This is a genomic window from Frigoribacterium sp. PvP032, assembly GCF_017833035.1.
Taxonomy (GTDB): domain Bacteria; phylum Actinomycetota; class Actinomycetes; order Actinomycetales; family Microbacteriaceae; genus Frigoribacterium.
Window position 1 is genome coordinate 910,498 of the sequence record NZ_JAFIBM010000001.1, and the last position, 221,563, is coordinate 1,132,060.

A 221,563-nucleotide genomic window follows, 5' to 3' on the forward strand; every position below is an offset into this window, starting at 1 on the left:
GGTTCGAGACCGCAGGAGTCGAGAAGCCGAGGGTCGCAGCGAGCGTGCTCGGCGTCATCGGCTCGTCGGTCTGCTCGGCGGCCAGCACGAGTGCGAGCGCGTCACGCTCGGTCCTCGGCAGCGTTCCCGCCGAGCTGCGTCGATCGAGTCGCTGCTCGGTGATGCGCCACGCCTCGAGCGCGGCGTGCAGCTTGGCTGCCTGGATCTTCTGGGGCATGCGGTCGGGTGTCCTCTGAGTGGTCAGGTCGTCGGGTGAGGCGAGTGCTGGTGCGGTGGTGTCGGGGCGTGTCGGGCAGGGCGGCGGATCAGGAGGAGCAGCGACGCTCAGTCGAGGTCGTCGTCGTCGATCGAGGTGTCGAAGTAGGCGACGTGGTCGACCGGCGCAGCGTCGAGGAGGCGGTCGGCGAAGCTCACGACGCCACCGCCATCTCGCGGTCGCCGCGGGCCGACACGGACTCGGGCTCGACGAAGAAGCTGCCGTAGGTGACCTCGACCGGCCGGGCCGCGTCGACGGACCTCGTGGTGCTCTCGATCGACTCGGCCATCGACGACACGACGTCGCGCACGCGGCGGCGACGCGGGTACGTCTCGATGCGGGCCGCGGGCACGGAGCGCTCGCGGACGTAGAAGCTGTCGAGCTCGGCAGCCGTGGGCCGCACGGCACCGCCGACGCGGCCGCTGATCGCGGCGACGAGGCCCTCGTGCGTGAGGCGACGCAGATCGGTGCTCATCGGAGCGACTCCGACTCGAAGAGCTCGGCCAGGTCGAGCGGCTGGGTCTCGGCGAGGAGGTGGTGGCCGGCGTCCGACAGCGGTGCCGTCGCGGAGGTCGAGGCGCTCATGCGCCGGCGCCCATCGCGAACAGCATGCCGGCGATGAGGGTGCCGCAGGCGGCGAGTGCCGAGGTGGCGACGACGAACAGCGTCAGCTGGCGGTCGGCGTCGCGGATCTCGGAGAAGGTGGTGTGCTGCGTGGTGGTCATGTCCTGCCCGTTCCTGTCAGCCCTGCGCTGACCTCGAGGTGCATGTGTTCGTGAGGCCTGTTGCTCTGCCTCGTACCGCCGTGAATCGGTACACACGAATGGTTACACAGACTCGCTAGTCGCTCTAACTAGATGGCAGAGAGAGTTCGCAGAACGGACATGGCTCGACGACGAGAGACCGTGACGAGCAGGTGCCGGGGGTCTACAGGGCTGTCGGAGCGGCGGGCCCCGCCGTCGCGGACGCCTCCGCTGGCGGCTCGGCGTGGTGCTCCAGGGGCGTGACGCGCACCGTCGCGATCCGGTAGCCCTCCATGCGGACCACCTCCAGCGTGGCGCCGTCGACGGCGAGGGTGTCGCCGACGACCGCGAGCCTGCCGAGCGCGTCGAAGACATAGCCGCCGACCGTCTCGTACGGGCCGTCGGGCAGCGAGACGCCGGTCTCCTCCTCGAGCTCCTCGACGATCAGGCCGCCCTCGACCTCGCGGGTCTCTCCCGCCTCCAGCGTGCCCTCGCCGCGGTCGCCGGTGTCGTACTCGTCGTAGATCTCGCCGACGAGCTCCTCGAGCAGGTCCTCCAGGGTGACGATGCCGTCGGTCCCGCCGTACTCGTCGATGACGACGGCGATCTGGTGGCCGTCGTCGCGCATGGTGCTGAGCGCCGCCAGCACCTTGGTGGTGCCCGGCAGGGCCAGGATCGGCCGCGTGATGTCGGCGACGGTCGAGGCCTGGTCGCCGCCCGCCGCGGGCACCGAGGCCATGAGGTCGCGCACGTGCACGAAGCCGAGCACGTCGTCCCGGCTGACGCCGACCACGGGGTAGCGCGAGTGCGGCAGGGCCAGCACTGTGCGGTAGCCGTCGCTGACGGACGAGTCGCCGCTGAGGAACGACACGTCCGGTCGCGGCTGCATCACCTCGGCGACCCGGCGGTCGTCGGCGTCGAGCACGTCGGCGAGGATGCTGCGGCTGTCCCGGTCGATCTCGCTCGTGTTCGAGATGATGTCGCGCACCTCGTCGGCCGAGACCTCGTCCTCCTTCTGGTCGGGATCGAGGCCGAGGAGGCGCCCCACGGCGTTCGTCGACACCGACAGCAGCCAGATGACCGGCCGCATCAGCCGGGCGAGGGCGTTCAGCGGCGGCGCGAGCGTCTTCGTGAACGCGACCGACTTCTGCATCGCGAGCCGCTTGGGCACGAGCTCGCCGAACACGAGCGAGAGGTAGGCCACCACGAGCGTCATGCCGATCAGGGCGACGGTCGACGCCGTGCTCTCGGCGAGGCCGAGCGCCATCAGCCCGGGCACGAGGTCGGGCGCGATCGTCGAGGCGCCGTAGGCCGACGAGAAGAAGCCCGCCAGGGTGACGCCGATCTGCACGGCTGAGAGGAACGTGTTCGGGTTGCGGACGAGCTGCCCGATCTTGCGCCCGCGCTCGCCGCTGGCCTCGATCGCGCGCACCTGGCTGTCGCGCAGGGTCACGATCGCCATCTCGGTGCCTGCGAACACCCCGCCGATCAGCACGAAGAGCACGACGAGGCCGATGTTGAGCAGGGTGTCCGTGTCCATGCGCCAGAGTCTGTCGGCGCAGGCCGGGAGATCACCTCGAACGTGCGCGAGGTGCACGGTCTGCACATCGCAGGAGGCGCGATCGAGGAGGTGCGTCAGGCCCGGTCGTGCAGGGTCACGTGGTACCCGTCGGGGTCGGCGAAGGTGAAGGTGCGGCCGAACGGGCCGTCGATCGGCTCGGCGACGACGGTGACGCCGGCCTCGACGAGGCCGGCGTGGATCGCCTGCACGTCGGTGGCGTGCAGCCAGAGCGCGACGCCGACGCCGGGCTGGGCGACGGCGTCGAGGTCGGTGCCGGGCAGGAGGCCGCGGAGCGCGAACGCGATCGGGGTGGTCGTGAAGACGACGGCGTGCGGCGGGCCCGCGGGGGAGCGGACGAGGCCGAGGTGCGTCTCGTAGAACGCCTGGGAGGCGTCGAGGTCGCGGACCTGGAGTGAGATGAAGTCGGGGCCGGTGACGGGCATGGGTGCTCCTGGTGGATGTGGATCGCGGGGTCGAATGCGTGTCAGTCTGCTGACACAGATCAACCTATGTCAGAATGCTGACATGAGTCAAGGCATCGACCTCGAGACGTCGCTCGGCTACCTGCTCAAGGAGGCGGCGAGTGCGCTGCGGACGGCGATGGAGGAGGTGCTCCGGCCGCTCGGCATGACCATCACGCACTACTCGTGCCTCGAGCTGCTGGCGCAGCGACCGGGCCTGTCGAACTCCGAGCTGGCGCGTGGGGCCTTCGTCACCCGGCAGTCGATGAACGTGCTGCTGCAGGCGCTCGAGCGCGACGGATCGGTGACCCGGCCGGCCGAGGCGCCCGTCGGCAAGGCGCTGCCGACCCGCCTGACCCCGGCCGGACGGCGTCGACTGGCGGCGGCGACCACGGCGGTGCGCGGCGTCGAGCTGCGCATGCTCTCGGGGATGAGCGAGGCCGACCGGCCGGAGGCCCGCCGCCTGCTGCGCAGCATGGTGGAGTCGCTGCGCGCTGTCTCGGCCGAGGGCTGACCAGGGCCCGTCCGCGCTCGCGGCGCCGACCTGCCGCAGAAGCGACGCGAGAGCGACGAACCTCCGTGATGTCCCGGGGAGGTTCGTCGCTCTCGCGTCGGTGAGGCTCGTGCCGAGGGTCAGACCCGGCGTCGGAGGCGCGCGGTCGTCGCGAGCACCCCGCCGAGCAGCAGCGCGAGGGCGGCGATCCCGGCGGGCAGCGCGGAGTCCGTGCCCGTGTAGGCGAGGGAACCGCCCCGGGTCGCGACCACGGTGTTGACCGGGACCCCGGTCGGCCCGGCGGGCGTCACGACCGGCGCTGCGGCCGCGGCGGCCGAGACGGTGAAGGGCGCGACGTCGGCGGGCACGGAGGTGTCGGACGTCTCGGTGTCGATCACGACGGCCGTGGTGCCGAAGTCGCCGGCGGGCAGCACGAACCGGGCCGAGAAGGTGCCGTCGGCGGCGATCGGCACGAGCGCCGAGGCAGGCCCCTCCGCGGCCGTGTACTCGACCGGCTCCCGGTCGAAGAAGTCCTCGTCGGGGGCGGCCTCGGCCTGCTCGGCCGTCGTGACGAGCGAGGTCAGGTCGGCTGCCGCCTCCTCGGCAGGTGCGTCGGCAGGCGCGTCGGACGACGACTGGCCGGTGCCGAACGCGAAGCCGAAGCCGACCTCGACGTCGTCCGGTGCGCCGACGACCACGACGGCTGCCTGCCCGGGCACCCCGCCGGAGCCCGTGACGGTCACGATGCCGGCGGTGGCGCCGACGGGAGCGACGACGACCGGGGCCGGGATCGGGTCCGTGACGGCCACCTCCGTGCTGCTGGCGTTGCCGTGCGCGTCGGTCACCGTCACCGTCAGGGTGCCGAGGGGGAGGTCGGCCGGGACCTCGACGTCGAAGTACGCCGTGCCGCTGGTGTCGAAGACGAACGGCAGCTGGCTCGGGTAGACGGTGAAGACGTCGTCGGTCGAGACCGCGTCGCCGTCGACGCGCGCCGAGACGGCGTCTCCGGCCGTGAAGCCCTGCGTGAAGACGGAGAACGCCGAGCCGGGGTGGGCGGCGCCGGGGTAGACCTCGACGCTCGGCTCGACCTCGGGGGCGACGACCACGACGGTGCCGGCTCCCTGGGTCGTCGGGGCGGAGGCGTCGGGGGCGGCGGCGGCGGAGCCGGGCTGGGCGGCGGCGATCGGGGCGGCGGCGGCCGTCGGGGCGGGACGCTGGCCGACCGCCGTGTTGCCCGTCGCGGTGCCGGAGGTCGGGCTCAGGGGCGATGCAGGAGCCGGGGTGGCGGGATCGGCCGGCGTCGCAGCCGCGTCCGTGCCGGACGGGTCGGCGGCGGGCGTCGGGTCGGCGCCGACGACCGGGGCCGTGGTGTCGGCTGCCACGGTCGGCGCGGAGGCGGCGGGGGCGGCGGGGGCGTCGTCGGCGAAGGCGGCTGCGGGCACGAGGACGAGCGCGGCGGTGAGGGCTGCGGCGCCCGCGGACGTGCGGAGGCGGTGGGACGTGGTCATGTGGTCTTCCCCAGGGAGCAGGACGCCTCGGGCGGGCGCCGTCTCGCTGACCGTAGGGTGCACCGACCCGTCGGCACGGGCCCCCGAACGAGCCGGAGCGGTCGCCGTGACCAGATCGTTGCAGGAACGTCCCCCGTCCCTGCGGCTGCGGGGGACGTGTCTCGGTGTCGAGCCATCGGGTTGCGGTCTGCTGCTAAGGGTAGGCTAACCTCAATTCTCGTGACCTCGACCGATGTGGCCCTCGTGCCGCCCGCCTCCTCGGCCCTGCCTGCCGACGCACGGGCCGCCTCGGCGCTGCCGGGTGCACAGGCTGAGCCGACCGCGCTCGTGGCCGACGGGGTCTCGGTCTCGTACGGCGCCTCCGACGTGGTGCACGACGCGCGGCTCGAGCTGCGGCCCGGCCGGGTCACGGCCCTCGTCGGCCCCAACGGCAGCGGCAAGTCGACCCTGCTGCGGACCGCCGCCCGGCTGCAGCGGGGTCGCACGGGGACGCTGTCGCTCGAGCAGCAGCAACGGGGCCAGCAGCCCGACGCGGACGTGTCGACCGACGGCCTCGCCCTCTCGGTGCGCGACTTCGCCCGCCACGTCGCCCTCCTCACGCAGGGCCGCCCGGTGCCGAGCGGCCTCAGCGTGCGCGACGTCGTCCAGTTCGGTCGCTACCCGCACCGGGGCCGCTGGGGCAGGGCCGACCCAGGAGGAGCGGAGGCGGTCGACCGGGCCCTGCAGCTCACCGGCGTGGACGGCCTCGCCGAGCGTGGCGTCGACCAGCTCTCGGGCGGGCAGCTGCAGCGCGTCTGGCTCGCCAGCTGCCTCGCGCAGCAGACGGGGGTGCTGCTGCTCGACGAGCCCACCACCTACCTCGACCTCCGCTACCAGGTCGAGCTGCTCGACCTCGTGCGCGATCTCGCCGACGAGTCGCAGATCGCCGTCGGAGTCGTGCTGCACGACCTCGACCAGGCCGCGGCGCTCGCCGACACGGTCGTGCTGCTGCACGAGGGCCGGGTCCGCGCGACGGGCACGCCCGCCGAGGTGCTGACCCCCGACCTCCTCTCCGAGGTCTGGGGCATCGACATCGAGGTCGACACCGATCCCTCCACCGGCCGGCTCCGCACCCGTGCGGTCGCCCGTCACCACACCAGAACCGAGAGGCTCCACCCATGACCAGCAGACGACGCGTCCTCGCCGTCACCGCCCTCGCCGCCTCGGCCGCACTCGCGCTCGCGGGCTGCGGCACCACCGAGGAGGCGGCCGGCGGCTCGACCGCCGGCTCGGGCTCGGGCTCTGGCGGGCAGATCACGCTCACCGACGGCACCGGCACCGAGATCACCCTCGACGGCCCGGCGACGAAGGTCGTCGGCACCGAGTGGAACGTCGTCGGCGACCTCGTCTCGCTCGGCGTGGAGCCGGTGGGCGTCGCCGACGTCGAGGGCTACGACGCGTGGTCGTCGGCCGTGCCGCTGACGGGTGACCCGACCGACATCGGGACCCGTGGCGAGCCCAGCGTGGAGACCGTCGCCTCCTTGGCTCCCGACCTGATCGTCGCGACCACCGACCTGCCGGCGGACGCAGTCGAGCAGCTGCGCGACATCGCGCCGGTGCTGCAGGTCGTCTCGGCCGACGCGTCCGACCAGCTCGGGCAGATGCAGGCGAACTTCGAGCTGATCGCCCAGGCCACCGGCACCGAGGACGCCGCCGACCAGGTGCTCGCCGACTACGAGCAGGCCCTCGCGGACGGCAAGCAGGCGCTCGCCGACGCGGGTCTCGCGGGCACGCAGTTCGCGTTCGCCGACGGCTACGTCGACGCCGGCCAGGTGAGCATCCGCCCCTACGTGACGGGCTCGCTGATCAGCGAGGTCACGACGTCGCTCGGCATGGTGAACGCCTGGACGCTCGAGGGCGACCCGGCCTACGGCCTCGCCTCGACCGACGTCGAGGGCCTGACGCAGCTGCCCGCCGACACGCAGTTCCTGTACTTCTCGAACGCCGTCGACGGCGACCCGTTCGCCGACACGCTGTCGTCGAACGCCGTGTGGCAGTCGCTGCCGTTCGTGCAGTCGGGCGACGTCCACCGCCTGCCCGACGGGGTCTGGGTCTTCGGCGGGCCTGCCTCGATGACGGCCTACGTGGACGCGCTCGTCGAGACGCTCACGGCCTGACCCGGTGACCGTCACGGAGCCGGTGACCGTCACCGACGCGTCACCCGTCACCGCAGACCGGCAGGAGGCGCGGGTCGCGGCCCCGCCCCGTGCCGGTCTCGGAGCCGTGGCGGTCGTCGTCGCGCTGGCGGCGGTCGTCGTGCTCCTCGCCCTCGTCGACGTCACGCAGGGCACCGCGGCCGTCGGGCCGCGCGAGGTGTGGCGGGCCCTGACCGGCTCCGCCACGGCGGGCGACGCGTCCGTCGTCGTGGCGTCGCGCCTGCCCCGGATGGCGGCGGCGATCCTCGTCGGCGTGGCCCTCGGCGCCGCCGGGGCGGCGTTGCAGACGGTGAGCCGCAACGTCCTTGCGTCGCCCGACACCCTCGCGGTGAACGCCGGCGCGTACGCGGCCCTCGCGCTCGCGTCGGTGACCGGTCTCTCGCTGCCGCTGGTCGCCTCCTCGGGGGTCGCCTTCGTCGGAGGGCTGCTCGCCGCCGGCGTCGTGCTCGCCCTGTCGGGCCTCGGCTCGGGATCGGTGCGGCTCGTGCTGGCGGGCAGCGCCCTGGCGCTCGGGCTGGCCAGCGTGACCAGCGCCCTGCTGCTGCTGTTCCCCCGCGAGACCGCGGGGCTCTACCAGTGGGGGCAGGGCAGCGTCGGGCAGAACGGCTTCTCGTCGGTCGCCCAGATGGCCCCCGTCGTGCTCGTCGGCCTCACCGTCGTGCTGCTCATGACGCGACGGCTCGACGCGCTGGGCCTCGGCGACGACGCGGCCCGCAGCGTCGGGGTCGACGTGCGGACCACCCGCGTGGTCGCCGTCGTCGCGTCGGTGCTGCTCTCGGCAGGCGCGGTGACCGTGGCCGGGCCGATCGGCTTCGTCGGGCTCTGCGCGCCCGCGTTCGTGCGGCCGCTCCGACGGCTGGTGCCGAGCGTCCGCCGCACCTGGGTCTTCGTGTCGCTCGCCGGGCTGGCTGGCGCCGCCGTGGTGCTCGCGTCGGACGTGCTGCTGCGGGCCGTGGTGGGGGCGGAGGCGTCGGTCCAGGTGCCGACCGGCATCGTCACGTCGATCGTCGGAGCGCTCGTGCTGGTCGTGCTGGCCTTCCGGGCCGCGGACCACGGCGGGTCGACGCCGACCGAGCGGCACCGGGTCGTGTCGCGCCGCCGCTTCGGGCTCGTGCTCGTGCTGCTCGGCGTCGTGCTCGTCGGCGTGGCCGTCGCCGGCGTGCTGCTCGGCGACGCCGTGCTGCTGCTCGGCGACGTCGCGAACTGGGCGACCAGGCGCGCAGGGCCCGTCGTCAGCTACGTGCTCGACACCCGGATGCCGCGGGTCGTCGCCGCGCTGCTGGCCGGGGCGGCGCTCGCCCTCGCCGGGGCGCTGGTGCAGTCGGTGACGCGCAACCCGCTGGCGGAGCCGAGCATCCTCGGCGTCTCCGGGGGAGCCGGGCTCGGCGCCGTCGTCGCGGTGACGAGCGTGCCCGCGATCTCGGGCTGGGGCGTCGCCGGAGCCGCGTTCGCCGGGGCCGTCGTCGCGGCGGTGGTCGTCTTCGGCCTGGCCGCACGCGGGGGGTTCCCGCAGAACAGGCTCGTGCTGATCGGCGTCGGCGTGGCCGCCGCGACCGCCGCGGCCATCAGCCTGCTGATCGTCCTCACCGACCCGTTCAACGGCGCGAAGGCCCTGACCTGGCTGTCGGGGTCGACCTACGGCCGGTCGTTCGCCGACTCGGTCCCGGTCGCTCTCGTGCTCGTCGCCGGGCTCGTCGTCGCGGGGCCGAGCCACCGGCGCCTCGACCTCGTCGCCCTGGACGACGACACCCCTCGGCTGCTCGGCGTCTCGCTGTCGCGCTCGCGCCTCCTCTTCCTGTCGCTCGCCGTGCTGCTCACCGCCGCCGCGGTCGCCGCCGTCGGCGTGGTCGGGTTCGTCGGGCTCGTCGCACCGCACGCCGCCCGTTCGCTGGTCGGAGCACGGCACGCCCGCGTGCTGCCCGTCGCCGTCGTGCTCGGCGCGGCGCTCGTCGGCCTCGCGGACGTGCTCGGCCGCACTGTCATCGCCCCGGCACAGCTCGGCGCGGGGCTGCTCACCGCGCTGATCGGGACGCCGTACTTCGTCTGGCTGCTCTGGCGCGGCCGCGCCGCCCGCTAGCGCTGGCCCGCTTTCCCTCCCTCCGCCTCCTGCGTGGGTGGGTGAACCGGCACGACGTGCTCTCCTGGCGTGCCCGGACGACACTTCGTGCCGTCTCACCCGACGAGAGGCCTCGAATCGACCAGGGAGGCGTCGGCCGGGTCGATCTGCGGCCTCTCGTGCCGCTCGGCAGCGTCCGTGCCGCCGGCGTTGTCGGCGGCGGGGCGTAGGTTCCGAGCATGTCCGAGACGCCGACCGCCTCCGCCTCCGCCGACGCCCCTGCCGACGCTGCGCGCGGCGGCGTCGGCCCCGCAGACGGCCCCGCAGACGGCCCCGACGCCGGCCCCGCCCGTGCGCGGCTGATCCTGCCGGGGCAGTACGGCGACGAGTTCGACGACGGCGGCCCCGTCGTCATCGTCGAGGCGCGCGACGCCTTCACCCGTCGGCCGATGCACCGCGCCAAGGCGCACCTCTGGCTCTCGGCGCTGCGGCACCGGGTCGCCGCGCTCGGCGACCGGGCCACCCACGTGCAGGTCGAGACCCTGGACGAGGTGCTCGACGACGAGGCAGGCCTCGGCCCGTTCGAGGTCGTCGACCCGCCCGACCGCCAGCTCCGGGCGGCCGTCCGCCGCGAGGGCCGCGACGTGCGCATCCTGCCGAGCCGAGGGTTCGTGACGAGCGAGGAGGAGTTCGCGACGTGGGCGGCCTCGCGCAAGGGGCGCCTCCTGATGGAGAACCACTACGAGACCGTGCGTCGTCGAGAAGACTGGCTGATCGAGGGCGACGGGCCCGCAGGCGGCAAGTTCAGCCTCGACGAGCAGAACCGCAACCCGCCGCCGAAGGGCGCGACGACGCTCGGCCTGCCCGACCCGGTCTGGCCCGACGAGGACGCGATCGACGACGCGGTCCGTGCAGACCTCGACGCGTGGGCCGCCGACGGGAGCGTCGTCTTCGTCGGCGCCGACGACCGGCGACGGTTCGCGGTCACCCCGGTCGAGGCCGAGGCCGCCCTCGACGACTTCGTCGAGACCCGCCTCGACGACTTCGGCCCCTTCGAGGACGCGATGCTCTCGAACGACTGGACGATGTCGCACTCGCTGCTCAGCGTCCCGATGAACCTCGGCGTGCTCGACCCTCGCCGGGTGGTCGAGCGCGTGCTCGAGGCCCACGCCTCAGGAGGCGCGCCCCTGGCGAGCGTCGAGGGCTTCGTCCGCCAGATCGCCGGCTGGCGCGACTACGTGTGGCACCTGTACTGGCACCTGGGCGAGTCGTACACGACCGACAACAACGCCCTCGACGCGACCGAGCCGCTGCCGCGCTGGTGGTCCGAGGTCGACGCGACCGAGGTGCAGGCCGAGTGCCTCCGCAGCACGCTCGAGACGGTGCACCAGCACGGCTGGACGCACCACATCCAGCGGCTGATGATCCTCGGCAACTGGGCGCTGCAGCGCGGCTACCGGCCTGCCGAGCTCACGGACTGGTTCACCGACGTCTTCGTCGACGGCACCGAGTGGGTGATGCCGGCGAACATCGTCGGGATGTCGCAGCACGCCGACGGGGGAGTCGTGGCTACCAAGCCCTACGCCGCCGGGGGCCGCTACATCCACTCGATGAGCGACCACTGCGGGTCGTGCCCGTTCTCGCCGACCGTCCGGGTCGGGCCGAAGGCCTGCCCGTTCACGGCGGGCTACTGGGCTTTCCTCGACCGGGTCGAGCCTGCCCTGCAGGGCAACCCGCGCATGATGCGTCCCCTCCAGGGGCTGCGTCGCCTCGCCGATCTCGACGAGGTCATCGCGCAGGAGGCGGCGCGCACGGCCCCCTGACCGACCACTTCTGCCCGCCCGTCTGGCGCCGCGCCTCCTCGGGCTGCCTGGCCGTCGAACGAATGACCAGAACTGGGGGCGTCCTCGATTCCCTCTCCGGGGCCTCGGGCTGCGAACATCGTGCAGACCCGACGCGACCCCGAGGAGGCCACGATGACTGAGCACGAACGACGCCGACCGCTGTTCGTCGACGACGTGACCGACCCCAGCGTGTGGGAGGCGGCTATCGAGCGACGTGCCCTCGCCGCCTCGGCCCGACGCTCGTTCGCCCGTCGCACGGCTGACCACCTCGGCGAGGCGCTCGGCGTCGCCGCCGCTCCGCGGATGCTGCTCGACTCGGCGGACGACGAAGCGCAGCTGCCCGTCCTCTGACCGGGAGTCAGCGGTCGCCGTGAGTCAGCTCGCGGGCGTGCCCGCCGCCTCCTCGTCGTCCGTGACGATCTCGCTCTCGTCCCGGTCGTCGAGCTCGTCGTTGCCCGCGGCCTCGATCCAGTCGGTCGCGTCGTCCGAGAGGTAGAACTCGTCGGCGTCCACGTCGGCGGCCCAGTCGTCGTCGGCCGTCGGCTCGCCCGTGACCGCGGTGATCTGCTCGAGCACCCAGGCGGGGACGACGTCGCCCGCGTTGTCGATCAGCCACTGTCGGGTCGAGGGGACGAGCTCGGACCACCATTCGTCGATGCGCATGCTCCGAGCCTGACACGTCCTGGGCTGTCGGCGCTCGTCCGTGCCGGAATTCAGGAGGCGGCGGTCGCGGACTCCTGATCCGTGCACGACTCAGGACCCAGGCTCCTGCGCCCGCACGACTCAGGACTCATGTTCCTGAATGAGGAGAGAACGGCGGCGACGGGGCGGGCGGCGGTCACCAGCCGCGGGTGAGGCCCTCGAGTCCGAGGTCGAACGCGACGACGACGTCGACCTCCGGCTGGAGCAGCATCTGCAGCTGCAGCCCCATGTACAGCGCGACGACGCTCGTGGAGAGCGCGGCGACGTCCGTGCCCGCGGGCACCTCGCCCTGGCTGAGGTCGAAGGCCAGCCCCTGGAACACCATCGCGTGGAAGTCGCGGTAGCTGTCGCGGACGAACCGCCCGGAGAGGTCGCCCGCGTCGGCCGAGCCGATCGAGAGCGTCATGAGGGTGCGCGACAGCCCGCGGTGCACGTTGCTGTGCGCGACGAGTCCGCGGACGAAGCCGAGCGTCGCCCCCCCGGCCGTCTCGCGGGCGACCTGCTCGAACCGGTCGAGGTTCCAGCGGTCGACGGCGGCGAGCACGAGCCCCTCCCACGCCGGGAAGTGCCGCTCGACGCAGGCGGGCGACATGCCGGCGCGGCGGGCGACGGCGGAGACGTCGGTCGCGTCCCAGCCGAGCAGGTCGAGCGTCTCGACGGTGGCGGCGACGATGCGCTTCCGGTCCGCGACGCTGGTCTCGAAGGCGCTGGGTTCGTGGTGCGCGGTGATCGTGCTCACGCGGTCTCCTCGGTGGCTGGCGTCCGCAGCGGGTGGGTGAGTCCCCGTCTGTCGTCCGTGTCCCCCAGCTTGGAGCAGCGAGCGCGCCCCGACCACCCCCTCCGCGCCCCCAACACGGGTGCCACGCCGCCGCTGCGGACCACCCGCGGGAGGCGCGGCGCGAGCCCCCGAGGAGGCGCGGCGCGAGCCCCCGAGGAGGCGCGGCGCGAGCCCCGAGGAGGCGCGCGTCAGCCCTGCCTCGCCGCCCACTCCTGCGAGTGCTCGGCCTGCTCCCGGGTGAGGTCCGTGACCCCGCCGCAGTTGGTGCACTGCACGTGGTACCGCTTCGACACGGTGAAGAGCGGCACGAAGAACAGGGTGAAGCGCGTCGAGCGCCGCGCGACCTGCTGCTGGACCGTCTGTCCGCAGAACCGGCAGGCGAAGACGACGACGGTCAGCAGGGCCTGGCGGACGGAGGTGCCGAAGAGCAGGAACATCCCCCGACGCTACCGAGGCGGCCGAGCCGGACGCTCAGCCAGCGACGGGCCCGAGCTCCGACCCCAGCTGCGAGTCGAGCGCCGCGAGCTCGGCGACGAACCGCTCGCGCAGCGCCGCCTTCTCGGCGGCCGGCAGCCACGACGCGTCGACCCCGGCGAGGGCCATGCCGCGCACCTGGTCGGCGGTCGCGCCGATCTGCTCGGACACGATGCGGTACTCCTGGGCGAGCGACGTGGGGAACATGCCAGGGTCGTCCGACGCCGGGACGACGTTCAGCCCCGCGTCGAGCATCGCGGCGATCGACGCCCGGCGCCACGGCCGCCACGAGCGGCGCGACGTGGTCGACACGACGGTGAAGGCGACCTGCTCGTCGCGCATCCGCGCCACGACGTCGTCGTCCTCGAGCACGTAGTACCCGTGGTCGATGCGGTCGCAGCCGAGCTGGTCGAGGCAGGTGATCGTGTTGACGGCGGTCGGCGCGTGCTCTGACGAGTGGGCGGTGCGGCCGAGGCCGGCCTCGCCGGCGAGCCGGTAGGCGTCCACGAAGCGCTCGGGGGGCCCGGACGTCTCGAGGTTGTCGAGCCCGATGCCGGCGACGTACTCGTGCGGGTGGTCGACGACCTGCTGCACGAGGGCGAGCGCGTGCTCGCCCGACTTGCTGCGGTCGATGCCCTGGATCATCCGACCGGTCATGCCGAAGTCGCGCTCCGCCATGCGGATGCCCTCGGCGTACGCCTCGACGGACCCGGCGTAGCCGAGCGACTCGAGGTGCGGCGGCACCGCGTCGAAGAACAGCTCGAGGTGACGGGTCCCGCTGCTGCGGTGCGCCTCCTCGAAGGCCTCGTAGGTGATGCGGGTGAGGTCGTCCGCGTCGCGGAGCACCTCGACGACCCAGTTCGAGGCCTGGAACAACGAGTACGACACCTCGGGCTCGCCCTCGCTGCGCCCCTGCGGCACGGGGATCCGCGTGTCGCGGTAGAGCGCGGGGTCGGGCGGCAGCGAGTTGATGTCGGCGAAGATCCGCTCGGGCTCGGCGGGCAGGGCGAGGCCCTCGCGCCGGGCCAGCTCGGCGAAGGTCGACGCCCGCACGGTGCCGATCAGGTGGCAGTGCAGGTCGGTCTTGGGCATCCGGTCGAGGTACCAGCCGGGCAGCGGCTCGGCTGTCAGGGGCAGCGCGTCGGAGCCCATCAGCGCGACGTCACCTCACGGGCGAAGCGGTCGACCCACTCGGCGCGCGTCGGGACGAGCTCGGTCGGGTCGAGCGTGGCGTAGCCGGCCGCGATCGGGTCGGCGGCGATGTCGCCGACGACGTCCAGGATGGTCGAGGGGATCGTCGCGTCGGGGTTCACGGGCAGGTCGCCGACGATCTCGGCAGACGACGACTGGGCCTCGGCCGACAGCAGGTAGTCGATGAACTGCGAGGCGCCGTCGACGTTCTCGGCTCCCGTCGGGATCATCGCGCGGTTGGTCGCCATGTACTTGCCGGTCGCGGGCGGGGTCCAGGCCACGGGCTCGCCCGAGGCGACGAGGTCGGTGGCGAAGCCGCTCAGAGCGTCGGCGGCGACGATCTCGCCCTGCGTGAGCAGGTTGGTGACCTCGGTCGACGAGCTGTAGAACTGCAGCACGTTCGGCGACCACTCGCCGAGCTGCTCGAGCGCGGCGTCGATGTCGTAGGGGCCGTCGCCGAACTCGGCGGCGACGCCCGAGACCATCAGCTGGCCGGCGGTCACCGAGATGTCGGGCAGTGCCACGCGGCCCTCGAGGTCGGAGTCGCCGTAGAGCGACCAGTCGGCGGCCTCGTCGGCGTCGAGCTCGTCGGTCGAGTAGAGCGTGCCGTTGAGCTGGTAGCTGTAGGCGGGGCCGACGTAGGCGTCCTCGGTCGCGAAGTCGGCGATGGTCTCCAGGTTCGGCACGTCGGCCGCGTCGACCTGCTGGAACAGGTCGTCCTCCTGGCCGAGGGCCGCGTAGTAGTCGCTGATCAGCATGACGTCGATGCCGGGGTCGCCGTCGGCGAGCTGCAGCTTCGACAGCCGGTCGGCGTTCGAGCCGGTCTCGATCTCGACCTCGATGCCGGTGGCCTCGGTGAACGGGTCGACCACCGCCTCCTGGAACTCCTCGACGCCGAACGGGAACGTGCTGACGACGATGCTCTCGGCGTCGGACGACGACGCGTCGCCGGACGAGCAGCCGGCGAGCACGACGGCGGAGACGGCGAAGCCGGCGGCGAGGGCCAGCGGTCGCGTACGGGAGGTGCGGGCGGAGCGGGTCATGGGTGGGTCCTTTCGGCGAAGGGCAGAGGGGTCAAGGAGGTGCGGGCAGGCAGACGGGAAGGAGGCGCGGGCCGGCTCAGCCGGCCAGCGCGACGAGCCGCGACTGCGGCGCGGTCACGACGACGTCGTCGCCGGGCGCGAGCGACGACGTGCCCGTGGCGCGCACGTCGGAGACGATCCGCACGCGGGCGCCCGAGGCGTCGACGGCGGCGACCGTGACGAGCAGGTCGACGCCGCGGTACGCGACGTCGGTGACGGTGCCGGGGAGGTGCAGGCCGGCCGCGGCCGGTCCTGCTGCCCGGCCCGCGCCTCCTGCGGTCGGCTCGACCACCAGGTGCTCGGGCCGCACCGTCAGCGAGGTGCCGTCGGCGGCGGAGATGAAGTTCTCGTAGCCGAGGAAGTCGGCGACGAAGCGGTTCGCGGGGGCGGGGAACACTCTCTGCGGGGCGCCCTGCTGCATGATGCGTCCGGCGCGCATGAGGACCATGTCGTCGCTCATCTCGAGCGCTTCGTCCTGGTCGTGGGTGACGAGCACGACGGTGAGCCCGGTCTCGCCCTGGATGCGGCGGATCTCGGCGCGCATCTGGACCCGGAGGCGGGCGTCGAGGTTCGAGAGCGGCTCGTCGAGCAGCAGCAGCTTGGGTCGGATCGCGATCGCCCTGGCGAGGGCGACGCGCTGCTGCTGACCGCCGGAGAGCTTCTTCGGCTTGCTCGCCGCGAGGTGCCCGAGCCCGACGAGGTCGAGGGTCTCGGCGACGCGACGGGCGCGCTCGTCGGCCGGCACCCGGCGCAGCTTCAGGCCGTAGCCCACGTTCTCGGCGACCGAGAGGTGCGGGAACAGCGCGTACGACTGGAACACCATGCCGAGCCCGCGCTTCTCGGGCGGCGTGCGCGTCATGTCGTCGCCGTCGATGAGGATCGTGCCGCTCGTCGGTGCCGAGTAGCCGGCGAGCATGCGCAGCGTCGTCGTCTTGCCGCAGCCAGAGGGGCCGAGCAGGGTCGTCAGGGCTCCGCGGCGGATCGACAGGTCGATGCCGTCGACGGCCGTGAAGTCGCCGAAGACCTGGCTCACGCCACGCAGTTCGGCGGCGGGGCGTTCGGCAGCGCTGGCGTGCTCGGTGCCGGTGGGGTCTGGGGTGCTCACTTGTTGATGCCTCCGAAGATCTTGGCGAAGCCGACGGTGCGCTCGGCGACCACGGCGACGACGACGGTGGCCGCGAGGATCAGCGTGGCCATCGCGGCGACCATGGGGTCGTAGCTCTGCTGCACGTAGTCGAGCATCGTGACCGGCAGGGTGCGGAAGTCGCGGCTCTGCAGCAGCAGCGACAGGGGGACGTTGTTGAACGAGGTGACGAAGCTGAGCAGCGCGGCCGAGAAGATCCCGGGCCGCAGCAGCGGCAGCGTCACGGTGAAGAAGGCGCGGACGGGGCCGGCGCCGAGCCCGCGGGCCGCCTCCTCGAGCGACGGGTCGGCGAGGGCGAGGGAGGCGCCCGTCACCCTGACCGCGTACGGCATCATCAGCGCGGTGTGGCCGATCAGCAGCGTCGGGAAGTTCGCGAGCCCGAAGCCGATCATCAGCTGCTGGTAGAGCGCGAGGCCGACGACGAGCTCGGGCACGATGAGGGGCGACAGGAACATGCCCTCGATCAGGCCCTTGCCGGGCAGGCGCCCGCGGTGGATCGCGAGGGTCACCGGCACGCCGACCGCCAGCGCTATGACGGTGGCGAGCACGGCGAGCTGCAGGCTCGAGACGAGGGCGCCGGTGAAGGGCGCGTAGGTGACGGCCTTCTCGAACCACTGCAGCGAGAAGCCCTGCGGCGGGAAGGTCAGGGTGCGGCCGCCCGTGAACGCCGTCGCGACGACGAACAGGATCGGCACGATCATCACGACGTAGCCCGCGACGGCGAGAGTGCCGGCGACGGGGCGCCCGGTGCCGGGGGTCTTGCTGCTGCGGGCCGGCTTGCTGCTGCCGGCGGTCGTGCTGCTGCCGGCGGTCGTGCTGCTGCGGGGCGTGCTGGTGCGGGTCACTGGGTGGCTCCCTTGCGGGCGACGAGCGACGAGAGGCCCGAGACGACGAAGACGAGCACGGTCATGATCAGGGCCGTGGCGGAGGCGCCGGCCCAGTCGATCGTGACGCTCGAGTAGGAGAAGAGCTGGGTGCTGAGCATGCGCTGGCTCGACCCGCCGAGCAGGTAGGGGGTCGTGTACGCCGTGACCGAGCCGGCGAAGACCAGAGTCGCGGCGACCACGATGCCGGGGCTCGAGAGCGGGACGACGATGCCCCAGAAGGTGCGCGACCGGCTGGCGCCGAGGCCGCGGGCGGCGTCGTCGAGGCCGGCGTCGACCTGGGCGACGGCCGAGTAGCACGAGATGATCGCGAGCGGCAGGAACAGCTGCGTGAGGCCGAGGACGATCGCGAGCTCGGTGTAGAGCAGCTGAGGGGCGCGGTCGACGAGCCCGAGCCCGACGAGCAGCTGTCCGATGGCGCCCTGGGAGCCGAGCACGACGAGCCAGCCGAAGGTGCGGACGACGTTGCTGAGCAGCAGCGGGAAGATCGCGAGGGCGAGCAGCACGCTCGACCAGCGCGACGTCGAGCGGGCCAGCAGGTACGCGATCGGGAACCCGAGCACGACGCAGACGACGGTGACGATCAGCCCGAGGCCGACGGTGCGGCCGATGATCCTCAGGTCGTACGGGTCGGTGAGCATCTGGCCGACACGGCCCAGCACCTCGCCCGTGCCCACGCCGGGAGGGGCGACGAGCATCGCCAGCGACGGGACGAGGAACCCGACGAGCAGGAAGGCGAGCCCGGGCAGCAACAGCAGCAGGGCGGTCTTGCGAGTGGTCACGACGAGCCTTTCGTGGCGGTCGGGGTACGACGTTCGTACGGGGCCGCCTCGTCGACGCCCTCGTCGCCGAGGGGGCGGCGCCAGGGGAGTCGAGGAGGCGGTGCAACCGGTTGTGCAACCGGTCTCATCAACCATAGGGTCCCCCTGGGGGCAGCACGACCACCGCGTGTAACGATCATGTGAAACGTGGCCGGACCGTGCCCCTAGGCTCGTTGCAGGCACGACGACGGAGGGGACGCGCATGTCGACACCGCGCATGTCGACTCTGGCCGACGTCGCCGCGCTCGCGGGGGTCTCCAAGGCGACCGCCTCCCGCGCCCTCAGCCGCCCGGAGCTGGTGCTGCCCGAGACCTCGGCCCGCGTGCTCGCCGCCGCCGAGCAGCTCGGCTTCGTCGCGAACCGCGCCGCGCGGCAGCTCGCCCGGGGCCGGAGCGGGCTCGTCGCCCTGGTCGTCCCGACGCTCGAGAACTCGTACTTCACGCCCGTGATCGCGGGCGCGCAGGCGCTGGCCGGCGAGCACGACGTGCAGCTGACCGTCGCCGTGCACCCGCTGGCGCACCCCGACGAGCTCGTCGCGTTCGAGCGGCTCTCGGCCCAGGTCGACGGGTTCATCGTGGTGGCGCCCCGCGGGCCCGACGAGGTCGTCACGGCCGCCGCCTCCTCGAAGCCGACCGTGCTCGTCGACCGTGAGGTCGCCGGGCTGTCGTCGGTCGTGGCCGACACCGCCGCGGCGTTCGGCTCCCTGGTCTCGCGCCTGGTCGACGACGGCCACGAGCGCGTCGTCTACGTCGGCGGACCGGAGGGCTCGTGGCAGGACGCCCAGCGCACCGAGGCCGTCACCCGTGCCGCCCACGGGCGAGCGTCGCTCGTGCGGCTCGGGCCGTTCCCCTCCACCTTCGCAGCGGGGGTCTCGGTGCTGCCCGCGGTGCTCGAGGCGCGGGCCACGGCCGTCGTGCCGTACGCGACCGCGATCGGGCTGGGGCTGATGTTCGCGCTGGGCGACCGGCCCGCCTCCTCCCGGGTCGTCGTGAGCTCGGAGCGGATGGTCGTCGACTCGCTCGGCCTCGTCGGGGTCCCGGCGATCGACGTCGACGGCGACGAGCTGGGCCGCGTCGCGACGGGCCTGCTGCTCGACCTGGTCGACGGCCGAGGAGGCGCGGGTGCGGAACATGCGCAGCGCCGCCTCCCCGTCCCGGTGCGCTGGCCCGCCGGGGCCTGAGCCTCTGCGGAGCGCCCGGGTGTCGGTCGTTCATCGGGACACCTTCTCGCGCTGTCCTGGGCCGGCTGAGGCCAAGTGGCGCCTGGCCTGCGGATTCGCGTATGCCTGTCCCGCAAAAATGCCCGGTGATGGGGGTCTAAACGCTACAGTCGTCGGATGCTCATCGGATACGCGCGCGTCTCGACCTCGGGACAAGATCTAGCAGCACAGCGTGATGGTCTTGCAGCGCTCGGTGTTGACGATCAACACGTGCATGTCGACCACGGCTTGTCGGGGACGACTCGAGCACGGCCCGGTCTCCGCGAAGCTCTGGCAGCGTGCCGCGCCGGCGATGTCCTGGTTGTCACGAAGCTCGACCGCCTCGCGCGGTCGCTGCGCGACGCTACCGACATCGCGGACGAGCTGACGAGGAAGGGCGTCGCCCTGAATCTCGGGGGAGCGGTCTACGACCCCACCGACCCCGTCGGCCGGCTCCTGTTCAACGTCCTCGGCATGGTCGCCGAATTCGAAGCCGACCTCATCCGAGCGCGCACCCGGGAGGGCATGGCGATCGCCAAAGCTGCAGGCAAGCTCCGCGGCCGCAAACCGAAGCTCACCCCGTCGCAGGAGAAGCACCTGGTGCAGCTGCACCGCACCGGCGCCCACACCACCAGCGAGATCGCAGAGCTCTTCGGCGTCGCCCGCTCGACGGTCTACCGAGCGATTCAGCGAGGGGAACAAGCGTGACCGGCGATCGGTCGACCTCGGGCCGTTCGCGGGGCGCGGGGCGGATGCTCGGCGGCAGTGCTCGGACGACGAAAAACACGTGATGCTGCGTTTCTCGGTCTCGACTCTCCTCGCAGGCGGATTCGTCGTCGCAGGGTGGCACTCCATCGGTCCTGATCAGCCCGTGTTCGCGATCGTGGTCCAGTTCCTTCTCATGGCTTGGGCGGCGTTCGTGGTCACTGATCGCTTCCCGGTGCTCGACGCTGACTGGTTCCGGGTCTCAGAGCGGGAAACGAGCCTCTACCGCAGGGCGGGCGTCGGTTTTTTCGGACGGTTGCTCGGCGTCGTCGGCTGGAACCGGGTCATCGCCCAGGAGCGTGACTATCAGGTCACTCGAGAGGGCATGCGGCACCTCGAGCAGCACACCCGACGTTCCGAGGTCGCGCATCTGCTGTGTGCGGCAGTCGGGTTCGCCCTCGCGGGGGCCGCGCTCGTAGCCGGTACCCCGACCGGAGCCGGCTGGTTGTTACTGTCGACGACCATCTTCCAGCTGTATCCGGCGTTGCTGCAGCGCCTCGTTCGGGCCCGCTTGCAGCGTGTGGTCTAGCCCGGCCTGCCGGCGTCATGTGTTTGTCGTCCCCAAGGTTGGCGTCTCAAGAGCTCACTTGTCAGCGAGCGTCGTTGTTCCCGGTGCTTCTCGTCGGGTTTGGTGTGTCCGTGTCGGGGGCGCGGCGGGGCTTGCGGCGGGGAGGAGTCGCGCTGCCGTGCACGCGTGCCGGTCCCCAGAGGTTACAGACAATGTCGATGATGGTGCCGACGGCAGCTGCAACTTTGAAGAACAGGACGGCATACCAGTTCTTTTGTGACGGTCGTGGTGCAGACATGGTGTTCCTCTCGATGCTGAGTGATGCAGGATATGCGGCGTGGCCGTGCATGCAACGTGGTCGACCGGCCGTGCCCGTGGTCGATCGGCGGCCGAAAGGGCGCCTCCTCCCGTCAAGAAAATCTTGACAAGGTGCCGTGTCAAGCATAACTTGACATCATGACTGAGAATCAAGCAACGATCCGAGATGGAATCGCCACGATCATCTCTGAGATCGAGCCAGGCATTCGGCAAGCGTTGGACAATGACCGCGATGCGTACCTGCGATTGATCGCAGTGGCCGCCGAGATCGACGCGGAAGCGGGGGGGACCCTGCGGGATTCGGTGCTTTCCGCCAGGGCGGCCGGGCTGAGCTGGGAGAACGTCGGCGACGTTCTCGACATCTCTCGCCAGGCTGCGCAGCAGCGATTCGGCACACCCGCCTTGCCGGCGGACGGCCGGGTGTTGCGCATGCACCCTGTCACGGCGTTCGACGAGATGGAACGACTCGACGAAGTGGGCAAGCACGGCTGGCACTCGGTCGGGTTCGGGACGCTGTACCACGACCTCGTGCACACGGACCGGCAGTGGGAGCACCGGCGGGTGAGCGTGTTCGGCTCCCGCAGTGCCCTCGAAGCGGAAGGGTGGCAGAGGATCGGGACCATGTGGATCCCGTGGGCTTACTACGCGCGGCCGACCGACAAACCGGCCCTGCCCGATCCTGCAAAAGCTTCCTAGATCGTCGCTGTCCACGCTCGGACCGCATCTCAGATGTCGGAGAACGCGCCTGATAGCCGATGGCTTAACGACCACACCCTGAGATGCTTGTTCCATGACGACGCATTGGGTGGTGTTTTGGTTCATGATGCTGCCGGCACTTTTCCTCGGGGGTGCCTTCGTCCTGGTCGGAGCATTCAAGGGTGTCCGAGATGGCCGAGCGGGCGACCCCTTTCTCTTCACGCCTCCCTATAGAAAGTGGGGCCTGGCCGGCATGTCACTCATGGTTCTTGCTGGCGCAGCACTCGCTGTTTGGCTGCTGACGCTGCCGGGCTGATTTGTCGGCAGTTCGCGGGTGTCCGATAGGGGATCCCCCACCGGGCGGCGGTTACGACCTACAGCTCGTTCGGACCGTCCGACAGTATTCGCTCCGCTATCTGGTCGGCGGACTCGTCCCCGCCAATTGGACGCTCTCGCAGGAAGGACAGTGGCTGCCACCCGTGGTACCAGCCACGCATCTCTTCGACACCGAACTCGAGCGCCTTGGGCCGAGACGCATGCCGCTGAACCGTCTCTTCAAAGGTGAGATCGAAGGCATAGAAGCGAGCGTCATCGGCTCGACCTGCGATCCGAGCGAGGACGTCCTCGTACTGACGTGCGTTGAAGATGCCATCCATCACCACGTGCTGGCCCGCGCCGAGACAATGGGCGGCAGCGGCTTCGAGCAGATCGGCGTGTGCCATGCCCGACGTCCCCTGCTCGCGGAAGATGACCCGGTGAAAGTAGTCCTGGTGCAAGACTGCGGTGGGGCCAGCGAGCTTCGCCTGAAGCAGCTGTGCCACGGTCGATTTCCCAGAACCCGAGTTCCCGCGAAGAACTATCAGCACCCAAACACCCTAGCCACGCCGCAGACTCCACGCGTCTCGATAACCGATCGCCCCTCGGGCAGTCAAAAACGATCGTTTCCGAGCGACAGCACCCAGCCTGCCGGTTGGGTGCTGGCGTAGAACTCGAGCCCAGGGGTCTATGCGGACGGTTCGGCGCTGCCCGCCACTACTTGCCAACGACCCTCGATGATCGACCAAAAGCGGCGGTACATCATGCGAGCCTCCATGCGGTGGCCTTTATCGAATACGACGATGTCCACGAGCGACGATGTCCGGCCATGACCATCTTGTTCCAGAGTTGACCGATGAAGCTCGGACAGCTTGTCGAATCGTGTTGCTCCCGAGGCATGAGCATCGAGATCAGCTGCACGGCCGATCACTGACCCGCCCGGCAACTCGAAGGTCAGGCGCTCGTAAAACAACTCACGAAGATGGCTTACGTCGCCACCGCGCATGGCTTGGTGAAGAGCATCTTGGGCTTGGTCGATGGAGCGTCCGTGATCGTCCCGCGTCGTCATGTGACGAGGCTAGTGTGCGGTTTCCGCAGACTGCGATTGACCACAAAACGATCGTTTCTGCATGCCCGGTAGACGACCGTCTAACGGGCGTCTCGTTCGGAGGTGCTCAGGTGTCTAGCCGAGCCAACGCGACCGTGGATCCCTGCAAGCGGATTTCTACACTCGTGATCTTCAGGCTGGGAATAGCCGTCGACGCAGACAGATCTGCGGCACGCGAGCCAGCTGCGTCCCACGTCGCGACGGTAAGCGTGGTGTTGTCCGTTTGTGTGACCACGAGCTCGTATCGGGAGTTGTCTGGCGCATCCGCGCCGTAGTCGCAGTTCCAATCGAGCCTCGTGCCCCAAGATTTCTCCTCGATCTGCAGACCGGCAGTAAGGGTGGTGGAGTCAGTTCCGGGGTCCATGGGCTGGAACGTCATTTGGGCCGTCGCTGGGGCGACGTCGTTTCTTGCGCCCACGGCGAGCCCCCCGAAGACGGCGGCAGCAACAGCAGCGGCAACTGCGAGAGCCATGACTCCTCGGCGGCGGCGTTGACTCTTGCGGAAGCGGTGGGCCATCAGCGACAACGTTTCTGATGGCGCCTGAGTTTCATCCATACCCAGAGGTGAATGGATGGCAAGGGCCTCTTCCGGCGAGATTCGGCTCAGGATGCCTGGGAGACCCGCAAGTTCCGTCACCGCTTCACGGCAGTTGGCGCAGGTACTGAGGTGCTGCTCGTATTCGCGACGTTCATCGGTGGGGAGCGCTCCGAGGACGTAGGACGCGTCCCAGTCTTGGTAACGGTCCTCGTTAGCTTGAAGATCGGGATGCTCAGTCATCGTGTGACGCCCCTTTCTTGGAGGGCTAGCCTCAGCCCGCGTAACCCATAGTGGAGCCGCGATTTCGCGGTTCCTTCTGGGATGCCAAGCCGTCTCGAAATTTCAGGAATGCTCTGACCAGCGAAGTACGCATCGATGACGATCTGACGGTGGTGGTCTGAGAGCGACGCCAGCGCGTCCGCAACGATGATGCTGTCCAGGACGGCATCAGTGCGATCGAGAGCAGTGCCTTCTACCTCGCCAAGGGCTGCCACTTCTCGTCGACTCCGGGCAGATCGTGCGTCGTCGATGACGAGGCGCCGAGCGACCGTGAACAGCCACGCTTGAGCCGCATCCTTGTCGAGCTCCAGCACCTTAGGACGCTGCCATGCTCTCAGCATCGTCTCTTGAACGATGTCCTCGGTCAGCGCCGCGTTCCGAGTGAGGCTGTGTGTGTAACGGCGAAGCGCCCCGCCGTGGCACTCGAACAATGTCGACAAAAGCTCGTCACTGGCTCGGGCCATGACCTTCACCGCCTCGCGCCAGTGAAGTCCGGCTAGTGCCTGATCCAGGACCGCCTCTTGTCGTGCCTGTATCGAGCGCACCGAGGAACGCCGATGCGCACCAGTGATCGAACCTCATGCCATCGACCAGGCCAGGACATGGGTTCACCGTCTGAGCGGAAGCAGTCGACGTATTCGCACCCACTGTCTCTGCCTTGATGTCGATGAGCACTGCCTTGTGGCTCCTTTGCTCGGGTGGGGTTGTGGAGCTGCGAGGGCCTGCAACCCGGAGAGTTCTGTCCGGCAGGCACGCGCGCGATCAGGAGGCTGGGGTCGCTGCGCCCTCAGTGGCTGCTTCCATGTTGATCGTGCCGTCCGGCTGGAGGACGTACCAGGCATCCTTCACGCCCTGTCCATTGACCTGTCCAGGTTCGGTGTCCTTCGCGAACCGGTACACCGGCCAGCCGTCGACGGTCAGCTGGGTTGTCCCGTCCGTGCGGGTGAGGGAACCGATCTCGCCCGTGATGCCTTCTGGGGAGGACGTGTCGGAGGCTTCAACTGCCGGCCAGGTCGTGGCGCATTCGTCGTAGCAGTTGCTGGTGCCCGAGTCCTGCTCGTCCATCTTGAACGTGTAGATCGTGTACCCGGCGTCGTCGGTGATGATCTCGCCCAGGGGAGACGTTGCGGTGCCGAGGACTGCCGCTGCCGCGGTGGTCTCGGCGGGGGCCGGCTCGGTGGAGTCGGTCGTCGTGGATGATTCGGCAGATGTGGTGCACCCGGAGAGAGCGGCCGCCGCCAAAACGGCCGTCGTGAGGGTGATGGTCATTCGCTTGTGCATGATTCCTCCTGCTGGTACGCCGGCCCAGGTAGCCCGCTTACTACGAACACGATGCAGCTCATCCAGAAGTTCATCCGTGGCCGAAAAAGATTGGCGGTCGCAGGCAGCCGTCCTCACTCCCGGCGAAACGGGTGGCAGACGCGAGTGGCAACCCTGCACCGAGGGCACCGCTGTCACACATCATCACTCTGGGCCACTGTTCGCAGCTGCGGCGTCACGCCCTGCTGGACGACGTGACTATCCATGTTCACGACGTGATCTGGTCTCGAAACATCCCCCGGGACCGGATTACGGCGATCTCAGACGTCGGCCAGGTCGAGTACAAGGACGCCCGCGGCTACAGCAGCATGGGCGCCTTGGTCAACTTCCACGGCTCATTGGGCTTGACGGTCGCCAGTGTCGCCGGGCTGGTCCTGTCAGCCGAGCGTGATGGCGACGAGGCCACCGATGCCGACCGCGTAGAGCACGAGCACGACGAACGAGTCCACGCCCATGCCCGCGATGCGTCGTCGCGGCCGAAAGAGCAGGCCGACGGCGTAGACGAGCGTGAGGAGCGCGGCGAGGGCGGTCAGGTAGACGTCGCTGGTGTTCGACTGGGGCAGGATCGCCTGCCCGGAGATGACCGTGGCGACGAGGAAGAGCACGGGCAGGAAGGCGTTGCCGCCGAAGATATCGCTCATGGCCAGGTTGTCGTCGCCCTGCTTGACGGCCTGCAACCCGGTCGAGATCTCGGGCAGGCTCGTCGCCAGGGCCAGGACTGTCGCGCCGAACAGCACACCCGACAAGCCGATCTGCGACGCGGCCGCGTCGCCCGCGCGTTCGAGCACGACGCCGGCGACGAGCGTGGCGAGGGCCGACAGGCCGAAGACGACCGCGGCCTTCTTCGTGCTCATGGTCGTCGGCGACGGGTTCGAGCGCGTCCGGTGTCCGCGCGGTCGCGGCGTCGACGTGTCAGGTGCCGCTCCGGCCTCGTGCCACGGCAGGCCCTTGCCGGCACGCCGGACGAGGAACAGGCCCACGAGCCAGATGACGGCGATGAGGACGACGTCCGGCGTCAGGCGCGCCACTGTGAGCGAGGACGGCAGCTGGGTTCCGGCGATGACGACGGCGAGGACCGCCACCACGACCAGTGCCTCGAGCAGCAGCCCTAGGGAGGCCGCGCGATAGGTGAGGGGGTGGACACCCTTGCCGCGTTTCCCGAGGGCGTCCAGGACGACGAGGACGACCGTCTGAAGGGCGATGCCGCCGAGGATGTTGCCCGCGGCCACCTCGAGCGAGCCCGAGAGGGCGGCGCTGACCGTGATGGCGATCTCGGGCAGGTTGGTCGCCACCGCGAGGACGATGAGTCCGCCGAGCGCGCTACCGAGGTGGAGTCGGGAGTCGAGGACGTCGGTCGTTTTCGACAGCTGGATGCCGGCGACCCAGATGACGGCGGCGCCGGCGACGAAGATGGCGGCTAACAGCCAGAGGGGAAGGGTGTCCATGCGTGCTATGCAACTCCTCGGGGTGCGCCTCTCGACGCGGGGCGATCGTCGAGACGGATGCCGGCGGCCCCCGGCCGGTCCAGGCGCCTTGCACTCGTCGGCAGCCGTCGCGGGCTGGGAATCGATCAACCGCCTCATCGACCCCAGGCCGATCGCGAATCCCTGGCTGCTGGTCGTCGCTGGGCTCATCGGCTTTGCAGACAACGAACTCGTCGCGATCTACCGCATCCGCGTCGGGCGACGGATCGGATCGGCAGCCCTTGTCGCTGACGGGGTCCACGCCCGCCTGGACGGCTTCACGTCCCTGTCTGTGGTGCTGGGCGCCATCGGGGTCCTCGCCGGGTTCCCGCTCGCGGACCCCATCATCGGCCTGCTCATCGCAGCCTCGATCATGGTCCTGCCCTGGGGGACGGTGAAATCCATCGGCCGACGGCTGATGGACGGCATCGACCCCGACCTCCACAAGCGAGCCGAACACGCCCTGGAACACGCCCTGGGCGTGCGGGGCGTCCACGATCTTTATCTCCGGTGGATCGGGCACCGTCTCACCGGCTCCGCAACCATCGAGGTCGACGCCGAAGACCTCCTGACGGCGTCCCAGACCGCCGACCAGGCCGAGGCGCATCTGCGCGCTGCGCTCGGCAACCTCGACGCGTTCACCGTTACACCGATACCACCGGTGCCGGCTCAGAGGCTCTCATCAGCCGTACGCGGCACGATACCTCCGGGGGGTATCTTTTTTTCGATTCTGATCCTGGAAGAACGACCATGAACCGCACCGCCACCATCTTCATCAGCGCAACTGCGACCATTGCTGCCCTCGCCCTCGCGGGGTGCGCCGAGGCGTCGTCGTCCGCAGGCGACACGTCGTCCGCGTCGTCGTCCCAGGCTGCTGCCTTCAACGATCAAGACGTCATGTTCGCCCAGATGATGCTCCCGCACCACACCCAGGCCGTCGAGATGAGCGACATGCTCCTCGCGAAAGACGGTATCGACGGGGACGTGATCACCCTTGCCGAGACGATCAAGGCCGAGCAGGCCCCGGAGATTGATCAGCTCACGACATGGCTCAAGGCTTGGGGGCAGGACACTGAGGCGTCCATGGATCACTCCATGGACGGCATGATGAGCGACTCCGACATGGACGCCCTCGAGAATGCTGACGGAACCGACGCGGCGCGGCTGTTCCTGGAACAGATGACGACACACCACGAGGGGGCTGTCGAGATGGCGCAGACCGAGATCGAGGGTGGGCAGAACCCTGACGCGGTCCAGCTGGCGACAGCGATCGTCTCCTCTCAGACTGACCAGATCGACACGATGGAAGACCTCCTCGCGGTAATCAAGTAGCCGTCCTCGTCGCAGGCCAGCGTGCCCCAAGACGGTCACCAGAATCTCGGTCTTGGTAATGCAGTCCCGGGATGGCTCGGGGAGCCACAAGCAGCGGAATTTTGGTCGCCACCTGGGGTGGCAGCGATACCGGTCGCCGGCCTCGTGGTCGACGTCGCTCCCGCAGTCCTGCTGGTGAGGATGTGACCCGTGCTGAAAACGTCCGCCTAGCAATCGGTCACCGGTTGAGGCAGCCCCAGGCATCATGAGGGGCATGAGAGCGGGGACAGTGACTTACGGGAAGACCCTCGCTGGTGTCTTGGCTGTTCTCAGCGATGTCGATCCGTATGGTCTCGAGCCTGGTCAGCCGGACGGTGCTCCGTCAGATGAGTGCGAGATGGAGGCGGTCGACCTGGTTCGCATTCTCCTCAGGGCCGATGCCGTCACGATCCTTGATGTCGAGGCGGTGTGGATGCGCTGGTTCTCGGAGTCGCTCGTCCTTCGACTCGGACCGCCCCGAATGGCGCAACTGGTTGATCGCTTGAACGCACGCGTGGACGGTGCCCGATAGAGGATCGCCCACTGGATCACTTGCTGTGGGGCGAGTGCACTCGGAGCGGACGCCGTCTTGGTCGTTCCGCGTCGTCGGTGAGCGTGGGCGGAAATGGTCCTCGACGTCGTAGCGTCTAGGGATGCAGCAGCCGAGGGGCCTCGATCAGCTCGTGTCGGAATGGCGGAGCTCCGGACCAGGACGTGCGCGCTTCGTGCCGGGCTTCGACCCATCAGGTGGAGGAGCAGCGGCGAAAGTCCTCGTGCTGATGGAATCACCCGGTCCTGCCACGATCAGGCAGGGCGAGGACGCGATCAGCAGTGAGGACAACCCGGGGCCGACGGCGTCTGCGTTCAAGCGAGCACGAATCGAGTCGGGGCTGGGCAGGCACGTCTACCTGCGATGGAACATCGTCCCGTGGGCCCTGGGCCGGGCGCCGACCGTCACCGATCTCGACGACGCCCGCCCCGCCCTCGCTCAGCTGCTCGATTCTCTGCCGCAGCTGCGGGCGATCGTGACCTTCGGAACTCCGGCCCTGACGGGCGTGATGAGGTACTTCACCCTGGAACCGCGTGCGAGGGTCGTGCCCGTGCTCGCAGCACCCCATCTGTCGCCGGCGAACGCCACCCGCGCCGGCGAGAAGCACCTGCGGGCCGTCACGGCCCTACGGCACGCTTCGCTCCTCTGATCATCTCCGCGAGGAGTGGGGGCTGTGCTGCAACGCGGCGATCACGGCCAGGAGCTCCTGCGCCCCGGCGCTCAGACCGGCCGACCACACAGCGCGAAACGGTCGTCTCAGGTCGACGGCTGCCGGGACGGTGACGAGGCGCCCGGCGCGGAGGTCGTCCTCGACCAGCAACGAGCTGATGACTCCCGGACCCACACCGCCGGCGATGGCCGCCCGGATGGCGCCCGTCGACGACAACTGCGCAGCGGGTTCTGCCATCAGGGCAGGGGCGATCCCCAGGGCGAGCTCGAGGGTCCGGCGGGTGCCCGAGCCCGACTCCCGAGACACGAGCGGTGTGGATGCGAGATCCGCTGCCGTCACGGGTTCGGACTTCGATGCCCATGCGTGCCTGGGCGAGACGACGATGAGCAGTTCGTCGACACCCAGGACGGTGGTGGCGAGCCCGTCGGTCTCATCAGGGGTCTCCGTGAACCCGAGGTGCGCGCGCCCCGAACGGACCTCGTCGACGACCCAGTCGCTGTTGCCCGATTCCAGGCGCACCCGGACACGATCCGCTGCCGCTGTCATCCAGCGTGGCATCAGCGCCTCTGACACCGTCTGACTCGCCGCGACGAGGAGAGCGTCGGAGGCGCCGGTCATCAGGGTGTGCAGCGATCGTTCGAAGGTGGTCGCCGCCTCGAGCAGGGGTCGGCCCCACTCGCACACCAGGAGTCCGTGCTCGGTGAGCGCCGAGCCGGCCCGAGAGCGGACGAGCAACGTCCGACCCAACCGCCGCTCGGCGCCCGAGATGCGAGACGACGCCGCCTGCTGGCTGATGCCCTCCGATGTCGCGGCACGGCCCAGACTGCCCGACCTCGAGATCGCCTCCAGCAGTCGGAGCGTCTCGAGGTCAACAGGGAGTCCGGTCACAAAGATCGATTGTGACACCACAAGCATCCGCCCGTATCGGCAGCCGGTCGCACGCACGAAGATTGAGGCATGCCTGCCACGATCACACCGCATGTCGCCCCACCCCGCACACGCGGTCTGTTCCGCCAGCTCGAGCACCGCGGGCAGATCGTGTCGAACCTGACCCCGAACTGGTTCGCGTCGATCATGGGGACCGGCATCGTCGCCAACGCCGCGGCGACCCTGCCGTTGCAGTTCCCGGGGCTGCGCCCCGCCGCGACCATCGTCTGGGCGCTGGCCAGCGTGTTGTTGGTCGCTCTCAGCGCGGCGACCGTCCTGCACTGGGTGCGTTACCGGGCCACCGCGCGGGGGCATCGACTCAATCCGGTGATGGCGCACTTCTACGGGGCACCGCCCATGGCGCTGCTGACCGTCGGCGCGGGAACCCTGCTCTTGGGCAAAGACGTCCTCGGTACGCCCCTGGCGGTCGGCATCGACTGGGTGTTGTGGACCATCGGCACGGTGCTCGGCCTCGTCAGCGCGATCGCGGTCCCGTACCTGACGTTCACCCGGCACGACACGGCCCCCGACAGTGCGTTCGGCGGCTGGCTCATGCCCGTGGTCCCCCCGATGGTGTCTGCCTCTACCGGTGCGCTGCTGCTGCCCTTCCTGCCCGCGGGGCAGGCAAGGCAGAACATGCTCTGGGGGTGCTACGCGATGTTCGGCTTGTCGTTGCTGGCGTCGATCGTGATCATCACGCTGATCTGGTCACGCCTGGCCCAGCACAAGATCGGCCCGGTCGGCATGGTCCCGACCCTCTGGATCGTCCTCGGCCCCCTGGGGCAGTCGATCACCGCAGTCAACCTGCTCGGTGGCAACGCCCACCTCGCCGTCGACCAGGGAACCTCGCACGCCCTGTTCGTCTTCGGGCTCGTCTACGGTGTGCCCACTCTGGGCTTCGCCCTGATGTGGGCGGCACTGGCATCGGCCATCACCCTCCGCACCATGCGCCAGGGGCTCCCGTTCTCACTCACCTGGTGGTCGTTCACCTTCCCCGTCGGCACCTGCGTGACAGGCCTGAACGGTCTGGCCCTGCACACGGGACTCGTCGCGCTGCAGGTACTGGCGGTCGTGTTCTACATCGGGCTCGTCGGGGCCTGGATCACGGTCGCCGTGCGCACCTTCCACGGCAGCGTCATACGCGGAACGCTCCTCGCGCCTCCCCGTCCCCTGCCCTGACCGCGGACGATGAGGGTGCGTGGGGGAGTGGCTCAGATCGAACAGGCGTCGTTCCAGTCACGGCGATAGGCCTCGGGGTCACTGACGTCGACGATGGCCGAGGCGGCGCCCTTGGGCTCGTCACGCGACCGGTAGCTCTCGAACGCCACCGCACTGCGGTCGTTGCTCGCCGGATCACGCACCCCGGAGGCTTCGACCCACAGAGTCCAGTTCCACCGCGTCCGGACGCCAGGCTGCAACGCGCCTTCGCCGACGACCAACAGCACGTCCGTGCCGGCGGGTGAAGACTCGAAGTCTGCGCCCGTGAATGATCGGACCGACGACGTGAGGCCTCTCGCGCTGATCTCCCGAGCTAACTGACTGCCCATGTCCGAGAGATGCTCGCCAGCATCGCCATCCACAGCCACGATGCCTCCACCGGACGGAAGCTGACTCAGCATCTCGGAAACCAAGTCATGGATGACGGTGTTGCTCATGATGCTTTCTCCTGCTCACTCGTTCGTCGAAACGGAAAAGGGAGTCGGCGGCCGCCGACTGATGCGGCTGCACGAAGCGGTCGCGAACCTGATGCAACCACGAGCATGCGCCGACGTTCAGCCCTGTAGAAGCGCGTGCTTGGAGCGCCCGATAGGGGATCGCCTGCCGGGCTATGCGCCGATGAGGTGAGCTAAAAGCAGGTGGAACGAGGCCGGGCACGCGAGGCCAGGCGAGGTGGTAGAGCAAGATGAGTGCCATGGCACCCGCAGATCTTCTCCTAGTGATCGGGCTTGTGTGCGTCGTCGTCGCCGTTGGGATGAACGTAGTCACGGCCGCTCGCTTCAGTGGTGGCAAGGCGGTGTCGAAAGAGCGTCGCCTCCGCCTCGCTGTGCTTACGGTCTCTATTGCTGTTGTGGGGCTGGTTTGCATGGTCGCTTGGTTCGCGCAGTCTTGATTGCCTTGACAAGCGGGCACGGGCCGTCGCATGCCCGATAGACGATCGACATCTAGGACGAACCGTGGGGTCCTCAACCGCCGTGACGCAGGCTAAGTCCGTCGAAGCCCTCGGAGCCAAGACACCACGGCAGCGAGGTCGCCCCAGGCCCAGAGCAAAAGGACAAGGAATGCGATCGACAGCACTGCGAACACCGGTGGAAGGACGTAACCCACCCATTCGGACTGGCCATCGTTGACTGTTTCGTTGGGGCCGAGGTAGGCGGTGGGCTGGGCGTAGGCATAGGCGTGTCCGTCCGGCCCGGTGGAACCTGTCAAGACGACGTCGTCAAGCGTTACGTGCGCGTCAGCGGAAATCCACCGGCCGATGATGACGTCACCGCCACGGCGGCCGGCCAATTCCCGTCTCTCCTCCGTGAACGTGCCCCAGATCTTGGGCTCACCTCGATCATGCGCGGCGAATGCGGAGATGACGATGAAGAACGCCGCCAAGGCAATGCAAGAGACATACGCGGCCAGTTGACCCCAGCGCTGTAGTCGGAAGAAGAAGGGTCCACGTGGTCGGGCGGGGCGCAGTGGAGGCACCAGGTCAGCGTGCCATACCGCGATGCACGTACCGGCTTCGAGCATCGGTCAACCCCAGGAGGGACCGTCTGCTTCACGTTGCGTTGCTCCACGGAGCCAGCCCACGAAGCAGTGCCCGATAGGGGATCCGGCTACGGACGATCCTCTGCGTCTTTGATGCCGGCTGCAACGGCACGTCGAATCACCCAGTAGAGCGCGTAAAGAATCGCGCTTGTGATTACAACGAAAAGGGCGGCGCTAGACAACGCGTCCATGCCCCAACCGTACGAGGTGTCGTGGGCCGTAGTTCGGGAGTCGATCTCACGAGCTGTGCCGATAGAGGATCGTTGTGCGCACGGCGCTGATGCTCGATAGAGCGGTGCCCGTAGGCTCACGTCATGGTTTCAGCGATGAAGCAGACGACAGTCGACGACGGGGTGACGATCGCCTACACGGTCTTCGACGGCGTCGAGCCAGCAGTCGTCCTCCTTCACGGGCTCGCAGGGAGCAGCCGCGAGTTCGTCCGCACCGCAGAGGGTCTGGCCGGGCGGCGGGTCATCCTCATCGATCAGCGAGGCCATGGACACAGCACGACCAAGCCGGCAGACACCTCTCGCGAGGCGTACGTGTTCGATGTCGTGACTGTCATCAGCAAGGAAACGTCGGGGCCGGTGACTCTCGCCGGCCAGTCGATGGGAGCTCACACGGCGATGCTCGTCGCCGCGGCGCGCCCGGACCTCATCCGGCGGCTCGTCCTGCTCGAAGGGAACCAGGGTGGTGGAACGACTGATGAGCACCGAGCCCTTGGCGACTTCTTCCGTTCATGGGCAGTCCCCTTCACTGATCGCGCAGAAGCCGCGGCGGCTCTCGGTGATGGGCCCCTCGAGCGTGCATGGGTCGAGGACCTCGAAGAACGGGCGGATGGCTTGTATCCCCGCTTCGACGCCGACGTCATGCAGGCCACGATCGAAGCCGTCGGTGAGTCGCGCTGGGCCGAGTGGGAGAGTGTCACCGTGCCAGCCCTCGTGCTATACGCGGACGGCGGCATGTTCTCGGAGGAGCAAAAAACGGAGTTCGTGCGTCGGGGCCACGCGGTTCGACGCGTCGATCTCACGGCCGCATCTCACGACGCGCACCTCGACGCCTTCGATCAATGGCTCGATGCGCTCCGCAGCGTCGTCACTGGCTGAGCACAGTCGCCCCAAGCGCCACGGCGTCCCGATAGGGGATCGTCTATCGGGCACCGTTTGTAACCTCGCTCTAGCGATCTCCGTTACCGATCTGCCGCATCGCCATGCGTTAGCCAGTGACTGATGTCGATGGGCTGAGTTGGTGGCAGGTCAATGTCGTTAGGCCGGATCTGGTGCTCCGTGAGCCTGCCCTTCTGCAAGCTGTTCCGTCATCCAAGGAGAGCGATTGGCTGCCAGCTCTACGGTTAAGCCATGAGGACGCGACGAACTTTCATGGCGCTGGGTGCGGTCACCGGTGTTACGGGCGCTCTCGTCTTGACTCTTTTCTTGTTGCAGCCCTGGCGGTCCTGCTCCTACGACGACCGTCCGTCGGCCTGCGCCATGCTCCCTGCCGACGCATCCGTTCTCATGGTTTCGGCGATTACCACCCTTGCGGGCGTGACAGTTCTGGTGATGGCATGGCTGAGCGCTCAAGAACCGCGGTCGATGCCCGCCAGTCGGCGAGTCACAGTGTTTGGAGCCGTTCCGCTGTGCTTTGTGGTGGCCGTGGCCGGAGTCCTCTACTTCGTCTGATGCGGCGACCCTCCCAAGCTGCTCGTCACACTTTCACTCCTGCCGACATGACCTCCAATAGACGATCTATCTTCGGTGACCGAGTGTTGCTGGGCCACGGCCTGCACTTCGAGGAATTACGAAAGAGGAAAAGTCGATTCACGACGTCACACTTTGGTGCTCACTGGACATTACTTCTGTGACAGCGGAGAGCCCGCGGTCATCGGTTGGATCGGATCACCTTGCCCAAGCACAATGTTGACGAACTCCTCGCTGGGAGCCGCCCGGCGTTTACCACCTCAGTCGCTACGGAGGCGGCACTCGATGCTCTTGTGGCAGAGACTCGCGTTGCCACTGGGAGCCGGCGGCTTCCCCGGCGCCGAAAAGCACTCTGGCTCGTGCCCGGCAGCATTCTTGCCGTCGGAGCACTCACGGCCGGCGCAGTCGCCGTCGACGGGCTGACACGAATCGAGACCCCGATCCCCGTCGAGTACGTCACCGACACTGGGGTCACAGTCTCGTGCACTGCCACCATCGAAAGCTCGTACTTCTCGCCCAGGTTCACCGAGGTCTCCACTTACTACCGAAATGCCGACTTCACCACGAGCGGTCTCGGTCAGCGCATTTACGAATACGCCCTTGTTCTGGCTGGCGACAAGGCAGGCACCCCCGGCGATCTCCCCCAGTCAGTGCAGTCAACAGCGCAAATCCCGGGAATCGGAGATCAGCAGCCCCTCGAAGACGAATCGGCACTGTCCGTGTCCATGCTCGAGTTCATCGTCATGGATGTATCCGACGAACTCGGCCTGCCCGCCGGCACCGTGAGTGGCTGGGCAGAGATCGATTCGGACTGCGACGGACAACTCCATTGACGGGAACGACGAAGCCTCACCCTCACAGAGAAGTAGGCGCAGATCTCGCTGACTTGTTCCGCAACGAGGCTAGAGGGCTGCTCGGGTTCTTCATACGACGTGACGTACCAGCCGAGGACGCAGCGGATCTCGTCAGTGAAACGTTCCTCGCAGCCTGGCAATCGAGCACGACCCGCACAATCGAACCGGACATGCTTCGTGCCTGGCTGTTTGGCATCGCTCGCAAAAAACTCTCGCAACACCTACGAGGTCGAACCCGGCGGACCGCCTTGAGCGCACGCCTTCGGCTCACTGTGTCTGCCGATGCCCTCGAGCAACATGCCTCAACCGAGAACATGGAAAGAGTCGCCTACGTACGAGCGGCAATTGAGCAGCTTCCGGTGGTAGTTCGGGAGATCGTGCGCCTCGTCTACTGGGACGGTTTCACCCAGGAAGAAGTGGCTTTAATCCTTGGAAAGCGGGCCACGTCAGTTCGTGCCCGCCTTTCCCGAGCCCGGAAGGTCCTCCACGATCAACTTGCCGACAAGGGCCCGCGTGACGTGCCCGGCGCATTCCGCGGGCGTGTCATTGGCACCACCGATGCCTGATAGGCGATCGGCCATTAGCTAGGGGTTCGCGAGTCAGCTCAGGGCGGCGATGACGCCTGCTACGAGGATTCCGGTTCCGAGTCCGATCGTGATGGTCATGGCTAAGAAGGGGCGACTTCCCGATCGCACCCCGCCTCGCTTCCTGAGGTTGAACGTGTAGGCGAAGCCTGCCGCGACGATGAGAGCGCCGATTACGGTCATGACGAGCGGAACGGTCTCCATGCTCGAACCGTAGTGCAGCTCTGCGAGCGGTTTGGCTAGTCGTCATAGCGGCCGCCCGCTAGGGGGCCAAGGAACGCGACCTCTAGCTTCAGAGTGTCTCGATAGACGATCCTCGACCGGCACCCTAGGTCGGGATGGCTAGCCTTGATTGATGATGTCGCAGCTCAGTCAGCTCGCCGGTCTAGCCGCTGGTCTCTCAATCCTGACCTCGTTTCTCGTGGTCATCGTCTTGGCGTTGGGCGCGTACGCCCTCGTCCTCACGATCAGGTTTCTTCGATCGCGACTCGAGCAGGACGGCTCAGAGCAGAGCGGTGACGATTCCCGATAGACGATCGGGCACCGGGCCGCTCCTACACTGGCGAGGTGACGGCGGTGCGTGCAGTGAGCTTCGACCTCGATGGGACGCTGTTCGATCACCACGGTTCGGCCCGATCCGCCGCCGTCGAGTTCCTCGGCTCGCTAGGGGTGGTCGCATCGGAGTCGACCCTTGCTAGATGGTTCGACGCCGAGGAGGAGCACTTCGAGCGCTGGCGGTCGGGAGAGATCAGCTTCTCGCAGCAGCGCCGTGAGCGACTGCGCTCGGTCCTCCCACCGCTCGGGATCGATGTGCCGGCCGGTGACGCCGATGTCGATAAGTTGTTCGGCCGTTACCTCCAGGCGTACGAGTCGTCATGGCAGGCATTCCCTGATGCGCTGCCGCTTCTTCAGAGCCTTCGTACGGCCAGTCACCGCGTCGGGCTGCTGACGAACGGGACGGAGACTCAGCAGCTGGCGAAGCTCCGGCACACCGGTCTCCTCGACGAATTCGACGTCGTCTGCACGTCCGAGCGGATCGGCTTCTCAAAACCCGACGCACGGGCCTTTGTCGCTCTCGCCTCTGAACTCGGAGTCGAGCCGGCGGCGTGCCTGTTCGTCGGTGACGACCCGGCAAAGGACGCTGACGGAGCCAGAGCAGCAGGAATGCAGGCGCTACTGGTCGACGACCACCGGCAGCGAGGGCTCCCGATCGGTGAGCTGGTCGCATCCGTGATCGCCGCATCGGTGGGCGCCCGATAGACGATCGGTCACCGGTCGAGGCGGCCCAGGCATCATTGGGGCATGAGAGCGGGGACAGTCACCTACAGGCAGACCCTCGCTGGTGTCTTGGCTGTTCTCAGCGATGTCGACCCGTATGGTCTCGAGCCTGGTTCGCCGGAGGGTGCTCCGTCGAATGAGTACGAGATGGAGGCGGTCGACCTGGTTCGCATTCTTCTCAAGGCTGGCGCCGTCACGACCCACGATGTGGAGGCTGTCTGGATGCGCTGGTTCTCGGAGTCCCTTGTTCTTCGACTTGGACCGCTTCGAATGGCGCAGCTGATCGATCGGTTGAACGGACTCGTGAACGACGCCCGCTAGGGGATCGCTGATCGGACCCGCTCTGGGGCCACCGACTGCGGCCGTGGTGGAGGTCATGATCGGGACGGGGTACATCGAGGTGCTGTGTCGTGAAGGTGTCGGGTGCGTGTCGGGTCGGTGTCGTGGACCTTGGGGCTGGTCGTTCTTAGTGTGAGGTTCATGAACGAGACACGGATCGTCGATCTCCGGACCCAGATGGGTTGGACCCAGGAACGCCTCGCAGACGAGAGCGGCGTGACCGTCCGCACCGTCCAGAGGCTCGAGGCGGGCAACGAGGGGAGCCTCGACACGCTGTCGCGGGTGGCGAAGGCGTTCGGTGTACCGGTCCGCGAGCTCTTCGTCACCGTGGCCGAGGACGACTACGGCCGCTCGGTCACTGCCCTGGACGAGCGGGCGAGTCGCCAGCGGGAACGGCGGGGCCGGGTCGAGGAGGGCTTCCGAGCCCTGTACTACGGTGTGGGCGTGCTGTTCACGATCGCCGTCGTCGTCGCAGTCGCCACCGACGTCGTGCCGAACGCCGCCATCTTCTCGATCCCCGCGTACTGGGTCGCCGGGTGGCTGCTGTCGATGTTCCTGTTCCTCGTCGTCCTCAGCCCGCGCCTGGACCGCGCCTATCCACTCTCCCGTGCCGCGACGGACGAGGTGGCGAGCAGGTAGACACAGCGTCCAGATGCCGATCATCGGACGGGTAGGAAGCGATGCGTCGGAGGCGAGAATGGGTCTATGCCTGTGCGCCTGAGTGATTCCCAAGTGGTGGCTCTTCGGCAGAGATACAGGAACGGGACGACTCAAGTGGAGTTGGCTGCGCAGTTTGGCGTTAGCCAGAGCACGGTCTCGAGCCTTGTCGTGGGGCGCGCTCGTGTCGATGCGGGAGGTCCGATCACCCATCGTTCTCCGCAGAAGCTGACCGACGATGACATCACCGATCTGCGGCGCCGGGCGGCTGAGGGAACTTCCGTTGGCGCGTTGGCGACACGGTTCGGTGTGACGCCCCCAACCGTGACGCGTTTGATCCGGGTGTCCGGATCACACCTCGACAGCGGTCAGGCCGTCTAACCATCGGCGGAAGATCGCTCCGACTGCGGCGGGGGCGACGACTGTTATCGGTGATCCGCTGCGGGCGGCGAAGGTGAATACTTCGCTGCCGTCTCTCGCGACGGTCGTCCACTGGTCGGACGGGTGGACGTCCTGGACGACGGCCGTTGAGGTGGCTGTCCCGTGTCGGTGGACCCGGAAGAACGCCGTGAAGTCGCACACCTCGAACGACTCTCCGAGGTAGGACCACTTCATACAGTTCCGCATCTTCACGGGAAGAATCTAGAGGCCGTTGCCGGAGGGCTCAACTGGATGGGCCTCCACGGGGTGTGGGTCTCCGGTGGGGGAGGGCCTGACGGGGAACCTGAGTAGGGTCAGGAACCCCGCCATCGGCAGCGAGGTCTTGGCTGCCCCCGCAATGTAGCCGCGTGCTGGCGTTGCTCCTAGGGCCCGACAGACAATCAGACACCGCAACGTCCTGCGCATCTGGCAAGTTCTTCTGGATCACCTCTAGTCCGGGAGGTCGTCCTGATCCAAACTGACGTCGACGGCGGCAACAACGGCCACATGAGGTCAGCGGACCTCGACCACTTACTGAGTCAGCGATCGCCCGAGGGTGCTGATGAGGCGACTGGTCGAGGCTGGCTGCAGAACAGTGCGGAGGGCGGACCAGAATGATCCTTGCCAAGGCGTCTCCGGCGGGGCCGGGGGTTGTTCCGGTGGTCAAGCGCGCCGCCATCGGGCTCGGTGTCGTTGCCCTCCTGGTCTTTTGGGGTCTCTGCTTCCTATTCGAGTTCAGCAAGACCAGCGGTGACGTTCCCGCGGCCGCGGCCATGCGTTTCCCAGCCGGCTCCGTCGTAGTCGACACGGAGAAGCACTGCCGCGCCGACCGCTGCTGGTCGACGTTCTACGTAGCTCCGCCCCCAGGGATGACCGCGACGGAGCTTACGGCTGAGATCGAGGGCGCGGGCGTGGGCCCCATCCTGGGTTTCTTCTCCGACCCACGTTTCGTTTACTCCAGAGCCACGCTCAATGGGCTGACCGTTCACGTGGTCGGCCGCTACTGGTGAGGCGCCGCCTCGGCGTATGACTTGGCCATGGTTTCAGTGCCCGCAGGACGCACGACGACCCAGCCCCGGACTCTCGAGGGCCAGTAGGTGCGGGGTGCGCGGGAGCCTGCCGCGACAGCCTGCGAGCTCGTGACTAGCGTGGGATGTCGGAGGTAGATTCCATGACCGTTTGGACTGTCATCGCATTCGCCGCTGTCGCTGCCGCGGCGCTGGCGCTGCTGGCGCCGCACGCTCGAACGAGCTCCCTCGAGGCGCTGCGCCTGTTCAGGTTGGAGGCCGTCGACAGCGAGGCGTCACGTCGCGCCGCCACCTGGGCCCTGACTCCCCTCGCGGCACTCTCGATCGGGGTGAGCCTCATCGGTCTTACCGTGAACAGTGGAGGGCCAGGCTCCGGAGTGACGTCCTTGATCGCGCTGCTCCTCGTCGGCGCTGGCCTGGCTGCCGGCCACATCGCTGCGCTTCGCACGAAGAAGGTTGAGACGTTCCGTTCTATCCGGCGCCGTGACAGCGCCGGATAGGGATCCTGAGCCGGTGCGCTCGATTCAGTGGGCTGCTAGCTTCCGGGCATGACCTGGCCTGTCGTCCACATCTCACGCTCGCTCGACCACGACGTCGCCGCAGTCTCCCGTGTCGCCGGGAATCCAGAGAACCTACCCGCGTGGGCGGCTGGTCTGAGCGCCGGGATCCGCCAGGAGGACGGGCGGTGGATCACCGACTCGCCCATGGGCGTCGTCGAGGTGGCCTTCACGGGGCCGGTGGAGCTGGGGATCCTCGACCACGACGTGACCCTTCCCAACGGATCTGTAGTGCGGAACGCCTTCCGCGTCGTGGCCAACGACCAAGGCAGTGAGGCCGTCTTCACCCTCTTCCGCCGTGACGGGATGTCCGAGGCGGACTTCCACTCCGACGCTGACGCTGTCCGCAAAGATCTCGATCGACTCGCGGCGCTGCTCGAAGAGCGCCTGCCTCGCGCCCGATAGGAGATCGTTCACCGGCGCAATCCTGAATGCTCGTCTGGCACGAGTCGGACATTCCCGCCTTTGATTTGCTGGCCCCGTTGATTGTCTCGCTCGCGCCGTTCGGTTCTTCTTGCCGTTCGAGTTGGGGTATCGCTGGGGCGTCGTGGTTCGGGCCACAACACCCCAGCGGGGCGAAGCAGCGTTGCTTCGCGGGGTCTTCACCTCGGCCGCAGCTAGGGACTGCGGGTGCGTCGTGCACGGGTGAAGACAACTAGAGGCGCCAATCCTCGATTCAAAGAAGGTTTAGGCAGCAGGCGCGGCGGCAGCGCCCGGTATGTCGAGCTGCGCAGCCACCCATCCGCGGTAGCTCACGAGCTTGCGACGGTGCCCTCTCCATTGCCCATGACCCCTGGAATCATGATCGGCGAATCGCAGGTCTCGCCGAGGAGCGGGACGGCGAGGTACCGCTTGAGGTAGGAAACGAGTTCGTGGTGGGGGAGGCGTTGCAGCGAGGTCGGGGCCGGGCGTGTTCCGGGCGGGTGGGGGTCAGGGGTGGTCACGGTCGGCGAGCAGGGGCTCCATGTCCACTTGCTCCGTTGCGGGCAGGGGCGGCCGGGTGGAGGGGGTGATGGGTGCGGTGAGAGCGATGTTCGGGTCAGGCAGTTGCATGGTGGGTGGTGTCCTCGAGGAAGAAGTCGGCGTAGGTGGGCCCCATCGGGACGGGGTAGAGGCGGCGGCGTTGTTCTCGGCGGGCGTAGGTGACGATCAGTGCCGGCGGAACGTCGGGCATCGAGTCGTACGTGCGGGCCTGGCGACCAGGTGAGCGCCGCGGCTCGCGTGCGGTGTCCGTCACGAGGTGCGTTGTGGTCACCGGCGGTGAGACCACGGCGGGAGCCGGTGTCGACTGTGAGGGCGAGGCCGACCTGAGGGGGCGGGCGGTGCGACGAGGGCGGCTTGTGCCGGGGGGAGGGTGTCGAACGTTCCGACGACGTCGCCGCGGGCATTGGTGGTGATGAAGGTCCCGACGAGCTGCACGGCGCCGGCGATGTCCTTGCCGGTGCGGCTCGTCCACATGCCGGGGGCCGTCTCGTGCCACGTCACCGGGGAGGTGCTGGCGTCCGCCGTCCTCGGGGGGAGTGTGGTCGTCACGCGGCGTTTCGCACGCTGGCGTCCGTGCGGAGGCGGGCGGCTGCTGTGGCGAGGTCGTTGTAGTCGCCGAGGTACTGGCTGAAGCAGTCGCGGACGTAGAAGTGGTCGCCGTGGTGGTCTACGGTTCCCGCGAAGGCGCCGCTGGTGCTGGCGACCCAGAAGCCGGGCTCGGCCTCGGTGAGGGTCATGGCGGCGGGGCGGGTGATGGGTGCGGGCGCGAGCAGGGTCACGGGTGTTGTTCCTCATCAAGTCGGGTGGGGAGCACGCGTGCTTCTCGTCGGGTCGAGGGGCAGCAGGAGCGCGTCACTACTAGGTCGCAACGAGTGTGCGATTCGTCACACCGGTTGTCGACGAATTTCGGCCGAGTCGTGATGGGGAGCGATTCGCTCCGCTCAGGGACGCTTGTCTGCCGGCACGGGGAGCCGTGGACCGGGTAGAACTGACGGGTGTCCGATCAGCCGCGCCGTGTCGACCTCGCGGACGCTGACGACCACACCCTCGTCGAACGTGCCGGGCACGGTGACGTCCGGGCGTTCGAGGTCCTGGTTCGCCGGTACGGGCCGTTGATGCGCTCCTACGCGCGGCGGGTCCTCGGTCGTTCCGACGACGTCGACGACGTCGTCCAGGAGGCCTTCGTCGCGGCGTGGAAGCAGCTGCCGTCGATCGAGGACCCGGCGAAGGTGAAGAGCTGGTTGATGCGCATCGTCAGCAGGCGGTGCGTGGACAGGATCAGGGCCAGACGTGACCATGACGACATCGCCGACCACGACTCCGAAGGTCCCGAGCACGAGACGCCGCACCGTGTCGTCGAGGCCCGGTCGCGGGAGCACGCCCTGACGCTGGCGTTGGAGGCGATGCCGGACCCCCAACGGCGAGCGTGGATCTTGAAGGAGATGGTCGGGCATTCGTACGACGAGATCGCGGACGACCTGCGACTGCCGTTGTCGACCGTCCGGGGGCTCCTCTCCCGGGCGCGGAAGAACATGATCACCGAGATGGAGGCATGGCGATGAGCGCGGACCTTCCCGATGACCTCGAAGCCGCCGGCGTCAGCGGCGACGACGTGGAGACACTGTCGCTCGAACCCGACCGGCTCGACGGGCACACCATCGACGAACTCGCCGACTACCTCGACGCCGGGATGACCCCGGCAGACCCGACGATCGACGACTCACCCGCCTGCAAGAACGCCCTCGACGCCCTCACGAGAGTCCGCATGCTCTCCCACGGAGCACTCGAGGCCGACGCGCTCGACGAGGACGTCCGCGAGGACGACTGGATCACCGAGATCATCACCAACATCAGCCTCGAGGCCCACGCCGGCCGGGACATCCCCCTCCCGCCGCTGAAGAAGACCGAGAACTCCGTCATCACCGAGGGAGCCGTCCGCAGCATCGTCCGCCGCGCCGGCGACACCGTCGCCGGCGTCCTCATCGGCAGGTGCACCCTCGAGGGCGACGTCACCACACCCGGCGCCCCGGTCGTCGTCCGCGTGTGGGCACGCATCGTCCGTGACCACGGTGCGACGACGGACGCCGTGACCGATGCGGTGTGCTCAGCCGTCGAGGAGGCTCTCCAGGCGCACACGGAGATGAACGTCGAGAGCATCGACGTCACGATCCGGTCAGACGGAGCCGCCCCCGTCCGGGAAGAAGAACGATGACCAGCCATAACCTCGACGACACCGACCGTGACGCACTCGCCCTCGAACTCGAGGAGCTCGTCGACGGCATCCCAGGCGTGGCCCACATCTATCAGCCGCGGGCGACCCTGCCCGCCCTTCTCGCTGCCCGGCAGACGCCCGACCCGAGCACCCCGCCACCGCCTCCTCGGATCGAGATCGGTGACGACGGCGTAGTCGCCCTCACCATCGCGACCGACGCAGACAGCATCTCGCCCGACGTTGCCCACCGAGTCCACGACGCCCTGCTGGCACGCCTGAACCAGGCAGCCATCACGGTCGAGAGGATCGACGTCCGCATCGCGCGCGTCGACTGAGCTTCGTGGGCGATGACTCGACCCGTTGCGCGACCTGACTCCGTTGCGGTGTCCCGATAGACGATCGGCCATCGGTGCAGACGGGGCTGCTTCTCCCATGGATATGTCAGAGCACGGCCGAGTGCTTGCATCCGAGGGGCCTGAGAAGGGGCCGGCGACGCCGTGGCTAGAGGCAGGGAAGAGCAGACCGACAGCTTAAACAGCCCCTCTTTGGGTAGATATTTGCACAGGGGTGGACCACGGCTCAGTGGAGCCGAGCCGGATGGTGTTGAGGTGCGCCGAGGTGAAAGTCAAGCTCACGCGGAATGGCTTTGTTGCGTCAGCCCGTGCTCCGTCTTCTCCCAGTAGTGCGGGCGGGTGAGCAGCTGCCAGAGGCCCTTGTAGGCGGCGAGGGAATGCAGGATCCAGTAGACAGGGTTCAGCAGCGTCCAGGCCATCAGGTGGAACGTTCCCCGCTTGAACGGGCCCATCATCGTCAGGTAGACCATGATGCTGTTCCCCATGAGGAAGTTCAGCAGGCAGATCACCAGCAGCCAGGGCGGAAACACCGCCGAGAGCACGCTGGCCGGCACGAACAGGGTGACGGCCGAGAGCAGGTAGAAGGGCAGCACGCCGAGGAAGATCGCGGGCGTCCCGCCGATCAGCAGGGTGAAAGCGGCAAAGCGGACGATCCCGATCTCGCGGATCAGCGCCAAGGGACGACGCGCATGCACGAGCGTCGTCTGCATGTAGCCCTTGATCCAGCGGCTGCGCTGCCGGACGAAGTTGGGCATCGAGGTGTTGGCCTCCTCCATCGTGGTCGAGTTGATCACCCCGACCCGGTAGCCGATGGCGCTGGCACGGATGCCGAGGTCGGCGTCCTCGGTGACGTTGTACGGGTCCCAGCCGCCCAGCTCGCGGAGCGCCTCGACCCGGAAGTGGTTCGAGGTGCCGCCGAGCGGGATGGGCAGGTCGGCGTGGTCGAGGCCGGCGAGCATGTAGTCGAACCAGTAGCTGTACTCGAGCGTGAACATGCGGGTGAGCGCGTTCTCGTCGGCGTTGAAGTAGTTCAGGGCGGCCTGCACGCAGACCGTCTCGGCGCCTCCTCGCTCGAACGCGATCAGGGCCTTCTTCAGCTGGTCGGGGTCGGGGGTGTCCTCGGCGTCGTAGATCACGAGGAAGTCGCCCGAGGCGAGGGCGAGCCCCACGTTGCAGGCCCGGGGCTTCGTCTGCGGGTGGCCCCGCGGCACCGTCACGACGTGGAAGTGGGCCGGCGGCGAGGCCGACTCGATCGCGTGCCGGGTCTCGAGGTCCTCCTCCTCGATCAGGATCAGCACCTCGAGCTTCTCGACCGGGTAGTCGATGTCGCCGAGGTTGTCGATCAGCTGCGCGACGATGTTGGCCTCGCGGAACACGGGCACCAGCACCGTGTAGACGGGTAGGTCGTCGTCGTCCAGGCGGGCGACCTCGCTGTCCGTCACGCGCTCGACGACGTCGTACCGGGCGCCCTGCATCGCGACCACGAACTTGAACGCGGTGCCCGCGAGGAACACGACGCTGATCGCCGCGACCAGGCCCGTCACGACCTGCCAGGGCCACACGACGGCCAGCCCGGCGAGCACGAGGAGCGTCGCGATGCCGCCGACCGCCTGCCCGCGCGAGAACACGACCTTCGCCGAGAGCTCAGGGCTGCGGTCGAAGAGCGCGTTCGCGGCCCGGTCGGCCACGTGGGCGCTGAAGAGCTCGACGAGAACGCCCTTGAGCTCCCACTCGGGGACGGCCAGCAGCTCGACCGGGCTGTCCAGCTCCTCCTCGAGCCCGTCGCGGAGCGAGGCGTCGGAGGCGCGGTGGGCGGTGGCGACGAGCAGGGCGCCGTCGGGGAGGCGGCGGACCGGCATCCAGTCCTCGGCGACGTACCGGGCAGGGCCGTGCACGGTGAGGGCGACGTCGACGTCGTCAGCGCGGAGGACGTCGCGGCCGGTGCTGCGGTGACGCGACTCGGGCAGCGCGGGCGTGGTGCGTGCGGTGACGGTCATCGGAGTCCTCCCCAGAGGGTGCCGAGCGCGTGCATCCAGTCGAGGACGACGGGCCGGTTGAACGCCGCCGCCCAGGCGATGATCACCTGGACGAGCGCGATGGTGGTGATGAGGACGCTAGCCCTCGTGGTGGAGGCGGCGGGCAAGATGGCGACACCCATCACGATCATCGTCAGGTAGATGTTGCCGCCGGCGTTGGCGGGGATGAGCCCGAGGACGAAACCGACGATGAGTGCCGCGAACAAGGTGGTCGAGATCAAGATCGCGCCGGGGCGCCGGACGAGGAGGGCCAGCAGCCAGCCGCTGACCATCGAGGCGAGCAGCAGGAAGCCGTCGAGCGTTGTGACCAGGTGGGGCACAATCGCCCACTTCTCCGGGTCGTAGGAGATACGGCTGACAAGCAGCGGCGACGCGCTGTGCAGGAATACCAGCTCCAGGAAGGCCAGGGAGGCAAGGACCGAGAACGTGGGGAACAGAACGACGAGGATCGTTGAAGCGCGGGCGCCGCGCTCACCGCGACGGGCAAGACTGATTAGAGGCGCGGCGAGGGCGGCGACGGTGACATAAAGCAGCCCGCTGGCCTGGACCAGGGATGTGGCCATGAAGAGCAGACCGGCACGGAAACCGGCTTGTGTGTCTCGTCCGGCGAGGAACCGCAGCATGTCGGCGGCGCCGAGCCCGAAGAGTGCGATACCAAGGAAGCCCTGGAGGTTTTGGGTCACTGTGTAGACGAATAGCGGGTTTGCGCCGAGGGCGAGGCCGAATGCCAGGGTCTTGACCGGGTGGAACCGGCGCTGGTGCATGACTTCGATCATCTTTTGCAGGAACACGCCCGCGGCCAGGGCCCCGACGACGGCAAGGCCCATCTCACCGCCCGGCACGACGGCGACGATCAGGGCGCCGAGGGGCGGCCACACCTCGCCGAGGCGGGTCAGGTCGAGGTTCGACCAGCTCAGACCCGCGACGCCGGCGAGGTGGTCGAGGTTCGGGGTGGTGGTCGACATCAGCGTGGCCGCGGGGGCCCCGACGACGCCGATCACCAGGTACGGGAACGCGAGGACGAGCCGCAGCAGCCAGCGGCGCCAGGCCAACAGCGGGAAGGGGTCGATCCGCGCACGGGCGCGGGCTGCGCGTCCGGGCACGGCGGCCGCCGCCTCCTCGGCCCTGCGGCGCCGCAGCGAGGCCACCCGCTCGTCGGTGAGGGTCACCACGACGCCACCTCGGCCTCGAGGGCGCCGTCGAGGGCGGTCAGCGTGTCCACGACCCGGCCGAGGTCGTCGCCGAAGGCGCGGGCGAAGACAGCGGCGAAGGACGCGCGGAGGTGCGCGGCGACGGCCAGACCGGCTGGCAGCGCGCTCACGACGACGCTGCGCCGGTCCGCTAGCACGGGCCGTCGCTCGGCGTGTCCGTGACGCTCAAGCCGGTCGACGAGCGGTGTGACGGCTCCACTCGACAAGCCCACGGCACCGCCGAGACGACTCGCCGGAAGCGGTCCGCGAGAGGCGAGCACGAGCAGAGCGCGGAGATGGATGGGCGTCACGGAATGATGGGCTGCAAGGACTGCGGTTGCGTCGGCATTGCGCCCGAGGAGGCGTTGGTACGCGTCTAGAGCGTCTTCTCCCGTCCAGGCGTCCTGGTCAAACGATGCCGCTGATGCCGTAGACACATATCCCTTTTCGCTCAAGCTTCTCGAAGTATGTTCATCTCAGTATCAATTAATCTTGACTGTCGAGATAGTCCCGACTTTGGGGGACAATCACGGCTGACCAGCTGATCTCCGAAGCCGCGTTGAAGTGTCTCTGGCTCCCGTCAAGCAGTCGGTTCCTGCTGACCCAGGGCGGCGGTGCCTTCCCCGAACTGGGGGACGCGGTCACGATGCAGGTGCATACAGTGACAGCAGCGCTCGGGGGAGTGTCTCTCATCCCCGTGGCCTCTCTGATCGGACCTTCTCGTGTCGCTTGCTTCTGTGCTGTCTGTCACCGCTGAACGAACGAACGAGGACCTCCTCGCTCTCGTCGCAGAGGGCAACGATCGCGCTTTCACGGTGTTCTATGACCGGACGTCTTCTCGGGTCTTGGGCTTGATTCGGAGGATCTTGGTGGACCCGGCGCAGTCCGAGGAGGTCGCTCAAGAGGTGTTCCTCGCCACATGGCAAGAAGCGACGTCTTTCGACCCGGCCCGGGGCACAGCTCTGGCGTGGTTGCTCGTCCGGGCCAGGCGCCGCGCGATCGACCGTGTCCGGTCCTCGCAGGCCGCCCGTGACCGCGACACCCTCGCCGGGCTGCGCGATCTCGAAGTCAGCCGGGACGACGTCGCGGAAAGAGCAGAAACTCTGATCGAGCACCACCGTGTCACGACCAGCATGAAAGCCCTCGCGGCCCCTCAACGGGAAGCGCTCGAGCTGACGTACTTCGGCGGGTACACCCAATCCGAAGCGGCAGCGAAAGCGGGTGTCCCGATCGGGACGATGAAGACCCGCATTCGGGACGCCCTGATCGCGCTGAGGAAGCTCACCGCCGAACCCCGCGCCGCGTGAAGCTGACGCACTTTCGCGAACGACTTTCGCGGGCGCCTAGCGGATCAGGGGCAGCGGTCCTACTCTGAGCGTGCCCGGCGGTGGTACCCCGGGGACGGCACCGCTTGTCTGCTCCTGATCCGCAGGCGACCGGCAGCCCACACACGCCCCCGCCCGAGCGGGGGCGTGTGGAGGTCCACGGACATCCCAGTCGAGGAGCACTGTCCTTTCGTGAGGAATGCTCCTACGATCGACATGCCCCGAGACGGTTCAGGGCTCGGGAAGGCCCAGCCCCCGCCGTCGCGTCGACTTCGGGTGTCCGCGGCGGCGGGGAACTGTGCGCCCCGTCCTCTTTGATCTCACCCTCGGTGTTGTCTGATTGGTGCCGGACGTTGCGGGCGCACGGAAAACCCCATCCCGCTCGCGTAGCGGGATGGGGTTCCACCGGGATGCCGGCCCTACGAGGTACGGCGCAGCACCGGCGCGGTCGACACCGTGCGGGAGAGAGTTACTCGGTGGCGACGGTGATCTTCGCGACGCCGACGAGCATCTCGTCCTGGACGGCGTCGGTGTTGAAGGTCTGGTTCAGCAGGGCTGCGGCGTCGGGGCTGATGTGGACGGTGGTGCCCTCGAGGACGGCGTTGGTGCCTTCCATCTGGAGGGGCTTCAGGGTGCCGCCGTAGAGGTTGAAGAGGTAGGCGTCTTCTGCTGCGACGGTGCCGTTGGCGGTGACGGTGCCGTAGAGCTTGCTCTCGCCCGGGTCGATGCGGAAGTCGGTGAGCTCGACGACGGTGCCGTCGGCAGCGGTCAGCGACAGGCCGGAGCCGTCGTGGTCGATCTCGCCCTGGACGTAGGGGCGGACGTCGCTGGCGGGGTCGTAGTAGTCGACGTTGCCGCCGGTGATGGGGAAGGAGAAGGTGCCGTCGGTGAAGCCGGCGGTGCCGACGACTCCGGGGGTGAGGCCGAGGGTGCCGAGGGCGTCGACGAAGGACGCGTCGACGGCGACCTGGGTGTCGACTCCCTTGCTGAGGTCGGGGAGCGAGGCCAGGGGCTCGGTGCTGGCGGCCGACGAGGACGACGAGGGGGCGGCGGACGACGACGAGGTCGAGCCGGCGTCGCTGGAGGAGCAGGCGGCGAGGCTGAAGATGAGGGCGCCGGAGGCGACGATGCCGAAGGCGGACTTGGTGATGGTCTTGCGTGAGATGTTCACGATGGTTCTCCTTGTCTGTGGTTCCCGGTGGGGAGTTGACAGGGGTTCGCCACGGTCGCTGGATGGGTTTGGTGCGTTACCTGACTGAGATATTCGACCCATTTGGGCCACGTTCTCCTCAGAGCTGTCCTCACCCGCGCCGGATGCCGAAGACCGACAACAGGGTGCGTAAGGGCCCTCGCAGTCCTACTTCTTAGGCCCCCAAAGCGTCGTCGTTCTGCGTGCGCTGAGGCAACGACGCAACCCGGATCCCGGGCCTGTCGCTCGCAGTAGAACGGGTGTCGGCGACGCTTGAGCTGCCCCTGAGGAGCACGCTGCTACTCGTTGAGGCGTCCGCCTGACCTCCCCTCACCGAGATCAAAATCGGACCGACCTTGCGAGACACCCAAAACGCCTTAGGTATAGGGGAGGGCGACTGGCCTTATGTGTCCGGGGAACGATCGTCGTCCGTACGCGCCCCGCCAGCTCTTGGGCTACAGGTAGTTCTCGTAGTGCAGCCAACGATCGGCGCGGTGCGTCAACCCGGCAGCTCGAAGGTCAGGTTCTCGATCTCGTAGCGTCTCGAAACCGACGGAGGCGATGTCATTGATGAGCTGGTCCTGTTTGCGGTCGATCCCTGGCGTGTGGTCGCCCCGAATGGACCGCACCCACTCAAGAGCCTCAAGTAGCTCGATCACAGGCATTTCCCTGAAGCGTGTTTCTGCGTCTGGAGATTCTGGGGGCGCCTCATTGCCTCTCTTCGGCACACGACCGGGTCGAATCCTTCTGCTCACACGCGTGAGCATATTCGTCAGCTACATGGGGGGAAGTAGCTAGCGCAACGCGCTTGTCAGAATCCGAAGGTGAAGGACCAATCGGGTGACGCGGGTGGGTCGTGTGCGTCGATGGTTCGCTCCAATGCCAGAAATTGCGAGACGACTTCCAACCCCGAGTGTGTCAGGCGCGTATCCCGAGAGGGGATCCCTCCCCGAGCTGGGTTTCAGATTGATCAGTCAAAGCCGATGAGCTCACACGGCTCAGGGGAGCGGTCAGTGCTCGCGGGAAGCGAGCGTGCATCTACCCGCGAAGCGGCACCAATTGCTGCTCTTGGGCGCTTTAGCCGAATCGACCAAAGCACCCAAAAGCTCCGAAGGTCGATCACTGCAGAGCCCTCCCTGCTGCGTCCCGCTAGCCGATGCTCGTCCGGTTCGTCTTCAGAGTTCAGTACTGCTCGAAAGTTCACGTCGGCGCACGTACCGTCGAGGGATGACCTTTCATGCCCGTCTCCAGCAGGCAGAACTCGACCTTCTCGAGGGGCCGGCTCGACGTGACGACAGGCATCTTGCGGCGGTTCTTCATGACGATTTTGTCGAGATCGGAAGATCGGGCCGGAAGTGGTCGAAAGCTGAGATCATCGATGCGCTGCTCCAGGAGGTTGGTTCTGCCGATCTCGTTGTCGATGAGTGGGAGAGCACGCGTCTTTCGTCGACTCTCACGCTGTTGACCTACCGGCTTGGCGGTGCTGGGGAGCCACAAAGCAGGCACACTTCACTCTGGGACACGAGTGCGCCTCAGCCAGTCCTGCGGTTTCATCAAGGCACCCGAATCACCTGATGTGATCCATGGCAATTCCCATCCTCGTGGCTGTCAAGGGAGCACGATCACCTTGCCGGCGATGCGGCCTGCTGCCGCCTCGGCGTGCAGCGCCGGCAGCTCGGCCAGGGAGATGCGCCTGGTCACCTCGACCGTCAGATCGCCGGCGTCGACGAGGGCGCCGAGCTGCTCGAGGCGGTCGTGGTTCGGCCGCACGAACACCGTCGCGGCGCGGACGCCGCGCGATTCGTCGCCGGGGGTGGCGATGAAGGCGGTCGTGCTGACGACGACGCCGCCGTCGCGCACGGCGGCGACGTCGGCCTCGAACTGCGCCGGGTCGAGCGGTGCCAGGTTGAGCAGCACGTCGACCTGGCCGTCGAGGGCGCCGATGACGTCGGTCTCCGTGTGGTCGACGACCTGGTCGGCACCGGCGGCCCGGACTGCGTCGGCGCTGCGGGGGCTCGCCGTCGCGATGACGTGGGCGCCGAGACGCTTGGCGAGCTGGATCGCGTACTTGCCGACGACACCGCCGGCCCCGACGACGAGGAGGCGCTGGCCGGCCTGGAGACCGCCGTCGTCGACGAGGGCCTGCCACGCCGTAAGGGCCACGGACGGCAGGGCCGCCGCGTCGGCCAGGGGGATGCTCGTCGGGGCGGTGACGAGGGCGTCGGCCGGTGCGACGACGAACTCGGCGGCGCCTCCGTCGCGTTCCATCGGCAGGAAGCCGACGACCTCGTCGCCGACGCTCAGGCTCTCTACGCCGTCGCCGAGCGCCTCGATCGTCCCCGACACGTCGTAGCCGGGCACATGGGGGAGCGCCACCGGGATGGGCAGGAAGCCGCCCCGCATGCCCGCATCGGCCGCGTTGTAGGCGGATGCTGCCACCCGGACGAGCACCTCACCCGCCCCGGGAGCGGGCTGCTCGACCTCGACGTGCTGGAGGACCTCGGGTCCACCGATCTGCTCGAAACGCACTGCCTTCATGATGATCTACTTCGTCATGTGCTTCGAGTTCGAAGCAATACCGTGAACGTAGCACTACTTCGAACTGGAAGCAACAGGTAAGCTCGGGACATGTCCGAACCCTCGCCCGCCCTCACGCCGGCCCAGCTCGCCGCCTACCTCGCCTTCACCGAGGTCAGCGCGCTCCTCCGGCCCTCGGTCGAGAAGCAGCTGCGGGAAGCAGGCGGGCTGAGCTACGTGCAGTTCCAGCTCCTCGCGCGCCTGGGCGATGACCCGGAGGGGCGTCAGCGAATGACGGATCTTGCGGACGGGGTGGTCCACAGCCGGAGCGGACTGACCTACCAGGCGCAGCTGCTCGAGCAGCGCGGCCTCGTCGTCCGTTCTCCCTCGCCCGACGACGAGCGCAGCACCGTGGTCGCCCTCACGAGGGCAGGCCGTGACGTCCTCGCCGAGGTCTTCCCTGGACACATCGAGACCGTCCGCGGTCTCCTCTTCGCTCCGGTGACGAACGACGACGCCGAACACCTCGCCCGGATCCTCGGCCTCGTGAGCACGCACCTCCGCGCCGCCCCGCCGCGCTCGGCGCGCAGGCGCACGTCGACCTGAGCTGTCAGCGCGAGGTCACCGGAGGCACGCTGCCCTGGGTCACCAGGTCCGGTAGGGGCTGGCACAGGAGAATTCATCTGATCGTCACGGTCTGAGGCTGGCCGAAGGCGCAGCATGGCCTGATGGTCCTGCTGGCGTGCGTCGACGACGAGTGCGGGGGAGTCGGACTCAGCGCGGGGCGACCCGCTGTCCGTGACGCGCACGACCCCGACGCGCCTCACGAGGCCCTCTGCTCACTCTGTGGCCGATCCTGGGACGTGACCCCGTGGTCCGCGCTGGACGAGGTCGACGCGTGAGCTCGACCGGCGTCGCCCCCGGCCGCCGTGGGCCAGCCGGAGAGGTGGCCCGGGTCTTCGGCGTCCTCGGGCTCACGTCGTTCGGCGGACCCGTGGCGCACCTCGGGTTCTTCCGCTCCGCAGTCGTCGAGCGCCGCGGGTGGCTGACCGACCGTGCCTACGGCGACCTCGTCGCCCTCGCACAGTTCCTGCCGGGGCCGGCGTCGAGCCAGGTCGGCTTCGCGCTCGGCCTCGTTCGCGCCGGGCCGCTCGGGGCCCTGGCCGCGTTCGTCGCCTTCACGCTGCCGTCTGCCCTGCTGTTGTTCTTCCTCGCCGTCGAGGTGGGCAGGGTCGACGGGCCGATCGGCCGCGCCCTCGTCGCCGGCCTCGGCATCGGAGCCGTGGCGGTCGTCGCGCACGCCGTGACCGGGCTGGCACGGTCGCTGGCGCCCGACGCGGTCCGCGCCTCCGTCGCGGTCATCGCCGTCGCCCTGACGCTCGGGCTGCCGGGCGCGGTCGGGCAGCTCTCGGCCATCGCCGTCGGCGTGCTCACGGGGCTGGCGTTCTCCCGCCCCGCGCCAGGCTCGGATCACGAGCCCCTGCGCTTCCCTGTCCGGCGTCGCACGGGGGTGACGTGCCTCGCGGTCTTCGCCGCGCTGCTCGTCGGGCTCCCGGCGCTGGCCAGGATCACGGGTTCGGAGGCGGTGGCGCTCGTCGACGTCTTCTACCGCGCCGGCGCCCTCGTGCTCGGCGGCGGCCACGTCGTGCTGCCGCTGCTGCACACAGGCCTCGTCGAGCCCGGCTGGGTCAGCGACGAGGTCTTCCTCACCGGGTACAGCCTCGCGCAGGCCGTGCCCGGCCCGCTCTTCACGGTCGCGAGCTACCTCGGTGCCGTCGCCGACCTCGGCCCCGGAGGCGCACCAGGGTCGCTTCTGGCCACGCTCGCGATCTTCACGCCGGGGTTCCTGCTGGTGATAGGCGTCGCGCCGTTCTGGAACAGCATCGGGTCGCACGTGGGCGTGCGGGCCGGGATGCGCGGGGCGAACGCCGCCGTGGTCGGGCTGCTCGTGGCCGCGCTCCTCGACCTCGTCGGCACGACGGGCGTCCTCGATCCCGGGCCGTTCTGCCTGGCGCTGGTGTGCTTCGGGCTCCTGCAGGCGTGGCGGGCACCTGCGTGGGCGGTCGTCGCCGTCGCGGCCCTCGGCGGCATCGTGCTCGGCCTCGCCTGACGGCCACGACCTGCCTCGCCGGGTGGGCGAACCGGACGAGATCCGACAGCCGACGCGGACTACGGGAGCTGTGGGGGCGCGATCAGCTCGAGGAATCCACCACGGGCGCCTTCGAGGTAGATGATGCGTGTGCCGGCTCGGGCGCCACCAGTCATCAGGTGAGGTGTCCCGACTGGTCTCCAGCCGTGTCCAGCGCAGAGCTCGAGCACACGATCGAGGTCGGAGACCGTGAGCGCGATGTGCACGGTGCCGACGTGTGCGGGCGAGCCGGCAGACTCGAGCAGTCGGGGCGGGTCGTACTGCAGCAGCTCTACCCGGTGGGGGCCGAGTGTCACCGTCGCTGCGCGGATGACGGAACCGCGGACGCCGGTCGTCGCCGCCGTGACTTCCCCGTCGAGCGTGAAGGTGCGCTCGAGCACGAACCCGAGACCGGAGCACCACATCACCAACGCGTCGTCGAGGTCGGCCACGGTGAGACCGGAGTGAGCGATGTCGGAGACGAGTGGTGATGCCATGACATCAGTATCGAGCTCCCACACGTCTGCCTGACGGAAGAGGATCCCGACACCCGATCGGCGGCCGGGCGCACCGGGGATGTGTCAGGCTGCCGTCGATGACGATCACGAGCTCCCCGTGGGGTCACCCCCAGCCTGAGCGGTCGCAGATCCACTTGGACGTCGTGCCCGAAGGTGTCCTGCACGGGCTGGCTACGGGCGAGTCGGCGTCGCTCCCCGTGCAGCACGTCTCGCCCTATCTCGCAGGGCCAGACTGCGTCGGGTTGTGGCGCATGAGGAGCCAGCAGATCAGAGAACGCCCCGGCGACGCAGCCTGGATCACTCGTCTGATCGTCGATCCCCGCGTCACGGTTCCCGTCGGACTGGCCGGATTCCACGGGGCCCCGGACGCGGCCGGCATGGTGGAGGTCGGCTACCGTGTGGACCCGGGGTTCCGGCGTCGAGGCTATGCACGAGAGTCGCTCGAGACCCTTCTCGCAGTCGCGCGGCGGCACCCGGACGTGCGGACTGTCCGTGCCACCATCAGCCCGGACAACGCGGCGTCACTCGAGCTCGTCGACAGCTACGGGTTCGTCGAGAACGGCGAGCAGTGGGACGAGGAAGACGGCTTGGAGATCATCTTCGAGACGCCAGCGTAGGCAGCCGTCGTCGTCCAGGCGGCGTCCGCGGAACGATCGCCATCCGATGCGCGCCAGGATCTTCCCGGAGGTGCCGACCCGATCACGGACGCGGGATCGTCAAGGTCCCGGAGCGTGGCACGATCGGGACACGGCAGCGGTCGCCCCCGTCCAGATCGGGCAGGGACACCGCCTCTTCGGGGAGCTGCCCAGCGACGTCGTACTCACGCGCAGGTCTCGGTGTCCACCGCGGGGATCGGCCTACGAGCGCTCCTCGGCATCCTTGATGCCGGCTGCGACGGCACGCCGGATGACCCAGTAGAGCGCGTAGAGAAGGGCGCTCGTGATGACGGCGAAGAGGGCGGCGCTGGTCAACGGGTCCATGGATCAACCGTACGAGGTGTCGTCGGCCGCAGTTCACCTGGCTTCGCCGCAGCGCCGTCGCGGCGCTGCGGGCTCAGGAGCCGGGCAGCGTGACGGCGTACTTGAAGCCGACGTGGGAGTCGACGAAGCCGAGCCTGAGGTAGAACCGGTGGGCGTCTGTGCGAGCGGCGTCCGACGTGAGCTGCACGAGCGGCGCGCGGAGCTCGGGAGCCGCCTCCTCCACGACCCATCTCATGAGCGCGCCGCCGATGCCGGAGGAGCGCCGCGTGCTGTCGACCCTGACCGCCTCGACCAGCAGCCGGGTGCTCCCTCGCCTCGCCATGCCGGGGATGACCGTGAGCTGCAGCGTGCCCACCACCTCCCGGTCCGCGTCCACCGCGACGACGAGGTCGTTGCCCGCGTCGTCGAGGATGCGGCTCAGCGCCGACGAGTACGCGCCCTCGTCCTCCCCGCTGGCGACGTCGCCCCGGCCGGCGCTGACAGGGTCGTCGGCGAGCAGTCGCATGACGGCATGGAGGTCGCCGGGCTCAGCACGCCGGACGAGCACGTCTGCTCCGCGGGCGGACAGGACGACGGGCAGGCTCAGATCGCTGATCATGGTCCATTCTCCGTCGGGCACGTGACGTGCGGGCAGTCTCGGCGGGTCAGCGCTGGTCAGCGCTGGTCAGCGAGCCAGGCCCTGATCGTGTCGACCACCTCGTCGAGGTGCGACTCGAGCAGGAAGTGCCCGCCGTCGACCAGCTCGACACGGGCGCCCGGGGCGTCGCGCTCGAACGCGCGCGCACCGGCGGCGGCGAAGATCTCGTCGTTGCGTCCCCAGACGGCCAGGACGGGGACGCCGGAGGTGCGGAGCCAGTCGTGCACAGCCGGGTACAGCTCGCGGTTGGTCGCGTAGTCGCGGAACAGGTCGAGCTGCACGTCGCCCTGCCCGGGGCGGGCGAGGAGTGCGAGGTCGTGCTCCCACGCGTCGGGGTCGACCGTCGACGGGGCGGGCACCCCGTGGGTGTACTGCCACTCGACGGCCTCTCGACCGAGGGCTGGGCGGAGCGCGTCGCGGGTCTCGTCCGTCCGCTCGGCGGCGTCGGCCCAGATGCCGTCCCAGAAGCTCGGCACGAAGCCCTCCTCGTAGGCGTTGCCGTTCTGCGAGATGACGCCCGTGACGGCGGACGGGTCGGCGAGGGCGAGGCGCCAGCCGATCGGGGCGCCGTAGTCCTGCACGTAGACCGTGTACCGCTCGATGCCGAGCGTGGCGAGGAACCGCGCGGTCACCTCGGCGAGCGCGGCGAACGTGTACTCGAACTCGTCGGCCGACGGCGCGGACGAGCGGCCGAAGCCGATGTGGTCGGGCGCCACGACGCGGTAGCGGTCGGCCAGAGCCGGGATGAGGTGACGGAACATGTGGGAGCTCGACGGGTACCCGTGCAGGAGGAGCAGCACGGGTGCGTCGACGGGCCCTGCCTCCCGGTAGAACACGTCGAGCCCGTCGACGGAGACGGTGCGGTGGTGGACGGCGACCATGTCTAACCCCTTTGGTTTGTTTTACTGGTTAGGCGACGGTAGCATGAGTCCACGTGCCGAACGGTGCGGAGAGGACGGGGACGATGCTCACGGACGAGGAGCTGCTGCTGGCCGTGCTCAACAGCGCCCCGGTGGTGGACGGCCGCCCGACGGACGACCTCGCGGGCGCCTCCGGTCGGGAGCTCGCCGTGAGCTGGGGCGGCGTCGGCACGGCCGACGAGGTCGCCCAGCTCCGCCGCGCCCGTGGGGCTCTGCAGGCCGTGATCCGCGGGACAAGGGCTGGGGCTGGGGCCGAGGCCGAGACCGGGTCCCCGGCCGTCGACGAGCTCGCGGCCGTCGTCGAGGGCGCCGTGCGCACCCCCCAGGTGACGCACGACGGCGTGCGCTGGGAGCTGCAGGCGGCGGACGACGATCGTCTCGCGACGGCCGCCGTGCTCGCGTGGTCGTCCGTGCTCGCCGACTTCCCGGGGCGGCTCCGAGCCTGCGCGAACGACGAGTGCAACCTGTTCCTCGTCGACCACAGCCGCCCCGGCACCGCCAAGTGGTGCTCCATGGCGACCTGCGGCAACAGGATGAAGGCACGGTCGCACGCCAGCCGCGCCCGCAACTGACCGGTCGTCCCGGCCCGCGGCGGAACGAGCAGACTGGGGCAGTCCTCCACGAAGAAAGAAGACTCCCTCATGTCAGCGTTGACAGTCCTGTTCATCGGCGGCACCGGCATCATCAGCTCGGCAGCCGCGGCCCGAGCCGTCGAGCTCGGCCACGACCTCACCGTCCTCAACCGCGGGTCGTCGTCGACCCGGCCCACGCCTCCTGGGGTCGAGGTGCTGACGGGGGACGTGTCCGATCCCGCGTCGATCCGCCGGGCCCTCGGCGACCGGTCGTTCGACGTCGTCGTCGACTTCGTCGCGTTCACCCCCGACCAGGTCCAGGCCGACATCGACCTCTTCACCGGTCGGGCCGGTCAGTACGTCTTCATCAGCTCGGCGTCGGCGTACCAGAAGCCCGTCGCGGCGTTGCCGATCCGTGAGTCGTCTCCGCTCCGCAACCCGTTCTGGCAGTACTCCCGGGACAAGATCGCCTGCGAGGACCTGCTCGTCGGCGCCTACCGGGAGACCGGCTTCCCCGTCACGATCGTCCGGCCGTCGCACACCTACGACCGCACCTCGATCCCCGTGACCGGCGGCTGGACCGTCGTCGACCGGATGCGACGCGGCCGCGAGGTGGTCGTCCCCGGCGACGGGACGTCGCTCTGGACGCTGACCCACCACACCGACTTCGCCCGCGCGTTCGTCGGGCTGCTCGGCCTGCCGGCCGCCGTCGGCGACGTCTTCCACATCACCTCCGACGAGGCCCTGCCCTGGAACCAGATCTACACGACCCTCGCCGCCGCGGCGGGCGTCGACGACCCGGCGCTCGTCCACGTGGCGAGCGAGAGCGTCGCCGCCGTCGAGCCGGAGTGGGGCCCAGGGCTCCTGGGCGACAAGGCGCACTCGGTCGTGTTCGACAACGCGAAGGTCAAGGCGTTCGTCCCCGGCTGGCAGGCGACGACGTCGTGGGCCACGGGCGCGCGCGAGCTCGTCGAGTGGTACGACGGCGACGCCTCGCGTCGCGAGGTCGACCCGGCGACGGAGGCGGCCTTCGAGCGGCTCCTCGCCGGAGCTCGCGCCTTCGGCTCCTGAGCGGGACGGCGGTGCCGCATCACGTTCCGGGCATCACGTCGCGTCACGGCGGGACGCGACGCTCGGAACGTGATGTGACACGGGAGGCGCGGCCCGGGAGACGCGGCACGGGAGACGCGACCCGGGAGGCGCCACACGGGACCATGGGCCCCGCGGCTCAGCAGCAGTCGCAGGCCTCGACCTGGCGCTCGCCCGTCAGGGCCGAGACGGGGGTCGTGCAGGAGTCGCCACGCCAGGCCTCGAGGCCCTCGCGCACGGCGAAGACGACGATGACGAGCCCGGCCACGGGGTCGGCCCAGGTCCAGCCGAACGCGAGGTTGAGGACGAGGCCGACGAGGACGGCCGCCGACAGGTACGAGCAGATCAGGGTCTGCTTGGAGTCGGCCACCGCCGAGGCCGAGCCCAGCTCGGTGCCGGTGCGGCGCTCGGCCAGGCTGAGGAACGGCATGATCGCCAGGCTCGCCGCGGCCAGCACGATCCCGACGGGGGAGTGGTCGGGCTCGCGGACGCCGGTCAGGGCCAGGACCGCGTCGACCGACACGTACGCGGCCAGGCCGAAGAATGACACGGCTATGACGCGCAGCGCGACCCGTTCGCGCTTCTCCGGGTCGGGGGCGGCGAACTGCCACGCGATCGCGGCGGCCGACAGCACCTCCACGATCGAGTCCAGGCCGAAGCCGACCAGGGCGGTCGAGGAGGCGACGGTGCCGGCGGCGATCGCGACGATCGCCTCGATCACGTTGTAGGTGATCGTGACGGCGACGATGATCCTGATGCGTCGCTGCAGCACCGGCCGACGGGCCGACCCGAGGAGGCGCGGCGCGGCTGGCGCGGACGTGCCCGCCGTGGCGGTCACGCGCCGGTCCCGCAGCAGAACGGGACGTCGCAGGCGTCGTCGGCGCACGGCTCTCCGTCGTCGACGGCGAGCACGACGTCGACCAGGGCCGTCAGCGCCTTCGTGAGGTGCGCGTCGGCGATCTCGTACCGCGTCGACCGGCCCTCCGGCACGGCCACGACGATGCCGCAGCCCCGCAGGCAGGCGAGGTGGTTCGAGACGTTCGAGCGCGTGAGCCCGAGCTGGTCGGCCAGGGCGCCGGGGTAGCCGGGCTCGTCGAGGAGCTGCAGCAGGATGCGCGACCTGGTCGGGTCGGCCATGGCGCGTCCCAGGCGGTTCATGACGTCGACACGCGACGGAAGGGTCAGCATGCGCTGACTATACAGCGAGCGCTGACCAGTTTCTCCCAGGGCACGGGCTCACCCCGCGCGCGCGCGACCTGGGGTCACCCGCCCGAGGAGTTGGACCAGACGGCCTTCGCGCCCGAGTCACCGATCCGGACGGTCGTGACGATCCCGCCGATGCTGGTGCCCACGACCAGCACCGTCAGCACGGCACCGACGATCAGGCGCATGTCGTGCCGCAGGGCCGGCCGCGGGCGCTGCGCCTCCGGCGTCAGCACCCAGCGCTGCCACGCCCACTGCCCGCCGGCGACGACGAACACCGCGATGGCCCAGGGCAGCAGGGTGTCGCCCAGCTGCGTGTGGGTCTCGAGCAGGGCGCTGTGGCCGACCCGCTCCTCCAGCGACTCGCCCGACGACGTCGCGAGCGGCACGGCGATCAGCGAGACGAGCGCGACGAGCGGGGTGATGAGGCCCAGCCGTCGACGGAGCGCTGGCCAGAACGCGCCGACGAGCAGCAGCAGCGCCGCCGTGGGGAACGCGACGACCACGACGTGGACGATGAGGGGGTGCACGGGGAGGCCGTTGATCTGCCAGTCCACGGGGTCTTCTTTCTCGAGGGGGCGGGAGTTCGGGGGGAAGAGGGGAGAGGGGGCGGTCAGACGCGCAGCGCGGGTCGCGCCGGTCGTCGCGCCGTGAGCACGACGACGAGGGCCGCGATCGCGGCCAGGAACACCACGCTCGTGACCGTCGACCCGAGGCCGAGCCCGCCGTCGGCGACCGGCTGCGACAGGAAGTCCCCGACGGAGGCGCCGAGCGGCCGGGTGAGGACGTACGCCGCCCAGAAGGCGAGCACCGACCCGACGCCGGCGAACCTGTGGGCCAGGGCGACGACGGCGATGGCCGCCGCGAACAGCAGGGCCGACTGCAGGTAGCCGAGCGCGAGCTGCTCGCCGAGCAGGTCGCCGACCGCGGTGCCGAGCGCGAACGTCATCAGCACGGCGGCCCAGTAGAACGACTCGCGACGCGGGGTCGTCACCTCGTGGATCGACAGGGTGCCGTCGACGCGGTGCCAGACGACGAACACGACGGCCAGCGCGACCGCGAAGACGGCTGTCGAGACCCACAGGCTGACCCCGAGCGAGTCGGTCAGCGTGTCGGTGAGGAGGGTGCCGACGACGCTGATCAGCACGACGGCGAGCCAGTAGATGATGGGCACGTAGGCCCGCGACCGGAACTGCACGACGAGCGCCCCCACGAGCAGGGCCGCCATCACGACGCTCGTCACGGTCAGCCCGAGTCCGAGGCCGTCGGCGAGGAAGTCGGCGAACGTCTCGCCGACGGTGGTGCAGAGCACCTTGATCACCCAGAACGCGAGGGTGATCTCGGGGACCTTGCTGAGCAGGGCCCGGCGTCCGGAGGCCGTGGCCTCGGCGGGGACAGCGCGTGTCGTCATGCCACGACCGTCACGGGTCGCCTCCCAGAAACCGCCCAGACGCCCAGCCGAGGAGGCGCGGGTCGGCCGGCCAGCTCGTCTGGGCGGTTTCTGGGACGGCCGGGCGGAGCCTCGGCGCATGACCGTCCTGCGCCGTCCGCCCTCGTCGGCGCTCCCTCGTGGCCGCACCGCGCCTCCTCTGTTCCCCGCCGTCCGAGCGGTCGTCCACGACCGGGCGTGGGCGGCGTGGGGCGCGACCGGCATCGTCGGCGTCGTCGTCGCGGGGCTGCTGATCACCTCGGGCGCCGGCGGCGTGAGCGAGGTCGACCTCGACCTCGTGCAGCACGCGAGCCGCGCGCACGCACCGGTGCTCGACGGGGCGGCGCTGCTCGTCGACCGGCTGCTCGGCCCCCAGCTCGGCGCGGCCCTCGTGCTGCTGCTGGTCGTGGCGGTGTGGGTCGTGAGCCGTCGCGCGGCGGCGGCCCTGACGGTCCTCGGCGTCGCGGTCGGGCCGTGGGCCGCAGCCGAGCTGGTCAAGCTCGTCGTGCAGCGCGACCGGCCCGACCCCGGGCTGCTCGTCGACCCCCTCATCATCGAGCCGCACTCGTTCTCGTTCCCGAGCGGGCACACTGCCCTCGCGACCGGCCTCGCGCTGGCGGTCGTCCTGCTCGCCCGGGGGCGGCGCGGGGCACCCGTCGTGATCGTGGCGGCGGCGCTCGCCGTGGCCGGCGTCGGGCTGTCGCGCGTGTGGGTCGGCGTGCACTGGCCGAGCGACACGGTCGCCTCGGTCGTGCTCGGCTGCTCGGTGGTGGCGATGCTGCTGCCGCCGTGGCTGCGTCTGGTCGACCAGGTCGAGAAGCGGTCCCGGCCGGCCCACCCCGTCGAGCCCTCGGCGCCGAACTCCTCCCCGACCACCGACCCAGGACGGACCCGCTCATGAGCATCCTCGACCCCCAGACGCTCCTCGCCGGCATGGGCCCGTGGGCCCTCGGCGGCCTCTCGCTGATGATCTTCGTCGAGTCGGGCCTGCTGTTCCCCTTCCTTCCCGGCGACTCGTTGCTCGTCACCGCGGGCCTCCTGCACCAGAGCCTCGGGCTCAGCGTCGCCGTGATCGCCCTCTGTGCTTTCCTCGCGGCGGCGGCCGGCGACCAGGTCGGGTTCTTCCTCGGCCACCGGTTCGGGCGTCGCTGGTTCCGCCCCGACGCCCGCGTGCTCAAGACGGCGCACCTCGAGCAGGCCGAGGCGTTCTTCGAGCGGCACGGCGGCAAGGCGCTCGTGCTCGGCCGGTTCGTGCCCGTCGTCCGCACCTTCGTGCCCCTCGCCGCCGGCACCAGCGGCTACCCGTACCGCAGGTTCGTCGTCTGGAACCTCACCGGCGCGTTCTTCTGGGCCGTCGGCATGACGGTGCTCGGATCGCTGCTCGGTGGCCTACCGTTCGTGGCAGACCACATCGACCTGCTCGCCGTCGGGCTCGTCGTCGTGTCGGTGCTGCCGATCGTGGTCGCGGCCCTGCGGCGTGCGCACGCCGCCCGGGCCTCGAACGACGCCGAGGCGACGACGACCAGAGACGAGGAGGCGGTGGGTGACCGGTCCTGACACGCGCCCGCGCCTCCTGCTGGTCGAGGACGACCCTGGACTCGGGCCCATCGTGGCCGACGTGCTCGGCGAGGCCTGGCAGGTCGACCTCGTGGTGGACGGCCGACGCGGGCTCGACGCCGCCCGAGCTGGTGGGCACGCCGTGCTCGTCGTCGACCGGCGCCTCCCGGGGCTCGAGGGCACCGAGCTCGTCGCGACTCTCCGTCGTGAGCACGTGACGACCCCGGTGCTGATGCTGACCGCGCTCGGCACGACCGCCGACCGCGTCGCGGGGCTGGACGGCGGGGCCGACGACTATCTCGTCAAGCCGTTCGAGTTCGACGAGCTGTTCGCCCGGCTGCGGGCCCTGACGCGGTCGTTCGCCGCCGAGGAGCGCTGGCTCGACGTGGGCGAGGCACGCCTCTACCCCGAGAGCCGCATCGTCGTCACGCCCTGGTCGAGTCGCGTCGTGCTGAGCGAACGCGAGAGCGCACTGCTCGCCGAGCTCGCGCGGCGCCCCGACCACACCTTCGACCGGGCGGACCTGCTCTCCCGCGTGTTCCCGCACGGCGAGCAGCTCGGCACCGTCGACACCTACGTCAGCTACCTGCGCCGCAAGATCGACCGCGACGTCGTGCTGACCGTGCGCGGGCGCGGGTACCGGGTGGGGGCGCTGTGAGCGGGCTGCGAGGTCGCGGGCGAGGTCACGGGCGAGGTCGCGCTGCGGCCCAGGCCCTTCCCGATCCCGTTCGTGCGGCCGACCCCGAGGCTGCGGCGCTGCAGGCCGCCGCCCGGTCGATCGGCCGGCAGATCGTGCTCGTCTCCGGCCTCGTCGTCGTCGGCGCCCTCGCGCTGACGATCGCGTGGGTGCTGCACCAGACCGTCCCGCAGGAGCGTCTCGAGCAGGTCGCCGCCGCCGGCCAGGGCGAGGTCTTCGTCTCGGCCACGGACGTCGTCGCCGGCCTTGTCGTGCTCGGCGTGGCGGGCGTCGTCTTCGCCGGGCTCGTGACGGTCGTCATCGCCCGGCGTGCCGTCCGGCCGCTCGGCGAGGCCCTGCGGCTGCAGCGCCAGTTCGTCGCGGACGCGAGCCACGAGCTGCGGACGCCCCTGGCCGTGCTGGACGCCCGCCTCCAGGCGCTGCAGCGCAAGATCGCCGGAGGCGCGGCGACCGCCGACGAGAACGTCACCGCCGATCTCGCGAGGCTCCGCGACGACTCCAGGGCCCTGGTCGACATCGTCGGCGACCTGCTCGAGGCGGCGGGGAGCGACCCTGCCGGGGGAGCGACCGAGCAGGGGTCCGCACCGCTCGACGACACGGTCGCTGACGTCCTGCGGTCGATGTCGGTGCTCGCGGAGGAGGGCGGGGTCGCGCTCGTGCAGGACGCGGTCGCCGGGGTCGCTGCTCGGGTGCGCGTGCCGCCCGCGAGCCTCCGCCGGGTCGTGCTGGCCCTCGTCGACAACGCCCTCGGCCACGCGCCGCGGGGATCCACGATCACCGTGTCGACCCAGGTGCGGGCCGGCTCGGTCGTGCTGACGGTCACCGATCAGGGACCGGGGATCACCGGCATCGACCCGACGCGCGTCTTCGACAGGTTCGCGCGGTCGGAGTCGGCGCCGACTGGTCCGACTTCGTCGTCTGTCCCGACTGCTCCGGCTGGCGGAGGGCAGACCAGCCGCCCCAGCTTCGGCATCGGCCTCGCGCTCGTCCGCGAGATCGCCCTGCGGCACGGCGGCAGCGTCCGCGTGGCCTCGTCCTCGGCAGCAGGGACGACGCTCGAGCTGACGCTGCCCCTCGCGGACGTCGTCGGCTGACGAACGCGGGCCCCGCGGACGGGTACGCGCACCGCGCCTCCTTCGCGGCGGTGTCGCGTCGTGTTCCAAGCGTCCCGTCTTGCCGTCGCGCGACGGGACGCTCGGAACGTGATGCGGCACGCGCCCGGCACGCAACCCCTGGCGCCGGGGATCGCCGTCACTTGCTGTCGACGCGGCCGATCGGCTCGGCACCGGCCCCGAAGGCGTCGCGGGCTGCCGCCCAGCTGCCGTCGTCGACGTGCAGCGCGGTGCGGAGCCACGCGGTGGTGAGGCGCTGGACGACGGCGACCCGCTCGGGGCTCTCGTCGGTGGTCTCGGCGACCTCGTGGCCGACGATCCCGCCCAGGGAGTGCTCCGCGCCGTGCAGCGTCAGCAGGTCGCTCGTGCCGGGGCTCTGCACGTAGGCGTCCGTGAACCAGTCGGGCCCGCGACGGGACATCCTCGACTGGTCGTGGTCGCCGGCCACGACCAACGTCGGTGTCGTCAGCTCGGCGAAGGAGGGGCGCATGAAGGGGAAGTTCGCCTGGGCGAACGGGGCCAGGTCGTCGCCGGCGAGACCGGTGGCGGCCAGCAGGACGCCCGCGGTGACGCGAGCGTCGGACCTGTCCGGGCCGACGCCTCCTTCGTCGTCCAGGATGCGCGCGCCGAGCAGCGACTGTGCCGTCTGCCCGCCCCAGGAGTGACCGGCCACAGCGACGCGGCTGCGGTCGACGCGGCCGGCGAGGCCCGGGACGGCAGCCTCGACGGTGTCGAGCTGGTCGAGGACGCGCGTCAGGTCCGAGATCCGCTCGGTCCAGATCGTGGGGAAGACGGGGTGGTCGGGGCCGAACCCGTTCCGGCGGGAGTCCAGGTGCGTGGGCTGGACGACGACGAAGCCGTGCGACGCCCAGAACGCCGTCAGGGGTGCGTAGCCGTCGAGGTCCCACCCGTTGCCGTGCGAGAACACGATCACGGGCAGGTCCGTCCCGGTCGCGGGCGCGGACACGCGCACCTCCAGCGGGACGGGGCGGCCGGGGGCCGACAGCGCGACGGGGGCGACGGACACGACGGGGCTCGCCGCCCCGACGACGCTGTCGAGAGCAGTGGTGGTGGATGAGGGCATGGTGCTTCCTTCCTGGGAGCGTGCTCTGCGACACTGGGTATCGGAGCGATGCTCCGCAACGTTACGGAACATTGTTCCGTTAAGCAAGGGCGCGACCCGTGATGCGAAGGAGGCGGCATGACCGACCCGCAGGACGACGATGGATCCGCCGTGCGCACGAGGCCGCCAGGCCGCCCGCGGCAGGACTCTCAGGCCCTGCTGGACGCCGCGGCCGCGGTGTTCGTCGAGTCCGGCGTCGACGCGCCCGTGCGGGAGATCGCCGCCCGGGCCGGTGTCGGGGTGGGCACGGTCTACCGCCACTTCCCGACCCGTCCGGCGCTGGTCGTCGCCGTCTACCGGCACCAGGTCGAGGCGTGTGCCGAGGCCGGCCCGCGCCTCCTCGCCGAGCGCGCGTCCCCGGAGGCGGCGCTGCGGGAGTGGGTGGCGCTGTTCGTGGACTTCCTCGTGACGAAGCACGGCCTGCCCGGCGCGCTCCACGGCGACGACGCGGGGTCGGACGCGCTTCACACCTACTTCGTCGGCCGCCTCGTCCCGGTCTGCGCCTCCTTGCTGGAGGCGGCCCGCCTGCATCACGGGCTCGACGGCGACGCGCCCCTGGACGGGTACAGCCTCCTCAGGGGTGTCGGCAACCTCTGCATCGGGGCTGCGACCGACCCGGGGTACGACGCCGACCGCCTCGTGCAGGCCCTCGTGACCGGCGCGCTCGGCTCGGGTGCGTCGTCGGTGTCGGACGTCGCCCCCTGACCTGCCCGTCGTCGTCGTCGTGCCGGCAGCGAGCCGGGCGCAGCTCAGCTGTGGGTCGTGTTCGCACGCATCTCGTCGACGGTCATCTCCGGGGCGCCGCCGGCTGCCGCCTCCTGGTCCATCCAGACGAAGTCCCAGTGGTGGCCGTCGAGGTCGTCGAAGCTCTTCGAGTACATGAAGCCGTGGTCCTGCTCGCCCGCGGGCGTCGCGCCCGCGGCGAGGGCCTTCTCGTGGATCGCGTCGACCTCCTCCTTGCTCTCGGCGCTGAGGGCGAGCTGCACCTCGGTCGAGGTGGTGGCGTCGATGATCGACTTGCTCGTGAACTCGGCGAAGAACTCGCGGGTGAGCAACATGGCGGTGATCGTGTCGCTGATGACGATGCTCACGGCGTTCTCGTCGCTGAAGCCCTCGTTGACGGACCAGCCGAGCGACTCGAAGAACGCGCGTGAGCGGGACGGGTCGCTGACGGCCAGGTTGACGAAGATCGTGGTGGGCATCGGGGCCGACTCTCTCGAGGCTGCCGGCGGCCGGTCGCCGTCGATCCTCCCTGCATGATGACGAGGGCTGGTCGACGACGTCAAGTGCAGGCTGCCTCCACTTGCATCTCGAGATCGGACTGGCGTAGATCCGATAGGATATGCGATAGTTGCCGAAGCGGGTGGTCTGCACCCGGGTGGAACCGATCACTGGAGATCAAGACGATGAAGTCACGTACCCCCCTCGTCGCCGGCCTGGCCGCGGCGTCCCTGCTCTGCCTTACGGCCTGCGGCTCCGCCGCGGGCGCAGGATCCTCCGACGGCGTGCCCGAGGGCAACGTCACCATGCTCGTGCCCATGGGCGCGGGCGGCGGCAGCGACCTCTCCGGGCGGGCCATCGCCTCCGGCCTCGAGGGCGGCACCGGCCTGAACGTCAGCGTCGAGAACCGCGAGGGCGGCTCCGGTGCCATCGGCTACTCGTACTTCCTGGGGCAGGAGGGCCGGAACGACCTGCTCCTCGCCGCGGAGACCGCGATGCTCGCGCTGCCCGTGACCCAGGACGTGCAGTTCACCTACGAGGACTTCACGCCGATCATGAAGGTCGGCGACGACTTCACGCTCATCGTCGTGCCCGCCGACAGCGACTACGACACCTGCACCGACGTCGTCGACGCCGCCGCCGACGAGCGCGTCGTCGCCGCAGTCTCGGGCTCGACGTCTCTCGACGAGATCGTCTTCACGCTCATCGAGCAGGAGGAGGGCGTCGAGTTCGACCGCGTGCCCTTCGAGTCGGGCAGCGAGGTGCTCACGGGCCTGCTCGGCGGGCAGGTCGACGTCGCGTCGCTCAACCCGGCCGAGGTCATCGCCCAGCTCGAGGCCGGTGACCTCAAGGCGCTCTGCGCCGTGGCGGAGGACCGCTACGAGTACGACGAGCTGGCCGACATCCCCACGGCCGCCGAGCAGGGCATCGACGTCGCCTTCGCCCAGTTCCGGGGCTTCATCGCGCCGGGCGGCATCAGCGAGGAGGCCGAGCAGTTCTGGATCGACGCCGGCCAGGCCTACGCCGACAGCGACGCCTACACCGAGTACGTCGAGAGCAACTACCTGCAGCCCAACGCACAGTACGGCGACGAGTTCACCACGTACCTCGGCGAGAACACCGCCGACCTCGAGAAGGTGTTCGGCGAGTGACCGCGGCGCAGCGCGGCGGCCTCGCCGCCAGCGCCGTCCTCGCGGCCGTGGGCGTCGCGGCCCTCCTCGGGGGCCTCGGCTACGGCGTGACCGTCGAGGGCGGCGAGATCGGCCCGGGCTTCCTGCCCGCGATGGCCGGCGGCCTGGTCGCGGTCTTCGCGGTCCTCGACCTGGTGGGGCGCCTCCGTCGCCGGTCCGACCGGCCCACGCAGGCCGAGCTCATCCTCGACACCGCGTCGCGCCCCGCGGACGGCGTCGTTCTCGGCGACCCCCTCGACCCGGGCGCCCCCACCACGAGCACGCAGTCGATCCACTCGCCCCTCGCCGGCGCCGACGACGCCGCCGGCGTCGACATCCTCGGCCGCACGCAGCGCCAGCGCAACCGCATGCTCGCCGTCGTGCTCGGCCTCGTGGTCGTGACGCTGGTCATGGTGCAGGTCGTCGGGTTCCTGCTCGCCTTCGTGCTGCTGCTCTTCGTGGTCGCCGTCTTCGTGGAGCGCCGCCGCGTGCTCCCCTCCGCCCTCGTGGCGCTCGCCGCCGGCGCGGTCACCTACGCCGTCTTCGTCGCCCTCCTCAGCGTGCCCCTGCCCCAGGGCCTGCTGGGCCTCATCTAGGGACTGGCCCTCATGATCGACAACCTCGTCCTCGGCTTCTCGACGGCGTTCACGCCCGAGAACCTGCTGTGGTGCTTCATCGGCGTCCTGCTCGGCACCGTGATCGGGCTCATGCCCGGCCTCGGCTCGACCACCGGCGTCGCCATCCTCATCCCCCTGACCCTCACCCTCGAACCGGTCACCGCGCTGATCATGCTCGCAGGGATCTACTACGGCGCGCAGTACGGCGGCACGATCACCAGCGTCCTCATCTCGACGCCGGGGGAAGCCGCCAGCGTGGTCACCACGCTCGACGGCTACCAGATGGCCAAGAACGGCAAGGCCGGCTCGGCCCTCGCCATCAGCGCCATCGGCTCGTTCGTCGCCGCGATCATCTCGCTGGCCCTGCTGATGTGGCTCGCACCGCCGCTGGCGGACCTGGCCCTGAACTTCGGCCCGGTCCAGAACCTGGCGATCATGATCCTGGGCCTCGTCATCGTCGTGAGCTTCGCGGGCGGCTCGCTGTCCCGCGGCCTCATGATGGCGGCCGCCGGCCTGCTCATCTCGACGGTCGGCGTCGCGACCGGGTTCAGCGACGCCCGCTTCACGTTCGGCAGCATCAACCTGCTGAGCGGCATCCCCTTCATCGAGGTGATGATCGGCCTGTTCGCAGTGGGCGAGGTGCTGCACCAGATCCGTCGCGGAGCCGACGCCCCGATCCGCACCCGCTTCCGCGACATGGTCATCAGCCGCAGCGAACTGAAGCGCAGCGCCGGTCCGATCCTCCGCGGCAGCGGCATCGGGTTCGTGCTCGGCATCCTGCCCGGCGCGGGCTCGACCCTCGCCTCGTTCATGGCCTACGGCATCGAGAAGCGGGTGTCGCCCCGCAAGGCGATGTTCGGCAAGGGCGCCATCGAGGGTGTCGCGGCCCCCGAGAGCGCCAACAACGCCGCCGCGAACGCCAACTTCGTGCCGACCCTCGCCCTGGGCATCCCGGGCGGCGGCACCACCGCAGTCCTGCTCGGCGCCTTCACGGTCTACGGGCTGCAGCCCGGCCCGCGCCTGTTCGAGACTCAGTCCACGCTGATCTGGGGCCTGCTCGTCTCGTTCTTCATCGGCAACGTCATGCTGCTCGTGCTGAACCTGCCGCTCGCGCCGGTCTTCGCGCAGATGCTCCGCATCCCCTACGGCTACCTGTACCCGATCATCCTGCTGACGAGCTTCGTCGGCGCGTACTCGGTCAGCAACAACATGTTCAGCGTGGTGCTCGTGCTGATCTTCGGAGTCGTCGGCTGGGTCATGAAGGAGCTGGACCTGCCGATGGCGCCGCTCGTGCTGGGCCTCGTGCTCGGCCCGCTGTTCGAGAAGGCCCTCGTGCAGACGTCGGCGATCGGCCAGGGCAGCTTCCTGGTGCTGCTGCAGAGCCCCATCAGCGTCGGCATCCTGCTCTTCGCCTTGCTGCTCATGGTCGGCCCCAAGCTGGCCGCCCGGTTCGCGGTCCGTCGAGGCCCTCGCGGAGCTGCCGCCGTCGACCCCGACGCGGCCGAGGCTCGCGAGCACGCGCGGGACGAGGCGGGACGATGAGCCCCTCCCGTGCGGACTGGCCCATCGCCGCGGCGATGCTCCAGTTCCCCGCCGTCGGCCGCGACGGCACGAGCACCCTCGACGCCGAGCCCGAGGTGTGGCAGGCCTCGTTCGAGGAGATCGCGGAGGCCGGGTTCGACCTCGTCGAGATCAACGACAACTGGCTGCGCGTCGGCGACCTTCCGGGCCGTCGGCTCGACGAGCTCGCCGCCGCCGGCCGGGCCGCGGGGGTCGACCTCACCAGCGTGTGCGTCGTCCGGTCGAGCGTCATCGACCCGGCGACCGGCTCCGAGAACCTCGCGTACAGCCACCGCACCCTCGAGGCCGCGGCCCGGCTGGGAGCAGGCGTCGTGTCGATCGGCTTCCACCGGCCCCTCACGCCCGAGCAACGCGAACGGCTCTGGTTCTGGACGGCCCAGGGCGAGGTCGACGCGCCCGACGACCCCGAGAACTGGCGGCTCGCCGTGCAGCGAGTCTCGGAGCTCGGACGGCACGCGGCCCAGCTCGGACTCGACCTGACCCTCGAGATGTACGAGGACACCTACCTCGGGACCGCTGCGAGCTCGGTGCGCCTCGTGGCCGAGGTGGGACTCGACAACGTCGGGCTCAACCCCGACGTCGGCAACCTCGTGCGCCTGCACCGCCCGATCGACGACTGGCGCGAGACGCTCGCGGCGACCCTGCCCCACGCCAACTACTGGCACGTGAAGAACTACCACCGTGACGAGGACCCGGCCACCGGCACCTACACGGCCCTGCCGGCTCCGCTCGAGCTCGGCCTCATCAACTACCGGCACGCCGTGCGCGACGCCGTCGAGGCGGGCTTCCGCGGCACCTTCGTCTGTGAGCACTACGGCGGGGACGGGCTCTCCGTCGCCGCCCTGAACAGGGACTACCTCCGCCGGGTGCTGCCCAGTGCCGCGCGGATGGCCGTCCTCGACGAGCAGGAGGCGCTGGTCGCCTCCTCCGTCACCGACCAGAGAGAGGAGATGGTGTCATGACCATCCTCGAGTACGACGCGACGACGTTCGCCGACGAGGCCCTCGACGGCTTCGCGGCCGCCCACGGGTCGCTCCGCCGCGTGGACGGCGGCGTCGTGCGACGCGACCGCCTGGCCGACGGCCAGGTCGCGGTCGTCGTCGGCGGCGGCTCCGGCCACTACCCGGCCTTCGCCGGGCTCGTCGGTCCCGGCCTGGCCGCCGGCGTGGCCTACGGCAACATCTTCGCCTCCCCGTCGGCCGGCCAGGTCTGCCGCGTCTCGCGGGCCGTCCAGCGCGGCGGAGGGGTGGTGCTGTCGTTCGGCAACTACGCCGGGGACGTGCTGAACTTCGGCCAGGCCGCCGAGCGCCTCCGGGCGGAGGGCGTCGACGTGCGCGTCGTCGCCGTGACCGACGACATCGCCAGCGGCGGTCGTGACGAGATCGCGAAGCGCCGGGGCATCGCCGGAGACCTCACGGTGTTCAAGGTGCTCGGCGCCGCGGCCGAGGCGGGCCACGACCTCGACCGCGTCGAGCAGCTCGGGCGCCGCGCGAACGACCGCACCCGTTCCTTCGGGGTCGCGTTCTCGGGCTGCACCCTGCCGGGAGCGACCGAGCCGCTCTTCACCGTGCCGGAGGGGCGCATGTCCATCGGCCTCGGCATCCACGGCGAGCCCGGCGTCGGCGAGGCGGACCTGCCGTCGGCTCGCGAGCTGGCCGAGCTGCTGGTGGGCTCGTTGCTCGCGGAGGCGCCCGAGGACGCTGGAGACCGGGTCGTCGTCCTGCTGAACGGCCTCGGCACCTACAAGTACGAGGAGCTCTTCGTGCTCTACGGCCACGTCGCGCGCCTGCTCGACGAGGCGGGCGTGACCATCGTGCAGCCCGAGGTCGGCGAGCTCGTCACGAGCCTCGACATGTCGGGCGTGTCAGCGACCTTCTTCTGGGTCGACGCCGAGCTCGAGCAGCTCTGGGGGAGCCCCGCCTCGAGCCCCGCCTTCCGCAAGGGTGCCGTCGAGACGCACGACGACCGCACCGGGGACGACCGCGCGCCCGACGAGGTGCCTGCCGTGCTCCCGGTCGACGACCTGCGTCACGCCCGCGTCGGCGGCCCCCTGCTGGCGGGGCTCGAACGCGTCGCGGAGATGGTGGTGGCGTCCGAGGACGAGTTCGGGCGCCTCGACGCGGTGGCCGGCGACGGCGACCACGGGATCGGCATGGCGCGCGGCATCACCGCGGCTCTGGCCTCGGCTCGTGCGGCCGTCGAGCGCGGGGCCGGTGTCTCCACGGTGCTGGCCGAGGCCGGCGAGGGCTGGGCGGAGCACGCCGGGGGCACCTCGGGCGCGCTCTGGGGCGTCTGCCTCACCAGCGCCGGGGCCGCCCTGGCCGCCGAGGCCGATCTCCGTGATCCGCGGGCCTCGGCACGCGCCGCCGCGGCGGGACTCGCGGCGATACAGCGTCTCGGCGGCGCCGAGGTCGGCGACAAGACCCTGGTCGACGCGTTCGTCCCCCTGGTCGATGCCCTGCACCGGGCGGCGGCGGACGGCCTGGACCTGCCGGACGCGTGGGCGCGTGCCGCAGAGGCAGCCGACGAGGCGGCCGACGCGACCGCGCACCTCCGCCCCCGCCTCGGCCGTGCCCGGCCCCTCGCCGAGAAGAGCGTCGGCCACCCGGACGCGGGCGCCGTCTCGTTCTCGCGCATCGCCGGCGTCGTCGCTCGTGAGACGGCGATCCCGATCGCGGCACCCGACGCCCCGACACCGACACCGACACCGACCCCGACCCTGATCCAGACCAGCCAGGAGGCCTGACCCGTGAGAGAACCACTGCGCATCGTCGTCGGCTGCGACGACGCCGGCTTCGAGTACAAGGAGAGGCTGCGCGCCGACCTCGAGGGCGACGACCGCGTCGCGAGCGTGGTCGACGTCGGCGTCGGCCCCGACGGGCACACCGCGTACCCGCACGTCGCGGTCGAGGCCGCCCGGATGGTCGCCGACGGCCGTGCCGACCGTGCCCTGCTGGTCTGCGGCACCGGGCTCGGGGTGGCGATCGCCGCGAACAAGGTGCCAGGGGTCCGTGCCGTGACAGCGCACGACGGCTTCTCGGTAGAACGAGCCGTGCTCTCGAACGACGCCCAGGTGCTCTGCTTCGGGCAGCGCGTCGTCGGCATCGAGCTCGCGCGCCGTCTCGCCTCGGAGTGGCTCGACCACCGCTTCGACCCCACCAGCGCGTCGGCCGCCAAGGTCGACGCCATCAGCTCGTACGAGGAATCCCCGGAAGGATCCGCAGCATGACCGTCAGCACACCTGCCTCCGCCAGCCACCACCGCGACGAGGCCGCAGACGGCGTCGCGCCACGTCCCCGCATCGCCCTGACCCTCGGGGACCCCGCCGGCGTCGGGCCCGAGCTCGCCGCCCGCCTCCTCGCCGATCCCGCCAACCTCGAGGCCGCCGACATCCTGGTGCTCGCCGACCGCGCCGAGCTCGACGCCGCGGCCGCCGTGATCGGCGTGACGATCCCGCTCAGCGACGTGCCCCGGCCCGGCTTCGCCATGCTGCTCGACGACGGGTCGGCGCCGGCGGATCCCATCCCCCCGCGCCAGGTCAGCAAGGAGGCGGGGGAGCGCGCCCTGCACCAGCTGCGGCGGGCCATCGACCTGGCCAACGCGGGCGAGGTCGGCGCCATCGTGTTCACGCCCTTGAACAAGACGAGCCTCCACCTCGGCGGCATGACCGAGGAGGACGAGCTGCGCTGGTTCGCCAAGGAGCTGCGCAGCGAGGGCGTCACGAGCGAGATCAACATCATCCCCGGCCTCTGGACGGCGCGGGTCACCTCGCACATCGGGATCCGCGACGTGGCCGACCGCATCACGACCCAGGGCGTCGTCGACGCGGTGCGGCTGCTCGACGAGCTGCTGCGGGACTCGGGCGTCGCGCACCCCAGGCTCGGCGTCTGCGGTCTCAACCCGCACAACGGCGAGAACGGCATCTTCGGCCGGGAGGAGATCGACGTGATCGCCCCCGGCGTGGCCCATGCTGCCGCAGGCGGGATCGACGTGGTCGGTCCGTTCCCCTCGGACACGATCTTCGTCGGTGCCCGCGAGCGCTACGACGGCATCGTCACGATGTACCACGACCAGGGCCAGATCGCCATCAAGCTGCTCGGCTTCGACGGCGGGGTCACCGTGCAGGGCGGCCTGCCCGTCGTCATCGCGACGCCCGCGCACGGCACGGCGTTCGACATCGCCGGGACGGGAGTCGCCAGTGTCACGTCGAGCCAGCGTGCGCTCGACGTCGCCATCGCGGTGGCCGGCCGTCGCGCCGTCCGCCAGCCCTGACCGTGCTCGTCGGGATCAGCACCAAGGCGTACCTCTCGAGGGCGCGCACCCTCGGGTGGTTGGCGGAGCTGGCCGACCTGGCCAGGGACCACGTGGCGGTGCGCAGCGGTGCGGTCGAGCTCGTCGTGGCCCCCTCGACGCCGCTGCTCGAGGCGGCGGTCCGGCTGCTGGACGGGACGGGCGTCGCGATCATGGCGCAGGACGTCAGCCGCTTCGCCGGAGGCGCGGTGACCGGCGAGGACGTCGCGTCGCTCCTCGCAGACCTGGGCGTCACGTACGTCGAGGTCGGCCATGCCGAGCGTCGCAGGCTGCTCGGCGAGACGGACGCGGTGGTCGCGGAGAAGGTCCTGCGCAGCCGGGAGGCGGGGCTCGTGCCGTGGCTCTGCGTGGGGGAGGAGACACGGGTCGGCCCCGTGGAGGCCGCGGCGTCGTGCCTGGCCCAGGTCGCCGCCGCCGCGGGCGACGGGCCGCTCGTCGTGGCCCACGAGCCCGTCTGGGCCATCGGGGCGGCGAAGCCGGCACCCGCCGACCACGTCGTGGGAGTCGCGAAGACGCTCAGGGCGGGACTGCCCGAGGGAGTCGCCGGTGCGCGGCTCGTCTACGGGGGCAGCGCCGGGCCGGGACTGCTGGCGGCGACGGCGCCGGCTGTCGACGGGCTCTTCCTCGGGAGGCGTGCCCACGACGTCGCCGGGGTGGCGAGCGTCCTCGACGAGGCGCTCGCCGCCTCCCTTCGTTCCTCACGCATCACGGGACAGCGGGCGTCATGAGCTTGCCTATAGGAAAGACGACCGTTCCCGGCGTGTGGAACACTGGGCGGATGCCAGCCACCGACGGACAGCGCCGACCGAAGCGGGTGTCCTTGTCGGACGGTGTCTACGACGAGCTGCTCCGCAGGCTCTTCGACGACACGCTGCCCCCGGGGACGCCGCTCAACATCGACGCCCTGGCTCGCGACCTCGACGTGTCGCAGACGCCGATCCGGGAGGCGCTGGCGCGACTCGAGTCGACCGGTCTCGTCACCCGAGCTGCCCTGCGGGGCTACCGGGCGGCTCCGCTGCTGACCGGCGCCGAGCTCGACGATCTCATGCACGCGCGCGGCGTCATCGAGCCCGCGGTCGCACGGCTCGCCGCTCCCCGGCGCACTGACGCCTTCATCTCGGCCCTCGACGAGACCGTGACCCGTCTCGCCGAGGCGCCGAAGGGGCCGACCTTCGCCGAGTACCACGCCTACTGGGAGGCCGACGAGACCTTCCACGAGCTGATCGCGCAGCAGGCCGCGAACCCGTTCCTGCACCGCGCGTTCGAGTCGCTCGGCGGGCAGGCGCAGCGGTTCCGGATGTTCGGCGGGCTGGGCGTCAGCGACGCCGACCACGCGATCCGCGAGCACCGGGCAGTGCGCGACGCGCTCGACTCGGGCGACCCGGACGCAGCGGGGACGGCCATGCAGGCCCACGTCGACGCGGTGCGCGGGCGGGCCGCCGCCGAGGCGTGACCGGCCCGCGCACGACGGCCTAGCGGCGGACGGCGTCGATCTTCAGCATGCGCGCGATGACGCTGTCGAGCTGGCTGTCGTCGAAGATCTTCTTCCAGTCGTCCTTGATGATCGACTCGCGGCCGTAGTCCATGGCGATGTGGCAGGCGTCGCTGAACGGGTTCGAGCCGCGAAGGCCGTTGGTCAGCGCGATCCAGGTGTGGCCGTAGAGCATCGCTCGGGCAGCCTCGTAGGGGACGCCGACGCCGTCGACGGTCTCCTCGAGGGCCTCCTTCAGGAACGCGCCGATCATGCAGGCCATCGTCTCGACGAGGGTCGGCTCGAGGACGGCGAGCTGCTTCACCGTGACGTAGTGCACGGCGATGACGGGGGCGTAGATCGTCGAGATGACCTGGGTGGCGAGCTCGCGGACGGGCGAGTCCTCGTCCACTCCCTCGAGGGCCGCGACGACCTCCTGCGGTGCCGCGACGCCGCCGAACGTGTCGGCCCACTCCTCCTTCGTGGTGCGCTCGAGGAACACCGACGGGTGGCACGGGTGCGCGACCGCGTAGTGGATGTCCTCGCGCACGGCGAGGAGGCCGGCGTAGGCGGCGGCCGGGTCGAGGGTGAGGATGACCGCGCCGCTCTTCATGGCCGGCACGACCTGCTCGGAGACCTTGCCGAGCACCACGTCGGGCACGGCGAGGATGACGACGTCGGCGTCGGCGACTGCGGCGTCCGTGGGGGTGACCGTGCGGCCGAGCGACTCGATCAGCTCGACGCCGGCGGGCGACGCCTCGCTGTAGAGGGTCGTGTAGGCGCTCTTGGCGAGGTTGTTCGAGACGCGCTGGCCCATCTTGCCGCCGGCGCCGATGACGGCGACCGTCACGTCGGGCGAGCCCTGGCCGTCGGCGTACGTGATGCTCGGGCTGGTGGTGTCGAGGGTGTCAGTCATTGTTCTTGCTCCTTAGCTGAGAGATGGTTCGTGTCGTCCACTCGGCTTCGAGCCGCGTGGTGGTCTCGGGGTCGCCCTGCCAGGGCAGCCAGTGCTCGACGACCTGGTTGACGTGGCTGGCGCCGCCGTCGCGTTCGTCGAGCGCCGCGCGGATCCCGTCGTAGTCGAGGCGGCCCTCGCCGAGCGGGGTGCTGGTGAGGGCGAAGCCGACCCAGCCGTCCTTCCGCGAGAAGGCGAAGTCCTTGACGTGCCAGTTGGCGACGAAGGGCAGGCAGCGGGCGGTCACGTCGGCCGGGTGCTCCAGGTTCGCGACCGTGTTCGCCGGGTCGAGCACGATGCCGAGCCGAGGGCTGCCGACGCGGCTCACCACGTCGACGAGCTCGGCCGAGCCGACCTGCTCGTAGGTCTCCAGGGCGAGGGTGACCCCCGCCTCCTCGAACTCGGGCAGCACCTCGCGCAGGCGGCGCTCGGTCTCGACCGCGTCGGGCCGGTCGTCGCCGGCGGTCCACATGCTGCGCACCAAGGAGGCGCGGAGCGCGACCGCGAGACGCAGCCAGGTCCGCAGCACGGCCGGCTGCGTGCCGCGGGTGCCGAGCTCGAGGGTCAGCCCGAGCTCGTCGGCGAGGCGCCTGAGGGCCGCGAGCTGGTCGTCGTCGTACCCGGCGAGCGGGGCGTGGTCGCAGATCTGGAACAGCCGCACGCCCTGTGCAGCAGTGTCGCGCAGCATGTCGTCGAGCGTCGACGGTTCAGGAACGAGGTCGCTGCCGCGCCAGAAGTAGGCGTAGGTGCTGAGGCCGATCACGACGTCACCTGAGTTCTCGACGCGGTCGTCGACGCCGACGCTGGTGTCGACGCTGCCGCGTCGAGCGCGAGCGCCTCGTCGAGGATGCGCTCGACCGCGGACGGGTCGTGGGCGAAGCGCCCGAGGAACAGACCCCGCACGTCGCCGCCGAGGTCGGTGAGCAGCCCCGGCCCGGCGCTGCCGCCGTAGATGACGCGGCTGCCCGACCGTCGGGGGAGCTCCGCGAGACGTTCCTCCACTGCGGCCACGACGGTCGCGATGTGGTCGGCCGACGCCGGCGTCGGGGCCCCGATGGCCCAGACCGGCTCGTAGGCGACCAGGAGGGGCCCGTCGAGTCCTGCGTCGTCGGCCGCGGCCAGGGCGGCGTCGATCTGCGCGGCCACCTCGAGCGCGGCGATCGCGGGCGGCGCCTCCTCCGACTCGCCCACGCACAGCAGCGGGGTGATGCCGTTCCGCAGCGCGGCCGCCGTCTTGGCGGCCACGACCGCGTCGTCCTCGTGGAACAGGGTGCGCCGCTCGGCATGGCCGATCTCGGCCAGCGTGCAGCCGATCTCGGCCAGCTCGGCACCGCTGACCTCGCCGGTGAAGGCACCGGCGTCGTGGGTCGCGATGTCCTGGGCGCCGAGCCGCACGCCCGTGCCGGCCAGCGCCTCCCTGACGGGGACGAGGGCCGGGAACGACGGGACGACGAAGAGGTCGACCACGCCGTCACGGACGGCGGGGTGACGGCGCGCGACGTCCGCGACCTCGGCGGCCCACGCGACCGACCGAGCGTGCGAGAAGTACATCTTCAGGCTCACCCCGATCGTGAAGGGGGCCGACGAGGCGGAGCTCACGGCGTCGCTCACGCCCGGGCGTCGATGCCGACGGGCTCGCCCGAGCCGTCGTAGCCGCAGATCGCCGCGACCTTCTCGGCCGAGGCGCTGGAGGTGTCGAAGCGGTAGGTGAGGAACTCCTTCGCCAGGCGCCGCATCAGCTCGACCCCGATGACGCGCTGGCCCATGCAGAGCACCTGCGCGTCGTTCGACAGGACGGAGCGCTCGACCGAGAAGGTGTCGTGCGCCGTGACGGCGCGGACGCCGGGGACCTTGTTGGCGGCGATGGCCACGCCGAGGCCGGTGCCGCAGAGCAGGATCGCCCGGTCGGCCTTCCCCTCGGCGACCATCCGCGCGGCGTCGACGGCGACGTGCGGGTAGGCCGTGTGGCCGTCGGCCGAGACGCCGACGTCGACGACGCTCGCGACGCCGTCGTTCGCGGCGAGGTCCTTCTTCAGGATCTCCTTGTAGTCGAACCCGGCGTCGTCCGATCCGACGACGATGCGCAGCTGGTCAGTCATGGTGGTGCCTTTCGTGAAGAGGGGGAACGGCGGCCGGTCAGGCCACTGAGGTCGGCTCGAGGACGCGTCCGACGGCTCGGGCGATGAGGCCGAGGGAGGTGGCGCCCGCGTCGGGCGTGCCGAGGCTCTTCTCGGCATGGGGGCGGGCGCGGCCCATCTTCGGGAGGAGATCCGCGGTCGCGGCCGCCTGCACGACGGCGGTCTCCGCCGCCTCCGCCCACGCCGTGGCGAGGTCGGCCCCGTCGTCGACCGACTGCGCGAGCGCGTCCCGGAAGGGGACGAGCGCGTCGACCATCGTCTTGTCGCCCACGACCGCGCCGAACTCGAGGATCGCCTCCGTCGCGTCCTCGACGCCGCGCGTGACGCTCGCGCGGTGCGGGGCGTCGTCGTCGCCGACCGCGGCCCCGACGGCGGCGAGTGCCGCGCCCCAGAGGGCGCCGGAGGTGCCGCCGGCCCGGTCGGACCACGCGTCGCCGGCGACGTCGAGCACGGTGCCGGCACCGGCGCCCGCGAGGACGGCGTCGCGCGCCGCCGCGACGGCGGCGTGCACCCCGCGCTGCATCCCGATGCCGTGGTCGCCGTCCCCGGCGACGGCGTCGATGCGCCCGAGCTCGTCGGCGTGCTCGTCGACTGTCTCCTGCGTGGCGACCAGGGCCGCCAGCACGAGCTGCGCAGCGTGCTGCGACACGGGGCTGGACGGGGGGACGGCCGAGGCGACCAGCGCCTCCTGCTCGTCGTCGTCCGAGCGGTCGGCCGTGACGACCGAGCCCTTCTTGTAGGCGGGCGCGTCGACGGGAGCCGCCCAGAGGCGCTCGAGCTCGTCGTCGAGCCAGAAGAGGGTCAGCGAGACCCCGGCCATGTCGAAGCTCGTGACGAGCTCGCCGACCTCGGGCTCGACGACCTCGACCCCGGCGTCGCGCAGCAGCGCGTCGACCTTGGCGTAGACGACGAAGAGCTCTTCGTACTTCACCGAGCCGAGGCCGTTGAGCAGCACCGCGACGCGGCCGCCGCGCGCCTGCTCGACACCGTCGGGCAGCTCGGCGTCGGCGAGCAGCGACCCGACCAGCAGCTCGGCGAGGCCGTTCGCGGTCGGGACGTCCGCCTCCCCGATGCCCGGCTCGCCGTGGATGCCCATGCCGACGGCCATGCGGCCCTCCGGCACGGTGAAGAGCGGCTGCTCCGCGCCGGGCAGCGAGCAGCCGGAGAAGGCGACGCCGAAGCTGCGGGTGCGCTCGTTCGCCTTGGCGGCGACGCGGACGACCTCGTCGAGGGAGGCGCCCTCCTCGGCGGCGGCGGCAGCCGACTTGAAGACGGTGAGGTCGCCGGCGATGCCGCGGCGCTTGTGCTTCTCGTCGACCGAGGCGCTCGAGATGTCGTCGGTGACGACGACGGTGCGCGTCTCGACTCCCTCGGCGACGAGCTTCTGCTGGGCCTTGTCGAAGTTGAGGACGTCGCCGGCGTAGTTTCCGTAGCTCAGCAGCACGCCGCCGCCGCTCTGTGCCGACTTCGCCACCGACCGCACCTGCTGCCACGAGGGCGAGGCGAAGAGGTTGCCGAGGGCCGCGCCGTGGGCGAGCCCCTGGCCGACGAGGCCGCCGAAGGCCGGGTAGTGGCCGGAGCCGCCGCCGACCACGAGGGCGACGGAGCCGGGCGTCGACCGCGTCGCGCGGACCACGCCGCCGTGGACCCGGCGCACCCAGCGCTGGTTCGCGGCGACGAAGCCGTCGATCATCTCGTCGGCGAAGTCGCTCGGTTCGTTGTAGAGGCGGGTCATGATCAGTCGAGTCCGGCGGTCGCGGCCAGGTCGGCCTGCTCGCGGGGGCTGAGGGTGCCCTCTGGCTTCTTCATCCGGCTGAGGACGATCATCAGCGCGGCCGAGAGGAGCATGAAGAACCCGACGATGAACATCGGGGCGCGGTAGTCGCCGGTCACGTCCGTGACCAGGCCCGTGATGTACGGGGCGCTGAACCCGGCGAGGTTGCCGACGGTGTTGATCAGCGCGATGCCGGCAGCCGCAGCGACGCCCGTCAGGAACTGGGTGGGCAGGGTCCAGAAGTTCGGCAGCGCGGCGAAGATGGCCATCGCCGTGATCGCGATGACGGCGATCGTGAGCGCGGGGGACTGGGCGTAGAGGGCGAGCGGGATGCTCAGGCCGCCGACGACGGCCGGGATGACGATGTGCCAGGTCCTGAGACCACGGCGAGAGGCGTCACGCGACCAGAAGTACAGGGCGAGGGCGGCGGGCACGTAGGGGATGGCCGTGATGAAGCCGCGCTGGGTCACGGTGAACTCCGTGCCGAACTGCTCCTGGAAGCCGCCGATGATCGTGGGCAGGAAGAACGCGAGTGCGTAGAGGCCGTAGATGAAACCGAAGTAGATGAACGAGAGCATCCAGACGCGGCCGTTCTTGAAGACGACGCCGAGGCCGGGGTGCTTGCCCGAGGTCGAGACGGCGCCGGTCTTCGTCGAGGCCTCCTTGACGAGTGCCTGGGTGAGCCAGACCTGCTCCTCCTTCGTCAGCCACTTGGCGTCGGCGGGCTTGTCCTTGAGGTAGAACCAGGCGACGATCCCGATGACGATCGCGGGGATCGCGACGCCCATGAACATGAAGCGCCAGCCCTCGAGCCCGAAGAAGACGCCGTCGTGGCTGATGAGCCAGCCCGCGAGCGGGGCGCCGATCACGGTGGTCAGGGGCTGCGCCAGGTAGAAGAGCGCGAGGATCTTGCTGCGGTGCGCCGCGGGCACCCAGAGGCTCAGGAAGAGGATGGCGCCGGGGAAGAAGCCCGCCTCCATCACGCCGAGCAGGAACCGCAGCGCGACGAGCTGCTCGAAGTTCTGCACCCAGGTGAAGAGCAGCGCCACGATGCCCCAGGTCACCATGATGCGGGCGAGCCACTTGCGAGCGCCGAACTTGTGCAGGGCGAGGTTCGACGGCACCTCCAACAGGATGTAGCCGATGAAGAAGACGCCGGAGGCGAAGCCGAACTGGGCGGCCGACAGCGCGAGGTCGGACTCCATGCCGTTCGGCGCCGCGAAGCCGATCGCGGTGCGGTCGAGGTAGTTGATGAAGAACATCAGCGCGACGAACGGCACCAGGCGGATGGCGACCTTGCGGATCGCGGACTTCTCGACGGCGCTCTGGGGCGCGGTCGTCTGGGCGGGGGTGTCCACAGTGACTCCTAGGGATCTAACGACGTTGTCGGATGACGTCCGCGACCGATGTCGACGACGTGCGGAGATCATCGTGCCTCCGTAGGGCCCAACTTGTCAACCGGTTGACCAATTGAGCCCAGTCGAACGAGCAGGAGGCTCGTGATCGTGGTGCCGCTCGGTAAGCTCCCCCCGTGCCGGCATATCCAGAGAGCGACCCCACGAGCCTCGATCTCGAGCTCGAGATGGTCCCGCGCGGAACAGCGGTCAGCGAGGTCGTGAAGCAGCTCGTCGGGCTGCTGACGGCGGGCGAGCTGGCCCCCGGCTCGCGCCTCCCGCCCGAGCGCCAGCTCGCGGAGCGGATCGGCGTGGGGCGGTCGGCCGTCCGCGAGGCCCTGGCCGCCCTCGAGATCCTCGGCGTGGTCACGGTCCGCCCCGGGTCCGGCACCTACCTTCGTGACCAGGCGTCAGAGCTGCTCCCGACCACCCTCAGCTGGGGCCTCATGCTCAACGCGGCTCGGACGCGAGAGCTCATCGAGGTGCGGGGCGGCCTCGAGATCCAGGCGGCCGCGTACGCCGCGGAGCGGGCCAGCGACGCGGACATCGACGCGATGCGGGGCTACATCGCCGTCATGGCCGACTCGCTCGACGACCTGGACGGGTTCCTGCAGGCCGACATCCGCTTCCACCTGCAGATCGCCGTGAGCGCCGACAACATGGTGCTCAAGGACCTCCTGCAGAGCACCAGGTCGCTGCTCCGCCTCTGGGTGGAGCGCGGGCTGAGCGAGCGGAGCCAGGCTGAGGCTGCCTACCGGGAGCACCGAGCGGTCTTCGAGGCCATCGAGGCACACGACCCGGACGCGGCCCTCGCGGCCATGCGGGAGCACATGGCCACGGCTGCCGACCGCGTCAGGAGCGCGCCGGTCGCCTGACGCCACGGGGCGGTCCGGTCGACGTTCCCTAGCCGCCGGCAGCGCGGGACGCGCTGATCACGATCGGCGATCCTGCCGCCGCGCAGGCGTCGCTGACGGCGCGGCGCGCATCGTCGTAGCTCGCCGACGTCGGGTCGAGGGCGTCCGTCGAGCGTGCGAGGGCGGACAGCTGATCGAGGGCCGCCGAGACGTCGCGATCGCTCGAGTCGAGGTTGCCGAGGGGCTCGGTCGCGCCCTGCAGCCGGGCCTGGTACCCGCGCTCGTCCAGGACTCCGACGTCCCGGTCGATCAGCGCGTTCGAGATGACGGTGACGTACGCGGACACCTGACCGCACGTGCTCGACGCGCTGACGTCGGGGTCGGGGAACGGGTCGCCCGCGGCGTCGGTCACGCCCGGCGCGCCGGTCTCGCCCACCGCGCCGGTCTCGCCCGTCACGGCCTCGTCGCTGGTCGCGACCGGCGGAGGAGGTGCGCTGCCGTCCTCGGGGGTCGTGCACCCGACCAGCGCGGTCACGCACGCGACCGCCAGCAGGAGGGGCGTGCCCCGTCGCCTGAGAGATGCCATCCGTCCGCCCCCGTCGTCGATCCAGGGACAGCGTAGGGGCTGCGGGGCGCCCGGCGAGCACGAGTCGCGCGGCACCCCGGTCGTGGGAGGATCCGCACCATGACCGACATCGACTGGAACTCCGGCACCTGGACGACGGCCCCTGCACAGGTGCACGTCGCGTCCGACGGCATGCACGTGACGGCCGTCGAGGGGAGCGACGCCTGGCGCACCACCTCCTACGGCTTCGTGCACGACACCGAGCACGCTCTGCTCGTCCCGTTCGGGCAGGACACGGCCCAGGAGGTGACGTTCCGGCTGGACTTCACCGCCCAGTTCGACCAGGCGGGCATCTTCGTCAAGGTCGACGACGAGACCTGGACCAAGGCCGGGGTCGAGCGGAGCGACGGCGAGGAGAGCCTGGGCGCGGTCGTCACGCGGGGCGTGTCCGACTGGTCGCTCTCGCCGGTGCCCGGCTGGCACGGACGGGACGTGACGATCCGCGCCAGCCGCTCGGGCGACGCGCTCACCGTCCGCGCCCGCGTGGACGACGAGCCGTGGCGGCTCGTGCGGGTGGCGCCGCTCGACCCGGACGCCCGCGTCTCGGCGGGGCCGATGTGCTGTGCCCCGTCGCGCGGCGACCTGACCGTCCACTTCACCTCGTGGACGACGGGCGCGGCCGACGCGAGCCTGCACCCCGAGAGCTGAGGAGGCGGCGAGCCGAGTGCCCGTCGGCCGCGGAGACGGTAGACAGGAGTCCCCGAACAGCGACAGGAGCACCATGACCGACCCCGACGAGCCCGCTGGCTCTGCCGCGGATCGCCGCTTCCGCGAAGCGCTCCGCGAGGGCCTCGCGGCCGCCGAGCGTGAGAGCCAGGGCGAGGGGTCCGCCGCCGCCGAGCTCGACGAGCCTCGAGGGGACCGGCCGGTGCTCGCTCCCGCGAAGCCTCCCCGGGCCCGCTCCGAGGTGTTCATGGACTGGGCTCCCCTCGCCGTGGGGGTGCTCGCGATCGTCGCTGTCGTCGGCATCGCCCTCTACGGGATCAACGGCGGCGACCTCGGCCCCTGGTGAGCGCGGGTCCCCCCGCGAAAGCGACGAACCGACGTGATGTTCCGCGTCGTCTTGTCGCTTTCACGACGTGACCCGGCCGGCGACTTGCTCCTGACGCGACGTCATGTGGTCGGGTGGAGTTCATCAACTCACCTCCAGCCCCACAGGAAGGCCCCGCCGTGTCCTCGTCCTTCGTCCCGCCTCGTCAGGTCGCCATCGGCGACGCCGCGACCTTTGCCGGCACGACGCCCCGCGCCATCCGGCACTACCACTCGCTGGGGCTGCTGCCCGAGCCCGAGCGTGACGGCGGCGGGCGTCGCCGCTACGACTACGACGACATGATCCGGCTGCTCTGGATCCGCAAGATGACCGACGCGGGGATCGCTCTCGGGGACATCCGCGACGCCTTCGCGGGTCCGGCCGCCTCCGGTGCTGACGCCTCCGGTGCTGCTGGCTCCGGCTCGCCGGACGGCGCCGCCGCGGGTGAGCCCGACGTCGCCGCCGTGCTCGAGCAGCTGGAGGCGACGCTCGAGGCGAAGGAGGCGGAGCTGCAGCGCCAACGAGCTGCGGTCGGCCGCATGCGAGCCCTGGGCAGCCGGACCGGCCTGCTCGACGCGTTCGTCTCCCGTCGGCTCACGCGCCTGCCCGAGGGCTCGCTCCGGCAGGACGACCTCGACACCCTGCTCGTCACCGAGCGGATCTTCGGCCCGCTCGGCGCCGCCGTGCAGGCCGGCCGGTTCGTCGCGCTCGCCACGAGCCCTGGGCTGCGGGCCGAGTCCGATCGCGTCGACGCGGCCGAGCAGGCTCTCGACGACACGGTCGCGGTCGACGACCCTCGCGTGGCCGAGGTGGCCGCCCAGCGGCACGCCTTCGAGGAGGCGCTGCTCGCGGTCATCGAGGAGTCCGGCCAGGACGCGGAGGACGACGCGCTCTTCGCGGCCTGGGACGAGCTGCACCCGGAGGGGGCCGAGCCGGACGCCGGGGCCGACGGCGGGTCCGGCTCCGCGTCCGGGTCCGGTGGCCGACGGAGGTCACGAAGCCTCGCGGACGCCGTCGGCATGGTGCCCTACGACTTCTCCCCGGCCAGGGCCCGCTGCCTGGAGCTCTCCCTCGAGCTGTCCCTGGCCGGCGCCGCCGACGAGTCGAGCGCGAGTGCGAAGGCACGCGCGGGCGCGTCTTCCTGACCTCTCCGTTCGCGCAAGCACCCGCCGGTACGCGACGGGCGCCTCCCGGGTCGGCTCACAGCGTCGTCGGCAGCACCCCGCCTGGGCCAGCTCACCGGTCGCCTCGCCGAGGCCGCCGGCCCTGGGTCGGCGTGGTCGCCGTCGCCTGAGCACCAAGGCCGGTGAACCGGCACGAAGTGCTCCAGCAGGGGCGGAGCAGAGCGTTCTCCGCCGGTTCACCAGGTCGTCCGGGGTGAGAGGCCTCAGATCGACCCCAGGAGGTGCGGGGAGGTCGATCCGAGGCCTCTCGCCAGCACGGCGACGCGGAGAGTTCACTTGCGGCGCAGCTCGCCAGGGCACAAGCTGCGGCCATGAAGACACCGAGCGAAGATCAGGCGGTCGACCAGGTCGTCGACCGGATGAGCACGAAGTACCCGCTGATGGCTCGCAGCCACATCCAGGGCATGGTCAGCCAGGTGCACGCCGGGTTCCTCGGGAGCCCCGTCCGCAGCTACGTCCCCGTCCTGGTCGAGCGCCAGGTGAAGGCGCGCCTCGCGCAGGAGGCGCTGGCCCTGGCCGCTGCCGGCTGAGGCCGGCCGCGCCCCCGAGTCCCGCAGCCCACCGGGCAGCAGGTCACCAGGCCGTCGGGTCGTCCGCCCCCTCGGCGACGAAGATGCAGAACGGGTGCCCCGCAGGGTCGGTGAACACGTACAGCGCCTCCTCGGGGTCCGCGCTCTGGTCGTCCACGACGGTCGCGCCCCGCGAGACGGCGCGGGCGCGGTGCTCCTCGAGCTCGGCGGCGCGGCGACCATGAAGTCGAGGTGCAGCTGCTGCGGCACCGGCCCGTCGGGCCAGGTCGACCGGGGCAGCTGGGCCACCCGCTGGAAAGCGAGCCGCACCCCGGCAGGAGTCCGGAACGCCACCCACTCGGCGTCGTCGTCGGTCCCGTCCGCGGCAGGCTCGTCGCCGGGGCGATACTGGCCGCCGACCAGCCCGAAGTAGAAGCTCGCCAGGGCGCGCGCGTCCTCGGCGTCGAGGACGGTCTGTCGCAGGTGGATGGTCATGGCGGCAGGGTACGCCTGGGCCGGGGTGCCCCACCGGAGCACCCATCCGGCCGCCCCGGCGTCGTACGGTCGATGCCATGGACAACAAGAGCGAGGTGCGGGACTTCCTCACCACGAGGCGAGCCCGTGTGACGCCCGAGAAGGTCGAGCTGCCCGGCGGCCCCGGCCGCCGGGTGCCGGGCCTGCGACGGACCGAGGTGGCGATGCTCGCCGGCGTCAGCGTCGAGTACTACTCGCGGCTCGAACGCGGCGACCTCGGGGGCGTCTCGGAGGCGGTGCTCGAGGCGATCGGCAGCGCGCTGCTGCTCGACGACGCCGAGCGGTCGCACCTGGGCGACCTCGCCGGTGCAGCCAACGAGTCGCCCGTCCGCAGCCGCTCGCGGGCACGCTCGCGGCCGTCGGGCATCTCGCGTGCCCTGCAGCTCGCCCTCGACTCGGTGACGGCCGGCCCGGCCTTCGTCCGGAACGGACGGATGGACGTGCTCGGCGAGAACGCGCTGTTCCGCGCCCTCTACTCCGACCTCTACGCGCTCCCCGACCGCCCCGTCAACCTGGCCCGCTTCGTGTTCCTGCACCGTGAGCTGGCGGAGGCCTTCTACCCGTCCTGGTCGATCGCCGCCGACATCAACGTGGCCATCCTCCGCACCGAGGCAGGGCGCGATCCCCACGACAAGGCGCTGCACGACCTCGTCGGCGAGCTCTCGACGCGCAGCGACGAGTTCCGCGCCCGCTGGGGCGCGCACGAGGTCCGGCACCACGCGTCGGGCAACAAGTCGTTCCGGCACCCGGTCGTCGGCGACCTCGAGCTCGTCTACGAGGCCATGGAGCCGATGGGGCAGCGGGGGCTCAACTTCTTGATCTACAGCGCCGAGCCGGGCTCGCCGACCGAGGAGCGCCTCCGCCTCCTCGCCAGCTGGGGCGCGACCCCCGCCACCCGGGAGGCGCGGGAGACCAGGCAGACCGCCGGCCGGCACCCGAGGAACGACGACGCACGACGAGAGGACACCCCCCGATGAAGTACGGACGACTCGGCACCACGGGCCTGCGCGTCAGCAGGATCGGCCTCGGCTGCATGAGCTACGGCGACCCCACGAGGGGCCTGCACACCTGGACCCTCGACGAGGAGGCCTCCGCGCCCTTCTTCCGCCAGGCGGTCGAGCTCGGCGTGACGTTCTGGGACACCGCGAACGTCTACCAGCAGGGCACCGGCGAGGAGTTCGTCGGGCGCGCCGTGCGCGAGTACTCGCGGCGCGAGGAGATCGTGCTCGCCACCAAGGTCAGCGGCAGGGTGCACGACGGGCCCGGCGGCTCGGGGCTGTCGCGGGCGGCGATCCTCGAGCAGGTCGACGCGTCGCTGCGGCGCCTCGGCACGGACTACGTCGACCTGTACCAGATCCACCGTTTCGACGACGAGACGCCGGTCGAGGAGACGATGGAGGCGCTTCACGACCTCGTGCGTGCCGGCAAGGTCCGGTACACGGGTGCGTCGAGCATGTTCGCGTGGCAGTTCGCGAAGCTGCAGACGGCTGCCGCCGTGCACGGCTGGACACCGTTCGCGTCGATGCAGGACCAGTACAACCTCCTGAAGCGCGAGGAGGAGCGGGAGATGATCCCGCTCTGCGCCGACCTCGGCGTCGGGCTCGTCCCGTACTCGCCGCAGGGCAAGGGGCGGCTGACGAGGCCGCGCGAGGTGACGACCGACCGCTCGGCCGTCGACGAGGTCGCCAAGGCGTTCGACACCGACGACGACGGCCCGATCATCGACGCCGTCGAGCAGGTCGCCGCCGAGCACGAGGTGTCGATGGCGCAGGTCGCGGTGGCCTGGGTGCTGCGGAACCCGGTGGTCTCGGCCCCGATCGTCGGCGCGACCAAGCCGCACCACCTCGCCGACGCCGTGGGCGCGCTCGAGGTCGAGCTCACCGACGACGACGTCCGCCGCCTCGAGGAGCACTACGTGCCGCAGGCGCCCTTCTGGTGGTGACAGGGGAGGGGACCCCGAGCGACGGCGGTCAGCGGCCGGCCGGGTCTGCCCCGGCCGCGGCGCGACGTGCTCTCTTCCTGGCGTCGCTCGCGTTCTTCCTGACCACCCTCGACATCCTCATCGTCAACGTCGCGCTCACCCGGATCGGCGACGAGCTGGGCGGCGGCCCCACGGCACAGCAGTGGGTGATCGACGGCTACACGCTGATGTTCGCGGCGCTGCTGCTGTCGGCCGGCAACCTGTCCGACCGGATCGGCGCGAAGCGCACCCTCGGCGTCGGCATCCTGCTCTTCCTGCTGTCGTCGATCGCGTGTGCGGCCGCGCCGACGGTCGGCGCGCTGATCGCGGCCCGGTTCGTCCAGGGCGTCGCTGCGGCGGCGATGCTGCCCGCGTCGATGGCCCTGATCCGCGAGGCGTTCCCCGACGCCCGCCAGCGGGCCCGCGCCCTGGGGATCTGGGCCGTGGGCGGCGCCGTCGCGACCGCGGTCGGCCCGCTCCTCGGCGGGCTGCTCACGACGGTCGACTGGCGGCTCGTCTTCTTGATTAACCTGCCCGTCTGCGTCCTGATGCTCGTGCTCCTCCGAGCGGTCGCGCCGTCGTCGACGGTGTCGACGCCGTTCGACGGCGCAGGCCAGGTGCTGTCGCTGGTCGCCCTCGTCGCCCTGATGTACGGGCTGATCGAAGGAGGCGCGGCGGGCTTCGCCGAGCCGGTGGTCGTCGCGGCGCTCGCCGTCGGCGTCGTCGGGGTGGCCGCGTTCCTCGTCGTGCAGTCGCGCGTCGCGCACCCGATGATGCCGCCGGTGCTGTTCCGCAGCCGCGAGATGCGGATCTCGCTCGGGGTCGGCTTCGCGTTCATGGTCGGCAACTTCGGCTCGGTCTACGTGGTCAGCCTGTACCTGCAACAGCACCTGGGGCTGTCGCCGCTGCTCGCCGGGCTGGTCTTCCTGCCGTCCGCGGCGTTCGCCGTGGCCGGGAACATCGTCAGCGGCGGCCTCTCGAACCGCTTCGGGCCGAGGGTGCCGGTGGCGGCGGGTCTGACCTCGATGGCCGTCGGCCTCCTCGCCATGGCGGCCACCGCCTCCCTCGGCTCGCCCTGGCTGTTCGCCGGGCTGCTCGTCTTGACGGGCCTGGGCGGCTCGGTCGCGATGCCGCCCGTGACGTCGGTCGTGCTGGCCTCGGCGCCGGCCGAGCGCGCGAGCACGGCGAGCGCGGTCTTCAACACGTTCCGGCAGGTCGGCGGGGCCGTGGCGATCGCCGTGCTGGGCGGCCTGCTGGCCGGGGCGTCGTCGTTCGTGCCGGGGCTGCAGGTCAGCTTCGTCGTCGCGGCCGGCGTCGTCGTGGTGGCCGCCGGGGCCGCGCTGTTCATCCGGCAGCGGCCCGAGCACGCCTGACGCACGCCTGACGCGTGCCTGACGCGCGCCTGGCGCGTCCGGGACGTTGGCCCCTTGACGGCAGGTCTGCCCGGGACGAGTGTGTGCGCATGACCCTCTTCATCAGCTGCCCCGTCGCGGACGTCGAGCGCGCGACCGCCTTCTACGCCGCGCTCGGCTGGGAGCTGCAGGCGGCGATGTCGGGCCCCCAGTCGTCGTGCTTCGCGATCGCGCCCGAGCAGAACGTCATGCTGACGAGCCGTGCGATGTACGAGAGCGTCGGCGGCGTCGAGGAGCTGATCGGCGGGCCCGACACCCCCTCGAAGGTCACGGTCTCGTACGACCTGCCCAGCAAGGAGGCGGTGGACGAGCTGGTCGAGCGCGCCGCGGCCGCAGGCGGTCGCGTCGGCGACACCGACGACTATCCCTTCATGTACCAGCGCCAGTTCGACGACCTCGACGGGTACCACTATTCGCCGTTCTGGATGAAGCCCGACGCCGAGGCGGACGCGACCGTTCCTGCGTAGCTACCCACCGCCTCCTAGGGGCGTGGCCTGCTGGCCGGGGTCTGTCTGGGCACCTCCGAGCCCACGGGGTGCACTCTCGGGGCATGACCGAACGAGACGACACCTTCACCGCCCTCACCGTCCAGCGCGCCCAGGAGAACGTGGACGCCGGGGGCAAGCCCTTCGCGTGCCTCCTCGTCCGTGACGGCGAGGTCGTCGTCGAGGCGAGCAACCACGTCGCCCAGACCGGCGACCCGACCGCGCACGCGGAGATCCTCGCCATCCGCCAGGCCGCCGAGCAGGGCATCACCGACCTGCGCGGGTTCGACGCCTACGTGACGGCGTACCCCTGCCCCATGTGCCTCGGCGCGCTCTACTACGCGCAGCCCGACCGCGTGATCTACGCGGTGAGCCGCGAGGAGGAGGCGGAGCACTACGAGGACGGCAACCGTCTGATGAGCCTCGCGACCTTCTACGACGAGTACGCGAAGGCCCCCGAGGAGCGCGCGCTGGCGGCCGAGCAGGGTCATGTCGAGGGGGCGACGGCGCCGTTCGCGGACTGGACCGCCCGGCACTCGTCGTGACGCCTCCTCGGAGTCTCCTCATTCAGGAACACGAGTCCTGATCTGCGCGAGAGGGGGACGCCTGGTCCTGAATCGTGCACGGTTCAGGACCGTGTCCCTGCCAGTTCCTGAAACAACGAGCAGATGCTCGCGCGCCAGGGTGGCCTGAGCACGAGCCAAGGCGTGAGCGACCGGCGGTCCGCGAAACCGCCGTCGTGGCAGTGTCGGCGGCCGGTGCTACCGTCCGGGCATGACGTGGGAGGAGCGACCGTGACCGAGGTCATCGGCGCGGTGGGCGGCGAAGCACGGCCCGACCACCTCCTCCCTCAGCAGGCTGCCGAGGCCGTGCACGCTGGGTTCCCCTCGCCCGCGCAGGGGTACTACAACGGTCCCGTCGACCTCAACCGGCACCTGATGCGCGACCCGACGGCGACGTTCCTCGTGCGCGTCAGCGGCGACAGCATGACGGGGGCCGGCATCTTCGACGGCGACGAGCTCGTGGTCGACCGCGGCCTCGACGCGCACGACGGCCACGTCGTCGTCGCGGTCGTCAACGCCGAGCTGACCGTCAAGCGCCTGTCGTGGCGTGACGGGCAGATGGTGCTCAGCCCCGAGAACCCGGCCTACCCCGAGATCGTGCTGTCCGAGCTCGACGAGGCGACGATCTGGGGCGTCGTGACGAGGTGCCTGCACCGTGTCTGAGCCTGTCGCCGCTGCAGCTGGTGCGTCGGGCCGCAGCATCGCGATCGTCGACGCCAACAACTTCTACGTCTCGTGCGAGCGCGTCTTCAACCCGGCCCTCGAGGGGCGGCCCGTGGTCGTCCTGTCGAACAACGACGGTTGCGTCATCGCCCGGTCAGAAGAGGCGAAGGCCCTGAACGTCGACATGGCCGCTCCGTGGCACAGCATCGCCCCGATCGCCGAGATGCAGGGCGTCGTGGCCGTCTCGAGCAACTACGAGCTCTACGGCGACATGTCCGCCCGGTCGGCCGAGGTCCTCAGCCGCTACACGAGCAGCCAGGAGGTCTACTCGATCGACGAGTCGTTCATCGAGCTGACCGGCACGCTCGACGAGACGATCCGGCAGGCACGCGAGATCCGCCGGGCCGTCCGCAAGCTGATCGGGCTGCCCGTCAGCATCGGCATCGCCCCGACGAAGACCCTGGCGAAGCTCGCCAACCGCGGCTCGAAGCGGGCACCCGCACTGGGAGGCGTCTGTCACCTGGGCAGCTACGCCCCCGACCGGCAGACCGCCATCCTCGCGAGCGTCGACGTGGGCGACGTCTGGGGCATCGGACGTCGCACGGCGAAGAAGCTCGCGCCGCTCGGGGTGCACACCGCGGCCGACCTCCGCGACGCCGACGCGGCGCGGATCCGTGCGCGGTTCGGCGTCGTGCAGGCGCGGGTCGTGCACGAGCTGCGCGGGGTCGACTGCCTCCCCATCGAGGAGGTCCAGCCCGAGCGGGAGCAGATCTACCACTCGCGGTCGTTCGCCGTGCCCGTCACCACGGTGACCGAGCTCGAGGAGGTCCTGTCCGTCTACACGCAGCGTGCTGCGGCCCGGCTGCGGAGACAGGGCTCGCTCACGCGGATGATGCGCTGCTTCGCCGCGACCTCCCCGTTCTCCGACAGCGCCGCGCACACGAACCACTCGGTGTCGGTGGCGTTCCCCGAGCCCACCGACGACGCGGCGACCCTGTCCCGGGCGGCGATCGCCGCGCTCGGCCCGCAGCTCGAGGCCGGCAAGCGCTACGTCCGGGCCGGTGTCACCCTGATGGAGCTCACCCCGCGTGACGAGCACGCGAGCCTCGACGTCTTCGACCTCGAGGGCGCGGCGCCTCCGGCCTACGGCGCGGTCATCGACCGCATCGCCGGCAAGTTCGGAGAAGACACGCTGGGGCTCGGCGTCGCCGGGCTCCGTCACCGCCGAGGCTGGTCGATGAAGCGCGACATGGTCTCGCCCCGGGCGACCACCCACTGGGACGAGCTCGCCACAGTCAAGGCGAACTGACCCCCCTCAGCGGCTGAGGCCCGTCACCGGCTGAGCCGCACAGCCCGACCACCGGCAGGCCGACCGGCCCGTGTCAGCTCAGCGGCTGAGCCTGAGCACCGGCGGCACGACTGGCCCGTGTCAGCGCAGCGGCTGAGCCTGAGCACCGGCGGCACGACCGGCCCGAGCGCCTCCTCCGCGTGTCCGCGCTGCGGAGTCGGCGGGTCACAGTGGTCTCCGGCGGGTCGTCGTTCGATGCCGGCGGGTTCCCGTCGCCGGCGGCGGGTCAGCGCCCGCCCGCCGCCGGCGACGGGAACCCGCCGCATGCTCGGTTCGAGCGCGAGCGGGTGGGCTCAGCGGCGCGAGGCGTCGGGGCCGTCGGGTGTGTCGCCGTCGACAGGAGGCGTCTCGTCCGATCGGCCACCGTCCGCCGAGGCAGCTGCAGCTGCAGCTGCAGTCGATGCGGGGGGCGCAGGAGGTGCGGGTGCAGCCGGTGCCGCGGCAGCCGTACCGGTGCCCCCCTCGGCGAGGAGTGTCTCGAGGTGCAGCTCGCGCTCCCGGCTGAACACGGTGAGGGCCCGCGTGGCCACGAGCAGCAGTCGCACCAGCAGCACCGCGAGCACGATCCCCAGCCCGAGCAGCGCCACCGCGGCGAGCGTCGTGAGGATCGACATGAAGCTGGGTCCGTAGTCGTAGGCGACCATCGGTTCTTCGTAGGACATGCCGCTGACGCTAGGGCCGATCGTCTCGGCACCGCGCCCCCACGATCGAGGGGAGCCACGCCTCCTGCCCGGTCCCTTCACCCGTCGACGCCGCACTCGTGTTCTCGGTCCGGCGGGTTCCCGTGGCCGCCGGCGGGTCAGCGCTCACCCGCCGTGGCCTACGCGAACCCGCCGCACGCACCAGCAACCCGCCGACAGGGACAGGAACCCGCCGCGGGCGACGGGAACCCGCCGCACGCAGCAGCGACCCGCCGAGCCCGTGCGCACGGCAGCACCCGCAGACGACGAAGGAGGCGCACGGCATGTGCCGTGCGCCTCCTCAGCTCACCGGGTCGGGCAGCTCAGTGCCCCGCAGCTCAGTGCCGGCGTGCAGGCTTCCGGCGGCGGACCACCAGCAGGCTGCCACCCGCGACCAGCAGCAGCACCGCGATGCTGGCGGGCACCGCCAGCTCCGTGCCGGTGAAGGCGAGGCTGCCGCCGCCGGGTGCGGTGACGACCACGCCGCCTCCCTCGGCTGCCGGGGTCACGGCGATGCCGGGCGTGGCGGGCACCGGTGCGGCGGGCACCGTCACGGCCAGCTCGGCGGTCGAGCGGCTGCCGTCCTCGTCGGCGACCGAGTAGGTGACGGTCGCCGTGCCGGAGAACGTCGCCTCGGGGGTGAAGGTGATCGTGCCGTCGGTGCCCACCTCGAAGGTGCCGGTGCCGGGGACCGTCACCGACGAGACGAGCTCACCGGTGGCCGGGTCGACGAGCTGCACCGAGCGCGGGTCGAGCGCGGTCGAGCCGGAGCTGTCGTTGCCCGTCACCGTGACGGTCACGGGGGTGCCCGGGGTGGTCGAGCGGCGGTCGTCCAGCGCCGTCGGGGGAGTGCCCACCGTCACGGTGATAGTCGAGCGGGCGGTGCCGCCGTCGACGTCGCTGATGACGTAGGGCACGGTCACCGTGCCGGTGTAGGCGGCCTCGGGGGCGAAGGTGATCCTTCCCGTCGTGGTGTCCACGGTGAAGGTCCCGGTGCCGGCGATCGTCACGACCGTGACCGGCGAGCCGGTCCCGTCGAGCAGCCGGACGGACGTCGGGGCCAGCGGGGTGCCGGCGTTGCCGGGCGCGTCGTTCCCCGCGGGGTCGATCGTCACGGGGGTCTGGGCGGGCGTCTGCGCGCTGTCCGGGGCGGCCGTCGGGACGACCGAGGTGACGGTGACCACGACGGTGGCCGTCGCGGTCAGCCCGCGTGCGTCGGCGACCTGGTAGGTGACCGGTGCCGTGGTGCCGACGAAGGCCTGGGCCGGCGTCAAGACGACCGAGCCCTTCGCGGCGCCGATCCGCAGCACTCCGACACCCGGCAGGGTGAGGGTCTTCCCGCCGTCGGCCAGCACGGCTCCGGCCGGCTGGCCGGTCGTCGTGAACACGACCGAGGTCGGGTCGAGGGCCGCGCCGCCGCGGACGCCTGCGGCGTCGTTGGCGAGGAGGTCGATCGTGACCGGCGTGTTCTGCGGCGTGCTCGCCTGGTCGTCGGCGGCACGAGGGGCGACCGGGGTCACCGTGACCGTCGCGACGGCGGTGCTCGTGGCTCCTCCGGCGTCGGCGATCCGGTAGGTGACCGGAGTCGTGGTCCCGGCGAAGCCGTCGACCGGTGTGAAGGTGGCGACGCCCGACGTGCGGTCGACGGCCCAGACGCCCTCGGACGGGACGGTCAGCTTCCGGCCCCCGTCGGAGACGACGGAGTCCTTCGGCTGGCCCGCGGAGGTGAAGACCACCTTGCTGGGGTCGATCGCCGTGCCGCCCGCGACGCCGGGGGCGTCGTTCTGCGGCAGGTCGAGGGCCACCGCGGTGTTCTGCGGCGTGCTGGCCGTGTCGTCCTTGGCCTTCGGCCCGACCTCGCTCACCGTGACGGTGAGGGTCGCCGTGGTCGTGCTGCCGTCGACGTCGGAGACGCCGTAGTCGACCGGCGACGCCGTGCCGCGGAGGCCCGCGACGGGGGTGAAGGTGATCGCCCCGGTGGCCGGGTCGATCGTGTAGGTGCCCTGGTCGGCGACCGTGAGGGTGCGGCCGTCGGTCGAGACGACGGCCCCTGCGGGCTGGCCCTTGGAGGGGAACACGACCGAGGTCGGCTCGATCGGCGTCCGGCCGTTGCCGCCGCGGTCGTTCCCGACCACGTCGACCGTCACCGGGGTGCCCTGACGGGTCTCGGCCGTGTCGTCGGTCGCGGTCGGCGTGACGGGCGCCACGGTCACCGTGATGCTGCCGGTGCCCTGGGCGCCGCCCGTGTCGGCGACCTGGTAGACGACGGGGCTCGTCGTGCCGGTGGCGCCCTGGGCAGGCGTGTAGGTGACCTTCCCGGTGGCCGGGTCGGCCGTCCAGGTGCCCTGGCCGGGGACGGTCAGGGTGCGGCCGTCGTCCGAGACCGTCGCGCCGGTGGGCTGGCCGGCGGTCGGGAAGACCACGGTGGTCGGGTCGAGCGGGGTGCCGCCCTCGACGCCGGGGGCGTCGTTCGAGGTCACGTCGATCAGGACGGGCGTGTTCTGGCTCGTCGCGTCCTTGTCGTCGGCGGGCGCAGGGCCCACCGGGGTCACGGTGACCGTGATGGTCGTCACCGACTGGGCGCCGTCGCTGTCCGCGACCCAGTAGCTGATCGGGGTGGCCTCGCCGCGGAACGCGGGCTCGGGCGTGAACGTGACCTCGCCCGTCTTCGCGTCGATCTCGTAGACGCCCTGGTCGGGGACGGTCAGCGTGCGGCCGTCCTCCGACACGGTGGCGTCGGCGGGCTGCCCGGGGGTCGTGAACGACACGGTGGTCGGGTCGATCGGGGTCTGCGAGTTGCCGGCCTCGTCGTTGTCGAGCACGTCGACGACGACGGGGCGGCCCTGCGTGGTGGTCGGGCGGTCGGGCACGGCCGTCGGGGCGACCGTGTTCACGGTCACTTCGACGGTGGCGGTGTCCGTCAGGCCGCTGGTGTCCGACACCTGGTAGGTGACGACCTCCACGGGGCCGGCGTAGGCGGGCGCCGGGGTGAAGGTCACGACGCCGGTGGCGGGGTCGGCCCGGTAGGTGCCCTGGCCGGCGACGGTCGCGGTGCGGCCGTCGCTCGAGATCGTGACCCCGGCGGGCTGGCCCGCTGCGGGGAACACGACGGTCGTCGGGTCGATCGGGGTGCCGCCGGTCACGCCGGGGGCGTCGTTGGCGGTCACGTCGACCGTGACGGGAGCGTTCTGGCCGGTCGTCGCGATGTCGTCCGTGGCGCGGGGGGCGACGGCGGTGACCGAGACGGAGATCGGAGCCGAGGAGGCGGTGCCGTCGGTGTCGAGGGCGCGGTACGTCACCGGGGCGGCATCCCCGCGGAACGCCGGGTCGGGCGTGAAGGTGACCCCGCCGGTGGTGGCCGACGCGGTCCAGGTGCCCTCGCCGGGCACGGTCAGCGTGCGTCCGTCGTCCGAGATGACCGCGCCGGCCGGCTGGTCGGCCGCGGGGAAGGTCAGGGAGGTGCGGTCGATGCGGCCTCGGTCGTTGTCGAGCACGTCGATCTCGACGGCGGCGCCCTGGCTGGTCGTCGCGGCGTCCGCGACGGCGGTGCCGGCGAAGGCGACGGTGATCGCGGCCGAGCCGCGCTTGCCGCGGACGTCGTCGACGGTGTAGCCCACCTTGGTCGGGTCCCCGACGAGGCCGTCGGCGGGGGTGAAGGTCACGCGCCCCGTGGTCGCGTCGACCGTCCAGGTGCCCTCTCCGGGGACGACGAGGGGGCGGCCGTCGCTCGAGAGCTGTGCGCCGGTGACGCCGGGCGCGAGCAGGCGCACGGTCGTGGCGTCGAGGTCGCCGGAGTCGTTCGCGAGCACGTCGACGGTGACCGGGCGGCCCTCGGCGTTGCCGCGCGACGTGTCGTCCTGGGCGGTCGGGCCCGCGAGCGGGTTGGTGAACTCGCACTTCACGTTGCTGCCGTTGGCCGACGGCACGGTGAAGGCGGCGGTGCTGCCCTTGCCCTCCGACACGACGGCGCCGGTCCCGATGTCCGTGCACCGGTACTCCGTCGCGTAGTCCGCCGTCTTCGTCTTGTCGTTGGCGGGCGTCTGCGTCGCCGTGTACGACTGGCCCGGCAGCAGGATGACGGGGCCGGCGGTCGCCGACGTGTCCTTGTCGACCGTGCTCGCGGTGGCCGGCTTCGGGATGTCCCCGCCGCCGACGGCGACGGTGAACTGGTCGTCCGCGTCGTGGCGCCCCTCGGAGAGCGTCGTCGACGCCTGGCCGGTGGAGGGGTACTGGCGCGTGCCCATGTCGGTCAGCGTGACCGAGGGGGTGCGACGGTCGAGGATCGCCCCCGTGACGGGGTTGACCTTGAGGAAGCTGGCGCCGCTGCTCCCCGAGATGTAGAGGTAGCCGTCGTCGGCGAAGGCGAGCGACGTGAGCGCGGCGGGCGGGGTGATGACCGGGCCCACGGGGATCGCGGTGGCGGTGGTCGTCGTCCCGCTGAGGTCGGCCGCGTCGACGCGGTAGATCTGTGCGTTGCCGGCGCTGCTCGAGATGAAGTACATGTTGCCGAGGCGGTCGAAGGCGAGGTCGCCGTTGCCGCCGGGAGGCGTCAGCGCCGTCACCGTGATCGCCGTCGCGGCGATCTTGTTCCCGTCCGGGTCGTAGCTGGTGAACGAGAACTTGTCGCCCGAGCCCGTCACGAACCCGCCGAACCAGTACTTGTCCGTCCGGGGGTCGACGCCGCCCATCTGGTTGGCCACCGTGGCGCCGGTCGAGCGGGCGGTGGTCTCCCAGGCGGTGCCCGGCGCCGTCGCCGACGCCGTGTACTCGTACACGTTCGTCCCGTTGGTCATCAGCAGCTTGTCGCCGTCGTTCGTGAAGCCGAGCTGGTTGAGGCCGGTCGCGCCGGTCGGCTCGGTGAGGACCGTGGTCGCCGTGCCGGTCGTCCGGTCGATCGACACGACCGAGGAGGAGCCGGACACGGTCCCGTAGATCGCCGCGGTCGAGAACTTCTCGGCCGCAGAGGCCATCTGGGGCGCGAGCAGGGCGGAGCCGCCGGCGACGAGCGCGACGACGCAGCCGCCTGCCAGCAGTCTGAGGTGGGGGCGCGCTGATCGAGCGCGGTGCTTGGTGGGCACGGCGGAGCCTTTCGTCGGGTGGGGTGCGAGGCGACGGGGGGATCACCGAGCCGTCAGAGTCAAGCGCCCCCGATCCCCGAGATCGGTCGCCGGTCCTCATATGTGCCGTCAAGTGGGGTACCCCGACGCGGTCAGGACGAGTTCGTCACTCGTTCTGCGGACAGCGCAGGAGGCGCGGGTGCGCTCTGCGGACCACTCGCGTCGACACAGGCGGCCGACCGGGTACGGTCGCGGACATGGTGGCGACGGAGCTGGGGCGGTGGGTCCTGCGCCCTCTGCTGCGCCTCCGGCTGGCCTGGTTCCGGCACCTCGTCCGCGGCGGGATCTTCCCGCCCGCCCCGTCGGCAGCGGATCGGCAGGCGGCGGCCGACGCACGAGCGGACCCGTCGGCCGACCGGGTCGGCTGGCTCGGCAGCCCGGCCGCGGCCCGCTTCGGGGTGCTGCACGAGGACCTCAGCACCCTCGCTCGCGTCGCCGCACTGGTCGAGGCGCACCGTGCCCGGCCCCTGGTCTGGATCGAGGCCGGGTCCGGTCTGCTGACCGTCCGCGACGCGGCGGACGACGAGTCGACGGCGCTCGCCGACGTCGACGTGACGATCGTCGCCCTCGGATTCAGCGACGTCCTCCTGATGACCTCGACCGCGGCCTGGACACGTGATCTCGACCGCCTCCTCGACCGCGCACGCCGGCCCGGACGCGTGCTCAGCCCCGTGATCGTGGGCGGCGTCCCGCCGATGGACCGGTTCACCGAGACCGCGTGGATGGGCCGGGAGCTCATCCGTGCCCAGGCCGCGCGGCTGGACGCGGCGACCGCCAAGCTCGTGCGCCGCCGCGGCGACTGCGTCTTCGTGCGCTTCCCCGACCTCGACGCGGGAGCCGCGCAGGTGCGCGGCCGCCTCTGGTCGTGGGCGCGGGTGCACCAGCTCTGGGCCGCGGCCCTCGCGCCCGAGCTCGCGCGCCTCCTCGACGAGGACGCCTAGCCCGCCCCCCGCTACCCCGATCCGCACTCGCCGAGATCTCGTCGAGGGCGGGTCGCCGCGGACCCGCCCTCGACCCGGATCACCCGCCCTCGACCCGGATCACCCGCCCTCGACCCGGATCACCCGCCCTCGACCCGGATCACCCGCCCTCGACCCGGATCACCCGCCCTCGAGCTGTTGACCGGGTGCGTGCACGGCTGCGGCTGCGGGTACGGGCGACCGGGCTGGGCCCGCACGGCAGGATGTCCCCATGACGAACATCGCCGGCATCGACCTCGCCCACGAGCTGAGCCAGGTCGAGGCGCACTGGACCCCGCGGGTCGTGGGGCAGGTGAACGACCAGTACGTGAAGGTCGCGAAGCTGCTCGGCGAGCTCGTCTGGCACGCCCACGACGCCGAGGACGAGATGTTCCTCGTCGTCTCGGGCCGCCTCCGCATCCAGCTGCCGGACGACCAGGAGGTGGTGCTCGGCCCCGGACAGTTCCACGTCGTCCCGCGGGGGGTGCAGCACAACCCGATCGCCGACGAGGAGGTGGAAATCGTCCTGGTCGAGACGGTCACGACCGCGCACACCGGCGACGTCGTCGTCGAGGGGACGGTCCCGATCGAGCGCCAGCTCGGCGCCTCCCGCTGACCGCTGACCGCGGAGCGCAGGCCGGCGTACCGGCTTACGGCGCGGGGTCGGCGGGCGGCCGCAGCCCGACGGCGGGCAGCACCACGCCGTCGATCAGCCCGAGCAGGAAAGCCCGGTCGACCGGCTGCTTCATGATGATGGTGCGGTAGGCCACCATCGACGGCGACAGGAGCGCGAGGTTGTCGACGTCGACGTCGGCCGGGATCTCGCCCCGGTCGATGGCCCGCTGCAGCAGCCGTCGGTTGACCTCGACCCGGGGCCGGACGATCGCCGTGTTCACGGCCGCCGCGAGCTCCGGGTTGTCGGCGAGCAGCGAGACGATGCCGGCCATGACCCTGAGCTTCTTCTCGTTGTCCTGCATCGAGTGCGGCCTGATCATCGCGACGAGGTCGCCACGCAGCGTGCCCGTGTCGGGGAGCTCCGCCACGCTGCCGGGGCCTGGGGCCGCCTTCATGCAGGCGACCGCGTCGATGACGAGGTCGCTCTTCGACGCCCACCGGCGGTAGACCGTGGCCTTGCCGGCCTTCGCCCTCGTGGCCACCATCTCGATCGTCATGCCGTCGTAGCCGGTCTCGGCGAGCACGTCGATCGCGGCCTGGAGGATGTCGGCGTCGCGGGAGGGGTCGCGCCGGCGGCCCAGCTTGGGGGCGCCCGTCTCGGGCTCGGCGGACGTCTCGACCTCGACTGCCGTGTCGTCCTGCGTCATCGCTCCGCGCCTCCTTCGTCGGCTGACCCATCCTAGGCCGACAGTTCCGAAACTAGGTAGTTCCGAAACTGGCGCGGACCGTATAGAGTCCCCGCATGACCCAGACCTCACCTGTCACGAGCGGCCCTCCCGCCGTGGCGTCGCACCGCTGGTGGACCCTCACCACGGTCGCCCTGGCCCAGCTGATGGTGGTGCTCGACTCGACCGTCGTGAACATCGCCCTGCCCAGCGCGCAGGCCGACCTCGGCTTCTCGGACGGCGACCGGCAGTGGGTCGTCACCGCCTACTCCCTCGCCTTCGGCAGCCTCCTCCTGCTCGGCGGCCGTCTCTCCGACCTCATGGGCCGCAAGCGCACCTTCGTGATCGGCCTGATCGGCTTCGCCGTCGCCTCGGCGCTCGGCGGCGCCGCGGGCAGCTTCGGCACGCTCGTCGCCGCCAGGGCCCTGCAGGGCGCGTTCGGCGCGCTGCTCGCCCCGACGGCGCTCGCCGTCCTCACGACCACCTTCACGATCCCGAAGGAGCGTGCGCGCGCCTTCGGCGTCTTCGGCGCGATCGCCGGGGCAGGAGGCGCGCTCGGCCTGCTGCTCGGAGGCGTCCTCACCGAGAACGCCGACTGGCGCTGGAACCTCTACATCAACGTCGTCATCGCGATCGTCGCCGTCGTGGGGGCCGTGCTGTTCCTGCACACCGTGCCGCGTCAGGGCCCGCGTCCGAAGCTCGACGTGCCCGGGACGGTCCTCGTCTCGGCGGCGCTCTTCTCGCTCGTCTACGGCTTCTCGAACGCCGAGTCCGAGGGCTGGGGCTCGCCGCTCACCTGGGGTTTCCTCGCCGCCTCCGGCGTCCTGCTCGTCGCGTTCGTCCTGTGGCAGCGCCGCGCGGCGCACGCCCTGCTGCCGCTCAGCGTCGTCCTCGACCGCAACCGCGGCGCCGCCTACCTGTCGGTGACGATCGCGGGGGCCGGCATGTTCGGCATCTTCCTCTTCGTCACGTACTACCTGCAGACGTCGCTCGCCTACACGCCGATCCAGACGGGCGTCTCGTTCCTGCCCATGATCGGCATGCTGATCCTGGCCGCGCAGCTGTCGACGAACATATTCGTGCCGCGGTTCGGGCCGAAGGCCATGGTGCCGTTCGGCATGCTCCTCGGCGCGGCGGGGATGTTGTACCTGACCCGTCTCGGGCTCGACAGCACCTACGCCCGCGACGTGCTGCCCGCGCTGATGGTGCTGGGCTTCGGCATGGGCTCGATCATGCCGGCGTCGATCCAGACGGCGACCCTCGGCGTCGACCGAGGGCACGCAGGAGTCGCCTCCGCGATGGTCAACACGGGCCAGCAGGTAGGCGGCTCGATCGGCACCGCGCTGCTCAACACCCTCGCGGCCACGGCCACGACGGGCTACCTCGCGGCGCACCTGCCGACCGACGCCCGCACGGCGGCCGAGGCCGCCGTGCACGGCTACTCGACGGCGTACTCGTGGGGCGCGGGCTTCTTCCTGCTCGGCGCCGTGCTCGCCGTCACGTTGTTCCGCACCCAGGCCGACACGCGTGCCCGGGCCGAGGCGGCCGCGGGCGTGCGTGCGGGCTCGCCGGCCCCCGAGCCGGTCGTCGCGCACTAGCCCCGCCGGCCCCGACGCACGGAGCCCCCGCCGACCGCCGCGAGACGACGGTCGACGGGGGCTCTCCCGTGTCCGGCGGACCGCACCGGATAGCCTTGGCCGCATGGCACGTCGGGGTCCGTACGCGAAGGGCGTGGCCAAGCGTGAGGAGATCCTCCGGACGGCCCTCGAGGTCGTCGACCGGAACGGGATGCGGGGCACCTCGGTGCGCGAGCTCGCCGACGCCGTCGACCTGACCCAGGCGGGCCTGCTGCACCACTTCGGCAGCAAGGAGGCGTTGTTCCTCGCCATCCTCACGGTGCGTGACGACGAGGACGCCGAGCGCGCGACGGGGCTCGACGTCATCGACCAGTTCCTGCTGGTCATCCGGCGCAACGCGCGGACACCGGGCATGGTGCAGCTGTTCACGAGCCTGTCCGCGGCCGCTACCAGCGATCCGGCGCACCCGGCGCACGCCTGGTTCGCCGAGCGCTACGTCCGCTTCCGCACCCTGCTGACCGAGACCATGCGCGAGCGCCAGGCCCGCGGCGAGCTGCCCGACGACGTCGACGTCGAGAAGCTCGCCGCCGTGATGATGGCGGTCAGCGACGGCATGCAGCTGCAGTGGATGCTCGACCCGTCGACCGACATGGCCGCCCACGTCCGGCTCGTCTGGGAGCTCGCCCTCGGGAGCGCACCGCGGATCACCGCGAGCTGAGCTGGCCGGCAGCTGGAGTCGGCGGGTCGCCGTAGCCCGCGGCGGGCCGTCGTGCGAAGTCGGCGGGTTCCCGTGGCCCGCGGTGGGTGGGCGCTGACCCGCCGCGGACGACGGGAACCCGCCGAACTCGCCGCACAGAGCGGAACTGCACAGCGAAGGAGGCGGGGGTCGCGTGCCTAGGAGTCGCCGCCGCCGGCGGCGGCGCCGCACGCGCACTCGCGCGACGTCGCGGCCCACACGGCGACGGCCGCTGCCGCGGCCCACGCCTGCGGCCGGCACGACGCCGGGTACGGCACCGGCGCGGGCACGTCGGCCGCGGCGTCGCCCCCGTGCAGCTCGGGCATGCGGTAGCCGAACCACGGTGCCGCAGCGAGGAGTCCCTCGGACAGCAGCCGCGCCTCCTCGTGGTGGTGGGTCGCGGCGAGGCCGCCGATCGCGACGGCGGTGTCGTGGGTCCAGACGGTGCCGAGGTGGTAGCCGAGCGGCCAGAAGCCGGCCGCGTCCGAGCTGAGGGTGCGCAGGCCGAAGCCGCTCGCGAGCGAGGGGTCGACGAGGCGCGCGGCGACCAGCGCCTCCTCGTCGGCGTCGAGCAGGCCGGTGCCGAGCAGGTGCCCGATGTTGCTCGTGACCGTGTCGACGGCTCTCTTGTCGGCGTCGAGTGCGACGGCGGGGAACCGGCCTCGGGCGTCCGTGACCCAGAAGCGCTCGCGGAACGCCGTCCGCAGCCGGTCGGCCCAGCCGCGCCACTCGTCGGCGCCCGGCCGGTCGAACGCGTCGAGCAGGTCGGCGCCGTGCACCGCCGCCTCGTGGGCGTACGCCTGCACCTCGCAGAGCGCGATCGGGCCCTCGGCGAGGTGGCCGTCGCTCCACTGCACGCTGTCGCCTGAGTCCTTCCAGCCCTGGTTGGACAGGCCGTGGCCGGTCTCGTCGACGTACTCGAGCAGCCCGTCGCCGTCGCTGTCGCCGTGGTCGCGCATCCAGGCGAGCGCCGCCTCGAGGTGCGGCAGCAGCGCACGCACCCCGTCGTCCGGCAGGCCTGCCCGCCACGCGTCGTGCAGCAGGCAGACCCAGAGCGCCGTCGCGTCGACCGTGCCGTAGTAGAGGGGAGCGAGCGTCACTCCCTCGCCGTGGATCTCGAGCGGACGCTGCCGCAGCTCGTGCATGATCTTGCCGGGCTGCTCGGCGCTCGCCGCGACCTCCGTCGTGCCCTGCAGACCGGCGAGCACGCGCAGGGTGCCGGCCGCGACGCCCAGGCCGACGCGGAGGTCAGGGTCGAGCGGCATGGCCAGGCGGGCGGCCCAGAGCGAGTCGCGGCCGAAGAGGGTGAAGAACCAGGGGGCGCCCGCCGCGAAGAACACGTCGTCGGGCCGGTCGGTCGTCGTCATGCGCAGCGCCGACAGGTCGCCGAGGGCCTGGTCGAGCCAGCGGGCCAGCCTGTCGTCCTGCGGTGCGGGGTCGAGCGCTCGCCAGCGCTGGACCTCCTCGACGCCCGCCACGACCGCACCGTCGAGCACGGTCGAGAGGGCGAGCCCGGCCGACGCGGAGCCCCTGGCCGGCACGCGCAGCCGCCAGGTCAGCCGCAGCTCGTCACCGTCGTTGCCCGCGGCGACCTCGCCGCCGTCATCGGAGCCCTCACCGTCGCGGGCGCCCTCGCCGGCCCTGGCGACCTGCACCGCGCCTCCCGCGCCCGTCGTCGTCAGCGTCGTCACCGCGTCACCACCGGACCAGGAGGCGCGCCCCCCGTCGACCTGCAGCTCACGCGGCGGCACGGCCGGCAGCCCCGCCTTCACCTCGTCCATCGACGACGCGTCGGGCCGCACCGTGACGGTCAGCACGACGTCGAGCTCGCGAGCCAGGCGCGACGTCACCGTGAGCGTCTCGCTGACCCCGCCGGTGCCGACCTCGCGCAGCAGCGACAGCCGCACGTCCGGGTCGGCCCCGTGGTCGTCGAGGCCGCGCAGCAGCGACTCGAACCGGATCGAGGAGGCGCCCAGCGGCACCGACGCGATCGTCTCGACCCTGCTGCCCGCGACCTCGACCCGGTGCCCGCGCAGCACGCGGGTGTCGCCGGCCCAGACGCCGTGGATCGCGGCGGCGCCCATCGCGCCGGTCGCGTCGGACCAGGCCTGGGCGGGCGCCTTGAGCACCACCGTCTCGGCGGCGAGGAACGGCTGGAGCGGCTGGAGCGGCTCGGCCGCGAGGGCCGCGGCAGACGTGCTGGCGGCGGTGCCGACGTCGACGGTGGTCGTGGGTCGTGACGTGGTGTCGGTCATGACGGGAGGGGTCCTTGCGCTGAGGGGCGTGCGGGGGAGGTGCTGCGGGCGTGAGCGGGTCGTGAGCAGGGCGATGCCGGCCTCGAGGGAAGGCCGGCCCCGCCCTCACTCCTTCACGGCCCCGTCGCTGCTGTTCATGATCTGGCGCTGGAACACGAAGAAGATCACGGCCACGGGGATGGTCATCACGACCGCCGCGGCGAGCTTCACCGGGTACTGGCTGCCCTGGCTGAGCTGGCCGGAGGCGAGCCCCGCGACGCCCTTCGTCAGGGTCGTCAGCTCGGGCGACTGGGTCGAGATGATGAAGTGCGAGAGCTCGTTCCACGACCCCTGGAACGACAGGATGATGATCGTGATCAACGCGGGCCGGGCCATCGGCAGCACGATCGACCAGAACACGCGGAACGTCCCGGCGCCGTCGATCCTGGCCTGTTCCTCGACGCTCGGCGGGATCGACTCGAAGAAGTTCTTCATGATGAACACCCCGGCCGCGTCGACGAGCAGCGGGATGATCATGCCGGCGTACGAGTCGTAGATGCCGAGCTGGTTGATCACCAGGAACTTCGGGATCAGCAGCACCACGCTCGGCACCGCCATCACGCCTATCAACGCGGCGAAGACGACGCCCCGCCCGCGGAACCGCAGCCGGGCCAGCGCGTAGCCCGCCAGCGAGTCGAAGAACACCCGGCCGGCGGTCACGAACACCGCGACGATCGCGCTGTTCGTCGCCCAGGTCGGGAAGTCGCTGTTGACGAACAGGGTCTGGAACGCCGCCGTGGTCCAGGTGGCCGGCACCAGCGAGAGCGGGTCGGCCGCGGCGTCCGCGTCGGTCTTGAACGACGTCGCGACGCTCACCAGGAAAGGCACGATGTACACGAGCGCCAGCGCGACCAGAGCCGCGTAGAGCACCGACGACGACACCAGCGAGGAGGTGCGCCGCGGCGGGCGAGGGCCCTTCCGGTCCGCAGACGCGGACGACGGGGGAGGGCCGACAGGTCGGCCGGTGCCGACCAGGTCGGTGACGGGAGCCGTGGCGGTCATCGGCGTGCCTCCTTCTGCCCCGTGGCCGTCGGTTCGTAGAGCGACATCCGTCGTCGCGAGACGGGGCGCTCGCGCAGCACCGCGCGCTGCACGATCGTGAGCACGACGATGATCGCGAAGAGGACGAAGGCGATGGCTGCGCCGCGGCCCCAGTCCTGGCCGGCGAAGGCCGAGGTGTACGAGAGGTACGAGGGCGTCAGCGTCGTCTTGGCGGGTCCGCCCTGCGTGCCCGTGTAGATCTGGTCGAAGACCTGCCAGGTGCCGATCAGGCCGAGCGTCAGCACGGTGAAGAGCGTCGGCCGCAGCTGCGGCAGCGTGACGCGCCAGAAGCGCTGCCAGGCGTTCGCGCCGTCCATCATCGCCGCCTCCTGCACGTCGCCGCCGAGGTTCTGCAGCGCCGCGATGAACAGCAGCATGAAGGTGCCGCTGGTCGTGAAGACGGCCATCAGCACGAAGGCGCTCATGGCGACGGAGGGGCCGGCGAACCAGTCCCACCAGCTCACGCCGAGCAGGTCGTGGTCTGTGAGGAGAGCCGGGCCGGTGATGCCGATCGCTCCGAGGGCGTTGTGGACGACGCCGCTCGGGTCCTGGAACCAGGCCGGCCCCTCGATGCCGAGCCACGACAGTGCGCGGTTCACGGCACCGGTCTGCGTGAAGAGGAACAGCCAGACGACGGTGATCGCGACCGAGCTCGTCACGGAGGGGAAGTAGAACGCCGTGCGGAAGAAGCCGCGACCACGCAGCACCTGCCGGTTGACCAGCACCGCCAGGAACAGCGAGACCGCCGTCTGGATCGGCACGACGAAGACGACGTACCAGGCGTTGTTGCGCAGGGAGATGCCGAAGTCACGGGCCGCCAGCCCGCCTCCGTTGACGAGGTCGTCGTAGTTCTGCAGGCCGACGAAGCCCACGGAGGAGCTGAAGGGCGAGCCGCGACCGCTCCAGTCCGAGACGCTCACCCACAGGGCCATCACCATCGGCACGAGCAGGAACAGCCCGAGGATCACGATCGTCGGGGTGACGAAGAGCCAGCCCGAGGTGGCCTCGCCCCGCGAGGCGGTGCCGGGGCGGCGGGTGCGGCCCGGACGGACCGGGCCGCCGGCGCTGCCGGCGCCGACCCGTCGGCCGACGCGGGGCGAGGCGGTGCTCACGGCAGGATCGCCGCGTAGTTCGACTGGAACGACTCGAGCAGGTCGGCCGGCTCGGCGGAGCTGAGGCCCTCGAGCTGCGAGTTGAAGTCGGCGATCACGTCGGCCGCGCCCTGCTGCGTCGGCACGCCGACGGCGAAGTCGGCCGAGTCGAGGAAGGCGGCGGAGTCGGGGTTGTCCGTCTTCCACTGGTCGGCGGCCGACTGCACGCTCGGCATCACGCCGAACGCGTCGGCGAAGGCGAGCTGCTGGTCGGTGCTGACGAGCTGCTCGACGAGCTCGAGCGCGGCCTGCTGGTTGGGGCTGTCCGCGGCGATGCCCCAGCAGTTGGTGAACTGCAGCGTGCCCTGGCCGCCGGGGCCTGCGGGCATCTCGGCGACGCGGTAGTCGACGTCGGGGTAGTCGGCGTTCATCGCGCCGGCGATCCAGTTGCCCTCGACGGTCATCGCGGCCTTGCCGGTGCCGAAGGCCTCGCCGCCCCAGCCGGCGCCGAGGTCGGCGGCGAACGCGGCGTTCCCGCTCGTCACCAGGTCCTTGACGTAGGTCAGGCCCTCGACGTTCTCGTCGGAGTCGACGGTCGCCTCCGTGCCGTCCTCGTTCGTCAGCGAGCCGCCGGCCTCGGCCATGAAGGCGCCGACCCTGGCGTACTCGGCCCCGAAGGCGAGGCCGACGTGGTCGGGAGTGGTGAGCTTCGCGGCGACGTCGGACAGGCCGTCCCAGTCGGTGGGCACGTCTGCGTCGGTGAGGCCCGCCTCCTGCCACATCTGCTCGTTGATGACGAGGCCGAGGGTCGAGAAGTCCTTCGGAGCACACCAGAACTGGTCGTCGTAGGTGAAGCTGTCGACGAGCGTGGGGAAGAAGTCGTCCGTCTCGCTCAGCTGGTCGCCGTAGGCGAGCAGGCTGCCGTTCTCGGCGAAGCCCGCGAGGGCGTCGGTCGAGAGGTAGAAGACGTCGGCGGGCGAGCCGGAGGCGAAGCCCTGGCTGAGCTGCTGCGGCAGGTCGCTGGCGACGCCCACCTCGGCGTCGGTGCCGCTGTCGCCCGACCAGCTCGCCACGGCGTCGCGGACGGCGGCGGCCTCGGCGTCGCCGCTCGAGGCGATCAGCACGGTGAGCGAGTCGTCGCTCGAGGTGAGGGCGCCGTCGGAGCTCGCGCCGTCGCCGCCTCCCTCGCTGAAGCCGGAGCCGCACGCGGTGAGCGCGAGCCCGGTCACGGTGGCGATGGCGCCGAAGGCCATCAGGCGGCGGATGCGTCGTTGCACGGTGTCTCCTCGTCGAGAACGGTCGTCCCGGTGGTCGTGTCGTTACGGGTTTGAACGATCAAAACCGGGTGGTCGCTAGAGTAGGCACCTGCTCGCGCGGCTGTCAATCGAGGCTGCGGCGGGGTGCGCTCCGCGGACTGCCACGATGATGACGACGACGACGACGAACGAGACGAGGTGGGCCGTGCCGGGTGCCGAGTCGCCGCGCCTGCCCACGGTCGTCGACGTCGCCAAGGAGGCGGGCGTCTCCCGCCAGACCGTCTCCAACGTGCTGAACACGCCCGACATCGTCGCTCCCGCCACGCGCTCCAGGGTCGAGCAGGCGATCGCGTCGCTCGCGTATCGCCCCCACGCCTCGGCGCGGAGGCTGCGCACCCGCAAGAGCTCGACGATCGGCGTCCGCCTCGACCCGGTCGCGAACGGCATCTCGGGGGCGGTGCTCGACCGTTTCCTGCACGCCCTGACCGAGCGGGCCGACGAGCACGGCCTCCGCGTGCTGCTCTTCACGGCGAAGGACCCCCTCGACGAGGTCGCCCAGTTCCGCCGCCTCCTCGACGGTGCCGACGTCGACTCGTTCGTGCTGACGTCCACCTCGTACGACGACCCCCGCACCGACTGGCTGCTGCGCGCGGAGGCCGACTTCGTGTCGTTCGGCCGGCCCTGGGGCAGCGACGTGGCCGACCCGGCCCGACGCTGGGTCGACGTCGACGGGCACCACGGCGTCGCCGAGGCGACCCGCGCCCTGCTCGACGGGGGAGCCCGCCGCGTGGTGTTCCTCGGCTGGCCGTCGACGTCGGGCATCGGCACGGAGCGACGGCAGGGCTGGCGCGACACGATGCTCGCCCACGGTGCGGGTGCGGGTGCGCTCAGCCCTGCGGAGCTCGACGAGCTCGACCTGACCGTCGACGACCAGGTCTCCCTCGCCTCCGACCGGATCCGGCAGCTCGCAGCGCACCTCGCCGAGACCGGCCGCACGATCGACGCGGTCGTCTGCGCCAGCGACTCGCTCGCGCTCGGAGCGTTCATGGTGCTCGGCCGCTCGGTGCCGGTGGTCGGCTACGACGACACCCCCGTGGCCGCGGCGCTCGGCCTCTCGAGCGTGCACCAGCCCGTCGAGGAGGTGGCGCACGCCACCCTGGACCTGCTGCTGCACCAGGGCCCCGCGGCCCGCGTCGCGTCGCCCGGCTCGGCCGCCGACCCGCGTCACCGCCTGCTCGCCCCGCGCCTCGTCCTCCGCTAGCTCGCCGCCCTCTCCCCCCTCCCCGCGCGCTCCCCCCCCCCCCCCCCGCCTCCGCTCGTCTCTCCTCATTCAGGAAGATGCGTCCTGACTTGCGCAACTCAGGTCCGGATCGTCCTGATCCGTGCACGGTTCAGGAGGCGCGGACCGAGCCTTCCTGAATGCTGCGAGCCCAGCCCTGGACGTGACACACGCGACGTGCCAAGGTCGGCACATGATCTGGTGGGTGGCGCCGCTCGCCGCGGCGGCGGGGTTCGTGGGGCTGTGCGTCGTGCTCCGCGACGAGCAACAGCAGCGCCGCGCGTCGCGTGCAGCTCGCACGACCAGCCAGGCACCGGAGGCGCGGCGAGCGTCGCCGACCTCGGTCCGGCCCCCGAGCGGCCGAGCTGGGCAGGGAGCGTCGTGACGGCCCCCGTGGGTCGTGGCCGCCGCCTCCTGCGCGTGCTCGGCGTTGTCGGAGGAGTGCTGCTGGTCGGCGTCCAGACGGCGCTCTCGGCGGTCGGCGTGCTCGGGAGCGACGGTGCGCAGAAGCCGCACCCCGGCCCCGTGCCCGGCCCCGACCAACGCCCCGAGTACCGTCCCTGAGCCTGCTGCCCCCGCCGCACCTGCGCCCATGCCCGCGGGACCTGCCCCACCCCTCGTCCGCACCCGCGGGACCCGCGCGCACCCGCGCTCGCGCTGACGGGTGTGCGCGGGTCCGAGGGGTGCAGGCACCCGCGACGGCACAGTGCGGCGCGTGGGCAGACGATCGAGGAGGCGGTCGTAGGCTGACGGGACGAGCCCGGCACGCAGACGTCCGGGCGGCCGTCGCGGAGCAGGGCTCCCCGGCGGCGACGACCACGAGGGGGACACCGTGACCGATCCGCAGCGAGACAACCGACTCCTCGGGGGCGCGGCTGACGCCTCCTCGTCGCGACCTGCGATGTCGCCGGCCGCACCGCCCGCCGCACCGCCCGCCGCGCCGATCACTGAGCCGGCCGAGCCCCGGCCGCCCGTGACGGGGCAGCAGATCGGTGCGACCCCGTACGTGGCCGCCATCGCGCTCTCGCCGATCGTCACGCTCGTCGTGGCCGCGGTCGAGATCCGGCGGTCGGTCGAGCTCCTCGCGCCGGGCAGCACCGGCGTGCAGCAGGGCGACTACACGCTCGCGATGGTCGTCAGCCTCGTCGTCGGCATCGGCCTCGTCGTGCTCTCCTGGCTCGACCGGCGGACGCTGCGGGCACGCGGCGTCGAGCGGCCGTTCCACTGGGCCTGGTCGATCCTCAGCGTGCTGATCTACCTGATCGGCCGCAGCGTCGTGCTGCGACGCCGCGTGGGAGGGAGCGCCGCGCCGCTCTGGCTGTTCCTCGGGCTGTCGGTGCTCGGCGGGGCCGTGGCGATCATCATCGGCATCTCGTCGGGTGTCGCCACCATGGACCGACCGCCGGTCGACTTCTAGCCGCGCGAGCGCCCGCACCCGCGGAACCCGCGCACACCCGCGCTCGCGAGGACGGGTCTGCGCGGATTCCCGGGGTGCGGACGCCGCCGTCACGAACTACACCCCCCATCCGGCGCTGCACCCTCAGAACGAGGGGCGTAGTGCCGGACAGGGGGTGCAGTTGGAGCGAGATCAGCGCTCAGCGCACGAGCAAGCTCAGCGCACGAGCAAGCTCAGCGCACGAGCAAGCTCAGCGCGCGAGCACGCTCAGCGCGAGCGGCCTCAGCGCGCGAGGAACTCCAGCACCACGCGGTTGAACTCGTCCGCGTCGCTGACGTTCGCGCCGTGCGGGGCGCCCTCGATCACGTGCAGCTCCGAGCCGGCGATCGCGGCGTGCGTGCGCGCGCCAGAGCCCTCGTAGGGAACGGTCGCGTCGCCGTCGCCGTGGATGACCAGCGTCGGCACGGTGACCTTGGTCAGGTCCTCGCGGAAGTCGGTCGTGGCGAACGAGTTCATCGCCTCGAGGGCCGCGGCCTTGTCCGCCTGCTTGGCGAGGCGGAGTGCGTCCTGGCGGTCCGCCTCCGACACCTTGAGCTCGCCGTCGACCGAGAAGAAGCCGGTGGTGAAGTCGTCGTAGAACGAGTCCTCGTCCTTGGTGAGGCCGGCGGTCATCTCGGCAGCCGCCTCCTTGGTGAGGGGGCCGTCGGGGTTGTCGTCGGTCTTCATCAGGTACGGGGGCACGGCCGACGCGAAGACGACGCTGTGCAGGCGCTCGGTGCCGTACTTGCTGAAGTAGCGCGCGACCTCGCCGCCGCCCATCGAGAAGCCGACGAGCGTGACGTCGTTCAGGTCGAGCTCGGTGAGGACGGTGTGCAGGTCCTCGGTGAGGTGGTCGTAGTCGTAGCCGGTCTTCGGCTTGTCGCTGCGTCCGAAGCCGCGGCGGTCGTACGTGACGACGCGGTAGCCGGCCTCGACGAACGCGGGGACCTGCTTGCTCCACGACTCGCCCGAGAGGGGCCAGCCGTGGATGAGCACGACGGTGCGCCCGGTGCCGCCGAAGTCGTCGACGTGGAGGTTCGTGTCCTTGAAGAGCCCGTGGTGGGCGGTGATCTCGGTCATGGTTCCTGCCTTCCTCGGCCGCATCTGCGGCCTGTCCTCTCGTTCGTACCCGCGCCTCCTGGCGTTTTGCCCGAGGGGTCGTCCCCCTGTTTCGCGTCGTGGACAGCTCGCGTCGCCAGCTGGTGGCCCCAGGGCGAGAGGCCGAAGGAGGTGCGGCCCCGCTGCCCCTGCAGGCTCCCTTCGGCAAATGCCGACCTGGGCACGCGCAACACGTGCTTTTCTCCCTGTTGCGGAGCGCGTGCACGGTCGCCGGTCGGCATCTGCCGACAGGGCTGAGCGTCAGCCGTGCTACTGCAGCTGCCCCCGCTGGCGCCCCGCGAGCACGCCCGACAGCGCGAGCACCACGAGCCCGACGGCGGGGATCAGCAGCAGCCCCACCCTCAGCGAGCTCGCGTCGGCGACGGCGCCGATCAGCGGCGGCGCCGCGAGGAACCCGAGCCGCATCAGCCAGCTGACGAGCGTGAGCCCCGTGCCCGGCCGGAACCCCGGCAGCATGTCGGCGGCGTGCATGGCGGCGGGGATGAGCGTCGCGACGCCGAACCCGGCGAGGGCGAAGCCGAGGATGGTCGTCCCGATCGACGGGAACGCCAGCGCCTGCCCCATCCCGACGAACACCAGGGCACCGCCGACCCGGGCGACGGCGCGCTGGCCGAAGCGGTCGACGAGCCCGTCGCCGAGGATCCGCCCGACGAACTGCGCGCTCTGCAACGCGACGAAGCCGAGCGCGGCGACGGTCACGCCGGCGTCGAGCGAGCCAGAGAGGTACAGGGCGGCCCAGGTGTTGCCTGCGTCCTCGACGACAGTGCCGGAGGCGGCGATCAGCACGAGCGCGATCAAGACGCCCCAGGTGCCGAGCTTCACGGCAGAGCGGCGCACGCGTGCACCGTTCCCCGAGTCGCCACCGACCACGGGCACCGGGGCCGACGTCGACGACGACGCGACGCCCTCGGTCGGCGTGGCGGGCGCCTCCTCGAGCTCGGAGGCAGGCTCGGGACCCTGGAGCATCAGCCGGTACGAGACGATCGCGACCACGCCGAAGACGACGCCCGAGATCGCGAGGTGCACGCCGATCGGCACGCCGAGGCCCGCGGCCGCGCCGCCCATCAGGCCGCCGACGACGGCGCCGACGCTCCAGATCGCGTGGAACGAGTTGAGGATCGAGCGTCCGTACCGACGCTGCACCCGCAGCCCGTGCGAGTTCTGCGCGACGTCGACGATCGCGTCGAGCGCCCCGGCCACGAAGAGCGCGGCGGCGAACAGCGCGCCGACGGGGGAGAGGCCGGCCAGCAGCACGACGGCGGCGGTCACCACCGTGCCGACGACGGCGACGCGCGACGAGCGGAACCGCCGGATCAGCCAGCTCGCCGCGAGTCCGGCGACGATGGCGCCGACCGGGCCGGCGGCGACGGCGAGACCGAAGGAGGCGTTCGTCAGGTCGAGCGCATCTTTGATGGCGGGGTAGCGCGGCAGCAGGTTCGAGAAGAGCGCGCCGTTCGTGAGGAACAGCAGCGCGACGGCCAGGCGCGCGCGACGGGTCTCGTCGTCGGGTGCTGCGGGCGTGCTGGGCCGGGTGGACGTCGTCGCCATCGATCGGGTCTCTCTGCTGTGGGGGAGGAGGCGCGATCGAATCGATTCGATCGCACGACGATGCTAGTGGGGCCGAGGCCGGGGAGCAACGCCGCGCCCGGATGGTGGCCCGGTCCCGTGCGCCGTTCTCAGCTCGCCGGCCCGAGCAGCACGGCGAGCATCGCCGCCGCCGACCCGACCAGGAAGCTGAACGTGCCGAGCTGCATCGTCCGTGTCTTGTTGCGGTCGGCGACCGGCACGCTCACCTCGAGGATGGGGCAGCCCGACCAGCCGATCAGGCCGAGGCTGAGGGCGACGACGGAGGCACCGATCCAGAAGAGCGTCTCGACCGGCGTCGAGAGGACGTCGGGCCGCCACCCCGACACGAGCACGGCGCCGAGGGCAAGCGCCACGGCCACGACGGCGGCGGCGAACCAGAGCGTGCCGGTCCACATGATGCGGGTGAGGTTCTCGACCGGGCCCATCAGGTCGCGTCCGTCCGGCTGGGGGGCGTGCGAGGCGTCGTCGACGGTGCCCGTCCGTCCGCGTCCGGGTCGTGCAGCGGTGTCTGGGGTGCTCTGGTAGTCGGTCACCCTGCCACGTTGCCACCACTCGGCCCCGGCCGCCCGCCGATGTCCGTCCCGTGCGCTCGGGGGTGCTCCGATCTCGTCCCTGACGGAAGGTTGATCGGTCCCGGGGGCGCCCACGCATGTGGGAAACGGTTGACCGTGCATCTTCAGCGATCTAGTCTCCGAGCATGGAAAATACTGCACGCAAGATACTCCTGACCCTTGCGTTTTCTGCACCGCTAGTGCTCCAGCTCGACAGCGCAGGTGCAGCCTCGGTGCCGCCCGGGATAGGCGATGGCGTAGAAGTGGGCGACGGCATGTATGCCGTCGCGGGAGACCGGCTCGCTTCGCTGCCAACGCGTGACTCGACCTCTGAAGTCACAGCCCTTCCTCCGAGAGAAGACGGCGAGGCCTCGCCGTTCTTGATCGACTTCGGACAATGGACTCGCTGTTTCATCGGCAACAACAGCGGCGATGTCTTTGCTGCCTATTTCGATTGGGGGGGCTTGCGTGAAGTTCAACTGACCTGTGGCGAGGGGAACAAAGACAACGGCTGGGGTTACAAGCACATCCGGGATGGGCACGAATCAGACTGGCAGGCGAAATTGGACGAGTTGGCCCACTGGGGGCTCGTTCCGAACGCCTCGTGGGACGACCTGATGAGCATGGCCAACGACGTCAACATCGCGTTTCCCAGCTACACAGGCGGCGGCGGGAATACGAAGTGCACAGTGGGTCAAACTGCCTTTGTTAGCAATGGGGTCATCGTCCAGATAATCAACTCGAAGACCGTGTGGAACACTTCGAACGGTCGTGTTATCACGTCTCACCCCACTTCGAGTCAAGTGTGTCGGTGAGGTCAGAGAGGTGTTCGTCGCAGGTGCGCATCATTCGGCTGTTCCCTGATGTGGGTAGTCCTTCGGTGCTCTGGGAGGCCGCGGGGCCTGAGTCGAATCCGCCGCCCTCCGACCTCGGTCTCTCTCCTCGCCTCACGGAGGAGTTGGACGCCTGGCATCAGCTGTGGCGCGACCACGCAGACCCGTTCACTGGCTGGGACACGCCTGAGAACGAGACACTCTTCCTGACTGCAGGCATGCTGCTTCGAGACGCGGTGCAGAGTGAACTGGGCCCGCAATTCGACGTCCTACGTTGATTTCCCCGGCAGAGTCGTTCCCACGGGGCGGGGATCGCGCGTCTTCAATTCGCTCGCGGCGGTGTGCATCCCTGCCGGGGCCGCGTGCGCTCGGCGCCCTCAGCCCCGCAGCGTCGTGCTCGGGTGCTCGCCGAACCGCTCGTGGTAGACCGCCGAGAAGCGTCCGAGGTGGCTGAACCCCCAGTGGCGCGCGACGGCCCCGACCGTGGTCGTCTCGGGGGTGGCGACGGCGAGGTCGGCGTGCACCCGGTCGAGCCGGATCTGCCGCAGCAGCACGGTCGGGCTGACGTCCAGCGCCCGCTGCAGGGCGACCTGGAGCCCCCGCACGCTGAGGTCGGCCGCCTGCGCGACGTCGGCGACGCCGATCGGCTCGTGGGCGTGCTCGTGCAGGTACTCGACGGCGAGGGCGAGGCGTCGCGAGCCCGGAGCCGCGGGTGCGCCCGGCGCCCCCGGAGCACCCGGAGCGAGCACGGCGGGTGCGGCCCCCACCTCGTGCGGGAACGTCTCGAGCACGGCGAGGGCGAGTCGTCTGTTCGCCTCGGCCCGCAGCAGAGGAGGTGCGGCGAGGTCGAGCAGCACCGGTGTCGTCTCCGAGATCACGGCCCGCCACCGCCGCAGCCCCGCCTCCCCGATCGGCGCGGCGTGGAAGAACGTCACGTGCCCCGAGGCCACGTCCCCGCGCTCGACGGCCAGCCGCTCGAGGTGCGCGGCGCCGACGTGCACGAGTCGTTGCCGGTAGTCGGCGAAGTCGAACGAGTAGGCCCGGGTCGGCGCGATCCGCGGCACGAGCGGCCGCAGCCCCACCTCGTCGCGGCCGACGTCGACGGTGCCGCAGCCGTCGACCAGCCACGACACGACGTACTCGGGCACGGCGTCGGCCGTGCCGCGGGCCGACCCGTGGAACTCGGAGGTGCGGAGCGACACGTCGTCGTCGCCGACGGCTGCGTACCGGTACTCGAACGGACGGTCGAGCTGGTCGAGCCGGAAGCCCTCGCCCGGGTACTGCGTCTCGTAGAGGTCGCGGGCCGCGTCCAGGTCGTCGCCGTGCACGGCGCGGCGGAACGGCGGCGGTGTCGCCCCGGTGCCGTCGTGCTCGTCCATCGTCGACATCCTCACACGCAGGAGGCGCGGGTCGCGCCCCTGGCTCGGCGACCGGACAGCCGCCTCCCGGCCCCCTACTGTGCAGGGACCATGCCGTCCGCCTCCGCCGCGCCTCCTCGGCCGCCCCGCCCGGCCCTCCGTCGTGCGCTGCGGCACGGCGTCTGGTGGCTGCAGGACTACGCGTTCGCGGCCTGGTGGCAGCTGCGTGCGGTGCTCTCGCCGCGCGGCGCCGACGACTACCTCTCGGGCGACGGGCGACCGGTGCTCGTGCTGCCCGGCATCTGGGAGACCTGGGCGTTCCTCCGTCCGCTGATCGAGCGGGTGCACGACGAGGGGCACCCGGTGCACGTGATCGCGTCGCTCGGGCGCAACGGCCGGCCCGTGGAGGCGACCGCCCGCGACGTGGCCGCCTACGTGCTCGAGCACGACCTGCGCGACGTGGTCGTCGTCGCGCACAGCAAGGGCGGGCTGGTCGGCAAGTACCTGATGGCCCTGCTCGACGACACCCGTCGGGTCGACCGGATGGTGGCCGTGTGCACGCCGTTCAGCGGCTCCCGGTACGCGGCCTGGCTGCTGCTGCCGAGCCTCAGGGCCTTCTCGCCGCGCGACGCGACGACCGTGATGCTGTCGCGCGACCAGGCCGTCAACGAGCGCATCACGTCGATCTACGGCGAGTTCGACCCGCACATCCCCGAGAGCAGCGTGCTGGTCGGCGCCGACAACGTGCTGCTGCCGACCGGCGGCCACTTCAGGGTGCTGGCGCATCCGCGCACCATCGCGACGGTGCTGGCCGTCGCAGGTCGGCCCGCGCCCGGCCCCGACGTCTCCGGCCCGATCGCCGACTGATCAGCCGCCGTCTGAGAGGATGGGGCCACCGTCACCTCGACCAGGCAGGAGCCTCCCATGGCCGAATTCTTCATCGGACTCGTCAGCGCGATCACCCTCGTCGGCCTCGTGCTGACCGTCGCGGCCTTCGTGGCCCTCTCGACGTCGAAGTAGTCCTGCCCCGGCGCCCACGCGGCACGCCCTGACGGGTGCCGGCCGGGCGACGCGTGGCTAGAGTCGTCGCATGAGAGCGCTGCAGGCCACCATCATCTCCGAGCTCGCCGTCCGCCCCGACATCGACCCGGCCGCCGAGGTCGAGCGACGGGTCGCTTTCCTCCGCGACTACCTCGAGACGACCGGCGCCGGGGGCTTCGTGCTCGCCGTCAGCGGCGGCCAGGACAGCACCCTCGCGGGCCGCCTCTGCCAGCTCGCGGTCGAGGGCGTCCGCCGCGACGGCGGCACCGCTGAGCTCGTCACCGTGCGGATGCCCTACAAGGTGCAGGCCGACGAGGAGGACGCCCAGCTCGCCCTGCGGTTCATCGACGGTGCCGAGGGCCTCGTGGTCAACATCCAGCACGGCGTCGACGGGACAGCACAGGACGTCGCCGAGGCGACCGGCGCCCCGCTGAGCGACTTCGCCAAGGGCAACGTCAAAGCGCGCACCCGCATGGTGGCGCAGTACGCGATCGCGAGCGAGCGGGGCCTGCTCGTCGTCGGGACCGACCACGCCGCCGAGGCGCTGACGGGCTTCTTCACCAAGTACGGCGACGGCGGCGTCGACCTCGTGCCGCTCACCGGGCTGAGCAAGCGCCAGGGCAAGGCCCTCCTCTCCCACCTCGGCGCGCCGGCCCGGCTGTACGAGAAGGCACCGACGGCCGACCTGCTCGACGAGACCCCCGGCCAGACCGACGAGGCCAACCTCGGCCTCACCTACGCCGACATCGACGAGTACCTCGAGGGCGGAGAGGTCGACGACGCGATCGCCGACCTCATCGAGGCCCGCTACCTCGCGACCGAGCACAAGCGCCGCGTGCCGGCGAGCCCGGCCGACGAGTGGTGGCGGGCCTGACGCTCGTCCCGCTGTCGGTCGTCCGGTGTTGACTGCGAGCCATGATCATCGTGACCGGCCACCTGCTCGTCGACCCTGAGCTGCGCGACGACTACCTCGCCTCCTGCGTGAGCCTCGTCGAGGCGGGCCGTGACGCCCCCGGCTGCCTCGACTTCGCGCTGTCGCCCGACATCGTCGACCCTGGCCGCATCAACGTCGCCGAGCGCTGGGTGTCGCGGAACGCCCTCGACGACTTCCGCGGCTCGGGCCCGACCGACGAGCAGGAGGCGGAGATCCGGCACAGCGACGTGCACGACTACCAGCTCACCGGCCCAGAGGAGCCCTCGCTGTCGGAGTCCGGCGACCTGGTCTGACCTGAGCTGACCTGACGTGACCTGACCTGGCTGACCTGCAGGCCGGGCTAGTCGTTGCCGTCGATCCCGCCGAGGCGCTCGAGCACGCCGGTGAGGATGGTGCCGGCCGGGTCGGGCAGCACGTGGTGGTTGAGGTAGATGCCCTCGAGCCACGGCAGCACCTCGTCGGCGGGCATGCCGACCGCGGCCCAGTCGACGCCGGGCAGAGCCCGCGTGACGGTCTGCTCGGTGCCCGGCGTGAGCCACGCCTCGGCGATCGGCAGGTCGGGCGTGCGGTGCTCGTCGGCTGCCCAGAGCAGGGCGATCGGGTGCTCACGGCTGTCGTCGGGGGCCTCGTCGACGTGGTCGTGCTCGACGTGCCCGGCGCCGAGCCACGGCAGCGTGAGCAGCTCGCCCTCGATGTCGACCTCGATCAGGTCGAGGTGCGTCGGCTCCTCGACCTCGCAGACCCAGAGGTCGAGTCCTGCGTCGTGCCAGGCGGCCGCGTCGTCGACGTCGTCGATCAGGTCGGGCATCAGGGCCTGCAGGTCGGTCAGCAGCGCCGTCGCCCAGGCGACGACCTGGGCGGTGTCGCCGGGGCCCCACGGGCTGGTGTCGGTGTCGTCGCCCGCGGCGTCGTGGAAGTGGTGCTCGGCCCCGCCGTCGACGGCGTCGAGGTGCACCTGGCCCGTGCCGAAGCCGACGTACAGGCTGCTGAGCTCGGTCTCGTCGTCCCACTCGCCGAAGAGGTTGGGCTTGCCGAGCGAGGTGGGCAGCGGCAGCGTCGCCGCGTGGCGCGTGCCCAGCGCGAACACGGCGCGGAAGCGCCTGGTCGGCAGCCGGAGGCTCATGTCAGTCACAGGGTGTCTCCGATCGATCGGCTCCCAGCGTACGGGCTGGAGACGACGCCCACCGGCGACCTGCACCCGCTGCAGGTTCACAGCATCGTCGCGGCGTCGCTCCCTACCATCACCGCATGGACGACCCTCCCTCTCACATGCCGACGCCCTTCCGCGCCCTGACACCCCACGGTGTCGCTGACGAGCGGGGAGGGGCTCAGTGAACGAGTGGGCCATGCTCGCCGTAGGTCTTTTCCTGACCGTCGGCACCGGCTTCTTCGTGGCGTCCGAGTTCTCGCTCGTGAACCTCGACCGCAACGACCTCGAGGCCCGCCAGGCCCGTGGCGAGAAGCGCCTCGCGCCGACGATCAAGGCGCTGCGCATCACGTCGACGCACCTCTCCGGAGCCCAGCTCGGCATCACGCTGACGACGCTCCTCACCGGCTACACCTTCGAGCCCGCGATCAGCTCGCTGCTCAGCGCCCCGCTCGGCGACCTCGGCGTGCCCGCGGCCGTCATCCCCGGCATCGGCGCCGTGGTCGGCATCGTGATCGCGACGCTCTTCTCCATGGTCGTCGGCGAGCTCGTCCCCAAGAACTTCGCCCTCGCCCTGCCGCTCGCGACGGCCAAGTTCGTCGTGCCGTTCATGGCGACATTCACGACCGTGTTCAAGCCGGTCATCCTGCTCTTCAACAACACCGCGAACGCCGCGATCCGCAAGATGGGCATCGAGCCGAAGGAGGAGCTGTCCGGCTCCCGGTCCGCGGAGGAGCTCAGCTCGCTGGTGCGTCGCTCCGCGCTCGAGGGCATGCTCGACGACGACCACGCGACCCTCCTGGGCCGCACCCTGCGGTTCTCCGAGCACGCGGCGGTCGACGTCATGACCCCCAGGGTCCGCATGACCACCGTCCGGTCCACCGACACCGCGGCCGACGTCGTCGAGACGGCGCTCGCGAGCGGCTTCTCGCGGTTCCCCGTGATCGGCGACGACAGCGACGACATCGTCGGCGTCGTGCACGTCAAGCAGGCCTTCGCGCTGCCCGCAGAGGAGCGGGCCTCCGTCCCGGTGGCCAGCCTCGTCTCGGACGCGCGCTTCGTGCCCGAGTCGATGGGCGTCGACACCCTGCTCGGCCTGCTGCGTCGCGAGGGCTTCCAGATCGCCGTCGTCGCCGACGAGTTCGGCGGCACGGCGGGCCTCGTCACGCTCGAGGACCTGGTGGAGGAGCTGGTCGGCGAGCTCGAGGACGAGCACGACCGCGCCAAGGCCGGCATCGTCCGGTCGTCGGGCACCGTCGTCTTCGACGCCGCGCTGCGCCCCGACGAGCTCTGGGACCGCGCCACGGTGCGGGTGCCCGACGACGGCGACTACGAGACCGTCGGCGGCTTCGTCACCGAGCAGCTCGACCGGCTGCCAGAGGTGGGCGACGAGGTCGAGCTCGAGAGCGGCACGCTGCGCGTCGAGCGCGTGGTCGGGCAGCGGCTCGAGCGCCTGCGGTTCGTGCCCTCGCCGGCCGAGCTGCCGACCGCCTCCGGCGCCCCTGCCCGCACGGTGGACGAGGTCGACGCGGTGCACGGCACCGTGCCTGCCCCCACCGACCACGACCGGGTCGTCGCCGGACTGAGAGAGGACCTGGACCGATGAACGAGTACCTGCCCGGCATCATCTGGCTGTTCGTGCTGCTGATCGTCAACGGCTTCTTCGTCGGCGCCGAGTTCGCCGTCATCTCCGCCCGCCGCTCGCAGATCGAGCCCCGCGCCGAGGCCGGCAGCAAGGCCGCGAAGAAGACGCTGTGGGCGATGGAGCACGCCACGCTCATGCTCGCGACGAGCCAGCTCGGCATCACCGTCTGCTCGCTCGTGATCCTCAACGTGTCCGAGCCGGCCATCCACCACCTGCTCGAGATCCCGCTGGCCGCGACGCCCCTGACGCCCGAGGCCATCGGTGTCGTCGCGTTCGTGATCGCCCTGGTGCTCGTCACCTTCCTGCACGTGGTGGTCGGCGAGATGATCCCGAAGAACCTGTCGTTCTCGGTGCCGGACCGGGCGGCGCTGCTGCTCGCGCCTCCTCTGGTCTTCGTCGCGACCGTGTTCAAGCCCGTCATCTGGTCGCTGAACGGCGTCGCCAACGCGGTGCTGCGACTGTTCAGGGTCGAGCCGAAGGACGAGGCGACGAGCACCTACACGCTCGACGAGGTCGCGAACATCGTGCAGCAGTCGACCCGCGAGGGCGTGCTGTCCGACGCCTCGGGCACCCTGTCGGCGGCGTTCGAGTTCACCACCCGCAAGGTGCGCGACGTCGAGGTGCCCGTGGCCGAGATGGTGCGGCTCGTGCCGGGCGCGACCCCTCGCGACGTGCAGCTCGCCGTCGCCGAGCACGGCTACTCGCGCTACGTACTGACGGACGACGACGGGCAGCCCACGGGCTACCTGCACCTCAAGGACGTGATGGACCTGACCTCGCTCGAGGCCCTCGATGCGCCCGTGCCCGCGAAGCGGGTCCGTCGGCTCGGGGCGGTGCCGCACGACGCCGACCTCGAGGACGCGCTGGCGTCCATGCGCCGCAGCGGAGCCCACGTCGCCCGCGCCGTCTCGGTGATGGGCGAGACGACCGGCGTGCTCTTCCTGGAGGACATCATCGAGGAGCTGGTGGGCGAGGTCGACGACGCGACGACGGTCTAGCTGCCGTCGTCAGCTGCCGGCGCGGTCGGGCGAGAGCGGCCTCTCGCCCGGCAGCTCGTGCATCGCCTCGGCGGCGAGCTCGGCCCGGATCGGGTCGCGGTCTCGGGTCGCCTGCTCGAGGGCGACGAGCGAGCCGCTCATCGCGGCCCAGTTCAGCACCTCGACGATGTTCGGCACGCGCAGCGAGTAGGCGAGGCCGTCCGTGACGTCGCGGCAGACCTTCTTGAGGGCGCTGTTGCCGCAGTGCTCGACGTAGGTGTCGAAGAGGGCGACGGCGTGCGCGTTGAGCGCCGGGCCGTCATCGCGCTCGATGTCGCCGACGCAGACCGCGACCGCCGCGCTGATCTGCTTGACGACTGTCTCGGGGAGGCGCGGCACGGCCAGGCGGACCGCCCCGCCGAACAGCACGCCGAGCGTCTGGACGGCCTCGACGGCCTGGCCGGCGTCGGGCGTCGCCACCCGCGTCCAGCGGTTCGGGGCCATCTCGACGAGGCCGGCGCGGACGAGGTCGCTGAGCGCCTCGCGGATCGGGGTGCGCGACACCTGCAGCCAGGCCACCAGCTCGTCGTCGTGCAGGCGCTCGCCCGGCTCGAGGGTGCCGTCGAGGATGGCTTCGCGCAGTCGGCTGCGGACCGTGTCGCGCAGCAGCTGCCGCTCGGTCGTCGGGGCGGAGGTGGGGACGGGCACTGGTGTCTCCGATCGTGGGGGTCTCGGGCGGGCGCTCCGCGGACAGGATACCGGGGAAATGTCCCGTGTGGCAGGTGATGCGTCGAAGCTGATGTACCAGTGGGCTCTGCGTCCCCCGAAGTGGGGGACCCGGGGATCATGCGGGCGCATACAGTGGCCGCAGCGCTCGGGGGAGCGTCCTCGCTCCCACTCGTACCCCACCCTGACCGGACGGCACCGTGACACTCGCATCAGCGCATCCCCTCGAGGCCTCGCCCTCGGACGACGACCTCGTGGTCGCGACCGCCGGCGGCGACGAACGCGCCTTCGCCGTGTTCTACGACCGCACGGCGTCTCGCGTGCACGGCCTCGTCCGCCGGGTGCTCGTCGACCCCGCGCAGTCGGAGGAGGTCGTGCAGGAGGTGTTCCTCGCGGTCTGGCAGACCGCCTCCCGCTTCGACCCGGCCAGGGGCACGGCCCTGTCCTGGCTGCTCGTCCAGGCGCGTCGTCGTGCGATCGACCGGGTGCGGTCGTCGCAGGCGAGCCGCGCCAGGGACGTCGCCGCCGGCGTCCGCGACCTGGACCCCGTCCGGGACGACGTCGCGGAGACGGCTGCGGTGAGGATCGAGCACGCCCGCGTGAGCCGGGCGCTCGGAGGCCTCTCTCCCGTGCAGCGCCAGGCTCTCGAGCTGACCTACTGGGGCGGCCTCACCCAGTCGGAGGCGGCCGACAGGGCAGGTGTGCCGCTCGGCACCATGAAGACCCGCCTGCGCGACGGGCTCATCGCCCTGCGGCGCCTCGTCGAGCCGGCGGGCCTCGCCGAGGCCTGAGCTACCGGCGTCAGGGGCCGGCCGTCGGTGCCCCCGGGTACTGGACGACGGCTCGAGACACCTTGCCCAGCAGGCCGTTGTGGTCGTTGCGCTCGATCACCTTCACGCCGTCGACCGCCGTGGATCTCGGATCGAGTCGCAGCCTGCCGGTCGTCTCGCGGGTGTTCTGCCAGACCACAAAGTCGTCCTTGCGGTCGCCGCTCGGCGGGTCGAAGACGCTGAGCTCCGTGCCGACCGGCATGTTCGTGAACTCTGCGTCGTAGATCTCGTCGTTCGGGCATCTGCCGGTGGTGCCGGTCTCGGGCATGGTGATCGTTCGGAGGAGCTCGCCCGAGAACGCCGGTGTCTCGAGTGCGGGGAACCGCACCGTGCAGTAGCGCGTCCCGCCGCTGCCCCAGAACGCGATCTCGGCCCTCTTCTCCGGTCCGACCGTGACGGGCACGATGGCCACGAGGTCGTACCCCATCTCGTCTGCGGTCTCGGTGAAGACGAACATCGTGGAGTCCCCCTCCTCCAGCAGCTCTCGGCGGACGAGACCCCGGCCACGTTCAGCGGTCGTGGACGTCCAGCTCCCGAGTGAGCCCCCGGTCGTGAACACGATGTTCCGGGGGTTCGACAAGTCGAGATCGCCCCCGTTCCGAGACAGCGCGAGCGTGAGGTCCCCGGAACCCTCCGTGTCCAGCCAGCTGACGGGCACCTCGAACGGTGTCCGAGAATCCGTCACGCGGACGTCGTCGTCGGGCCGGCTCGTCCACTCGACGTCGGCCTGGTCTGCCGTCCCGTAGTCGAACAACGAGAACTCGTCGATCGAGTAGCTGCCGTAGATGTCCACCTCGTCGCCAGCGGCCGTGAACTCCACGTACGTGTCCTCCCACGTCTCCTCCTCGGGGAGGTCCATGTCGGCCTGTGTCAGGACCAGGCCGTCTCCGACGACCGACATGATCCTGCGATGGCCCGCGCCCGCCTCGTCGGCTCGGCCGGACATGCGGGTCCGGACGCCGTAGAGACGGCCCGTGACGAGACCGGAGATGGTCTGGATGGTGCTGCGGACGTAACCGGCGTCCATGTGCTCGCCCTGCCATCCGTCAGAGGAGCTGTCGAAGTCGTGGTGCTCGGTCGCGGGCTTGATGCCGATGTTCATCCCCGGGCGGAGGGGGACGTCGTAGATGCCGGCGCCGGGGTGCTCGGCCCGGTAGGCGTCGATGATCGCGCGGGTCGGCTCGTCGGTGGTCAGCATCACCGCGTCGCTGTCGACCCTGATCGGCCTCGACGAGGACGGATCGCCGGGGACGTGGCTGCGGTAGGTCCACTCGTTCCCGTGGACCGAGACGTCGAAGGCCCTCTTGATCGACTCGCCGATGCTGAGGGCGGGCGTCGAGGAGTCGGGATCGCGAGGGTCGGCAGCCGCGACGTACCGCTCGGCGGTCTCCTCCGACGCGTCGAGCACCAGGGTTCCCGAGGTCGCCCGCACCGCGGCCAGGACGCCGCCCCAGGCGCCGGCTGCAGTGTCGAGGGACCCGTCGGGACGGTACGCGCCGTAGTTGCCCGAGGTCTGCAGCGTCTCCAGCGTCACCTGGGTCCCGTTGCGGATCCGGGTCAGCTCGTCCGTGCTGATCGTCAGCGCCACGGTGCCCGCGTCGTTGATCGTCTCCAGGGAGAGCGCCGTGGAACCTGCCCGAGGGTAGGTGTCGCCGGCGTTCAACGCGTCGGCCTGGAAGTTCGGGCCGGCACGGAACGTCGCGATGGACTCGTCGTCCACGACCCAGTTCGTGGTCGGGTGGGCGTCGTAGATCGGTGCCGTTCCGACGTTGTGGTACCGCACGTTGCCGTTGAGCTCGGCCGCCCGGTTGTACGTGTCGGTGATCAATGTGCTCCACGTCGTCGACGAGCCGTCCGTGATCGAGTGCGACCGGGAGAACGAGCCGCTGAACTCGGCTGAGCTCTTGCCGGACACCTTCCCGCCGGTCTCGCTCATCTCGCCGCCGCCCTCCCAGCCGCCCTTGCCGCCGAGCGTCAGCGACGTCGACTTGGAGGTCGTGAACGACCGCGTCGTCGTGGTCCCCTCGGACGACACCGTCGTGGGCGTCACCATCATCTTCTCCATGCCCACCGTCACGACCGGCGCAGACGCGACCATCGGGTCGCGGGAGGCGGTGGGCCCGCTGGCCGGGATCGCTCCCGTCGCCTTCTCGAAGTCGGTGTAGGGATCATGGGCCGTGCGGCAGGCTGCGGGGTCGGAGGTCAGGCGTTTCCTGCCCTCGTCGCCGAGGGCGTCGTCCCACGGGACCAGGCTGTTGCCGACGATCGCGAAGCCTTCTCGCTCCAGCTCGTCGGGGATCAGGTCCCCGTCGGCGTCGCCTGGTCGCTCTCCGCACGTGACGCCGCGACCGACCGAGTCGATGGTCGGTGCGCGGAGGCGGTCGGGAGCGAGCTGCGCGATGCCGTGTCCCTTGATGTACACGTGCAGGTCGGGGATCTCGTCGAACGTCCCGGGGATGGTCATGTCGATCTGCCTCGACTGGCCCGGTGCGAACACGGCCGGGCCCGGCTGGCCGTCGACGAGCGTCCGGCCGCCCGCGTGGTACGTGTCGAGATCGACCTCGACAGGCTCGGCGAAGTCCTCCCACCAGGTGTAGGTCGCCAGGATCCGGATGCCCTCCGCCCCCGGTCTGATCGAGAACTCGCGATCGGCGAACTGGACCGACAGGGGGCGGGTGCCGTCATCGGCCGTCTGCAGCACCACCGGGGCGTCGAGGACGGCTGCTGCTGACGCGGCCTCGTGCTCGGGTCCGGGAGGCGGGGCGCTGTCCACGGCGGCGGCGGGCGTGCTGGAGACGATGGTCGTGGCGGCGAACAGGACGCTCAGGAACGCGCTCGCGGTCTTCATGCGTTTTGTGTACATGGAATATCATGGACATCATTGTGCGTCGTCCGAGGTGTCCATCCGATGAACTCTCGGATCGCGTGGCCCCGCGGCGGGCGCTGCGGCAGGAGCGAGCCCGGCCGCGTCCGAGATGAGCCGACGCGTCTCCTCCGTCGCCGCAGCACCTCGGAGCGAACGCCACATGACGTGGTCGGCGACGTCGGTGAACGACGTGGGTCGGTCCACGAAGCCGCCCGACACGACGCCGACCTGGGTCGCGGCCCCGGCGTCGTCGACCACGAAGAGGGGTCCGCCGCTGTCGCCGGATCGGACGGAGTCGACCTCCCCGGCGCAGATGCCCTCCTGGGCCGGGGTGTCGGCGTCGTGGTCGCAGTCGCTGGTCGGCCTGACGGCCAGCACCGACTCCTCCAGCACCAGGGTCGGCAGCCCGCCGGGCTCCCGACCCCAGCCGGTCAGCGTGGCTGCCGTGCCCGGGGAGGCAGGTGGCGCCGCTCCCTCCGGGGCGAGGCCGACCGGTGCCTCCGGACGTGGCTCGTCGAGGACGATCACGCCGATGTCGTGGTACCCGACCGTCTCGTCCTCCCAGTCGAGGGAGACGATCTCCGCGATGCCGTCGGCGCCGACCACCTCCTCCGCCGGGCTGGTCAGGTCGACCCGGTCGAAGACCAGCCGCAGCGAGTCGAGGCCGTCGTCCGGCGGCAGGCAGTGGGCAGCGGTCACGACCAGGCGCTCGCCGACCAGGGCGGCCCCGCAGGAGTGCTGCCAGCCGTCCCCTCGGTCCCGCTCCACCTGCACCACGAACGGGTACCGGCCGTCCGGCACGGGGCTCTGCGCGGTGGTCGCGGCCGCCGGCAGCGTCGGCGTCAGCACGACGCCGGCCACGATCAGCGTGACGAGCGTCGTCCTCGTCCTGCGGGGGGTCTCTCGTCTGTTCATCGGTCGTCCTCGTCTCCTCGGGGTCTCCAGGGGCCCAGTACGTCAGGGACGATGTTGCGGCGACGTCAGGCGGGCGACGCGTGCGGCTACCCTCGAGAGGTGACCTCACTCGACGGCCCCGGGCGGTGAGGCCCGTGACGTGGCTCTGGCTGGCGGGCGCGATCCTCGTCGAGGTCACCGCCTCCTTGGCGCTGCAGGCCGCCGTCGACGAGCCCGGCTGGTACGCCCTCGTCGTGATCGGCTACCTGTCGGCGTTCGTCTGCCTGTCGAGGGTGCTCGCCGGCGGCATGGCGATCGGCGTCGCCTACGGCATCTGGGGCGCGACCGGGGTCGCGCTGACCGCGGTCCTCGCGGCCGTCCTCTTCGGCCAGGCGCTCACCGGCGTCATGGTCGTCGGGCTCGTGCTCGTCGTGGCCGGGGTGCTGCTCGTCGAGCTCGGGTCTCAGCGCGCGCACGCCGCCAGGGCCGCCGCCGCCGCTGCCGCCGCCGCGTCGACGTCGGGGTCGACGTCCGCGGAGCGCACCGGGGACGCCGCCTGATGGGCTGGGTCCTGCTCGCGATCGCGATCGTCTGCGAGGTCGGCGCGACCATCAGCCTGAAGCTCGCCACCGACGGCCGGAAGCGCTGGTACGTGCCCGTGGCAGTCGGGTACGTCGCCGCGTTCTCGTTGCTCGCCGGTGCCCTCGCGCTCGGCCTGCCCATCGGCGTCGCCTACGGGGTCTGGGCGGCGACCGGCGTCGCGCTGACTGCGGTGCTGGGGCGCCTCTTGTTCAAGGACCCGCTGACGTGGACCATGGGCGTCGGCATCGCCCTCATCGTCGCGGGCGTCGTCCTCATCGAGCTCGGCCACTAGCCGCCCGACCCCGGACGCACGAGACCCGCCCGGCCCCGAGGGGCGGGCGGGTCTCGTGGTCGCGGGAGGCGCCTCCTACGAGGCAGGCGTGCTCGCGACGGGCGTGCCGCTCGGCACGTGCTGCGACGACACCTCGACGCCGTGCGAGGTGCGCAGCACGTCGAGGGTGGCCTCGATCTCGGCCTCGCGCTCGTCGGCGGTCCAGCCGAGGCTCGACGCCAGCACGTCGGCGATCTCGCTGAGCAGCTCGATCGTGACGCCGCCGACGAAGGCGAGGTTGGTACGGCGCAGGACGACGTCGGCGAGGTGCACCGCGTCCTCGTGCTCGGCGAAGTAGGCGATCTCGGCCGTGGTGAGGCTCGGGTCGCTCGCCAGCGGCTCGGACGGCTGGTCGAGCAGCACCTCGATCACGCTCTCGGCACGCGTGCCGTAGCGGGTCAGGAGGCGGTCGACGTGCTCGCGGCTGAGGCCGTCGGCGTGCGCCGCGACCCAGGTCGTGCGCGCCGCGTCGGTGGTCGGGAAGTCCTTGCCGCCGCCGATCGCCATGCCCGTCGTGTCGACCTTGCGGGTCACGCCGAGGCGGGTCGTCGCCTCGGTCGAGAGGTGGGCCGAGAGGGCACGGAAGGTGGTCCACTTGCCGCCGACGAGGCTGAGGACCTTGCTGGTCGGCAGCTCGGCGACCTCGGTCTCGACGATGCGGTAGTCGCGCGACACGAAGCCGGCGGCGAGGTCGTCGTGCTTCGGCAGCGGACGCACTCCCGAGTAGCGGTAGACGATGTTCTCGCGCGTGATCTCGATCGCGGGGTAGACGTGCTTGACCAGGTCGAAGAAGTAGTCCACCTCCTCCTCGGTGCAGACCGCCGGCTCGGCCATGTCGGCCTCGAGGTCGGTGGTGCCGATCAGCACGCGGCCCTTCAGCGGGTAGATCAGCACGATGCGGCCGTCGTTGTTCTCGAAGAAGATCTCGCGGCCGTTCGTGGCCTCGAGCAGCTCGGGGCTGTCGACGACGATGTGCGAGCCCTTGGTGCCGCCCATGTACTGCGACTCCGCGCCGAGCGCGGCGTTCGTCAGGTCGGTCCAGGGGCCCGAGGCGTTGACGACGACGTCGGCCGTGACGGTGAACTCGGTGCCCGAGACGACGTCGCGGAGGACGACGCCGCCGTCGGCCGTGCCGGCGGCCTCGAGGTAGTTGGCGCTGCGGGCGTGGTCGCCGGCGGCCAGGCCGTCCTTGAGCACGTCGAGAGCGAGGCGCTCGGGCTCGTGCACGGAGGCGTCGTAGTAGGTGCCCGTGTACTTCAGGTCCTTGTTCAGGTGCGGCATCTCGGCCAGCGCGGCCTTGCGGCCGAGGAACTTGTGACGCGGCACCGAGCCGCCGTCACGCGAGAACGAGTCGTACATGGTCATGCCGACCTTGATGAGCAGCGCGCCGCGCTCCTTCGTGCTGCGCTGCTTGTGCGTCAGCATGCGGAGAGGCGCGTTGAGCAGGCCGGAGAACGTCGAGAAGATCGGCATCGTCGTCTGCAGGGGCTTGACGTAGTGCGGGGCGATCTTGAGGAGGCCGTTGCGCTCCTCGACGCTCTCGCGGACGAGGCGGAACTCGCCGTTCTCGAGGTAGCGGATGCCGCCGTGGATCATGTGCGACGAGGCCGCGGAGGCGCCCGACGCGTAGTCGGCGCGCTCCACGAGGACGACGTCGACGCCCTGGAGGGCGAGGTCGCGGAACGTGGCGATGCCGTTGATGCCCCCTCCGACGATCAGCACCTGGGCGTGGGGGCGGTCGGCGATGCGCGACACGTTGGCGCGCATCGTCCCTGTCTTCTTCGACTCGGTCACAGTGGAGCTTCTTTCCCGTTGCGTTCGGTGAGCGGTGGGGTCGTGCGCCGGCTGCTCTGGCCGGTAGTGTCCATGATCGACCCCTCCTGACGAGGGTGCAACGTATCTGCACAGATGTGCACGGAGGTGCCGATGGCCGAGGCGACGACGTCCGAGAAGACCCACGACGCGCTCCGTGCGGCGCACCTGTACTACATGCAGGACCTGACGATGGAGGCGATCGCCTCGGAGCTGAACACGTCCCGCTCGTCGGTCTCGCGCCTCCTCAAGGCCGCTCGCGAGACGGGGCTCGTCGAGATCCAGATCAAGTCGCCGCTCGACCAGGCGACCCGGTCGGCCGCCGCGCTGCACGACCGGTTCGGGGTCGTCGCCCACGTCGTGCCCGTGCCCGACCAGATCAGCGAGATCGACCGGCTCGAGCGCGTCGCGCTGTCGGCGGCACGCACCATCACGCCCTACGTCGACTCGAACATGGTGGTCGGGGTCGCGTGGGGAGCCACCCTCAGCGCCGTCAGCCGCTCGTTGGTGCCCCGTGCGACGCACAACTCCGTCGTCGTGCAGCTCAACGGCGCAGCGAACACGCGGACGACCGGCATCGAGTACGCGAGCGAGATCCTGCGGCGCTTCGGGGCGGCGTACTCGGCCGCGGTGCAGCAGTTCCCCGTGCCCGCGTTCTTCGACGACCCCGCCACCAAGCGCGCGCTCTGGCGTGAGAGCAGCACCAAGCGCGTGCTCGAGCTCCAGGCCTCGATGGACCTCGTCGTCTTCGGCGTCGGCTCGCGGGACGCCAGGGTGCCCAGCCACGTCTGGTCGGGCGGCTACCTGGAGAAGAGCGACCAGCTGAGCCTCGACCGCGACGGCGTCGTCGGCGACGTGGCCACGGTGTTCTACCGCGAGGACGGCTCGTCGGCCGACATCGCGATGAACGCCCGCGGCACCGGCCCCGACCTGGAGACCATCCGGCGGGCGCCGCGACGGGTCTGCATCGTCGCCGGCGAGGCCAAGGTCGCCGGCGTGCGCGGTGCCCTGGCCGCCGGGCTCGCGACCGACCTCATCCTCGACGAGGGCACGGCGCGGGCGCTGCTGGCGAGCTGAGGCGCGTGCCCGCCGGGGGACACCCTCCCGAGAGTGCCTCCAGCCCGGCGGCGTAGACCTGTGCTCGACATCGATCGGCCCGCCCCGCGGGCCCGGAGGAGGAGAGCCCCATGGCCACCACCGATCTGACCGGACGACGCGTGCTCGCGGTCGTCACCAACTACGGCGTCGAGCAGGACGAGCTCGTCGTCCCCGCCCGTGCCCTGCGCGAGGCCGGTGCGACCGTGGTCGTCGCCGCGCAGTCGACCGAGCCGATCCAGACCCTGGTCGGCGACAAGGACCCGGGCGAGACCGTCCGTCCCGACACCACCATCGACGAGGTCGACGCGGCCGACTTCGACCTGCTCCTCGTGCCCGGCGGCACCATCAACGCCGACACGATCCGCCAGGACTCGGGCGCCGTCGCGTTGGTCAAGGCGTTCGCGTCGGCCGGCAGCCCCGTCGCCGCCATCTGCCACGGCCCCTGGCTGCTGGTGGAGGCGGACCTGCTGAAGGGCAAGGAGCTCACCTCGTTCGCCTCCCTGCGGACCGACGCGACGAACGCCGGAGGTGCGTGGGTCGACCGCTCTGTCGTCACCGACGTCGAGGGCGGCTTCACCCTCGTCACCTCGCGCACGCCTGACGACCTCGACGACTTCGTCGGCGCGGTGCAGGACGCCCTGGTGGCCGCGGGCGGCAGCCAGGGCTGACGGCTCCGGGGCTGACGGCCTCGCCGCGCCCGTCGCGGTGACCTCGACCCGCTGCCGGGACCGACGATTCGTCGCGGTCCCGGCAGCGGGTCTTTAATCAGGAAGGCGCCGTGTCAGGACGGCCCGGTCGACGAGGAGCAGGCATGGCAGCGGCAGCAGCACGGGCGGCAGCAGCGGGGGAGGCGTCGTGAGGTGGCGGAGCACGCGCGGCAGCGCCGGCCCCGCGAGCCCCGACCCCGCGCCCGTCGACCCCGAGGCACTCGAGCGGTCGGTCGTCGAGGGGCTGCTCATCGCACGCGCCGCCGCGATCGTGTCGGTCGCGAACCGCATCGTGGTCCGTGCGCTGCGTGACGACGACGTCTTCGACCACGACGAGACGGCCGCCTCCGTCCGCCGCACCCTGCACCGTCTGGCCGAGGAACAGCGCTACCAGAACCGCCGAATCGGGGAGGCTCGCCAGAAGGCGCTCCGCTCGAAGGGCCGCTCGCGTCACCAGCACGACTACCGCAAGGGCGACGACGAGACGCTCTGGTTCCGTGAGAAGACCTACACCGCCGTCGCCGACCGGCTCGACGCCCTGCGCGACGACTCCGAGTACATCGACGACATCGTCCAGACGGCGGTGGCGCGGGCATGGGGGGACGTCGGCGCGGCCGTCGTCACCCGCGTGCGCGCCGCCTCCGTCGTCGTCGACGCCGCCTACGGCGAGGCGCGGGCCGAACGGCTCGCCGGGCTGGGCGACGACCTGGCCGAGCTGCGGGCCCAGGCGGCGTCCCGTGCCGTATCGGCGTCCGACGACGGGGACGCCACGTCTCGCGGCTGAGCTTCTCTCGTCTCGCCCCCGTGCGGGGGCTTGCCCGTGCCCGGCCGCACGAGCATCATCGAGTCACCCGTCCTCGCCCTCCCTGACCCACCCGCCTCGCCCGCCGCACCCTGACCCACCCGCCTCGTCCGGGCCACACCGCCCGGGCTCCCCTCGATCACGCCCGTCGTCCGGGTCGGAGTAGCCGAATGCGCCGTCTTCCCCTCCCGCTCGTCCGGGCCTGGGTCCGCACTCGCTACCGCGTCGTCGACGAGCTCCTCTCGACGCCGTGCCCGGACGACCACCCGAGCGGCCACGCACCCGGCATCGACCCTGATCGCGTCCTCGTCCTCGGCAACGGGCCCGCCGTCGGCTGGGGCGTCCGCAGCCACGACCTCGCCCTGCCGGGCACGCTGGCCCGTGCGCTGTCGGCGCTGACCGGCCGCGGAGCCGACGTCGACGCGCTGGCCGACGCCGACGTGTCCGTCGCGAGCGCCGCCTCCTTCGTGGCCGGTCGCGACCTCGACCGGTACGACGCCGTCGTCGTCGTGCTGGGGATGAGCGACGCGTTGCGGCTCGTCCCGACGTCGCGGTGGGCGGCCGGCCTCGGGGCGCTGCTCGACGCCCTCGAGGAGGCGGTCGACCCGTCGTGCGAGATCGTCGTGACGGGCATCCAGCCGCCGAGCTCGGTGCCGAAGTTCGCCCTGCGCTGCGGGGGCGTGGTCGACGCGCACGCCGAGTCGCTCAACCGCGTCACCGACGAGCTCTGCTCGGCACGTGCGCGGGTGCGCGTCGTGTCGCCGCCCGGTCCCGTCGCCGCGCCGCAGGGCCTCGGGGAGCCGCCCCGCTCCTCCGTGCCCTACCCGGCCTGGGCCGCCGCCCTGGCCGCCGTCGTCGCACCGCTCGTCGACGCCGCGCTCGCCGCGGGCAGCACGGCGCGGACCGCCCGCGAGGCACCCCAGACCGACGAGACGCGCATCGCGGCCGTCCGCGCCCTCGGCCTGCTCGACACGCCCGCCGAGAAGCGGTTCGACGACATCGTCGAGCGGGCGCGCGTGCTGCTCGGAGCGCAGGGCGCCTCGTTCTCGCTCATCGGGGACGGCCGGCACTGGAACAAGTCGATCGCCGGGTCGTCGCAGGTGGAGGTGCCGATCGCGTCGTCCTTCTGCTCGCAGACCGTGCGGAGCGGCACCGCGATGGTCGTGCCCGACGCCTGGCGCGACGACCGCTTCGTCTCGCACCCGAGCGTGCGCTTCTACGCGGGCCACCCGGTCGAGAGCCCCGACGGCGTGCGGATCGGCGCGCTCTGCGTCGTCGACGCCGAGCCGCGGAGCGCGGAGAGCGTCGATCTCGTGCTGCTGCGCGAGCTCGCCCTGCAGGTGCAGCGCGAGCTGCGGGTCGTGCCGGTCGGCGGCTAGGCGTCCGCGGGCTCGAGTCCCCGACCCGCGTCGAGGTCTCAGGAGGCTTCGACCGCGCCCGCTCGCGCTGCCGGGCAGCGCGGGCGTCGACGACGTCGCCGCCTGAGTCCTCGACACGACCGGACGGCCGGGCAGCCGGACGCCCAGCGGTCCCCGACATGTCCCGTGCGATGCTGTGCCCTTCGCCCGCCGGTCCGGCGGCGACCGGGACGGTCAGGAGGCGCCGGGTGGCACGAGGAGACGGCGACACGGCGCGGCAGGCGACGGTGCTGGTCGTGGACGACGACCCGAACGTGCTGCTGGGGGTGCGCGTGGCGCTCGAGACCGACGGGCACCGCGTCGTGTCGGCCGCGGACGGGCGGTCGGCGCTGCTCGCCGTCGCTGAGCACGACCCCGACGCCGTCGTGCTCGACCTGGCCATGCCGCTCCTCGACGGGGCGGCGGTCTGCCGCACCCTGCGAGCGGCCGGCGACGGCGTGCCCGTCCTGGTGCTCACGGCCCACCACCGGCCCGCCGAGCGCGTCGCCGGGCTGGACGCCGGCGCGGACGACTACCTCGGCAAGCCGTTCGACGTCGACGAGCTGCGCGCCAGGGTCCGGGCCCTGCTGCGGCGGGCGCCCGGCGGCTGGGGCGGCCCGCCGGAGCAGGCCGGAGGAGGAGCGGCGTCCGGCGCCGGGACGAGAGCCGGTGCCTGGCCCCGGTGGCGCGGGGTCGGGCTCGACGAGAAGGGGCAGCGGCTCGTCCGGGAGGACGCGACCGGCACCCCGGCAGGCACGTCGGCCTCCGTCGAGCTGACCCGGATCGAGGCCGGCCTGGCCGGGCTGCTCTTCCGCGACCCCGGGCGGGTCCGCACGCGCGACGAGCTCGTGGACGTCGTCTGGGCCGACCGGCCGCCGCCCGCGTCGAACGCCCTCGACGTCGCCGTCAGCTCGCTCCGCCGCAAGCTCGCCGAGCTCGTGCGCGGCTCGGCCGACGGCCTGCCGGACGGCACCGCTGACGGCTCCGCCGGCGGCTCAGCCGCGCGATCCGTCGTCCGCGCCGTGCGCGGCCTCGGCTACCGGCTCGAGCCGTGACCGCGCGACGCGGTTCGCTCCGGCGCCGGGTCGCCGTCCTGGTCGCCGGGTCGGTGGCCGTCGCGGTCGTGCTCGTCGCCGTCCTGACCTGGCTCGTCGTCTCGAGCCAGGTCCGCGCCTCCCTCGACACGGCGCTCGACCGCGAGGCGACCCGCGTGCAGCGCCTGGTCCGGGTCGACGCCGACTGGACCGGCGAGGGCAGCGAGGAGTGTCGCTACGCGGCCGAGCCCGCGTGCGTCCGGCTGGTCGAGACTGCCGACGAGGTCGGCAGCGGCACGGGGCCCCTGCAGACGACGGAGGCGGCCCTCGCGGTCGCCAGCGGGAACCAGCCGCGCGCGCGCTGGACGGCGGGGCCGGTGCGGGTGGTGGCCGTCCCGACCCGGCCGGGCGAGGCCGCCCTCGTCGGCGTCCCGACGCGCCAGGCCGACCTGGCCCTCGCCCGGACGGCAGTCGCCCTCACGGCGACCGGCGGCGTCGGAGTCGTCCTCGCGGGCCTCCTCGGGTGGGCGGCCGCTACCGTCGGGCTGCGTCCGGTCCGGCGCCTCGACGAGGCCGTCCGCCGGGTGCGCGACAGCGCCGACCCGCACGACCACGTCGACCTCGCCTCGACCTCGCGGGACGACGAGCTCGGCCGGCTCGCCGTCGCCGTCGACTCGATGCTCGTCGAGCTCGCGGCCGCCGACGACGCGCAGCGCGCGTTCGTGGCGGACGCCTCCCACGAGCTCCGGACGCCGCTCACGACGCTCCGCACGAACGTGCAGCTGCTCACGGCCGACCGGCCGCTCCGGCCCGGGACGAGGGCCGCCCTGTCGGCGGCCCTCGGCGAGGAGCTGGCGGCGATGACGCGCACCGTGGACGACCTCGTGGAGCTCGCGGGCGACGACCGGCCGCGCGCCGCCGAGCTGGTCCTCGAGGACGTCGTGGCCGCCGCGCGGGCGGCTGCCGCCGCCACGTCCCGCCGTGCGCCGGGCGTGCAGGTGCTGACTGACCTGCCGGACGCGCCGGCGGAGGTGCGCGTGCCCGCGGGCAGGCTGGGGCGCCTCCTCGACGTCGTGCTCGACAACGCCGTCAAGTACGGGGCCGGGGGAGCCGTCGAGCTGCGCGTCGTCAGCGGGCCGCCGGGCGACGGCGTCGTCGTGACGGTGTCCGACCGGGGCGTGGGCATCCCCGCGGACGAGCGGGACCGCGTCTTCGACAGGTTCCATCGAGCACCGGCCGCGCGCGGGCTGCCGGGCTCGGGGCTCGGGCTCGCCATCGCGGCGCAGGTCGTCGCTCGGGCCGGTGGCACGATCGCGGCCGAGGGACGGGCGGACGGCGAGCCCGGCACGACGATCCGGGTGGTGCTCCGCGCGGGCTGAGCCGCTCTGCGGCCGAGCTCCTCGGGCGCCGCACCTCACGTTCGCCTCACGCAGCGGACCGACCCTTGCGGCATGTCATCCACCTCCTCGAGACGCACCCGCTCGACCCCGCCGGTCGAGCCCCTCCGCGTCGTCGTGGCCGCCGGGGGAACCGGCGGCCACGTGTTCCCCGGCATCGCCGTCGCCGCGGCCCTGCGACGACGGGTGCCGGAGGCGGTCATCACCTTCGCCGGCACCGCCGACCGCCTCGAGGCGACCCTCGTCCCCGCCGCCGGCTACGAGCTCGACACGACGCCGATGGTCGCCTTCCCCCGGCGGCCGGGCCTCGCGGCCCTGCTGTTCCCCGCCCGGTTCGTCCGGTGCGTCCTCGCCGCGCGTCGACAGCTGCGGCACCGGCGGGCACAGGTAGTCGTCGGGGTCGGCGGCTACCCCAGCGTGCCGGCCGTCGTCGCGGGCTGGACCCTCGGCCTGCCCGTGGTCGTGCACGAGTCGAACGCGACGCCCGGGCTCGCGAACCGCCTCGCGGCGCGGTTGTCGGGTCGCGTCGCCTGCGCCTTCGACCCCGCCGGGACGGGGCTCGGCGCCGGGACGGAGGTGCGCCGGGTCGGCATCCCGATCCTGCCTGCCCTCGCGTCGTGCGAGCGGGCGTCGCTGCGGGGGCCGGCCCGCGCCTCCTGGGGCGTCGGACCCGACGAGCTGCTCGTCGTCGTCTCCGGCGGCAGCCTGGGGGCGGCGTCGCTGGACCGGGCAGCGGTCGAGCTCGCCTGCGCGGCCGGCACCCCGGACGGAGCCAGCGGCACACCGGGCACCGCGGGCACGGCGGGCACCGCGGGCGGTCGGCTGAGGCTCGTCGTCAAGGCGAGCCCGACCCACCTCGCGAGCATGCGTGCTGCGCTCGTCCGGGGCGGCGGGGACCGCGTCGCCGACGTCGTCACGCACCTCGACGACATGGCGGCCGCCTACTCGGCCGCGGACGTCGTCGTCGTGCGGGGCGGCGCGTGCACGGTAGCCGAGATCGAGCACCTCGGCGTCCCGGCGGTCGTCGTTCCCCTGCCGGGCGCCACGGACGACCACCAGACCGCCAACGCGGAGGCGCTGGCCGCGTCGGGTCACGCACCTGTGGTCGTCGTCCGCGACGGCGACCTCGACGGCGGGACGCTGGCTGCGGCGCTGACCAGGGTGCTCGAGCTCGTCGAGGCTGCGCGGGCCTCGCCCCTCGCCTCGTCGTCGGGCGCCTCGCCTCACGCCGGCGCCGCCGACGCGGTCGCCGGGTGGGTCGTCGAGCTCGTGTCCGGCTCCGCCGCCTCATCCTCCTCCTCGTCGGCTGCCTCCTCCATCACGACAGGCACCTCGACCTCCACCTCCACCTCCACCTCGACAGGCACCACCGAAGGGACCACCCGATGAACGACGACACCACCTGGCAGGGCCGCACCGTCCTCGTGACCGGAGCGGAGGGCTTCATCGGCTCCGCGCTCGTCGACGAGCTCGTCGTCCTGGGCGCCCGCGTGCGCGCCCTCTGCCACTACAAGCCCTACGGCGCCGCGGGCGCCCTCGCCCGGTACGAGTCTGACCACCGCGTCGAGCTGCTCGCGGGCGACGTGCGCGACCCGTTCGTGGTCGACGAGGCCGTGGCCGGGGTCGAGGTCGTCTTCCACCTCGCGGCGCTGATCGGCATCCCGTACTCGTACGCGGCGCCCGAGTCGTACGTGCAGACCAACGTCGTCGGGTCGCACGCCGTCGTCGCGGCCTGCCGCCGGCACGGTGCGCGCATGGTGCACACGTCGACCTCCGAGACGTACGGCAGCGCCCTGCGCGTGCCGATGGACGAGACCCACCCCGCGCAGCCCCAGTCGCCCTACGCCGCCTCGAAGATCGCCGCCGACGCGATGGTGCTCTCGTACCACGCGTCGTTCGGCACCGAGGTCGCCGTCTGCCGCCCGTTCAACACCTACGGCCCGCGGCAGAGCGCGCGAGCCGTCATCCCGACGATCCTGCGGCAGCTCGCGGCCGGAGCCGACGAGATCCGGCTCGGGTCGACCACGCCGACCCGCGACTTCACCCACGTCTCGGACACGGTCGCCGGGTTCCTCACGGTCGGCTCGTCGGACGCGGCGCTCGGCCGGGCCGTCAACCTCGGCACCGGCCAAGAGATCAGCATCGGCGCGCTCGCCGAGCTGCTGCTCCAGGTCAGCGGTCGGGACGCCCGCGTCGTGGTCGACGAGGCCCGGCTCCGGCCCGAGGCGAGCGAGGTCGACCGGCTGCTGTCCGACAACGGGCTCGCGCGGAGTCTCGGCTGGGAGCCGCTGACGAGCCTCGAGGACGGGCTCCGCGACACCTGGCGCTGGGTGCTCGGCACGGAGGAGCCGGGCGCGACGCGGTACGCGGTCTAGCCGCGTCGAGCGCCGTGCAGCAACGTCGAGGACTCAGGAGACGCCGTCCGCGGACGGGCGGCACGCCGGCACCCCGGGGTGCCGGCGGCAGCATCGCCTGAGTCCTCGACGCGGCCCGGTGCAGGGCGGGGCGGGTCGTGTCGCATCACGTCCCGAGCGTCGCGTCGCGTCCCACCGCGACGTGACGCTCGGAACACGATGCGGCAGCGGCAGCGGCAGCGGCAGCGGCAGTGGCAGCGGCAGCGCCGCGCTGCGGGGGCGGGCCGCCGCGGGGCGTGCGCGGCAGACTGGCCGGATGGCCGACGCACCCGCACCCCTCGTCACGCCCGACGGCCGCTACCTCGTCGTCCGGGGGCGGCTCTGGCGCCGCACGGACCCGTCGATCCCCGAGCAGCGCCGAGCCGAGCTGGTGCACGAGCTGATGGAGGCGCGGCGCGCGAAGAAGACCGCGCTCGCCGACGACGACGCCGGGGCCCGCGAGGCCGCCCGCGCGCGGGTGGACGCCGCGAAGACGGCGCTCGGCGAGAGGGGCCCGGTCTGGTGGGACGACGACGCGCCCGACGAGACCCGTCGCATGGCCGAGAACCCCCGGTACGCGGAGTGGTTCGCGGAGGCGAGCAGCGGCCAGGACGGCCAGCGCTCCTAGCGCCCCTGGCTCCCCGCAGCCCCAGGCGCCCTGTAGCCCCTAGCGCCCCTGGCGCTTCTTGAACGGCTTGGGCTGCCCCTTGACCGCCGGGGTGCGCCCCTTGCCCTTCGACGCCTTGGCCTTGCCGCCGGCCGGGGGAGCAGGAGGCGCTGGCGGTGTCGAGGGGCTGGCCAGCTCCTCCTCGGCGACGACCACAGCCGCGCGGCCCGCCTTGGTCAGGCGGTACGGCGAGGCGTCGCGGTCGAACAGCTTCTGGCCGAACTCCAGCTCGAGCGCCTCGATCGACGACTCGAGCTTCTGCCGCGAGATGCCGAGCTTGTCGGCCGCGACGGGGAAGTGCAGCACCTCGGCCGCGACGAGGAAGTGCCTCAGGTGGCTCGTCTTCACGTGGTGTCGCCTCTCGCTGGTCGGCCGGGTGCCCGACCGCCCCAGACTAACGGAGCCGCAGGTCGCCCCGTCGAGACGGGACGACCTGCGGCCGACGGGACGAGCAGTGCCGGACGGACGAGGCGTCAGGCGACGCTGACGGAGCCGCCCGCGGCGGGCCCGTGCGTGACGCCGAGCCCGTCGAGCGCCTTCTGGAAGATCGTCAGGCCGGACATGCCGGGCAGGTTCGAGATGTTCGCGTCGAGCTTCTCGGCGGCCTTGCGGCCCTCCTCGCCGCTCATCAGCTGGCCGAAGACGAACTTGACGTCGTCGAGCTCCATGATCGACGAGCCGACGGGTGCCCAGACCTTCTGCAGCAGGAAGCGCGTCAGCTTCTGCGCCTTCTTGCTCTTGAGCAGGCGCTCGCGGGCCTGCGAGACGTAGAACGCGACGTGGCGCGACTCCTGGCGGGCGATGCGCACCAGCAGCTCGGCGAGGACCGGGTCCTTCTCGAGGGCGGCCATGCGCTTGTAGGCGGCGACGGCCGAGTACTCGTTCGCGGCGCCCCACGACATGTGGACGGCGACGAAGTCGGAGCCGACGAACTTGCCGAGCAGGCCCTGCTTCACCGGGTCGAGCTTGTCGCGCCAGCCGAGCTTGAGGCGGTTCGCGCGCAGCTGGTCGTAGTCGACCTTCTCGCCGTGCACCTCGAGGATCGCGGCGAGGGCCTCGCCGTGCCAGAACTCCTCGCGGTTCCACATGGTCATGAAGGTCGAGACGTCGCCTTCTTTGTGCGAGGGCGTCGTGAGCAGGTCACGGGTGTAGCAGACCGTGTGGTACTCGACGTCGGCCATGTAGCGCAGGGTGCGGAGGGAGTCCGGGCTGAGCGGGTTCTCCTTGAAGTGGTCCAGGTCGAGGTCGTCCCAGGTGATGCGCTCGCTGGTGGCGGCGAACTTGTCGATGTCGAATGCCATGTGGCGTCAGGAGGCGCGGGTCGTCAGACCCTGTCTCCTTCTCCTTTCGAGGTGGTGCCGACGGCGGGGGCCGTCGATGTTCCGGACGCGGACGAACCGCGGGCACGCGACCAATCTCGGATGCTCCATCTTCTTCGGAGCGCCTCGCGTGCGAGATTGGCGTCGGGGTTGACGGCTGACGGGTTGCCGAGCATCTCGAGCCACGCGAGGTCCGCGTGGCTGTCACCGTAGCCGTACGAGCCCGTGAGGTCGATTCCCTCTTCGAGGGCCCACTGGGCGAGCCACGCCGCGCGGGCCTCGTCGACGAGCGGCGGCTGGGCGAGGTAGCCCGTCAGGACGCCGTCGCGCTCGTGCATCGTGCTCGCGACGACCTCGTCGAAGAGGTGCGCGATGGGGGTGGCGAGGGTGCCGATCGAGCCCGTCACGAGGACGGTGCGGTGCCCGGCGGCGCGGTGCTCCGCGATGCGCGCGAGCGCCTCGGGCAGGGTGTGCCGTCGCACCGTCTCGGCGTAGCCGGCCGAGCGGACGACGCCCTTGAGCCGCGAGACGGGCATGCCGGCGTAGCGCCGGAGGAACGCCCGGATGAACTCGCCCCGGTCACGTCCCTCGGCGCGCAGGTAGGCAGGCAGCCCGGTCAGCAGCGACGCCACCTCGGCGGGCCAGGCCGCCTTGCGGAACCCGTTCGAGCGCACCCAGAGGTACTGCTCGACGATGTTCGAGTCGAGCACGGTGCCCTCGAGGTCGAAGACGGCGACGACGTCGGTGCGCTGGGGCAGCGCCCGGGTGTCGAGCACGGCGCCGGCCGCGGCGGGCCGCACCGAGAACGCCCGCGTCATCGCGGTGATCGACGGGAAGTGCACGGTCTGGAAGTAGTCCTCCCAGTCGATGTCGGTGACGTCGAAGCCGATGTCGGCGGGCGCCTCCTCAGGCAGGCCGTCGTGCAGGGCACGCGTGCGACGGTCGTCGAAGATGATCTCGGACTGCACGTAGTGCCGGTAAAGGTCGGTGAGGCTCTGCAGCGACTCGAGGTCGCCGCGTCGCGTCTGCACGTCGGTCAGGCTCGAGCGGGTGCGGGTCGTCGACGGCAGGCGGACGAGCACGCGCTCGCGCCAGTCGTTCGCGCGCTGCGCGGTGCGGATCGCGCCCTCGACCTTGCGGACGCCGGGGAAGTTCCAGGTCGGCACGGGGATGCTCGTGTGCTCGTCGCGCGGCAACGGGTTCGCCGTGAAGAACGTCTTGAGGTTGTCGAACATCCGCAGGATGGGGAACGGGTTGCTGTTGCCCGACGCGACGTGGAAGTACTGCGGCTCGGGGGCCGAGGCCGGTGCCGAGGCCGGTGCCGAGGCAGCAGCCGAGGAGGCGCCGGCCGGGTTCGCCGCGACGGCCAGGATCACGTTCACCACGTAGTCGACCGGCACGATGTCGAGCACGCTGTCGGGCACGCCGGGGAACTCGGGCAGCAGGCCGCGGGCGTACGACATGATCAGCGGGTCGGCGACCTTGAAGCCGTCGATCCAGCCGGGGTAGGGGTGGCGCAGCGCGCTCTCGACGATCGCGGGACGGACGACGGACAGGCGGTGGCCCTCGGCCGCCCAGATCTGCTCGGCGGCGCGCTCGGCGAAGGCCTTCGTCAGCGTGTAGACGTCGGTCCAGCCGAGGGTCTCCGCACGGGTGCGCCCGTAGTCGACGAGACGGGCGGCCACCCAGGCGACCCGCGCCTCCTCGGCTGCGGCCGCGACGGCCTGCGGACCGGTCTTGCCGTGGCCGGCGCGGCCCTCGGCCAGGAACTTGCGGAGGGTCTCGGGCTGGCGCGACGCCGCCTCGACCCGGGCGCGGGCGTCGCGGGCCGCGGCGTGCTCGGCACGCCAGTCGACGTCGTGGCGGAGCGCCGCCTCGGGGAAGACGCCCTTGCGGATGCCGCCGACGTACGCCGTCGACACGTGCACGACGTGCGGGTCGCCGCCCGCCGCGACCAGCGCCTCGTACAGGCCGACGGCGCCGCCCACGTTCGTGTCGAACGCCTGGTCGATCGGCGGGTCGAACGACACGGTCGACGCGCTGTGGATGACGACGTCGAGGTCGCGGGGCAGCTCGGGCAGCGTGCCGAGCGAGCTCTCGACGACGCGCAGCCGCTCGGTCAGCGCGCGCTCGACCTCGTCGGCGCCGACGCGCTCGCGCCACGACGCGAACACGGGCTTCTTGAGCAGGTGCCGCAGGCGCGCGAGGGCCGAGGTGCCGGCCTTGGGCCGGATCAGCAGCGTGATGGTCGTGTCGGGGTGCGACGACAGCAGCCGCTCGAGGATCGCCTGGCCGACGAAGCCGGTGCCGCCGGTCAGCAGCACGTGCGACGAGCCGAGGCTGGTCACGGTCGAACCGGGCACGGATGAGGGAGCAGGGACGGTCATGCGGTGAGCTTTCGTGTCACGGCGGCGCCCACGGAGGCGTCGAGTCCTGGCAGGGAGGCGACGCGCTCGCCGACGGCGTCCGCCCGCAGGTGGCCGGCGGCGCCGCCCCACACCGCGGTGTCGAAGAAGGTGCGCTCGGCGTCGGAGCGCTCGACGGCGCCCAGCGGCCAGACGGCCGTCGACAAGGAGGCGCGGGTCTGCTTGACGGCGCGCGCCGAGTCCTCGAGGCGCCAGCGGGCCTCGACGTCGAAGAACTCCTCGTGCCGCGCCTTGACGGTGCGGAGGCGCTCGACGACGGCGGTCAGCGCGGGGCTGTCGGCACGCTCGACGACGACGTCGTACGCGTGCCGCATCACCCACTCGTCGACGAGGCCGGTGGTCATGTGCACGGCCACGATGGGCACGCCGCGGCCGATCGCCTCGATCGCGCGGGTGATCGGGCCGCGCCGCTCGACGGCCTCGGCGGGGCTGTGTCGGCGGGGCCCCTCCTCGACGTCCTTGAGGCGCGGCTCGCCGTTCGCCTCGAGCACCGCGTCGACCGCGTCGGCGATCCAGTACTTCTCGAACGCCCAGGTCACGAGGAACGCGGTGACCCGAGCGTCTTTGTGCGTCGCGGTGACGAGCAGGTTGCGGAGGTGCTCCATCGTCGCGCTCTCGAGGCGGCCGAGGTGGCGCAGGAGGCGGAGCTCGTCCGGGCCGAGCGGCGCGGCCTCGAAGGGGGCCAGGTCGAGCTCGGCGCGGAGGGTGCCCTGGGCGGTCAGGGTGAACTCGCGGATGTCGAAGGTGCTCGAGTCGTAGGGGTCGCGATCGGTCGTCATGGCTGTGTTCCTCCGGGGGACCTCATCGCGGTGGTGAACGGGACACGATGCACGCAGTTTCCCGACAAGACCGTATCGTAAGCGGCATGGCAACAGCGCTCGTCACCGGGGGCACGTCCGGCATCGGAGCCGAATTCGCCCGTCAACTCGCCGCCCGCGGCTGGGACCTCGTCCTGGTCGCCCGCGACCCCGCCCGACTCGACCTGACCGCCCTCGAGCTGAGGGCCCTCGGACGCGACGTCGAGGTGCTCTCCGCCGACCTCGGCGACCGTGCCGACGTCGAGCGGGTGGCCGCCCGGCTCGCCGAGGCCCACCGTCCCGTCGACCTGCTCGTCAACAACGCCGGCTTCGGCGTGCACGAGCCGCTCACCAGCACCGACACGGCCGTGCACGACCGGGCCTTCGAGGTGATGGTGCGGAGCGTGCTGGTGCTGTCCGCGTCCGCGGGGCGCGCGATGCGCCTCCGTGGCTCCGGGCACATCGTGAACGTCGGCAGCGTCGCGGGCTTCATGGCGATGGGCAGCTACTCGTCGATCAAGGCGTGGGTCAACTCGTTCAGCGAGGGCCTCGCGGTCGAGCTCAAGGGCACCGGCGTGGGCGTCACGGTGCTGCAGCCGGGGTGGGTGCGGACGGAGTTCCATCAGCGCGCCGGCATCCGGTCGTCGTCCATACCCAACTCGATGTGGCTCAGCGCCGAACGACTGGTGTCCGCGTGCCTGCGCGACGTCGAGAGAGGGAAGGTGGTGTCCATGCCCACGCTTCGGTACAAGGTGCTGATCGGCTTGGTCAAGCACGCCCCCGGCAGCGCCGTGCGCGCCGTGTCGGGCGCGATCTCGTCGAGCCGCCGGACGCCTGCGGACGCTGTCACCGGCGGTGCTGCCGGCACGGACGCTCCGGTGGAGCGGTGACGGTGGCCCGCGACGAGCGACCCGACGAGACCGAGCAGCCCGCCGGGTCGGGGTCTGCCGCTGCCTCGCCTGCTGCTCCTGCCGCCCGGCCGCGTCGCGACGCCGTGGCTCGTGCCGCCGTCGACGTCAAGGACCGCTTCAGCTCTCGCGGCCACGCCATGGCCCGCTACGTCGCCCAGCGCGTCGTCCTCAAGCCCACGATCTGGTCGATCACGAGCGTCACGGTGATCGACCGCGACCGGCTGAAGGGCGTCGAGGGCGGCTTCATCGTGGTCGCCAACCACTCCAGCCACCTCGACGCGCCCCTCATCCTCGGCGCGCTGCCGCGCCGCCTGGCCCGCTACCTCGCGACCGGCGCCGCCGCCGACTACTTCTTCGACGTGCCGTGGCGCCGCAAGCTGACCGAGCTCTTCTTCAACGCGTTCCCCGTGCAGCGAGGGTCGTCGACCGCGACCCCCGCCGGCACGCCGGGCTCGTCGACCCCGCAGGCGCCGGGGGCCGTCGCCGCGGCCGCAGCCGCCGCTGCCGCTCACCCCTCGACGGGCGCCACGGCGATCCCGTCCGCGGCCCGCCGCAAGGCCGCCGCCAAGGTCGCGGCCCGTCGCCGCGCCGGTCAGCCGACCGTCAGCGCGCGCTCGCTGCTCGAGCGCGGCTACCCGGTGCTGGTGTTCCCGGAGGGCACGCGGTCCAAGGACGGCACCGTCGCCTCCTTCAAGCCCGGTGCCGCGGCGCTCGCCGCCGCCTGCGACGTGCCGATCATCCCGCTCGCGCTGATCGGCGCCCACATCGCGCACCCGCGCGGCTCGAGCTGGCCGCGCCCCGGCCGGCTGCCCGTCGGCGTCGCGTTCGGCGACCCGATGCGCCCAGAGCCCGGCGAGACGCCCCTCGACTTCTCCGCTCGGCTCCGCGCCGAGATCCTGCGTCTGAAGGACGCGAACACCGCCCGCATCCTGGGCCCCGAACACCCCTCTGAAGGAGCACGACCGTGACCGACGTCCAGAACAAGCCCCAGACCACGGCCGCCGACCACGGCGTCGCGCACATGAAGTGGTGGGGCTGGGGCGTCGAGGGCGTCGCGTTCCACCACGAGGACAAGCCGGGCTTCGCCCCGTTCGTCAAGAAGATCGTCGGCGTCGAGCTGACCCAGGGCCAGCACGACACCGGCCTCGACTTCTCGCAGCTGACCGTCCCGGCGTCGCGTGCCTCCACCGAGGTCGTCGACTCGCTGGTGCAGATCGTCGGTCCGGAGCACGTCGACCAGGGCGACCACGACCGCGTGGTGCACACCTACGGCAAGAGCATCCGCGACCTGATCCGCATCCGCGCCGGCATCCTCGAGCGCGTGCCGGACCTCGTCGTCTATCCCGCCGACGAGGCCGAGGTGCAGCAGATCGTCGACCTCGCGGTCGCGAGCGACGTCGTGCTGATCCCCTTCGGCGGCGGCAGCAACATCGTCGGCAGCCTCGAGCCGATGCCGACCGAGGAGCGCACCGTCGTCTCGCTCGACATGGGCCGCCTCTCGAAGGTGCTCGACATCGACGAGGACGGCGGTCTCGCCCGCATCCAGGCCGGCGGCCAGGGCCCCGACCTCGAGGAGCAGCTGAACGCCCGCGGCTGGACCCTCGGCCACTTCCCCGACAGCTTCACGCACTCGACGATGGGGGGCTGGGTCGCGACCCGCTCCTCCGGGATGCAGAGCGACAAGTACGGCGACATCGCCGACATCACCAAGGGGCTGCGCGTCGTGCGCCCCGGGGGCGTGCTCGCGATCCGCGCCGTGCCGAGCGCCTCCACCGGGCCGTCGCTCCGCGAGATGATCATCGGCTCGGAGGGGCGCCTCGGCGTCATCACCGAGGTCACCGCCCAGGTGCACCGCCTGCCCGAGAAGCGCGAGATCCTCGCCTACCTGTTCCCGTCGTGGCACGACGGCCTGGCCGCCATGCAGGCCATAGCCGAGAGCGACGCCCGCCCGTCGGTGACCCGCGTCTCGGACGCGCACGAGACGGCGTTCTCGTTCGCCACGTCGAAGGCCAGCACGGGCATCTCGAAGGTCGTCAACGACGCGCTGCCGAAGGTCCTGAAGGCCAAGGGCTGGGACGTCGACGTCATGTGCCTGTCCTTCATCGGCTACGAGGGCAGCCCCGAGCACGTCGCCCAGACCCAGAAGGCCGTCGCCAAGATCGTCAAGGCGAACAAGGGCATGGGCGTCGGCAAGGGCCCCGGCAAGCTCTACGACCAGAAGAAGTTCGACACGCCCTACCTGCGCGACTTCTTCATGGACCACGGCGGCGCGGCCGACGTCTCCGAGACCGCGGCCCCCTGGTCGAAGCTGCGCGCCGTGTCGTCGCGCGTCTACGCCGCCGCCAACCAGGCGTTCGACCAGATCGGCGTCCAGGGCTGGATCATGGGCCACCTGTCGCACTCGTACCACTCGGGCGCGTGCCTCTACTTCACCTTCGCGTTCGAGCACGGCGAGCAGGCCGAGGCGGAGTACGACGTCGTGAAGCACGCGATCCAGCAGGCGTTCATCGACACCGGCGCGACCGTGTCGCACCACCACGGCGTCGGCCTCGAGCACCAGCCGTGGCTCGCCCAGGACGTCTCGGCCGAGGGCGTCGCCGTCATGCAGGGGCTGTTCGACTCGGCCGACCCCGGACGCGTGTTCAACCCGGGCAAGGTCACCGGCGCGTAGCTCCGCCGCCCGGCCTCGGTACCCGGCCTCGGCGCCCCGTCGCACCTCGCGTGCGGCGGGGCGCCGCTCTGTCGCCTCGTGGCCTCGGCCCCCGTCGAGGACTCAGGTGCTGATGTCGGGGGCGGCGCTCCGTCCTCGGCGAACGGGGCGGCGCCTCCTTCGTTCCCTGAATCGTCGACGCGTCGACCGCCCGCCCGCTGCCGGACGTCATCTGCGGCACGGTCGCAGGCCCGCTGCCTAGACTCAGGTCTGTTCGTACGTACCGACCCACCTCACGGAAGAGACGCGCATGACCGGCATCCACGACGACATCACCTCCGCCTTCGGCGACACGCCCCTCGTGCGCCTCAACCGGCTGGCGGTGCCCGGCGGCGCCGAGGTCGTCGTGAAGCTCGAGTTCTACAACCCGGGCGCCAGCGTGAAGGACCGGCTGGGCGTCGCCATCGTCGACGCTGCCGAGGCCTCAGGTCAGCTGCAGCCCGGCGGCACGATCGTCGAGGGGTCGAGCGGCAACACCGGCATCGCGCTCGCGCTCGTGGGCGCCGCCCGCGGCTACCGCGTCGTCATCACGATGCCCGAGACGATGAGCGTCGAGCGCCGCACCTTGATCAAGGCGTACGGCGCCGAGGTCGTGCTCACCCCCGGCGGCGAGGGGATGCGCGGCGCCGTCGAGCGCGCGAAGCAGATCGTGGACGAGACCGAGGGCGCCGTCTGGGCCCAGCAGTTCGAGACGCTGGCGAACGCCGAGATCCACCGCCGCACGACGGCGCGCGAGATCATCCGCGACACGGACGGCGCCGTCGACTTCTTCGTCGCGGGCGTCGGCACCGGCGGCACCATCACGGGCGTCGGCCAGGTGCTGCACGACGAGGTCCCCGGGGTTAAGGTCGTTGCTGTCGAACCCGCCGACTCGCCCCTGCTCAGCGAGGGCAAGGCCGGGCCGCACAAGATCCAGGGCATCGGCGCCAACTTCGTGCCGGAGGTGCTCGACCGCTCACAGATCGACGAGGTGTTCCCCGTGCAGCTCGACGACGCCCTGCGCGTCGCGCGGGACCTCGGCACGAAGGAGGGCATCCTCTCCGGCATCTCGTCGGGGGCCATCGTGCACGCCGCCCTCGAGATCGCCGCCCGCCCCGAGAACGCGGGCAAGCGCATCGTCGCCATCGTCTGCGACACGGGGGAGCGCTACCTCTCGACCGTCCTGTTCCAGGACCTCGCGGACGCCTAGCGTGCGGCTGGTCGCGCGGCTGCGCGAGGACCTCGCCACCGTGCAGCGACGCGACCCCGCCGCCCGCGGACGACTCGAGACCGCCCTGGTGTACTCGGGGCTGCACGCGGTGTGGGCGCACCGCCTCACCAGCAGACTGTGGCGTGCGGAAGGGGTGCCGCGCCTCCTCGGCTCGCGGTTCGTCGCCCGGGTGCTCTCGCAGGTCGCCCGGACCGCGACGGGCGTCGAGATCCACCCGGGGGCCGTGCTCGGGCGGCGGTTGTTCATCGACCACGGGATGGGGACGGTCGTCGGCGAGACGGCGGTCGTCGGGGACGACTGCACGCTGTTCCACGGCGTCACGCTCGGGGGCAAGGGCGGCCGCGGCGTCGCCGGACGTCGACACCCGACGCTCGAGCGCGGCGTCACGGTCGGCGCGGGCGCGGCGGTGCTCGGCGGGGTCGTGGTCGGGGCGGACAGCATCGTCGGCGCGGGGGCGGTCGTCACGCACGACGTGCCGCCCGGGTCGGTCGCGGTGGGCGTGCCCGCCGTGGCGCGGCCGCGGCACCGCTAGCGCCGCCGCGAGCTGCCGACTACGCGAGCGGGCGTCGTGACTTCGGCATGCCCGCGATCACCCGGTCGTACGAGTTGCCCACGAGGTCCTCGACCATGGTGGCGGGGAGGTCGCCCGACAGGTCGATCGTGATCCAGTGCCGCTTGTTCAGGTGCCAGCCCGGCGTGATCTCGCGGTGCTCGGCGCGCAGCTGCTCGGCGTGCTCGGGAACGGCCTTGAGCGAGACGGACGGCGTCTCGGCGTCGACGGGCACCAGGGCGAAGATCTTGCCGCGCACCTTGTACACGGCGATCTCGAGCCCGAACGGGAACGTCAGCTCGGCAGAGGGCTGCTCGGCGCAGAGCGCCTGCACCTGTTCGGTCGTCATGGCCATGCCACCAGGATCGCAGGTCGTCGCAGGCCGCAGACCGGATGCGGGATGCCGGAGGTCGCAGGGAGCAGGGCCCGGGGCGGCAGGCGCGGCCGTCAGGCGTTGGTGAGCTCGCGGTCCGCGGGTGTCGTGCTCCGCGCCCCCTTGGCGGGGCTGCCGAGGCGGTCCTTGAGGCGGAGTGCCGGGCCCTCGACGAAGCGGTGCGAGAGGTACGCCGTCACGATCGACGCGGCGATCACGGCGGCGATGCCGAGCGCACCGGGGACGACCGGTGTGATGAGCGCGATGAAGACGACGTGCCAGAGGTAGATCGGGTACGAGAGAGCCCGGCCGAACCAGGCCACGGGACCGAGCGACAGCACGCGGGCGGGCAGCGACGCCCGCGAGACCAGGCCGCCGATCAGGAGTGCCGACGCGACGGCGACGCCCGGCAGCATGACCGTGAAGGTCGTGACGCTCTGCTGCCAGCCGCTGCCGATCGCCGCGAGCGAGCCGACGACCCCGACGAGGCCGACCCACGTGGCCGCCGTGCCTAGACGGCCGCGGAAGATCGCCTGCCCCTTATCGGAGCCCATGACGAGTGCCAGCCCGCAGCCGAGCAGCAGGGGCGCCACGTTCAGCACCGGGCTGAAGTAGATGTCGGGGGTGGACCCGCCTCCGGGCGCCTCGAACAGGAAGCCCGAGGCGACGACGGAGGCCACGACGAGCGCGCCGAGCACGGCCACCATGACCCGGCGCGTGGCGACGACCGCGATGAGGAGCATGAGGAGGGGCGGCCAGACGATGTAGAACTGCTCCTCCATCGAGAGGCTCCACATCGGCGAGAAGACGCCCTGGGACTCGCCGAAGAACGAGCGCGCGACGTTGCCCGTGTAGGTGAGGGCGACGGCCGCAGCGCCGAGGGCGCTCATGGTCGAGCCCTGGTAGTCGCCGATCAGCCACCAGAGGGCGACGCCCACGACGACCACGGCGAGCAGGGTCGGGTAAAGGCGCAGGATGCGGCGCACCCAGAAGCGGCCCAGGCGGATGCGGCCGGTCCGCGCGTGCTCGCCCAGGAGCAGCGTCGTGATGAGGTAGCCGGAGAGCACGAAGAAGACGTTGACCCCGACGAATCCGCTGCCGAACCCGGGCACGTGCAGGTGGTAGAGCACCACGAAGGCGATGGCGATCGTGCGCAGGCCGTCGAGCGGCAGCACGCGGTCGCGGCGCGTCGAAGTCGTCGGAGGGGCTAGGGGCATCGGACCAGTGTGCCTGGCGGACCTTCGATCTGCCCGGGTGCGGTCGCGTGGTCGGTCGCGGGTGCGTCGAGGGGACAGCGTCGGCGGCCTCCCCGGCCGTGTTCGTGGGTGGCCGCGTCGAGGACTCAGGTTACGGCGGCTGGCCCGGCCGGGGCGCCTCGCGAGATGACGACGGGGCGTCGACGACTCCTGAGTCGTCGACGCCCCGAACGGTGCGTGGTGCGTGGTGCCGCGGTGCGGGGTGCGGGGTGCGCGGTGCGCGGCGTCAGGCCGAGGGGGCCTCGGCGCGCGTGCCCGAGTCGGCACCAGCCCCGGCGGGGCGGCCGTGGCCGACACGCCGCGGCAGCGCGAACACCAGCGCGAAGGCGACGAGCGCGAACGCCGCGCTGACGCCCATGGCCGCGGCCGAGGCGTCGGTGAAGCCCGTGGCACGGCCGGCCGCCGTCGCCAGCTCGCGACCGGCCGGCAGCGACCCGAACAGGACGCTGCCGATGATCGCGATGCCCACGGCCGAGCCGATGCGCTGGATCGCCGAGATGACGGCGCTGGCCGAGCCGGCGTCCTGAGGGTCGACCGTCGCGACGATGAACTGGACGTTCGGGGCGATGAAGAAGCCGTTGCCGAGACCGGCGACGAGCAGCGGGACCAGCAGGATCCAGTTCGTGAGGTCGGCGGGCTCGACGACCAGCAGGATGATCCACATCGCCCCGAGCCCGACCGTGACGAGTGCCGTGCCCAGCACGAGCACGTTGCGCCCGAGCTTCTGAGCGAGCTGGTTGCTCTGCGACGACGAGATGATGCTGCCGACCGCGAAGGGGATGGCGACGGCGCCGGAGGCGAGCGCGCTGTTGCCGAGACCCGATTGCCAGAGCAGCGAGATCGTGAAGAAGATGCTGGTGAAGGCCGCGAAGTAGACCAGCGCCAGGACGACGCCGCCCGTGAACTGCGGGTGGGAGAAGAGCTTGGGGGGCACGAGGGGGGTGCGTCCACGCCGGGTGTACGCCACCTCCCATAGGCCGAAGAGCGCGAGCAGCACGAGGCCGCCGGCGATGCTCAGGTAGGTCCAGAGAGGCCACCCCTCGTCCTGGCCCTGGATCAGCGGGACGAGCAGCGCGACGAACGCGGCCGAGACGAGCAGGAGGCCGAACCAGTCGAGTCCGCGGTCGGGGCGCGGCACGGACTCGTCGCGACGAGGCAGCAGCACGGCCGCCGCGACCAGCGTGATGATGCCGAAGGGCAGGTTCACGAAGAACACGAGACGCCAGCCGTGCTCGTCGCCGAACGCCTGGATGAGCAGTCCGCCGATGATGGGCCCGAGGGCGGACGAGACGCCGATGACGGCGCCCATGATCGCGAACGCCTTGCCGCGGGCCCGCCCGGGGAACAGCAGCTGGATGAACGCGGTCACGGCCGGCACGAAGATGCCGCCCGCGAGGCCCTGCACGACGCGGAACACGACGAGCTGGTGGTCGCTCGTCGCCACGCCGCAGGCGAGGCTGGCGAGGGTGAAGAGCAGCACGCCCGAGAAGTAGACCCACTTGTGCCCGATGCGGTCGCCGATGCGGCCGGCGGGGATGAGCGTCAGGCCGAAGGCGAGCGCGTAGCCCGAGATGATCCACGAGAGTGTCGACTCCGAGGCGTCGAGGTTCGTCCGGATGGTCGGCAGCGCGACGTTGACGATCGTCGTGTCGAGCAGCGCGATGAACATGCCGAGCAGCAGCGCCGACAGGGCGAGCCACGACTGGCGGGGGATGGCGGGCGCCGGGGCGGCTGCCCGGGCGGTGGCGTCGGTCATGGGGGTGCCTTTCGTGGGGCAGGGTCGGGTGCCCGGCGGGTGGCCGGAAGGGAAGAGCGGAGTCGAGGAGGCGGTCGCTACCGACCGGAGGAGCCGGGAGTCAGCGCGTGCCTGGCCCCCGCCTCCTCGTCGGCGACGATCTCGGGGAGCGCGTCGATCAGCGTGTCGTGCCAGGCGAGCTCGGCGCGGAGCCGGTGCTCTCGGTGCGCCATCGCGTGCTTCTCGGCGACGGAGAGCCAGGGGCTCGCGCGACGGTGGTGCTCGATCTCGTCGTCGAGGAGGCGGCTGACCGCTCCTCGGCGTTCGTGGACGGTGCCGACGAGGTCGTCGATGGCGTCGGGGTCGACACGGGTCAGCGCGAGGTCGAAGGGATCGGGTCGCAGCACGACGGTCTCGAGGGCGTGCCGGCGTGAGTCGGCGAGGGCCGTGCGGCCGTCGTCGGTGATCGCCCAGACCTGACGCTCGGGGAAGTTGCCCTCGCGCTCGGTGCGGACGGGGGCGAGCAGGCCCTCGGCGGCGAGGCGCTTGAGGGCGCCGTAGAGACCGCCCACGGAGATGTCGGTCCACTGGTGGACGTGCTCCTGCTCAGCCTGGAGCTTCAGCTGGTGTCCGTGCATCTCGCCGTGGCGCGCGAACGAGTCGAGCACGAAGAGGCGGATGGAGGACACCGAGGTACTCTCGCACGAGTAGTCGTCCGAGTCAAATATCGTGCAGTGAGCGCAAGTGGACCGCCTTGGAGACGCGTCGGTCGGCCGGGCAGGTGGTGCACCCGTCCTCCGACGCCGAGATGCTTCTCCGCGGTCGAGGACTCAGGGGCGCGAGGCGGCGAGCTCCGCTACGCCGCGCATGACGGGGGCCAGCGGCGACGCCTCCTGATCGCTCAACAGCAGCGCGGCGCGCTCGGGAGCGAGACCGGCGAAGCACTCGCCGATGGAGACGCCGTGCTCGGGGCGATGCACGACCCTGAGCTCGTCGCCGGCCGAGACCTCGCCGCCGACGACCACCTTCAGGTAGGCGCCGGGCCTGCCCTCCTCCTGGAACCGCCGAACCCAGCCGCGCTCGCCGAGACGACGCGCGAACGTGGCGCACGGCGTCCGCGGCATGGTCACCTGGAGGACGAGGCGCTCGCCGACGGCCCACCTCTCGCCGATCACGGCACCGGTGACGTCGAGGCCAGCGGTGCGGAGGTTCTCCCCGAACGAGCCCGGCAGGACCTGGCGGCCGAGGAGCTCGGCGAAGTGGGTGGCGTCCTCGTCGGCGAAGGCGTACACGGCCTTGTCCTCGCCGCCGTGGTGGGCACGGCTGGCCTGGACGTCACCTCGCACGCCGAGCTTGCGGACGGGCACCGGGCCGTCCACAGGGCGCTTGTCGATGGCCGTGACCCCGACGCTGCCTGAGTCGTCGAGCAGGGCGTGGACGCGGCAGACCGCGGTGACGAGGGGCATGGGCCCATCGTGCCCGAGAGCACGGGCCTCGACAAGGCGGACGGGGACCAGCACGCGGTCGAGAGACGGCACGACGACGGCGCGCCCCGAGGCTGTGAGCGTGTCAGCGTTCGGGCGTGCCAGCGCTCGTCAGCGCGTGACTGCCTCCCGGGCGTGCAGCAGCCCCAGTTCGGACCGTCGGGGCAGCCCCTCCCAGTCGCCGGCGGCGAGGCACACGAACGCCCCGACCGTCGCCGCGGTCTGCAGGCGGGTCGGTGCGTCGTTCCCGGCCGCGAGCTCGGCGAGGTAGCCCGCGACGAACGCGTCTCCCGCCCCGACCGTGTCGTGGGCGACGATCGGCACAGCTCGCTGTTCGAGGAGCTGGCCGTCGACCATCGCCACGGCACCGGCCGCACCGCACTTGACGACGGCCTGCCGCGGACCGAGCTCAGCGAGGCCGCGCGCCAGTGCGGCAGTGGCGTCGGAGGCTGCATCGGCCGCGCCGCCTGCCGCGGCGCCGGTCGGGAACGACGCTGTCGCGGCCGGTCCGAGCAGCATCGCGGCCTCGTCCTCGCCGGCGAACAGGACGTCGCAGCCGGCTGCGAACTCCCGGCAGAACGCCGCGGCGTCGTCCGTCGACCACAGGGCACGCCGGTAGTTGACGTCGAAGGACACCAGGACCCCCGCCGCGCGGGCGACGTCGGCGGCTCGTCGGACCGCCTGCGCAGCCGAGCCGGAGAGCGCCGGCGTGATGCCGGTCACGTGCAGCACGTCCGCCGAGGCGATGGCGGACTCGTCGAGATCGTCGGCCGACAGGCGCGATCCGGCACTCCCCGCCCGGTAGTAAGTGACGTTCTGCGACGTGGCGGTCCGACGCTCCTTGATCATCAGGCCGGTCGTGGCGCCGTCGTCGATCGTGATCCGGGCGTCGACGCCCTCGGCTCGTACCTCCCGAGCGACGAGACGTCCGACGGAGTCGTCGCCGACCCGCCCGAACCAGATCGCGTCGACCCCGAGCCGGCTCAGGCCGATCGCGACGTTGGACTCCGAGCCGCCGATGCCCAGCTGCATCGTGCTCGCGTGCGCGAGCGGCCCCGGCTGCGTGCTCGAGATCATCCCCATGGTCTCGCCCAGGGTGACGACCCGGGGTCGCCGGCTCGGGCTCGAGGCCGAGGAGGTGGTCGTCGCGTCCGTCATCGCGCCTCCCCGGCCTCGAGGGCCAACCCGACGACACGGCGTGCGCGTTCCTCGAGGGCGCTCGGGGCGCCTCCTGCGAACGCGTCGCGCAGGAGCGGACTGCCGAGGCTGACGGCGAGCGAGCCCTCGCGGATCCACGCCGGGACGTCGTCGAGCTCGATGCCGCCTGACGGCACGACCTCCATGTCGGGGAACGGGCCGCGCAGCTGGCCCACGTAGCCGGGACCGACCGTCGAGGCGGGGAAGAGCTTGACCGCCGTGGCGCCCGACGCCCAGCTCGACCAGAGCTCGGTGGGTGTGAGGCCGCCGGGGTAGAAGGGCACCCGACGGCTCGTGACTGCGTCGGCGATGGCCGTCGACGTGATCGGCGTGACGACGTAGGCGGCTCCCCGGTCGACGCCCGCGAGGGCCTGGTCGACCGTGGTGACGGTCCCTAGGCCGATCTCGGCGGCGTCGGCGAATCGAGCGACCAACTCGGGCAGCACGGCGAGGACGCCTGGCGTTGTGAGCGTCAGCTCGACGCTGCGGATGCCTCCGCGGACGAGCGCCTCGATCACGGGTTCGAGCTCGGCAGCGCTCGGCGCCCGGAGCACAGCGACGACGCGCGACTCCCGGAGGGCAGATGAGGCGGGTGTCCGGGCCTCGAGGCAGGCCCCGGCCGCGAGCGCGGTCTCGGGAGGGGAAGCTGCGGACGTGCTGCTGGCGGTCATCGTGAGCCCTTCGCGACGGTGCGGTGGTCATGACCAGTATGACCGGAGGCGGTCCTGCGCCTGGACCGGCTCGGCGGACGCGGCGTCGCTGCCAGCACGTGCTGGTGTGGCCAGCTGTGCCCCACCTCGTCGGGTCGGCGCATCGGGAGCCGCCAACGGCGACCGGGCCGCGAGCGTCCGTACGCAGATCGGCGCTCGGCCGAGCCCGCGGGTGCTCGGGTGCGGCTCCGGGCCCCACCCGCGGAGCCGCCGTCGCGTTCCCGGATGCGCGCAGGCTGCACCGGCCCCGCCGCGGTCCCGTCACGGTGCATCAAGACCGCCGCCTCGATCGCGGCCGAGACCGTGTCCCAGTGCTCCGTGATCAGCTCGTAGCTCAGGTGGACGGGGATTCGTCGGCGGATGAACGTCTCCATGTCCTTGCTGACGTCCGCGTCGAAGCGGTCGGCGTGCCACTTCCGTCCGTCGGTCTCGACGCCGAGAACACCGTTGACGACCAGGTCCGTGTGTCGGCCGAAGCCGACGGGCACCTGCGACGTGACGTGGAAACCCGCCCTTCGGAGCCTGGTCCGCACGACGCTCTCGAGGATGCTCTCGCTGTCGGCGTCGACCCAGTCGGCGACGCCTCGGGCGTCCGCGGGCAGACGGGCGACGACCCCCGCGAACTCGTCAGCCGAGATGCGCCCCTGGTGAAGGGCCCAGTCGCAGAGCGCGACGGCGATCTCGAAGTCCTCGTCGAGGACCGCCCTGACGAGAGCGTCGACGACGGAGACGACGGCCACGCCGCCCCGCTCGCGGACAGCGACCGGATCCCACACGACCCGTGCGCGTCGACACTGGCGGAGTCTCGCGGCGTGGGGCGGGACGGAGACGCAGACCGTTCGAGGCCGCGCCCACATCCAGCCGCCGAGGTGGAACAGGGCGGACGAACCCGTGAGCCGCCCGCCGACCCGGACGGCCGTGACGCGGTCGTCGTCGAGGGGCAGGTTGCTGTACCAGCCGAGCCGCGGACGGTGCAGGTCGCCTGAGCGCACCGCACGGGTGAGGTCGCGATCGTCGGCGCCGGCTCGGCGGAGCTGCCGTCGGGTGGCGAATCCTCCTGCGTCGGTGACGAGGTCGATGAGGTCGGCGGTGTGCATGCCGACACTGTCGCGTGAGAGCGGCCTCCGCCGCCGAGCCGGAGGGGGCTGTTGTGGACGACGGTGGACGACTGACGCGCGGGGGAGGAGCGCGCCGTGGTCTGTTCCCCCGGCGTCACATCGGGGCGGCGCCGTCGACGGTTCAGGTGGGGACGTCCGCACCCGGCAGCCCCGGCGCACGGCACCCGGCGGCAACCGTCGTCTCCTGATCCGTCGACCGCGGGCCCACCCCCGCGAGCCCCTGCCGCCCCTGCCGCCCTTGACGCCCCGTCGAGCCCGTTCGTAGGGTGGACGAGCGCGGTCACCGACGATCAGCGGTCGCCGCGAACGATCCACACGTCGAGGAGGACGCATGTAGATCGACCGGAGGGGGCTGTTCGCCGGAGCAGCGGGACTGGCAGGCGTCGCGGCGCTCGCGGGCTGCGCACCACGCGCGCAGCGGACCGAGATCGGCGACTGGCCGACCGAGATGGGCGACGAGCCCGTCACCATCGACTGGTGGAGCGCCAACATCGCCACCAACGAGGGCGGCGACCTCCGCCCCCGCCTCATCGAGGAGTTCAACGAGGAGTACCCGAACGTCCGGATCAACCTCGTCGCGGCGCCCGCCGACACCGATACGAACCGCACGACCCTGACGACCCAGATCGCGGCCGGCTCCCAGAGCCCCGACGTCATCCACGGCGACATCGCCTGGCCCGGCCAGTTCGCCGAGAACTCCCTCGCCACGCCCCTCAGCACCCTCGTTCCCGACGACTTCTGGGACCAGTACCCCGAGGGCCTCCGCTCCGCCGCGAGCGTCGACGGCGAGTACTACATGTTCCCCGTCTACATCGACAACTCCTTCCTGGTCTACCGGCAGGACATCCTTCAAGACGGCGCCCGAGGTCGCTGCGTCGCCTCCTACGGTCGTTCCCCAGACCTGGACGCTCGAGAACTACGTCACCGCGTTCGTCTCGAACGACCTCGCCGTCTACATGATGAACAGCGTGATCGTGGCGGTCAGCACCACGGTGCTGGTGCTCGGGCTCGCGCTGTTCGCGGGCTACGCGCTCACCGGCCGCAAGCTCAAGGGCGGCACCACGATCATGACGACCCTGCTGATGCTCTCGGTGTTCCCCGCGATCGCCGTCCTGACGCCGATCTACCTGATCGAACGGCAGCTCGGCCTGCTCAACAGCTACCCGGGCCTGATCATCCCCTACGTCGCGTTCAACCTGCCGTTCGCCATCTGGATCATGCGCAACTACCTCGCCGGCATCCCCGCCACCTTCGAGGAGGCGAGCGAGATCGACGGCGCCTCGCCCCTCCGACGGTGTTCTCGGTCATCCTCCCGATGTCGAAGCCGGGCCTGTTCACGGTCGGCGTCTTCACGTTCACCGCCTCGTGGAGCGAGTTCCTCATGGCGCTCACCTTCAACAGCGAGACGTCGTTCCGCACGATCCCGGTGGGCATCGCGCTCTTCGGCACGCAGTTCACCGTGCCGTACGGCGCGATCTTCGCGGCCTCGGTCTCGGCGACCGTGCCGATCGTGATCCTCGTGCTCATCTTCCGTCGCTCGATCGTGTCCGGGCTGACCTCTGGGGCGGTCAAGGGCTGAGCCGAGGAGGCGTGGGCCGGGCTGCGTCGAGGACTCAGGCACCCGGGGCGGCCGGCACCGCGCGGCCGGTCCGCCGGCCGGGGCGCGGTCGTCGTCGCCTGAGTCCTCGACGGCTCCGCCGCCCAGCCGCCCCGGCCACGTCGCGACCGCATCGGTAGGTTGGGCTGATGACCGACATCGCCGTGACCGTCCTCCCCTCCGCCGACCAGCGGGGAGGTGGCGGCGACGTCTGGGGCGTGGGGCCTGCTGAACGTGCCGTCGAGGCGGCCGGGGCCAGAGCCGTCGAGCTCGGCGACGAGACGCGCATGATCGTGGTCGGCGGCCGTGTCGACCAGAGCGAGCTGCGCCGGGCGATCGACGAGCACCCCGACGTCGCGGTCGTGCAGCTGCCGAGTGCGGGCGTCGACTCGTACGTCGACACGATGCGGGCCACCCGCCGCGACGGCCTCGTCTTCACGAGCGCGAAGGGGGCGTACAGCGCGCCGGTGGCGGAGCACGCGCTCGCGCTGACCCTGGCGACCCTGCGCGCGCTGCAGCTGCGTGCCAGGGCGACCTCGTGGGAACACGAGCAGCGCGGCATCTCGCTGAACGGGTCGCGTGTGCTGATCATCGGGGCGGGCGGCATCGGCACCGAGCTGATGCGGCTCCTCGGCCCGTTCGACGTCGAGGTCACGATGGTCGTCCGCACGCCCCGCGACGTACCGGGCGCGGTCCGCACGATCACCTCCGAGCACCTCGCCGAGGTGCTGCCCGACATGGACGTCGTCGTGGTCGCGGCCGCCCTCACCGACGGCACCGCGAAGATCGTGGGCCAGGCCGAGCTCGAGGCGATGAAGCGCACGGCGGTGCTGGTCAACATCGCCCGCGGCCCGCTCGTCGACACCGACGCGCTCGTGGCGGCGCTCGCCGCGGGTGAGATCGGAGGCGCCGGCCTCGACGTGGTCGATCCCGAGCCCCTGCCCGACGGGCACCCCCTGTGGGACGAGCCCCTCGCGCTCATCACACCGCACCAGGCGAACACGAACGCGATGACCGAGCCGCTGTTCCAGGCTCGCGTCGAGGAGAACATCCGGGCCCTCGCCGACGACGGTGACCTCGTCGGCGTCGTGGACGTCGACGCCGGGTACTGACCGCTGCGTGGACGACCGGCAGCACGCCTCGTCGACGCGCGCCCGTCGACCACCCGTGTCGAGGACTCAGGAGGCGCCCGCGTCGAGACCCTCAGCGCGCGGGGCTGACGGGCGCTGAGCGTCCCGCCGCCTGAGTCCTCGACGGGTCGGCCCGCGTAGCGTCGCTGCCATGCCCCGGTCCCGTCCCGCCCGCACTCCGTCGAGCCCGTCGAGCGCGTCGAGCCCGTCGCGCCCGTCGCGCGCCCCCGACGACCGGTTCAGCGGCCGCATCGCGGGCTTCGGCACGGCCTCGGGCACGCGTGTCGTCATCGGCATGTGGGACGAGTCGCCCCTCGGCCGCTTCGCCGACGTGATGCTCGAGGACGCTGCCGGCCACCGCCTCCTGCTGGCGCCCTCGCCCGAGGTCGCCGCGTACGTCTCGGCGACCTACTCGTTCGACGAGGTGCAGGTCGTCCCCGTGAGCCGGCGCCGGGTCGACGGCGGCATCGCCGTGACGGCCGGCGACCTCGAGGTGACACTCGTCGTCGGGCAGATCTCGTGGCTCGGCGTGCTGCTGCGGCTCGTGCCCCGGAGCATCGCCACGAGGCCGGCCTGGCTGACCGTCGTCGACCCCGTCGCGCGCGTGCTCGTCCGCGGCGCCCGCACGGCCGGCACCGCCGGCGGAGGCCGCCGCGAGTACTACGGCGTCACACTGGTCCGCGACCTCGCCGGCGTCACGGCCACCCGCGGCGGCGTCGACCTCGGTGCGCTCGCCCCGCTCACGCCGCCTGTCCGCTTCGGCTTCGGCTCGGCACCCGCCCGCCCCAGCCTCGTCGACGTCGTCAGCACGATCCGCCGACCGGCCTGAGCCGAGGAGGCGCGCGGCCGCCCCATCAGGACGCGCGCTGCCAGGCCCACGACGCGTCGCGCAGCCGTCCCGGGAATATCCCGCGCCTCCTGTCGGTCTGCCTCCGTGCACGTACATGACGCGTCACCGATCTGTGTGGCACCGAACCGGTCCGCACCGGACCAGACCGCAGCAGACCTGACCCGCTCAGCCCGCACCACTTCACCAAGGAGATCCCCATGACCACCGTCCTCGTCCTCGTCGGCAGCCTCCGCGGCGGATCCACCAACAAGCAGCTCGCCGAGGCGGCGGTGCTGAACGCACCCGACGGCGTCACGCTGAGCGTCTACGACGGCATCGCCCACCTGCCGTTCTACAACGAGGACATCGACGTCGACGGGGCCCGTCCGGAGGCGGCGGTCGCCTTCCGCAACGCGCTCAGCGCTGCCGACGCCGTGCTCGTCGTCACGCCCGAGCACAACGGCACCATCCCCGCCGTGCTCAAGAACGCCATCGACTGGGCGTCGCGTCCCTACGGCGAGAGCCAGATCTCGGGCAAGCCCCTCGCCGTGATCGGCAGCGCGTTCGGCCAGTTCGGCGGCGTGTGGGCGCAGGACGAGACCCGGAAGTCGTTCGGCATCGCCGGCGCGAAGGTCCTCGAGGACGTCACCCTGGCCATCCCCGGCTCGGTCGTCCGCTTCGCCGAGGTGCACCCCAAGGACGACGCCGAGGTCGTCGCGCAGCTCGCCGAGGTCGTGTCCGCCGTCGTGGAGTCGACGCGCAGCGACGCCGCGTAGGCGCGACGCGCAGCGACGCCGCGTAGGCGACTCGTGCGGACGCCGTCACGGGCGCGACCGGCCAGCAGGGAGGCGGGCGAGACCATCTGGGTCTCGCCCGCTTCTGCGCGCGGTCGCCCGACACCCCGAATTCGGCGTCCCGAAGTTGTCTCATCAGGGCTTTCTCGGTGTGGCAGTCGCTTCGGGCATGCCAAGATCGACAGGTTCCGGGGCGACGACGCCCGCCGTCGCCGCCACCGAAAGGACCAGTCGTGAGCTTCTGGGCCCTCCTCTTCATCGCCCTCGGCGTCTCCGCCGACGCCTTCGCCGTCGCCCTCGGCAAGGGCCTGCACATGCGCCAGTTCTCGGTGCGCGGGGCAGCGGTCATCGCCGTGACCTTCGGTCTCTTCCAGGCGGCCATGCCCCTCGCGGGCTGGCTGCTCGGCACTGCCTTCGCCGGCTACATCGCCGACTTCGACCACTGGATCGCCTTCGGCCTGCTGAGCCTCATCGGCGCGAAGATGCTCTGGGAGGCGTTCACGAAGGGCGACGACGACGAGGACGACGTCGACCGGATCTCGACCCGTGAGCTGCTCCTCCTCGCCGTCGCGACGAGCATCGACGCGCTAGCAGTCGGCGTGACCCTGGCGTTCCTGCCGGTCTCGATCGGCTGGGCCGTGCTGCTGATCGGCGTGACGACGACCGTGCTCACCTTCGCCGGCGTGCTCGTCGGCCACCGGGTCGGGGCCCGCTTCGGCAAGCCGGCCGAGATCGCAGGCGGCGTCGTCCTGATCGTCATCGGCACGAGCATCCTGCTCGAGCACCTCGGGGTCCTGGCCTAGGCGACGACGACAGGAGGCGCGGTGCCTGTCGCACCGCGCCTCCTCGTGTCTCGCAGCTCCGCGTCAGCGGCGGCCGAGTCGGCGCTCTCCGCCGGCGCCCAGCGCGTAGGGGAGGCCGTAGTGGGCGAAGACGTCCGCCTCCTGCGAGGCCTCGAGCTCGCCGTCGGTGTCGATGGACGGGGCGTCCTTGACGAGCTTCTTGTCGAACTGGACCTTGACGTGCTTCGGCGCGACGACCGCGCCGTCGAGCGGCACGAAGAGCAGCTTCTTGCCGACGAGGCCGGCCTGGACCGTCGCGAAGGACGGGCTGTCCGACGACGTGTCGAAGTAGACGCTCTCGAGCTGCCCGATCTTGTCGCCGGCCGGGTCGACGACCGGCAGGCCGATCCAGTCGCGCAGGTTCTCCGCTTCGAACATGACATCCCTCTCTGCGGCACGGATCAGGGCCGGCACGCGTGCCCTCGACGGTAGTAGCCCGGCGTGTGCGCGGGCCGGGCTCGATCGACCCGTCGAGGACTCAGGCGTGCGCGTCGCGCGCGTCCCCGTCGGCAGGCTGCTGGCACGATGGCGACATGTCCGACCTGAGTCCTCGACGTGAACCTGCCCCGCGCCCCGTCCTGCTCGTCGTCGACGTCGCCGACGGCGGTCGCGACGATCCTGCCTTCGAGGCCGAGCTGCAGCGCCTCACGGCCAGCGTCGTCGCGGCGGCGACGGCCGTCGGCTTCGTCGTCGACCGGGTGCCCGCGGCGCAGACGCCCCGGGCCGAGCTCGACGAGCGGCTGGCGGCAGCCGACGCGGTCGTCGTCACCGGGGGAGAGGACGTCGACCCGTCCTTCTACGGCGGCGACCTGAGCGAGCCGCACCTCGGCCAGACGTTCCCGGCAGCAGACCGGGCCCAGGTCGCGATCGTCCGCCGAGCCGTCGACGACCGCACGCCGCTCGTGGGCATCTGCCGAGGCATGCAGCTCGTGAACGTCGCCCTCGGCGGCGACCTCGTGCAGCACCTCCACGACGGCGGACACGTCGGCGGCGACACGGCCGACAGCATGGTCGACCACCGCGTGCTCGTCGAGCCCGGCAGCGAGCTGGCGAAGGCGCTCGGCGCGACGGAGCTCGACGTGCGCAGCTCCCACCACCAGGCCGTCGGACGCGTCGGCACGGGCCTCCGGGTCGTCGCCCGCGCCGACGACGGCACGATCGAGGCGGTCGAGCACGAGGAGGCGCCCGTCTGGTGCGTGCAGTGGCACCCGGAGGACGCGGGGTCGCGCGGCACCGTGCTCACCGATCTGCTGGAGGCGGCGCTGGCCGCACGCCGCCCCTCCTGACGGCGCCGCCGCGCGACGGCGAGACCGAAGGGCGCCCACACGGCCGCACCGGCTGCAAAACCGAATGTCGTTCTGGATCTTGCGGAGAGGGCGGGGGGCCGTGTCACACTGGGAGGACGCCCTCGTCGTGGAGTGGCCCATCCCCGAACGCCCGCCCCTCCGCCGCGACGAGCGCGCTCCGCCTCCCGACACAGCCCGCGTCATCGACCCGGGTCCTGTCGGCAGGGCGGCCCCTCGACGAGCAGCTCGTCGTGCGCGCTCGGCCGGCCCGTCCCGGAAGGCCCGACCGTGCCCCAGAACTCCTCGCGTCCCGACGACGACACCCGCATGAGCAGCAGCACCAGCACCCGCAGCGACAACACCGACACCCGCACCGGCAGCGTCGTCCTCGCCCCCGAGCGCCCCGACCCGACCCCGACCTCCACCTACACGGGCTCGATGCGGGTCAGCGGCATCGACACCCCTGGCCCCCGTCCGACGCACGGCCACGACGGCACGCCGCACGTGCTCACGCCCTCGGCGATCGTCGGGATCGCGGTGCTCGGGCTGGCCACGTTCTTCGCGATCACCACCGAGCTGATGCCCGTCGGCCTGCTGTCCACGATGAGCGAGGACCTCGGGGTCACCGAGTCCCGCATGGGCGTCGTCATCACGGTCTACGCCCTCGCGGTCGCCCTGCTGGCGCTGCCGCTGACGTGGGCCACGGCGCGTGTGCCGCGGAAGGCCGTCCTCGTCGCGACCCTGGGCGGCTACACCGCGTCGAACCTGATCGTCGCGCTCGCGCCGAACTTCGAGATGGTCTGCGTCGGACGCGTCGTCGGCGGCATCGCGCACGCGCTGTTCTTCTCCGTCGCCTCCGCGTACGCCACCCGCATCGTGCCGCCCCGCCTCGCAGGTCGCGCGATCGCGTTCGTCTACTCGGGCAGCTCGCTCGGCTTCGTGCTGGGGGTGCCCGTCGCGACGACGGTCGGCGACCACCTCGGCTGGCGCTCGGCGGTCTTCGCGGTGGCCGTCGCCTCCGCCGTGCTCGCCGTCGTGGCGCTGGCGTTCCTGCCGGCCGTCCGCGGCGAGTCGTACCCGCACCTCGGATCCGTCGCGGCCTGGGCCCGCTCCGGCCTGCTCGCGGTCGTCGTCGCCGACCTCCTCCTCTTCGCCGGTCACTACGTCGTGTACACCTACGTCGGCCCCTACCTCGTCACCGCAGGCCTCGGCGACGACGCGGTCGCGCCGGCGCTCCTCGTGCTCGGGGTGACGGGCATCGTGGGGCTGCTGACCGCAGGGGCCTTCGTCGACCGGGCGCCGCGGCAGACGCTGATCGCGGCCGTGGCCGTCATGGCGCTGGCGCTCGCCGCGCTGCCCCTCGTGCACGGCTCCCTCGTGGGCACCTTCGTGGTCGCCGGCCTCTGGGTCGCGGCCAACGGCACCACCGGCACCCTCTTCATGGCCGCGGCGATCCGCACAGGAGGCGTCAGCCCCGACATCGCCGGAGCCCTCGTCAACGCAGGCTCGAACGTCGGCATCGCCGGCGGGGCCGCCCTCGGCGCGCAGGTGTTCGGCACGGCCGGGCTGGGCCTCGGCGCGCTGCCGTTCGTCGCTGCCGTCGTCGTCGGGGCGAGCCTCGTGGTCGTCGTCCTCGGCCGCCGCGGCTTCCCGGTCTCGGGGCACGCGCAGTCGACCCTGTCGACGTCGAGCCTCCGCACCATCACGTCGTCCGTGTCCGTCGTGACGGCGTCGATCGCCACCGTGCAGGGCGTCCGCACGGGCTCGGTAAATGCCGGGCCAGCGGTGCGGGGCGGGCGCGGCGGGCGTCAGGGCAGGTAGCCGCTGGCGGACGGCTGCCGCTGGCCGCCGCTGCCGCTGGCCGGCAGCTGCTGAGCGGTACCTCTCCGCGCTCTGCGGGACCGCGCAGCGACTGCCGCGTCGAGGACTCAGGCGCCCGGCAGCAGCGACGTCGCTCACCCGCGGCAGGGCGGCGCCTGCAGCGTCGCCACCTGAGTGCTCGACGTGGCCCGGCCCCGCGACGTGGCCCAGCGCCGGGACGTGGCCCGGCGCCGGGACGCGGCCCGGCCGCCTCCGCCACGGTGCCGCTCCGGTGTCAGCCCCCGGCGAGCCCGTTCTCGTAGGCGAAGATCACCGCGTGCACCCTGTCGCGCACGTCGAGCTTCGCCAGCACTCGTCCGACGTGCGTCTTGACGGTCGACTCCGAGAGGAACAGCTCCCCGGCGATCTCCGAGTTGCTGAGGCCGCGTCCGATCGCGACGAGCACCTCGTGCTCGCGCTCGGACAGCAGGTCGAGCGAGGAGGCGCGGTGCACGCCAGCACGGTCGGGCAGCCGCCCCCGGTAGAGGTCGAGCATCGCGCGGGTCACCCGAGGCGAGACGATGGCGTCGCCCGCGGCCACGGTCCGGATCGCGGCGACGAGCTCGGCGGGAGGAGCGTCCTTGAGCAGGAACCCGCTGGCGCCGGCGTTGAGGCCGCCGAAGGCGTACTCGTCGAGGTCGAACGTCGTCAGCACGAGCACGCGCGCCTCCGGGCGAGCCGCGACGATGCGGTGCGTGGCCCCGATGCCGTCGAGCCCCGGCATCCGCACGTCCATCAGGACGACGTCGGGCCGCAGCTCCGCGTCGCGCTCGACCGCGGCCAGTCCGTCGGCGGCCTCGCCCACGATCCGGAGGTCGGGCTGTGCGCCGAGCACCATCGCCATGCCGGCGCGCAGCAGGTCCTGGTCGTCGACGAGCATGACGGTGATGTCGGTCACGATGCCTCCTCCGGCGTCTGGTCTGCGTCTCCGTGGCCCTGCAGGACGAGCCGGAGGCGCCAGCCCCGCCCGCCCAGCTCGGCGCGCGGCCCGGCCTCGAGGCTGCCCCCGTACAGTGCGGCGCGCTCCCTGAGGCCCACGAGCCCGCGCTCCGTCCCGACCGAGGCGGCGGGCACGGTGCCGGCGCCGTCGTCGACGATCTCGACGGCGACCCTGCCGCGACCGTCGGCGCCCTGCAGGACGACCGCGACCCGCGCGGGACGCTCGGCGTACCGCAGGGCGTTCGTCAGCCCCTCCTGCACGGTCCGGTACAGGACCACCTGCAGTGCCGGAGCCGCGGGGAGCTCGCCCACCCGGGTGAGCGAGACGGGGAGGCCGGCCGAGCGGTAGGTCTCGACGAGGTCGTCGAGCCCGTCGAGCCCCGGCTGCGGTGCGAGCGCCGCGTCGTCGTCGCCGTCGTGCAGCACGCCGAGCAGGCGACGCATGTCGGCCAGGGCCTCCCGTCCGACGACGCCGATCTGCCTCACGGCGTCGCGGCTGCGCGCCGGGTCGACCTCGGCGACGGCGTCGGCCCCGTCGGAGAGGCTGATCATCACGGACATGCCGTGGGCGACGACGTCGTGCAGCTCGCGGGCGATCCGCGCGCGCTCCGCGCCGGCGGCGAGGCGCGCCTCCTGGTCCCGGTCGCGTTCGAGCTGCGCGGCCCGGTCGATGAGCGCGGCGAGGTACTGACGCCGGCTGCGCACGTTGAGCCCGACGAGCACGACCACGACGATGCCGAAGCCCGCCACCAGCGGCGACTCGACGTTCGGGACGACCGTCCCCGCGAGGGCGAGCGACCCCACGACGGCTGCCGAACAGACCCAGGCCCACCGCGCCCCGCGTCGGACCGCCACCGAGTAGAGCCCGATCAGCAGCGCCCACGGGAGGCTGACCGTGTCGAGGGCGTTCTGCGCGACGAGGCAGACCAGAGCGACGGCCGTCACGACGACGGGCGCCCTTCGGCGCAGCAGGAGGCTCGCGTAGGAGACCGCCCAGAGCGCGTACCAGGGCCACGGGGCAGGCAGCACGACGACCCACGTGTCGATCTTGGCGGTGCCGCTGATGAACGCCACGGCGGCCGCCGTGAGGGCGAGCACGACGTCGGCGGCCACCGGGTGCTCCGCGATGCGTCGTCGGATCACGCCCGGAGGCCGCGGCGGACCCGCGTCGGAGTCCCCGTCCGGCACGCCGCCGGCGGGGGCTCCTCCGACCCCGGCGCGGGGCGGCCTCGGGGCCGACCCGGACGTCGAGGCGCGTCGCGCGGCCATCTCAGACGTCGCGTCGTGCGGTCGCCCACGCCGCGGCCGCGGCCGGCACGACGAGCCAGGCGGCGAGCGCGCCCAGGTCGCGGCCCAGGTCGGCGACGGGCTCGGTGCCCGAGAAGAGCTGGCTCATGGTCGTCTCAGCGTACGTGAGGAGCAGCACGGACCAGTCGACGCCCTGGCCGGTGGTCAGCAGGATCACCGCGACGGGCAGCACGAGCAGCACCCCGAGGACGATGGCGATCGCGCCGGCCGAGCTCCGGACGAGGGTCGCGACCATCACCGTGAAGACGCTGAGCACGGCCAGCCACGCCGCCGCCGCGCCGACGGCCTGGAGCACGGCAGGGTCCACGAGCGAGGTCCGCAGGCCCGTGCTCGCCAGCACCGCGCTCGACGCGGCCCACGCCGCGACCGACGATGCCACCGAGAGCACGACGGCGGCCCCTGCCGCCACGAGGGTCTTCGCCGCGAGCACGGGCAGCCGCCGCGGCACGGCCGAGTAGGTGGTCCGCTTCTGGCCCGTGGCGAACTCCTGGGTGACGAAGAGCACCACCAGCACGGCGACGAACAGCTCGCCGACGGTCGTCGCCGGCGCCATCGTGCGGAGGGTGGTCGCGGCCCCGCCGGCCAGCGCTCCGGCGGGGTCGGAGGCGTCGGTGAGGGCGACGGCGGCGCTCGCCGCGGCGGAGAGGACCACCGTCAGGGCGGCGATCAGCCAGGTCGAGCGCACGCTCGTCAGCTTGGTCCGCTCCGACCAGGCGACGCGGGCGAAGGTCAGGCGCGGTGCCCGGTCGAGCGGGCTGAGCAGGGGTGCGGCAGTGGTGGTCACGAGGTGTCTCCGATCGGGAGGGATGGTCGAGGAAGGAGGGGGAGGACGAACACGAGGAGGAAGGGGAGGAAGGGGAGGAAGGGGAGCAGGAGGAGGAGGAGCAGGCCCGTGCGGCGGCGGTCGGGAGCAGCGGGCCGGGCGCCGGTCGACGACTCAGGAGGCGCCGGTCACGAGGACGGGGCGACGCATATCCAGCAGGCGCCCCCGCCGATCACACCTGAGACCTCGACCCGGACCGGTACTCGACCGAGTCGTCGGTCAGGCCGAAGAACGCGTCCTCGAGCGACGTCTGCGCGGGCGTCAGCTCGAACAGCAGCACGCCAGCGGGCGCGGCGGCCCTGGCGATCTGCTCGGCGGTGAGCCCGGCGACCTCGAGCCGGTCGGCCGTGAGGTGCGTCACCGTGCCTCCGAGCGGGCGCAGCAGGGTCTCGAGATGCTCGGCAGAGTCGGTCCTGACGGCGACCTTGCCGCCTCCCTGGCCGGCGAGCACGTCGGCCACCGACGCGTCGGCGATCACGCGGCCGCGGCCGAGGACGACGAGGCGGTCGGCGGTCTGTGCCATCTCGCTCATCAGGTGGCTCGAGAGCAGCACGGCGCGGCCCTCGGCGGCGAGCGACCGGCAGAGCTGCCGCACCCAGATGACGCCCTCGGGGTCGAGCCCGTTGACGGGCTCGTCGAGCACGAGCGTGTGGGGGTCGCCGAGCAGGGCGGTGGCGATGCCGAGACGCTGTCCCATGCCGAGCGAGAACGTGCCGGCGCGGCGACGGGCGACCGACTCGAGGCCGGTCAGGCCGATGACCTCGTCGACCCGTCGGTCGGGGATCCCGTGCGTCCGGGCGACGGTGCGGAGGTGGTCGCGGGCCGTGCGTCCCGGGTGGACGGCCCCGGCGTCGAGGAGGACCCCCACCTCCTGCAGCGGTGCAGGGCTGTCGGCGTAGCGACGGCCGTCGACGGTGACCGTGCCGGAGGTCGGCCGGTCGAGGCCGACGATCATGCGCATAGTCGTCGACTTGCCGGCGCCGTTCGGCCCGAGGAACCCGGTGACGGTGCCCGGCGCGATCGTGAACGAGACGTCGTCGACGGCGAGGGAGGCGCCGTGGCGCTTGGTGAGGTGGCTGGCTTCGATCATGTCCACGACGCTAAGGAGCGCCTCGGCCCCCGTCGTCGGAGCACGGTGCCGTCGTGCTGGTACCGCGGTACCACGCGACGCGGGGAGTCATCGGGCTCGGCCGGCGCCTCCCGCCTGTGGCAGGGTCGACCCGGTGACCGACGAGACCGCCCCGACGCCCGAGACCGCCGCCGCCGAGACGGCCCACAAGAAGAAGCTGATCCTCAACCTCTTCGAGATGAACTGCGTCGGCCACATCACGCACGGCCTCTGGCGGCTGCCCGGCAACCACCGCCGTGAGTACACGGACATCCGGTACTGGACCGAGCTCGCGCGCCTCGCCGAGCAGGGCGGTTTCGACGCAGTGTTCCTGGCCGACGTGCTCGGCACCTACGACGTCTACCGCGACAGCCCGGCGCCGGCCCTGCTCGAGGGCATCCAGGCGCCCGCGAACGACCCGATGCTCGTCGTGCCCGCGATGGCCGCGGTGACCGAGCACCTCGGCTTCGGCGTCACGGCGTCGACGAGCTACGAGCCGCCGTTCGCCTTCGCGCGCCGCATGTCGACCCTCGACCACCTGACCGGCGGCCGTGTCGGCTGGAACGTCGTGACCTCGTACCTGCCCTCGGCCGCGCGCAACTTCGGGCTCGACGACCAGATCCCGAAGGAGGAGCGCTACGCCAGGGCGGCCGAGTACCTGGACGTGCTCTACAAGCTCTGGGAAGGCTCGTGGGAGGACGACGCCGTCGTCGCCGACCCGACCGCCGACGGTCTCGCGCCAGGCTCCGGCGTGTACACCGACCCGTCGAAGGTGCACACGATCGACCACGACGGCCGCTTCTACAAGGTCGTCGGCCCGCACCTCAGCGAGCCGTCCCCGCAGCGCACCCCCGTGCTGTTCCTCGCGACGGCGTCCCCGACGGGCGTCGAGCAGGCCGCCCGCAACGCCGAGGTCGTCTTCACCGGCGGGCGCGCGGTGGCTCGCGTCGCCGAGGCCACCCGCGCCGCCGCGGTCGAGGCGGGCCGAGCCGCGGACGACGTCCGCTTCATCGTCCAGGCCGGCGTGATCACGGCAGAGACCGAGGAGGCGGTGGCCGAGAAGCTGGCCCTCTACCGGTCGTTCGCCAGCGAGCAGGGCGCGCTCGTGCACCGCAGCGTCCCGTTCGACGCGCCGTCGCACGACCCCGCGACGACCGTCCGCGAGGCCCTCGTGGCCGAGGGGCGCCTCGACCACCCCGGTGCCGCCTCCTTGCCTCTGGACATCACGGTCGGCGAGCTGATCGCGAGCGTGGACGAGGCCTGGGGCGGCGCGTTCTTCGTCGCCGGGACGCCGACGGTCGTCGCCGACGAGATCGAGCGCTGGCTCGACGAGGAGGGCATCGACGGGATCAACCTGCGGCAGTACCACTCGTACGACACGCTGCGCGACTTCGTCGAGCTGGTCGTGCCCGAGCTGCGGCGCCGCGGGCGCGTGCGCGAGGCGTACGTGCCGGGCGAGACGCTGCGCGAGCGGTACACGGGCGGCGGGCCGCGGCTCCCGTCGACGCACCCGGCTGCGGCGTACCGGCGCTGAGGTCAGGCCGCGCGGACCGGGTCGGCCGGGAGCTACGCGGCGCGGCGGACGCGGTAACGCGCCGGCACGGACGGCACGCGCAGCCAGGTGGTGCGGCGGACGCCGTCGGACGAGGTCCACTCGACGAAGACGGTGCCGAGGGCGGCGAGGGCGCCGATCTCGGTCGGCGTCGCGACGCCCATCGCCGAGCGGAGACGGAGCGCGTCGGTGCGGCGGGCGACTCCGCCGGGCAGCTCGACGACGACGTCGCGCGGCGTCTGGCCGCCGACGCGGCGGAGCACGAGGCAGGCGCCGAGCGGCAGGGCAGGGTCGCTGCCGTCGTTCGGCACGTCGAGCCAGGTGAGGAAGAACGAGGGGGCGCGGCGCAGTCGGACGACCCGCTCGGGGCGGACGCCGCGGTCGTCGCGGAGCTGCTGCGGAGCGGAGGCGCGGACGGCGTCGGTGCCGTGTGCGGTCGAGTCCATCGTGGTGTTCCCCTGGTCGTGGTCGGTCGGCGGCGGTCTCCCGGGGCCTGTACCCAGCGAACCGCGTCCTGGCCCGGGGGACAACGGGGGACGCGGCCCCGGTCCGGGGGGTCGTCGGTCCCCAGTGAGGGGGACACGGGCCGCCGAGGTGGAGTCGCGTCGACGGATCAGGTGCTGTCGTCGACGCCGGGCCGCGCTGTCCTGCCGCCTGTCGCCCGACGCCGCCGCCACCTGAATCGTCGACGCAGCGCCGCGCCCGCCCGACGCGGCCCCGCGGAGTGAGCGCTCACTAGACTGGACGCCGCCACCGAGTCGAAGGAGTCTCATGCACAACTGGGCCGAGAACGTCGAGTACACGACGACCGACCTCCGCACCCCCGCCTCGGTCGACGAGCTGCGCGACGTGGTCGCGTCCAGCCGTCGGGTGAAGGCGATCGGCTCGCGGCACTCGTTCAACAGGGTGGCCGACACCGACGGGGTGCTCGTCTCGACGGAGGGCCTCGGGCTGCCGATCGAGCTCGACCAGGCCGCAGGCACCGTCCGCGTCGGGGCCGGCACGACGCACGCCGTCCTCGCCCGCGAGCTGCAGGCCCATGGCCGCGCCCTGCCGAACCTCGCCTCGCTGCCGCACATCAGCGTGGCCGGCGCCGTGCAGACCGGCACCCACGGGTCGGGCGTGCGCAACCCCGCGCTCTCCGCGAGCGTCGCCGCGGTCGAGATCGTGCGGGCCGACGGGTCGCTCGACGTCGTCCGTCGTGGGGACGACGCGTTCGGCGCCTCCGTCGTCGGCCTCGGCGCCCTCGGCGTCGTCACCGCGCTGGTGCTCGACACGGTGCCGACCTTCGACGTCGTGCAGACCGTGCACCACGACCTGCCCTGGGCTGCGGCCCTCGAGAACCTCGGCGCGCTGATGGCGCACGCCTACAGCGTCAGCCTCTTCACGCGGTACACCGGCGACGTCGTGGGGCAGGTCTGGGCGAAGGCGCGCGTCGGCGACGCACCCCTCGCGACGCCGCTCGACCTCGTCGCGCTGGGGGCCCGCCCCGCCTCCGAGGCCGTGCACATGCTGCCGGACACGGCGGCGGACGCGGTCACCCCGCAGCTCGGCGTGCCCGGCCCGTGGCTCGACCGGCTGCCGCACTTCCGCGCCGAGTTCACCCCGAGCGCGGGCGAGGAGATCCAGAGCGAGTACCTCGTCCCCGCCGAGCACGCGCCCGCCGCCGTCGAGGCGCTCCGTGCCCTCGGCGAGAGCCTGGCCGACGTGATCTTCGTCAGCGAGATCCGCAGCATCGCCGCCGACGACGCCTGGCTCAGCCCGAGCGGCGGCCGCGACAGCATCGCGTTCCACTTCACCTGGCGCCGCGACACGGAGGCGGTGCTCGCGGTCCTGCCGAGCGTCGAGGAGGCGCTGGCACCGTTCGACGCGCGCCCTCACTGGGGCAAGGTGGCCGGCCTCGACCACGGGGTGCTGCGTCGTCGCTACCCTCGACTGGACGACTTCGCGGCCCACGCCACGGCAGTCGACCCCGACGGGCGCTTCCGCAACGCCCACCTCGACCACCTCGTCTTCGGAGGAACAGCCCGTGCCTGAGACCACCACCACGCCAGCCGCCACGTCCGTCCCGGTCGGCTCCGTCCCCGTCAGCTCGGTCCCCGTCAGCGGAGTCCCGACCGTGCTCGAGCACGGCCCCTACCGGGCCGACATCGCCGGCGTCGGGGCGACGCTCCGCTCGCTCACGCACGACGGTCGTCACCTCGTCGTCCCCTTCGGCCTCGACGAGGTCCGTCCGCTCTACCGCGGCGCGCTGCTCGCCCCGTGGCCGAACCGCGTCGTCGACGGCTCGTGGGACGACGACGGGGTCGAGCGTCAGCTGCCCGTCAACGAGGTCGAGCGGGGCCACGCCCTGCACGGGCTGGTGCAGTGGGCGGACTGGACGGTCGACGCGGCCGACGAGACCGACTCGCACCGCGCCTCCTTCGTGACCCAGCTCGCCCCGAGCGACGGCTACCCCTACCGGCTCGAGCTCCGCGCGACCTACGAGCTCGGCGACGCCGGCCTCGTCACCACCGTCACGGCGACGAACGTCGGGCAGGGCACGGCTCCCTACGGCGTCGCCCCGCACCCGTACCTCGTCGCCGGCGAGGGCCGCGTCGACGACTGGTCGCTGCTGCTCCCCGCGGCGAGCTACCTCGAGGTCACCGACGATCGCCTCGTGCCGACCGGCGTGCACGGCGTCACCGAGCGTGACGGCTTCGACTTCCGCGAGGCCCGTGCCGTCGGCGACCTGTTCGTCGACCACGCCTTCACCGAGATCGGTGCCGACGCCGAGGGACGCGCCACGGTCGAGGTCGTCGCGCCCGGCGGCGGCGGCGTCGCGATGTCGTGGGCCGTCTCCGAGCTGCCCTGGGTGCAGGTGCACACGGGCGACCGGCCCGAGCCCGAGCTCGACCGCCTCGGCCTCGCCGTCGAGCCGATGACCTGCCCGCCCGACGCCTTCACGAGCGGCGTCGACCTCGTCCGCCTCGCACCGGGGGAGTCGCACACCGCGTCGTGGACCATCGCCGCGATCGCCCCGACCGCCTGACCTCGACCGCCTGACCCCGACCCCGCAGGAGGCGCGCCCCGGCCGAGCAGGCCGGGTCCCGCCATGCCCTGCCCCGCCTGGGCAGCGCTACGCGCCGATCGGCTCCGCGCCGAGGCGCTCGGCCTGCCAGGTGACCGCCGAGACGGCGCCGAGCGACCAGCGGGCGAGGACGCCGTCGAGCGCGCGGCGAGTGCGGCGTGCGGCGAGCTCGTCGCGCACCACGACGTCGAAGCGCAGCATCTCGGGCAGCTCGGTCAGCAGCACCGTCCCCGCGTCGGCGAGCTGCACGAGGTACTGGCCCTCGTCGACCCGTGCCGTCGTGTGCTCGGCCAGGAGCCGCCGCGACAACCAGAACAACCCGGCGCTGTCGTGCGCGGTGTGGACGGTGGCCGTGACGGTGATCATGCGCACATAGTGCCCCGCGTTCCGCTCAGGCCCGTGAACGGCGTGTATCCGGCGTGTGAACCCTGGCCCCCGAGTGCGCGACTTGACATCGGTCTCGGCCTGCCTCATAGTTGCCCCGGACCACAGATGTGAGCGCTCACATGAAACGGTCACATCCGCGTCACAGGGTCGGCACAGCAGCCGCACCGACGACGTACCGGCGGGGCATGATCCCCCGCCAGCTCCGCCAGCCACACCCCCTCGCACCTTCCCGCGCACCAGCGACACACCACCTGACGAAGAGGTCACCTGTGAACCGCACCGCTCGCACCGCACCTGCCGCCTCGGCTCCCTGCCAGGCCGCCCCCGCCTCCTCGGCCCTCCGCGGCTCCGCACCCGCCTAGGCCCCTCTGCTCCGGCGCACCTCCCCGTGCGCCGGCCGGCTCGACGCGACCCCGGTCGCGACCCGCCGCTCCCGGCCCGGTCCCGCGACGTCCCGCCGCCCGGCCCCGCCGATCCCTGCACCACCCACGCAGCACACCATCCGTCATCGACGACGCCGTCCAGATGACACGGACACGAAGGAATCCCCGTGAAGAACAAGAAGCTCATCGTCGGCATCGTCGCCGCCGGTCTCGCCATCTCCCTCGCCGGCTGCGCCGGCGGCGGCGGCCGCGGCGCCGACAGCGGCAGCGGCGACAGCGGTGGAGACAACTCGGGCGCCCTCGTCGGCGTCGCGATGCCCACCAAGGTCTCCGAGCGCTGGATCAAGGACGGCGACGCCGTCAAGAGCGCCCTCGAGAAGAAGGGCTACAAGGTCGACCTCGAGTACGCCGACAACAAGATCCCGCAGCAGGTCCAGCAGGTCAGCAACATGATCACCAAGGGCGCCAAGGTCCTGATCGTCGCCTCGATCGACGGCGGCTCGCTCAGCGACCAGCTCGACTCGGCTGCCAAGGCCGGCATCAAGGTCATCTCGTACGACCGCCTCCTCACCGGCAACGAGAACGTCGACTACTACGTCTCGTTCGACAACTACAAGGTGGGCGTCGACCAGGGCACCAGCCTGCTGACGGGCCTCGGCCTCGCCGACGCCGACGGCAAGAAGGTCGACGGCGCCGACCCCAAGACCATCGAGGTCTTCGCCGGCAGCCCCGACGACAACAACGCGCAGTTCTTCTTCAACGGCGCGATGGACACCCTCAAGCCCTACATCGAGGACGGCTCGCTGACGATCGGCTCCGGCCAGGACCAGTTCACGCAGGCCGCCACGCAGCAGTGGGACCCCGCGACCGCCAAGGCCCGCATGCAGAACCTGGTCGCGTCGACCTACTCGGGCGGCACCAATCTCGACGGCGTGCTCTCGCCCTACGACGGCATCTCGATCGGCATCATCTCGGCGCTCGAGGGTGCCGGCTACTCGGACGACGCTCTCCCGATCGTCACCGGCCAGGACGCCGAGGCCGCCTCGGTCAAGTCGATCATCGCCGGCCAGCAGTACTCGACCATCTACAAGGACACCCGTCAGCTCGCTGACCAGTCCGTCGTGATGGCCGACGACATCCTCAACGGCAAGACGCCCGAGACGAACGACGACAAGACGTACGACAACAAGGTCAAGGTCGTCCCGACCTACCTGTTCCAGCCCGTCACCGTCACCAAGGACAACTACAAAGAGGTCCTGATCGACAGCGGCTACTACACCGAGGCCGACCTCAAGTAGGTCCCCCCTCCCCGGGGCGCAGGAGGTGCGGTGCACCCGCTCCGCACCTCCTGCGCCCCACAGCTCCGCCCCACCCCATGCACGAAAGAAGGAACACGTGGCGAACACGATCCTCGAGATGCGCGACATCACGAAGACGTTCCCCGGCGTCAAGGCCCTGCAGGACGTCACGCTGGAGGTCGAGCGCGGCCAGGTCCACGCGATCTGCGGCGAGAACGGCGCCGGCAAGTCGACGCTGATGAAGGTGCTGTCGGGGGTCTACCCGTCGGGCTCGTTCGACGGCCAGATCCTGCTCGACGGCCAGCCCGTCGACTTCAAGAACATCAACGACTCCGAGGCCGCAGGCGTCGTCATCATCCACCAGGAACTGGCGCTCAGCCCGTTCCTGTCGATCGCCGAGAACATCTTCCTCGGCAACGAGCAGTCCAAGGGCGGCTTCATCGACTGGAACAAGACGAACCTCGACGCCGCCGGCCTGCTGGCCCGCGTCGGCCTGCGCGACAACCCCGTCACCAAGGTGACCGACATCGGGGTCGGCAAGCAGCAGCTGGTCGAGATCGCGAAGGCGCTGTCGAAGCGCGTGAAGCTGCTCATCCTCGACGAGCCGACCGCCGCCCTGAACGACGACGACTCCGCCCACCTGCTCGACCTGATCAAGAGCCTGCAGGGGCAGGGGATCACGTCGATCATCATCAGCCACAAGCTGAACGAGATCAAGTCGATCGCCGACAAGGTCACGATCATCCGTGACGGCAAGACGATCGAGACGCTCGACATGCACGCGGGCGAGGTCACGGAAGACCGGATCATCAAGGGCATGGTCGGCCGCGACCTCGAGAGCCGGTACCCGTCGCACGAGTCGACGATCGGCGAGGAGCTGCTCCGCATCGAGGACTGGACCGTCCACCACCCCCTCGACTCGAGCCGCGAGATCATCCACCAGGCGAACCTCAGCGTGGCAGCCGGCGAGATCGTCGGCATCGCGGGCCTGATGGGCGCCGGCCGCACCGAGCTCGCGATGAGCGTCTTCGGCAAGAGCTACGGCACGGGCATCTCGGGCACCGTCTACAAGCGCGGCGAGAAGATCGACACCGGCACGGTCAGCAAGGCCATCGACGCCGGCATCGCGTACGCCACTGAAGATCGCAAGAAGTACGGCCTCAACCTGATCGACGACATCACCCGCAACGTGTCCGGCTCCGCGCTCCGCAAGCTGGCGAAGGCCGGCTTCGTGAACAGCTCGGAAGAGAGCACGGTCGCCGAGGGCTACCGCAAGAGCATGAACATCAAGGCGCCGAACGTGTCGGCCCTGACGGGCAAGCTCTCCGGCGGCAACCAGCAGAAGGTCGTGCTGTCGAAGTGGATGTACACCGACCCCGACGTGCTGATCCTCGACGAGCCGACCCGCGGCATCGACGTCGGCGCGAAGTACGAGATCTACACGATCATCAACCAGCTCGCAGACGCGGGCAAGGGCGTGATCGTCATCTCGAGCGAGCTGCCTGAGCTGCTCGGCATCTGCGACCGCATCTACACCCTCTCGGAGGGGCGCATCACGGCCGACGTGCCGGTGGCCGAGGCGACCCCCGAGTTCCTCCTGAAGTACATGACCCTCGAACGAGAGAGCCCCGTCAATGAGCGCGCCTAGCCCCACCCAGGCCACCGACCCGAAGCCCACGGGCGGGTCGCCCACCTCCCGTCAGCCGCAGAGCGGCTCCGGCGGCAACCCCCTCGTCGGTGCGGTCTCGTACCTCGGCGGGCAGCTGCGCCAGATCGGCCTCTTCATCGCGCTGATCGTCATCGTGCTGTTCTTCCAGATCACGACGAACGGCATCACGCTGGCGCCGATCAACGTGTCGAACCTGGTGGTGCAGAACAGCTACATCCTGATCCTCGCCATCGGCATGGTGATGGTCATCATCGCGGGCCACATCGACCTCTCGGTCGGCTCGATCGTCGCCTTCACGGGCGCCATGGCCGGCGTCATGATCACCCAGTGGGGCCTGCCCTGGCCCGTCGCGGTCGTCCTCTGCCTCGTGCTCGGCGGCCTGGTCGGCGCCTGGCAGGGCTTCTGGATCGCCTACTTCGGCATCCCGGCCTTCATCGTCACCCTGGCGGGCATGCTCGCCTTCCGCGGCGCGGCTCAGATCGCCCTGCAGACGCAGCAGATCTCGCCGTTCCCGCAGGGCTTCCGTGACATCGGCTCCGGCTTCCTCCCGGCGTTCGGCTCGACCGGCTACGAGCCGCTGACGCTCGTGCTCGGCGCGATCGCCGCGGTGGCCCTGATCGGCACGGGCCTCCGCGGCCGCGCCACCCGTCGCAAGTACCAGCTCGAGGACGAGCCGTTCCTGTGGTTCGTCACGAAGATGGTCTTCACCGTCGGCCTCGTCATGTACATCGGGTTCCTCCTCGCCAGCTACTCGGGCACCCCGATCGTCCTCGTCGTCCTCGCCGTGCTAGTGGTCGTGTACTCGACGGTCATGAAGAACTCGGTCTTCGGCCGCCACGTCTACGCCATCGGCGGCAACCTGCACGCCGCCGAGCTGTCGGGCATCAAGACGAAGCGCGTCACCTTCCTGCTGTTCGTCAACATGGGCGTCATCTCCGCCCTCGCCGGCCTGGTCTTCACCGGCCAGCTGAACCTCGCCAGCGGCAGCGCCGGCAACGGGTTCGAGCTCGACGCCATCGCCGCCGTCTTCATCGGCGGCGCGGCAGTCACGGGCGGCATCGGCACGGTCACCGGCGCCATCGTCGGAGGCCTGATCATCGGGATCCTGAACAACGGCATGTCGATCCTCGGCGTCGGCAGCGAGTACCAGTCCCTCATCAAGGGGCTCGTGCTGCTCGCCGCGGTCGCGTTCGACGTCTTCAACAAGCGTCGCGCCGGCTCCAGCGGCAAGTAGCAGGGAGCGAGCGAGCTGGCAGCAGCAACGGCAGCAGCAGCTCAGCTCGACGAGACTCGTCGGCCGGTCGGTCGGTCGACGATCCAGGAGGCGCGGTCCGAGGGGGGCCGCGCCTCCGTCGTCCCGGGGCGTCGCCGACGCTCGTGCCTGAGTCCTCGACGAGGCCCGGAGCCGGCCGGCGAGCCAGCCGGCCCGGGATCGGAAACCGAACGACCTTTAGGATCAGACAGTGGCAACCCTCTTCGACGTCGCGGCCGAGGCCGGCGTCTCGCACCAGACGGTGTCGCGCGTCGTCAACGGCGACCCCACCGTGCGCCCGGTGACGAAGGCCAAGGTCGACGCGGCCGTCGAGAAGCTGAGCTACCGCCCGAGCCTGACCGCGCGGGCCCTCGCCAGCCGCAAGACCCGGTCGATCGGGCTGATCAGCACCGGGTTCCCCTTCTACGGGCCGTCGAGCACGATGCACGGCTTCAACGGTGCTGCGCGCCGAGCCGGCTACCAGGTGTCGATGGCCACCCTCGACGGCGACGACACCCGCGCCGTCCAGCAGGCCGTCGACGCGTTCGTCGGCCAGGCCGTCGCGGCCATCGTGCTCATCGCGCCCGACGCGCAGGCCCTGGACGTGCTGCGCTCGTCCCGGGTGGCGGTGCCGCTGGTCACCGCCGACAGCGTCGCCGAGGACGGCCACCACGCCGTCTCGATCGACCAGGCAGCGGGTGCCGAGCTCGCCGTCGAGCACCTCGCCTCCCTGGGGCACCGATCCGTCGCCCACGTGGCCGGGCCCGAGGCGTGGATGGACGGTCGTGATCGCGAGCGGGGCTGGCGCGACGCCTGCGAGCGGCTCGGCCTCGAGACGGGGCCGCTGCTGCGGGGCGACTGGACCCCCGCCTCCGGGCACCGCCTCGGCCTCGAGCTGGCCGGACGGCGCGACGTCACGGCGGTCTTCTGCGCGAACGACCAGATGGCGCTCGGCGCGGTGCACGCGTTCTGCGACGCCGGCCTCGAGGTGCCCCGGGACGTGAGCATCGTCGGCTTCGACGACGTGCCGGAGGCGGCGCACTTCCTGCCTCCGCTGACGACCGTGCGCCAGGACTTCGAGGCGCTCGGCCGCCGCATCATGGACACGGTCGAGGCAGTGCTCGCCGGGGACGACGAGCCCGTCGACGCGGTGCTGCCCGAGCTCGTCGTGCGGCGCTCGACGGCGGCGCCCCGGTCCTGAGCCGGGGCTGACCTGATCCTCCACCGGCCGTCTGCCGGCTCTGCGCCGGCCTCGTCGCGCTGCTCTCCCGGCACCGGCCGCGTTGCACGCACCACCCGCGGCGTGTGAGAATGTGAGCGCTCACTTTCGCGTGGGCAGACCACCAGACCCGCCCCTCCGGGGCTCGCACCACCAGGACAAGGACGTTCCATGGCAGACACCACCGCCGCGCCCGACGCACACGTCGTCGGCGTCGACTTCGGCACCCTGAGCGGGCGGGCGGTCGTCGTCCGCGTGTCCGACGGGGCCGAGCTCGGCACCGCCACCCACGACTACTCGCACGCCGTCGTCGACCGCACGCTGCCCGTCGGCGGGGCGCGACTGCCGGCCGACTGGGCCCTGCAGGTGCCCAGCGACTACGTCGACGTGCTGAAGAACGCCGTGCCGGAGGCCCTGGCCGCGTCCGGCGTCGACCCGGCCTCGGTGATCGGCATCGGCACCGACTTCACCGCCTGCACGATGGTTCCGACGACCGCCGACGGCACCCCCCTCAACGAGCTCGAGCAGTTCGCCGACCGCCCCCACGCCTACGTCAAGCTGTGGCGTCACCACGCCGCGCAGGGCCAGGCCGACCGCATCAACGAGCTGGCTCGCGAGCGCGGCGAGACCTGGCTGCCCCGCTACGGCGGGCTCATCTCGAGCGAGTGGGAGTTCGCGAAGGGGCTGCAGCTGCTCGAGGAGGACCCCGAGGTCTACGCGGCCACCGAGCACTGGGTCGAGGCCGCCGACTGGATCGTCTGGCAGCTCAGCGGGCGCTACGTCCGCAACGCCTGCACGGCCGGCTACAAGGGCATCCTGCAGGACGGCGAGTACCCGAGCAGCGACTTCCTCGCCGCGCTCAACCCCGACTTCGCCGACTTCGCCGAGACGAAGGTCGTGCACGAGATCGGCGCGCTCGGCGACGCCGCCGGCACGCTGACAGCGGAGGCGGCCGGCTGGACCGGCCTGCCCGAGGGCATCGCCGTCGCGGTCGGCAACGTCGACGCGCACGTCACTGCCCCGGCCGCCAAGGCCACGCAGCCCGGCCAGATGGTCGCGATCATGGGCACGAGCACCTGCCACGTCATGAACGGCGCCGAGCTGGCCGAGGTCCCCGGCATGTGCGGCGTCGTCGACGGCGGCATCACCGAGGGCTTCTACGGCTACGAGGCCGGCCAGTCGGGCGTCGGCGACATCTTCGCCTGGTACGTCCGCAACCAGGTGCCGCAGTCGGCGGTCGACGCGGCGGAGGCTGCCGGCAAGAGCGTCCACCAGCACCTGACCGACCTCGCCTACGAGCAGCCGGTCGGCGCCCACGGCCTCGTCGCGCTCGACTGGCACAGCGGCAACCGCTCGGTGCTCGTCGACCACGAGCTGAGCGGCGTGATCGTCGGGCAGACGCTCGGCACGGCCCCCGAGGACGGCTACCGAGCGCTGCTCGAGGCCACGGCCTTCGGCACGCGACGCATCGTCGAGGCCTTCAACGACTCCGGCGTCCCCGTCACCGAGTTCATCGCCGCCGGCGGCCTGCTCAAGAACCGACACCTGATGCAGACCTACAGCGACGTGCTGCGCATGCCGATCTCGACGATCCGCAGCGAGCAGGGCCCGGCCCTCGGCTCCGCGATCCACGCCGCCGTCGCCGCAGGTGCCTACCCGGACACCCGCGTGGCCAGCGACGCGATGGGCAGCCTGGACCGCGCCTCCTACACGCCGGACCCGGCCGCCGCCGACGCGTACGACGCCCTCTACGCCGAGTACCTGCTGCTGCACGACTGGTTCGGCCGCGGCGGCAACGACGTGATGCACCGCCTCAAGGCGATCAGCAGGGAGGCGCGGGGCGGCTCGCACGCACCGGTCGCCGAGCCCGAGGCGCCCGCCGCCTCCGGCGGCTCGTCTGCTGCCGACGCGGCTGCCGCCTCCGGCGTCGCCTCGGAGGTGACCGCGTGAGCTTCATCGACCGCGCCACCGAGACCGCCATCGACGAGACGCGCCGCGCCGTCTGCGACCTGCACGCCGAGCTGACCCGCTACGGCCTCGTGGTCTGGACCGGCGGCAACGTCTCGCAGCGCGTGCCCGGTACGAACCTGTTCGTGATCAAGCCGAGCGGCGTCGACTACGACGACCTGACGCCCGAGAACCAGATCTTGTGCCACCTCGACGGCAGCGTCGTCGAGGGCAGCCCCGGCAGCGAGCGCAGCCCGTCGAGCGACACTGCAGCGCACGCCTACGTCTACCGCCACATGCCGAAGGTCGGGGGAGTCGTGCACACGCACTCCACCTACGCGACAGCCTGGGCGGCCCGCGGCGAGTCGATCCCCTGCGTCATCACGGCGATGGCCGACGAGTTCGGCGGCGAGATCCCGATCGGCCCGTTCGCCATCATCGGCGACGAGTCGATCGGCGAGGGCATCGTCGGCACCCTCGAGGGCCACCGCAGCCGTGCCGTGCTGATGCAGAACCACGGCGTCTTCACGATCGGCAAGGACGCCCGCGACGCCGTCAAGGCCGCCGTCATGACGGAGGACGTCGCGCGCACGATCCACCTCAGCCGCCAGCTCGGCGAGCCCCTCCCCATCCCGCAGGAGAGCATCGACGCTCTCTTCGACCGCTACCAGAACGTCTACGGCCAGAAGCCCTCAGGAGCACTCGCATGAGCAACGACACCACCAGCACCTCCTCTGCCCCCTCGCACCTCGTCGACCCCCAGGCGTTCCTCGCGTCGAAGCAGGTCTGGTTCCTCACCGGCAGCCAGGGCCTCTACGGCGAGGAGACCCTGCGTCAGGTCGCCGAGCAGTCGAAGGCGATCGCCGACGAGCTGGCCGAAGCCTCGGGCGTGCCCGTCGAGCTGGTCTGGAAGCCCGTGCTCACCGACGCCGAGACGATCAAGCGCACGATGCTCGAGGCCAACCTCGACGACTCCGTCATCGGCGTCACCGCCTGGATGCACACGTTCAGCCCGGCCAAGATGTGGATCGGCGGCATCGACGCCCTCCGCAAGCCGCTGCTGCACCTGCACACGCAGGCGAACGTCGAGCTGCCCTGGGCCGAGATCGACTTCGACTTCATGAACCTGAACCAGGCCGCGCACGGCGACCGCGAGTTCGGCTACGTCCAGACGCGCCTCGGCGCCCCGCGCAAGACCGTCGTCGGACACGTCAGCGACCCTCGCGTGCAGCAGCAGGTCGGCACCTGGATGCGTGCCGCTGCCGGCGCCGCCGCCATGCGCTCGCTGAAGCTCGCCCGCTTCGGTGACAACATGCGCTTCGTCGCCGTCACCGAGGGCGACAAGACCGAGGCCGAGCTCGCGTTCGGCGTGCAGGTCAACACGTGGGGCGTCAACGAGCTGGCGGAGGCGGTGGCCGCGGCCCCCGAGACCGCGGTCGACGACCTCGTCGCCCTGTACGAGCGCGACTACGACGTCGTCCCCGAGCTGCGCGCCGGGGGCGAGCGCCACCAGTCGCTGCGCGACGGCGCCGCGATCGAGATCGGCCTGCGCTCGTTCCTCGAGGCGGGCGGCTTCGGCGCCTTCACCACCAACTTCGAGGACCTGGGCGCGCTGAAGCAGCTCCCGGGGCTCGCAGTGCAGCGCCTGATGGCCGAGGGCTACGGCTTCGGAGCCGAGGGCGACTGGAAGACCGCGGTGCTGGTGCGCGCCGCCGCCGTGATGGGCGCAGGCCTGCCGGGAGGCGCCTCCTTGATGGAGGACTACACCTACCACCTCGTGCCCGGCGCCGAGAAGATCCTCGGCGCCCACATGCTCGAGGTCAGCCCGTCGCTGAGCTCGGCCCGCGCCTCCCTCGAGGTGCACGAGCTCGGCATCGGCGGCAAGGACGACCCGGTGCGCCTGGTCTTCACGGCCGACCCCGGCGAGGCAGTCGTCGTCGCGATGAGCGACGTGCGCGACCGGTTCCGCCTCACGGTCAACGTCGTCGACGTGGTCGAGCCGGACGCCGACCTGCCGAACCTGCCCGTCGGCCGTGCCGTGTGGGAGCCCCGCCCCTCGTTCGCCGTCTCGGCCGAGGCGTGGCTCACGGCAGGTGCCGCCCACCACACCGTGATGTCGACCTCTGTGGGCCTCGAGGCCTTCGAGGACCTCGCGCGCATCCTCGAGACCGAGCTGCTGATCATCGACGAGCACACGACGATGCGCGAGTTCACGCGCGAGGTGCGCTGGAACGCGGCCTACCACCGCCTGGCGCGCGGCCTGTAGCAGCCAGCAGAGCCAGCCGAGGAGGCGGTCCGTGCGGTCCCGAGGGACGGCGGGGCCGCCTCCTCCGTCGTCCCGACGAGGCGCGCGATGTCGGTCCACCCGCTCTCGGCGATCCGGGGCCTGGCGTAGCTCCGGGAACACCACCCGCGCCTCCGTGGTTGCAGTCCCCATGACCGTTCCCCTCTCGATCCTGGACCTCGCCCCCATCGCACCCGGAGAGACGGCGCGCGACAGCTTCGCGGCGTCGGTCGCCCTCGCGCAGCAGGCCGAGAAGAGCGGGTACCGACGCGTCTGGTACGCCGAGCACCACAACATGGCGACGATCGCGTCGAGCGCCACGTCGGTGCTGATCGCCCACGTGGCGAGCCAGACGTCCACCATCCGGCTCGGCTCGGGCGGCGTGATGCTGCCGAACCACTCGCCGCTGACGATCGCCGAGCAGTTCGGCACCCTCGAGACCCTGCACCCGGGGCGCATCGACCTGGGTCTCGGCCGTGCCCCCGGCAGCGACCAGGCGACGTTCCGCGCCCTGCGGCGTGACCCGGCTTCGTCGGAGCGGTTCCCGCAGGACGTCGTCGAGCTGCAGGCGTTCCTCGCCGGCCAGTCGCGCATCCCCGGCGTCAGCGCGACACCCGGTGCCGGCACGAACGTGCCCCTGTACATCCTCGGCTCGTCCACCTTCGGCGCCCAGCTCGCCGCGGCCCTCGGCCTGCCCTTCGCCTTCGCGTCGCACTTCGCCCCCGACATGCTGCACGACGCCGTCGCGATCTACCGCCGCGAGTTCCAGCCGTCCACCCAGCTCGACGCCCCGTACGTGATCGCCGGGGTCAACGCCATCGCGTCGGACGACTCCGACGAGGCGCACCAGCAGCTGGCGGACGTCAAGCGGGCCCGCCTGCTGATGCTGCTGCGCCAGAGCGGCCAGATCACGGTCGACCGCACCTTCGGCGACGACGAGCTCGACCACCTGCTCCGCACCCCGGTCGGAGCGCACGTCGCGAGCATGACGACCTTCACCGGCGTCGGCACCGGCGAGGAGGTGGCCGACTACGTCGCCGAGTTCGCCCGCAGTGCCGACGCGGACGAGGTCATCGTCGCGCACTCGTCGCTCGCCACGTCGGCCCGACTCCGCTCGGTCGAGCTGCTCGCCGACGCGCACGCCCGCGTCGCCGCCTAGCCAGAGGGCTCGGGCCTGGCCCGTTCTCGCGGGGGTGTCGAGCATTCAGGAGACCACGTCGTGCGCGACCTCGGCGGCGGTGATCGCGCACGCAGCGCGTGGCCACCACCTGGATGGTCGACGCGGCTCGGGCCGTCCCCGTCGTGTCGAGGTCTCAGGAGACGACGTCGTCGACCCCTCGGCCGACGGTCTCAGAGTGCCGGTCACGACGACGTGACCTGAGTCCTCGACGCGGCCGGCTGCCGTCGGCCTGCGTCGAGCTCTCAGGAGACGACGTCACGAACGCTCCGGCCGGTGGTCGCGGGGACGGGGTCGCGACGACGCCACCTGGATCCTCGACACGGCCGAGGCCGCCCCCGCTCGATGCGAGACGCCGCGAGGCGAGCGCACCGGCGCGGCCACGCAGGCGCGGTGGTGCAGACACGAAGGAGGCGCGGGCCCTGTCGGACCCGCGCCTCCGGTCGATCTCCCGCCGGGGCTACAGCCCCGAGTGGTCGATCAGGGTGCGGCGGCGACGTCGGGCCACGAGCACCGTGCCGGCGCCCGCGAGCAGCAGCGCGAGCACGAGCGCGGGCAGCGCGTCCGAGCCGGTGAAGGCGAGCGGGCCGGAGCCCGCCGCCGTGCCGGTGCCCGAGCCGCCCACGCCGGTCCCGGTGCCGCCGGTTCCGCCGGCGCCGCCGGTGGCAGGAGCAGAAGGCGACGGCGAGGCGACGGGGTCGGCCACGACCGCGACGGCGGCGCTGAGCGCGGTGCGCGTCTGCACGCCGGTCACGGTGACCGTGCGGTCGCCGAGCCCGGCGGGTGCCGTGACCGAGAAGGTCGCGACACCGTCGATGACGTCGACCGTGCCGAGGCTGACGCCGTCGAGGGTGCCCGACGCCTGACGGTCGCCGTCGAGGCCGGAGACGGTCACGTCGAACGTCGCGCCCGGCGCGACCTGGGTCGGTGCCGCGATCGTCGCGTCCGCGCTGAGCGACACCAGGTCGCGGTCGAGCTGCAGCGCGTTCGCGATGGTGAAGAAGTTGTCGGTCTGGTCGATCAGGCCGACGACGTTCGCGGCCCCGGGGCCGTAGCCGGCGACGCGCAGCTGCGTGCCGGTGTGCTGCTGCGACCCGCCGGCCGCGGCCGTGCCGTAGGCGATCTTCATCGTGCTGCCGTCGACCGTGGTCAGCGCGGTGCTGAGCGTCGCCGGGGGAGTCGAGTCGACGATCTGGCTGGTGTGGGCGTGGTCGGCGGTGACGATGACGAGGGTCTCGCCGTCGGCCTCGGCGAAGTCGAGGGCCGAGCGGACTGCCTCGTCGAGGTCGAGCACCTCGCCGATCTGGCCGCACGCGTCGGCGCTGTGGTCGCGCTTGTCGATCGAGGCGCCCTCCACCTGCAGGAAGAAGCCGTCGTCGCCGTCGAGCAGGTCGATCGACTTCTCGGTCAGCGAGGCCAGCGACAGGTCGGTGCTGAGGCGTGCCGGGTTCGGCTGGCAGGTCTGCGGGGCGAGGTCGGCGCCTCCGACGGTAGCGGTCGTCGACGCGAACCGCGTCGGGAAGTTGCCGTCAGCGAAGGTGCCGAGCACCGGGGCGGTCTGGTCGGCAGCGGTCAGGGCGTCGAGGCCCGCCTGGTCGGTGACGCGCTGGTAGCCGCGGTCGGTCGCCTGGGCGTCGAGGGTCTGGCCGTTCCACTGACCGGCGCGGGCGGTCTGGCGGAACGACGCCGCGCCTCCGCCGAGGGTGAGGTCGGCACGGGTGCCGATGATCTGCTCGCTGATCGAGCCGAGTCCGCCCTGGTCGAGGGCATCGGCGCCGCACTGCGTGACCGAGTCGGGGCCGTAGCAGCTGCGCGCCGCGACGTGGGCGGCCTGCACGGCCGGCGTGGCGTCCTGCAGCTCGGCGGTCGACACGTTGCCCGTCTTCAGGCCGTTGGCCTTGGCGATCTCGACGAGGGTGTCCTGAGGGGTGCCCGCGATGTCGACCGAGATGGCGTTGTCGTAGGTCTTCGTGCCGGTGGCCCAGGCCGAGCCGGTCGCGGCCGAGTCGGGGACGTAGTCGGGCTTGCCGTCCTTGCCGAGCGAGTACGTCGTGTACTGGCCGGTCAGGGGCAGGGCGTCGATGCCGGGCAGGGTCCCGCCGGCTCCGTACGCGTAGTTGCGGGCCGACGTGATCTCGCTGTCGCCCATGCCGTCGCCGATCAGCAGGATGACGTTCTTCGCCGGCCCCGCCTCGACCGACTCGAGCAGGGCGGCGGTGCTGTCGTCGGCGCTGCGCGCTGCGCCGCCGTTCTCGGCGACGTCGGCCGGCGTCGCAGCGAGGGCGACGGCCGGGCTGAGGACGAGGGCGAAGGAGGCGAGGGTCGCCGCCGCCCCCGTGGCCAGTGCCGCGCGGCGGCGGCGGGTGTTCGTGGGGGTCACGTGTCTGCTCCAGTGATCGTGGTCGCGGGTGGGCGTGCACTCCCTGCACGTCCTGTCCCAGGAGAACCCGCGCCCGTGTCCTCCCGGTGAACGGGGGCGGTGCGGCTGGTGAACACCCCCGGACGGGGCACGGGGGGCACGCAGGGCGGCGGCCCCGCGATCACGGGCGACGGGCGAAGGGCCACGGGCTCCGGGCTACGGCGCGACGAACAGCCAGAGCAGCACGACCGCCACGGGCTGCAGGGCGATCCCGCCCACGAGCAGCGTCCGCCGCACGACGGGCCGCTCGGACACGGCCGGGGCCCCGAGCAGCGGAGTGAGCGGCAGCAGCAGCCGGAACAGGCTCTGCTGCGGCAGGAACACCGCCACGAGGTAGAGCGCGAAGCTCGCCGTGAACGCGACGGTCTCGTGGCCGAGGCGCAGGGTCGACCGGCGCGTGAACCAGACGGCGGCGAGCACGAGCAGGGCGAGCACCAGGGCGATGCCGCCGATGCCGAGCCACCGCCCGGCGAGCAGGAACCACGGCGTCAGCGGCACGAACGGGGGCCGTCCGACGTAGTCGACCCACCAGGCCATCTCCGTCTGCAGGTAGGCGTCGTGCTGGCCCGTCGCGAGGTGAGCGACGACGGGCCAGGCGAGCCCGGCGGCGGCGATGGCCGCCCCCGCCGTCAGGATCTGGCCGAGGTCGCGCCGGGGGAGCACCTGCCACGGCCAGGAGGCGGACGAGGAGGAGCCGGGGCCGGACGCATCAGGGTCACGCTCCGTCCGCCACCGCACCACGAGGTGCACGGCCAGTGCCAGCGCCAGCGCCAGCGCTCCCGGTCGCGTGAACGCCGCGGCCACTCCGCACGCCAGCACGAGCCCGTACCGCCGCTGCCGCATCGCCAGCACACCACCGAACAAGAGGAAGAGCATGAGCCCCTCCGCGTACCCGACGGAGAAGAGGAACCCGAGCGGCCCGAAGCAGAGCAGCAGCACGGCCCAGATGGCGCCGCGGTGCCCGACGGCCGAGTCGACGAGCCGGTACAGCACGAGGGCTGCGCCGGCGCCGAAGGCCGTCGAGAGCAGCAGGGCGGCACCGCTGAACGGCATGCCCGTCGCGACCATCAGCAGGTGGCAGAGCGTCGGGAACACCGGCAGGAAAGCCCACTCGTTCGGCAGCACGTTCCCCGCCGAGTCGGTGGGCAGCACGGACGGGTAGCCCTGCAGGGCGATCGTCCGGTAGCGGTCGGCGTCCCACGACGTGGTGAAGTCGAGCAGCGACAGCTGGGCGCCCGGCGTGCGGAACTCGAAGCCGGCCAGGTGGGCGACCTCCCAGACGACGGCGAGCAGCGCCAGCGACCAGACCCGCGACGCCAGGTAGACGGTCAGCACCGTCGACCAGCGGGCAGGCAGCCACGACGCCAGGTCGGGCGACCAGCGCCGACGGACGGCAGGACGCAGCGAGGAGGCGGTGGTCGCCCCGTCGCTCACGGTGCGTCCCCGGAACTGGTCATCCGGAAGACGTTACCCCGCGATGGCACGCCGGGTCGCCACGGGGCGTCCCGGCAGGGCACGATGTCCAGATGACCCTGCCCTCCCTCGCCGCGCTCGGCATCGACCCGGTCACCGCCGCGGTCTACGAGTTCGTCCTCACCTGCGGCGACACCGTCGACGTCGCCGCGATCGCCTCCGCCCGCGAGCTGGACGACGCCGTCGTCGTCACCGCCCTCGAGCAGCTCCGCAACATCGGCCTCGTGCACCGGACGGCCGAGGGCCACGGCCGCCAGGCCCCGGGCTACGGCGCCGTCGACCCCCGCGTCGCGGTGTCCGCGCTGGTCGCCGCCCACGACGAGCAGCTCGCCGACGCACGCACCGCGGTCTCGGGCCTCGGCGCACTGTTCGACGACGGTCGTCGGGTCGCCGACCCGTCGGGCACGACCACCGTGCTCACCGGCCACGCGGCGGTGGGCGACTGGTACTCGCGCCTGCAGCACCGGGCCAGGGGCGAGTTCCTCGCCTTCGACCGCCCGCCGTACGTCGTCGCCACGAACGAGTCCGTCGAGCGCGGCGCCCTCAACCGCGGCGTGCACTGGCGGGCGATCTACACCGTGGCCAGCTTCACCGTCGACGGGAGCCTGCAGGGCGTCCACCGCCTCGGGGCCGACGGCGAGGAGGCGCGGGTCACCCACGACCTGCCGGTCAAGCTCGCGATCGCCGACCGCCAGGTCGCCCTCGTCTCGGTCGGGCCACTCGACGACCCGACGGCTGCTCCCGAGGCGCTGCTCACCGAGTCGCCCGCGCTGATCGCCGCCCTCTGCGACCTCTTCGAGTCGCGCTGGCGCACTGCCGTCCCCGTGCCTGCCCTGGCCGAGACGGGCACGGGCACGGGCGCCGGCGCGGGTGCGGGTGCCTCCGTCGACTGGTCCGAGGTCGCTGCCCGGCTCGCGGCGGCGACCCAGGGCGCGGGGCTCGACGTCGCGTCCGCCGCGTCGAGCTCGCCCGGTGCCGGTGCGGCTGCCGGCCGGGTCGGCGCCGACGGCCCGCCCGACGCCACCACCGGCCTCCGCGCCCCGACCGTCGACGAGCGTGACCTGCTCGCCTTCGTGGCCGCGGGCGCGACCGACGACGTGATCGCCCGCCAGCTGGGGATCTCGCCGCGCACCCTGCGCCGTCGGCTGCACGACCTGTTCGACGAGCTCGGGGCGAGCAACCGGTTCCACGCGGGCGTCGAGGCGGCGCGACGCGGCTGGGTCTGACGGGCGCCCTGCCCGGCCGGCCGGCGCCTCCTCGGCTCGTACCCCGTCGAGGAGGCGCGGGTCGACACGCGCCCTTGTCCAGTGGGCATCGTGGGGGACCTGGCGTACCCCGTCCGGGTGCTCCCGTGTAAATTCCGTGGCCGGTCGAGGACAGTGGCCGGGTTCGGCCATGCCCCCCGGTTGAGGGTCGTCACATTCTCAGGTAACTCTTACGGATCGACCGTGCCCGACCGGGTGCGGCACCCGGAAGGCACCCTGTGATCACATCGTCCGGCCGACGACGGCCGAAGGCTCCACTCTCCGCACTGCTCATCTCGGGACTCGTCGCCGCCGGCGTCGTCGCGCTGCCGGCCACCTCGGCCCTGGCGGCCGACGGGCCTGCCGTGGTCGGCGACTCCCAGTTCGCGAGCGGGTCGTACATCGTCACGCTGCGTGAGCCCGCGGCCGCGACCTACGAGGGCGGCAAGGCCGGCTTCGCCGCCACGGCCGCGCCGGAGGGCGCGCGCCTCGACGCGCAGGCCGCGCCGGTGCAGGAGTGGTCGGAGCACCTCGAGCAGACCCAGGCCGACGTGGCCGAGGCGGTCGGCGCCACCGTCGACGCGCACTTCTCGGTGACGACGAACGCGTTCGCCGCCGACCTCAGCGCCGAACAGGCGCGGGCGCTCGCCGCCGACCCGTCGGTCGCGGCGGTGTCCAAGAACGAGCTGCTCAAGCTGCAGGCGACGCCGTCGACCGACTTCCTCGGGCTCGGCGACGCCGAGGGGAACGGCGGCGTCTGGGACGAGATCGGCGGTCGCGACGCCGCGGGCGACGGCGTGGTCGTCGGCATCATCGACTCGGGCATCGCCGCGGGGAATGCCTCGTTCTCGGGCGACTCGCTCGGCCAGCAGGACAGCGCCGAGCCACACCTCGAGGGCGACTCGATCGTCTTCGACAAGGGCGACGGCGGCACCTTCACCGGCGTCTGCCAGACCGGCGTCCAGTTCACCGCCTCCGACTGCAACACGAAGCTCGTCGGCGCGCGCTACTTCGTCGACGGCTTCGGCGTCGACAACATCGGCACGGAGGAGCAGGGCGAGTACCTCTCGCCCCGTGACGGCAACGGCCACGGCTCGCACACGGCCTCGACCGCGGCGGGCAACGCCGACGTCGAGGTGACGATCGGCGACCGCGACTTCGGCACCATCTCGGGCGTCGCACCGGCCGCGAAGATCGCGGCCTACAAGGTCTGCTGGGACGGTCCCGACCGGGTCGCCACCGACGACGACGGCTGCGCGACGCGCGACCTGGTCGCGGCCATCGAGGCCGCGGTGACCGACGGCGTCGACGTCATCAACTACTCGATCGGCGGAGGCGGCGCGACGAGCACCTTCTCGGCCACCGACCAGGCGTTCCTCGGCGCGGCATCGGCGGGCGTCTTCGTCGCGGCCTCGGCCGGCAACGACGGCCCCACGCCGACCACGGCGGACAACGCGGCACCCTGGATCACCACCGTCGCCGCGAGCACCGTCCCGAGCTACGCGGCCACCGCGCTGACCGGCGACGGCGCCTCGTACCTCGGCGGCTCGATCACGGTGCCGACCGGCACCGAGGGCGTCAGCGGCCCCCTCGTCGACGCGGCGACCCTCGCGGTCGACGGGGCGACGGCGGCCGACGCGGCCCTCTGCCGACCCGACTCCCTCGACGCCGACGCGGCCGCCGCCTCCGGCGCGATCGTGCTCTGCGACCGTGGCGTCTACGACCGCACGGCCAAGAGCGCCGAGGTCGAGCGCATCGGGGGCATCGGCATGCTGCTCGTGAACCCCACGCCCAGCTCGGTCGACCTCGACGAGCACGTCGTCCCCACGGTCCACGTCGACGCGGCGTCGCACGACGCCCTGCACGCCTACGCGGCCACCGAGGGCGCGACGGTCACCCTCGTCGACGGCAACCCGGCCGGCCTGCCCGAGCCCGCCACTCCCCAGATCGCCGGCTTCTCGTCGCGCGGCCCGGTGACGGCCGACGGCGGCAACCTGCTGAAGCCGGACATCTCGGCACCCGGCGTGGCGATCCTCGCCGACGGCGCCAACGCCGCAGGCGAGCCCGGCAGCTACGAGTTCCTCTCGGGCACGTCGATGTCGTCCCCGCACGTCGCCGGCCTCGCGGCGCTCTACCTGTCGCGCACCGTGCACCCCGACTGGACCCCGGCCGAGGTGAAGTCGGCGATGATGACCACCGCCTACGACCTCGTCGGAGCCGACGGCGCGCCCACCCAGGACGTCTTCGCCCAGGGCGCCGGGCACGTCGACCCCACCGCGTTCCTCGACCCGGGCCTGCTGTACCGCACCGGGACTGCCGACTGGCAGGCCTACGTCGACTCGATCGACACGATCGAGGGCACCGACTCGTCGCTGAACCTCCCCTCGATCAGCGTCGGCTCGCTCGCCGGCACGACCACGGTGACTCGCTCGGTCACGGCGACGGCACCCGGCACCTGGACGGCCGAGCCGGTCGCCATGGCCGGTGTCACCGCCGCGGTCTCGCCCTCGACGCTGACCTTCTCGGAGGCAGGCGAGACGCAGGACTACACGGTCACCTTCACCCGCACCACCGCCGCGCTCGACGAGTTCGCCACCGGCTACCTGACGTGGACCGACGGCACCCGTGACGCTCGGAGCCCGCTCGCGGTGCGGCCAGTGCAGCTGGACGTCGCCGCCGAGTTCGCGGGCGAGGGCGTGACGGGCCAGGCGACGGTCGACGTGACCGCCGGCGACGCCCTGTCGCTGCCGCTCGCCGCCGAGGGCCTCGCCCTCGGCCAGGTCGCGACCGGCTCCGGCACCGCCGGTGCCGACGCCGCCCAGGTGCCGCTCACGGTCGCCGAGGGCACGACGCACGCCCGCTTCGTGCTCGACTCGGCCGAGGACACGGCCGACCTCGACCTGCTGCTCTACACGGCCGACGCGTCGGGCCAGCCCGACGAGCTGGTCGGGGCCGCCGCCACGGGCTCGGCGGACGAGCAGCTCGACGTGGAGACGCCGGCGGCAGGCCAGTACGTGCTGCTCGTCGACTTCTACTCGGGCGCGGGCGACCTCGGCTTCACGCTGACGTCGTACCTGCTCGACCCGGCCGCGGCCCAGGGCGGCCTCGCCGTCGACCCGGCCGTGCTCGAGGCCGGGCTCGGCGAGACCACGACGGTCACCGCCTCCTGGTCGGACCTCGCGTACGAGAGCAGCTACCTCGGCCGTGTCGTCTACGGCGACACGGGCACGGCGAGCTACCTCACCGTGACGACGGGCGAGGAGCCCGAGACGCCGGTCGACCCGGGTCCCGGCCCGGGGGAGCCCGGCGGGCCAGGCCACGGCGGACCCGGCCACGGCGGCTTCGACCTGCCCGGCCTGATCGGCTGGATCTGGAACGCCATCGGCGACCTGTTCCACCACTGGTTCCCTGGGCTGCCCTGGCGCTGAGCCGCAGCTGGCCCCGAGCTGACCCGCGGCAGCCGGGCGGCCGACGCCGCGACGGGCTGATCGCGCAGGAGGCGGTCCGCACCTTCCCCACGGAGGGTGCGGACCGCCTCCTCGTCCGTCGACCGCGGCGCGCCGCGTGGCCGCTGAGCGCGACCCTGCGCCTCCGCGAAACACGAAGGGACTAGGTTCGTCACTCGTGACTGGACAGAACGGCAACACCATGCGCGTGGTGAGCTACAACCTGCGCGAGCACACGGCCAAGGGCGAGATCAGGGCGCTGGCGGAGGACCACCACGCCGACGTGCTCTGCCTGCAGGAGGCCGACACGAAGGACATCCCCGACGAGTTCGGCGAGTTCTCGCTCGCGGCGTCGACCCGGAACAACCGGCTCGGGCTCGCGGCGTACTACCGGCGCTCCCGCTTCGAGCTGCTGGGCACGAACGTCTACGCGCTGAAGAAGAGCATGCACGACCGTGTGATGTCGCCGGCCCACGAGCGTCTGCTGGCGATGCACCTGCACGACCGCATCTCGGGCGCCGACGTGCTGATCGGCTCGTTCCACGCCGCGCCGCTCACCGCGACGAACGGCCTTCGCAAGAAGCAGGTCGAGTCGGCCCACCAGCTGATGCGTGCGCTCGCGCCCGGCGTGCCGATGCTGATGGTCGGCGACTTCAACTACCCGTGGTTCCACGGCGGGCTCAAGAAGCGCATCGAGCGCGACGGCTTCGTCCTGACGCGCAGCAGCACGCCGACCTACCTCGGCTACAAGTACGTCAAGGGACACTTCGACTTCGCGACGAGCTACGACCTCACCATCGAGGACGTCGTCACGTTGCCCGCCGGCATCAGCGACCACCGGCCGATCCTCGTCCGCGCGACGGGGCTCGCCACGGCCTAGCGGCGCTGCCGACGGCGAGCCCACGAGGAGAGGCCCCGGTGCGTGTGCACCGGGGCCTCTCGTGTGTCGTGTTGTCGTGCCGTCGACGCGCAGGGCGCGACGGGCGTCGAGGAGGCGGGTCGCGCCTCCTCGGGACCTGCCTAGGCGGCGAGCGCGAGCGCGTGGGCGCTCACGGCGTAGGCCTGCACGATGGTGCGGCTGGGCTCACGGCGCCAGCTGCGGCCGGGGATGACCCAGCCCTGGGCGCCCTCGACCGTGACGGAGGCGCCGACGCGGACGTCGTCGGTGACGACGTCGCTCCAGGCGCGGACGACGAACTCGGCGCCGGAGGCGTCGACGACGACGAACTCGGCGAGGCGGGCGGTGGACAGGACGGGCTCAGTGGTGACCGTGCCGCTCAGGGTGGTGATGTTCTCGTTCATGCGTGTTCTCTTCTTCGATGTGTGCTGTGTTGCTCAGCGTCGTGGCACGCAGCGCGGGGCATGCGTGGACCGCCGTTCTCGGCGGTGGGGCGGACGGATGTCCTCAGGCTCGGGGAGCCTGGTCGGGCCTCGTCTCGGGCGACGACCGGTGAGTAGGCGAGCGGGTGAGGCTCGGACCGGGGTTCTCGAGATGCGCAGACAGGATCTGCAGGCTGTTCGACTCGGCCTGCGTGTGGACGACAGGGCCGTGAGTCGGGAACGATCTGAGAGGATCGTTGCCAAGCGACCTGCAACGATAACACGGTCGGGCCGGATGCACCAGGGCTGATCCGTGACGTCGCTGAGAACGCCGCAGGAGGCGGTGGTTCGATGGGTGCATGACATCGATCCCCACCATCACCCTGAACAACGGCGTCGAGATCCCCCAGCTCGGCTTCGGCGTCTACCAGGTCGAGCCCGACCAGACGAAGGACGCGACGCTCACCGCCCTCGAGGTGGGCTACCGCCACATCGACACGGCGCAGATGTACGGCAACGAGGCAGGCGTCGGCGAGGCGCTGCGCGAGTCGGGCATCGACCGCTCCGAGATCTTCGTCACCTCCAAGCTCAACAACGGCTTCCACCGTCGCGACGACGCCCTGAAGGCGTTCGACGGCACGCTCGAGGCGTTGAACGCCGACTACGTCGACCTGTTCCTCATCCACTGGCCTCTGCCGACCACGGACGTCGACTACCTCGAGACCTGGAAGGCGCTCGAGGAGATCTACGCCACGGGCCGGGCCAAGGCCATCGGCGTCTCGAACTTCCACCAGCCGCACCTGCAGCGCCTGCTGGACGAGGCCGACGTCGTGCCCGCTGTCAACCAGATCGAGGTCCACCCCTACCTCACCAACGACTCGCTGCGCCTCTTCGGCGTCGAGCACGGCATCCACACCGAGGCGTGGTCGCCCATCGCCCAGGGCAAGGTCCTCGAGGACCCGACCCTCGTCGAGATCGCGGAGCACGTCGGCAAGTCGACCGCCCAGGTGACCCTGCGCTGGCACGTGCAGCGCGGCGACATCGTGTTCCCCAAGTCGGTCACGCGCTCGCGCGTCGAGGAGAACTTCGCGCTCTTCGACTTCGAGCTGTCCGACGCCGACGTCGCGGCCATCACCGACCTCGACAAGGGCGAGCGCACGGGCCCCGACCCCGACACGTTCGACTACATCCCCAGCTGAGACGGTCGCAGCTGATCCCAGCTGTGCCGACGGGCCGGTCTCCCCTCAGGGGGAGACCGGCCCGTCCTAGTAGGGTCGTCGTCTGCACGGGAGGCCTACCCGAGGCGTCCCCGCGCTACCAGGAGCGAGTGAACAGGGTGCGAACAGTCGTCGGCGTGCTGCGCCTCGTCGTCGCCGCCCTGGGCACCGCGGCCCTCGTGTCGTACTTCTTCTACACGCTCGGCTTCTCGACCTTCTCGACGGTCAACTACTTCGCCTACTTCACGCAGCAGAGCAACATGGCGAACGTGCTCGTCCTCGGCGTCTCGGGCGTGCTGTCGCTCCGGGGGCGACCGGAGGGCCGCGGCTTCGCCGCCGTGCACGCGCTCGTCACCACCTACGTCGTCGTCTCCGGCATCGTCTACGGGATCATCCTGATCGAGTCGCTGAGCAACGACTTCGCCATCGGTGTGCCCTGGTCGACCCAGGTGCTGCACTTCTGGATCCCGGGGTTCCTCGTCGTCGACTGGGTGCTCGCCCCGGGGCGGACCCGCGTCAGCTGGGCGATGCTCTCCGTCGTGCTCGTCTTCCCGGTCGTGTGGGGGATCGCGACGATCGTGCGCGGGGCCGACGTCGGCTGGTACCCGTACTTCTTCCTCGACCCGGCGCAGGTGCGCTGGCCCGACGAGTTCGTGATGTACAACGCGATCGCCCTGGCCGTCATCGTCGGGGTGATGTCGGCCCTGATCGCGCTCAGCCACCTCCGGCCGGGGCCACGGCCGAGCGTGTTGCTGCGGCGCGGCCGGCGTGCGGAGGTCGTGGGGACGGAGGCCGGCGGCGCAGGCGGCGCCGGGGGTGATCAGCCTGCGGGGGCCTGCGACGGGTCCGCGCCCGTGTCGGGCGCTGACGTGCCCTCCGGCACGGCCTCCGGCACGAGGTCGAAGTAGGGCGCGAGGCCTGCCAGCGCGTCGGCGACGGCCTCGTCGTCGCCGAGCTCGAGGCTGGCGACCGCGTCGTCCCCGCCCGCCAGCGCGACCAGCACCGGCTCGCCCGTCGAGGGCATCAGGTTGACGAAGACGCGGTAGCCCGACGACCCGTCCAGAGTGGTCAGCACCGTCGCCTCCGTGCTCCAGGCCCGCTCGTCGAAGCGCAGCCAGAGCACCTCCTGCTGGGCGACGCCCAGCGTCTCGATCGCCGCGGCGTGCGCGGTCGGGAGCTCGGGCGCGAACTCGGTCGTCCCCTCCTTGAGGACTCCCAGCGGCAGGGTGACCACGACGCGGTCGACCGACAGGCTCTCGCCGGTGGCGAGGCGGAGGCCGACGCCCTGGTCGCCGTACTGGATCCGCGCGACGGTGCTGCCGGGCAGCACGTCGAGGTCGTCGAGCTGGGCCTCGACGAACGCGGACAGGTCGCCGGTGACGAACGGCTCGCCGAGCGGGAACAGGCTGCCGGGGTCGGCGGCGACGAGCTCGGCGACGTCGCCCGGGTCCTGGCGCTCGGCGAGGTCGTCGGGCCCGGCTCCCCAGCGCACGGGCAGTGCCTCGTCGATCACGAACTGCAGACGCGCGGCGTCGGACACGCCAGAGGCGTCGGGCTCGAGCGACTGCTGCTCGGGCCCCGCGCCCGCGCCGGTGACGGCCTGGGCCACCGTGACGGACGCGGCCTGGTCGTCGGCCCACCCGGCGGCGGACGCGAACGAGCGCTCGGGAACTCCGCCGAGCGTCGTCGCCTGCCCGCCGGACGACCGCACCTCGAGCGCGTCCCCGAGGCGCACGGTGTCGACCCGGCCGAGGGCGAGCGCCGCGACGAGGGCCGTGGCCGCCTCGCCGTCGAGGGAGGCGGCGCCCATCTGGAGCGGGAACGGCCAGTCGCCGCCGGTGTAGCTGGCGACCCGACCTCCGACCCGGTCGCGGGCCTCGACCACGACCACGTCGTAGCCGAGGTCGGCGAGGCTGCGGGCCGCGGTGGCGCCGGCCATGCCCGCGCCGACGACGGCGATGCGCTCGCCTCGCTCAGCCACCGCGGCGACCGCCTGCGCGACGTCGAAGCCGCTGGCCCGCGCGCCGCCCAGGGTGCCGGGAGCCGTGCTCGCCACGGCCTCGCCGGCGAAGAAGAGACGGTCGTCGACCGGCCTGCGGAGCGCCGCGCGGTCGGCGTCGGACGACGAGGTGGTGAGGTAGCTGCCCGAGCCGCGCGCGAACGGGTCGTCGGCCCAGCCGCTGCGGCGGAACGCCGAGGGCGTCGGCCCGGCAGAGGGGGTCGCGGCCGGGGTCGGCGTGGGCGTCGGCGTGCTGCGGGGGGTCGTCGGCGCGGGGGAGGGGCCGTCGGTCGTGCAGGCCGCGAGCAGCAGCACGGCGGCCCCGGAGGCCGACCCCGTCAGGAACGCTCGACGACTGATGCCCATGGTGCGTCCATCATCGCAGGGCGGGGGGCCGGACGGCGACGTGGGCGCGCCCCGCCCGCCGACGGGGCGCCTCAGGCGTCGACGGCCTCGAGCCAGGTGCGGAGCAGGTCGGTCACCTGGTCGACGGGCATCAGCGACGACGCGTGGTCCTGCCCGACGAGCTCGAAGAACGCGGCCGTCGGCATGCGGCGGGCGGCGTCCTGCGACTCGCGGTGCCGCGCCTCGTCCCGGGTGCCGGCGATCAGCAGGGTGGGCACCGACACGTCGTCGAGCTGCTGCGCCGTCAGCCCGCCGCCGGTCTCGGCCGCCCGGAAGAACGCCGCCAGGGCCAGCGGGTCGTCGCTCATGAAGGCCAGGCGCGTCGCCGGGTCGAGCCGGCGTCCCATGGTCTCCTCCCAGCGCTCGATGAAGGCGGTCATGCCCCCGGTCAGGAGCGCCTCCTCCCAGTCCGGGGCGAAGGTGGCGCCGATGTTGCCGTTCATCGGAGCCCAGCTGCCGCCGATCGTCGTCAGGGTGCGGAGCAGCTCGGGCTCGTGGGCCGCGATCGACAGCCCGACGCGGGCGCCGAACGAGTAGCCGACGTAGTGGACGGGCGCGAGGCCGGTCGCCGCGAGGACGGCCGCGACGTCTCCGCGGTGCAGGGCCATGTCGTAGGAGGCCGGGTCGTGCGGGGCGCCGCTCCGCCCGTGGCCCCGCAGGTCGAGGGCCACGACGGTGAAGTCGCGCTCGAGGTCGCGCAGGTAGCCGAGGCCGCGCCACGCCCCGCGCGACAGGCCGGAGCCGTGCACGAGCAGCAGGGGCGGGCCCTCGCCCGCGACCTCGTACGCGATCTCGGTGCCGTCGACGGGGTTCTGGACGTGGTCGCGCATCCGTCCAGTCTGGCAGCGCCGCGACCCCCGACCCGCCGCTGCATCCGTCGAGGGCGGGTCAGCTGCGTCGAGGGCGGGTAGCTCACGACCCGCCCTCGACGCAGGCGACCCGCCCTCGACACGTACGAGTCGCGCGCGGGCGGTCGGGGCTGTGGGCGGGGCCGGCTGGCGGCGGGCACGATGGGGCGATGATCGACGGGTGGACTGCCGCGCAGGTGAAGGCGGCCGAGCAGCCGCACCTCGACGCGGGCGAGCCGCTGATGCATCGGGCGAGCGCGGGCCTGGCACGCGAGGTCGAGCGACTGCTCCGCGACGCGGGCCGCTGGCCCGCACCGGTCGTGCTGGTCGTCGGCAGCGGCAGCAACGGCGGCGACGCGCTCTTCGCCGGGGCCCTGCTCGCCGAGGCGGGCTGCGCGGTCACGGTCGTCCCGACCGGCAGCAGGCTGCACGAGGAGGCGCTGGCCGCGGCACGCGCCTCGGGCGCCGTCGTCGACGACGCGGCACGGTGGTCGACCGTCGGGGAGGCGGGCGTCCGGCTCCGGGAGACGGGCGCGGCCGTCCTCCTCGACGGCGTGCTCGGCACGGGCACGAGCGCCTGCCCGGCCCTGCGCGGGCGGGCCCGTGACGTCGTCGCGGCCCTGCTGCCCTGGGTCACGGCTCCCACGGCTCCCACGGCTCACGCGGCTGCCACGGCTCACGCGGCTGCCACGGCTCACACTGGCCCGCTGGTCGTCGCGGTCGACGTGCCGAGCGGCATCGGGCCTGACGACGGTGCCGTCCCCGACCCGACCGTGCTGCCCGCGACCCTCACGGTCACGTTCGGTGCGCACAAGGCCGGGCTCCTGATCGAGCCGGCTGCAGGGCTGGCCGGGGAGGTGGTGCTCGTCGACATCGGCCTGCTGCCCGACCTGGCCGCGGTGCCGCCGGCGGTCAGCGTCCCCGACCGCGCCTCCTGAGGGCCAGGCCCTGAGCTCGCGAGGCGCGCTCAGCGCTCTCCGGGCCCGCTCGGCCGGACCTACGACTTCCCCGACCCGCCGCCCTTCCCCGGCGTCACGACCGACAGCGGGCTCGTGATCGACTCGAGCGACTTCCGCTCGGCCGACACCCCGAAGACGAACGCGATGACGCCTCCGACGAGCATGATCCCCGCGCCGAGGAAGTACCCCGCCGTGAGCGGTCCGCGGTCCGTGCCGTCGCCGATCAGCGAGCCGTAGAGCGTCGGGGCGACCGCGCCGGCGATCTGGCCGAGGGCGAAGAAGTAGCCGATCACCTGGCCGCGCAGCTCGAGCGGGAAGATCTCGCTCACCGTGAGGTAAGCCGAGGAGGCGCCTGCCGACGCGAAGAAGAACGACACGCACCAGAAGACGGTCTGGGTCGTCGCGCTCAGCACGTCCATGTGGAACAGCACGGCCGACACGGCGAGGACGACCGCGGAGACCCCGTAGGTCAGCAAGATCATCTGGCGGCGGCCCCACGTGTCGAAGAGGTGGCCGAGCAGCAACGGGCCGAGCAGGTTGCCGATCGCGAACGGGAAGAAGAAGTACTGCGTCGACGCCGGGTCCGTGCCGTAGAAGTTCTGCAGCACCAGCGCGTAGGTGAAGAAGATCGCGTTGTAGAGGAACGACTGGGTGATCATCATCGTCGCGGCGACGAGGGTGCGCTTCGGGTAGTCCTTGACCAAGGTGCGGAAGATGACGCTGAAGGGGATGCGACCCTGGTCGGTCACCTCGAGCGCCTGGTCGTCGCTGACCGGCTCGAGGGTGCGCCCCTCCGCCTCGACGCGGTGCTCGATGTCGGTGACCGTCGCCTCCGCCTCTTCCTCGCGGCCGTGGGTCATCAGCCAGCGGGGGCTCTCGGGGATGTGCCGGCGCAGGTAGATGATGATCAGGCCGAGCACCGGGCCGATGAAGAAGCCGATGCGCCAGCCGACGTTCTCGGCGAAGTAGTCGGTGTTCAGCAGGAAGAGGTTGGCGGCAGAGCCGAGCGCGGCGCCGCCCCAGTACGTGCCGTTGATCGCGATGTCGACCCGGCCGCGGTAACGCGACGGGATGATCTCGTCGATGGCCGAGTTGATCGCGGCGTACTCGCCGCCGATGCCCATGCCGGCGATGAACCGGAACACGGCCAGGAAAGCGAAGTTCGGCGACAGCCCGGCCAGGCCGCTGGCGACCAGGTAGATCGCGAGCGTGAGGATGAAGAGCTTCTTGCGGCCGAGCGTGTCGCTCAGCCGGCCGAAGATCAGGGCCCCGGCCACCTGGCCCAGCAGGTAGATGGTGCCGAGGTAGCCGACCTGCGCGGCGGTCAGGCCGAGGTCGGCCTGGAACCCGGCGGAGGCGACGATCTGGATCTCGAGGCCGTCCAGCACCCACGAGAAGCCGAGCCCGACGACGATCGTCCAGTGGAACTTCGTCCAGGGGAGGCGGTCCATGCGGGCCGGGACCAGGCTGCGGACTGTGCCGCCGCCTCCTCGGGCCGTGGTCGACGACGAGCTGCTCATGGCGATCTCCCCTGTGCGCGGTCTGCATTCGTGCAGAGGATGCACGAACAACGGCGACGGTACTCCCGGTGCCGGACGCACGACCGCCCTCCCCGGTGGTCGGGGAGGGCGGTCGTGGGGGAGGTGCGGTGACGGCCGGCTGTGAGGCTCGCGCGGGTGGGCGGCCGAGCCGGCTCGCCCGGTGCAGCTAGTGCGCGACGATCGGCTCGGCGCCCTCGGTCACCGGGGGCCGGCGGACGAAGAACGCCCCGACCACGGCGAACAGCGAGATGATCGCGCCCACCAAGAAGGCGGAGCGGACGCCGGCGCTCGCAGCCGCGATGTCGCCTGCCCCGCCGTTCGCCGCGGACACGGTGGCCAGCGTCATGACGGTCACGAACACGGCGGTGCCGGCCGCCCCCGCGACCTGCTGCACCGTGCCGACGATCGCCGAGCCGTGCGAGTACAGGCGGCCGGGCAGCGAGCCGAGGCCCGACGTGAACAGCGGGGTGAACATCAGGGCCAGGCCGACGCTGAGGGCGACGTGCGCGCCGAGGACCATCGGGATGGGCGTGGCCTCGGACACGGTGGACAGGAACCAGAGCACGGCGCTGACCAGGATCGTGCCGGGGACGAGCAGCACGGTGGGGCCGTGCTTGTCGAAGATCCGGCCGACGAACGGAGAGAGCACGCCCTGCAGCAGGCCGCCGGGCAGCAGGAGCAGGCCGGTGGCGAGCGGGTCGAGGCCGTGGACGTTCTGCAGGTAGATCGGCAGCACGATCAGGGTGCCGAAGAGGGCGATCATGCCCACGCCGAGCACGAGCACCGAGGTGGTGAAGGTGCGCGAGAGGAAGGTGCGGAGATCGAGCAGCGCCTTGTCGTCACGCTGCAGGGCGCGCTGACGCAGCACGAAGGCGAGCAGGGCGACGACGCCGACACCGATGGGCAGCCAGGCCGGCACGGCCGCCTCGGCGCCCTCGCCGATCGAGCTGAGCCCGAACACGATGCCGCCGAACGCGAACGCGGACAGGATCACCGAGAACACGTCGAGCGGCACCTTGCGGGGGGTGGTCACGTTCTTGACGCGCGCGGCGCCGAGGGCCAGGGCGCCCAGTGCGATCGGCAGCACGAGGATGAACATGAAGCGCCACTCGAAGACGCTGAGGATGATGCCCGAGATGGTGGGCCCGATGGCGGGAGCGACCGAGATGACGATCGAGATGTTGCCCATCGTGCGTCCGCGGGTCGCCGCGGGCACGAGCGTGAGCACGGTGGTCATCAGCAGCGGCATCATGATCGCCGTGCCGGACGCCTGCACCACGCGGCCGAGCAGCAGCACGCCGAAGCCGGGCGCGATCGCCGAGATGGCGGTGCCGAGGCTGAACAGGCTCATCGCCGTGATGAAGACGGGGCGCGTGTTGAAGCGCTGCAGCAGGAACCCGGTGATCGGGATGACGACCGCCATGGTCAGCATGAAGCCGGTCGTCAGCCACTGGCCGGCGGTCACGGTGATGTCGAGGTCGCGGGTCAGGCTCGGCAGGGCCACGCCCATGATCGTCTCGTTGAGGATGACGACGAAGGCGCTGACGAGCAGCAGGCCGATGACGAGCTTGTTGCGGGCCGCGAGGGCGGTGTCGTCGTCGCCGTCGGCGGCGCGGACGGAGCCGGTGTCGGCGGCGGTGGACGCGGCGGTGTCGCTCGTCATGTGATCTCCCTGGAGGGGCTGGCGGGTGGCGGTGGCGGTGTCTCGCCGTCGAGACACCGGTGCAGCGCCCGGGAGGCGTCGTTCATTCCCGATCCGAGGTGAACGGCAAGGGCCGACGCGACCAGGTGGTCGCGTCGGCCCCTGCCGTCGAGGAGGCGCGGCTGCGGACTCAGACGTCGCGTCGCTTCACAAGGGCGAGCGCGATCGCGAACAGCACCACGACCCAGCCGACCAGCACGAGCAGCGCCTGCCACGGCTCGAGCACGAGCGAGCCGTCGAAGCTCGGCATCGCGGTGAGCGACTGGCCGCCGACGGGGTAGTCGTAGACGCGGCTGGCGGCCTGCGGCGGGATGAACTCGTAGAGCGAGTAGATCCACGACTTCGCGATCAGCGCCTGGCCGATCGAGAAGATGATCGGCAGCACGAAGACGATGCCGATCGCGGAGGCGATGGCGCCCGCCCCGTTGCGGATGATCGCGCCGAGGCCGAACGCGATCATGGCGATGAACCCGATGGTCGCGGCGCCGCCGAGCATCGACAGCCAGATGCGGCCGTCGGCGAGGTCGGTGTCGACGCCCGAGCTCGAGAGCAGCGGCGTGGACACGAGCAGCGCGACGGCCAGCGCGAGGGCCGACACGACGAAGGTCGAGACGCCGATGAGGAGCACCTTGGCGACGAGCGCCGGCGTGCGGCGCGGCACGGCCGCGAAGGTCGAGCGGACCATGCCGGTGCCGTACTCGCCCGTGATGACCAGGGCGCCGAGCACGGCGGCGACGAGCTGCGCGAACGGCACGCCGATCGTGGCGACGCTGACGGCGAGCGACTGCTGCTGCTCGTCGGTCGCCGGCGCACCCTCGAAGCCGGACGCGAAGGCGCCGAACAGCAGGGCGAAGCCGATCAGCAGCACGACGATGACGGCGAAGCACCAGGCGGTCGAGCGGAGGCTGCGGAGCTTGATCCACTCCGAGCGGAGCACGTGGGCGAACGAGACCCCCGAGCCCGCCGTGTGGGCGTGGGTCGTCGGGCGGGGCGTGGTGGTCGTGGTCATCGCGTCGCTCCCGACGTCGTGGCGGCTGCGGAGTCGGCGGCTGCAGGGGCGCCTCCTGCGTGATATTCGACCGAGTCCTGGGTCAGGGTCATGTAGGCCTCCTCCAGCGAGCGGACCAACGGGGTGAGCTCGTGCAGGACGATGCCCTGCGCCGCGGCGGCCTCGCCGACCTGGGCGGCGGTGACGCCCCGGAGGTCGAGCGCGCCGTCCTCCGTCGTCGTGACGACGACCTCGGTGCGGCTGCGGAGCAGGTCGGACAGCTGGGCGAGGTGCGGGCTGCGGACGCGGACGCCGTCGCCGGAGGCCTGGGCGATCACGCTGCTGACGGGCGCGTCGGCCAGGACGCGGCCCCGGCCGAGGACGATGAGGTGGTCGGCCGTCTGGGCCATCTCGCTCATCAGGTGCGACGAGAGGAAGACCGTGCGGCCCTCGCTCGCGAGGTGACGTGCCAGGGTGCGGACCCAGACGACGCCCTCGGGGTCGAGGCCGTTGACGGGCTCGTCGAAGATCAGGGTCGCCGGGTCGCCGAGCAGGGCGGCCGCGATGCCGAGGCGCTGGCCCATGCCGAGCGAGAAGCCGCCGACGCGCTTCTTGGCCACGGACTCGAGCCCGGTCAGGGCGATGACCTCGCGAACGCGGGCCTTGCCGATGCCGTGGGTGGCGGCCATGGCGAGGAGGTGGTCGTGGGCGCTGCGGCCGCTGTGCACGGCCTTCGCGTCGAGCAGCACGCCGACCTCGCGGAGCGGCGCGCGGTGGTCGGCGTAGGGACGGCCGTTGACCGTCACGGAGCCCGAGGTGGGGCGGTCGAGCCCGACCACCATGCGCATCGTGGTCGACTTGCCGGCACCGTTCGGGCCGAGGAACCCCGTGACGACGCCGGGCCGCACGGTGAAGCTGACGTCGTCGAGCGCCACCTTCGAGCCGTATCTCTTCGTGAGTGATCGAGCTTCGATCATGGGTGGTGCCTCTCGTCGTCGTGCGGGTGTCGTCGCCCCGGGCACGCACCGTCGCGTGCGGGGGCTGCCGACCTGCGTCGAGACTAGGAGAGAGGCGTCCCCGCCGACATCCGCCGACCGGACGACACCCGCGGGCGGCGGCCTGCGACCACCGGGGGAGGAGGCACCTCCGACGAGGCTGTCGTTACACTCGCCCGGTGACGACAGCCACCCTCCTCGCCTCCCTGCCCCTCGCCTCCGGCGGCTTCCTGCTCTTCGATCCCGAGGCGCTGCTGCCGGCGCTCGGGCCCTGGGCGCTCGCGGGCATCTCGCTGATGGTGTTCATCGAGTCGGGCGTGCTGTTCCCCTTCCTCCCCGGCGACTCGCTGCTCTTCACCGCCGGGCTGCTGCACGAGGCGCTCGAGCTGCCGGTGTGGCTGATCGCGCTCTGCGCCTTCGCCGCCGCTTTCCTCGGCGACCAGGTGGGGTACTTCCTCGGCAACCGCTTCGGCCGGCGCTGGTTCAAGCCCGACGCCCGCGTGCTGAAGACGGCCCACCTCGCCAAGGCCGAGGCCTTCTTCGCGAAGTACGGCGGCCTCTCGCTTATCCTCGGCCGCTTCGTGCCCATCGTCCGCACCTACGTGCCGCTCGCCGCGGGCACGGCCGGCTACCGCTACCCGGCCTTCCTCGCGTTCAACGTCATCGGCGCGTTCCTGTGGGCAGTGGGCCTCACGGTGCTCGGCTCGCTGCTCGGCGGCGTGCCGATCATCGCCGACCACATCGACGTCTGGGCGATCGTGATCGTGTTGATCTCGGTGCTGCCGATCCTCATCACGGTGCTGCGCAAGGCGATCTCGTCGCGGCGCGCGACGCCCACGCCCGGCGCCTGAGGCCCCGGCCGTGCCGCTGAGCCTCGACGACGCGGTCGCGCAGGTCGCCGTCCTCCGTCTCGCGGGCCGACGCGTCGTGGTCGGCCTGGCGGGCGAGCCGGGCAGCGGCAAGAGCACGACGGCCACAGCGCTGAGGGAGGCGCTCGTCGCGGCCGGCACGTCCGCCGTCGTCGTGCCGATGGACGGCTTCCACCTCGCCGGCTCGACCCTGGCCCGCCTGGGCAGGCTCGACCGCAAGGGCGCCGTCGACACGTTCGACGCCGCGGGCTGGCTCGCCCTCCTCCGCCGCGTCCGCCGGGCCGAGCCGGACGAGACGGTGTGGGCGCCCGACTACGTCCGGGGCCTCGAGGAGGCGGTCGCCGGCTCGATCGAGGTCGCCCCCGACGTCGAGGTGGTCGTCGTGGAGGGCAACTACCTGCTCGTCGACGACGAGCCGTGGCGGAGCGCCCGCGCCGAGCTCGACCTCGCCTGGTGGGTGGAGGTGCCCCAGGCCGAGCGGCTGCGACGCCTCGTCGCGAGGCACGTGCGGCACGGCATGGCCGAGGAGGCGGCGCTCGCCTGGGCGACCGGACCCGACGAGCGCTCGGCCGCGCTGGTGCGTGCCACCCGCCCCCGTGCCGACGGCGTGCTCGCCGGCTGACCCGGCACGCGTCCGCCGAGACCCGCGGAACCCGCGCGGACCCCGCTGCGCGCGGAAGGGTGCGCGCGGGTTCGAGGGGTGCGGCGGCGGAGGCCGGGCCCGGGGCGCTGTCGGCGGCCGACCGTAGGGTGGTGAGCCATGCGCCTCTACCTCATCCGACACGGTCAGACCCCCGACAACGTCAGGGGCGAGCTCGGCACGACGGTGCCCGGCCCTGGCCTCACCGACCTCGGCCTCGAGCAGGCCGCCGCCCTGCCTGAGGCGCTCGCCGCGGCCGGCATCGGCACGCTCTCGACCAGCACCATGATCAGGACGCAGCTGACCGCCGCCCCGCTCGCCGCCTCCCTCGGCCTCGTGCCGACCGTCCGTGACGGCCTGCGCGAGGTCGAGGCGGGCGAGCTCGAGCTGCGTTCCGACCGGGAGGCCGTCGCGACCTACCTCGGCACCGTGCTGCGCTGGGTCGACGGCGACCTCGACGCGCGGGTCCCCGGCGCAGAGGACGGCCACGCGTTCTTCGCCCGCTTCGACGGTGCCGTCGGCGCCGCCGTCGACGAGGCCTCGGCGAGCGGCCACGACGTCCTCGCCCTCGTCAGCCACGGTGCCGCCATCCGCGGCTGGGCCGGGCGACGGGCCTCGAACGTCGACGCCGCGTTCGTGCGCGACCACCAGCTCGCGAACACCGGCGTGGTCGTCCTCGAGGGCAGCCCTGACAGGGGCTGGCTGCTCGTCGAGTGGGCCGACGAGCCCGTCGGCGGCGCCCTCCTCGACGATCCGTCCGCGAGCGACCCGACCGGCGAGCCCGTCTGACGCGCGGCCGTCCCGCAGCTCCCGTCGGGGGACAAGATCAGGGGCTCGTGTGACTCGTGTGACTCCTGTCATGCAGTGTGACCCCAGCTCTGGGGGTCACGGGGTGACAGGCGAACCTTCTACCTCGGGTTTACCCTCGCCCTCTTCCGCCGTAGGGTGGTCACGCATCCGACCCCCGTGACGAGTCGCCGACAGGCAGCCGACGCAGGGTCGCCCCCCTCGAGTCAGGACACGATCACGTGAGTTCGCCTCTGCCTGCACCGCTCCTGCCGGTCCTGCGCTCGCGCAGCGCGTTCGCCGTCGTCTCGACGATGCTCCTCGCGCTCGTCTTCGTCGTGGCCGGGGTCGTGGTCGGCGGGTCACCGGCTCGAGCCGTCTCCTACCCGTCCTGGGACGACGTCGTGGCCGCCCAGGCGAACGAGTCGTCGAAGCAGGCGCAGATCTCCGAGCTGCAGGGCCTGCTCGACCAGCTGCAGTCCGACGCCGTGAACGCACAGGCCGAGGCCGAGCGTCTGGGCGCCGCCTTCCAGGCCGCGCAGGACGCGGCCGACCAGGGCGCCGCGAAGCTCGCCGAGCTGCAGGCCCAGGTCGACGAGAAGAACGCGATCGCCGACGAGAGCGAGAAGCGCGCCGGCCAGGTGTCGGCACAGCTCGCCCGCACGGGCGGCGGCGACGTCTCGACCCAGCTGGTCGGCGACGGCGAGGCCGCCGGCGACCTGCTCTACCGTCTCGGCGCCATGAGCAAGCTCACCGAGCAGGCCGACGGCATCCGGCAGCAAGCCGTCTCCGACCGCAACGTCGCACAGTCGCTCGGCGACCAGGCGGCAGTCGCGAAGGAGGCGCTGGTCGGCCTCCGCGACACGGCCCAGGTCTCGATGGACGAGGCTCAGGCCGCGGCCGACGCCGCGACCGCCGCGGTGACCGCGCAGCAGGAGAACGAGTCGCGCCTGCAGGCCCAGCTCGCCGTGCTGCAGGACACGACCGCACAGACCCAGCAGCAGTACGAGGCCGGCGTGGAGGCCGAGCGCCAGCGCGTCGCCGCCGAGCAGGCCGCCCGCGCCGCCGAGGCCGCCCGCCAGGCGGAGGAGCTGCGTCAGCAGCGTGCCGCGGCCGCCGCAGCCGCCGCCGCGCGTCCGGCACCGAGCGCCGGCGCCCCTGCTCCTGCACCCGCGGCACCTCCTGCCTCGTCCGGCGGGGGCTCCGGCTCGGGCTCCGGCTGGGTCCGTCCCAGCGGCGGCGGCATCTCGAGCGGCTACGGCTACCGGGTGAACCCGGTGTCGAAGCAGTGGAAGCTGCACGACGGAGTCGACCTGGCACCCGGCTGCTCCACGCCGATCTACGCGGCGGCATCGGGCACGGTCAACTACGCCGGTGCCTACGGCGGCTACGGCAACTACGTGCGCATCAACCACGGCGGCGGCCTCAGCACGGCCTACGGCCACATCGTCAACGGCGGCATCAAGGTGCGCAACGGCCAGTCGGTCGTCGCCGGGCAGCTCATCGCCCTCGTCGGCTCGACGGGCAACTCGACCGGCTGCCACCTGCACTTCGAGACGCGCGTCAACGGCGCCTCGACCGACCCGGTGCCCTTCATGTCGGCCCGGGGCGTCAGCCTCCGCTAGCTCGGCGGCCCCTGCCAGGGCGCGAGGGCGTCAGGGCGCGAGAGCCTCAGGGCGCGAGAGCGTCAGGCCACGACGTGCACAGCGTGCAGGGAGCGTCCGGGCAGGGATGGCAGGATGTCTCGGTGACGAACGCCGCCCCTCCTGCCCCCGCCGCTCCTCCTGCCCCCGGGGCGCTGCACGTGCAGCACGTCGCGTGGGACGACCCGCGGGCGCTCGAGCTGCGGGCGCGGATGGACGCCGAGATGAACGAGCGCTACTCCGATCCCGGGGTCGTCGAGGACCCGGCGGTCACCGCCGCCCGGGATGCCGCGCTCCGCGTCGACCCGGAGCGGGTCCACGCCACCGTGCTCGTCACGGACGACGCCGGCCGTGCCGTCGCGCACGCGGCGCTGCGCGACCTCGACGGCGAGTGGGAGGTCAAGCGCGTCATCGTCGACGCGACGGAGCGCGGTCGCGGCCTCGGTCGGCTGCTGATGGCCGAGCTCGAGACCGTCGCCAGGGAAGGCGGGGCACCGCGGCTGATCCTGCAGACGGGCGACCGTCAGCCGGAGGCGGTCCGCCTGTACGAGCGGGTCGGCTACCGACCGATCCCGACCTACGAGCCGTACGTCGAGGCGCTGCCGAACTCGATCTGCTTCGAGAAGGTGCTGATCGGCGTCTAGGCTGGGCGCGATGATCACGCGACGAGACGCTGCCCTGCAGCTCGACATCCCGCTCGAGATGGCGGTGCGGCACGGCATCCCCGCGAAGCTCACCCTCGACGAGCTGCTCGAGCTCGAGAAGTCGCCGCCCGCGTGGCTGCTGCAGTCCCGGGCGAACCGCACGGGCAAGCCGGTCTGGGTCGACCTCGCGTGCGTCGTGTGCGGCTACCACGAGGCCGCCCGGCCCAAGAAGTGGTGGCCGGACTGGACGCACCTCAGCTGCGACGACCACGGCGTCGACGAGCTGCCCGAGCCCGAGCAGGGAACGGCGCGCAGCGAGGTCGCCGGTGTCGGCAGCCGCTTCGTCGCGGTCGTCGACGAACGGCCCTAGCGGGGCCCCGTTCGGCGTCGGGCAGCGCGCCCGCCGTCTCAGTCGCGATAGCCGACCGACGCGGGGGCGTCGAGCCCGGCGACGAGGTGCACGAGTGCCTGTCGTGCGTCGTCGGCGAGCATCTGACGCTGGATGTGCTGGTCGTGCCAGTGCACGAGGTCGTCCGTGGTGACGCCTGACCTGCCGCCGTCCGTGTCAGCGGCCGTGTCGTCGACGACCACGTAGCGGAACGCCCAGGGCTCGCCGTGCTCGGCGAGGGTGGTGCGGTGCCCCAGCAGGCGACCCGTCTCGGCGTCGACGAGCACCTCGTGCCCGGGATCGCCCGGGTCGGGCAGCCGGACGTCGACCCGCCGGTGCGCGGACGTCGGGTCGGGCCCGGCCACCCGCGTGCCGAGGACGGCCGAGACGAGCGTCTCGTCCGCTCCTGCCCGTCGAGGAGGCGCACTCCGGTCGAGCCCCGACACCACGTCGTCGACGACCCGGGTCACGGCGGCCCCGACGGCGTCGTCCTCCGCCGCGAGTCGTCTCGCAGCGTCCCGCAGCCAGTGCTCGAGCACGACCAGCTCGTCGGACGAGAAGGGATCGGGCTCGAGGGAGTGCACGGAGAAGTCCGCGGCCTCGACGGACCACTCCCACGAGAGGACGACGCGCACCATCGCGGTGCTGCGGGGGAGCAGGGCGAGCACGCCTCGTCGCAGGCCGGGGGTCCAGTGCAGCTCGGGGGCGTCGAGCAGAGGACGCACGAGGTCGGCCGACGTGCGCGCGGAGCTCAGGACCACGAACTCGGCCACGACGTCGCGCCACGGGGTCGCGCGGTCCGGTGCGACGTCGTGCTCACGCCGCACGGTGAGGACGCTGGCCTGGTCGCCCCTGTCGGGCCAGGGTGCAGGGGAGAGGGGAGCGTCGGGCACGAGGAAGGATCTTGCCACGCGCACCTCCGGCCCCGCCGAGCGGCCGCGGACGCGTTCGCTCGGCGCGGGAGCTCCTCAGAACGTGAGCTGATCGGCCGAGTCGAGCGGCACCCACCCCTCGGGCAGGCCCGACGGCGGCCGGACCGTCGGCACGACCTGCAGGGAATCGGCCTCGGCCAGCTGTGCGAGCTCGAGCCCGGTCAGCGCGGCGATGTCGCGCACGGGCACCTGGAAGGTACGGTACGGCCCGAGCGGGGGCAGCTCGCCCTGGTCACGGGCGCGCAGAGTCGCGCGTCCGAGCTCGGCGTCGTCGAGCTGTGACGACTGGTCGAGCAGGTAGCCGGCCGTCCGCAGCGCGGCCCCGTCGCTCGTCGCCCACGCCGCGATCTTCCAGAAGCGCAGCGGCAGCTGGACGCCCCGGTAGGACGGGTCGTCGGGGTGCAGGACAGGGCCGGTCAGCACGGTGAGCCGCTGCTGGTGCACGGCCGCGTACTCGAGCACGAGGTCCTCGAGGCCGAGCCAGAGCTCGGACGACTGGTTGAAGTCGCCCACCTGCGGTGCGGCGTTCGTGTAGGTGAACGTGTCGAGGTTCGCGCGGGAGGCGATCGCCGGTGTGCCCCACACGGGGTCGCGACGCCGCACGAGGTGCCCGCGGTCGAGGTCGTTGCGGGCGTAGACCTCTGGCCCGCACTGCTCGCCCTCGGGGACCCTCTCGTCGAGGTGCCAGTCGTCGCCCCGCTCGAGGTCGACCAGCGCGGCGCCGTCGATGTTGACCGCGGTCGCCGCGGCGAGGCGCCGCCGCGGGTCGAGCAGCACGGTGAAGTGCGCGTAGGGCAGCTCGCGCACGGCACGGGGGCCGGTGCCGGGCAGCGGCACCTGCACGGCGAGGAACCCGGGGTCGTACCCGAGGGCAGCAGCCGCCTCCGGCTGGTCGTCTGCGATCGTCATCCGCGCCTCCTGCTGGTCGGTGGGTGGTCTGCGCCCATCGTGCACCGCACCTCCGACACCCGCCCGTGCCCCCGCACCGCAGCAGCTCAGCAGCGGGCGACGAGCGCGGTCTCGCAGAGCCGCCGCAGCTCGGCGGGGCCGCCGCGCCGCACCGCAGCGCGCTGGCGCTCGGCGCCGGTCCCGTCGGTCGTGACGCGGTCGAGCAGGGCGCGCGTCCGCTCGTGGTCGCCCGACGCGTCGAGAGCGTCGCCGACGTGCACGAGGAGGCGGTGCAGCACCTCGCGGGACCCGCGCAGCTCACCGGCCACCGGGTCGAGCAGCTCGCCCCCGAGCCCGTCGCGGGCGGCGTGCCAGAGGCCGGCGTCGAGCAGCTCGGGCTCGACCCGGAGCGGGGCGACGTCCGCCTCGGCCTCCGCGCGGGCCGTGTCGACGAGGGCGCGCACGAGGGTCGCGACGAGGAGGGCGCCGCCCGTGTCGAGCTGGGCGTCGGCGACGCGGACCTCGACGGTCGGGTGGTCCTCTGCGAGGCGGGCGTTCCACCAGATGGTCCGCGTGTCGTAGGTGCCGGCGACGCCCACCAGCCGACGGATCCGCCGGTCGTAGTCCGCTGCGTCCACGAAGGGAGGCGGGCAGCCGCCGGTCGACCAGCGTCGCATGTGCATCGCGCGCCAGCTCGCGAAGCCGGTGTCGGCGCCGTGCCAGTACGGCGAGTTGCCGGTCAGGGCGAGCAGCGTCGGCAGCCAGGCGCGCACCCGGTTCAGCACGGCCACGCCGACGTCGCGCGACGGCACGCCGACGTGGACGTGCGTCCCGTTGATGAGGTGGTCGGTCACCAGGCCGCGGAACTCCTCCTCGACGCGGTGGTACCGCTCGGTGTCGGTCACCGCGGGCCAGCCGCTGCACATGAACGGCGTGCCGACGGCCGCGGCCACGACGCCCCGGCGTCGCGCCTGGGCGGCCAGGCGGGTGCGGAAGGTCACGAGGTCGGCCTCGGCCTGGTCCAGCTGCGTGAACACCGGGCTCGATCGCTCTATCTGCGACGCCAGGAACTCGTGGCTGACGAACTTCGACTCGTGCGCCGAGCCGAGCAGCTCGGCGTGCACCGAGGCCGCGACGTCGGCGGGCGTCAGGGCCACCGGGTCGACCAGGATGAACTCCTCCTCGATGCCGAACGTCGTCATGCGGCCCCCTGTCGTCGGGGGGATGCTAGCGACCCGGTCGGAGAACGACCGGCGATCAGCCGAGAGCTGCCCGTGACGTCGGGGTACGCGCAGGGCGGGCACACGAAGGAGGCGCGGTGCAGGCGTGCCTGCACCGCGCCTCCCGGGCGGTGTCCCTGCGACGTCCGGCGTCCGACGTCAGTCGGCGAGGATCGCGTAGAGCGCGCGCCGCGTCTCGTCGAGCTTGGCGGTGGCGGCCGCGCGCTGCGCGTCGGTCACGCCGGAGCGGAACTGCTGCACGACCCCGAAGAGCTTGCCGAGGCTCTCGCGGAACTCGTCGGAGGCCTCGTCGCCGGTCGTGGCGGCCCAGGCAGCCTCGACGGCGTCGGCGTGCTCGGCCACGTAGGTGCGGCCCGCCTCGGTCAGCGAGTACTCGCCCTTGGCGGCCTCGTCGCCGGCGACGATGAGCTCTTCGTCGACGAGCTGCTGCAGCGTGGGGTAGACCGAGCCGGGGCTCGGCTTCCAGACGCCGTCGGTGCGCTCGGCGATCGCCTTGATCAGGCCGTAGCCGTTCGAGGGAGCGTCGGCGAGCAGTGACAGCACGGCGAGGCGGACGTCGCCCTTGCGGGCACGGCCACGACCGCCGCGGTGGCCGCCGGGGCCGAAGCCGGGGAACCCGGGGAAGCCGCCGAAGGGGCCGGGGCCCCCGGGGCCGAAGCCGGGGCCGCCGGGCCGGCCGCCGCGGGCGAAGGGGCGGCCGAAGCGGCCCCCGCCGGCGAAGCGGTCGTGCTGGTCGCGGCGGTCGGAGTGGTCAGGGTGGTCGGGGTTCTGGTGGTGGTGTGCGTTGCCCATGGGGAACGTCCTCTCGATCTCATGTCTGTGTCGCGGTGGTTGTCGCGATGTGTCAAAGATATGTCGCTGACTATCGTCTGTCAAGAGGCGAGCCAAAAAAGGAGGCGCACCCTGGTGGGGTGCGCCTCCTCGGCCCTGCTGTAGGTCGGCTAGCTGGCCGGGGCGACGCCGAACGCGTTGGCGAGCTTCTCGATCTTCTGCGCGCGGCCGAGGCGCGGCAGGTCGCTGCCGTCGCGGATCACGCGGCCGCGGCCCTCGAAGTCGGCGAGGAAGTCCTGGGCCCAGGCGACGTCGGACGGCGTCGGGCTGATGACCTCGTTGATGACGGGCAGCTGCTCGACGTCGAGGCAGAGCTTGCCCGTCAGGCCGAGCGCGACGGCGACGCCCGCCTGCTCGCGGAGCACGGGGTGGCTGCTGCCGACGGTCGGGCCGTCGATCGGGCCGGGCAGGCCGCCGATGCGGCTCGCCACGACCAGGCGGGAGCGCGGGTAGGCCATCGCGAGGTCGTCGGCGCTCGTGCCGGTGTCGCGGCGGTAGTCGCCGCTGCCGAACGCGAGGCGGAAGGCGCCGCGCGCCTTCGCGATCGAGGGGCTCTCCTCGATGCCGAGCGCGGACTCGACGAGTGCCAGGACGCGCACCGCGCCTCCCAGTCGGTCGAACGTCTCGGTCACGTGCTCTGGCGCCTCTGTCTTGGCGAGCATCACGCCCTGCAGGCCCGGCAGGCCGAGGAGGGCGTCGACGTCGTCGGACCAGAAGTCGGTCGAGCGGTCGTTGATGCGGACCCAGGCCCGGCCGCCGGCGGTGAGCCAGGCGACGACGTCGTCGCGGGCCGCGGGCTTGCGGGCTGGGTCGACCGCGTCCTCGATGTCGAGCACGATCTGGTCGGCGCGCGAGCGCGCGGCCTGGTCGAAGCGCTCGGGGGCCGTGCCGGGCACGAGGAGCCAGGAGCGGGCGATGTCCGCCGGCGGCTTGGAGCGGCCGGTCGTGGTGCTGCTCGCGGTGCCCGCCGCGGACGGGGCGGCGTCGGGGGCGCCGGCGGTGGTGGTCGTGTCGGTCATGGGACGTCCTCGTCTGTCTCGTCGTCGCGTGTCGCCGTGTCCCGCTCGTCGCGGGCGGCGTGCCCCACCACGCTACCGGCCCGCTCGGAGCGCGCGGTCGGCGGCGCGCAGCTGTGCGTCTCCGCGTGCCGGGCGAGGGCTCCCGCCCGGCGGCGGTCGTCGGGCGTACCGTTCAGGAAGACCACAGGCGACACCCGGGGTCACGGAGCACCGTCGACGTGCCCCCTGGGCGTCGTGAGGCCACGATCACGAGGAGCTGCCATGACCGACGCGAACACCCCGAGAGACCGCGCCGACGAGGGCGACGCCCGCGACCGCGCCCCGCGCGAGCCCGCCCGCGACCCCCTCGACGACGAGTCGCAGACCGCCGTCGACCGCGATGCCGCCGACCGCGACGCCGCCGACGGCCCGTCCGTCGACTTCGGCTCGCCCGCCGGCGCCGACCGGCCCGCCGTCGACTTCGGCGCACCCGCGGCGGGCCCTGCCGAGCCCGCGGTCGCCCCCGAGGACCGTGTCGACGATTCAGGTGTCGACGACGGCCGTGCCGCCGACGGCGCCTGGGCGGCCCCGGCCGCGCCGACGACGCCTGACTCCTCGACGGCCGACGACCGCCCGTCGGGTGCCGACGAGCGCGGCTCCTCTGACCACGCCGACACGGAGGTGCTCCACGACCGTGTCGAGCCCGCTCCCCGCTACGACGCCGACGACGACCGCCGTGACGACGCCGACCGCCGTGACGACGCCGACCGCCGTGACGACGCTGACCGCCGTGACGACGCTGACCGCCGTGACGACGCTGACGCTGACGCCGACCGCCGTGACGACGAGGCCCGGGTCGTCCCGCCCGTGGTCGCGCCGACGCCCCCGGCGTCCCGCGCCTGGTCCGCCGCGCCGCAGGACGACTCCGGTCGGCCCCTGCACGACGACGACGCCCTCCGTGCGGCCGAGGCGCACCGAGCCCCGGGCGACGACGCCGCGCGTGCCGCCGACGGGTCGTCGACCGACGCCGACCGTCGCGACGACTCGCCGACCGTGGTCGCCCCCGTCGCGTCGCCCGGCCGCGGCGACGACGCCCCCACCACCTCCTGGCGCACCGACGACGGCCGCGTGGCCGGTCGTCCGGGCGCCGGTCCGGCCACCGGGTCGCAGGCCTACCCGCTCGTGGCCGAGACCGCCGACCCCGTGGCCCTGCGCCGCGAGCTGCTCACGGAGCAGAAGCAGGAGTTCTCGGGCATGCGCTTCGGCGCCGGCCTCCTCGGCTGGTTCGCCGCGACGGGCTTCGGCGTGTCCGTGTTCGTGGTCTTCGCCGCGATCGCGTCCGCCGTCGTCGCCGCCTCGTCCGGCTCGAGCCCTGACGGCTTCCGCGGCTTCCTGGGCGACAATGCCGAGGTCCTCTCGATCACGACCGGGATCGTCGTGCTGGTGATCGTCTTCGCCGGGTACTTCGTCGGTGGCTTCACCGCCTCGCGCGTCGCCCGCTTCTCCGGCTTCAAGCAGGGCCTGGCCACCTGGTTGTGGGGCCTCGTCATCACGATCGTCGTCGGCGTGATCGGCGCCGTCGTCGGCGTGCAGGCCAGCGACCAGTCCGCGCCGAACCCGATGATCCCCTCCATGGACGACATGTCGTCGACCTCGGTCGAGTCGTTCGTCTTCCTCGGGCTCCTGGTGGTGCTGAGCTTCGGCGGGGCCGTCCTCGGCGGTCTCCTCGGCCAGCGCTGGCACCGCAGGGTCGACCGCTTCGTGCCCGAGCACCAGGTCTGATCCACCAGGTCCTGACGGCCGGTCGTCCGGCCGTCAGGACCGTCCGGTCGCCCCGGATCCGCGACACCGAACCACAGACACAGCCACACGCAAAGGACCCTCATGCACCTCCTCGACCGCTCCTCCCTCGTCCGCAGCACCCTCGCGGTCGTCGCCGCCGGCACCCTCGTGCTCGGCCTCGCGGCCTGCTCGTCCACCTCCGACTCGGAGAGCAACAACACCGCGCCGACGCACCCCGTCAACGCGACCGAGCCCGCCGAGGAGTCGACGGAGGAGCCCCTCGCGACGATCCCGGCGCTCACCGGCGGCGTGGACACCCAGGTCGCCGTCGACGCCTCGTTCGTGGACGCGCTCGGCACCCTCGGCCTCACCCCCGGGGTCGTCGGCACCGCGACGTTCACCGACGGCACGTTCTCGTTCCCGATCACGGGCGGCAACGTCACGTACTACGACCCCGAGGGCGACGTCCGCCCGTACGTCCAGGGCAACATCGACCACGACGACTCGGGCCTGTCGCTGACCGCCGCCGACGGCACGGTCGTCGAGCTGAGCGACTTCCGCATCGACCCGGGCGAGAGCAAGCTCTACGGCACGGTCACCGCGAACGGGACGGTCGCGGCCCAGGACGCCTACCTCTTCACCCTCTGGGGCGGAACGCTCGAGCCCCTCAAGACCGAGGGGACGAACGCCGTCCTCGAGGGCACGACCGTGCACGTCAGCCCCGACGCCGCCGCCCTGCTGAACGCCACGTTCGACACGGACGCGGTCCAGGACCAGATGCTCGTCGGCGTCGCCAAGATCACGGTCGCCACGCAGTAAGGCCTGCCCGCGCACGCCGTCGACGTCCGTCGGCGTCCCCGCAGGAAGCCCCGTCCCGCAGCTGCGGGACGGGGCTTCCCACGTCCGCCGGCCCGCGCCTCCTCCGTCGTGCGAACTTGTCGACGGCAGGGGTTTCGCGGTGCAGCAAGTGAAAGTTCGGCACGCCGAAACCTGTGTAGGGTCGAGGCATGGCGACGACACGACCCCGAGGCTCCGCCGTGCAGGAGGCGCCAGGCGGGCGCCCGGCACGACACCCGCACCCGAGGCCGCGAGGCACCCTGCTCGGCCCCGCGTTCATCGCGGCGATCGCGTACGTCGACCCGGGCAACGTCGCCGCGAACCTCACCGCCGGCGCGCAGTTCCAGTACCTGCTGCTGTGGGTGCTAGTCGCCGCGAACGCGATCGCGGTGCTCGTCCAGTACCTGTCGGCCAAGCTCGGCGTCGTCACCGGGCAGTCGCTGCCCGAGGTGATGGGCCGCAGGCTCCCTCGCCCGGCCCGGCTGGCCTACTGGGGCCAGGCCGAGG

223 protein-coding genes and 3 pseudogenes (2 of these 226 running past the window's edge) are annotated in these 221,563 nt (G+C 71.8%); 125 read left to right on the plus strand and 101 right to left on the minus strand.

Annotation, left to right across the window (positions count from 1 at the left end):
• The 5 genes from JOE35_RS04085 to JOE35_RS04105 form a co-directional block, all read right to left on the minus strand.
• On the minus strand, positions 1-217 hold the beginning of the coding sequence (locus JOE35_RS04085; RefSeq protein ID WP_209559981.1) for a MarR family winged helix-turn-helix transcriptional regulator. The gene continues 248 nt to the left of window position 1, outside the view; only the first 217 of its 465 coding nucleotides appear in the window; the start codon lies at positions 215-217; the stop codon falls past the left edge of the window.
• Positions 218-410: 193 nt separating this feature from the next.
• Positions 411-731, minus strand: a complete 321-nt coding sequence (locus JOE35_RS04090; RefSeq protein ID WP_209559982.1) for a hypothetical protein — start codon at positions 729-731, stop codon at positions 411-413.
• 106 nt (positions 732-837) lie between these two features.
• The gene (locus tag JOE35_RS04095) at positions 838-981 is read right to left on the minus strand and encodes a hypothetical protein (protein ID WP_194612958.1); all 144 of its coding nucleotides are present in this window, start codon (positions 979-981) and stop codon (positions 838-840) included.
• A gap of 202 nt (positions 982-1,183) precedes the next feature.
• Positions 1,184-2,539: a hemolysin family protein gene (locus JOE35_RS04100; protein ID WP_209559983.1), complete on the minus strand. Its 1,356-nt coding sequence runs from the start codon at positions 2,537-2,539 to the stop codon at positions 1,184-1,186.
• A gap of 95 nt (positions 2,540-2,634) precedes the next feature.
• Positions 2,635-3,003 carry a VOC family protein gene (locus JOE35_RS04105; protein ID WP_209559984.1) on the minus strand — a complete coding sequence of 123 codons (369 nt, stop codon included), beginning with the start codon at positions 3,001-3,003 and terminating at the stop codon, positions 2,635-2,637.
• 82 nt (positions 3,004-3,085) lie between these two features.
• On the opposite strand from JOE35_RS04105, the gene JOE35_RS04110 reads away from it, so the two are divergent.
• The gene (locus tag JOE35_RS04110) at positions 3,086-3,535 is read left to right on the plus strand and encodes a MarR family winged helix-turn-helix transcriptional regulator (RefSeq protein WP_209559985.1); all 450 of its coding nucleotides are present in this window, start codon (positions 3,086-3,088) and stop codon (positions 3,533-3,535) included.
• 119 nt (positions 3,536-3,654) lie between these two features.
• Here JOE35_RS04110 and JOE35_RS04115 read toward each other — a convergent pair whose 3' ends face one another.
• On the minus strand, positions 3,655-5,022 hold the full coding sequence (locus JOE35_RS04115; protein ID WP_209559986.1) for a hypothetical protein: 1,368 nt from the start codon (positions 5,020-5,022) through the stop codon (positions 3,655-3,657).
• Between the two features lie 264 nt (positions 5,023-5,286).
• Between JOE35_RS04115 and JOE35_RS04120 the strand changes: the two genes are divergently transcribed.
• From JOE35_RS04120 to JOE35_RS04140, 5 genes are all read left to right on the plus strand, one after another.
• Positions 5,287-6,183, plus strand: a complete 897-nt coding sequence (locus JOE35_RS04120) for an ABC transporter ATP-binding protein (protein WP_374099719.1) — start codon at positions 5,287-5,289, stop codon at positions 6,181-6,183.
• The gene (locus tag JOE35_RS04125; protein ID WP_209559987.1) at positions 6,180-7,178 is read left to right on the plus strand and encodes an iron-siderophore ABC transporter substrate-binding protein; all 999 of its coding nucleotides are present in this window, start codon (positions 6,180-6,182) and stop codon (positions 7,176-7,178) included. The genes JOE35_RS04120 and JOE35_RS04125 overlap by 4 nt, the downstream gene beginning before the upstream one ends.
• A 22-nt stretch (positions 7,179-7,200) precedes the next feature.
• Complete coding sequence (locus JOE35_RS04130) at positions 7,201-9,294, plus strand: iron ABC transporter permease (RefSeq protein ID WP_209559988.1); 2,094 nt, start codon at positions 7,201-7,203, stop codon at positions 9,292-9,294.
• Positions 9,295-9,512: 218 nt separating this feature from the next.
• A complete protein-coding gene (locus tag JOE35_RS04135; RefSeq protein WP_209559989.1) occupies positions 9,513-11,096 on the plus strand; it encodes a cryptochrome/photolyase family protein in 1,584 nt (527 codons plus the stop codon).
• A gap of 153 nt (positions 11,097-11,249) precedes the next feature.
• Positions 11,250-11,468, plus strand: coding sequence for a hypothetical protein (locus tag JOE35_RS04140; protein WP_209559990.1), 219 nt, complete (start codon positions 11,250-11,252; stop codon positions 11,466-11,468).
• A gap of 24 nt (positions 11,469-11,492) precedes the next feature.
• Here JOE35_RS04140 and JOE35_RS04145 read toward each other — a convergent pair whose 3' ends face one another.
• The 8 genes from JOE35_RS04145 to JOE35_RS04180 all read right to left on the minus strand — a co-directional run bounded on the left by JOE35_RS04145 (position 11,493) and on the right by JOE35_RS04180 (position 18,154).
• Positions 11,493-11,780 (minus strand): hypothetical protein, encoded by a 288-nt coding sequence (locus JOE35_RS04145; protein ID WP_209559991.1) that lies wholly within the window; start codon positions 11,778-11,780, stop codon positions 11,493-11,495.
• Positions 11,781-11,955: 175 nt separating this feature from the next.
• A complete protein-coding gene (locus JOE35_RS04150) occupies positions 11,956-12,558 on the minus strand; it encodes a TetR/AcrR family transcriptional regulator (protein WP_209559992.1) in 603 nt (200 codons plus the stop codon).
• 227 nt (positions 12,559-12,785) lie between these two features.
• Positions 12,786-13,034: a zinc-ribbon domain-containing protein gene (locus JOE35_RS04155; RefSeq protein ID WP_209559993.1), complete on the minus strand. Its 249-nt coding sequence runs from the start codon at positions 13,032-13,034 to the stop codon at positions 12,786-12,788.
• Positions 13,035-13,068: 34 nt separating this feature from the next.
• A complete protein-coding gene (locus JOE35_RS04160; RefSeq protein WP_245186047.1) occupies positions 13,069-14,223 on the minus strand; it encodes a hypothetical protein in 1,155 nt (384 codons plus the stop codon).
• A complete protein-coding gene (locus tag JOE35_RS04165) occupies positions 14,223-15,305 on the minus strand; it encodes an extracellular solute-binding protein (RefSeq protein WP_209559994.1) in 1,083 nt (360 codons plus the stop codon). The genes JOE35_RS04160 and JOE35_RS04165 overlap by 1 nt, the downstream gene beginning before the upstream one ends.
• A 76-nt stretch (positions 15,306-15,381) precedes the next feature.
• Positions 15,382-16,449: an ABC transporter ATP-binding protein gene (locus JOE35_RS04170; protein ID WP_209559995.1), complete on the minus strand. Its 1,068-nt coding sequence runs from the start codon at positions 16,447-16,449 to the stop codon at positions 15,382-15,384.
• The gene (locus tag JOE35_RS04175) at positions 16,446-17,333 is read right to left on the minus strand and encodes an ABC transporter permease (protein ID WP_307802929.1); all 888 of its coding nucleotides are present in this window, start codon (positions 17,331-17,333) and stop codon (positions 16,446-16,448) included. The genes JOE35_RS04170 and JOE35_RS04175 overlap by 4 nt, the downstream gene beginning before the upstream one ends.
• The gene (locus JOE35_RS04180; RefSeq protein WP_233569004.1) at positions 17,330-18,154 is read right to left on the minus strand and encodes an ABC transporter permease; all 825 of its coding nucleotides are present in this window, start codon (positions 18,152-18,154) and stop codon (positions 17,330-17,332) included. Before JOE35_RS04180 ends, JOE35_RS04175 begins: the two co-directional genes overlap by 4 nt.
• 241 nt (positions 18,155-18,395) lie before the next feature.
• On the opposite strand from JOE35_RS04180, the gene JOE35_RS04185 reads away from it, so the two are divergent.
• The 5 genes from JOE35_RS04185 to JOE35_RS04205 all read left to right on the plus strand — a co-directional run bounded on the left by JOE35_RS04185 (position 18,396) and on the right by JOE35_RS04205 (position 21,994).
• Complete coding sequence (locus JOE35_RS04185; protein WP_245186048.1) at positions 18,396-19,373, plus strand: LacI family DNA-binding transcriptional regulator; 978 nt, start codon at positions 18,396-18,398, stop codon at positions 19,371-19,373.
• A 156-nt stretch (positions 19,374-19,529) separates the two neighbouring features.
• The gene (locus JOE35_RS04190; RefSeq protein WP_209559997.1) at positions 19,530-20,099 is read left to right on the plus strand and encodes a recombinase family protein; all 570 of its coding nucleotides are present in this window, start codon (positions 19,530-19,532) and stop codon (positions 20,097-20,099) included.
• An 82-nt stretch (positions 20,100-20,181) separates the two neighbouring features.
• Positions 20,182-20,685 carry a hypothetical protein gene (locus JOE35_RS04195; protein WP_245186300.1) on the plus strand — a complete coding sequence of 168 codons (504 nt, stop codon included), beginning with the start codon at positions 20,182-20,184 and terminating at the stop codon, positions 20,683-20,685.
• Between the two features lie 435 nt (positions 20,686-21,120).
• Positions 21,121-21,678 carry a hypothetical protein gene (locus tag JOE35_RS04200; RefSeq protein ID WP_209559999.1) on the plus strand — a complete coding sequence of 186 codons (558 nt, stop codon included), beginning with the start codon at positions 21,121-21,123 and terminating at the stop codon, positions 21,676-21,678.
• Positions 21,679-21,772: 94 nt separating this feature from the next.
• Positions 21,773-21,994, plus strand: a complete 222-nt coding sequence (locus JOE35_RS04205) for a hypothetical protein (protein ID WP_209560000.1) — start codon at positions 21,773-21,775, stop codon at positions 21,992-21,994.
• 58 nt (positions 21,995-22,052) lie between these two features.
• On the opposite strand, the gene JOE35_RS04210 is transcribed toward JOE35_RS04205, so the two are convergent.
• The 6 genes from JOE35_RS04210 to JOE35_RS04235 all read right to left on the minus strand — a co-directional run bounded on the left by JOE35_RS04210 (position 22,053) and on the right by JOE35_RS04235 (position 26,683).
• Positions 22,053-22,544, minus strand: a complete 492-nt coding sequence (locus JOE35_RS04210) for an AAA family ATPase (RefSeq protein ID WP_209560001.1) — start codon at positions 22,542-22,544, stop codon at positions 22,053-22,055.
• A gap of 137 nt (positions 22,545-22,681) precedes the next feature.
• Complete coding sequence (locus JOE35_RS04215) at positions 22,682-23,062, minus strand: nuclear transport factor 2 family protein (protein ID WP_137846771.1); 381 nt, start codon at positions 23,060-23,062, stop codon at positions 22,682-22,684.
• A 106-nt stretch (positions 23,063-23,168) separates the two neighbouring features.
• Positions 23,169-23,879, minus strand: a complete 711-nt coding sequence (locus JOE35_RS04220) for a zf-HC2 domain-containing protein (RefSeq protein WP_209560002.1) — start codon at positions 23,877-23,879, stop codon at positions 23,169-23,171.
• Positions 23,876-24,463 (minus strand): sigma-70 family RNA polymerase sigma factor, encoded by a 588-nt coding sequence (locus JOE35_RS04225; RefSeq protein WP_233570234.1) that lies wholly within the window; start codon positions 24,461-24,463, stop codon positions 23,876-23,878. The genes JOE35_RS04220 and JOE35_RS04225 overlap by 4 nt, the downstream gene beginning before the upstream one ends.
• Before the next feature lie 217 nt (positions 24,464-24,680).
• On the minus strand, positions 24,681-25,187 hold the full coding sequence (locus JOE35_RS04230; protein ID WP_158612599.1) for a hypothetical protein: 507 nt from the start codon (positions 25,185-25,187) through the stop codon (positions 24,681-24,683).
• Positions 25,188-25,615: 428 nt separating this feature from the next.
• Positions 25,616-26,683 (minus strand): sodium:calcium antiporter, encoded by a 1,068-nt coding sequence (locus JOE35_RS04235; RefSeq protein WP_055801336.1) that lies wholly within the window; start codon positions 26,681-26,683, stop codon positions 25,616-25,618.
• A 22-nt stretch (positions 26,684-26,705) separates the two neighbouring features.
• Between JOE35_RS04235 and JOE35_RS04240 the strand changes: the two genes are divergently transcribed.
• The 3 genes from JOE35_RS04240 (at position 26,706) to JOE35_RS04250 (ending at position 29,250) form a co-directional block, all read left to right on the plus strand.
• On the plus strand, positions 26,706-27,455 hold the full coding sequence (locus JOE35_RS04240; RefSeq protein ID WP_307802930.1) for a cation diffusion facilitator family transporter: 750 nt from the start codon (positions 26,706-26,708) through the stop codon (positions 27,453-27,455).
• Positions 27,452-28,033, plus strand: a complete 582-nt coding sequence (locus JOE35_RS04245; protein ID WP_055801328.1) for a DUF305 domain-containing protein — start codon at positions 27,452-27,454, stop codon at positions 28,031-28,033. Before JOE35_RS04240 ends, JOE35_RS04245 begins: the two co-directional genes overlap by 4 nt.
• Before the next feature lie 671 nt (positions 28,034-28,704).
• Entirely contained in the window at positions 28,705-29,250 is a 546-nt protein-coding gene (locus JOE35_RS04250; protein ID WP_056228981.1) for a uracil-DNA glycosylase family protein, read from the plus strand.
• Here the strand turns inward: JOE35_RS04250 and JOE35_RS04255 are convergent, their stop codons facing one another.
• The gene (locus JOE35_RS04255) at positions 29,251-30,159 is read right to left on the minus strand and encodes a LysR family transcriptional regulator (protein WP_209560003.1); all 909 of its coding nucleotides are present in this window, start codon (positions 30,157-30,159) and stop codon (positions 29,251-29,253) included.
• 69 nt (positions 30,160-30,228) lie between these two features.
• Here JOE35_RS04255 and JOE35_RS04260 point away from each other — a divergent pair, with 69 nt between their 5' ends.
• On the plus strand, positions 30,229-31,377 hold the full coding sequence (locus JOE35_RS04260) for a TDT family transporter (RefSeq protein WP_209560004.1): 1,149 nt from the start codon (positions 30,229-30,231) through the stop codon (positions 31,375-31,377).
• A 32-nt stretch (positions 31,378-31,409) separates the two neighbouring features.
• Here JOE35_RS04260 and JOE35_RS04265 read toward each other — a convergent pair whose 3' ends face one another.
• Together JOE35_RS04265 and JOE35_RS04270 are read right to left on the minus strand one after the other, a co-directional pair.
• Entirely contained in the window at positions 31,410-31,853 is a 444-nt protein-coding gene (locus tag JOE35_RS04265) for a hypothetical protein (RefSeq protein ID WP_054145818.1), read from the minus strand.
• A 547-nt stretch (positions 31,854-32,400) separates the two neighbouring features.
• Positions 32,401-32,799, minus strand: coding sequence for a hypothetical protein (locus tag JOE35_RS04270; protein ID WP_209560005.1), 399 nt, complete (start codon positions 32,797-32,799; stop codon positions 32,401-32,403).
• 482 nt (positions 32,800-33,281) lie between these two features.
• On the opposite strand from JOE35_RS04270, the gene JOE35_RS04275 reads away from it, so the two are divergent.
• The 3 genes from JOE35_RS04275 (at position 33,282) to JOE35_RS04285 (ending at position 36,072) form a co-directional block, all read left to right on the plus strand.
• Positions 33,282-34,061 (plus strand): alpha/beta fold hydrolase, encoded by a 780-nt coding sequence (locus JOE35_RS04275; RefSeq protein WP_056049956.1) that lies wholly within the window; start codon positions 33,282-33,284, stop codon positions 34,059-34,061.
• A 950-nt stretch (positions 34,062-35,011) separates the two neighbouring features.
• Positions 35,012-35,485: a hypothetical protein gene (locus JOE35_RS04280; protein ID WP_056049960.1), complete on the plus strand. Its 474-nt coding sequence runs from the start codon at positions 35,012-35,014 to the stop codon at positions 35,483-35,485.
• 53 nt (positions 35,486-35,538) lie between these two features.
• Positions 35,539-36,072, plus strand: coding sequence for an RNA polymerase sigma factor (locus JOE35_RS04285; protein ID WP_209560006.1), 534 nt, complete (start codon positions 35,539-35,541; stop codon positions 36,070-36,072).
• A gap of 33 nt (positions 36,073-36,105) precedes the next feature.
• Here the strand turns inward: JOE35_RS04285 and JOE35_RS04290 are convergent, their stop codons facing one another.
• Positions 36,106-36,294, minus strand: a complete 189-nt coding sequence (locus JOE35_RS04290; RefSeq protein ID WP_056049963.1) for a hypothetical protein — start codon at positions 36,292-36,294, stop codon at positions 36,106-36,108.
• A gap of 363 nt (positions 36,295-36,657) precedes the next feature.
• Here JOE35_RS04290 and JOE35_RS04295 point away from each other — a divergent pair, with 363 nt between their 5' ends.
• The 4 genes from JOE35_RS04295 to JOE35_RS16185 all read left to right on the plus strand — a co-directional run bounded on the left by JOE35_RS04295 (position 36,658) and on the right by JOE35_RS16185 (position 38,745).
• Positions 36,658-37,350: an HAD family hydrolase gene (locus JOE35_RS04295; protein WP_209560007.1), complete on the plus strand. Its 693-nt coding sequence runs from the start codon at positions 36,658-36,660 to the stop codon at positions 37,348-37,350.
• Between the two features lie 42 nt (positions 37,351-37,392).
• On the plus strand, positions 37,393-37,689 hold the full coding sequence (locus JOE35_RS04300; RefSeq protein ID WP_209560008.1) for a hypothetical protein: 297 nt from the start codon (positions 37,393-37,395) through the stop codon (positions 37,687-37,689).
• 159 nt (positions 37,690-37,848) lie between these two features.
• Positions 37,849-38,346: a helix-turn-helix transcriptional regulator gene (locus JOE35_RS04305; RefSeq protein WP_209560009.1), complete on the plus strand. Its 498-nt coding sequence runs from the start codon at positions 37,849-37,851 to the stop codon at positions 38,344-38,346.
• Between the two features lie 66 nt (positions 38,347-38,412).
• Positions 38,413-38,745 (plus strand): helix-turn-helix domain-containing protein, encoded by a 333-nt coding sequence (locus tag JOE35_RS16185; protein ID WP_209560010.1) that lies wholly within the window; start codon positions 38,413-38,415, stop codon positions 38,743-38,745.
• On the opposite strand, the gene JOE35_RS04315 is transcribed toward JOE35_RS16185, so the two are convergent.
• Positions 38,716-38,997: a hypothetical protein gene (locus JOE35_RS04315; protein WP_209560011.1), complete on the minus strand. Its 282-nt coding sequence runs from the start codon at positions 38,995-38,997 to the stop codon at positions 38,716-38,718. The two genes, JOE35_RS16185 and JOE35_RS04315, sit on opposite strands and share 30 nt — an antisense overlap.
• Positions 38,998-39,398: 401 nt before the next feature.
• On the opposite strand from JOE35_RS04315, the gene JOE35_RS04320 reads away from it, so the two are divergent.
• From JOE35_RS04320 to JOE35_RS04330, 3 genes are all read left to right on the plus strand, one after another.
• Positions 39,399-39,794 (plus strand): hypothetical protein, encoded by a 396-nt coding sequence (locus tag JOE35_RS04320; protein ID WP_209560012.1) that lies wholly within the window; start codon positions 39,399-39,401, stop codon positions 39,792-39,794.
• A gap of 161 nt (positions 39,795-39,955) precedes the next feature.
• Complete coding sequence (locus JOE35_RS04325) at positions 39,956-40,312, plus strand: hypothetical protein (RefSeq protein ID WP_192043280.1); 357 nt, start codon at positions 39,956-39,958, stop codon at positions 40,310-40,312.
• A gap of 48 nt (positions 40,313-40,360) precedes the next feature.
• On the plus strand, positions 40,361-40,774 hold the full coding sequence (locus JOE35_RS04330) for an SRPBCC family protein (RefSeq protein ID WP_209560013.1): 414 nt from the start codon (positions 40,361-40,363) through the stop codon (positions 40,772-40,774).
• A 634-nt stretch (positions 40,775-41,408) separates the two neighbouring features.
• On the opposite strand, the gene JOE35_RS04335 is transcribed toward JOE35_RS04330, so the two are convergent.
• Together JOE35_RS04335 and JOE35_RS04340 are read right to left on the minus strand one after the other, a co-directional pair.
• Positions 41,409-41,606 carry a hypothetical protein gene (locus JOE35_RS04335; RefSeq protein WP_192043279.1) on the minus strand — a complete coding sequence of 66 codons (198 nt, stop codon included), beginning with the start codon at positions 41,604-41,606 and terminating at the stop codon, positions 41,409-41,411.
• 292 nt (positions 41,607-41,898) lie between these two features.
• Positions 41,899-42,132, minus strand: coding sequence for a hypothetical protein (locus JOE35_RS04340; RefSeq protein ID WP_192043277.1), 234 nt, complete (start codon positions 42,130-42,132; stop codon positions 41,899-41,901).
• A 216-nt stretch (positions 42,133-42,348) separates the two neighbouring features.
• Between JOE35_RS04340 and JOE35_RS04345 the strand changes: the two genes are divergently transcribed.
• Genes JOE35_RS04345 through JOE35_RS04355 form a run of 3 tightly spaced genes read left to right on the plus strand, consistent with a single transcriptional unit; the run spans position 42,349 to position 43,900 of the window.
• Positions 42,349-42,915 (plus strand): RNA polymerase sigma factor, encoded by a 567-nt coding sequence (locus JOE35_RS04345; protein ID WP_209560014.1) that lies wholly within the window; start codon positions 42,349-42,351, stop codon positions 42,913-42,915.
• Entirely contained in the window at positions 42,912-43,565 is a 654-nt protein-coding gene (locus JOE35_RS04350) for a hypothetical protein (protein ID WP_209560015.1), read from the plus strand. Before JOE35_RS04345 ends, JOE35_RS04350 begins: the two co-directional genes overlap by 4 nt.
• Complete coding sequence (locus JOE35_RS04355; RefSeq protein ID WP_209560016.1) at positions 43,562-43,900, plus strand: hypothetical protein; 339 nt, start codon at positions 43,562-43,564, stop codon at positions 43,898-43,900. The genes JOE35_RS04350 and JOE35_RS04355 overlap by 4 nt, the downstream gene beginning before the upstream one ends.
• Positions 43,901-44,196: 296 nt before the next feature.
• Here the strand turns inward: JOE35_RS04355 and JOE35_RS04360 are convergent, their stop codons facing one another.
• The 4 genes and pseudogenes from JOE35_RS04360 to JOE35_RS16190 form a co-directional block, all read right to left on the minus strand.
• The gene (locus JOE35_RS04360; protein WP_209560017.1) at positions 44,197-45,915 is read right to left on the minus strand and encodes a glycosyltransferase family 2 protein; all 1,719 of its coding nucleotides are present in this window, start codon (positions 45,913-45,915) and stop codon (positions 44,197-44,199) included.
• Positions 45,912-47,126, minus strand: coding sequence for a hypothetical protein (locus JOE35_RS04365; protein WP_209560018.1), 1,215 nt, complete (start codon positions 47,124-47,126; stop codon positions 45,912-45,914). Before JOE35_RS04365 ends, JOE35_RS04360 begins: the two co-directional genes overlap by 4 nt.
• Positions 47,120-47,275, minus strand: a complete 156-nt coding sequence (locus tag JOE35_RS15475) for a hypothetical protein (RefSeq protein ID WP_245186050.1) — start codon at positions 47,273-47,275, stop codon at positions 47,120-47,122. Before JOE35_RS15475 ends, JOE35_RS04365 begins: the two co-directional genes overlap by 7 nt.
• Positions 47,276-47,290: 15 nt before the next feature.
• Positions 47,291-47,581: pseudogene (locus tag JOE35_RS16190) on the minus strand (MarR family winged helix-turn-helix transcriptional regulator); the annotation flags it as partial.
• A gap of 300 nt (positions 47,582-47,881) precedes the next feature.
• On the opposite strand from JOE35_RS16190, the gene JOE35_RS04375 reads away from it, so the two are divergent.
• Positions 47,882-48,451: a sigma-70 family RNA polymerase sigma factor gene (locus JOE35_RS04375; protein WP_307802931.1), complete on the plus strand. Its 570-nt coding sequence runs from the start codon at positions 47,882-47,884 to the stop codon at positions 48,449-48,451.
• A gap of 487 nt (positions 48,452-48,938) precedes the next feature.
• Here JOE35_RS04375 and JOE35_RS04380 read toward each other — a convergent pair whose 3' ends face one another.
• Entirely contained in the window at positions 48,939-49,640 is a 702-nt protein-coding gene (locus JOE35_RS04380; RefSeq protein WP_245186035.1) for a hypothetical protein, read from the minus strand.
• A gap of 1,245 nt (positions 49,641-50,885) precedes the next feature.
• Here JOE35_RS04380 and JOE35_RS04385 point away from each other — a divergent pair.
• The gene (locus tag JOE35_RS04385) at positions 50,886-51,233 is read left to right on the plus strand and encodes a DUF4440 domain-containing protein (RefSeq protein ID WP_209560020.1); all 348 of its coding nucleotides are present in this window, start codon (positions 50,886-50,888) and stop codon (positions 51,231-51,233) included.
• A 33-nt stretch (positions 51,234-51,266) separates the two neighbouring features.
• On the opposite strand, the gene JOE35_RS04390 is transcribed toward JOE35_RS04385, so the two are convergent.
• Complete coding sequence (locus tag JOE35_RS04390; RefSeq protein ID WP_209560021.1) at positions 51,267-52,196, minus strand: NADP-dependent oxidoreductase; 930 nt, start codon at positions 52,194-52,196, stop codon at positions 51,267-51,269.
• A 90-nt stretch (positions 52,197-52,286) separates the two neighbouring features.
• Here JOE35_RS04390 and JOE35_RS04395 point away from each other — a divergent pair, with 90 nt between their 5' ends.
• Positions 52,287-52,781: a MarR family winged helix-turn-helix transcriptional regulator gene (locus JOE35_RS04395; RefSeq protein ID WP_209560022.1), complete on the plus strand. Its 495-nt coding sequence runs from the start codon at positions 52,287-52,289 to the stop codon at positions 52,779-52,781.
• A 292-nt stretch (positions 52,782-53,073) separates the two neighbouring features.
• Positions 53,074-54,285, plus strand: coding sequence for a chromate efflux transporter (gene chrA, locus JOE35_RS04400; RefSeq protein WP_209560023.1), 1,212 nt, complete (start codon positions 53,074-53,076; stop codon positions 54,283-54,285).
• Positions 54,286-54,344: 59 nt separating this feature from the next.
• Here chrA and JOE35_RS04405 read toward each other — a convergent pair whose 3' ends face one another.
• Entirely contained in the window at positions 54,345-54,800 is a 456-nt protein-coding gene (locus tag JOE35_RS04405; RefSeq protein ID WP_209560024.1) for a VOC family protein, read from the minus strand.
• 98 nt (positions 54,801-54,898) lie between these two features.
• On the opposite strand from JOE35_RS04405, the gene JOE35_RS04410 reads away from it, so the two are divergent.
• Positions 54,899-55,438: a GNAT family N-acetyltransferase gene (locus JOE35_RS04410; RefSeq protein WP_209560025.1), complete on the plus strand. Its 540-nt coding sequence runs from the start codon at positions 54,899-54,901 to the stop codon at positions 55,436-55,438.
• 240 nt (positions 55,439-55,678) lie between these two features.
• On the opposite strand, the gene JOE35_RS15815 is transcribed toward JOE35_RS04410, so the two are convergent.
• The 3 genes from JOE35_RS15815 to JOE35_RS04420 all read right to left on the minus strand — a co-directional run bounded on the left by JOE35_RS15815 (position 55,679) and on the right by JOE35_RS04420 (position 57,319).
• Positions 55,679-55,801, minus strand: coding sequence for a hypothetical protein (locus tag JOE35_RS15815; protein WP_280869576.1), 123 nt, complete (start codon positions 55,799-55,801; stop codon positions 55,679-55,681).
• 73 nt (positions 55,802-55,874) lie between these two features.
• Complete coding sequence (locus tag JOE35_RS04415) at positions 55,875-56,399, minus strand: GNAT family N-acetyltransferase (RefSeq protein WP_209560026.1); 525 nt, start codon at positions 56,397-56,399, stop codon at positions 55,875-55,877.
• 56 nt (positions 56,400-56,455) lie between these two features.
• Positions 56,456-57,319, minus strand: coding sequence for an alpha/beta fold hydrolase (locus JOE35_RS04420; RefSeq protein WP_209560027.1), 864 nt, complete (start codon positions 57,317-57,319; stop codon positions 56,456-56,458).
• A gap of 83 nt (positions 57,320-57,402) precedes the next feature.
• On the opposite strand from JOE35_RS04420, the gene JOE35_RS04425 reads away from it, so the two are divergent.
• Both JOE35_RS04425 and JOE35_RS04430 read left to right on the plus strand, forming a co-directional pair.
• Entirely contained in the window at positions 57,403-57,930 is a 528-nt protein-coding gene (locus JOE35_RS04425; protein WP_209560028.1) for a CGNR zinc finger domain-containing protein, read from the plus strand.
• Between the two features lie 69 nt (positions 57,931-57,999).
• Positions 58,000-59,001 (plus strand): NAD-dependent epimerase/dehydratase family protein, encoded by a 1,002-nt coding sequence (locus JOE35_RS04430; RefSeq protein ID WP_209560029.1) that lies wholly within the window; start codon positions 58,000-58,002, stop codon positions 58,999-59,001.
• A 157-nt stretch (positions 59,002-59,158) separates the two neighbouring features.
• Here the strand turns inward: JOE35_RS04430 and JOE35_RS04435 are convergent, their stop codons facing one another.
• From JOE35_RS04435 to JOE35_RS04450, 4 genes are all read right to left on the minus strand, one after another.
• A complete protein-coding gene (locus JOE35_RS04435) occupies positions 59,159-59,857 on the minus strand; it encodes a cation transporter (RefSeq protein WP_209560030.1) in 699 nt (232 codons plus the stop codon).
• On the minus strand, positions 59,854-60,207 hold the full coding sequence (locus JOE35_RS04440) for a helix-turn-helix transcriptional regulator (protein ID WP_209560031.1): 354 nt from the start codon (positions 60,205-60,207) through the stop codon (positions 59,854-59,856). The genes JOE35_RS04435 and JOE35_RS04440 overlap by 4 nt, the downstream gene beginning before the upstream one ends.
• Positions 60,208-60,281: 74 nt before the next feature.
• Complete coding sequence (locus JOE35_RS04445) at positions 60,282-60,779, minus strand: DUF2231 domain-containing protein (protein ID WP_209560032.1); 498 nt, start codon at positions 60,777-60,779, stop codon at positions 60,282-60,284.
• Between the two features lie 56 nt (positions 60,780-60,835).
• A complete protein-coding gene (locus JOE35_RS04450) occupies positions 60,836-61,633 on the minus strand; it encodes a hypothetical protein (RefSeq protein ID WP_245186051.1) in 798 nt (265 codons plus the stop codon).
• A gap of 118 nt (positions 61,634-61,751) precedes the next feature.
• Here JOE35_RS04450 and JOE35_RS04455 point away from each other — a divergent pair, with 118 nt between their 5' ends.
• Genes JOE35_RS04455 through JOE35_RS04470 form a run of 4 tightly spaced genes read left to right on the plus strand, consistent with a single transcriptional unit; the run spans position 61,752 to position 64,999 of the window.
• Positions 61,752-62,552: a phosphatase PAP2 family protein gene (locus tag JOE35_RS04455; RefSeq protein ID WP_209560033.1), complete on the plus strand. Its 801-nt coding sequence runs from the start codon at positions 61,752-61,754 to the stop codon at positions 62,550-62,552.
• Positions 62,549-63,208 carry a DedA family protein gene (locus tag JOE35_RS04460; RefSeq protein ID WP_209560034.1) on the plus strand — a complete coding sequence of 220 codons (660 nt, stop codon included), beginning with the start codon at positions 62,549-62,551 and terminating at the stop codon, positions 63,206-63,208. The genes JOE35_RS04455 and JOE35_RS04460 overlap by 4 nt, the downstream gene beginning before the upstream one ends.
• The gene (locus tag JOE35_RS04465) at positions 63,195-63,866 is read left to right on the plus strand and encodes a response regulator transcription factor (protein ID WP_209560035.1); all 672 of its coding nucleotides are present in this window, start codon (positions 63,195-63,197) and stop codon (positions 63,864-63,866) included. The genes JOE35_RS04460 and JOE35_RS04465 overlap by 14 nt, the downstream gene beginning before the upstream one ends.
• On the plus strand, positions 63,863-64,999 hold the full coding sequence (locus JOE35_RS04470; protein ID WP_209560036.1) for a HAMP domain-containing sensor histidine kinase: 1,137 nt from the start codon (positions 63,863-63,865) through the stop codon (positions 64,997-64,999). The genes JOE35_RS04465 and JOE35_RS04470 overlap by 4 nt, the downstream gene beginning before the upstream one ends.
• Before the next feature lie 157 nt (positions 65,000-65,156).
• Here the strand turns inward: JOE35_RS04470 and JOE35_RS04475 are convergent, their stop codons facing one another.
• Positions 65,157-66,101: a chlorophyllase gene (locus tag JOE35_RS04475; RefSeq protein ID WP_209560037.1), complete on the minus strand. Its 945-nt coding sequence runs from the start codon at positions 66,099-66,101 to the stop codon at positions 65,157-65,159.
• 117 nt (positions 66,102-66,218) lie between these two features.
• Between JOE35_RS04475 and JOE35_RS04480 the strand changes: the two genes are divergently transcribed.
• Positions 66,219-66,845 carry a TetR/AcrR family transcriptional regulator gene (locus tag JOE35_RS04480; protein WP_209560038.1) on the plus strand — a complete coding sequence of 209 codons (627 nt, stop codon included), beginning with the start codon at positions 66,219-66,221 and terminating at the stop codon, positions 66,843-66,845.
• A gap of 44 nt (positions 66,846-66,889) precedes the next feature.
• Here JOE35_RS04480 and JOE35_RS04485 read toward each other — a convergent pair whose 3' ends face one another.
• A complete protein-coding gene (locus JOE35_RS04485) occupies positions 66,890-67,342 on the minus strand; it encodes a VOC family protein (protein WP_209560039.1) in 453 nt (150 codons plus the stop codon).
• 204 nt (positions 67,343-67,546) lie between these two features.
• Between JOE35_RS04485 and JOE35_RS04490 the strand changes: the two genes are divergently transcribed.
• Genes JOE35_RS04490 through JOE35_RS04530 form a run of 9 tightly spaced genes read left to right on the plus strand, consistent with a single transcriptional unit; the run spans position 67,547 to position 76,492 of the window.
• A complete protein-coding gene (locus JOE35_RS04490) occupies positions 67,547-68,512 on the plus strand; it encodes a tripartite tricarboxylate transporter substrate binding protein (RefSeq protein WP_209560040.1) in 966 nt (321 codons plus the stop codon).
• Positions 68,509-69,126: a tripartite tricarboxylate transporter TctB family protein gene (locus tag JOE35_RS04495; RefSeq protein WP_209560041.1), complete on the plus strand. Its 618-nt coding sequence runs from the start codon at positions 68,509-68,511 to the stop codon at positions 69,124-69,126. The genes JOE35_RS04490 and JOE35_RS04495 overlap by 4 nt, the downstream gene beginning before the upstream one ends.
• A 12-nt stretch (positions 69,127-69,138) precedes the next feature.
• Complete coding sequence (locus JOE35_RS04500; protein ID WP_209560042.1) at positions 69,139-70,689, plus strand: tripartite tricarboxylate transporter permease; 1,551 nt, start codon at positions 69,139-69,141, stop codon at positions 70,687-70,689.
• Positions 70,686-71,690 carry a sugar phosphate isomerase/epimerase gene (locus JOE35_RS04505; RefSeq protein WP_209560043.1) on the plus strand — a complete coding sequence of 335 codons (1,005 nt, stop codon included), beginning with the start codon at positions 70,686-70,688 and terminating at the stop codon, positions 71,688-71,690. Before JOE35_RS04500 ends, JOE35_RS04505 begins: the two co-directional genes overlap by 4 nt.
• A complete protein-coding gene (locus JOE35_RS04510; RefSeq protein WP_209560044.1) occupies positions 71,687-73,474 on the plus strand; it encodes a dihydroxyacetone kinase family protein in 1,788 nt (595 codons plus the stop codon). Before JOE35_RS04505 ends, JOE35_RS04510 begins: the two co-directional genes overlap by 4 nt.
• A 3-nt stretch (positions 73,475-73,477) precedes the next feature.
• Positions 73,478-73,957: a ribose-5-phosphate isomerase gene (locus JOE35_RS04515; protein WP_209560045.1), complete on the plus strand. Its 480-nt coding sequence runs from the start codon at positions 73,478-73,480 to the stop codon at positions 73,955-73,957.
• Positions 73,954-75,000 carry a 4-hydroxythreonine-4-phosphate dehydrogenase PdxA gene (locus JOE35_RS04520; protein ID WP_209560046.1) on the plus strand — a complete coding sequence of 349 codons (1,047 nt, stop codon included), beginning with the start codon at positions 73,954-73,956 and terminating at the stop codon, positions 74,998-75,000. The genes JOE35_RS04515 and JOE35_RS04520 overlap by 4 nt, the downstream gene beginning before the upstream one ends.
• A gap of 2 nt (positions 75,001-75,002) precedes the next feature.
• Entirely contained in the window at positions 75,003-75,767 is a 765-nt protein-coding gene (locus JOE35_RS04525; RefSeq protein WP_307802933.1) for a triose-phosphate isomerase family protein, read from the plus strand.
• 50 nt (positions 75,768-75,817) lie between these two features.
• Positions 75,818-76,492, plus strand: coding sequence for a GntR family transcriptional regulator (locus tag JOE35_RS04530; protein ID WP_192042644.1), 675 nt, complete (start codon positions 75,818-75,820; stop codon positions 76,490-76,492).
• 19 nt (positions 76,493-76,511) lie between these two features.
• Here the strand turns inward: JOE35_RS04530 and JOE35_RS04535 are convergent, their stop codons facing one another.
• From JOE35_RS04535 to JOE35_RS04560, 6 genes are read right to left on the minus strand one after another with little or no spacing between them, the layout of a single operon-like run.
• Complete coding sequence (locus JOE35_RS04535; RefSeq protein WP_209560047.1) at positions 76,512-77,426, minus strand: phosphogluconate dehydrogenase C-terminal domain-containing protein; 915 nt, start codon at positions 77,424-77,426, stop codon at positions 76,512-76,514.
• Positions 77,419-78,228 carry a sugar phosphate isomerase/epimerase gene (locus JOE35_RS04540; RefSeq protein ID WP_209560048.1) on the minus strand — a complete coding sequence of 270 codons (810 nt, stop codon included), beginning with the start codon at positions 78,226-78,228 and terminating at the stop codon, positions 77,419-77,421. Before JOE35_RS04540 ends, JOE35_RS04535 begins: the two co-directional genes overlap by 8 nt.
• A complete protein-coding gene (locus tag JOE35_RS04545) occupies positions 78,225-79,076 on the minus strand; it encodes a triose-phosphate isomerase family protein (protein ID WP_307802934.1) in 852 nt (283 codons plus the stop codon). Before JOE35_RS04545 ends, JOE35_RS04540 begins: the two co-directional genes overlap by 4 nt.
• Positions 79,073-79,564 carry a ribose-5-phosphate isomerase gene (locus JOE35_RS04550; protein ID WP_209560049.1) on the minus strand — a complete coding sequence of 164 codons (492 nt, stop codon included), beginning with the start codon at positions 79,562-79,564 and terminating at the stop codon, positions 79,073-79,075. Before JOE35_RS04550 ends, JOE35_RS04545 begins: the two co-directional genes overlap by 4 nt.
• Positions 79,565-79,601: 37 nt before the next feature.
• Positions 79,602-81,338: a dihydroxyacetone kinase family protein gene (locus JOE35_RS04555; protein ID WP_209560050.1), complete on the minus strand. Its 1,737-nt coding sequence runs from the start codon at positions 81,336-81,338 to the stop codon at positions 79,602-79,604.
• A gap of 2 nt (positions 81,339-81,340) precedes the next feature.
• Positions 81,341-82,735 (minus strand): MFS transporter, encoded by a 1,395-nt coding sequence (locus tag JOE35_RS04560; protein ID WP_307802935.1) that lies wholly within the window; start codon positions 82,733-82,735, stop codon positions 81,341-81,343.
• Positions 82,736-82,908: 173 nt separating this feature from the next.
• On the opposite strand from JOE35_RS04560, the gene JOE35_RS04565 reads away from it, so the two are divergent.
• Positions 82,909-83,646 carry a FadR/GntR family transcriptional regulator gene (locus JOE35_RS04565; RefSeq protein WP_307802936.1) on the plus strand — a complete coding sequence of 246 codons (738 nt, stop codon included), beginning with the start codon at positions 82,909-82,911 and terminating at the stop codon, positions 83,644-83,646.
• Positions 83,647-83,674: 28 nt separating this feature from the next.
• Here the strand turns inward: JOE35_RS04565 and JOE35_RS04570 are convergent, their stop codons facing one another.
• On the minus strand, positions 83,675-84,211 hold the full coding sequence (locus tag JOE35_RS04570; RefSeq protein WP_209560052.1) for a hypothetical protein: 537 nt from the start codon (positions 84,209-84,211) through the stop codon (positions 83,675-83,677).
• Between the two features lie 99 nt (positions 84,212-84,310).
• On the opposite strand from JOE35_RS04570, the gene JOE35_RS04575 reads away from it, so the two are divergent.
• The 4 genes from JOE35_RS04575 (at position 84,311) to JOE35_RS04590 (ending at position 86,994) form a co-directional block, all read left to right on the plus strand.
• Entirely contained in the window at positions 84,311-84,898 is a 588-nt protein-coding gene (locus tag JOE35_RS04575) for a DUF1349 domain-containing protein (RefSeq protein ID WP_209560053.1), read from the plus strand.
• A 73-nt stretch (positions 84,899-84,971) separates the two neighbouring features.
• On the plus strand, positions 84,972-85,262 hold the full coding sequence (locus JOE35_RS04580; RefSeq protein ID WP_209560054.1) for a hypothetical protein: 291 nt from the start codon (positions 84,972-84,974) through the stop codon (positions 85,260-85,262).
• Between the two features lie 158 nt (positions 85,263-85,420).
• The gene (locus tag JOE35_RS04585) at positions 85,421-86,425 is read left to right on the plus strand and encodes a MerR family transcriptional regulator (protein ID WP_209560055.1); all 1,005 of its coding nucleotides are present in this window, start codon (positions 85,421-85,423) and stop codon (positions 86,423-86,425) included.
• Positions 86,426-86,775: 350 nt separating this feature from the next.
• Positions 86,776-86,994: a three-helix bundle dimerization domain-containing protein gene (locus JOE35_RS04590; protein WP_209560056.1), complete on the plus strand. Its 219-nt coding sequence runs from the start codon at positions 86,776-86,778 to the stop codon at positions 86,992-86,994.
• A 43-nt stretch (positions 86,995-87,037) separates the two neighbouring features.
• Here the strand turns inward: JOE35_RS04590 and JOE35_RS16195 are convergent, their stop codons facing one another.
• Both JOE35_RS16195 and JOE35_RS16200 read right to left on the minus strand, forming a co-directional pair.
• The gene (locus JOE35_RS16195) at positions 87,038-87,259 is read right to left on the minus strand and encodes a VOC family protein (protein WP_374099720.1); all 222 of its coding nucleotides are present in this window, start codon (positions 87,257-87,259) and stop codon (positions 87,038-87,040) included.
• Positions 87,190-87,468 (minus strand): annotated as a pseudogene (locus tag JOE35_RS16200) (VOC family protein); the annotation flags it as partial. The gene JOE35_RS16195 and the pseudogene JOE35_RS16200, both read right to left, overlap by 70 nt.
• 77 nt (positions 87,469-87,545) lie before the next feature.
• Here JOE35_RS16200 and JOE35_RS04600 point away from each other — a divergent pair.
• The 7 genes from JOE35_RS04600 to JOE35_RS04630 all read left to right on the plus strand — a co-directional run bounded on the left by JOE35_RS04600 (position 87,546) and on the right by JOE35_RS04630 (position 93,899).
• Complete coding sequence (locus tag JOE35_RS04600; protein WP_209560058.1) at positions 87,546-88,484, plus strand: helix-turn-helix transcriptional regulator; 939 nt, start codon at positions 87,546-87,548, stop codon at positions 88,482-88,484.
• The gene (locus tag JOE35_RS04605) at positions 88,481-89,449 is read left to right on the plus strand and encodes an aldo/keto reductase (protein WP_209560059.1); all 969 of its coding nucleotides are present in this window, start codon (positions 88,481-88,483) and stop codon (positions 89,447-89,449) included. Before JOE35_RS04600 ends, JOE35_RS04605 begins: the two co-directional genes overlap by 4 nt.
• Entirely contained in the window at positions 89,443-90,840 is a 1,398-nt protein-coding gene (locus JOE35_RS04610; protein ID WP_209560060.1) for an MFS transporter, read from the plus strand. Before JOE35_RS04605 ends, JOE35_RS04610 begins: the two co-directional genes overlap by 7 nt.
• An 89-nt stretch (positions 90,841-90,929) precedes the next feature.
• Positions 90,930-91,346, plus strand: a complete 417-nt coding sequence (locus JOE35_RS04615; protein ID WP_209560061.1) for a VOC family protein — start codon at positions 90,930-90,932, stop codon at positions 91,344-91,346.
• Positions 91,347-91,429: 83 nt separating this feature from the next.
• Positions 91,430-91,909, plus strand: a complete 480-nt coding sequence (locus tag JOE35_RS04620) for a nucleoside deaminase (protein WP_209560062.1) — start codon at positions 91,430-91,432, stop codon at positions 91,907-91,909.
• A 270-nt stretch (positions 91,910-92,179) separates the two neighbouring features.
• The gene (locus JOE35_RS15490; protein ID WP_307803120.1) at positions 92,180-92,590 is read left to right on the plus strand and encodes a translesion error-prone DNA polymerase V autoproteolytic subunit; all 411 of its coding nucleotides are present in this window, start codon (positions 92,180-92,182) and stop codon (positions 92,588-92,590) included.
• On the plus strand, positions 92,583-93,899 hold the full coding sequence (locus JOE35_RS04630) for a Y-family DNA polymerase (RefSeq protein ID WP_209560064.1): 1,317 nt from the start codon (positions 92,583-92,585) through the stop codon (positions 93,897-93,899). The genes JOE35_RS15490 and JOE35_RS04630 overlap by 8 nt, the downstream gene beginning before the upstream one ends.
• Before the next feature lie 332 nt (positions 93,900-94,231).
• Here JOE35_RS04630 and JOE35_RS04635 read toward each other — a convergent pair whose 3' ends face one another.
• Positions 94,232-94,600, minus strand: a complete 369-nt coding sequence (locus JOE35_RS04635) for a hypothetical protein (RefSeq protein WP_209560065.1) — start codon at positions 94,598-94,600, stop codon at positions 94,232-94,234.
• A gap of 356 nt (positions 94,601-94,956) precedes the next feature.
• Entirely contained in the window at positions 94,957-99,696 is a 4,740-nt protein-coding gene (locus JOE35_RS04640; RefSeq protein ID WP_209560066.1) for an Ig-like domain-containing protein, read from the minus strand.
• Positions 99,697-99,932: 236 nt separating this feature from the next.
• Here JOE35_RS04640 and JOE35_RS04645 point away from each other — a divergent pair, with 236 nt between their 5' ends.
• Both JOE35_RS04645 and JOE35_RS04650 read left to right on the plus strand, forming a co-directional pair.
• The gene (locus tag JOE35_RS04645; protein WP_209560067.1) at positions 99,933-100,676 is read left to right on the plus strand and encodes a hypothetical protein; all 744 of its coding nucleotides are present in this window, start codon (positions 99,933-99,935) and stop codon (positions 100,674-100,676) included.
• A 250-nt stretch (positions 100,677-100,926) separates the two neighbouring features.
• Complete coding sequence (locus JOE35_RS04650; RefSeq protein ID WP_209560068.1) at positions 100,927-101,310, plus strand: cupin domain-containing protein; 384 nt, start codon at positions 100,927-100,929, stop codon at positions 101,308-101,310.
• Between the two features lie 34 nt (positions 101,311-101,344).
• On the opposite strand, the gene JOE35_RS04655 is transcribed toward JOE35_RS04650, so the two are convergent.
• Positions 101,345-102,016 carry a TetR/AcrR family transcriptional regulator gene (locus JOE35_RS04655; protein WP_209560069.1) on the minus strand — a complete coding sequence of 224 codons (672 nt, stop codon included), beginning with the start codon at positions 102,014-102,016 and terminating at the stop codon, positions 101,345-101,347.
• A gap of 95 nt (positions 102,017-102,111) precedes the next feature.
• On the opposite strand from JOE35_RS04655, the gene JOE35_RS04660 reads away from it, so the two are divergent.
• Positions 102,112-103,632 carry an MFS transporter gene (locus tag JOE35_RS04660; protein WP_209560070.1) on the plus strand — a complete coding sequence of 507 codons (1,521 nt, stop codon included), beginning with the start codon at positions 102,112-102,114 and terminating at the stop codon, positions 103,630-103,632.
• Between the two features lie 103 nt (positions 103,633-103,735).
• Positions 103,736-104,329, plus strand: a complete 594-nt coding sequence (locus tag JOE35_RS04665; RefSeq protein ID WP_209560071.1) for a TetR/AcrR family transcriptional regulator — start codon at positions 103,736-103,738, stop codon at positions 104,327-104,329.
• Between the two features lie 176 nt (positions 104,330-104,505).
• Here JOE35_RS04665 and JOE35_RS04670 read toward each other — a convergent pair whose 3' ends face one another.
• From JOE35_RS04670 to JOE35_RS04685, 4 genes are all read right to left on the minus strand, one after another.
• Positions 104,506-106,602 carry a glycogen debranching N-terminal domain-containing protein gene (locus JOE35_RS04670; RefSeq protein WP_209560072.1) on the minus strand — a complete coding sequence of 699 codons (2,097 nt, stop codon included), beginning with the start codon at positions 106,600-106,602 and terminating at the stop codon, positions 104,506-104,508.
• Positions 106,603-106,707: 105 nt separating this feature from the next.
• Positions 106,708-107,643 carry a carbohydrate ABC transporter permease gene (locus tag JOE35_RS04675; RefSeq protein WP_209560073.1) on the minus strand — a complete coding sequence of 312 codons (936 nt, stop codon included), beginning with the start codon at positions 107,641-107,643 and terminating at the stop codon, positions 106,708-106,710.
• Complete coding sequence (locus JOE35_RS04680) at positions 107,640-108,794, minus strand: carbohydrate ABC transporter permease (RefSeq protein WP_374099692.1); 1,155 nt, start codon at positions 108,792-108,794, stop codon at positions 107,640-107,642. Before JOE35_RS04680 ends, JOE35_RS04675 begins: the two co-directional genes overlap by 4 nt.
• Positions 108,791-110,026 carry an extracellular solute-binding protein gene (locus JOE35_RS04685; protein ID WP_209561872.1) on the minus strand — a complete coding sequence of 412 codons (1,236 nt, stop codon included), beginning with the start codon at positions 110,024-110,026 and terminating at the stop codon, positions 108,791-108,793. The genes JOE35_RS04680 and JOE35_RS04685 overlap by 4 nt, the downstream gene beginning before the upstream one ends.
• 169 nt (positions 110,027-110,195) lie before the next feature.
• On the opposite strand from JOE35_RS04685, the gene JOE35_RS04690 reads away from it, so the two are divergent.
• The 3 genes from JOE35_RS04690 (at position 110,196) to JOE35_RS04700 (ending at position 112,725) form a co-directional block, all read left to right on the plus strand.
• Positions 110,196-111,290, plus strand: a complete 1,095-nt coding sequence (locus JOE35_RS04690) for a LacI family DNA-binding transcriptional regulator (protein ID WP_245186052.1) — start codon at positions 110,196-110,198, stop codon at positions 111,288-111,290.
• Between the two features lie 399 nt (positions 111,291-111,689).
• Complete coding sequence (locus JOE35_RS04695; RefSeq protein WP_209560074.1) at positions 111,690-111,872, plus strand: hypothetical protein; 183 nt, start codon at positions 111,690-111,692, stop codon at positions 111,870-111,872.
• A gap of 268 nt (positions 111,873-112,140) precedes the next feature.
• Positions 112,141-112,725, plus strand: a complete 585-nt coding sequence (locus tag JOE35_RS04700) for a hypothetical protein (protein ID WP_209560075.1) — start codon at positions 112,141-112,143, stop codon at positions 112,723-112,725.
• Between the two features lie 261 nt (positions 112,726-112,986).
• On the opposite strand, the gene JOE35_RS04705 is transcribed toward JOE35_RS04700, so the two are convergent.
• The 3 genes from JOE35_RS04705 to JOE35_RS04715 form a co-directional block, all read right to left on the minus strand.
• Positions 112,987-113,823, minus strand: coding sequence for an alpha/beta fold hydrolase (locus JOE35_RS04705; RefSeq protein WP_209560076.1), 837 nt, complete (start codon positions 113,821-113,823; stop codon positions 112,987-112,989).
• Between the two features lie 288 nt (positions 113,824-114,111).
• Positions 114,112-115,410 (minus strand): MFS transporter, encoded by a 1,299-nt coding sequence (locus JOE35_RS04710; RefSeq protein WP_209560077.1) that lies wholly within the window; start codon positions 115,408-115,410, stop codon positions 114,112-114,114.
• 128 nt (positions 115,411-115,538) lie between these two features.
• Complete coding sequence (locus JOE35_RS04715; RefSeq protein WP_209560078.1) at positions 115,539-115,982, minus strand: hypothetical protein; 444 nt, start codon at positions 115,980-115,982, stop codon at positions 115,539-115,541.
• Positions 115,983-116,146: 164 nt separating this feature from the next.
• Between JOE35_RS04715 and JOE35_RS04720 the strand changes: the two genes are divergently transcribed.
• Positions 116,147-116,815, plus strand: a complete 669-nt coding sequence (locus tag JOE35_RS04720) for a hypothetical protein (RefSeq protein WP_209560079.1) — start codon at positions 116,147-116,149, stop codon at positions 116,813-116,815.
• 395 nt (positions 116,816-117,210) lie between these two features.
• On the opposite strand, the gene JOE35_RS04725 is transcribed toward JOE35_RS04720, so the two are convergent.
• On the minus strand, positions 117,211-118,212 hold the full coding sequence (locus JOE35_RS04725; protein ID WP_209560080.1) for a helix-turn-helix domain-containing protein: 1,002 nt from the start codon (positions 118,210-118,212) through the stop codon (positions 117,211-117,213).
• 90 nt (positions 118,213-118,302) lie between these two features.
• On the opposite strand from JOE35_RS04725, the gene JOE35_RS04730 reads away from it, so the two are divergent.
• The 3 genes from JOE35_RS04730 (at position 118,303) to JOE35_RS04740 (ending at position 120,459) form a co-directional block, all read left to right on the plus strand.
• Positions 118,303-119,058, plus strand: coding sequence for a triacylglycerol lipase (locus JOE35_RS04730; RefSeq protein WP_209560081.1), 756 nt, complete (start codon positions 118,303-118,305; stop codon positions 119,056-119,058).
• 223 nt (positions 119,059-119,281) lie between these two features.
• The gene (gene nadE / locus JOE35_RS04735) at positions 119,282-120,106 is read left to right on the plus strand and encodes an ammonia-dependent NAD(+) synthetase (RefSeq protein WP_209560082.1); all 825 of its coding nucleotides are present in this window, start codon (positions 119,282-119,284) and stop codon (positions 120,104-120,106) included.
• A 41-nt stretch (positions 120,107-120,147) separates the two neighbouring features.
• Positions 120,148-120,459 (plus strand): putative quinol monooxygenase, encoded by a 312-nt coding sequence (locus JOE35_RS04740; RefSeq protein WP_209560083.1) that lies wholly within the window; start codon positions 120,148-120,150, stop codon positions 120,457-120,459.
• A gap of 47 nt (positions 120,460-120,506) precedes the next feature.
• Here JOE35_RS04740 and JOE35_RS04745 read toward each other — a convergent pair whose 3' ends face one another.
• Positions 120,507-121,298, minus strand: a complete 792-nt coding sequence (locus JOE35_RS04745; RefSeq protein ID WP_209560084.1) for a hypothetical protein — start codon at positions 121,296-121,298, stop codon at positions 120,507-120,509.
• A gap of 199 nt (positions 121,299-121,497) precedes the next feature.
• On the opposite strand from JOE35_RS04745, the gene JOE35_RS04750 reads away from it, so the two are divergent.
• Complete coding sequence (locus JOE35_RS04750; RefSeq protein WP_209560085.1) at positions 121,498-122,919, plus strand: hemolysin family protein; 1,422 nt, start codon at positions 121,498-121,500, stop codon at positions 122,917-122,919.
• The gene (locus JOE35_RS04755) at positions 122,916-123,956 is read left to right on the plus strand and encodes a hemolysin family protein (protein ID WP_209560086.1); all 1,041 of its coding nucleotides are present in this window, start codon (positions 122,916-122,918) and stop codon (positions 123,954-123,956) included. The genes JOE35_RS04750 and JOE35_RS04755 overlap by 4 nt, the downstream gene beginning before the upstream one ends.
• A 9-nt stretch (positions 123,957-123,965) precedes the next feature.
• On the opposite strand, the gene JOE35_RS04760 is transcribed toward JOE35_RS04755, so the two are convergent.
• Positions 123,966-124,643: a GntR family transcriptional regulator gene (locus JOE35_RS04760; RefSeq protein WP_307802938.1), complete on the minus strand. Its 678-nt coding sequence runs from the start codon at positions 124,641-124,643 to the stop codon at positions 123,966-123,968.
• Between the two features lie 218 nt (positions 124,644-124,861).
• Between JOE35_RS04760 and sigK the strand changes: the two genes are divergently transcribed.
• Positions 124,862-125,452: an ECF RNA polymerase sigma factor SigK gene (sigK, locus tag JOE35_RS04765; protein ID WP_209560088.1), complete on the plus strand. Its 591-nt coding sequence runs from the start codon at positions 124,862-124,864 to the stop codon at positions 125,450-125,452.
• A gap of 10 nt (positions 125,453-125,462) precedes the next feature.
• Here sigK and JOE35_RS04770 read toward each other — a convergent pair whose 3' ends face one another.
• Together JOE35_RS04770 and JOE35_RS04775 are read right to left on the minus strand one after the other, a co-directional pair.
• On the minus strand, positions 125,463-128,339 hold the full coding sequence (locus JOE35_RS04770; protein WP_209560089.1) for a binary toxin-like calcium binding domain-containing protein: 2,877 nt from the start codon (positions 128,337-128,339) through the stop codon (positions 125,463-125,465).
• Between the two features lie 30 nt (positions 128,340-128,369).
• On the minus strand, positions 128,370-129,272 hold the full coding sequence (locus JOE35_RS04775) for a trypsin-like serine protease (RefSeq protein ID WP_209560090.1): 903 nt from the start codon (positions 129,270-129,272) through the stop codon (positions 128,370-128,372).
• A gap of 134 nt (positions 129,273-129,406) precedes the next feature.
• Here JOE35_RS04775 and JOE35_RS04780 point away from each other — a divergent pair, with 134 nt between their 5' ends.
• Together JOE35_RS04780 and JOE35_RS04785 are read left to right on the plus strand one after the other, a co-directional pair.
• Positions 129,407-129,811 carry a multidrug efflux SMR transporter gene (locus JOE35_RS04780; RefSeq protein WP_209560091.1) on the plus strand — a complete coding sequence of 135 codons (405 nt, stop codon included), beginning with the start codon at positions 129,407-129,409 and terminating at the stop codon, positions 129,809-129,811.
• Entirely contained in the window at positions 129,811-130,125 is a 315-nt protein-coding gene (locus JOE35_RS04785) for a multidrug efflux SMR transporter (protein WP_209560093.1), read from the plus strand. The genes JOE35_RS04780 and JOE35_RS04785 overlap by 1 nt, the downstream gene beginning before the upstream one ends.
• Positions 130,126-130,200: 75 nt before the next feature.
• On the opposite strand, the gene JOE35_RS04790 is transcribed toward JOE35_RS04785, so the two are convergent.
• Positions 130,201-131,958 carry an FAD-dependent oxidoreductase gene (locus JOE35_RS04790; RefSeq protein WP_374099693.1) on the minus strand — a complete coding sequence of 586 codons (1,758 nt, stop codon included), beginning with the start codon at positions 131,956-131,958 and terminating at the stop codon, positions 130,201-130,203.
• 132 nt (positions 131,959-132,090) lie between these two features.
• Here JOE35_RS04790 and JOE35_RS04795 point away from each other — a divergent pair, with 132 nt between their 5' ends.
• From JOE35_RS04795 to JOE35_RS04835, 9 genes are all read left to right on the plus strand, one after another.
• A complete protein-coding gene (locus JOE35_RS04795; RefSeq protein WP_209560095.1) occupies positions 132,091-133,053 on the plus strand; it encodes a sugar-binding transcriptional regulator in 963 nt (320 codons plus the stop codon).
• Between the two features lie 110 nt (positions 133,054-133,163).
• On the plus strand, positions 133,164-133,742 hold the full coding sequence (locus JOE35_RS04800; protein ID WP_209560096.1) for a type 1 glutamine amidotransferase domain-containing protein: 579 nt from the start codon (positions 133,164-133,166) through the stop codon (positions 133,740-133,742).
• Between the two features lie 187 nt (positions 133,743-133,929).
• Complete coding sequence (locus JOE35_RS04805; RefSeq protein WP_209560098.1) at positions 133,930-134,565, plus strand: hypothetical protein; 636 nt, start codon at positions 133,930-133,932, stop codon at positions 134,563-134,565.
• A gap of 188 nt (positions 134,566-134,753) precedes the next feature.
• The gene (locus tag JOE35_RS04810; RefSeq protein ID WP_209560100.1) at positions 134,754-135,962 is read left to right on the plus strand and encodes a GAF domain-containing protein; all 1,209 of its coding nucleotides are present in this window, start codon (positions 134,754-134,756) and stop codon (positions 135,960-135,962) included.
• A 227-nt stretch (positions 135,963-136,189) separates the two neighbouring features.
• Positions 136,190-137,035 (plus strand): response regulator transcription factor, encoded by an 846-nt coding sequence (locus JOE35_RS04815; protein WP_209560102.1) that lies wholly within the window; start codon positions 136,190-136,192, stop codon positions 137,033-137,035.
• Entirely contained in the window at positions 137,032-138,393 is a 1,362-nt protein-coding gene (locus JOE35_RS16030) for a sensor histidine kinase KdpD (RefSeq protein WP_209560103.1), read from the plus strand. Before JOE35_RS04815 ends, JOE35_RS16030 begins: the two co-directional genes overlap by 4 nt.
• A gap of 72 nt (positions 138,394-138,465) precedes the next feature.
• Complete coding sequence (locus JOE35_RS04825; RefSeq protein ID WP_209560104.1) at positions 138,466-139,800, plus strand: glycosyltransferase; 1,335 nt, start codon at positions 138,466-138,468, stop codon at positions 139,798-139,800.
• Positions 139,797-140,786: an SDR family NAD(P)-dependent oxidoreductase gene (locus JOE35_RS04830; RefSeq protein ID WP_209560105.1), complete on the plus strand. Its 990-nt coding sequence runs from the start codon at positions 139,797-139,799 to the stop codon at positions 140,784-140,786. The genes JOE35_RS04825 and JOE35_RS04830 overlap by 4 nt, the downstream gene beginning before the upstream one ends.
• A gap of 295 nt (positions 140,787-141,081) precedes the next feature.
• Entirely contained in the window at positions 141,082-141,432 is a 351-nt protein-coding gene (locus JOE35_RS04835) for a hypothetical protein (RefSeq protein ID WP_209560106.1), read from the plus strand.
• A 39-nt stretch (positions 141,433-141,471) separates the two neighbouring features.
• Here the strand turns inward: JOE35_RS04835 and JOE35_RS04840 are convergent, their stop codons facing one another.
• From JOE35_RS04840 to JOE35_RS04855, 4 genes are all read right to left on the minus strand, one after another.
• Positions 141,472-141,819 carry a LysR family transcriptional regulator gene (locus JOE35_RS04840; RefSeq protein ID WP_123546825.1) on the minus strand — a complete coding sequence of 116 codons (348 nt, stop codon included), beginning with the start codon at positions 141,817-141,819 and terminating at the stop codon, positions 141,472-141,474.
• Between the two features lie 125 nt (positions 141,820-141,944).
• Positions 141,945-142,772 carry a ferritin-like domain-containing protein gene (locus tag JOE35_RS04845; protein ID WP_123546824.1) on the minus strand — a complete coding sequence of 276 codons (828 nt, stop codon included), beginning with the start codon at positions 142,770-142,772 and terminating at the stop codon, positions 141,945-141,947.
• A gap of 23 nt (positions 142,773-142,795) precedes the next feature.
• Entirely contained in the window at positions 142,796-145,177 is a 2,382-nt protein-coding gene (locus tag JOE35_RS04850; protein ID WP_209560108.1) for an SDR family oxidoreductase, read from the minus strand.
• Entirely contained in the window at positions 145,174-145,995 is an 822-nt protein-coding gene (locus JOE35_RS04855) for a hypothetical protein (protein WP_209560110.1), read from the minus strand. Before JOE35_RS04855 ends, JOE35_RS04850 begins: the two co-directional genes overlap by 4 nt.
• An 86-nt stretch (positions 145,996-146,081) precedes the next feature.
• On the opposite strand from JOE35_RS04855, the gene JOE35_RS04860 reads away from it, so the two are divergent.
• The 5 genes from JOE35_RS04860 to epsC all read left to right on the plus strand — a co-directional run bounded on the left by JOE35_RS04860 (position 146,082) and on the right by epsC (position 151,376).
• Entirely contained in the window at positions 146,082-146,903 is an 822-nt protein-coding gene (locus tag JOE35_RS04860; RefSeq protein ID WP_209560112.1) for an SDR family oxidoreductase, read from the plus strand.
• Positions 146,900-147,892 (plus strand): 1-acyl-sn-glycerol-3-phosphate acyltransferase, encoded by a 993-nt coding sequence (locus JOE35_RS04865; protein ID WP_209560113.1) that lies wholly within the window; start codon positions 146,900-146,902, stop codon positions 147,890-147,892. Before JOE35_RS04860 ends, JOE35_RS04865 begins: the two co-directional genes overlap by 4 nt.
• On the plus strand, positions 147,889-149,595 hold the full coding sequence (locus JOE35_RS04870) for an FAD-binding oxidoreductase (protein WP_307802939.1): 1,707 nt from the start codon (positions 147,889-147,891) through the stop codon (positions 149,593-149,595). The genes JOE35_RS04865 and JOE35_RS04870 overlap by 4 nt, the downstream gene beginning before the upstream one ends.
• A 289-nt stretch (positions 149,596-149,884) precedes the next feature.
• Entirely contained in the window at positions 149,885-150,823 is a 939-nt protein-coding gene (gene cysK, locus JOE35_RS04875) for a cysteine synthase A (protein ID WP_209560114.1), read from the plus strand.
• A gap of 1 nt (position 150,824) precedes the next feature.
• Positions 150,825-151,376: a serine O-acetyltransferase EpsC gene (gene epsC / locus JOE35_RS04880; protein ID WP_209560115.1), complete on the plus strand. Its 552-nt coding sequence runs from the start codon at positions 150,825-150,827 to the stop codon at positions 151,374-151,376.
• A 19-nt stretch (positions 151,377-151,395) separates the two neighbouring features.
• Here epsC and JOE35_RS04885 read toward each other — a convergent pair whose 3' ends face one another.
• From JOE35_RS04885 to JOE35_RS04920, 8 genes are all read right to left on the minus strand, one after another.
• Complete coding sequence (locus tag JOE35_RS04885; RefSeq protein WP_209560117.1) at positions 151,396-151,749, minus strand: MmcQ/YjbR family DNA-binding protein; 354 nt, start codon at positions 151,747-151,749, stop codon at positions 151,396-151,398.
• Between the two features lie 92 nt (positions 151,750-151,841).
• Positions 151,842-152,984, minus strand: coding sequence for an acyltransferase (locus tag JOE35_RS04890; protein ID WP_209560118.1), 1,143 nt, complete (start codon positions 152,982-152,984; stop codon positions 151,842-151,844).
• Between the two features lie 265 nt (positions 152,985-153,249).
• Positions 153,250-154,779: an MFS transporter gene (locus JOE35_RS04895; protein ID WP_209560119.1), complete on the minus strand. Its 1,530-nt coding sequence runs from the start codon at positions 154,777-154,779 to the stop codon at positions 153,250-153,252.
• A gap of 77 nt (positions 154,780-154,856) precedes the next feature.
• Positions 154,857-155,447: a PadR family transcriptional regulator gene (locus JOE35_RS04900; protein ID WP_209560121.1), complete on the minus strand. Its 591-nt coding sequence runs from the start codon at positions 155,445-155,447 to the stop codon at positions 154,857-154,859.
• A 141-nt stretch (positions 155,448-155,588) separates the two neighbouring features.
• Positions 155,589-156,224 (minus strand): MOSC domain-containing protein, encoded by a 636-nt coding sequence (locus tag JOE35_RS04905; protein WP_209560122.1) that lies wholly within the window; start codon positions 156,222-156,224, stop codon positions 155,589-155,591.
• 129 nt (positions 156,225-156,353) lie between these two features.
• The gene (locus JOE35_RS04910) at positions 156,354-157,400 is read right to left on the minus strand and encodes a sugar kinase (RefSeq protein WP_209560123.1); all 1,047 of its coding nucleotides are present in this window, start codon (positions 157,398-157,400) and stop codon (positions 156,354-156,356) included.
• Entirely contained in the window at positions 157,397-158,110 is a 714-nt protein-coding gene (locus JOE35_RS04915; RefSeq protein ID WP_209560125.1) for a bifunctional 4-hydroxy-2-oxoglutarate aldolase/2-dehydro-3-deoxy-phosphogluconate aldolase, read from the minus strand. Before JOE35_RS04915 ends, JOE35_RS04910 begins: the two co-directional genes overlap by 4 nt.
• Positions 158,107-159,246: a type IV toxin-antitoxin system AbiEi family antitoxin domain-containing protein gene (locus JOE35_RS04920; protein ID WP_209560127.1), complete on the minus strand. Its 1,140-nt coding sequence runs from the start codon at positions 159,244-159,246 to the stop codon at positions 158,107-158,109. Before JOE35_RS04920 ends, JOE35_RS04915 begins: the two co-directional genes overlap by 4 nt.
• A gap of 469 nt (positions 159,247-159,715) precedes the next feature.
• On the opposite strand from JOE35_RS04920, the pseudogene JOE35_RS16205 reads away from it, so the two are divergent.
• The 6 genes and pseudogenes from JOE35_RS16205 to JOE35_RS04945 form a co-directional block, all read left to right on the plus strand.
• A pseudogene (locus JOE35_RS16205) lies at positions 159,716-160,063 on the plus strand (extracellular solute-binding protein); the annotation flags it as partial.
• 271 nt (positions 160,064-160,334) lie between these two features.
• Entirely contained in the window at positions 160,335-160,781 is a 447-nt protein-coding gene (locus tag JOE35_RS16210; protein WP_374099721.1) for a hypothetical protein, read from the plus strand.
• A 232-nt stretch (positions 160,782-161,013) separates the two neighbouring features.
• Positions 161,014-161,976 (plus strand): D-isomer specific 2-hydroxyacid dehydrogenase family protein, encoded by a 963-nt coding sequence (locus JOE35_RS04930; protein WP_209560130.1) that lies wholly within the window; start codon positions 161,014-161,016, stop codon positions 161,974-161,976.
• Positions 161,977-162,145: 169 nt separating this feature from the next.
• Positions 162,146-162,823 (plus strand): hypothetical protein, encoded by a 678-nt coding sequence (locus JOE35_RS04935; RefSeq protein WP_245186054.1) that lies wholly within the window; start codon positions 162,146-162,148, stop codon positions 162,821-162,823.
• Positions 162,824-163,041: 218 nt separating this feature from the next.
• On the plus strand, positions 163,042-163,599 hold the full coding sequence (locus JOE35_RS04940; RefSeq protein ID WP_209560132.1) for an NADPH-dependent FMN reductase: 558 nt from the start codon (positions 163,042-163,044) through the stop codon (positions 163,597-163,599).
• 251 nt (positions 163,600-163,850) lie between these two features.
• The gene (locus JOE35_RS04945) at positions 163,851-164,420 is read left to right on the plus strand and encodes a manganese efflux pump MntP family protein (RefSeq protein WP_209560133.1); all 570 of its coding nucleotides are present in this window, start codon (positions 163,851-163,853) and stop codon (positions 164,418-164,420) included.
• A 63-nt stretch (positions 164,421-164,483) separates the two neighbouring features.
• Here JOE35_RS04945 and JOE35_RS04950 read toward each other — a convergent pair whose 3' ends face one another.
• On the minus strand, positions 164,484-164,837 hold the full coding sequence (locus tag JOE35_RS04950; RefSeq protein ID WP_209560134.1) for a PRC-barrel domain-containing protein: 354 nt from the start codon (positions 164,835-164,837) through the stop codon (positions 164,484-164,486).
• 155 nt (positions 164,838-164,992) lie between these two features.
• Here JOE35_RS04950 and JOE35_RS04955 point away from each other — a divergent pair, with 155 nt between their 5' ends.
• Both JOE35_RS04955 and JOE35_RS04960 read left to right on the plus strand, forming a co-directional pair.
• Positions 164,993-165,745 carry a gamma-glutamyl-gamma-aminobutyrate hydrolase family protein gene (locus JOE35_RS04955; RefSeq protein ID WP_209560135.1) on the plus strand — a complete coding sequence of 251 codons (753 nt, stop codon included), beginning with the start codon at positions 164,993-164,995 and terminating at the stop codon, positions 165,743-165,745.
• Between the two features lie 288 nt (positions 165,746-166,033).
• Positions 166,034-167,566, plus strand: coding sequence for an MFS transporter (locus JOE35_RS04960; protein ID WP_209560136.1), 1,533 nt, complete (start codon positions 166,034-166,036; stop codon positions 167,564-167,566).
• A 274-nt stretch (positions 167,567-167,840) separates the two neighbouring features.
• Here the strand turns inward: JOE35_RS04960 and JOE35_RS04965 are convergent, their stop codons facing one another.
• The 4 genes from JOE35_RS04965 to JOE35_RS04980 form a co-directional block, all read right to left on the minus strand.
• Positions 167,841-168,503: a response regulator transcription factor gene (locus tag JOE35_RS04965; protein WP_307802940.1), complete on the minus strand. Its 663-nt coding sequence runs from the start codon at positions 168,501-168,503 to the stop codon at positions 167,841-167,843.
• Positions 168,500-169,687 (minus strand): sensor histidine kinase, encoded by a 1,188-nt coding sequence (locus tag JOE35_RS15820; protein WP_209560138.1) that lies wholly within the window; start codon positions 169,685-169,687, stop codon positions 168,500-168,502. Before JOE35_RS15820 ends, JOE35_RS04965 begins: the two co-directional genes overlap by 4 nt.
• Before the next feature lie 127 nt (positions 169,688-169,814).
• Positions 169,815-170,636 (minus strand): hypothetical protein, encoded by an 822-nt coding sequence (locus tag JOE35_RS04975; protein WP_209560139.1) that lies wholly within the window; start codon positions 170,634-170,636, stop codon positions 169,815-169,817.
• Positions 170,637-170,847: 211 nt separating this feature from the next.
• Positions 170,848-171,765: an ABC transporter ATP-binding protein gene (locus tag JOE35_RS04980; RefSeq protein WP_209560140.1), complete on the minus strand. Its 918-nt coding sequence runs from the start codon at positions 171,763-171,765 to the stop codon at positions 170,848-170,850.
• A gap of 133 nt (positions 171,766-171,898) precedes the next feature.
• On the opposite strand from JOE35_RS04980, the gene JOE35_RS04985 reads away from it, so the two are divergent.
• On the plus strand, positions 171,899-173,317 hold the full coding sequence (locus JOE35_RS04985) for an NtaA/DmoA family FMN-dependent monooxygenase (protein WP_307802941.1): 1,419 nt from the start codon (positions 171,899-171,901) through the stop codon (positions 173,315-173,317).
• A 32-nt stretch (positions 173,318-173,349) separates the two neighbouring features.
• Here the strand turns inward: JOE35_RS04985 and JOE35_RS04990 are convergent, their stop codons facing one another.
• Positions 173,350-173,781, minus strand: a complete 432-nt coding sequence (locus JOE35_RS04990; protein ID WP_209560141.1) for a hypothetical protein — start codon at positions 173,779-173,781, stop codon at positions 173,350-173,352.
• 325 nt (positions 173,782-174,106) lie between these two features.
• On the opposite strand from JOE35_RS04990, the gene JOE35_RS04995 reads away from it, so the two are divergent.
• Positions 174,107-175,372: an FAD-binding protein gene (locus tag JOE35_RS04995; protein WP_209560142.1), complete on the plus strand. Its 1,266-nt coding sequence runs from the start codon at positions 174,107-174,109 to the stop codon at positions 175,370-175,372.
• Complete coding sequence (locus tag JOE35_RS05000; protein ID WP_307802942.1) at positions 175,365-176,366, plus strand: aldose 1-epimerase family protein; 1,002 nt, start codon at positions 175,365-175,367, stop codon at positions 176,364-176,366. The genes JOE35_RS04995 and JOE35_RS05000 overlap by 8 nt, the downstream gene beginning before the upstream one ends.
• Before the next feature lie 87 nt (positions 176,367-176,453).
• Here JOE35_RS05000 and JOE35_RS05005 read toward each other — a convergent pair whose 3' ends face one another.
• Positions 176,454-176,771 carry a hypothetical protein gene (locus tag JOE35_RS05005; protein ID WP_209560146.1) on the minus strand — a complete coding sequence of 106 codons (318 nt, stop codon included), beginning with the start codon at positions 176,769-176,771 and terminating at the stop codon, positions 176,454-176,456.
• A gap of 571 nt (positions 176,772-177,342) precedes the next feature.
• On the opposite strand from JOE35_RS05005, the gene chvE reads away from it, so the two are divergent.
• The 8 genes from chvE (at position 177,343) to JOE35_RS05045 (ending at position 188,003) form a co-directional block, all read left to right on the plus strand.
• Positions 177,343-178,473: a multiple monosaccharide ABC transporter substrate-binding protein gene (gene chvE / locus JOE35_RS05010; RefSeq protein WP_209560148.1), complete on the plus strand. Its 1,131-nt coding sequence runs from the start codon at positions 177,343-177,345 to the stop codon at positions 178,471-178,473.
• Between the two features lie 97 nt (positions 178,474-178,570).
• Entirely contained in the window at positions 178,571-180,121 is a 1,551-nt protein-coding gene (gene mmsA / locus JOE35_RS05015) for a multiple monosaccharide ABC transporter ATP-binding protein (protein WP_209560150.1), read from the plus strand.
• Positions 180,108-181,376, plus strand: a complete 1,269-nt coding sequence (gene mmsB, locus JOE35_RS05020) for a multiple monosaccharide ABC transporter permease (RefSeq protein ID WP_209560152.1) — start codon at positions 180,108-180,110, stop codon at positions 181,374-181,376. The genes mmsA and mmsB overlap by 14 nt, the downstream gene beginning before the upstream one ends.
• A gap of 229 nt (positions 181,377-181,605) precedes the next feature.
• Complete coding sequence (locus tag JOE35_RS05025; protein ID WP_209560155.1) at positions 181,606-182,595, plus strand: LacI family DNA-binding transcriptional regulator; 990 nt, start codon at positions 181,606-181,608, stop codon at positions 182,593-182,595.
• A gap of 189 nt (positions 182,596-182,784) precedes the next feature.
• Positions 182,785-184,563 carry a ribulokinase gene (gene araB / locus JOE35_RS05030; protein ID WP_209560157.1) on the plus strand — a complete coding sequence of 593 codons (1,779 nt, stop codon included), beginning with the start codon at positions 182,785-182,787 and terminating at the stop codon, positions 184,561-184,563.
• Positions 184,560-185,270 carry an L-ribulose-5-phosphate 4-epimerase gene (locus JOE35_RS05035; protein ID WP_209560158.1) on the plus strand — a complete coding sequence of 237 codons (711 nt, stop codon included), beginning with the start codon at positions 184,560-184,562 and terminating at the stop codon, positions 185,268-185,270. The genes araB and JOE35_RS05035 overlap by 4 nt, the downstream gene beginning before the upstream one ends.
• On the plus strand, positions 185,267-186,826 hold the full coding sequence (gene araA / locus JOE35_RS05040) for an L-arabinose isomerase (RefSeq protein WP_209560160.1): 1,560 nt from the start codon (positions 185,267-185,269) through the stop codon (positions 186,824-186,826). The genes JOE35_RS05035 and araA overlap by 4 nt, the downstream gene beginning before the upstream one ends.
• A gap of 169 nt (positions 186,827-186,995) precedes the next feature.
• Positions 186,996-188,003, plus strand: coding sequence for an LLM class flavin-dependent oxidoreductase (locus tag JOE35_RS05045; RefSeq protein ID WP_209560162.1), 1,008 nt, complete (start codon positions 186,996-186,998; stop codon positions 188,001-188,003).
• Between the two features lie 478 nt (positions 188,004-188,481).
• Here the strand turns inward: JOE35_RS05045 and phoA are convergent, their stop codons facing one another.
• Positions 188,482-190,401, minus strand: a complete 1,920-nt coding sequence (gene phoA, locus JOE35_RS05050) for an alkaline phosphatase (RefSeq protein ID WP_307802943.1) — start codon at positions 190,399-190,401, stop codon at positions 188,482-188,484.
• A gap of 195 nt (positions 190,402-190,596) precedes the next feature.
• Complete coding sequence (locus tag JOE35_RS05055) at positions 190,597-191,874, minus strand: hypothetical protein (protein WP_209560164.1); 1,278 nt, start codon at positions 191,872-191,874, stop codon at positions 190,597-190,599.
• Positions 191,875-191,966: 92 nt separating this feature from the next.
• Between JOE35_RS05055 and JOE35_RS05060 the strand changes: the two genes are divergently transcribed.
• The 3 genes from JOE35_RS05060 (at position 191,967) to JOE35_RS05070 (ending at position 197,483) form a co-directional block, all read left to right on the plus strand.
• A complete protein-coding gene (locus tag JOE35_RS05060; RefSeq protein ID WP_209560166.1) occupies positions 191,967-193,139 on the plus strand; it encodes a helix-turn-helix transcriptional regulator in 1,173 nt (390 codons plus the stop codon).
• Between the two features lie 257 nt (positions 193,140-193,396).
• Complete coding sequence (locus JOE35_RS05065; protein ID WP_209560168.1) at positions 193,397-196,585, plus strand: S8 family peptidase; 3,189 nt, start codon at positions 193,397-193,399, stop codon at positions 196,583-196,585.
• A 196-nt stretch (positions 196,586-196,781) separates the two neighbouring features.
• The gene (locus JOE35_RS05070) at positions 196,782-197,483 is read left to right on the plus strand and encodes an endonuclease/exonuclease/phosphatase family protein (RefSeq protein WP_307802944.1); all 702 of its coding nucleotides are present in this window, start codon (positions 196,782-196,784) and stop codon (positions 197,481-197,483) included.
• A gap of 140 nt (positions 197,484-197,623) precedes the next feature.
• Here JOE35_RS05070 and JOE35_RS05075 read toward each other — a convergent pair whose 3' ends face one another.
• Positions 197,624-197,905: a hypothetical protein gene (locus JOE35_RS05075; protein ID WP_209560170.1), complete on the minus strand. Its 282-nt coding sequence runs from the start codon at positions 197,903-197,905 to the stop codon at positions 197,624-197,626.
• Positions 197,906-198,282: 377 nt separating this feature from the next.
• Between JOE35_RS05075 and JOE35_RS05080 the strand changes: the two genes are divergently transcribed.
• Positions 198,283-199,122, plus strand: coding sequence for an aldo/keto reductase (locus JOE35_RS05080; protein ID WP_209560172.1), 840 nt, complete (start codon positions 198,283-198,285; stop codon positions 199,120-199,122).
• Between the two features lie 137 nt (positions 199,123-199,259).
• Positions 199,260-200,048 carry a Pr6Pr family membrane protein gene (locus JOE35_RS05085; protein WP_209560175.1) on the plus strand — a complete coding sequence of 263 codons (789 nt, stop codon included), beginning with the start codon at positions 199,260-199,262 and terminating at the stop codon, positions 200,046-200,048.
• On the opposite strand, the gene JOE35_RS05090 is transcribed toward JOE35_RS05085, so the two are convergent.
• Both JOE35_RS05090 and JOE35_RS05095 read right to left on the minus strand, forming a co-directional pair.
• Positions 199,961-201,505, minus strand: a complete 1,545-nt coding sequence (locus tag JOE35_RS05090; RefSeq protein WP_209560177.1) for an FAD-dependent oxidoreductase — start codon at positions 201,503-201,505, stop codon at positions 199,961-199,963. The genes JOE35_RS05085 and JOE35_RS05090 overlap by 88 nt on opposite strands.
• Before the next feature lie 71 nt (positions 201,506-201,576).
• Positions 201,577-202,374, minus strand: coding sequence for an alpha/beta fold hydrolase (locus JOE35_RS05095; RefSeq protein ID WP_209560178.1), 798 nt, complete (start codon positions 202,372-202,374; stop codon positions 201,577-201,579).
• 188 nt (positions 202,375-202,562) lie between these two features.
• On the opposite strand from JOE35_RS05095, the gene JOE35_RS05100 reads away from it, so the two are divergent.
• On the plus strand, positions 202,563-203,330 hold the full coding sequence (locus JOE35_RS05100; protein WP_209560179.1) for an NAD(P)H-hydrate epimerase: 768 nt from the start codon (positions 202,563-202,565) through the stop codon (positions 203,328-203,330).
• Between the two features lie 59 nt (positions 203,331-203,389).
• On the opposite strand, the gene JOE35_RS05105 is transcribed toward JOE35_RS05100, so the two are convergent.
• The 4 genes from JOE35_RS05105 to JOE35_RS05120 all read right to left on the minus strand — a co-directional run bounded on the left by JOE35_RS05105 (position 203,390) and on the right by JOE35_RS05120 (position 208,559).
• Positions 203,390-204,871 carry an MFS transporter gene (locus JOE35_RS05105; protein ID WP_245186055.1) on the minus strand — a complete coding sequence of 494 codons (1,482 nt, stop codon included), beginning with the start codon at positions 204,869-204,871 and terminating at the stop codon, positions 203,390-203,392.
• A 187-nt stretch (positions 204,872-205,058) separates the two neighbouring features.
• A complete protein-coding gene (locus JOE35_RS05110) occupies positions 205,059-206,555 on the minus strand; it encodes a DHA2 family efflux MFS transporter permease subunit (protein ID WP_209560180.1) in 1,497 nt (498 codons plus the stop codon).
• A 169-nt stretch (positions 206,556-206,724) separates the two neighbouring features.
• Positions 206,725-207,603 carry an ABC transporter permease subunit gene (locus JOE35_RS05115; RefSeq protein WP_209560181.1) on the minus strand — a complete coding sequence of 293 codons (879 nt, stop codon included), beginning with the start codon at positions 207,601-207,603 and terminating at the stop codon, positions 206,725-206,727.
• Positions 207,600-208,559 (minus strand): ABC transporter ATP-binding protein, encoded by a 960-nt coding sequence (locus JOE35_RS05120; protein WP_209560182.1) that lies wholly within the window; start codon positions 208,557-208,559, stop codon positions 207,600-207,602. Before JOE35_RS05120 ends, JOE35_RS05115 begins: the two co-directional genes overlap by 4 nt.
• A gap of 197 nt (positions 208,560-208,756) precedes the next feature.
• Here JOE35_RS05120 and JOE35_RS05125 point away from each other — a divergent pair, with 197 nt between their 5' ends.
• The 6 genes from JOE35_RS05125 (at position 208,757) to JOE35_RS05150 (ending at position 213,529) form a co-directional block, all read left to right on the plus strand.
• Entirely contained in the window at positions 208,757-209,428 is a 672-nt protein-coding gene (locus JOE35_RS05125; protein WP_307802945.1) for a VTT domain-containing protein, read from the plus strand.
• A gap of 10 nt (positions 209,429-209,438) precedes the next feature.
• On the plus strand, positions 209,439-210,068 hold the full coding sequence (locus tag JOE35_RS05130) for a nucleoside/nucleotide kinase family protein (RefSeq protein ID WP_209560183.1): 630 nt from the start codon (positions 209,439-209,441) through the stop codon (positions 210,066-210,068).
• 138 nt (positions 210,069-210,206) lie between these two features.
• Positions 210,207-210,875 carry a histidine phosphatase family protein gene (locus tag JOE35_RS05135; protein WP_209560184.1) on the plus strand — a complete coding sequence of 223 codons (669 nt, stop codon included), beginning with the start codon at positions 210,207-210,209 and terminating at the stop codon, positions 210,873-210,875.
• 239 nt (positions 210,876-211,114) lie between these two features.
• Positions 211,115-212,497, plus strand: a complete 1,383-nt coding sequence (locus JOE35_RS16035; RefSeq protein WP_209560185.1) for a M23 family metallopeptidase — start codon at positions 211,115-211,117, stop codon at positions 212,495-212,497.
• A 122-nt stretch (positions 212,498-212,619) separates the two neighbouring features.
• Positions 212,620-213,159: a GNAT family N-acetyltransferase gene (locus JOE35_RS05145; RefSeq protein ID WP_307802946.1), complete on the plus strand. Its 540-nt coding sequence runs from the start codon at positions 212,620-212,622 to the stop codon at positions 213,157-213,159.
• Between the two features lie 10 nt (positions 213,160-213,169).
• Positions 213,170-213,529 (plus strand): hypothetical protein, encoded by a 360-nt coding sequence (locus JOE35_RS05150; protein WP_209560186.1) that lies wholly within the window; start codon positions 213,170-213,172, stop codon positions 213,527-213,529.
• A 38-nt stretch (positions 213,530-213,567) separates the two neighbouring features.
• Here JOE35_RS05150 and JOE35_RS05155 read toward each other — a convergent pair whose 3' ends face one another.
• From JOE35_RS05155 to JOE35_RS05175, 5 genes are all read right to left on the minus strand, one after another.
• Positions 213,568-214,458 carry a hypothetical protein gene (locus tag JOE35_RS05155; protein WP_209560187.1) on the minus strand — a complete coding sequence of 297 codons (891 nt, stop codon included), beginning with the start codon at positions 214,456-214,458 and terminating at the stop codon, positions 213,568-213,570.
• 57 nt (positions 214,459-214,515) lie between these two features.
• Positions 214,516-215,388: a DNA/RNA non-specific endonuclease gene (locus JOE35_RS05160; protein WP_209560188.1), complete on the minus strand. Its 873-nt coding sequence runs from the start codon at positions 215,386-215,388 to the stop codon at positions 214,516-214,518.
• Between the two features lie 86 nt (positions 215,389-215,474).
• Complete coding sequence (locus JOE35_RS05165; RefSeq protein WP_209560189.1) at positions 215,475-216,569, minus strand: glutamate--cysteine ligase; 1,095 nt, start codon at positions 216,567-216,569, stop codon at positions 215,475-215,477.
• Between the two features lie 177 nt (positions 216,570-216,746).
• Entirely contained in the window at positions 216,747-217,400 is a 654-nt protein-coding gene (locus tag JOE35_RS05170; protein WP_209560190.1) for a PadR family transcriptional regulator, read from the minus strand.
• A gap of 149 nt (positions 217,401-217,549) precedes the next feature.
• On the minus strand, positions 217,550-218,458 hold the full coding sequence (locus tag JOE35_RS05175) for a CoA ester lyase (protein ID WP_209560191.1): 909 nt from the start codon (positions 218,456-218,458) through the stop codon (positions 217,550-217,552).
• Positions 218,459-218,719: 261 nt separating this feature from the next.
• On the opposite strand from JOE35_RS05175, the gene JOE35_RS05180 reads away from it, so the two are divergent.
• The 3 genes from JOE35_RS05180 to JOE35_RS05190 form a co-directional block, all read left to right on the plus strand.
• Positions 218,720-220,219, plus strand: a complete 1,500-nt coding sequence (locus JOE35_RS05180) for a YrzE family protein (protein ID WP_209560192.1) — start codon at positions 218,720-218,722, stop codon at positions 220,217-220,219.
• Between the two features lie 102 nt (positions 220,220-220,321).
• Positions 220,322-221,038, plus strand: coding sequence for a hypothetical protein (locus JOE35_RS05185; RefSeq protein ID WP_209560193.1), 717 nt, complete (start codon positions 220,322-220,324; stop codon positions 221,036-221,038).
• A gap of 188 nt (positions 221,039-221,226) precedes the next feature.
• Positions 221,227-221,563, plus strand: partial view of an Nramp family divalent metal transporter gene (locus tag JOE35_RS05190; RefSeq protein ID WP_209560194.1) — the 5' portion only. It continues 944 nt past the right edge of the window; 337 of the gene's 1,281 nt are visible here — the first part of the coding sequence; its start codon is at positions 221,227-221,229; its stop codon lies beyond the right edge, outside the window.

Bases quoted from the DNA above. Each gene is read 5' to 3' on its own strand.
- JOE35_RS04520 (WP_209560046.1), top strand. From the start codon at position 73,954: ATGACCGTCAGCACACCTGCCTCCGCCAGCCACCACCGCGACGAGGCC.
- JOE35_RS05060 (WP_209560166.1), top strand. From the start codon at position 191,967: ATGACCCTGCCCTCCCTCGCCGCGCTCGGCATCGACCCGGTCACCGCC.
- mmsB (WP_209560152.1), top strand. From the start codon at position 180,108: ATGAGCGCGCCTAGCCCCACCCAGGCCACCGACCCGAAGCCCACGGGC.
- JOE35_RS04300 (WP_209560008.1), top strand. From the start codon at position 37,393: ATGAGAGCGGGGACAGTCACCTACAGGCAGACCCTCGCTGGTGTCTTG.
- JOE35_RS04850 (WP_209560108.1), bottom strand. From the start codon at position 145,177: ATGACCGTCCCTGCTCCCTCATCCGTGCCCGGTTCGACCGTGACCAGC.
- JOE35_RS04135 (WP_209559989.1), top strand. From the start codon at position 9,513: ATGTCCGAGACGCCGACCGCCTCCGCCTCCGCCGACGCCCCTGCCGAC.
- JOE35_RS04600 (WP_209560058.1), top strand. From the start codon at position 87,546: ATGGACAACAAGAGCGAGGTGCGGGACTTCCTCACCACGAGGCGAGCC.
- JOE35_RS04395 (WP_209560022.1), top strand. From the start codon at position 52,287: ATGTCCGAACCCTCGCCCGCCCTCACGCCGGCCCAGCTCGCCGCCTAC.
- JOE35_RS04980 (WP_209560140.1), bottom strand. From the start codon at position 171,765: ATGATCGAAGCCAGCCACCTCACCAAGCGCCACGGCGCCTCCCTCGCC.
- JOE35_RS04605 (WP_209560059.1), top strand. From the start codon at position 88,481: ATGAAGTACGGACGACTCGGCACCACGGGCCTGCGCGTCAGCAGGATC.
- JOE35_RS04330 (WP_209560013.1), top strand. From the start codon at position 40,361: ATGACCTGGCCTGTCGTCCACATCTCACGCTCGCTCGACCACGACGTC.
- JOE35_RS04440 (WP_209560031.1), bottom strand. From the start codon at position 60,207: ATGCTGACCCTTCCGTCGCGTGTCGACGTCATGAACCGCCTGGGACGC.
- JOE35_RS05120 (WP_209560182.1), bottom strand. From the start codon at position 208,559: ATGATCGAAGCTCGATCACTCACGAAGAGATACGGCTCGAAGGTGGCG.
- JOE35_RS04940 (WP_209560132.1), top strand. From the start codon at position 163,042: ATGACCACCGTCCTCGTCCTCGTCGGCAGCCTCCGCGGCGGATCCACC.
- JOE35_RS04450 (WP_245186051.1), bottom strand. From the start codon at position 61,633: ATGACGACACGCGCTGTCCCCGCCGAGGCCACGGCCTCCGGACGCCGG.
- JOE35_RS04950 (WP_209560134.1), bottom strand. From the start codon at position 164,837: ATGTTCGAAGCGGAGAACCTGCGCGACTGGATCGGCCTGCCGGTCGTC.
- JOE35_RS04740 (WP_209560083.1), top strand. From the start codon at position 120,148: ATGATCATCGTGACCGGCCACCTGCTCGTCGACCCTGAGCTGCGCGAC.
- JOE35_RS04920 (WP_209560127.1), bottom strand. From the start codon at position 159,246: ATGCACACCGCCGACCTCATCGACCTCGTCACCGACGCAGGAGGATTC.
- JOE35_RS04705 (WP_209560076.1), bottom strand. From the start codon at position 113,823: ATGACCGAGATCACCGCCCACCACGGGCTCTTCAAGGACACGAACCTC.
- JOE35_RS05135 (WP_209560184.1), top strand. From the start codon at position 210,207: ATGCGCCTCTACCTCATCCGACACGGTCAGACCCCCGACAACGTCAGG.
- JOE35_RS04145 (WP_209559991.1), bottom strand. From the start codon at position 11,780: ATGCGCATCGACGAATGGTGGTCCGAGCTCGTCCCCTCGACCCGACAG.
- JOE35_RS04390 (WP_209560021.1), bottom strand. From the start codon at position 52,196: ATGAAGGCAGTGCGTTTCGAGCAGATCGGTGGACCCGAGGTCCTCCAG.
- araA (WP_209560160.1), top strand. From the start codon at position 185,267: ATGAGCAACGACACCACCAGCACCTCCTCTGCCCCCTCGCACCTCGTC.
- JOE35_RS04890 (WP_209560118.1), bottom strand. From the start codon at position 152,984: ATGCCCCTAGCCCCTCCGACGACTTCGACGCGCCGCGACCGCGTGCTG.
- JOE35_RS04665 (WP_209560071.1), top strand. From the start codon at position 103,736: ATGGCACGTCGGGGTCCGTACGCGAAGGGCGTGGCCAAGCGTGAGGAG.
- JOE35_RS04355 (WP_209560016.1), top strand. From the start codon at position 43,562: ATGACCAGCCATAACCTCGACGACACCGACCGTGACGCACTCGCCCTC.
- JOE35_RS04955 (WP_209560135.1), top strand. From the start codon at position 164,993: ATGTCCGACCTGAGTCCTCGACGTGAACCTGCCCCGCGCCCCGTCCTG.
- JOE35_RS04125 (WP_209559987.1), top strand. From the start codon at position 6,180: ATGACCAGCAGACGACGCGTCCTCGCCGTCACCGCCCTCGCCGCCTCG.
- JOE35_RS05045 (WP_209560162.1), top strand. From the start codon at position 186,996: ATGACCGTTCCCCTCTCGATCCTGGACCTCGCCCCCATCGCACCCGGA.
- JOE35_RS04655 (WP_209560069.1), bottom strand. From the start codon at position 102,016: ATGACGCAGGACGACACGGCAGTCGAGGTCGAGACGTCCGCCGAGCCC.
- JOE35_RS04855 (WP_209560110.1), bottom strand. From the start codon at position 145,995: ATGACGACCGATCGCGACCCCTACGACTCGAGCACCTTCGACATCCGC.
- JOE35_RS04555 (WP_209560050.1), bottom strand. From the start codon at position 81,338: ATGACCCGCCTCTACAACGAACCGAGCGACTTCGCCGACGAGATGATC.
- JOE35_RS04205 (WP_209560000.1), top strand. From the start codon at position 21,773: ATGACGACGCATTGGGTGGTGTTTTGGTTCATGATGCTGCCGGCACTT.
- JOE35_RS04770 (WP_209560089.1), bottom strand. From the start codon at position 128,339: ATGAAGACCGCGAGCGCGTTCCTGAGCGTCCTGTTCGCCGCCACGACC.
- JOE35_RS04350 (WP_209560015.1), top strand. From the start codon at position 42,912: ATGAGCGCGGACCTTCCCGATGACCTCGAAGCCGCCGGCGTCAGCGGC.
- JOE35_RS04825 (WP_209560104.1), top strand. From the start codon at position 138,466: ATGTCATCCACCTCCTCGAGACGCACCCGCTCGACCCCGCCGGTCGAG.
- JOE35_RS04155 (WP_209559993.1), bottom strand. From the start codon at position 13,034: ATGTTCCTGCTCTTCGGCACCTCCGTCCGCCAGGCCCTGCTGACCGTC.
- JOE35_RS05110 (WP_209560180.1), bottom strand. From the start codon at position 206,555: ATGACGAGCGACACCGCCGCGTCCACCGCCGCCGACACCGGCTCCGTC.
- JOE35_RS05150 (WP_209560186.1), top strand. From the start codon at position 213,170: ATGATCACGCGACGAGACGCTGCCCTGCAGCTCGACATCCCGCTCGAG.
- JOE35_RS04860 (WP_209560112.1), top strand. From the start codon at position 146,082: ATGGCAACAGCGCTCGTCACCGGGGGCACGTCCGGCATCGGAGCCGAA.
- JOE35_RS04115 (WP_209559986.1), bottom strand. From the start codon at position 5,022: ATGACCACGTCCCACCGCCTCCGCACGTCCGCGGGCGCCGCAGCCCTC.
- JOE35_RS05100 (WP_209560179.1), top strand. From the start codon at position 202,563: ATGATCGACGGGTGGACTGCCGCGCAGGTGAAGGCGGCCGAGCAGCCG.
- JOE35_RS04830 (WP_209560105.1), top strand. From the start codon at position 139,797: ATGAACGACGACACCACCTGGCAGGGCCGCACCGTCCTCGTGACCGGA.
- JOE35_RS04475 (WP_209560037.1), bottom strand. From the start codon at position 66,101: ATGCCCTCATCCACCACCACTGCTCTCGACAGCGTCGTCGGGGCGGCG.
- JOE35_RS04885 (WP_209560117.1), bottom strand. From the start codon at position 151,749: ATGGCCATGACGACCGAACAGGTGCAGGCGCTCTGCGCCGAGCAGCCC.
- JOE35_RS04325 (WP_192043280.1), top strand. From the start codon at position 39,956: ATGACCGTTTGGACTGTCATCGCATTCGCCGCTGTCGCTGCCGCGGCG.
- JOE35_RS05160 (WP_209560188.1), bottom strand. From the start codon at position 215,388: ATGACGATCGCAGACGACCAGCCGGAGGCGGCTGCTGCCCTCGGGTAC.
- JOE35_RS04260 (WP_209560004.1), top strand. From the start codon at position 30,229: ATGCCTGCCACGATCACACCGCATGTCGCCCCACCCCGCACACGCGGT.
- JOE35_RS04915 (WP_209560125.1), bottom strand. From the start codon at position 158,110: ATGACCGCCAGCAGCACGTCCGCAGCTTCCCCTCCCGAGACCGCGCTC.
- JOE35_RS04730 (WP_209560081.1), top strand. From the start codon at position 118,303: ATGCCGTCCGCCTCCGCCGCGCCTCCTCGGCCGCCCCGCCCGGCCCTC.
- JOE35_RS04230 (WP_158612599.1), bottom strand. From the start codon at position 25,187: ATGACCATCACCCTCACGACGGCCGTTTTGGCGGCGGCCGCTCTCTCC.
- JOE35_RS05090 (WP_209560177.1), bottom strand. From the start codon at position 201,505: ATGGGCATCAGTCGTCGAGCGTTCCTGACGGGGTCGGCCTCCGGGGCC.
- JOE35_RS04480 (WP_209560038.1), top strand. From the start codon at position 66,219: ATGACCGACCCGCAGGACGACGATGGATCCGCCGTGCGCACGAGGCCG.
- JOE35_RS04090 (WP_209559982.1), bottom strand. From the start codon at position 731: ATGAGCACCGATCTGCGTCGCCTCACGCACGAGGGCCTCGTCGCCGCG.
- JOE35_RS04635 (WP_209560065.1), bottom strand. From the start codon at position 94,600: ATGTCCTACGAAGAACCGATGGTCGCCTACGACTACGGACCCAGCTTC.
- JOE35_RS04800 (WP_209560096.1), top strand. From the start codon at position 133,164: ATGGCCACCACCGATCTGACCGGACGACGCGTGCTCGCGGTCGTCACC.
- JOE35_RS04410 (WP_209560025.1), top strand. From the start codon at position 54,899: ATGACGATCACGAGCTCCCCGTGGGGTCACCCCCAGCCTGAGCGGTCG.
- JOE35_RS04995 (WP_209560142.1), top strand. From the start codon at position 174,107: ATGCACAACTGGGCCGAGAACGTCGAGTACACGACGACCGACCTCCGC.
- JOE35_RS04415 (WP_209560026.1), bottom strand. From the start codon at position 56,399: ATGATCAGCGATCTGAGCCTGCCCGTCGTCCTGTCCGCCCGCGGAGCA.
- JOE35_RS04615 (WP_209560061.1), top strand. From the start codon at position 90,930: ATGACCCTCTTCATCAGCTGCCCCGTCGCGGACGTCGAGCGCGCGACC.
- JOE35_RS04530 (WP_192042644.1), top strand. From the start codon at position 75,818: ATGCCAGCCACCGACGGACAGCGCCGACCGAAGCGGGTGTCCTTGTCG.
- JOE35_RS05115 (WP_209560181.1), bottom strand. From the start codon at position 207,603: ATGACCACGACCACCACGCCCCGCCCGACGACCCACGCCCACACGGCG.
- JOE35_RS04455 (WP_209560033.1), top strand. From the start codon at position 61,752: ATGACCGTCCTGCGCCGTCCGCCCTCGTCGGCGCTCCCTCGTGGCCGC.
- JOE35_RS04110 (WP_209559985.1), top strand. From the start codon at position 3,086: ATGAGTCAAGGCATCGACCTCGAGACGTCGCTCGGCTACCTGCTCAAG.
- JOE35_RS04710 (WP_209560077.1), bottom strand. From the start codon at position 115,410: ATGGCGACGACGTCCACCCGGCCCAGCACGCCCGCAGCACCCGACGAC.
- JOE35_RS05170 (WP_209560190.1), bottom strand. From the start codon at position 217,400: ATGGGCAACGCACACCACCACCAGAACCCCGACCACCCTGACCACTCC.
- JOE35_RS04580 (WP_209560054.1), top strand. From the start codon at position 84,972: ATGACCGACCCCGACGAGCCCGCTGGCTCTGCCGCGGATCGCCGCTTC.
- JOE35_RS05095 (WP_209560178.1), bottom strand. From the start codon at position 202,374: ATGCGCGACCACGTCCAGAACCCCGTCGACGGCACCGAGATCGCGTAC.
- JOE35_RS04385 (WP_209560020.1), top strand. From the start codon at position 50,886: ATGACCTTTCATGCCCGTCTCCAGCAGGCAGAACTCGACCTTCTCGAG.
- JOE35_RS04675 (WP_209560073.1), bottom strand. From the start codon at position 107,643: ATGACCGCCACGGCTCCCGTCACCGACCTGGTCGGCACCGGCCGACCT.
- JOE35_RS04405 (WP_209560024.1), bottom strand. From the start codon at position 54,800: ATGGCATCACCACTCGTCTCCGACATCGCTCACTCCGGTCTCACCGTG.
- araB (WP_209560157.1), top strand. From the start codon at position 182,785: ATGGCAGACACCACCGCCGCGCCCGACGCACACGTCGTCGGCGTCGAC.
- JOE35_RS04105 (WP_209559984.1), bottom strand. From the start codon at position 3,003: ATGCCCGTCACCGGCCCCGACTTCATCTCACTCCAGGTCCGCGACCTC.
- JOE35_RS05175 (WP_209560191.1), bottom strand. From the start codon at position 218,458: ATGACCGACACGACCACCACCGCCGGCGCCCCCGACGCCGCCCCGTCC.
- JOE35_RS04570 (WP_209560052.1), bottom strand. From the start codon at position 84,211: ATGGCATCTCTCAGGCGACGGGGCACGCCCCTCCTGCTGGCGGTCGCG.
- JOE35_RS04460 (WP_209560034.1), top strand. From the start codon at position 62,549: ATGAGCATCCTCGACCCCCAGACGCTCCTCGCCGGCATGGGCCCGTGG.
- JOE35_RS04425 (WP_209560028.1), top strand. From the start codon at position 57,403: ATGCTCACGGACGAGGAGCTGCTGCTGGCCGTGCTCAACAGCGCCCCG.
- JOE35_RS04275 (WP_056049956.1), top strand. From the start codon at position 33,282: ATGAAGCAGACGACAGTCGACGACGGGGTGACGATCGCCTACACGGTC.
- JOE35_RS04725 (WP_209560080.1), bottom strand. From the start codon at position 118,212: ATGGACGAGCACGACGGCACCGGGGCGACACCGCCGCCGTTCCGCCGC.
- JOE35_RS04535 (WP_209560047.1), bottom strand. From the start codon at position 77,426: ATGACTGACACCCTCGACACCACCAGCCCGAGCATCACGTACGCCGAC.
- JOE35_RS04190 (WP_209559997.1), top strand. From the start codon at position 19,530: ATGCTCATCGGATACGCGCGCGTCTCGACCTCGGGACAAGATCTAGCA.
- JOE35_RS04200 (WP_209559999.1), top strand. From the start codon at position 21,121: ATGACTGAGAATCAAGCAACGATCCGAGATGGAATCGCCACGATCATC.
- JOE35_RS04140 (WP_209559990.1), top strand. From the start codon at position 11,250: ATGACTGAGCACGAACGACGCCGACCGCTGTTCGTCGACGACGTGACC.
- JOE35_RS05075 (WP_209560170.1), bottom strand. From the start codon at position 197,905: ATGAACGAGAACATCACCACCCTGAGCGGCACGGTCACCACTGAGCCC.
- JOE35_RS04165 (WP_209559994.1), bottom strand. From the start codon at position 15,305: ATGACCCGCTCCGCCCGCACCTCCCGTACGCGACCGCTGGCCCTCGCC.
- JOE35_RS04810 (WP_209560100.1), top strand. From the start codon at position 134,754: ATGCGCCGTCTTCCCCTCCCGCTCGTCCGGGCCTGGGTCCGCACTCGC.
- JOE35_RS04895 (WP_209560119.1), bottom strand. From the start codon at position 154,779: ATGACCGACGCCACCGCCCGGGCAGCCGCCCCGGCGCCCGCCATCCCC.
- JOE35_RS04935 (WP_245186054.1), top strand. From the start codon at position 162,146: ATGCCCCGGTCCCGTCCCGCCCGCACTCCGTCGAGCCCGTCGAGCGCG.
- JOE35_RS05080 (WP_209560172.1), top strand. From the start codon at position 198,283: ATGACATCGATCCCCACCATCACCCTGAACAACGGCGTCGAGATCCCC.
- JOE35_RS04485 (WP_209560039.1), bottom strand. From the start codon at position 67,342: ATGCCCACCACGATCTTCGTCAACCTGGCCGTCAGCGACCCGTCCCGC.
- JOE35_RS05005 (WP_209560146.1), bottom strand. From the start codon at position 176,771: ATGATCACCGTCACGGCCACCGTCCACACCGCGCACGACAGCGCCGGG.
- JOE35_RS04690 (WP_245186052.1), top strand. From the start codon at position 110,196: ATGATGACGACGACGACGACGAACGAGACGAGGTGGGCCGTGCCGGGT.
- JOE35_RS04195 (WP_245186300.1), top strand. From the start codon at position 20,182: ATGCTGCGTTTCTCGGTCTCGACTCTCCTCGCAGGCGGATTCGTCGTC.
- JOE35_RS04835 (WP_209560106.1), top strand. From the start codon at position 141,082: ATGGCCGACGCACCCGCACCCCTCGTCACGCCCGACGGCCGCTACCTC.
- JOE35_RS04430 (WP_209560029.1), top strand. From the start codon at position 58,000: ATGTCAGCGTTGACAGTCCTGTTCATCGGCGGCACCGGCATCATCAGC.
- JOE35_RS04510 (WP_209560044.1), top strand. From the start codon at position 71,687: ATGACCATCCTCGAGTACGACGCGACGACGTTCGCCGACGAGGCCCTC.
- JOE35_RS05105 (WP_245186055.1), bottom strand. From the start codon at position 204,871: ATGAGCAGCTCGTCGTCGACCACGGCCCGAGGAGGCGGCGGCACAGTC.
- JOE35_RS04845 (WP_123546824.1), bottom strand. From the start codon at position 142,772: ATGGCATTCGACATCGACAAGTTCGCCGCCACCAGCGAGCGCATCACC.
- JOE35_RS04265 (WP_054145818.1), bottom strand. From the start codon at position 31,853: ATGAGCAACACCGTCATCCATGACTTGGTTTCCGAGATGCTGAGTCAG.
- cysK (WP_209560114.1), top strand. From the start codon at position 149,885: ATGACCGGCATCCACGACGACATCACCTCCGCCTTCGGCGACACGCCC.
- JOE35_RS04785 (WP_209560093.1), top strand. From the start codon at position 129,811: ATGGGCTGGGTCCTGCTCGCGATCGCGATCGTCTGCGAGGTCGGCGCG.
- JOE35_RS04220 (WP_209560002.1), bottom strand. From the start codon at position 23,879: ATGACTGAGCATCCCGATCTTCAAGCTAACGAGGACCGTTACCAAGAC.
- JOE35_RS05180 (WP_209560192.1), top strand. From the start codon at position 218,720: ATGACCGACGCGAACACCCCGAGAGACCGCGCCGACGAGGGCGACGCC.
- JOE35_RS04095 (WP_194612958.1), bottom strand. From the start codon at position 981: ATGACCACCACGCAGCACACCACCTTCTCCGAGATCCGCGACGCCGAC.
- JOE35_RS04575 (WP_209560053.1), top strand. From the start codon at position 84,311: ATGACCGACATCGACTGGAACTCCGGCACCTGGACGACGGCCCCTGCA.
- JOE35_RS04685 (WP_209561872.1), bottom strand. From the start codon at position 110,026: ATGGCCTTCGGCGCCATCGCCACCGTGACCGGGCTCGCGCTCACCGCG.
- JOE35_RS04720 (WP_209560079.1), top strand. From the start codon at position 116,147: ATGGAAAATACTGCACGCAAGATACTCCTGACCCTTGCGTTTTCTGCA.
- JOE35_RS04670 (WP_209560072.1), bottom strand. From the start codon at position 106,602: ATGACCGACACCACGTCACGACCCACGACCACCGTCGACGTCGGCACC.
- JOE35_RS04645 (WP_209560067.1), top strand. From the start codon at position 99,933: ATGGTGGCGACGGAGCTGGGGCGGTGGGTCCTGCGCCCTCTGCTGCGC.
- JOE35_RS05165 (WP_209560189.1), bottom strand. From the start codon at position 216,569: ATGACGACGTTCGGCATCGAGGAGGAGTTCATCCTGGTCGACCCGGTG.
- JOE35_RS04775 (WP_209560090.1), bottom strand. From the start codon at position 129,272: ATGAACAGACGAGAGACCCCCCGCAGGACGAGGACGACGCTCGTCACG.
- JOE35_RS04360 (WP_209560017.1), bottom strand. From the start codon at position 45,915: ATGACCGTCACCGCACGCACCACGCCCGCGCTGCCCGAGTCGCGTCAC.
- JOE35_RS04305 (WP_209560009.1), top strand. From the start codon at position 37,849: ATGAACGAGACACGGATCGTCGATCTCCGGACCCAGATGGGTTGGACC.
- JOE35_RS04590 (WP_209560056.1), top strand. From the start codon at position 86,776: ATGAAGACACCGAGCGAAGATCAGGCGGTCGACCAGGTCGTCGACCGG.
- JOE35_RS04795 (WP_209560095.1), top strand. From the start codon at position 132,091: ATGGCCGAGGCGACGACGTCCGAGAAGACCCACGACGCGCTCCGTGCG.
- JOE35_RS15815 (WP_280869576.1), bottom strand. From the start codon at position 55,801: ATGGACCCGTTGACCAGCGCCGCCCTCTTCGCCGTCATCACGAGCGCC.
- JOE35_RS04250 (WP_056228981.1), top strand. From the start codon at position 28,705: ATGCAGCAGCCGAGGGGCCTCGATCAGCTCGTGTCGGAATGGCGGAGC.
- JOE35_RS04215 (WP_137846771.1), bottom strand. From the start codon at position 23,062: ATGACGACGCGGGACGATCACGGACGCTCCATCGACCAAGCCCAAGAT.
- JOE35_RS16210 (WP_374099721.1), top strand. From the start codon at position 160,335: ATGACGACCCTGCTGATGCTCTCGGTGTTCCCCGCGATCGCCGTCCTG.
- JOE35_RS05185 (WP_209560193.1), top strand. From the start codon at position 220,322: ATGCACCTCCTCGACCGCTCCTCCCTCGTCCGCAGCACCCTCGCGGTC.
- JOE35_RS04500 (WP_209560042.1), top strand. From the start codon at position 69,139: ATGATCGACAACCTCGTCCTCGGCTTCTCGACGGCGTTCACGCCCGAG.
- JOE35_RS04930 (WP_209560130.1), top strand. From the start codon at position 161,014: ATGACCGACATCGCCGTGACCGTCCTCCCCTCCGCCGACCAGCGGGGA.
- JOE35_RS04185 (WP_245186048.1), top strand. From the start codon at position 18,396: ATGTCGACACCGCGCATGTCGACTCTGGCCGACGTCGCCGCGCTCGCG.
- JOE35_RS04420 (WP_209560027.1), bottom strand. From the start codon at position 57,319: ATGGTCGCCGTCCACCACCGCACCGTCTCCGTCGACGGGCTCGACGTG.
- JOE35_RS04650 (WP_209560068.1), top strand. From the start codon at position 100,927: ATGACGAACATCGCCGGCATCGACCTCGCCCACGAGCTGAGCCAGGTC.
- JOE35_RS04910 (WP_209560123.1), bottom strand. From the start codon at position 157,400: ATGACGGACGCGACGACCACCTCCTCGGCCTCGAGCCCGAGCCGGCGA.
- JOE35_RS04245 (WP_055801328.1), top strand. From the start codon at position 27,452: ATGAACCGCACCGCCACCATCTTCATCAGCGCAACTGCGACCATTGCT.
- JOE35_RS04990 (WP_209560141.1), bottom strand. From the start codon at position 173,781: ATGGACTCGACCGCACACGGCACCGACGCCGTCCGCGCCTCCGCTCCG.
- JOE35_RS04550 (WP_209560049.1), bottom strand. From the start codon at position 79,564: ATGACTGACCAGCTGCGCATCGTCGTCGGATCGGACGACGCCGGGTTC.
- JOE35_RS04235 (WP_055801336.1), bottom strand. From the start codon at position 26,683: ATGGACACCCTTCCCCTCTGGCTGTTAGCCGCCATCTTCGTCGCCGGC.
- JOE35_RS04290 (WP_056049963.1), bottom strand. From the start codon at position 36,294: ATGGAGACCGTTCCGCTCGTCATGACCGTAATCGGCGCTCTCATCGTC.
- nadE (WP_209560082.1), top strand. From the start codon at position 119,282: ATGAGAGCGCTGCAGGCCACCATCATCTCCGAGCTCGCCGTCCGCCCC.
- JOE35_RS04505 (WP_209560043.1), top strand. From the start codon at position 70,686: ATGAGCCCCTCCCGTGCGGACTGGCCCATCGCCGCGGCGATGCTCCAG.
- JOE35_RS04320 (WP_209560012.1), top strand. From the start codon at position 39,399: ATGATCCTTGCCAAGGCGTCTCCGGCGGGGCCGGGGGTTGTTCCGGTG.
- JOE35_RS04100 (WP_209559983.1), bottom strand. From the start codon at position 2,539: ATGGACACGGACACCCTGCTCAACATCGGCCTCGTCGTGCTCTTCGTG.
- JOE35_RS04755 (WP_209560086.1), top strand. From the start codon at position 122,916: ATGAACGAGTACCTGCCCGGCATCATCTGGCTGTTCGTGCTGCTGATC.
- JOE35_RS04490 (WP_209560040.1), top strand. From the start codon at position 67,547: ATGAAGTCACGTACCCCCCTCGTCGCCGGCCTGGCCGCGGCGTCCCTG.
- JOE35_RS04160 (WP_245186047.1), bottom strand. From the start codon at position 14,223: ATGGGCTCCGACGCGCTGCCCCTGACAGCCGAGCCGCTGCCCGGCTGG.
- JOE35_RS04905 (WP_209560122.1), bottom strand. From the start codon at position 156,224: ATGCCCCTCGTCACCGCGGTCTGCCGCGTCCACGCCCTGCTCGACGAC.
- JOE35_RS04660 (WP_209560070.1), top strand. From the start codon at position 102,112: ATGACCCAGACCTCACCTGTCACGAGCGGCCCTCCCGCCGTGGCGTCG.
- JOE35_RS04620 (WP_209560062.1), top strand. From the start codon at position 91,430: ATGACCGAACGAGACGACACCTTCACCGCCCTCACCGTCCAGCGCGCC.
- JOE35_RS16185 (WP_209560010.1), top strand. From the start codon at position 38,413: ATGCCTGTGCGCCTGAGTGATTCCCAAGTGGTGGCTCTTCGGCAGAGA.